The organism is Streptomyces sp. NPDC015139, assembly GCF_043079785.1.
Taxonomy (GTDB): Bacteria; Actinomycetota; Actinomycetes; order Streptomycetales; family Streptomycetaceae; genus Streptomyces; species Streptomyces albidocamelliae.
This window is the reverse complement of the sequence record NZ_JBIBUW010000006.1, coordinates 233,578-458,858: the sequence shown is the minus strand read 5'-3', so window position 1 is coordinate 458,858 and position 225,281 is coordinate 233,578. Positions and strand designations below refer to the sequence as shown.

The 225,281-nt window shown below is 73.5% G+C and carries 204 protein-coding genes and 2 pseudogenes; 105 read left to right on the top strand and 101 right to left on the bottom strand.

The annotated features are described in order from the left end of the window. Positions 1-300: 300 nt before the first annotated feature. From ACF08B_RS19660 to ACF08B_RS19640, 5 genes are all read right to left on the bottom strand, one after another. Positions 301-534 carry a DUF6213 family protein gene (locus ACF08B_RS19660; RefSeq protein ID WP_392318499.1) on the bottom strand — a complete coding sequence of 78 codons (234 nt, stop codon included), beginning with the start codon at positions 532-534 and terminating at the stop codon, positions 301-303. Positions 535-560: 26 nt separating this feature from the next. Continuing rightward, the gene (locus ACF08B_RS19655; protein WP_392318498.1) at positions 561-1,946 is read right to left on the bottom strand and encodes an NADP-dependent succinic semialdehyde dehydrogenase; all 1,386 of its coding nucleotides are present in this window, start codon (positions 1,944-1,946) and stop codon (positions 561-563) included. Positions 1,947-2,021: 75 nt separating this feature from the next. After that, on the bottom strand, positions 2,022-2,495 hold the full coding sequence (locus ACF08B_RS19650; RefSeq protein WP_392318497.1) for an NUDIX domain-containing protein: 474 nt from the start codon (positions 2,493-2,495) through the stop codon (positions 2,022-2,024). Next, a complete protein-coding gene (locus ACF08B_RS19645) occupies positions 2,492-4,030 on the bottom strand; it encodes an ATP-dependent DNA ligase (protein WP_392318496.1) in 1,539 nt (512 codons plus the stop codon). Before ACF08B_RS19645 ends, ACF08B_RS19650 begins: the two co-directional genes overlap by 4 nt. Positions 4,031-4,059: 29 nt before the next feature. Beyond that, complete coding sequence (locus tag ACF08B_RS19640; protein ID WP_392318495.1) at positions 4,060-4,992, bottom strand: NAD(P)/FAD-dependent oxidoreductase; 933 nt, start codon at positions 4,990-4,992, stop codon at positions 4,060-4,062. A gap of 78 nt (positions 4,993-5,070) precedes the next feature. On the opposite strand from ACF08B_RS19640, the gene ACF08B_RS19635 reads away from it, so the two are divergent. The 6 genes from ACF08B_RS19635 (at position 5,071) to ACF08B_RS19610 (ending at position 10,297) form a co-directional block, all read left to right on the top strand. Then, the gene (locus tag ACF08B_RS19635) at positions 5,071-5,655 is read left to right on the top strand and encodes a helix-turn-helix domain-containing protein (RefSeq protein ID WP_392318494.1); all 585 of its coding nucleotides are present in this window, start codon (positions 5,071-5,073) and stop codon (positions 5,653-5,655) included. Positions 5,656-5,741: 86 nt separating this feature from the next. Beyond that, positions 5,742-6,713, top strand: a complete 972-nt coding sequence (locus ACF08B_RS19630) for an NADPH:quinone oxidoreductase family protein (RefSeq protein WP_392318493.1) — start codon at positions 5,742-5,744, stop codon at positions 6,711-6,713. Next, complete coding sequence (locus ACF08B_RS19625; RefSeq protein WP_392318492.1) at positions 6,710-7,891, top strand: acyl-CoA dehydrogenase family protein; 1,182 nt, start codon at positions 6,710-6,712, stop codon at positions 7,889-7,891. Before ACF08B_RS19630 ends, ACF08B_RS19625 begins: the two co-directional genes overlap by 4 nt. Next, entirely contained in the window at positions 7,888-8,970 is a 1,083-nt protein-coding gene (locus tag ACF08B_RS19620) for an acyl-CoA dehydrogenase family protein (RefSeq protein WP_392318491.1), read from the top strand. The genes ACF08B_RS19625 and ACF08B_RS19620 overlap by 4 nt, the downstream gene beginning before the upstream one ends. 167 nt (positions 8,971-9,137) lie before the next feature. Continuing rightward, positions 9,138-10,001, top strand: coding sequence for a phosphatidylinositol-specific phospholipase C/glycerophosphodiester phosphodiesterase family protein (locus ACF08B_RS19615; protein ID WP_392318490.1), 864 nt, complete (start codon positions 9,138-9,140; stop codon positions 9,999-10,001). A 101-nt stretch (positions 10,002-10,102) separates the two neighbouring features. After that, the gene (locus ACF08B_RS19610; RefSeq protein ID WP_020938562.1) at positions 10,103-10,297 is read left to right on the top strand and encodes a hypothetical protein; all 195 of its coding nucleotides are present in this window, start codon (positions 10,103-10,105) and stop codon (positions 10,295-10,297) included. A gap of 87 nt (positions 10,298-10,384) precedes the next feature. Here ACF08B_RS19610 and ACF08B_RS19605 read toward each other — a convergent pair whose 3' ends face one another. From ACF08B_RS19605 to ACF08B_RS19590, 4 genes are all read right to left on the bottom strand, one after another. After that, complete coding sequence (locus tag ACF08B_RS19605; RefSeq protein ID WP_392318489.1) at positions 10,385-11,563, bottom strand: phosphodiester glycosidase family protein; 1,179 nt, start codon at positions 11,561-11,563, stop codon at positions 10,385-10,387. Between the two features lie 134 nt (positions 11,564-11,697). Beyond that, on the bottom strand, positions 11,698-12,057 hold the full coding sequence (locus tag ACF08B_RS19600) for a DUF779 domain-containing protein (RefSeq protein ID WP_093479437.1): 360 nt from the start codon (positions 12,055-12,057) through the stop codon (positions 11,698-11,700). A gap of 105 nt (positions 12,058-12,162) precedes the next feature. Beyond that, entirely contained in the window at positions 12,163-12,510 is a 348-nt protein-coding gene (locus ACF08B_RS19595; RefSeq protein WP_392318488.1) for a VOC family protein, read from the bottom strand. A 41-nt stretch (positions 12,511-12,551) separates the two neighbouring features. Then, entirely contained in the window at positions 12,552-14,003 is a 1,452-nt protein-coding gene (locus ACF08B_RS19590) for a purine-cytosine permease family protein (protein WP_392318487.1), read from the bottom strand. Positions 14,004-14,093: 90 nt separating this feature from the next. Between ACF08B_RS19590 and ACF08B_RS19585 the strand changes: the two genes are divergently transcribed. Both ACF08B_RS19585 and ACF08B_RS19580 read left to right on the top strand, forming a co-directional pair. Then, positions 14,094-14,729, top strand: a complete 636-nt coding sequence (locus tag ACF08B_RS19585; protein WP_093695590.1) for a TetR/AcrR family transcriptional regulator — start codon at positions 14,094-14,096, stop codon at positions 14,727-14,729. Positions 14,730-14,987: 258 nt separating this feature from the next. After that, complete coding sequence (locus ACF08B_RS19580; RefSeq protein ID WP_392318486.1) at positions 14,988-16,667, top strand: amidohydrolase; 1,680 nt, start codon at positions 14,988-14,990, stop codon at positions 16,665-16,667. Positions 16,668-16,809: 142 nt separating this feature from the next. Here the strand turns inward: ACF08B_RS19580 and ACF08B_RS19575 are convergent, their stop codons facing one another. The 6 genes from ACF08B_RS19575 to xylB all read right to left on the bottom strand — a co-directional run bounded on the left by ACF08B_RS19575 (position 16,810) and on the right by xylB (position 24,855). After that, a complete protein-coding gene (locus ACF08B_RS19575; protein ID WP_392318572.1) occupies positions 16,810-17,448 on the bottom strand; it encodes a DedA family protein in 639 nt (212 codons plus the stop codon). Positions 17,449-17,675: 227 nt separating this feature from the next. Further along, entirely contained in the window at positions 17,676-19,199 is a 1,524-nt protein-coding gene (locus tag ACF08B_RS19570) for an aldehyde dehydrogenase family protein (protein ID WP_392318485.1), read from the bottom strand. Between the two features lie 55 nt (positions 19,200-19,254). Next, positions 19,255-20,562 carry a GAF domain-containing protein gene (locus tag ACF08B_RS19565; RefSeq protein WP_392318484.1) on the bottom strand — a complete coding sequence of 436 codons (1,308 nt, stop codon included), beginning with the start codon at positions 20,560-20,562 and terminating at the stop codon, positions 19,255-19,257. 89 nt (positions 20,563-20,651) lie between these two features. After that, positions 20,652-21,257, bottom strand: coding sequence for an N-acetylmuramoyl-L-alanine amidase (locus ACF08B_RS19560; protein WP_392318483.1), 606 nt, complete (start codon positions 21,255-21,257; stop codon positions 20,652-20,654). An 897-nt stretch (positions 21,258-22,154) separates the two neighbouring features. Then, positions 22,155-23,366 (bottom strand): ROK family protein, encoded by a 1,212-nt coding sequence (locus tag ACF08B_RS19555; protein ID WP_392318482.1) that lies wholly within the window; start codon positions 23,364-23,366, stop codon positions 22,155-22,157. A gap of 7 nt (positions 23,367-23,373) precedes the next feature. Next, complete coding sequence (xylB, locus tag ACF08B_RS19550; protein WP_392318481.1) at positions 23,374-24,855, bottom strand: xylulokinase; 1,482 nt, start codon at positions 24,853-24,855, stop codon at positions 23,374-23,376. A 119-nt stretch (positions 24,856-24,974) separates the two neighbouring features. Here xylB and xylA point away from each other — a divergent pair, with 119 nt between their 5' ends. Next, on the top strand, positions 24,975-26,141 hold the full coding sequence (xylA, locus tag ACF08B_RS19545) for a xylose isomerase (RefSeq protein ID WP_392318480.1): 1,167 nt from the start codon (positions 24,975-24,977) through the stop codon (positions 26,139-26,141). Between the two features lie 129 nt (positions 26,142-26,270). Here xylA and ACF08B_RS19540 read toward each other — a convergent pair whose 3' ends face one another. The 3 genes from ACF08B_RS19540 to ACF08B_RS19530 all read right to left on the bottom strand — a co-directional run bounded on the left by ACF08B_RS19540 (position 26,271) and on the right by ACF08B_RS19530 (position 31,974). Continuing rightward, entirely contained in the window at positions 26,271-27,611 is a 1,341-nt protein-coding gene (locus ACF08B_RS19540; RefSeq protein ID WP_392318479.1) for an esterase-like activity of phytase family protein, read from the bottom strand. A 152-nt stretch (positions 27,612-27,763) separates the two neighbouring features. After that, positions 27,764-29,071 (bottom strand): SWF or SNF family helicase, encoded by a 1,308-nt coding sequence (locus tag ACF08B_RS19535; RefSeq protein ID WP_392318478.1) that lies wholly within the window; start codon positions 29,069-29,071, stop codon positions 27,764-27,766. Continuing rightward, entirely contained in the window at positions 29,068-31,974 is a 2,907-nt protein-coding gene (locus ACF08B_RS19530) for an SNF2-related protein (RefSeq protein ID WP_392318571.1), read from the bottom strand. The genes ACF08B_RS19535 and ACF08B_RS19530 overlap by 4 nt, the downstream gene beginning before the upstream one ends. Before the next feature lie 247 nt (positions 31,975-32,221). On the opposite strand from ACF08B_RS19530, the gene ACF08B_RS19525 reads away from it, so the two are divergent. Further along, complete coding sequence (locus tag ACF08B_RS19525; protein WP_073894937.1) at positions 32,222-32,404, top strand: hypothetical protein; 183 nt, start codon at positions 32,222-32,224, stop codon at positions 32,402-32,404. Positions 32,405-32,561: 157 nt separating this feature from the next. On the opposite strand, the gene ACF08B_RS19520 is transcribed toward ACF08B_RS19525, so the two are convergent. The 3 genes from ACF08B_RS19520 to ACF08B_RS19510 all read right to left on the bottom strand — a co-directional run bounded on the left by ACF08B_RS19520 (position 32,562) and on the right by ACF08B_RS19510 (position 34,630). Then, positions 32,562-33,428 (bottom strand): hypothetical protein, encoded by an 867-nt coding sequence (locus ACF08B_RS19520; protein WP_392318477.1) that lies wholly within the window; start codon positions 33,426-33,428, stop codon positions 32,562-32,564. Between the two features lie 139 nt (positions 33,429-33,567). Then, the gene (locus tag ACF08B_RS19515) at positions 33,568-33,864 is read right to left on the bottom strand and encodes a hypothetical protein (protein ID WP_392318476.1); all 297 of its coding nucleotides are present in this window, start codon (positions 33,862-33,864) and stop codon (positions 33,568-33,570) included. A 232-nt stretch (positions 33,865-34,096) separates the two neighbouring features. Next, positions 34,097-34,630: a PadR family transcriptional regulator gene (locus ACF08B_RS19510; protein ID WP_392318475.1), complete on the bottom strand. Its 534-nt coding sequence runs from the start codon at positions 34,628-34,630 to the stop codon at positions 34,097-34,099. Positions 34,631-34,740: 110 nt separating this feature from the next. Here ACF08B_RS19510 and ACF08B_RS19505 point away from each other — a divergent pair, with 110 nt between their 5' ends. After that, on the top strand, positions 34,741-35,496 hold the full coding sequence (locus ACF08B_RS19505) for an alpha/beta fold hydrolase (RefSeq protein ID WP_392318474.1): 756 nt from the start codon (positions 34,741-34,743) through the stop codon (positions 35,494-35,496). Positions 35,497-35,614: 118 nt separating this feature from the next. Here the strand turns inward: ACF08B_RS19505 and ACF08B_RS19500 are convergent, their stop codons facing one another. After that, entirely contained in the window at positions 35,615-36,214 is a 600-nt protein-coding gene (locus ACF08B_RS19500; protein WP_392318473.1) for a class I SAM-dependent methyltransferase, read from the bottom strand. 152 nt (positions 36,215-36,366) lie between these two features. Between ACF08B_RS19500 and ACF08B_RS19495 the strand changes: the two genes are divergently transcribed. The 5 genes from ACF08B_RS19495 (at position 36,367) to ACF08B_RS19475 (ending at position 41,476) form a co-directional block, all read left to right on the top strand. Further along, entirely contained in the window at positions 36,367-37,140 is a 774-nt protein-coding gene (locus tag ACF08B_RS19495; protein ID WP_392318472.1) for an MHYT domain-containing protein, read from the top strand. Between the two features lie 48 nt (positions 37,141-37,188). Beyond that, entirely contained in the window at positions 37,189-39,813 is a 2,625-nt protein-coding gene (locus ACF08B_RS19490; RefSeq protein WP_392318471.1) for a nitrate- and nitrite sensing domain-containing protein, read from the top strand. Next, the gene (locus ACF08B_RS19485) at positions 39,810-40,247 is read left to right on the top strand and encodes a roadblock/LC7 domain-containing protein (protein WP_093479469.1); all 438 of its coding nucleotides are present in this window, start codon (positions 39,810-39,812) and stop codon (positions 40,245-40,247) included. The genes ACF08B_RS19490 and ACF08B_RS19485 overlap by 4 nt, the downstream gene beginning before the upstream one ends. A gap of 19 nt (positions 40,248-40,266) precedes the next feature. Beyond that, a complete protein-coding gene (locus tag ACF08B_RS19480; protein ID WP_392318470.1) occupies positions 40,267-40,677 on the top strand; it encodes a DUF742 domain-containing protein in 411 nt (136 codons plus the stop codon). Between the two features lie 196 nt (positions 40,678-40,873). After that, on the top strand, positions 40,874-41,476 hold the full coding sequence (locus tag ACF08B_RS19475) for an ATP/GTP-binding protein (protein WP_123439808.1): 603 nt from the start codon (positions 40,874-40,876) through the stop codon (positions 41,474-41,476). 9 nt (positions 41,477-41,485) lie between these two features. Here ACF08B_RS19475 and ACF08B_RS19470 read toward each other — a convergent pair whose 3' ends face one another. Continuing rightward, positions 41,486-41,914 carry a PPOX class F420-dependent oxidoreductase gene (locus tag ACF08B_RS19470; RefSeq protein ID WP_093479471.1) on the bottom strand — a complete coding sequence of 143 codons (429 nt, stop codon included), beginning with the start codon at positions 41,912-41,914 and terminating at the stop codon, positions 41,486-41,488. A 93-nt stretch (positions 41,915-42,007) separates the two neighbouring features. On the opposite strand from ACF08B_RS19470, the gene ACF08B_RS19465 reads away from it, so the two are divergent. Beyond that, the gene (locus ACF08B_RS19465) at positions 42,008-42,421 is read left to right on the top strand and encodes a roadblock/LC7 domain-containing protein (protein WP_392318469.1); all 414 of its coding nucleotides are present in this window, start codon (positions 42,008-42,010) and stop codon (positions 42,419-42,421) included. Positions 42,422-42,545: 124 nt separating this feature from the next. Then, positions 42,546-43,547, top strand: a complete 1,002-nt coding sequence (locus ACF08B_RS19460) for a DUF6397 family protein (protein WP_392318468.1) — start codon at positions 42,546-42,548, stop codon at positions 43,545-43,547. Between the two features lie 32 nt (positions 43,548-43,579). On the opposite strand, the gene ACF08B_RS19455 is transcribed toward ACF08B_RS19460, so the two are convergent. Beyond that, positions 43,580-44,446: an acyl-CoA thioesterase II gene (locus ACF08B_RS19455; protein ID WP_093479473.1), complete on the bottom strand. Its 867-nt coding sequence runs from the start codon at positions 44,444-44,446 to the stop codon at positions 43,580-43,582. A gap of 19 nt (positions 44,447-44,465) precedes the next feature. Next, a complete protein-coding gene (locus tag ACF08B_RS19450; RefSeq protein ID WP_392318467.1) occupies positions 44,466-46,979 on the bottom strand; it encodes a DEAD/DEAH box helicase in 2,514 nt (837 codons plus the stop codon). A 145-nt stretch (positions 46,980-47,124) separates the two neighbouring features. Here ACF08B_RS19450 and ACF08B_RS19445 point away from each other — a divergent pair, with 145 nt between their 5' ends. Further along, positions 47,125-47,919, top strand: a complete 795-nt coding sequence (locus ACF08B_RS19445) for a metal-dependent hydrolase (RefSeq protein WP_093479475.1) — start codon at positions 47,125-47,127, stop codon at positions 47,917-47,919. 74 nt (positions 47,920-47,993) lie between these two features. Here the strand turns inward: ACF08B_RS19445 and ACF08B_RS19440 are convergent, their stop codons facing one another. From ACF08B_RS19440 to ACF08B_RS19425, 4 genes are all read right to left on the bottom strand, one after another. Continuing rightward, positions 47,994-48,257 carry a type B 50S ribosomal protein L31 gene (locus ACF08B_RS19440; RefSeq protein WP_073894907.1) on the bottom strand — a complete coding sequence of 88 codons (264 nt, stop codon included), beginning with the start codon at positions 48,255-48,257 and terminating at the stop codon, positions 47,994-47,996. Positions 48,258-48,323: 66 nt separating this feature from the next. Continuing rightward, complete coding sequence (locus ACF08B_RS19435) at positions 48,324-48,794, bottom strand: DUF5709 domain-containing protein (protein ID WP_073894905.1); 471 nt, start codon at positions 48,792-48,794, stop codon at positions 48,324-48,326. A 666-nt stretch (positions 48,795-49,460) separates the two neighbouring features. After that, positions 49,461-51,242 (bottom strand): ABC transporter ATP-binding protein, encoded by a 1,782-nt coding sequence (locus tag ACF08B_RS19430; protein ID WP_392318466.1) that lies wholly within the window; start codon positions 51,240-51,242, stop codon positions 49,461-49,463. Beyond that, the gene (locus tag ACF08B_RS19425) at positions 51,239-53,098 is read right to left on the bottom strand and encodes an ABC transporter transmembrane domain-containing protein (RefSeq protein ID WP_392318465.1); all 1,860 of its coding nucleotides are present in this window, start codon (positions 53,096-53,098) and stop codon (positions 51,239-51,241) included. Before ACF08B_RS19425 ends, ACF08B_RS19430 begins: the two co-directional genes overlap by 4 nt. A gap of 255 nt (positions 53,099-53,353) precedes the next feature. On the opposite strand from ACF08B_RS19425, the gene ACF08B_RS19420 reads away from it, so the two are divergent. Further along, positions 53,354-54,070 (top strand): hypothetical protein, encoded by a 717-nt coding sequence (locus ACF08B_RS19420; protein ID WP_392318570.1) that lies wholly within the window; start codon positions 53,354-53,356, stop codon positions 54,068-54,070. Here ACF08B_RS19420 and ACF08B_RS19415 read toward each other — a convergent pair. Further along, on the bottom strand, positions 54,067-56,079 hold the full coding sequence (locus ACF08B_RS19415) for an N-acetylmuramoyl-L-alanine amidase (protein WP_392318464.1): 2,013 nt from the start codon (positions 56,077-56,079) through the stop codon (positions 54,067-54,069). The two genes, ACF08B_RS19420 and ACF08B_RS19415, sit on opposite strands and share 4 nt — an antisense overlap. A 160-nt stretch (positions 56,080-56,239) precedes the next feature. Then, the gene (locus ACF08B_RS19410; protein WP_392318569.1) at positions 56,240-57,568 is read right to left on the bottom strand and encodes a M1 family metallopeptidase; all 1,329 of its coding nucleotides are present in this window, start codon (positions 57,566-57,568) and stop codon (positions 56,240-56,242) included. A 446-nt stretch (positions 57,569-58,014) separates the two neighbouring features. Here ACF08B_RS19410 and ACF08B_RS19405 point away from each other — a divergent pair, with 446 nt between their 5' ends. Continuing rightward, positions 58,015-59,625 carry a peptide-N4-asparagine amidase gene (locus tag ACF08B_RS19405; protein WP_392318463.1) on the top strand — a complete coding sequence of 537 codons (1,611 nt, stop codon included), beginning with the start codon at positions 58,015-58,017 and terminating at the stop codon, positions 59,623-59,625. Between the two features lie 62 nt (positions 59,626-59,687). Here ACF08B_RS19405 and ACF08B_RS19400 read toward each other — a convergent pair whose 3' ends face one another. After that, on the bottom strand, positions 59,688-60,137 hold the full coding sequence (locus ACF08B_RS19400) for a MarR family winged helix-turn-helix transcriptional regulator (protein WP_392318462.1): 450 nt from the start codon (positions 60,135-60,137) through the stop codon (positions 59,688-59,690). Between the two features lie 114 nt (positions 60,138-60,251). On the opposite strand from ACF08B_RS19400, the gene ACF08B_RS19395 reads away from it, so the two are divergent. Both ACF08B_RS19395 and mltG read left to right on the top strand, forming a co-directional pair. Then, positions 60,252-62,063 carry an ABC transporter ATP-binding protein gene (locus tag ACF08B_RS19395; RefSeq protein WP_392318461.1) on the top strand — a complete coding sequence of 604 codons (1,812 nt, stop codon included), beginning with the start codon at positions 60,252-60,254 and terminating at the stop codon, positions 62,061-62,063. A 76-nt stretch (positions 62,064-62,139) separates the two neighbouring features. Continuing rightward, positions 62,140-63,042, top strand: coding sequence for an endolytic transglycosylase MltG (gene mltG / locus ACF08B_RS19390; protein WP_392318460.1), 903 nt, complete (start codon positions 62,140-62,142; stop codon positions 63,040-63,042). A 12-nt stretch (positions 63,043-63,054) separates the two neighbouring features. Here mltG and ACF08B_RS19385 read toward each other — a convergent pair whose 3' ends face one another. Continuing rightward, positions 63,055-64,134: an NAD(P)-binding domain-containing protein gene (locus ACF08B_RS19385; RefSeq protein ID WP_392318459.1), complete on the bottom strand. Its 1,080-nt coding sequence runs from the start codon at positions 64,132-64,134 to the stop codon at positions 63,055-63,057. 123 nt (positions 64,135-64,257) lie between these two features. Between ACF08B_RS19385 and ACF08B_RS19380 the strand changes: the two genes are divergently transcribed. Next, a complete protein-coding gene (locus ACF08B_RS19380) occupies positions 64,258-64,680 on the top strand; it encodes a secondary thiamine-phosphate synthase enzyme YjbQ (RefSeq protein WP_392318458.1) in 423 nt (140 codons plus the stop codon). A 39-nt stretch (positions 64,681-64,719) separates the two neighbouring features. On the opposite strand, the gene ACF08B_RS19375 is transcribed toward ACF08B_RS19380, so the two are convergent. Then, complete coding sequence (locus ACF08B_RS19375; protein WP_392318457.1) at positions 64,720-65,511, bottom strand: LuxR C-terminal-related transcriptional regulator; 792 nt, start codon at positions 65,509-65,511, stop codon at positions 64,720-64,722. A gap of 318 nt (positions 65,512-65,829) precedes the next feature. Next, positions 65,830-66,225, bottom strand: coding sequence for a DUF5997 family protein (locus tag ACF08B_RS19370; RefSeq protein WP_392318456.1), 396 nt, complete (start codon positions 66,223-66,225; stop codon positions 65,830-65,832). 58 nt (positions 66,226-66,283) lie between these two features. Here ACF08B_RS19370 and ACF08B_RS19365 point away from each other — a divergent pair, with 58 nt between their 5' ends. Beyond that, a complete protein-coding gene (locus ACF08B_RS19365) occupies positions 66,284-67,090 on the top strand; it encodes a LysR family transcriptional regulator substrate-binding protein (protein WP_392318455.1) in 807 nt (268 codons plus the stop codon). 69 nt (positions 67,091-67,159) lie between these two features. Here the strand turns inward: ACF08B_RS19365 and ACF08B_RS19360 are convergent, their stop codons facing one another. From ACF08B_RS19360 to ACF08B_RS19350, 3 genes are all read right to left on the bottom strand, one after another. Beyond that, on the bottom strand, positions 67,160-68,656 hold the full coding sequence (locus ACF08B_RS19360) for an MFS transporter (RefSeq protein WP_392318454.1): 1,497 nt from the start codon (positions 68,654-68,656) through the stop codon (positions 67,160-67,162). Between the two features lie 106 nt (positions 68,657-68,762). Beyond that, a complete protein-coding gene (locus tag ACF08B_RS19355) occupies positions 68,763-69,449 on the bottom strand; it encodes an HAD family hydrolase (protein WP_392318453.1) in 687 nt (228 codons plus the stop codon). A gap of 20 nt (positions 69,450-69,469) precedes the next feature. Further along, positions 69,470-69,946 carry an Lrp/AsnC family transcriptional regulator gene (locus ACF08B_RS19350; protein WP_392318452.1) on the bottom strand — a complete coding sequence of 159 codons (477 nt, stop codon included), beginning with the start codon at positions 69,944-69,946 and terminating at the stop codon, positions 69,470-69,472. A 230-nt stretch (positions 69,947-70,176) separates the two neighbouring features. Here ACF08B_RS19350 and ACF08B_RS19345 point away from each other — a divergent pair, with 230 nt between their 5' ends. Both ACF08B_RS19345 and ACF08B_RS19340 read left to right on the top strand, forming a co-directional pair. Beyond that, on the top strand, positions 70,177-71,667 hold the full coding sequence (locus ACF08B_RS19345) for an FUSC family protein (protein WP_392318451.1): 1,491 nt from the start codon (positions 70,177-70,179) through the stop codon (positions 71,665-71,667). A gap of 128 nt (positions 71,668-71,795) precedes the next feature. After that, positions 71,796-72,845 carry a lactonase family protein gene (locus ACF08B_RS19340; RefSeq protein ID WP_392318450.1) on the top strand — a complete coding sequence of 350 codons (1,050 nt, stop codon included), beginning with the start codon at positions 71,796-71,798 and terminating at the stop codon, positions 72,843-72,845. Positions 72,846-72,924: 79 nt separating this feature from the next. Here the strand turns inward: ACF08B_RS19340 and ACF08B_RS19335 are convergent, their stop codons facing one another. The 4 genes from ACF08B_RS19335 to ACF08B_RS19320 all read right to left on the bottom strand — a co-directional run bounded on the left by ACF08B_RS19335 (position 72,925) and on the right by ACF08B_RS19320 (position 76,843). Next, positions 72,925-73,848 (bottom strand): sirohydrochlorin chelatase, encoded by a 924-nt coding sequence (locus ACF08B_RS19335; RefSeq protein ID WP_093479490.1) that lies wholly within the window; start codon positions 73,846-73,848, stop codon positions 72,925-72,927. A gap of 173 nt (positions 73,849-74,021) precedes the next feature. Next, positions 74,022-74,996 (bottom strand): N-acetylglucosamine kinase, encoded by a 975-nt coding sequence (locus ACF08B_RS19330; RefSeq protein ID WP_392318449.1) that lies wholly within the window; start codon positions 74,994-74,996, stop codon positions 74,022-74,024. Further along, positions 74,993-75,670: a uracil-DNA glycosylase gene (locus ACF08B_RS19325; RefSeq protein WP_392318448.1), complete on the bottom strand. Its 678-nt coding sequence runs from the start codon at positions 75,668-75,670 to the stop codon at positions 74,993-74,995. Before ACF08B_RS19325 ends, ACF08B_RS19330 begins: the two co-directional genes overlap by 4 nt. Positions 75,671-75,754: 84 nt before the next feature. Next, entirely contained in the window at positions 75,755-76,843 is a 1,089-nt protein-coding gene (locus ACF08B_RS19320; RefSeq protein ID WP_392318447.1) for a WD40/YVTN/BNR-like repeat-containing protein, read from the bottom strand. Positions 76,844-77,123: 280 nt separating this feature from the next. On the opposite strand from ACF08B_RS19320, the gene ACF08B_RS19315 reads away from it, so the two are divergent. Next, positions 77,124-77,714: a hypothetical protein gene (locus tag ACF08B_RS19315; protein ID WP_392318446.1), complete on the top strand. Its 591-nt coding sequence runs from the start codon at positions 77,124-77,126 to the stop codon at positions 77,712-77,714. Between the two features lie 144 nt (positions 77,715-77,858). Here the strand turns inward: ACF08B_RS19315 and ACF08B_RS19310 are convergent, their stop codons facing one another. Both ACF08B_RS19310 and ACF08B_RS19305 read right to left on the bottom strand, forming a co-directional pair. Further along, positions 77,859-79,838 carry a HEAT repeat domain-containing protein gene (locus ACF08B_RS19310; RefSeq protein WP_392318445.1) on the bottom strand — a complete coding sequence of 660 codons (1,980 nt, stop codon included), beginning with the start codon at positions 79,836-79,838 and terminating at the stop codon, positions 77,859-77,861. Positions 79,839-79,993: 155 nt separating this feature from the next. Continuing rightward, complete coding sequence (locus ACF08B_RS19305; protein WP_392318444.1) at positions 79,994-81,652, bottom strand: DNA alkylation response protein; 1,659 nt, start codon at positions 81,650-81,652, stop codon at positions 79,994-79,996. Positions 81,653-81,723: 71 nt separating this feature from the next. Between ACF08B_RS19305 and ACF08B_RS19300 the strand changes: the two genes are divergently transcribed. The 3 genes from ACF08B_RS19300 to ACF08B_RS19290 all read left to right on the top strand — a co-directional run bounded on the left by ACF08B_RS19300 (position 81,724) and on the right by ACF08B_RS19290 (position 87,625). Further along, positions 81,724-82,482 carry a PaaX family transcriptional regulator C-terminal domain-containing protein gene (locus tag ACF08B_RS19300; protein WP_392318568.1) on the top strand — a complete coding sequence of 253 codons (759 nt, stop codon included), beginning with the start codon at positions 81,724-81,726 and terminating at the stop codon, positions 82,480-82,482. A gap of 345 nt (positions 82,483-82,827) precedes the next feature. Continuing rightward, positions 82,828-83,325: a hypothetical protein gene (locus ACF08B_RS19295; protein ID WP_392318443.1), complete on the top strand. Its 498-nt coding sequence runs from the start codon at positions 82,828-82,830 to the stop codon at positions 83,323-83,325. 10 nt (positions 83,326-83,335) lie between these two features. Continuing rightward, a complete protein-coding gene (locus tag ACF08B_RS19290) occupies positions 83,336-87,625 on the top strand; it encodes an HAD-IC family P-type ATPase (RefSeq protein ID WP_392318442.1) in 4,290 nt (1,429 codons plus the stop codon). 46 nt (positions 87,626-87,671) lie between these two features. Here the strand turns inward: ACF08B_RS19290 and ACF08B_RS19285 are convergent, their stop codons facing one another. Beyond that, positions 87,672-88,751 (bottom strand): NADH:flavin oxidoreductase/NADH oxidase, encoded by a 1,080-nt coding sequence (locus ACF08B_RS19285; RefSeq protein WP_392318441.1) that lies wholly within the window; start codon positions 88,749-88,751, stop codon positions 87,672-87,674. A gap of 131 nt (positions 88,752-88,882) precedes the next feature. On the opposite strand from ACF08B_RS19285, the gene ACF08B_RS19280 reads away from it, so the two are divergent. Then, a complete protein-coding gene (locus ACF08B_RS19280) occupies positions 88,883-89,239 on the top strand; it encodes an ArsR/SmtB family transcription factor (RefSeq protein ID WP_392318440.1) in 357 nt (118 codons plus the stop codon). Between the two features lie 45 nt (positions 89,240-89,284). Here ACF08B_RS19280 and ACF08B_RS19275 read toward each other — a convergent pair whose 3' ends face one another. Continuing rightward, the gene (locus tag ACF08B_RS19275) at positions 89,285-90,619 is read right to left on the bottom strand and encodes an FAD-dependent oxidoreductase (protein ID WP_392318439.1); all 1,335 of its coding nucleotides are present in this window, start codon (positions 90,617-90,619) and stop codon (positions 89,285-89,287) included. A gap of 152 nt (positions 90,620-90,771) precedes the next feature. Then, positions 90,772-91,446, bottom strand: a complete 675-nt coding sequence (locus tag ACF08B_RS19270; RefSeq protein WP_392318438.1) for a TetR/AcrR family transcriptional regulator — start codon at positions 91,444-91,446, stop codon at positions 90,772-90,774. Positions 91,447-91,689: 243 nt separating this feature from the next. Here ACF08B_RS19270 and ACF08B_RS19265 point away from each other — a divergent pair, with 243 nt between their 5' ends. Further along, complete coding sequence (locus tag ACF08B_RS19265) at positions 91,690-91,938, top strand: DUF2630 family protein (RefSeq protein ID WP_093479503.1); 249 nt, start codon at positions 91,690-91,692, stop codon at positions 91,936-91,938. Here ACF08B_RS19265 and ACF08B_RS19260 read toward each other — a convergent pair. The 4 genes from ACF08B_RS19260 to ACF08B_RS19245 all read right to left on the bottom strand — a co-directional run bounded on the left by ACF08B_RS19260 (position 91,926) and on the right by ACF08B_RS19245 (position 95,100). Beyond that, positions 91,926-92,660 (bottom strand): HAD family hydrolase, encoded by a 735-nt coding sequence (locus tag ACF08B_RS19260; RefSeq protein ID WP_392318437.1) that lies wholly within the window; start codon positions 92,658-92,660, stop codon positions 91,926-91,928. The genes ACF08B_RS19265 and ACF08B_RS19260 overlap by 13 nt on opposite strands. A 10-nt stretch (positions 92,661-92,670) precedes the next feature. Next, positions 92,671-93,393: a phosphatase PAP2 family protein gene (locus tag ACF08B_RS19255; RefSeq protein WP_392318436.1), complete on the bottom strand. Its 723-nt coding sequence runs from the start codon at positions 93,391-93,393 to the stop codon at positions 92,671-92,673. Positions 93,394-93,516: 123 nt separating this feature from the next. Next, complete coding sequence (locus ACF08B_RS19250) at positions 93,517-94,452, bottom strand: M56 family metallopeptidase (protein WP_392318435.1); 936 nt, start codon at positions 94,450-94,452, stop codon at positions 93,517-93,519. A gap of 90 nt (positions 94,453-94,542) precedes the next feature. Beyond that, the gene (locus ACF08B_RS19245) at positions 94,543-95,100 is read right to left on the bottom strand and encodes a DUF5134 domain-containing protein (protein WP_392318434.1); all 558 of its coding nucleotides are present in this window, start codon (positions 95,098-95,100) and stop codon (positions 94,543-94,545) included. 166 nt (positions 95,101-95,266) lie between these two features. On the opposite strand from ACF08B_RS19245, the gene ACF08B_RS19240 reads away from it, so the two are divergent. Both ACF08B_RS19240 and ACF08B_RS19235 read left to right on the top strand, forming a co-directional pair. Beyond that, positions 95,267-96,934, top strand: coding sequence for an FUSC family protein (locus ACF08B_RS19240; RefSeq protein ID WP_392318433.1), 1,668 nt, complete (start codon positions 95,267-95,269; stop codon positions 96,932-96,934). Next, positions 96,931-97,521, top strand: coding sequence for a MarR family winged helix-turn-helix transcriptional regulator (locus tag ACF08B_RS19235; RefSeq protein ID WP_392318432.1), 591 nt, complete (start codon positions 96,931-96,933; stop codon positions 97,519-97,521). Before ACF08B_RS19240 ends, ACF08B_RS19235 begins: the two co-directional genes overlap by 4 nt. Positions 97,522-97,555: 34 nt before the next feature. Here the strand turns inward: ACF08B_RS19235 and ACF08B_RS19230 are convergent, their stop codons facing one another. Beyond that, the gene (locus ACF08B_RS19230; RefSeq protein ID WP_392318431.1) at positions 97,556-98,320 is read right to left on the bottom strand and encodes a VOC family protein; all 765 of its coding nucleotides are present in this window, start codon (positions 98,318-98,320) and stop codon (positions 97,556-97,558) included. A 273-nt stretch (positions 98,321-98,593) separates the two neighbouring features. Continuing rightward, a complete protein-coding gene (locus ACF08B_RS19225; protein ID WP_392318430.1) occupies positions 98,594-98,986 on the bottom strand; it encodes a VOC family protein in 393 nt (130 codons plus the stop codon). A gap of 68 nt (positions 98,987-99,054) precedes the next feature. On the opposite strand from ACF08B_RS19225, the gene ACF08B_RS19220 reads away from it, so the two are divergent. Next, on the top strand, positions 99,055-99,594 hold the full coding sequence (locus ACF08B_RS19220) for a GNAT family N-acetyltransferase (protein ID WP_392318429.1): 540 nt from the start codon (positions 99,055-99,057) through the stop codon (positions 99,592-99,594). Between the two features lie 27 nt (positions 99,595-99,621). Here ACF08B_RS19220 and ACF08B_RS19215 read toward each other — a convergent pair whose 3' ends face one another. Beyond that, complete coding sequence (locus ACF08B_RS19215) at positions 99,622-100,305, bottom strand: glycerophosphodiester phosphodiesterase (RefSeq protein ID WP_392318428.1); 684 nt, start codon at positions 100,303-100,305, stop codon at positions 99,622-99,624. Between the two features lie 402 nt (positions 100,306-100,707). Here ACF08B_RS19215 and ACF08B_RS19210 point away from each other — a divergent pair, with 402 nt between their 5' ends. The 4 genes from ACF08B_RS19210 (at position 100,708) to ACF08B_RS19195 (ending at position 104,652) form a co-directional block, all read left to right on the top strand. Beyond that, the gene (locus ACF08B_RS19210) at positions 100,708-102,105 is read left to right on the top strand and encodes a DUF6421 family protein (protein ID WP_392318427.1); all 1,398 of its coding nucleotides are present in this window, start codon (positions 100,708-100,710) and stop codon (positions 102,103-102,105) included. A gap of 41 nt (positions 102,106-102,146) precedes the next feature. Then, positions 102,147-102,902 carry an SDR family NAD(P)-dependent oxidoreductase gene (locus ACF08B_RS19205; RefSeq protein WP_392318426.1) on the top strand — a complete coding sequence of 252 codons (756 nt, stop codon included), beginning with the start codon at positions 102,147-102,149 and terminating at the stop codon, positions 102,900-102,902. Beyond that, positions 102,899-103,969, top strand: coding sequence for a low specificity L-threonine aldolase (locus ACF08B_RS19200; RefSeq protein WP_093479514.1), 1,071 nt, complete (start codon positions 102,899-102,901; stop codon positions 103,967-103,969). The genes ACF08B_RS19205 and ACF08B_RS19200 overlap by 4 nt, the downstream gene beginning before the upstream one ends. Positions 103,970-104,061: 92 nt before the next feature. Next, positions 104,062-104,652 (top strand): transglutaminase domain-containing protein, encoded by a 591-nt coding sequence (locus ACF08B_RS19195; protein WP_392318425.1) that lies wholly within the window; start codon positions 104,062-104,064, stop codon positions 104,650-104,652. 106 nt (positions 104,653-104,758) lie between these two features. Here ACF08B_RS19195 and ACF08B_RS19190 read toward each other — a convergent pair whose 3' ends face one another. Further along, positions 104,759-105,487: a lysophospholipid acyltransferase family protein gene (locus ACF08B_RS19190; RefSeq protein ID WP_392318424.1), complete on the bottom strand. Its 729-nt coding sequence runs from the start codon at positions 105,485-105,487 to the stop codon at positions 104,759-104,761. 179 nt (positions 105,488-105,666) lie between these two features. After that, positions 105,667-106,083 carry a DUF4395 domain-containing protein gene (locus ACF08B_RS19185; RefSeq protein ID WP_392318423.1) on the bottom strand — a complete coding sequence of 139 codons (417 nt, stop codon included), beginning with the start codon at positions 106,081-106,083 and terminating at the stop codon, positions 105,667-105,669. Between the two features lie 75 nt (positions 106,084-106,158). Here ACF08B_RS19185 and ACF08B_RS19180 point away from each other — a divergent pair, with 75 nt between their 5' ends. From ACF08B_RS19180 to ACF08B_RS19160, 5 genes are all read left to right on the top strand, one after another. Then, positions 106,159-106,572 carry a TlpA family protein disulfide reductase gene (locus tag ACF08B_RS19180; RefSeq protein ID WP_392318567.1) on the top strand — a complete coding sequence of 138 codons (414 nt, stop codon included), beginning with the start codon at positions 106,159-106,161 and terminating at the stop codon, positions 106,570-106,572. A 192-nt stretch (positions 106,573-106,764) separates the two neighbouring features. Continuing rightward, on the top strand, positions 106,765-107,274 hold the full coding sequence (locus ACF08B_RS19175) for a flavin reductase family protein (protein ID WP_392318422.1): 510 nt from the start codon (positions 106,765-106,767) through the stop codon (positions 107,272-107,274). Positions 107,275-107,491: 217 nt separating this feature from the next. Next, complete coding sequence (locus tag ACF08B_RS19170) at positions 107,492-108,277, top strand: electron transfer flavoprotein subunit beta/FixA family protein (RefSeq protein ID WP_073894819.1); 786 nt, start codon at positions 107,492-107,494, stop codon at positions 108,275-108,277. Between the two features lie 53 nt (positions 108,278-108,330). Continuing rightward, complete coding sequence (locus ACF08B_RS19165; protein WP_392318421.1) at positions 108,331-109,293, top strand: electron transfer flavoprotein subunit alpha/FixB family protein; 963 nt, start codon at positions 108,331-108,333, stop codon at positions 109,291-109,293. A gap of 183 nt (positions 109,294-109,476) precedes the next feature. After that, a complete protein-coding gene (locus tag ACF08B_RS19160) occupies positions 109,477-110,775 on the top strand; it encodes a DUF6986 family protein (protein WP_392318420.1) in 1,299 nt (432 codons plus the stop codon). A 98-nt stretch (positions 110,776-110,873) separates the two neighbouring features. Here the strand turns inward: ACF08B_RS19160 and ACF08B_RS19155 are convergent, their stop codons facing one another. Together ACF08B_RS19155 and ACF08B_RS19150 are read right to left on the bottom strand one after the other, a co-directional pair. Then, positions 110,874-111,668 carry a hypothetical protein gene (locus ACF08B_RS19155; RefSeq protein ID WP_392318419.1) on the bottom strand — a complete coding sequence of 265 codons (795 nt, stop codon included), beginning with the start codon at positions 111,666-111,668 and terminating at the stop codon, positions 110,874-110,876. Between the two features lie 7 nt (positions 111,669-111,675). Next, a complete protein-coding gene (locus ACF08B_RS19150) occupies positions 111,676-112,725 on the bottom strand; it encodes a LacI family DNA-binding transcriptional regulator (RefSeq protein WP_392318418.1) in 1,050 nt (349 codons plus the stop codon). Positions 112,726-112,971: 246 nt separating this feature from the next. Here ACF08B_RS19150 and ACF08B_RS19145 point away from each other — a divergent pair, with 246 nt between their 5' ends. Continuing rightward, a complete protein-coding gene (locus ACF08B_RS19145; RefSeq protein WP_392318417.1) occupies positions 112,972-113,925 on the top strand; it encodes an ROK family protein in 954 nt (317 codons plus the stop codon). Positions 113,926-114,058: 133 nt separating this feature from the next. Here the strand turns inward: ACF08B_RS19145 and ACF08B_RS19140 are convergent, their stop codons facing one another. The 5 genes from ACF08B_RS19140 to ACF08B_RS19120 form a co-directional block, all read right to left on the bottom strand. Next, positions 114,059-116,080, bottom strand: a complete 2,022-nt coding sequence (locus tag ACF08B_RS19140; RefSeq protein WP_392318416.1) for an NPCBM/NEW2 domain-containing protein — start codon at positions 116,078-116,080, stop codon at positions 114,059-114,061. Positions 116,081-116,322: 242 nt separating this feature from the next. Beyond that, complete coding sequence (locus ACF08B_RS19135; RefSeq protein ID WP_392318566.1) at positions 116,323-117,582, bottom strand: MFS transporter; 1,260 nt, start codon at positions 117,580-117,582, stop codon at positions 116,323-116,325. A gap of 49 nt (positions 117,583-117,631) precedes the next feature. Beyond that, positions 117,632-118,390: a GntR family transcriptional regulator gene (locus ACF08B_RS19130; RefSeq protein WP_392318415.1), complete on the bottom strand. Its 759-nt coding sequence runs from the start codon at positions 118,388-118,390 to the stop codon at positions 117,632-117,634. Between the two features lie 187 nt (positions 118,391-118,577). Beyond that, positions 118,578-119,351 carry a maleylpyruvate isomerase family mycothiol-dependent enzyme gene (locus tag ACF08B_RS19125; protein WP_392318414.1) on the bottom strand — a complete coding sequence of 258 codons (774 nt, stop codon included), beginning with the start codon at positions 119,349-119,351 and terminating at the stop codon, positions 118,578-118,580. 40 nt (positions 119,352-119,391) lie between these two features. Beyond that, positions 119,392-119,745: a hypothetical protein gene (locus ACF08B_RS19120; protein WP_392318413.1), complete on the bottom strand. Its 354-nt coding sequence runs from the start codon at positions 119,743-119,745 to the stop codon at positions 119,392-119,394. A 100-nt stretch (positions 119,746-119,845) separates the two neighbouring features. Between ACF08B_RS19120 and ACF08B_RS19115 the strand changes: the two genes are divergently transcribed. The 3 genes from ACF08B_RS19115 (at position 119,846) to ACF08B_RS19105 (ending at position 121,426) form a co-directional block, all read left to right on the top strand. Continuing rightward, a complete protein-coding gene (locus ACF08B_RS19115) occupies positions 119,846-120,040 on the top strand; it encodes a DUF6191 domain-containing protein (RefSeq protein ID WP_392318412.1) in 195 nt (64 codons plus the stop codon). Positions 120,041-120,047: 7 nt separating this feature from the next. Continuing rightward, positions 120,048-120,239, top strand: a complete 192-nt coding sequence (locus tag ACF08B_RS19110) for a hypothetical protein (protein ID WP_392318411.1) — start codon at positions 120,048-120,050, stop codon at positions 120,237-120,239. Between the two features lie 143 nt (positions 120,240-120,382). Beyond that, the gene (locus ACF08B_RS19105; protein ID WP_392318410.1) at positions 120,383-121,426 is read left to right on the top strand and encodes an NUDIX domain-containing protein; all 1,044 of its coding nucleotides are present in this window, start codon (positions 120,383-120,385) and stop codon (positions 121,424-121,426) included. Between the two features lie 342 nt (positions 121,427-121,768). Here the strand turns inward: ACF08B_RS19105 and ACF08B_RS19100 are convergent, their stop codons facing one another. Beyond that, positions 121,769-122,479, bottom strand: a complete 711-nt coding sequence (locus ACF08B_RS19100) for an MBL fold metallo-hydrolase (protein WP_392318409.1) — start codon at positions 122,477-122,479, stop codon at positions 121,769-121,771. A 61-nt stretch (positions 122,480-122,540) separates the two neighbouring features. Then, positions 122,541-123,893, bottom strand: coding sequence for a dipeptidase (locus ACF08B_RS19095; RefSeq protein ID WP_392318408.1), 1,353 nt, complete (start codon positions 123,891-123,893; stop codon positions 122,541-122,543). Between the two features lie 132 nt (positions 123,894-124,025). Between ACF08B_RS19095 and ACF08B_RS19090 the strand changes: the two genes are divergently transcribed. Next, positions 124,026-125,270, top strand: a complete 1,245-nt coding sequence (locus ACF08B_RS19090; protein WP_392318407.1) for a geranylgeranyl reductase family protein — start codon at positions 124,026-124,028, stop codon at positions 125,268-125,270. Here the strand turns inward: ACF08B_RS19090 and ACF08B_RS19085 are convergent. Next, positions 125,260-125,715: a nitroreductase family deazaflavin-dependent oxidoreductase gene (locus ACF08B_RS19085; protein ID WP_392318406.1), complete on the bottom strand. Its 456-nt coding sequence runs from the start codon at positions 125,713-125,715 to the stop codon at positions 125,260-125,262. The genes ACF08B_RS19090 and ACF08B_RS19085 overlap by 11 nt on opposite strands. 145 nt (positions 125,716-125,860) lie before the next feature. Here ACF08B_RS19085 and ACF08B_RS19080 point away from each other — a divergent pair, with 145 nt between their 5' ends. The 3 genes from ACF08B_RS19080 to ACF08B_RS19070 all read left to right on the top strand — a co-directional run bounded on the left by ACF08B_RS19080 (position 125,861) and on the right by ACF08B_RS19070 (position 128,718). Continuing rightward, complete coding sequence (locus ACF08B_RS19080; protein WP_392318405.1) at positions 125,861-126,550, top strand: TetR/AcrR family transcriptional regulator; 690 nt, start codon at positions 125,861-125,863, stop codon at positions 126,548-126,550. Positions 126,551-126,832: 282 nt separating this feature from the next. Then, a complete protein-coding gene (locus ACF08B_RS19075) occupies positions 126,833-128,053 on the top strand; it encodes a sensor histidine kinase (protein WP_392318404.1) in 1,221 nt (406 codons plus the stop codon). After that, positions 128,050-128,718 (top strand): response regulator transcription factor, encoded by a 669-nt coding sequence (locus ACF08B_RS19070; RefSeq protein WP_093479533.1) that lies wholly within the window; start codon positions 128,050-128,052, stop codon positions 128,716-128,718. Before ACF08B_RS19075 ends, ACF08B_RS19070 begins: the two co-directional genes overlap by 4 nt. 239 nt (positions 128,719-128,957) lie before the next feature. Here the strand turns inward: ACF08B_RS19070 and ACF08B_RS19065 are convergent, their stop codons facing one another. Beyond that, positions 128,958-130,448: an MFS transporter gene (locus tag ACF08B_RS19065; protein WP_392318403.1), complete on the bottom strand. Its 1,491-nt coding sequence runs from the start codon at positions 130,446-130,448 to the stop codon at positions 128,958-128,960. Between the two features lie 85 nt (positions 130,449-130,533). Here ACF08B_RS19065 and ACF08B_RS19060 point away from each other — a divergent pair, with 85 nt between their 5' ends. Then, complete coding sequence (locus ACF08B_RS19060) at positions 130,534-130,932, top strand: MarR family winged helix-turn-helix transcriptional regulator (protein WP_392318402.1); 399 nt, start codon at positions 130,534-130,536, stop codon at positions 130,930-130,932. A gap of 7 nt (positions 130,933-130,939) precedes the next feature. Here the strand turns inward: ACF08B_RS19060 and ACF08B_RS19055 are convergent, their stop codons facing one another. Together ACF08B_RS19055 and ACF08B_RS19050 are read right to left on the bottom strand one after the other, a co-directional pair. Next, positions 130,940-131,680 (bottom strand): maleylpyruvate isomerase family mycothiol-dependent enzyme, encoded by a 741-nt coding sequence (locus ACF08B_RS19055; RefSeq protein ID WP_392318401.1) that lies wholly within the window; start codon positions 131,678-131,680, stop codon positions 130,940-130,942. A gap of 516 nt (positions 131,681-132,196) precedes the next feature. Next, positions 132,197-133,366: an MFS transporter gene (locus tag ACF08B_RS19050; protein ID WP_392318400.1), complete on the bottom strand. Its 1,170-nt coding sequence runs from the start codon at positions 133,364-133,366 to the stop codon at positions 132,197-132,199. Between the two features lie 401 nt (positions 133,367-133,767). Here ACF08B_RS19050 and ACF08B_RS19045 point away from each other — a divergent pair, with 401 nt between their 5' ends. Then, on the top strand, positions 133,768-134,163 hold the full coding sequence (locus tag ACF08B_RS19045) for a luciferase family protein (RefSeq protein WP_392318399.1): 396 nt from the start codon (positions 133,768-133,770) through the stop codon (positions 134,161-134,163). A gap of 73 nt (positions 134,164-134,236) precedes the next feature. On the opposite strand, the gene ACF08B_RS19040 is transcribed toward ACF08B_RS19045, so the two are convergent. Then, positions 134,237-135,016 (bottom strand): DeoR/GlpR family DNA-binding transcription regulator, encoded by a 780-nt coding sequence (locus tag ACF08B_RS19040; RefSeq protein WP_392318398.1) that lies wholly within the window; start codon positions 135,014-135,016, stop codon positions 134,237-134,239. Between the two features lie 245 nt (positions 135,017-135,261). Here ACF08B_RS19040 and ACF08B_RS19035 point away from each other — a divergent pair, with 245 nt between their 5' ends. The 3 genes and pseudogenes from ACF08B_RS19035 (at position 135,262) to ACF08B_RS19025 (ending at position 137,835) form a co-directional block, all read left to right on the top strand. Continuing rightward, positions 135,262-136,143: an SIS domain-containing protein gene (locus tag ACF08B_RS19035; protein ID WP_392318397.1), complete on the top strand. Its 882-nt coding sequence runs from the start codon at positions 135,262-135,264 to the stop codon at positions 136,141-136,143. 32 nt (positions 136,144-136,175) lie between these two features. Continuing rightward, complete coding sequence (locus tag ACF08B_RS19030) at positions 136,176-137,060, top strand: ketose-bisphosphate aldolase (protein WP_392318396.1); 885 nt, start codon at positions 136,176-136,178, stop codon at positions 137,058-137,060. Between the two features lie 2 nt (positions 137,061-137,062). Beyond that, positions 137,063-137,835, top strand: a pseudogene (locus tag ACF08B_RS19025) (helix-turn-helix domain-containing protein). Here the strand turns inward: ACF08B_RS19025 and ACF08B_RS19020 are convergent. After that, a complete protein-coding gene (locus tag ACF08B_RS19020; RefSeq protein ID WP_392318395.1) occupies positions 137,822-138,955 on the bottom strand; it encodes a methyltransferase in 1,134 nt (377 codons plus the stop codon). The pseudogene ACF08B_RS19025 and the gene ACF08B_RS19020 sit on opposite strands and share 14 nt — an antisense overlap. Positions 138,956-139,034: 79 nt before the next feature. Here ACF08B_RS19020 and ACF08B_RS19015 point away from each other — a divergent pair, with 79 nt between their 5' ends. Next, entirely contained in the window at positions 139,035-139,685 is a 651-nt protein-coding gene (locus ACF08B_RS19015) for an alpha-ketoglutarate-dependent dioxygenase AlkB family protein (protein WP_392318394.1), read from the top strand. A 47-nt stretch (positions 139,686-139,732) separates the two neighbouring features. Next, positions 139,733-140,974, top strand: coding sequence for an ROK family protein (locus tag ACF08B_RS19010; protein WP_392318393.1), 1,242 nt, complete (start codon positions 139,733-139,735; stop codon positions 140,972-140,974). Here the strand turns inward: ACF08B_RS19010 and ACF08B_RS19005 are convergent. Beyond that, positions 140,971-141,189: a DUF1272 domain-containing protein gene (locus tag ACF08B_RS19005; protein WP_392318565.1), complete on the bottom strand. Its 219-nt coding sequence runs from the start codon at positions 141,187-141,189 to the stop codon at positions 140,971-140,973. The two genes, ACF08B_RS19010 and ACF08B_RS19005, sit on opposite strands and share 4 nt — an antisense overlap. Before the next feature lie 487 nt (positions 141,190-141,676). Here ACF08B_RS19005 and ACF08B_RS19000 point away from each other — a divergent pair, with 487 nt between their 5' ends. Genes ACF08B_RS19000 through ACF08B_RS18990 form a run of 3 tightly spaced genes read left to right on the top strand, consistent with a single transcriptional unit; the run spans position 141,677 to position 145,271 of the window. Further along, entirely contained in the window at positions 141,677-141,967 is a 291-nt protein-coding gene (locus tag ACF08B_RS19000; protein ID WP_392318392.1) for an SHOCT domain-containing protein, read from the top strand. Next, complete coding sequence (locus tag ACF08B_RS18995) at positions 141,964-142,713, top strand: ABC transporter ATP-binding protein (RefSeq protein WP_392318391.1); 750 nt, start codon at positions 141,964-141,966, stop codon at positions 142,711-142,713. The genes ACF08B_RS19000 and ACF08B_RS18995 overlap by 4 nt, the downstream gene beginning before the upstream one ends. Beyond that, positions 142,710-145,271 (top strand): ABC transporter permease, encoded by a 2,562-nt coding sequence (locus tag ACF08B_RS18990; protein WP_392318390.1) that lies wholly within the window; start codon positions 142,710-142,712, stop codon positions 145,269-145,271. Before ACF08B_RS18995 ends, ACF08B_RS18990 begins: the two co-directional genes overlap by 4 nt. A 541-nt stretch (positions 145,272-145,812) precedes the next feature. Here ACF08B_RS18990 and ACF08B_RS18985 read toward each other — a convergent pair. Both ACF08B_RS18985 and ACF08B_RS18980 read right to left on the bottom strand, forming a co-directional pair. Then, a pseudogene (locus ACF08B_RS18985) lies at positions 145,813-146,388 on the bottom strand (ATP-binding protein); the annotation flags it as partial. A gap of 242 nt (positions 146,389-146,630) precedes the next feature. Next, positions 146,631-146,954 carry a hypothetical protein gene (locus tag ACF08B_RS18980; protein WP_123438764.1) on the bottom strand — a complete coding sequence of 108 codons (324 nt, stop codon included), beginning with the start codon at positions 146,952-146,954 and terminating at the stop codon, positions 146,631-146,633. Between the two features lie 304 nt (positions 146,955-147,258). On the opposite strand from ACF08B_RS18980, the gene ACF08B_RS18975 reads away from it, so the two are divergent. Further along, on the top strand, positions 147,259-148,383 hold the full coding sequence (locus ACF08B_RS18975) for a PLP-dependent cysteine synthase family protein (RefSeq protein ID WP_392318389.1): 1,125 nt from the start codon (positions 147,259-147,261) through the stop codon (positions 148,381-148,383). Positions 148,384-148,443: 60 nt separating this feature from the next. On the opposite strand, the gene ACF08B_RS18970 is transcribed toward ACF08B_RS18975, so the two are convergent. Beyond that, positions 148,444-148,905 carry an SRPBCC family protein gene (locus ACF08B_RS18970; protein ID WP_392318388.1) on the bottom strand — a complete coding sequence of 154 codons (462 nt, stop codon included), beginning with the start codon at positions 148,903-148,905 and terminating at the stop codon, positions 148,444-148,446. A gap of 68 nt (positions 148,906-148,973) precedes the next feature. Further along, positions 148,974-149,822, bottom strand: a complete 849-nt coding sequence (locus tag ACF08B_RS18965) for a DeoR/GlpR family DNA-binding transcription regulator (RefSeq protein ID WP_392318387.1) — start codon at positions 149,820-149,822, stop codon at positions 148,974-148,976. A gap of 451 nt (positions 149,823-150,273) precedes the next feature. On the opposite strand from ACF08B_RS18965, the gene ACF08B_RS18960 reads away from it, so the two are divergent. After that, positions 150,274-152,667, top strand: a complete 2,394-nt coding sequence (locus ACF08B_RS18960; RefSeq protein WP_392318564.1) for a hypothetical protein — start codon at positions 150,274-150,276, stop codon at positions 152,665-152,667. Here ACF08B_RS18960 and ACF08B_RS18955 read toward each other — a convergent pair. From ACF08B_RS18955 to ACF08B_RS18940, 4 genes are all read right to left on the bottom strand, one after another. Next, positions 152,637-155,072 carry a right-handed parallel beta-helix repeat-containing protein gene (locus tag ACF08B_RS18955; RefSeq protein WP_392318563.1) on the bottom strand — a complete coding sequence of 812 codons (2,436 nt, stop codon included), beginning with the start codon at positions 155,070-155,072 and terminating at the stop codon, positions 152,637-152,639. The genes ACF08B_RS18960 and ACF08B_RS18955 overlap by 31 nt on opposite strands. Before the next feature lie 226 nt (positions 155,073-155,298). Next, positions 155,299-155,904, bottom strand: a complete 606-nt coding sequence (locus tag ACF08B_RS18950) for a hypothetical protein (protein WP_392318386.1) — start codon at positions 155,902-155,904, stop codon at positions 155,299-155,301. 211 nt (positions 155,905-156,115) lie between these two features. Further along, a complete protein-coding gene (locus ACF08B_RS18945; RefSeq protein ID WP_392318385.1) occupies positions 156,116-156,940 on the bottom strand; it encodes an MOSC domain-containing protein in 825 nt (274 codons plus the stop codon). 42 nt (positions 156,941-156,982) lie between these two features. Further along, positions 156,983-157,420, bottom strand: a complete 438-nt coding sequence (locus ACF08B_RS18940) for a DUF6643 family protein (RefSeq protein ID WP_073894762.1) — start codon at positions 157,418-157,420, stop codon at positions 156,983-156,985. A gap of 297 nt (positions 157,421-157,717) precedes the next feature. On the opposite strand from ACF08B_RS18940, the gene ACF08B_RS18935 reads away from it, so the two are divergent. Continuing rightward, positions 157,718-159,004: a TerD family protein gene (locus tag ACF08B_RS18935; protein ID WP_392318384.1), complete on the top strand. Its 1,287-nt coding sequence runs from the start codon at positions 157,718-157,720 to the stop codon at positions 159,002-159,004. Between the two features lie 6 nt (positions 159,005-159,010). On the opposite strand, the gene ACF08B_RS18930 is transcribed toward ACF08B_RS18935, so the two are convergent. Beyond that, the gene (locus tag ACF08B_RS18930) at positions 159,011-160,174 is read right to left on the bottom strand and encodes a glycosyltransferase (protein WP_392318562.1); all 1,164 of its coding nucleotides are present in this window, start codon (positions 160,172-160,174) and stop codon (positions 159,011-159,013) included. Positions 160,175-160,243: 69 nt separating this feature from the next. Here ACF08B_RS18930 and ACF08B_RS18925 point away from each other — a divergent pair, with 69 nt between their 5' ends. Both ACF08B_RS18925 and ACF08B_RS18920 read left to right on the top strand, forming a co-directional pair. Beyond that, positions 160,244-161,038 carry a glutamate racemase gene (locus tag ACF08B_RS18925; RefSeq protein WP_392318383.1) on the top strand — a complete coding sequence of 265 codons (795 nt, stop codon included), beginning with the start codon at positions 160,244-160,246 and terminating at the stop codon, positions 161,036-161,038. Positions 161,039-161,167: 129 nt separating this feature from the next. Further along, complete coding sequence (locus ACF08B_RS18920) at positions 161,168-161,713, top strand: hypothetical protein (protein ID WP_392318382.1); 546 nt, start codon at positions 161,168-161,170, stop codon at positions 161,711-161,713. Between the two features lie 40 nt (positions 161,714-161,753). Here the strand turns inward: ACF08B_RS18920 and ACF08B_RS18915 are convergent, their stop codons facing one another. Further along, positions 161,754-162,725 (bottom strand): O-antigen ligase family protein, encoded by a 972-nt coding sequence (locus ACF08B_RS18915; RefSeq protein ID WP_392318381.1) that lies wholly within the window; start codon positions 162,723-162,725, stop codon positions 161,754-161,756. Between the two features lie 454 nt (positions 162,726-163,179). Between ACF08B_RS18915 and lnt the strand changes: the two genes are divergently transcribed. From lnt to ACF08B_RS18895, 4 genes are all read left to right on the top strand, one after another. Then, on the top strand, positions 163,180-164,790 hold the full coding sequence (gene lnt, locus ACF08B_RS18910) for an apolipoprotein N-acyltransferase (protein WP_392318380.1): 1,611 nt from the start codon (positions 163,180-163,182) through the stop codon (positions 164,788-164,790). A gap of 95 nt (positions 164,791-164,885) precedes the next feature. Beyond that, complete coding sequence (locus tag ACF08B_RS18905; RefSeq protein WP_392318379.1) at positions 164,886-165,365, top strand: NUDIX domain-containing protein; 480 nt, start codon at positions 164,886-164,888, stop codon at positions 165,363-165,365. 54 nt (positions 165,366-165,419) lie between these two features. Then, positions 165,420-166,241 carry a 3-hydroxybutyrate dehydrogenase gene (locus tag ACF08B_RS18900; protein WP_392318378.1) on the top strand — a complete coding sequence of 274 codons (822 nt, stop codon included), beginning with the start codon at positions 165,420-165,422 and terminating at the stop codon, positions 166,239-166,241. 76 nt (positions 166,242-166,317) lie between these two features. Further along, positions 166,318-168,237, top strand: coding sequence for a helix-turn-helix domain-containing protein (locus ACF08B_RS18895; RefSeq protein WP_392318377.1), 1,920 nt, complete (start codon positions 166,318-166,320; stop codon positions 168,235-168,237). A gap of 61 nt (positions 168,238-168,298) precedes the next feature. On the opposite strand, the gene ACF08B_RS18890 is transcribed toward ACF08B_RS18895, so the two are convergent. Both ACF08B_RS18890 and ACF08B_RS18885 read right to left on the bottom strand, forming a co-directional pair. Next, complete coding sequence (locus ACF08B_RS18890) at positions 168,299-169,684, bottom strand: MFS transporter (RefSeq protein ID WP_392318376.1); 1,386 nt, start codon at positions 169,682-169,684, stop codon at positions 168,299-168,301. A 205-nt stretch (positions 169,685-169,889) separates the two neighbouring features. Next, positions 169,890-171,110 (bottom strand): metallophosphoesterase, encoded by a 1,221-nt coding sequence (locus tag ACF08B_RS18885; protein WP_392318375.1) that lies wholly within the window; start codon positions 171,108-171,110, stop codon positions 169,890-169,892. A gap of 282 nt (positions 171,111-171,392) precedes the next feature. On the opposite strand from ACF08B_RS18885, the gene ACF08B_RS18880 reads away from it, so the two are divergent. Next, positions 171,393-172,373: a LysR family transcriptional regulator gene (locus tag ACF08B_RS18880; RefSeq protein ID WP_392318374.1), complete on the top strand. Its 981-nt coding sequence runs from the start codon at positions 171,393-171,395 to the stop codon at positions 172,371-172,373. A 145-nt stretch (positions 172,374-172,518) separates the two neighbouring features. Next, complete coding sequence (locus ACF08B_RS18875) at positions 172,519-174,120, top strand: M4 family metallopeptidase (protein ID WP_392318373.1); 1,602 nt, start codon at positions 172,519-172,521, stop codon at positions 174,118-174,120. Positions 174,121-174,193: 73 nt separating this feature from the next. Here the strand turns inward: ACF08B_RS18875 and ACF08B_RS18870 are convergent, their stop codons facing one another. Beyond that, entirely contained in the window at positions 174,194-176,566 is a 2,373-nt protein-coding gene (locus ACF08B_RS18870; RefSeq protein ID WP_392318372.1) for a SpoIIE family protein phosphatase, read from the bottom strand. Positions 176,567-176,761: 195 nt separating this feature from the next. Here ACF08B_RS18870 and ACF08B_RS18865 point away from each other — a divergent pair, with 195 nt between their 5' ends. Both ACF08B_RS18865 and ACF08B_RS18860 read left to right on the top strand, forming a co-directional pair. After that, positions 176,762-177,334 (top strand): PadR family transcriptional regulator, encoded by a 573-nt coding sequence (locus ACF08B_RS18865; RefSeq protein ID WP_392318371.1) that lies wholly within the window; start codon positions 176,762-176,764, stop codon positions 177,332-177,334. Between the two features lie 93 nt (positions 177,335-177,427). Then, complete coding sequence (locus tag ACF08B_RS18860; RefSeq protein WP_392318370.1) at positions 177,428-179,152, top strand: acyl-CoA dehydrogenase family protein; 1,725 nt, start codon at positions 177,428-177,430, stop codon at positions 179,150-179,152. An 85-nt stretch (positions 179,153-179,237) separates the two neighbouring features. On the opposite strand, the gene ACF08B_RS18855 is transcribed toward ACF08B_RS18860, so the two are convergent. After that, positions 179,238-180,059: a hypothetical protein gene (locus ACF08B_RS18855; RefSeq protein ID WP_392318369.1), complete on the bottom strand. Its 822-nt coding sequence runs from the start codon at positions 180,057-180,059 to the stop codon at positions 179,238-179,240. Positions 180,060-180,104: 45 nt separating this feature from the next. After that, complete coding sequence (locus tag ACF08B_RS18850; protein ID WP_392318368.1) at positions 180,105-180,944, bottom strand: alpha/beta fold hydrolase; 840 nt, start codon at positions 180,942-180,944, stop codon at positions 180,105-180,107. A gap of 183 nt (positions 180,945-181,127) precedes the next feature. Here ACF08B_RS18850 and ACF08B_RS18845 point away from each other — a divergent pair, with 183 nt between their 5' ends. After that, on the top strand, positions 181,128-183,197 hold the full coding sequence (locus ACF08B_RS18845; RefSeq protein WP_392318367.1) for a SpoIIE family protein phosphatase: 2,070 nt from the start codon (positions 181,128-181,130) through the stop codon (positions 183,195-183,197). A gap of 31 nt (positions 183,198-183,228) precedes the next feature. Here the strand turns inward: ACF08B_RS18845 and paaK are convergent, their stop codons facing one another. Together paaK and paaI are read right to left on the bottom strand one after the other, a co-directional pair. Next, a complete protein-coding gene (paaK, locus tag ACF08B_RS18840) occupies positions 183,229-184,575 on the bottom strand; it encodes a phenylacetate--CoA ligase PaaK (RefSeq protein WP_392318366.1) in 1,347 nt (448 codons plus the stop codon). After that, on the bottom strand, positions 184,572-185,015 hold the full coding sequence (gene paaI, locus ACF08B_RS18835) for a hydroxyphenylacetyl-CoA thioesterase PaaI (RefSeq protein ID WP_392318365.1): 444 nt from the start codon (positions 185,013-185,015) through the stop codon (positions 184,572-184,574). Before paaI ends, paaK begins: the two co-directional genes overlap by 4 nt. Before the next feature lie 163 nt (positions 185,016-185,178). On the opposite strand from paaI, the gene ACF08B_RS18830 reads away from it, so the two are divergent. The 8 genes from ACF08B_RS18830 to paaE all read left to right on the top strand — a co-directional run bounded on the left by ACF08B_RS18830 (position 185,179) and on the right by paaE (position 191,300). Next, positions 185,179-186,402 carry a thiolase family protein gene (locus ACF08B_RS18830; protein WP_392318364.1) on the top strand — a complete coding sequence of 408 codons (1,224 nt, stop codon included), beginning with the start codon at positions 185,179-185,181 and terminating at the stop codon, positions 186,400-186,402. Then, positions 186,399-186,539 (top strand): hypothetical protein, encoded by a 141-nt coding sequence (locus ACF08B_RS18825; RefSeq protein ID WP_392318363.1) that lies wholly within the window; start codon positions 186,399-186,401, stop codon positions 186,537-186,539. Before ACF08B_RS18830 ends, ACF08B_RS18825 begins: the two co-directional genes overlap by 4 nt. Next, positions 186,536-187,390: a 3-hydroxyacyl-CoA dehydrogenase family protein gene (locus tag ACF08B_RS18820; protein ID WP_392318362.1), complete on the top strand. Its 855-nt coding sequence runs from the start codon at positions 186,536-186,538 to the stop codon at positions 187,388-187,390. Before ACF08B_RS18825 ends, ACF08B_RS18820 begins: the two co-directional genes overlap by 4 nt. Before the next feature lie 154 nt (positions 187,391-187,544). After that, positions 187,545-188,531 (top strand): 1,2-phenylacetyl-CoA epoxidase subunit PaaA, encoded by a 987-nt coding sequence (gene paaA / locus ACF08B_RS18815; RefSeq protein ID WP_392318361.1) that lies wholly within the window; start codon positions 187,545-187,547, stop codon positions 188,529-188,531. Then, entirely contained in the window at positions 188,528-188,830 is a 303-nt protein-coding gene (gene paaB, locus ACF08B_RS18810) for a 1,2-phenylacetyl-CoA epoxidase subunit PaaB (RefSeq protein WP_073894717.1), read from the top strand. The genes paaA and paaB overlap by 4 nt, the downstream gene beginning before the upstream one ends. A 9-nt stretch (positions 188,831-188,839) precedes the next feature. Beyond that, entirely contained in the window at positions 188,840-189,673 is an 834-nt protein-coding gene (gene paaC / locus ACF08B_RS18805; RefSeq protein ID WP_392318360.1) for a 1,2-phenylacetyl-CoA epoxidase subunit PaaC, read from the top strand. Then, positions 189,667-190,182 carry a 1,2-phenylacetyl-CoA epoxidase subunit PaaD gene (gene paaD, locus ACF08B_RS18800; protein WP_392318359.1) on the top strand — a complete coding sequence of 172 codons (516 nt, stop codon included), beginning with the start codon at positions 189,667-189,669 and terminating at the stop codon, positions 190,180-190,182. The genes paaC and paaD overlap by 7 nt, the downstream gene beginning before the upstream one ends. After that, complete coding sequence (paaE, locus tag ACF08B_RS18795) at positions 190,182-191,300, top strand: 1,2-phenylacetyl-CoA epoxidase subunit PaaE (RefSeq protein WP_392318358.1); 1,119 nt, start codon at positions 190,182-190,184, stop codon at positions 191,298-191,300. The genes paaD and paaE overlap by 1 nt, the downstream gene beginning before the upstream one ends. A 48-nt stretch (positions 191,301-191,348) precedes the next feature. On the opposite strand, the gene ACF08B_RS18790 is transcribed toward paaE, so the two are convergent. Then, positions 191,349-192,482, bottom strand: coding sequence for a saccharopine dehydrogenase NADP-binding domain-containing protein (locus tag ACF08B_RS18790; protein WP_392318357.1), 1,134 nt, complete (start codon positions 192,480-192,482; stop codon positions 191,349-191,351). A gap of 40 nt (positions 192,483-192,522) precedes the next feature. On the opposite strand from ACF08B_RS18790, the gene ACF08B_RS18785 reads away from it, so the two are divergent. Then, the gene (locus tag ACF08B_RS18785; protein ID WP_392318356.1) at positions 192,523-192,966 is read left to right on the top strand and encodes a hypothetical protein; all 444 of its coding nucleotides are present in this window, start codon (positions 192,523-192,525) and stop codon (positions 192,964-192,966) included. A gap of 37 nt (positions 192,967-193,003) precedes the next feature. Then, positions 193,004-193,507, top strand: a complete 504-nt coding sequence (locus ACF08B_RS18780) for a hypothetical protein (protein WP_392318355.1) — start codon at positions 193,004-193,006, stop codon at positions 193,505-193,507. Between the two features lie 22 nt (positions 193,508-193,529). Here the strand turns inward: ACF08B_RS18780 and ACF08B_RS18775 are convergent, their stop codons facing one another. The 5 genes from ACF08B_RS18775 to ACF08B_RS18755 all read right to left on the bottom strand — a co-directional run bounded on the left by ACF08B_RS18775 (position 193,530) and on the right by ACF08B_RS18755 (position 203,805). Beyond that, positions 193,530-195,725 (bottom strand): bifunctional serine/threonine-protein kinase/ABC transporter substrate-binding protein, encoded by a 2,196-nt coding sequence (locus tag ACF08B_RS18775; protein ID WP_392318354.1) that lies wholly within the window; start codon positions 195,723-195,725, stop codon positions 193,530-193,532. Positions 195,726-195,735: 10 nt separating this feature from the next. Continuing rightward, on the bottom strand, positions 195,736-198,030 hold the full coding sequence (locus ACF08B_RS18770) for a bifunctional serine/threonine-protein kinase/ABC transporter substrate-binding protein (RefSeq protein WP_392318353.1): 2,295 nt from the start codon (positions 198,028-198,030) through the stop codon (positions 195,736-195,738). After that, a complete protein-coding gene (locus ACF08B_RS18765; protein ID WP_392318352.1) occupies positions 198,030-198,824 on the bottom strand; it encodes a hypothetical protein in 795 nt (264 codons plus the stop codon). Before ACF08B_RS18765 ends, ACF08B_RS18770 begins: the two co-directional genes overlap by 1 nt. Positions 198,825-198,988: 164 nt before the next feature. Further along, entirely contained in the window at positions 198,989-201,901 is a 2,913-nt protein-coding gene (locus ACF08B_RS18760) for an AAA family ATPase (protein ID WP_392318351.1), read from the bottom strand. A gap of 191 nt (positions 201,902-202,092) precedes the next feature. Continuing rightward, on the bottom strand, positions 202,093-203,805 hold the full coding sequence (locus ACF08B_RS18755; RefSeq protein ID WP_392318350.1) for an MFS transporter: 1,713 nt from the start codon (positions 203,803-203,805) through the stop codon (positions 202,093-202,095). Positions 203,806-204,077: 272 nt separating this feature from the next. Between ACF08B_RS18755 and ACF08B_RS18750 the strand changes: the two genes are divergently transcribed. Together ACF08B_RS18750 and ACF08B_RS18745 are read left to right on the top strand one after the other, a co-directional pair. Beyond that, positions 204,078-204,899: a TetR/AcrR family transcriptional regulator gene (locus ACF08B_RS18750; RefSeq protein ID WP_392318349.1), complete on the top strand. Its 822-nt coding sequence runs from the start codon at positions 204,078-204,080 to the stop codon at positions 204,897-204,899. Positions 204,900-205,016: 117 nt separating this feature from the next. Continuing rightward, on the top strand, positions 205,017-205,448 hold the full coding sequence (locus tag ACF08B_RS18745) for a hypothetical protein (RefSeq protein ID WP_392318348.1): 432 nt from the start codon (positions 205,017-205,019) through the stop codon (positions 205,446-205,448). Positions 205,449-205,981: 533 nt separating this feature from the next. Here the strand turns inward: ACF08B_RS18745 and rox are convergent. Beyond that, complete coding sequence (rox, locus tag ACF08B_RS18740) at positions 205,982-207,406, bottom strand: rifampin monooxygenase (protein ID WP_392318347.1); 1,425 nt, start codon at positions 207,404-207,406, stop codon at positions 205,982-205,984. A gap of 188 nt (positions 207,407-207,594) precedes the next feature. Further along, entirely contained in the window at positions 207,595-207,918 is a 324-nt protein-coding gene (locus ACF08B_RS18735; RefSeq protein ID WP_392318346.1) for a hypothetical protein, read from the bottom strand. A gap of 173 nt (positions 207,919-208,091) precedes the next feature. Here ACF08B_RS18735 and ACF08B_RS18730 point away from each other — a divergent pair, with 173 nt between their 5' ends. The 3 genes from ACF08B_RS18730 (at position 208,092) to ACF08B_RS18720 (ending at position 211,960) form a co-directional block, all read left to right on the top strand. Continuing rightward, entirely contained in the window at positions 208,092-208,457 is a 366-nt protein-coding gene (locus tag ACF08B_RS18730) for a transglycosylase family protein (protein WP_093479603.1), read from the top strand. Between the two features lie 124 nt (positions 208,458-208,581). Next, positions 208,582-211,215, top strand: coding sequence for a SpoIIE family protein phosphatase (locus ACF08B_RS18725; RefSeq protein ID WP_392318345.1), 2,634 nt, complete (start codon positions 208,582-208,584; stop codon positions 211,213-211,215). Between the two features lie 109 nt (positions 211,216-211,324). Further along, positions 211,325-211,960 (top strand): AAA family ATPase, encoded by a 636-nt coding sequence (locus ACF08B_RS18720; protein WP_392318561.1) that lies wholly within the window; start codon positions 211,325-211,327, stop codon positions 211,958-211,960. Positions 211,961-211,979: 19 nt separating this feature from the next. Here ACF08B_RS18720 and ACF08B_RS18715 read toward each other — a convergent pair whose 3' ends face one another. After that, positions 211,980-213,053: an NAD(+)/NADH kinase gene (locus tag ACF08B_RS18715; protein ID WP_093695477.1), complete on the bottom strand. Its 1,074-nt coding sequence runs from the start codon at positions 213,051-213,053 to the stop codon at positions 211,980-211,982. A 297-nt stretch (positions 213,054-213,350) separates the two neighbouring features. Further along, complete coding sequence (locus ACF08B_RS18710; protein WP_392318344.1) at positions 213,351-214,148, bottom strand: CAP domain-containing protein; 798 nt, start codon at positions 214,146-214,148, stop codon at positions 213,351-213,353. A 505-nt stretch (positions 214,149-214,653) separates the two neighbouring features. On the opposite strand from ACF08B_RS18710, the gene ACF08B_RS18705 reads away from it, so the two are divergent. The 7 genes from ACF08B_RS18705 (at position 214,654) to pqqB (ending at position 220,394) form a co-directional block, all read left to right on the top strand. Further along, positions 214,654-214,791, top strand: a complete 138-nt coding sequence (locus tag ACF08B_RS18705; RefSeq protein ID WP_392318343.1) for a hypothetical protein — start codon at positions 214,654-214,656, stop codon at positions 214,789-214,791. Between the two features lie 87 nt (positions 214,792-214,878). Beyond that, positions 214,879-215,187, top strand: coding sequence for a DUF2795 domain-containing protein (locus tag ACF08B_RS18700; protein WP_392318342.1), 309 nt, complete (start codon positions 214,879-214,881; stop codon positions 215,185-215,187). 139 nt (positions 215,188-215,326) lie between these two features. Further along, a complete protein-coding gene (locus tag ACF08B_RS18695) occupies positions 215,327-216,832 on the top strand; it encodes a purine-cytosine permease family protein (protein WP_392318341.1) in 1,506 nt (501 codons plus the stop codon). Further along, positions 216,829-217,386 carry a cysteine hydrolase family protein gene (locus ACF08B_RS18690; RefSeq protein WP_392318340.1) on the top strand — a complete coding sequence of 186 codons (558 nt, stop codon included), beginning with the start codon at positions 216,829-216,831 and terminating at the stop codon, positions 217,384-217,386. The genes ACF08B_RS18695 and ACF08B_RS18690 overlap by 4 nt, the downstream gene beginning before the upstream one ends. A 298-nt stretch (positions 217,387-217,684) precedes the next feature. Further along, a complete protein-coding gene (locus tag ACF08B_RS18685) occupies positions 217,685-218,083 on the top strand; it encodes an SseB family protein (RefSeq protein ID WP_392318339.1) in 399 nt (132 codons plus the stop codon). Positions 218,084-218,314: 231 nt separating this feature from the next. Beyond that, positions 218,315-219,487 (top strand): hypothetical protein, encoded by a 1,173-nt coding sequence (locus ACF08B_RS18680; protein WP_392318338.1) that lies wholly within the window; start codon positions 218,315-218,317, stop codon positions 219,485-219,487. Between the two features lie 10 nt (positions 219,488-219,497). Further along, complete coding sequence (gene pqqB, locus ACF08B_RS18675; RefSeq protein WP_392318337.1) at positions 219,498-220,394, top strand: pyrroloquinoline quinone biosynthesis protein PqqB; 897 nt, start codon at positions 219,498-219,500, stop codon at positions 220,392-220,394. Here the strand turns inward: pqqB and ACF08B_RS18670 are convergent. Further along, the gene (locus tag ACF08B_RS18670; RefSeq protein ID WP_392318336.1) at positions 220,391-220,804 is read right to left on the bottom strand and encodes a MarR family winged helix-turn-helix transcriptional regulator; all 414 of its coding nucleotides are present in this window, start codon (positions 220,802-220,804) and stop codon (positions 220,391-220,393) included. The two genes, pqqB and ACF08B_RS18670, sit on opposite strands and share 4 nt — an antisense overlap. A 74-nt stretch (positions 220,805-220,878) precedes the next feature. Next, positions 220,879-221,229 carry a VOC family protein gene (locus ACF08B_RS18665; protein ID WP_392318335.1) on the bottom strand — a complete coding sequence of 117 codons (351 nt, stop codon included), beginning with the start codon at positions 221,227-221,229 and terminating at the stop codon, positions 220,879-220,881. A 324-nt stretch (positions 221,230-221,553) separates the two neighbouring features. On the opposite strand from ACF08B_RS18665, the gene ACF08B_RS18660 reads away from it, so the two are divergent. From ACF08B_RS18660 to ACF08B_RS18635, 6 genes are all read left to right on the top strand, one after another. Beyond that, on the top strand, positions 221,554-221,850 hold the full coding sequence (locus ACF08B_RS18660) for an ArsR family transcriptional regulator (protein WP_392318334.1): 297 nt from the start codon (positions 221,554-221,556) through the stop codon (positions 221,848-221,850). An 80-nt stretch (positions 221,851-221,930) separates the two neighbouring features. Then, positions 221,931-222,890 (top strand): SMP-30/gluconolactonase/LRE family protein, encoded by a 960-nt coding sequence (locus ACF08B_RS18655; protein WP_392318333.1) that lies wholly within the window; start codon positions 221,931-221,933, stop codon positions 222,888-222,890. A 77-nt stretch (positions 222,891-222,967) separates the two neighbouring features. Next, complete coding sequence (gene crcB, locus ACF08B_RS18650; protein ID WP_392318332.1) at positions 222,968-223,429, top strand: fluoride efflux transporter CrcB; 462 nt, start codon at positions 222,968-222,970, stop codon at positions 223,427-223,429. Beyond that, the gene (locus tag ACF08B_RS18645) at positions 223,426-223,806 is read left to right on the top strand and encodes a DUF190 domain-containing protein (protein ID WP_392318331.1); all 381 of its coding nucleotides are present in this window, start codon (positions 223,426-223,428) and stop codon (positions 223,804-223,806) included. Before crcB (ACF08B_RS18650) ends, ACF08B_RS18645 begins: the two co-directional genes overlap by 4 nt. Continuing rightward, positions 223,803-224,177, top strand: a complete 375-nt coding sequence (crcB, locus tag ACF08B_RS18640) for a fluoride efflux transporter CrcB (RefSeq protein ID WP_392318330.1) — start codon at positions 223,803-223,805, stop codon at positions 224,175-224,177. The genes ACF08B_RS18645 and crcB (ACF08B_RS18640) overlap by 4 nt, the downstream gene beginning before the upstream one ends. 79 nt (positions 224,178-224,256) lie before the next feature. Further along, positions 224,257-225,093: an undecaprenyl-diphosphate phosphatase gene (locus tag ACF08B_RS18635; RefSeq protein WP_263277245.1), complete on the top strand. Its 837-nt coding sequence runs from the start codon at positions 224,257-224,259 to the stop codon at positions 225,091-225,093. Positions 225,094-225,281 lie beyond the last annotated feature (188 nt).

Below are 225,281 nucleotides of genomic sequence, written 5' to 3'. Positions count from 1 at the left end.
CGCACCCAGGCCGGGCGCTCGCGTCCGGGACGCCGCGCGCCGAAGTCGGCCGGGCGCCCCGGAGTGCATCGGGAGCGCCGGGGGTCCGGGCGGCGGGGGACGGTCCTGGCCGAGCGGAGCGTCGGCGCAGCGGACCGGGCACTCAGGGGCGGCCCGCCGGCTCCGCCGGCTCGGCGGCGGGCGGGGGAGACGGGGGATGAGGGGGGGCGGGGTGCTTGTCCAGCAACTACATTCGGTGGAAAGGCCTTTGTGATGAGGTGTGCCTGAGGCCGTGCACCCGCTACGGCCGCACGGGTGAGCTCACGGAGCCCCGCTGCTGTGGGCGATGCACGCCACGTCGATGCGGTCCGCCAGCTTCGCCAGCTCGATGGTCAGGGCGGCGACGGTGTCCTCGTCGAGCCCCTGTTCCCCCGCCTCGACGAGATGCAGCCAGCGTCCGCCGACGGTCCGCAACAACTTACTCACGTCGGCCGCGGACACCTGCAAGGTACCGCGGTCGTCGACGATCAGAGGCAGGGTCACTTCGCGGTTCACAAAAGGGGATGGTAGCCGCGCACCCCTCACGCACCCTGCCAAACCGTGGTGATGTTGCAGAACTCCCGGATTCCGTGCCCGGACAGCTCACGCCCGTACCCCGAGCGCTTCACGCCGCCGAACGGGAACGCCGGGTGGGAGGCGGTCATCCCGTTCACGAACACGCCACCCGCCTCCAGATCCCGGGCGAACCGCTCCACCTCGTCCTCGTCCCGCGTCCACACGTTCGAACTGAGTCCGAACAGCGAGTCGTTGGCGATCAGCACCGCCTCGTCCAGGTCGCCGGCCCGGTACAGCGTGGCGACCGGCCCGAACGCCTCCTCCCGGTGGATGCGCATCTCCCGGGTGATGCCCGCGAGCACGGTCGGCGGGTAGTACCAGCCGGGCCCGTCCGGCCGCTGCCCGCCGCACAGCACCTCGGCCCCGCTGCGCCGGGCGTCGTCGACCAGCTCCTCCAGATCGCTGCGCCCCTGCTCGCTGGAGAGCGGCCCGATCTCGGTCTCCTCCTCCAGCGGGTCGCCGATCCGGAGGGCCTTCATGCCCGCCACGAACCGCTCGGCGAAGGCGTCGTAGACGTCCGTGTGCACGATGAACCGCTTGGCGGCGATGCAGGACTGCCCGTTGTTCTGCACCCGTGCGGTCACGGCCACCTGGGCCGCCCGGTCCAGGTCGGCCGAGGGCATGACGACGAACGGGTCACTGCCGCCGAGCTCCAGCACGGTCTTCTTGATCATCTCGCCTGAGGTGGAGGCGACGGCCCGGCCCGCGGGCTCGCTGCCCGTCAGGGTGGCCGCCTTCACCCGCTCGTCGCGCAGGATGTCGTCGACCGCGCCGGAGCCGACCAGCAGCGTCTGGAAGCAGCCCTCCCGGAATCCCGCCCGGTGGAACAGGTCCTCCAGGTACAGGGCCGTCTGGGGGACGTTCGAGGCGTGCTTGAGCAGGCCCACGTTGCCGGCCATCAGCGCGGGCGCGGCGAACCTGATCACCTGCCAGAGCGGGAAGTTCCACGGCATCACGGCGAGGACCGGGCCGAGCGGGCGGTAGCGCACCCGCACCCGGGACGCGCCGGAGTCCCGGACGTCCGACTCGGCGGGCTCCTCGTCGGCCAGCAGCCGCTCGGCGTTCGCGGCGTACCAGTGCATCGCCTTGGCGCACTTCGCGGCCTCCGCGCGGGCCTGTTTGACCGGCTTGCCCATCTCCGTGGTCATGACGCGGCCGATCTCCTGCTGGTCCTCCTCCAGCAGATCGGCCGCCTTGTCCAGCAACCGGGAGCGATCGGCGAACGCGGTCGTCCGGTAGGTGCGGAACGTGGCCTCGGCGAGCTGGAGCCGGCGTTCCAGCTCCTCCTCGCCCATGGCCTCGTACGTCTTGAGCGTCTCGCCGTTCGCCGGGTTGACCGTCGCGATGGGCATGGCTGACCTCCCTGGGAGCGGGCTTGTCTCGACCTTCGCGCGCGCCCGCGTGGAGCGCAACGCGTGAGCCGCTGTTCAGCCCGAGTGCTCCGCCAGGCGGTCGAGAAACGCGGCCTGCGCCGTGATGATCACTTCGCGGGCCCGGTCCAGACCCAGCCATGCCACCCGGTCCAGCTCCGGGAACTCCTGGATCCGCCCGGACCGCGGGGGCCACTCCATGCGGAAGGTCCCGGGGTTGACCGACGCGGGGTCCAGGTCCGCCTCGATCGCCCAGGCGGTGACGATCTTGCCGTTGCTCTGCACGACCTCGCCGAGCGGTACGGCCTCCCCGTCCGGCGGCGCCAGCCCCAGCTCCTCCTGGAACTCCCGGCGGGCCGCCTCCCAGGCCGGCTCGTCCGGCTCGTACTCGCCCTTGGGCACGGTCCACGCACCCGCGTCCTTCTTCGCGAAGAACGGGCCGCCCATGTGCCCCAGCAGCACCTCCCGTCCCTCGTCGGTGTGCCGGAACAACAGCAGACCCGCGCTGCGCTTCGTCGCACGCACCGTCACGGCTTGACCTCCGGGTGGGCCGCCAGCAGGGCCTCCACCGTATCGGCCTCCTCGGGGCGTTTGTCCTCGCGGTAGCGGACCACGCGCGCGAACCGCAGGGTGACGCCGGCCGGGTAGCGGGAGGAACGCTGGAGGCCGTCGTAGGCGATCTCCACGACGAGTTCGGGGCGGACCCGGACCACCCCGCCCTCGTCCTGCACCGCCAGTCCCCGCAGTCGCTCGGTCTGCCAGGCGAGCACGGCGTCGGTCATGCCCTTGAAGGTCTTGCCGAGCATGGCGAAGGTGCCGTCGGGGTTGCGTGCGCCGAGGTGCAGGTTGGACAGCTTGCCGGTACGGCGGCCGTGGCCCCACTCGGCGGCCAGTACCACCAGGTCGAGGGTGTGGACCGGCTTGACCTTGAGCCAGGAGGCGCCGCGCCGGCCCGCACTGTAGGGCGCGTCGAGGGCCTTGACCACCACGCCCTCGTGGCCCCGGGCCAGGGTCTCGGCGAGGAACCGTTCCGCCTCCTCGATGTCCTGCGGCCCCGAGGCCACCGTCCGCCGGACACGCATCGGCTCGGGCACCAGCTCGGCCAGCCGCGCGTGCCGTTCGGCGAAGGGCAGGTCGAGCAGGTCGTGGCCGTCGACCGAGAGCGCGTCGAAGAAGACGGGGGAGACCGGCACCTCGCCGGCGGCCTTCGCCACGTCCGTGCGGGACCCGACCCGGCCGGCCGTCTCCTGGAAGGACCGGGGCCGGCCGTCGGCGTCGAAGGAGATCACCTCGCCGTCCAGGATGAACCGCTCGCCCCGCAACTCCAGTGCGGCGGTCGTCACTTCGGGCAGCCGGGCGGTGATGTCGTCGAGCGTGCGGGTGTGGACGCGGACGGTGCCGCCGTCCCGGTGCACCTGGACCCGGATGCCGTCGAGCTTCTCCTCCACCACGCAGGAGCCCAGCTTCTCCACCGCCTCCGCGACCGAGGACGCGCTGTGCGCGAGCATCGGCAGCACCGGCCGGCCGACGGTGAGCCGGAACCGGTCGAGAGACCCGGGGCCCTCACCGAGCAGGGCCTGGGCCACCGGCTGGAGCGAACCGGCGAGCATCACCGCCCTCCGTACGTCCGCCGGGTCCGCGCCGGTCGCCCGGGCGAGCCCCTCCGTCGCGACCGCGTCCAGGGCGCCCTGCCGGACCTCCCCGGTGAGCAGGCCGAGCAGGAAGCGCTGCTCCTCCTCGGTGGCCGCCGTCATCAGCTCGCCGACGATGCGAACCCGCTCCGCCTGTGAACCCGGCCCGGACACCTTGCCCAGGTCGGTGAGGCGGGTGTCGACCTCCCGCACGGTCAGGGAGGGCTCGGCCGCCGGCGGGACCGGCCGGCCCAGCACCTTCCAGCCGACACCGAGCCGGCCCTGCGGCAGCCGCCCGGCCAGATAGGGGATGACGATCGGTACGTCGTCCGCCTCCGCCTCCCGGAACAGCTCCGCGAGCAACGCGGTCTTGCGGGACCGGGCCGCGGTGGCGGCCACCTCCCGGGACACCTGGGCGAGCCGGGTCAGCAGCATGCAGTCATGGTGCACCGGGAGCGAGGTCTCTACACCCGGGCGGTCGCGTCCAGGTCGGCGAAGAGCAGCTCCGCGTTGATCGCCGCGCCCGCCCGGTAGCCGCGGCTGGCCGCGTTCACCACCTGCTCGGCGAACCCGCCGACGTTGCCCGCGGCCCAGACCCCGGGCACGGTCGTCAGCCCCCGCTCGTCGGTCACCGGGTAGGCGCCGAACGGCGTGTCGCGGAGCTCCGCGCCGAGGCGGACGAGCAGGTCGTTGCGGGGCACGGCACGTGGGGCGGCGTACAGCACCTCGCGCTCGTGGACCGTCCCGTCGGCCAGCCGTACCCCGGTGAGCCGGTCGTCGGCCACCACGAGTTCCTCGACCCGGCCCGGCACCAGCGTGACGCCGGCGGCGGCCAGCCGGCGCAGGTCGTCGGCCGTCAGCTCCGACTCGCTCACCTCGTGCAGGAAGAGCCGTACGTCCTTGGACCACTGCGTGACCATGAGTGCCTGGTGCGCGCTGAGCGGGGTGGTCGCCAGCACACCGGTCGGCAGGTCGCGCACCTCCCAGCCGTGGCAGTACGGGCAGTGCACCACGTCCCGGCCGAACCGCTCGGCCAGCCCCGGGACCGCCGGCAGCTCGTCCGCCAGGCCGGTGGCGATCACCAGCTGCCGGGCCCGCACGCTCCGGCCGCTCGCGAGTTCCACCGTGAAGCCCGTGGCGTCCCCGCTCGCGTCCACGGCCCGGTCCCGGACCAGCTCCACCCCGTACCGGGCGATCTCCTCCCGCCCCACCGCCAGGAACTCCGCGGGGGACATGCCGTCCCGGGTCAGATACCCCTGCAGGTGCGCGGACGGCGCGTTGCGCGGCTCGCCCGCGTCGACGACCAGGGTGCGGCGCCGGGCCCGGCCCAGCACCAGCGCCGCGGACAGGCCGGCCGCGCCCCCTCCGACGACGACCACTTCCCAGTTCTCGGTCATGATGACCACCTCCGCGCCCGACGGTGGCCCGGACGCTGCCGGATTGACAAACTTCTTTGCCGAACCTGCAATACCGGTATGAGCACGGAGACGAGTACCGACGACGTCCTCGCGGAGGTGGGTCCGCGGCTGCGGCGGATCCGCAAGGAGCGGGAGGTGACCCTGGCGGCCCTGTCCGAGACCACCGGCATCTCCGTCAGCACGCTCTCGCGGCTGGAGTCCGGCCTGCGCCGACCCAGTCTGGAACTGCTGCTGCCCATCGCCCAGGTCCACCAGGTGCCGCTGGACGAGCTGGTCGGCGCGCCGCCGGTCGGCGACCCCCGGGTGCGGGCCAAGCCCTTGGTGCGCCACGGCCGCACCTTCTGGCCGCTGACCCGCCAGCCCGGCGGCCTCCAGGCCTTCAAGGTCCTCGAGCCGAAGCGGACCGCCGAGCCGGAGCCGCGCAGCCACGAGGGCTACGAGTGGCTGTACGTGCTGTCCGGGCGGCTGCGGGTCGTCCTCGGCGAGCACGACGTGGTCCTGTCGGCCGGGGAGGCCGCCGAGTTCGACACGCGGGTGCCGCACTGGTTCGGATCGACGGGGGAGGGGCCGGTGGAGTTCCTCAGCCTGTTCGGGCCGCAGGGGGAGCGGATGCACGTCAGGGCGCGGCCGGCCCGTACGTGACCCGTCCGACTGTTCCCTGATCGGCAAGCGACCGCTTAGTATGCGATCGGACCCGGTCAGACGAAGCAGTCCCGTGGAGGCCCCGCATGCAGGCATGGCAAGTGCACGAGAACGGCGAGCCGAGCGAGGTGATGCGCCTGGCCGAGGTGGAACGGCCCACGCCCGGAGACGGTCAGGTGCTGCTGCGCGTGCGGGCCGCCAACATCAACTTCCCCGACGCGCTGCTGTGCCGCGGCCAGTACCAGGTGCGCCCGCCGCTGCCCTTCACCCCCGGGGTGGAGATCTGCGGCGAGACCGAGGACGGCCGGCGGGTGATCGCGAACCCCGCGCTGCCGCACGGCGGCTTCGCCGAGTACGCCCTCGCCGACTCCCGCGCCCTGCTGCCCGCGCCCGAGTCGCTGGACGACGCGCAGGCCGCCGCCCTGCACATCGGCTACCAGACCGGCTGGTTCGGCCTGCACCGCCGCGCCCGCCTGGAAGCCGGGGAGACCCTGCTCGTGCACGCGGCCGCCGGCGGCGTCGGCAGCGCGGCCGTGCAGCTCGGCAAGGCCGCCGGAGCCACCGTGATCGGTGTCGTCGGCGGACCGGGCAAGGCCGCCGTCGCCCGCGAGCTGGGCTGCGACGTGGTGGTCGACCGGCGCGCCGAGGACGTCGTCGCCGCCGTCAAGGAGGCCACCGGCGGCAGGGGCGTCGACGTCGTCTACGACCCCGTCGGCGGCGAGGCCTACACGCAGTCCGCCAAGCTGGTCGCCTTCGAGGGCCGGATCGTCGTCGTCGGCTTCGCCGGCGGCACCATCCCCAGCCCGGCGCTCAATCACGCCCTGGTGAAGAACTACTCGATCGTCGGCCTCCACTGGGGCCTGTACAACACCAAGAACCCCGCGCTGGTCCAGCACTGCCACGAGCAGCTCACCGAACTGGCCGCGCGCGGCGCGATCCGGCCGCTGGTGAGCGAGCGGGTGCCGCTGGACGGCGCCGCCGCCGCCGTCCAGCGGGTCGCCGACGGCGTGACCACCGGTCGGGTGGCCGTGGTCCTGGAGAAGGGAGCCGGCGCATGACCGACGCCGAGGAACTGCGCGGCCGCGCGCGTGAGCTGCTGGCCGCCCACCCGCCCGCGGGCACCGACCACCTGGAGTTCCTGCGGGCCCGCTTCGACGCCGGTCTGGCCTGGGTGCACTACCCCGAGGGGCTCGGCGGGCTCGGCGCCCCGCGCTCCCTCCAGGCCGTGGTGGACGCCGAACTGGAGGCCGCGGGCGCGCCCGACAACGACCCCCGGCGCATCGGCATCGGCCTGGGCATGGCCGCGCCGACGATCCTGAAGTACGGCACCGAAGAGCAGAAGCGGCAGTTCCTGCGGCCCCTGTGGACGGGTGAGGAGGTCTGGTGCCAATTGTTCAGCGAGCCCGGCGCCGGCTCCGACCTGGCCGCCCTCGGCACCCGCGCGGTCCGCGAGGGCGACTCCTGGGTGGTCAACGGCCAGAAGGTGTGGACGTCCAGCGCCCACGTCGCCCGCTGGGCCATCCTCATCGCCCGCACCGACCCGGACGTGCCCAAGCACGCGGGCATCACCTACTTCGTCTGCGACATGACCGACCCGGGCGTCGAGGTGCGGCCACTGCGCCAGATCACCGGCGAGGCCGAGTTCAACGAGGTCTTCCTCACCGACGTCCGCATCCCCGACTCCCGCCGCCTCGGCGAGGTCGGCGACGGCTGGCGGGTCGCGCAGACCACGCTCATGAACGAGCGCGTCTCCATCGGCGGCATGCGGCTGCCCCGGGAGGGCGGCATGATCGGCCCGATCGCGCGGACCTGGCGCGAACGCCCCGAACTGCGCACCCACGACCTGCACCAGCGCCTGCTGAAGCTGTGGGTGGAGGCCGAGGTCTCCCGGCTCACCGCCGAACGCCTGCGCCAGCAGCTCGTCGCGGGCCAGCCCGGCTACGAGGGCTCCGGGATGAAGCTGGCCTTCGCCCGCCTCAACCAGGAGATCAGCGGCCTGGAGGTGGAACTCCGCGGCGAGGAGGGCCTCGCGTACGACGACTGGACCATGCGCCGCCCCGAACTGGTCGACTTCACCGGCCGCGACGCCGGCTACCGCTACCTGCGCTCCAAGGGCAACAGCATCGAGGGCGGGACCAGCGAGGTCCTGCTGAACATCGTCGCCGAGCGCGTACTGGGCCTGCCCGCCGAGCCGCGCACCGACAAGGACGTCGCCTGGAAGGACCTCGCCCGATGAGCACCGAGCCGGATCTCCTCTACACCGAGGAGGAAGAGGCGCTGCGCGCCGCCGTCCGCGACCTGCTCACGGACCACTGCGCGGCCCCGGGCGTCATCGCCCGCGCCGAGTCGGACGCGCCGCACGACCTCGCCCTCTGGAAGACCCTGGCCGCCACCATGGGCCTGGCCGGGCTCCTGGTACCGGAGGAGCTGGGCGGTCAGGGCGCCACCCACCGCGAGGCCGCCGTCGTCCTGGAGGAGCTGGGCCGTTCGGTCGCGCCGGTGCCGTACCTGACCAGCGCGGTCTTGGCCACCGAGGCCCTGCTCGCCTGCGGCGACAAGGAACTGCTGGCGCAGCTGGCGGCCGGGCGGGCCGTCGGCGCCCTCGCCGTCGCCCTGCACCACGCGCCCGGCGCCGCCCTCAGGACGGTACGCGTCGAGAACGGCACGCTGCACGGTGAGCTCGCGGGCATCGCGGACGCCGCCGCGGCCGACGTGCTGCTCGTACCGGGCGACGACGGCGGGCTGTACGCCGTGACCGCCGACGCCGTCACGGTCACCCCGCAGGTCTCCCTGGACCTCACCCGCCCGCTCGCCACCGTCACCCTCGACGGAGCAGCCGCCCGCCGGCTCGGCGACGCGGCACCCGCCGTGCGCCGGGCCCTGCGCGCCGCCGCCGGACTGCTCGCCTCCGAGCAACTCGGCGTCGCCGACTGGGCGTTGACGGAGACGGTCCGGTACCTCAAGGAGCGCAAGCAGTTCAACCGGCCGGTCGGCGGCTTCCAGGCGGTCAAGCACCGGCTCGCCCAGCTGTGGCTGGAAGTCGTCAGCCTCCGGGCCGCCGCCCGCGCCGCCGCCGACGCACTGGCCTCAGGCGAGGACACCGACGTCTCGGTCGCCGTCGCCCAGGCGTACGCGGCGCCCGTCGCCGTCCACGCCACCGAGGAGGCGGTGCAACTGCACGGCGGCCTCGGCATGACCTGGGAGCATCCGGTCCACCTGTACCTCAAGCGGGCCAAGGCCGACTCGATCGCCTACGGCACCGCGGGCGCCCACCGCGAGGCACTGGCCGAACTGGCCGACCTCCAGGCACCCTGACCCGTCACGAAGAAGCCCGCCCCACCCGGGGCGGGCTTCTTCGTGCGCCCTTCCCGGCGAAATGAACACAGGGCGGCGATCCAGCCAACTCGGCCACGAGTGGCGGCCGTTGCGCACGCCACGCACGCATACTCTCCCCGGTCCCATCACCCCCAGGGAGGCAGCGCATGGCCCTCACCACCCGTCGCTCAGCCCTCACCACCCTCGGCGCCGCCCTCGCCGGCGCGACCGCCCTGCCCGTCACGCAGGCCGGGGCGGCGGGCGGCCATCCCGGCCGGCGCCCGCTGCGGCACGCCCACGCCCACAACGACTACGAGCACCCGCACCCCCTGTTCGACGCGCTCGACCACCGGTTCGGCAGCGTCGAGGCCGACATCTTCCTCGTCGGGGACCAGCTCCTCATCGGCCACGACGCCTCCGACCTCGACCCCTCCCGCACCCTCGCCTCCCTGTACCTCGACCCGCTCGCCGCCCGCGTGCGGGCCAACCACGGCTCCGTGTACCGCGGACGGCGCCGGCCGCTGCAGCTCCTCATCGACATCAAGACCGAGGGCGCGTCGACGTACCGCGAACTCGACCGCCAGCTGAGGCGCTACCCGCACCTGTTCACCCGGTACGCGCACGGCCGCGTCCACCCCGGGCCGGTCACCGCCGTCGTCTCCGGCGACCGCGCGGCCCGCGCCCCCATGGAGGCGCAGAGCGAGCGCCGCGCCTTCTACGACGGCCGGCCGGCCGACCTCGGCGGCGCGGCCCCCGCCGCCTTCGTCCCGCTGATCAGCGACAACTGGACGCCGAACTTCACCTGGCAGGGCGAAGGCCCCTTCCCGGACGCCGAACGGCGCAAGCTGTGCGGCATCACCGCCGCCGCCCACGCGCGCGGGCAGCGGATCCGCTTCTGGGCGACCCCGGACGCGCCCGGCCCGGCCCGGGACGCCCTGTGGTCGGAACTGCTCGCGGGCGGCGTCGACCACCTCAACACCGACGACCTCGCCGGGCTCGAAGCCTTCCTCGACGCCCACCCCTCCGCGTAACACCACACGATCGGAGGACACGTCAGCCGCCCGGCGGAACCCTCCGCTACGCCACACTTGCGGCCGAACGCCGCTCCTGGGGCGTGGCGGAGGAGGTTTTGATGGCCATTTCCATCTCTGTGGTGCTGCTGCTCCTGATCCTGGCAGTGGTGTTCATCCGCAACGGTGCGCTGAAGATCTCGCACGCGCTGGTCTGCATGCTGCTCGGCTTCTACCTGGCCAGCACCAGCATGGCGCCCACCATCCACAGCGGGCTCACCGCGACCGCCGACCTGGTCAGCAGCCTGCGGCCCTGACGGGGGCGGCCGTGTGGGGCGGCTCGCTCCGACAGCCGCCAGGTACCGGGGTTGGGCATCCCGTCAGGTAGTCGGCCGGGTGGTCCGTCAGGCTGCGGAGAAGACGCCGATGCCGTTCGGGACGGGCCGTTCCGCGCCGCCGCTCGGATGGTTGCGAACCGACACGGCACCGGCGTTCCCCTCGCGGGCCACCAGTGCGGACGAGCCGCCGCCGTCGAGGTTGAGGGCGTCGGACGCGCCCAGTGTCCGCATGGCGTCCGCCTCCTCCGCGACCGTCATGCCGGTCCGGTACTGCGCGGCCCCGTCCAGCACCAGGATCAGCAGCTGCTGCCCGCCGCCCTTGAAGCCCACGACCGTGCGCACCGCCGAGGTCCTGTCGTCGAGGCCGGACAGCGGCTTGCCGGCCCGCAGGACGGGGAAGCCGCCGATCGCGAACGCGTACGGCACCCCGGACGTGGCCGCCGCCAGGCTGTGCTCGACCGTCACCGGGTCGCCGACCGACAGCTTCCGCAGCTGTCGCGCACCCTCCTCACGGCCCAGCAGAACGGTGGTGCCCGCGGCGATCGTGCCGCTGCCGGGTGTGCCGGAGGCGGCCACCACCCGGCCGCCCCGCACCGTCACCTCGTAGGTGTCGTCGCTGCACGGCGCCGCCCGCTCGGAGTCGGTGCCGCAGACGGCACGGGCCCGCGAGACGCTGCCCCACTTCGCGGTGAACGCGCCGACGGAGCTCTGCGGGAGCGCGTACTGGTTGAGGCCCTTGAGGGGCAGCCGGCCGTCCGGCGTGGAGACGGAGCCGACCAGGGCGAGCCGGTCCAGACGGGCCCGCCGGTCGGTGCCCACGCCGAGCACCTCCTGCGTGTTCGTCCCCGGCGGCAGCGCGGGCCCGAACCGCTGGCCCTTGGGCACCGCCGCCTTGAGCACCTTCCCGTCGGCGACGGCCGGTCCGACGGGCGCGCCGGTGGCCTCCACGCCCGGGTGCTGGGTCTCGGTGATGTTGAAGAAGTCGCCGTTGATCCCCGCGACCGCTCCGGCCGAGTCCGCGAGCCGGGAGACGGTGGACCGCGCCGCCACCGCCCCCGGGTACAACAGGTCCACACCCACGTGCGGATTCGCCAGATCGACCGTGAGCAGGTGGGCGTGCGCCGTGCCCGCGGCCGTGTCGACGTCGAACTGCCGGTAGGTGACGCCCGGCGCGATCCGCCTGCCCGCCGGCGCGGCGCCGGCCGGAGCCGCGCCCGCCAGGGCCGCGCCGGCCAGCACACCCAATGCCGTGACAACCGTGAGTACCGCTCTGCCCGCTGCCGAACGCCCGCGACGTCTGGTCACCGTGCCCCCTGATGCCTCGTCAACTGTCCTTGTGTCGAGGGCAGTGCACCAGACGACGGCGGCGAACGGGACGACTAGACGTCGACTACGCGAGAACGGGTGAGAAAACGCACCCCCTCGGGTGCCTCCAGGGAGAATCCGCTCCCCCGGCCCGGGACGACGTCCACGATCAGCCGGGTGTGGCTCCACGCCTCGTACTGGCTCCGCGACATCCAGAACGTGACCGGCTCCTCGACGCCGTCCACGGCCAGCTCGGCCAGCAGCACGTCCGAGCCGCCCGTGCGGAACTCGCCGTCGGGGTAGCACATCGGCGCGCTGCCGTCGCAACAGCCGCCCGACTGGTGGAACATCAGCGGCCCGTGCAGGTCGCGCAGTCGGCGCACCAGCTCGGCGGCCTGCGGGGTGAGCTCGACGCGGGGGACTTCCTCTTCCATGGCACCGTCCTGGAGGACCGGGGACGTCAAAGACGTCGGACCCGATCCAGTCTCACGGCTCGTCATGAGCCCGTCCAGATCGCGTCGTTCCCCGCTCGCGGCGCGTCAGCGGTGGCTGAGGACGTTGACCACCGTGCCGGCCGGGTCCCGTACGAAGAACCGGCGCACGCCCCACTCCTCGTCGGTCAGCGGATGCACGATCTCCGCGCCGCGCGCCACCATCGCCGCGTACACGGCGTCGACGTCGCCGACCTCGATGCTCAGGTCGGGGACGACGGGGGCGGTGCGGTCCTCGCTCATCAGGCTCAGCTGCACGACCGGGTCGCCGGGGGAGGCGAGAGTCATGATCCAACCCTGGTTCATGACCTCCTCCAGCCCCAGGACGCCGTAGAACTCCGCGCTCTCCGGCAGCGCGGTCGTCCGGACGTTGGGAACGACACGGCGTACGTGCATGGCGCGGCTCCGATGGTCGGTCGGCTGTGCTGGACGGTCGGTCAGCCTAGTCCTCGTCCGCGGCGCATCAGCGGCGCGTACACGCCGGCGGCCACGAGCAGGCCCGCCGGCAGGGCCAGATCGATGCCGCCCAGGGCCGCGGCCACGGGGCCGGTGTAGACGGTGTCGACGCAGACCGCGGAAGCCGCCACGCCGGCCGCGAGGGCCAGCGCTCCGGACCGGTTGACGCCGCCGGTGTACCAGAAGGGGCCGGCGGGGGTCTCGTCGGCGAGGGCGGGGCCGTCGTAGCGGTTGCGGCGCAGCAGGATGTCGGTGGCGTACACCGCCGTGCTGGGGCCGAGCAGCACGACGGTCAGCTGGAGCACGTTCCCGACCGTGTCGAGGAAGTCGGAGACGAGCAGCGCGTACAGGGTGAGGGAGACCGACACGGCACCGTCGACGAGGACGCTGAGCGAGCGCCGGATGCGGATGCCGACGGCCTGGAGGGCGAGGCCGGCGCTGTAGGCGGTCAGCGCGTTGAGGGCGACGGTGCCGAGGACCAGGGCCAGCAGGAACACGGGCCGGAACCAGCCGGGCAGCAGCCGTTGCAGCGAGGACTCGGGATCGCCCATGTCGACCGTGGTCGCGGCGAGCGCGCCGAGGCCGCACACCAGGACGCCGGGCAGGAAGCCGCCGAGCGCCGTCCAGCCGGCCACGGCCTTCGCCGGTGTGGTGCGGGGGAGGTAGCGGGAGAAGTCCGCGCTCGTGGTGTACGACAGCGGGCCCGAGGCGACGAGGGCGACACCCGCCAGGACGGTGGCCCACAGATCCGTGCCGGTCAGCGGCCGGTCCGGCACGTAGCCGAAGTCGGCGTGCCGGACCACCGCCACGGCCACCACGGCGAAGACGGCCGTCAGGGCGAGGGTGATCGGGACGTAGAGCCGGACGATCGCCAAGTGGCCGTAGACGCTGATCGCCAGCGTGACCGCGGCGATGAGCACCACGACGGCCGCCTTCACCGGGGTGGTCACCGGCAACCCGGTCCGGCTCACCAGGGAGAAGGCCGCGGTCGCGGCGGCGGCCAGGTTCAGCGCGAAGTAGCAGACGGAGACCATCCAGCCGGTCACCGCGTTGTTCACCCGGTTCCCGCGCACCCCGTACATCGTCCGCGTGATGACCTCGCTGGGGGCGCCCGCCGCCGGCCCCGGGATCGCGAGCAGGCCGGTGAGCAGCCAGAACAGATTGCCGACGACGATCACCACCAGCGCCTGCCACAGGCTCAGCCCCATCAGCACCAGCGCGCCGCCCACCACCAGGCTCAGGTAGTTGACGTTGGCGGCGGCCCACACGGAGAACAGCTCACGGGGGCGGCCCCGGCGTTCGGAGTCCGGGATGTGGTCGATGCCGTGGGCCTCGACGCCACCGGTCCGCCCGGCGCCCGGGGGAGCGGCGGCGGTCCCGTCGGCGGCCGTGCGCCGCGCATCGGGATGCGGGTCGGGGAGCGTGGACGCCATGGGGCCCTCCGGGGCGGTGGGGTCGGCCTGGCCGCTTATTGAGCGCGTGACCAGTTGCTTATTGGTCGCACACTCAATAGCATCGTCGTCATGTCGTCAAGCGTTCAGCGCAAGAGGATCCGCAAGGACCCGGCCGCCCGGCGGGCGGAGATCGTCGACGCGGCCGCCGCCGTCGCTCTGGCCGAGGGCCTGGAGTGCGTCACCCTGCGCCGGATCGGCGAGGAACTCGCCGTGCGCCCCGGTCTGATCAGCCACTACTTCCCCTCGGCCGAGGACCTCGTCGCGGAGGCCTTCGGCAGCGCCGCGACCGGCGAACTCGACCGTCTCCTGCCCGCCGTCCGCCCCGAGGGCAGCCCCACCCGGCACCTGTCCCGCTTCCTGGCCCGCACCTCGGGAGAGGCGTACGACGCCATCAGCCGGCTGTGGATCAACGCCCGCCACCTCAGCCGGTACCGACCCGTGCTGCGCGACCGGGTGGAACAGCAGGAGGCCGCCTGGCGCGACCGGATCGACGAACTGATCCGGGACGGCGTGGCCGCGGGCGAGTTCGTCACGGACGACTCCCTGACGGCCACCGTCCAGATCCTGGTGGTCCTCGACGGCCTCGGCGCGCACGCCAACACGGCGACGCCGCGGCGACCGCCCGCGGTCATGCGGATGGCCGTCACCACCGCCGAACGAGAACTCGGGCTGACGCGCGGCGCGCTCGACCCGGGTGACGACTGAGCGCTGCCGGTGTCTCGGCGGGATCGTCCGCGTCCGGTTCGCACAGCGCGCGGGCGGGTGGCCTGCCCGAGCCGGTCCGGGTGCGGCCGGTCCCGTTCGTCCCTGGGCCGGTCTCCCGGCCGTCCTCGTCCTCGAACGGCCGGCCCGTGAGTCATCCGCCCGGAACCCCGACCGGCTCCGGTGACTCCGCGACGCCCACCGGGCCTGCTCATCCCATCCGCTTCATCCGTTTCCACCCCCCCGTCACCAAGGAGCCTCGTGCCCGCCGACCTCGTACTCCTCTCCGCCCGGCTGCTCGACTCCGGTACGGGCCGGTTCCTCCCGCACACCGCGCTCGCGGCCGAGCACGGGCGCATCAGCTTCCTCGGTGACGACCGGGAGGCCCGTGCCCTCGTGGGCCCCGGCAGCACGGTCGTGGACCTGCGCGGAGCGGTGGTCACGGCGGGCCTCACCGACGGGCACCTCCACCCGGTCTCCGGCGCCGAACGCACCATGGGGGCCGACCTGTCCGCCTGCCGCGACCTGCCCGCCGTACGGACCGCGCTCGCCGAGGCCGCCCGGGGCCTGCGCCCCGGCGCCTGGCTGCGCGGCTGGGGCCTGGACCCCAACGCCTTCGGCATCGCCCCGGTCGGCCACGCGGCCCTCGCCCCCGTCCTCGACGGCATCCCCGCCCTCATCGACCTGTTCGACGCCCACTCGCTGATCGCCAGTGAACGGGCACTGGAACTGGCCGGCGTCGACGGACCGCGCTCGTTCGCCCAGGGCTCGGAGATCGTCTGCGACGCGGGCGGCCGGCCCACGGGCCTGCTGCTGGAGGACGCCGCCTGCGAACTCGTCGAGGCGGTCGCCCCGCGGCCCACCGACGCCGAGATACGCGCCCGGACCGCACGGGTGCTGGGCGCCATGGCCGCCTCCGGACTCACCGGCGGCCACGCCATGGACGCGAACGGGGGCAGCCTCGCCGTCTACGCCGCGCTGGAGGCCGAGGACGCCATGCCCCTGCGGCTGCGCGTCGCCCCCTGGTGCCGGCCCGACGCGGACGACGACACCGTGGACGGTCTCGTCCGGGCGCAGGGCACCGGTGGCAGGTTGTGGCAGGTGGCCGGCGTGAAGCTGTTCATGGACGGCACCATCGACAACGGCACCGCCTGGCTGGAGAGCCCCGACTGCCATGGTGAGTCGGCCGCCGCCCACTGGCCCGACCCGCAGCGCTACACGGACGTGATCGCGGCTCTCCATCGCGCCGGCGTGCCCACGGCCACCCACGCGATCGGCGACGCGGCGGTACGCCATGTCCTCGACTCCGTCGAGAAGGCACAGGCGGAGGCTCCGGGATCGGTGCGGGAGCCGGCGAAGGGGTCCGTACGAAGGCCGGCGCCGAGGTCGGCGACAGGTCCGGTACGCCACCGTGTCGAGCACATCGAGACCGTCCCCGACGACACCGTGCGACGGTTCGCGCCGCTCGGCGTCGCCGCCTCCATGCAGCCCACCCACTGCTGCGAGTTCACGCGCGCCGATCACACCGACAACTGGTCGCGCCGACTCGGCGAGGAGCGCGCCGATCGCGCGTTCCGCTGCCGTGACCTCTGGGAAGCCGGCGCACGGGTCGTCCTCGGATCGGACTGGCCCATCGCGCCGTACCCGCCGCTCCAGGTCATGGCCGGCGCCCGGCACCGCCGCCCCGCCGACCTCTCCCTGCCCCCGCACGGCCCCGGCCAGGCCCTCACGCCACTCCAGGCGCTCCAGGGAATGACGGTCAACGCCGCCTGGGCCGCAGGAGAGGAAGACCACGCCGGCCGGCTCTCCGTCGGCCGGCGCGCCGATCTGACGGTCCTGGCCGAGGACCCGCTCGCCGTGCCCGACACCGACCTCTCGGCGCTCCCCGTCCTGCTCACCGTGGTGGGAGGACGGACGACCCACCGGGCGGCGGATCTGTGACCGGTGCCGGAGGGCACGGCACGACAGGACACCCTGCTGTGCGCTCCGGCGACCGCCGGGTGTCCTCTCCGTCGTCCCAGCCGGCTCCTTCGACCGCACGGCTCGGCCGGCGGCGGGCGGCGCCCCTGAGCGTCCGGCCCGGTCAGGGCCGGCTGCGGCGGCGCTCGCGGCGGGCACGCCCGGCCTCGATCAGCAGCGGCAGCATCGACAGGGCGACGACCACGACGACCAGCGGCAGCAGATACTCGTCGAGGTGCGGGAAGGAGGCGCCCAGGGTGTACCCGGCGAGTATCAGGGTCTGCGACCAGAGCACCCCGCCCACGGTCTGCCAGACCGTGAAGGGCCGCCTGGGCACCCCGAGCGCACCGGCGACCGGGTGCAGGACCGTCCGCAGCAGCGGCACGAACCGGCCGATCACCAGCGCCTTGCCGTAGCCGTAGCGGGCGAGCAGGTCCTCCGCCCGCGCCACCGCGCCCTTCACACGCCGGTTGGACGTGCGGCTCAGAAGCCTTCGCCCGCCGTGGCTCCCGATCAGATAGCCCACCTCGCCACCGGCCACCGCGCCGACCGCCCCGCACAGCAGGACCTGCCACAACACCAACCCGGGGTCCTGCTGAGCACTGCCGGCGCACAGCACACCGGCCGGGAACAGCAGCGTGTCACCGGGCAGGAAGAAGCCGAAGACCAGCAGACCCGACTCGGCGAAGATCACGACGAGGAGCCCGAGCGCCCCGAAGGCAGCCAGCACCGAGGCGCTGTCCATCGGGTTGACGGCTGTCACCGCCATCGCCTCCAGGCCGTCCTCGTCGGTCGCTCTCCCTCCCAGCATCTCCTGTCACCCCGGCGCAGGCGCTCGCGGCGGCCACCTCAAGCTCCGGGGCCACCTCAGGCTCCGGGAGCACCTCAGGCTCCGCGCCGGCTGAAGAGGGCGCCCGCCGGGCACCTGGCCCGGTCGGACGCCCTTTCGTTGTTCGGCTGCGAATCCGTCCGTAGGTCCGTCGGACGGATCTAGAAGAAGCCGAGCCTCTTCGCCGAGTACGACACCAGGAGGTTCTTGGTCTGCTGGTAGTGGTCCAGCATCATCTTGTGGGTCTCACGGCCGATGCCGGACTGCTTGTAGCCGCCGAAGGCGGCGTGCGCGGGGTAGGCGTGGTAGCAGTTGGTCCACACGCGGCCCGCCTGGATCGAGCGGCCCGCGCGGTAGGCGGTGTTGATGTCCCGCGTCCACACGCCCGCACCGAGGCCGTACAGCGTGTCGTTGGCGATCTTGATGGCGTCGTCGAAGTCGTCGAAGGCGGCCACCGAGACGACCGGGCCGAAGATCTCCTCCTGGAAGACGCGCATGCGGTTGTCGCCCTCGAAGATGGTCGGCTGGACGTAGTACCCGCCCTTGAGCTCACCGTCGTGCTCGATGCGCTCCCCGCCGGTGAGCACCCGGGCGCCCTCCTGGCGGCCGATGTCCAGGTAGGAGAGGATCTTCTCCAACTGGTCGTTGGAGGCCTGGGCGCCGATCATCGTGTCGGTGTCGAGCGGGTGCCCCGTCTTGATCAGCCGGGTCCGTTCGACCGCCGCCTCCAGGAACTCCGAGTAGTGACCGCGCTGGATCAGCGCCCGCGACGGACAGGTGCACACCTCGCCCTGGTTGAGCGCGAACATCGTGAAGCCTTCCAGCGCCTTGTCCCGGAAGTCGTCGTCGTGCGCCCACACGTCGTCGAAGAAGATGTTCGGCGACTTGCCGCCGAGCTCCAGCGTGACCGGCTTGATGTTCTCCGAGGCGTACTGCATGATCAGCCGCCCGGTCGTGGTCTCCCCGGTGAACGCGATCTTCGCGACCCGCGGGCTGGACGCCAGCGGCTTGCCCGCCTCCGCGCCGAAACCGTTGACGATGTTGAGCACGCCCAGCGGCAGCAGATCGGCGATGAGGCTCATCCAGTAGTGGATGGAGGCCGGGGTCTGCTCGGCGGGCTTGAGGATGACCGCGTTGCCCGCGGCGAGCGCCGGCGCGAGCTTCCAGGCCGCCATCAGGATCGGGAAGTTCCACGGGATGATCTGCGCGACCACGCCCAGCGGCTCGTGGAAGTGGTACGCCACCGTGTCGTCGTCGATCTCGCCGAGCGAGCCCTCCTGCGACCGGACCGCCCCCGCGAAGTAGCGGAAGTGGTCGATCGCGAGCGGGATGTCGGCCGCCAGCGTCTCCCGCACCGGCTTGCCGTTCTCCCAGCTCTCGGCCACCGCCAGGCGCTCCAGGTTCGCCTCCATGCGGTCGGCGATCTTCAGCAGGATGTCGGAACGCTCCGTCACCGACGTACGGCCCCATCCGGGAGCGGCCTCGTGCGCCGCGTCCAGTGCCCGCTCGACGTCCTCCGCGGTGCCGCGCGCGATCTCCGTGAACGGCTGCCCGTTGACCGGCGACGGATTCTCGAAGTACTGCCCCCGCGCCGGCGGCACGTACTCACCGCCGATGAAGTGGTCGTAGCGCGCCTGGTAGGAGACGATCGCGCCCTCGGTGCCCGGCGCCGCGTAACGAGTCATGCTGGTCTGCCTCCCTTGCAGCGCTGCCCGCCGTTGGGCAGCTCTCGGCGCGAGGCTAGGCAGGCGGACGTTGCAAGTACGTTGCGCCGATGGCCCGCGCCACCACCCTGCCGGCCGGGGCCGTCAGTTCCGCCTCCAGCGCGGCCAGTCGCGCCCGCACCGAAGCCGTGGGACGCACCGCGGCCAGCGCCCGCCACACCTCGACGTCGTCCTCGCCCCACGGCGCGTGGGCCCAGTCCGCCAGCAGGTCCGGGTCACCGTGCGCCACCAGGGCCGTGCGCAGCCCGTCGGCGAGCCGGTCCCGCAGCCGCACGATCGCCGGGGCCTGCGAGCCGGGCAGCAGCGGACCGCTGTACGCCTCCGCCGCCGCCGTGACCGCCCCCGCCCCGAGCCGCCGCTCCACCGCGGTGGCGTCCGACTCCACCGCCGCCGTGAGCCGGTACGGCCGCGAGGCGAGCAGACCCGGGCCCAGCAACCGGCGCAGCCGCGCCAGTTCTGCGCGGATGGTCACCGGGGTCACCGACTCGTCCGCGTAGAGGGCGCAGAGCAGCTCGTCACCGCTCAGCCCTTCCGGATGCCGGGACAGCAGCACCATGATCTCGCTGTGCCTGCGGCTCAGTCTGATCCGCCGTCCGTCCAGAACCAGTTCGGCCTCGTCCCGGCCCAACGCGCCGAGCAGTGGCGTGTCCTCAGCGGGCCGCGGTGGCGTCAGCAGCGCGAGCTGCGCCTCGGCGGCCCGGGCCACCGCCTGCACGAAGCCGAGGCTGTGCGGATGCGCGAGCCCGTCTCCGCCCGTGATGTCCACAGCGCCCAGCACCCGGCCGGTGCGCGGATCGTGCACCGGCGCCGCAGCGCACGTCCACGGCTGCACCCTGCGTATGAAGTGCTCCGCGGCGAACACCTGTACCGGCCGGTCCACGGCCACCGCGGTGCCCGGCGCGTTGGTGCCGACCGCGGTCTCGGACCAGCGTGCCCCCGGCACGAAGTTCATCCCGTCCGCCCTGCGCCGGGTCGCCCGGTGCCCCTCGACCCACAGCAGCCTGCCGTGCGCGTCGCACACCGCCAGCAGATGCTCGCCGTCCGCGGCGAACGTGCCCAGCAGCTCCCGGAAGAGGGGCATCACCCGGGCCAGCGGATGCTCCGCCCGGTAGGCGCCCAGGTCCCCGTCGGTCAGCTCCACGCTGGCCGCGCCGTCCGGTCCGACGCCGGCGCGTGCGCTGCGCCGCCAGGACTCCGCGACCACCGACCGCACCGGCCGCGCGACCGTGCCCGCCGTGGTGAACGTCTCGTGCGCACGGCGCAGCACACGGACACGTTCGGCGGGGTCGGCCCCCGGTTCCAGGGCCACCCACGCATCGGTCAACTCGGCCTCCCCGGACGGTCGAAGAGCGGTACTGCGGCTGGGGCCATCGTCACGCACCGTGTTCGCGCGGACAACAGGCAGGACGTGCGCTAGGCGAAATTGACCATTCTGATGTACCGCACCCAGTCCCAGGAAGGGCCGGGATCGGTGTGGTCGGTACCCGGCACCTGGTAGTGGCCGATGATGTGTTCCCTGTCCTTGGGGATGCCGTGCGTCTCGCAGATCGCCGCGGTGAGCTTCGCGGACTGCGCGTAGAGGGCATCGGTGAAGTACTCGGGCCGGTCCACCCAGCCCTCGTGCTCGATGCCGATGCTGCGGGTGTTGTAGTCCCAGTTGCCCGCGTGCCAGGCGATGTCCGCCTCGTGCACGCACTGCGCGACGCGTCCGTCCGACGACCGGACCAGGTAGTGCGCGGACACCTTCTTCTGCGGGTTCCGGAAGATCGACAGGGTGTCGGCGTACGTCTCCTGCGTGACGTGGATGACCACGCGGTCGATGGCGTAGCTGCCGGGGCGTTCGGACGGCGTGTAGTTGGAGGTGCTCGCCGCGTGCCACTCGGCGGACGGGTAGTCCACGACCTGGGTCTGCGCGTCGGCACGTGGGTCGGGGAGCAGTGCGTAGGGGACGGCGGACAGCGCCGCGCCCTTGAGGAACCGCCGCCTGCTCAGACGCCGATTCGGTCGCTCCATGTCCATGGTGGGGCCTTTCGGAAGTCGGGGTGGACCGGCGAGAGGTGGGGGCCGCCGGTGCTCAGGGAGTGCTGCGGACGGTCAGGGGTGCCGTCTGGGGCGTTCTGCCGGGGGTGTGCCAAGGGGAACGCCGGGGGAGTGCCAGGAGGGAGGGCTGCCGGGGGAGTGCCAGGGCTGGGTCGTCCGGGCAGTGCCACGGGTGGGCCGTCCGTGGATCGCCTCGGGCGGTCGAGAGGGCTTCGGGTGGTCAAGGGGGCTTCGGGCGGTCAAGGGGGCTTCGGGCGGTGGCGGGGAGGCGTCAGCCGCGCGGTGCTCGCGCCGCGCATCGACATGCCCCCGGCTCACGGAGTCCGTGCTCGCGCACCGGTCACCGCGCCGGGGCGGACCGCGATATGCGGAACCCGTGCGCCGGCGGGCGTGCGCACCCGGCCGGGAGGGGCCGGGTGACTCCCCGCCGATTCACCTCGTGCGACGCGCGAAGTGCCATGGAGCGGTCCGGGCCCACGGCCTCGCGCCGCCGTGTCCCGGTCGTCTCTCCGTACATGTGTCCCCCGATCCGTGTGCGCGCCGTCGTCCGTCGCCGGTGTTTCCTCTCGGTGTCCGCGAGCGTCCTGCGGCTGTGACGGCCCGGCAGGTGCGGCTCGTGCGAATCACGGTACGGCGCCGCCGGGTTGGGCAGAAGAAGGCGGCGCGGTTCCGTGGACAACGCGCCACCTGTGGACAACTCGGCCACCCGTTCGGGTCAATCGGAGGCTTCGATAACAGTATTGACGGAGCATCACCGCATGCAGTGACGTTACGTCAGGCGCGCCGGGCGGTTCACGACGGAACCGCCCTCCCAGCGGCTTCACGGCGGTTCCGGGGCAGGGAGCCGTGGGGCCCGCGGTCGTCGGGCGATCGACCTCAGGACCGTTCCGCCACCGCCGCCGGGTCGTCCAGTACCGCCCGGACGACGGAGTGCGCGGCGCCCAGCAACGGACCCTCCGAGCCCAGCCGGGACACGGCCACGGGGCAGGCGGGGCCCGCCGTGCGGTCGGCCAGCTCGCTCTCCAGCGACGGCAGCAGCCACGGCGAGAGACCGGCCAGGGCGCCGCCCAGGACCACCGTCTCGGGGTCGAGCAGATTCACCGCCCCGGTCAGGGCTACGCCGAGTGCCGTTCCGGCGTCCCGCAGAGCCTCCCGAACGCGCTCGTCGCCCGCCGCGGCCCGCTCCGCGAGCAGCCCGACCAGGTCCTCGCCCGGTTCCAGTCCGGCCGCGCGCAGCACGGCCTCCTCGCCCGCGTACTGCTCCAGGCATCCGCGGCCTCCGCAGGGGCAGGGCGGCCCGTCCGGCCGCACGGGCACATGGCCCAGCTCGCCCGCGAACCCCCGGGTGCCGCGCAGCAACCCGCCGTCCACGACCACGGCGGCACCGATGCCGATCTCGGCCGACACGTGCAGGAAGTCCTGGGAGGCGACACCCTCGCCGAGCCACAGTTCCGCGAGGGCGCCGAAGTTCGCCTCGTTGTCGACGGTCAGCGGTCCTGCCGCGGGCAGCAGGGCGCCGAGGTCGGTGTCGTGCCAGTCCAGGTTCGGGGCGCGCACGACCGTCCGTCCGTCCCGCGCCACCAGCCCGGGGACGGCGACGGCGAGCCCGGCGGGCCGGAGGTCCTCCCGCTCGGCGTCCGCGACCACCTCGCGGACCAGATCCGTCAGCTCCTCGATCACCGGACCGGGCCGACGGCCCCGGTTGGCGCCGTACCGCACGCCCCGCGCGCGGACCGTGCCACGCAGGTCCACCGCGCACACCGCCAGGTGATCGACGCCTATCTCCGCCCCGATCCCGGCCGGACCTCGGCCGCTCACCGCGAGTGCCGAACCGGGCCGGCCCACCCGGCCCGGGCGTTCGGGCCCCAGTTCCTCCAGCAGTCCCCAGCGGATCAGGTCGTCCACCAGGGTCGACACCGCCGCCCTGGTCAGGCCGATGTGCGAGGCGACCGCCGCCCGCGAGAGCGGTCCCTGGGCGCTGACGGCATGCATCACCCGGGCGAGGTTGCGCCGGCGCATCCCCTGCTGGGTGTCCGGCAGGGCACGGCCGCTGCCCGCGGGGCGGCCCTCGTGGGGCGGCGTGGTCATGCCTGCGTCAATCCTCGGTGTCTGCCGCTCGGCCCTGTGTGCGGGGCCGGGCTTCGGTCCCCCGCTCCAGCAGCGGGGATGCGTCGGAGAGTACCCCGGTGATCCGCTCCAGCGTCTCCGCGTCCTGCTCCACGGCCTCCAGGACCGGTCCGGCGGCCGTGTTCCACCGGCGGGCCACGGCCGCGGGGTCCTCGCCGGTGAGCAGCCCCGCCGCCTGTGCCGCGGCCCCCAGGGCGACCAGTTCCCTGGCCTCCGGGACCTGCACGGGCCGCCCCGACAGGCGGCGTACGGTCTGCTGCCAGGCCGTGCCCCGGGCACCGCCACCGATCAGCAGCAGCGGGGTGCCGCGGTCGGCGTCCTCGTCCAGAACCAGGTCCAGGGCCCCGAGCAGCGCGTGCACCGCGCCGTCGTACGCGGCCTGCAGCAGTTGGCCGGCGCTCGTGTCGTGGCGCAGCCCGTGCAGCAGGCCGGAGGCGTTCGGCAGGTTCGGGGTCCGCTCGCCGTCCAGGTACGGCAGCAGGGTCACCGAACCCCCCGGCTCCACGGCCTCCCGGTCCAGCCCCAGCAGGGCCGCGACGCGGTCCACGGCGAGCGTGCAGTTCAGCGTGCAGGCCAGCGGCAGCCAGTCCCCGCGCGCGTCGGCGAAGCCCGCCACTGTCCCGGTCGGGTCGCCCGGACGGTGCCGGGAGACCGCGTACACCGTGCCGGACGTGCCGAGACTGAGCACCGCCGTCCCCGGCCGCAGACCGAGACCCAGTGCCGCCGCGGCGTTGTCGCCGGTGCCGGGCGCCACCAGCGTGCCCTTGGAGAACGGCAGGTCATGCGTGTCGCGTACGGTGCCGACCACCTCGCCCGGACGCACCACGCGCGGCAGCAGCGCCGGGTCCAGACCCACATGAGCGAGGGTTTCCTCGTCGTACTCCTCCGTGCCCGAAGCCCACCAGCCCGTGCCGGAGACGTCACCGCGGTCGGTGGTGCCCAGCCCGGTCAGGCGCTCGGTCAGATAGTCGTGGGGGAGTCGTACCGCCCTCGTCGCGCGTACCGCCTCCGGCTCATGTTCGGCCAGCCAGGCCCACTTCGTGACCGTGAACGACGCTCCCGGCACGCTGCCGGTGCGCTCGGCCCAGGCCTTCGGGCCGCCCAGCTCCTCCACCAGCCGGCGGGCCTGCGGTGCCGAGCGGACGTCGTTCCACAGCAGCGCCGGACGCACCGGGTCGCCGTGCTCGTCCAGGGTGACCAGGCCGTGCTGCTGGCCGCCGACGGACACCGCCGCCGCCTCGTGCGCCGCGTCGCCGCACTGGTGCAACGCCTCGCGGAGGGCGCCCCACCACTGGCGCGGATCGCTCTCCCGTCCGGCGCCGGAGGACACGGTGTGCGGCGCCTGACCGCTCGCCACCACCTGCCCGGTGGCCGCGTCGACGACCAGCGCCTTCGTGGACTGGGTGGATGTGTCCACGCCGACGACGAGCGGACCCTCGGCTGCTGACATCGGGCTCTCCTCTTTCGCGGCTCTGCGGGATACGCATCTTGTGTCTTCCCGCACTGCGCCCGCATACTAATTTGTAAACGGCCATGACGAAATAGTTCTAGCAGCAAGGAGCCGAGGCGATGAGCTATCAGCCCACCCCCGAGGACAGGTTCACCTTCGGTCTGTGGACCGTCGGCTGGCAGGGGAGGGACCCGTTCGGCGACGCCACCCGCCGCGCCCTCGACCCGGTCGAGACGGTGCGGCGCCTGGCGGAGCTGGGCGCCCACGGAGTGACCTTCCACGACGACGACCTGATCCCCTTCGGATCCTCCGAGGCCGAGCGCGAGTCGCACGTCAAGCGGTTCCGGCAGGCTCTGGACGCGACCGGCATGACCGTTCCGATGGCCACCACGAACCTGTTCACGCATCCGGTCTTCAAGGACGGCGCGTTCACCGCCAACGACCGTGACGTGCGCCGGTACGCCCTGCGCAAGACGATCCGCAACATCGACCTGGCCGCCGAGCTGGGCGCGAGCACCTACGTCGCCTGGGGCGGCCGCGAGGGCGCCGAGTCGGGCGCGGCCAAGGACGTGCGTGCGGCCCTGGACCGCATGAAGGAGGCCTTCGACCTGCTCGGCGAGTACGTCACCGAGCAGGGCTACGACCTCCGCTTCGCCATCGAGCCGAAGCCGAACGAGCCGCGCGGCGACATCCTGCTGCCCACCGTCGGCCACGCCCTGGCCTTCATCGAGCGCCTGGAGCGCCCCGAGCTGTACGGCGTCAACCCGGAGGTCGGCCACGAGCAGATGGCCGGCCTGAACTTCCCGCACGGCATCGCGCAGGCCCTGTGGGCGGACAAGCTCTTCCACATCGACCTCAACGGCCAGTCCGGCATCAAGTACGACCAGGACCTGCGCTTCGGCGCCGGCGACCTGCGCGCCGCCTTCTGGCTCGTCGACCTCCTGGAGAGCGCCGGCTACGCGGGACCCCGGCACTTCGACTTCAAGCCGCCGCGGACCGAGGACCTCGACGGCGTGTGGGCCTCGGCGGCGGGCTGCATGCGCAACTACCTGATCCTCAAGGAGCGTGCGGCCGCCTTCCGCGCGGACCCCGAGGTGCAGGAGGCGCTGCGCGCCGCGCGCCTGGACGAACTCGCCCGGCCGACCGCCGCCGACGGCCTGCAGGCCCTGCTCGCCGACCGCGCGGCCTTCGAGGACTTCGACGTCGAGGCGGCCGCGGCGCGGGGCATGGCCTTCGAGCGCCTCGACCAGCTCGCGATGGACCACCTGCTCGGCGCGCGCGGCTGATCACCACGCGCGCGTGCGTGAAGGGGCGGGGAGAGCGGCACAAGTGTGCCGCTCTCCCCGCCCCATCGGCCTGCCGCCCGGCCCCCTGCTGCTGCGGGCCGGGCGGCTCGCCCTGTGGTCAGGCTCGCGTCACAGCCCCTTGGGTAGCCGCACGTAGGTCACGGTCGTCCGGATGCCGCTGTCGACCAGGCGGCCCTGGGCGTCGAACGCGCCCGCGCCGTCGGTCATCCCGAAGTCGTTGTCGTTGACGAGAGCGAGCGTGTCGCGGTCCACGCGCGCGATGCCCTCGATCTTCCCCGGCACCCCGGCGACCTTGCCCAGGTCCACCACCAGACGCTTGGCGAGGACGGGCACACCCTGAGCCGCCGGGTCGTCCAGCTGCTCGAGCGACGGGGACGTCGTGTCGTCGTCCCAGGAGTCACCGAGGATGTCCGACCTGCGGCTCAGCTCGACCAGCTGCAGCCGCGCCGCCTTGTCGGTGCGCTCCTCGACGAGAAGCCGGTTGCCGCCCACCGCCACCACGGAGGAGATCTTCAGCTCGGACGTGTCGTCCTCGCTCGGGTCGACCACGTTCACCGGGTCGAACCGGTAGGCGTACTCGGCGGTGACCGCCTTCTTCCTGGGCGAGAAGCGCAGCAGACGGGTGGTGCGCGAGGCGTCCCCGGCGTCCGCGTCCGGCAGCGGGAGGGGGCTCTGCAGAGCCAGCACCAGATCACCGCCGGGAAGCTGGGCCAGCCCCTCGAAACCGCGGTTGATCTTGCGGTGGAGCAGGATCGACGGCAGCGCCTCCACCACCGGGTAGTCGGTGCCCGTGAGGTGCAGCCCCTCGGGCACGTAGCGGGTGAGCACCTTCCCGCGCGCGGAGACGTGCACGAGCGAGGGGCCGTACTCGTCGACGAGCCAGAAGCTGCCGTCCGCCGCTCGCACGATGCCCTCGGTGTCCAGACCGTTCGGGTCGTACGACAGCGGCGTCCCGGCGTCGTAGGTGTACGGCGCCTCGTCGCGGCTCTGCTGGTTGGGCAGCCCGGTCACGGCCTTCCCGGAGGAGGTGGTCAGCGGTATCGCGTCGATGACCTCGACGGTGTCTCCGCAGACCCGGACCTTCACGATGGCCGGGTCGAAGCCCGGCACCGGGAACGTGCGGCGCTTCTTGCCGTCCACCTTGATCTGACCGTTGGGGCCGCGGTCGGTCACCGTCCAGTACTCGCCCTCGCGGCCGGCCGGATAGACGTCACTCCCGATGCCGCCCAGCTTCACCCCGCGGTCGTCGCCCACAGTGCCGGGCAGCAGCGCGTTGCTGAACGCGCCGAGCGGGATCTCCCCGAGCGTCGCCGTACGGACGACGCGCGCGTCCCCGGACGGCGCCGCCGTGGCCGTCCCGGCGGCCACGAGGGCAGCCGCCAGGGCGACGGGCAGGCCCGTGACGAGGGAACGGTGTACGCGGCCTCGGCCGGCGGTATGCGGGGACATCGGGCCTCCTGAAGGCGGGTTCGCTGACAGCCGCCAGATTTGGGCCCCGGGTGGAACGCCGCACGACCGCCACGTGAACGGCGGGCGTCCGCCGCTCATCGGATCGTGCGGATCCGACAACGACCACGCACAGGACAGGTGCTGACCTGGTGTCAGGAGCCGTCCGGACCGCCCGGCCGAGCCGATGCCAGGACCGTCGCGGGATCACGGTCCGCTCCGCCCGCCGGGACCCAACGGCCGTCCTCGTCGCGGTACGGCCACCAGCGGCCGTCCCTGCCGAGCCGTAGCTGAACTCCTTCCTCCGGCAGGGTCCACCGGTTGCCGCTCCTGTGCAGTGGTGGCCGTTCGTCCTGCTCCCAGGCCGCTTCCAGGCCGGCACACGCGCGTGCCAGCGCCACGCCGTCCACCGCCCATTCCTCGTCGAGTACGGCCAGGCAGGGCGCGCCTCCGGCCTGCCAGGCACGGACGGCGTCCGCGAGGCCCTCGCGGTCCCGCCCCGACTCCGTGGAGAGCCGCTCGGCCACGGCCTCGGGCGGCGTGCCGCAGGCCAGCCGTACGGCGTCCTGAGCGGCCGTCAGGCGTAGCTGTACGGCGTCCTGAGCGGCCGTCGTCCCGGCGCCCGGCCCCGGGCCGGCCGACAAGTCCCGCGCGAGCAGCCGGAAGGCCTCGACGGCGGTGCGGCCCGCCAGGTGTTCCAGCGCCGCCGGCTCGATACCGGGGACCGGTTCCGGCGCAGCGTCCAAGGGCGGTGGCGTTCCCGGTGCCGGTGGCAGTGCGGGCAGCCCGGGGAGCCGGGGCAGGATGTCCGCGGCCGCCCACGCCTCCGCGGCGTCGACGCCCTCGGCGCCCGGCTCGTGCGGCACCGCCCGCGATGCCGTGCCGCGCACGTGCAGTTCCGCGAGGAAGGTGTCCTTCGCGCGTCCGCGCAGCAACAGCAGCAGAAACGGATCCTCGTCCAGCAGCCGTGCCACCTGGTGGCAGAGCGCGGCCGTGTGCCCGCAGTGGTCCCAGGTGCCGCACTCGCACTCCGGATCCAGCTCACCGAGGCCCGGCAGGAGATCGATCCCGTGCGCGGCCGCGTCCTCGATCAAATGCGGCGGCAGCTCCCGGTCGAGGAGCGCGGCCATGTGCCCGGCCTGCTCCACCGCCAGGTCCAGAAACCGTCCCCACTCCTCGGCGGACAACTCAGGCACCAGCACGTCGGCCCGGTGTGCCGCACCTCCCGGGGCATGGACGACGGCGGTCACCCGGCCGGGCCGCACGGTCACCGCGCCCACCCCGCCCGCGCGCGCGAGCCGGCGCCCCGCCTTGACGGCCGCCCGGTCCATGGCCGCGTCCTCCAGCGCCCGCAGCCAGGCCTGCCCCCACCACGTCCGCGTGAAAGCCTGTCCGCGTGCGGGTGGCGCCGGGGCGAACGTGCGCACCAGGTCGTCGTCGTGTTCGTCGTCGTAACGGCTCATCGCGCCTCCCCGCGCAGTTCCACCAGCGCGGCCAGGTCCGCGTCCGTCAGTTCGGTGAGCGCGGCCTCGCCGGTGCCGAGCACGGCGTCGGCCAGCTCCCGCTTCCGGCCGAGCATCTCCGCGATGCGGTCCTCCAGGGTCCCCTCGGCGATCAGCCGGTGCACCTGCACGGGACGGGTCTGCCCGATGCGGTACGCCCGGTCGGTGGCCTGTGCCTCGACCGCCGGGTTCCACCAGCGGTCGTAGTGCACGACATGCTCGGCGCGGGTCAGGTTCAGCCCCGTCCCGGCGGCCTTGAGTGACAGTAGGAACACCGGGACCTCCCCGTCCTGGAAGCGCCGCACCATCTCCTCGCGCGCGGGGACCGGTGTGCCGCCGTGCAGGAAGAGCGAGGGCACGCCGCGGGCGGACAAGTGCTGTTCGAGGAGGCGGCCCATGCGCACGTACTGCGTGAAGACGAGCATGCCCGAGCCCTCCGCGAGGATCGTGTCGAGCAGTTCGTCCAGCAGCTCCAGCTTTCCCGAACGCCCGGTGAGCCGCGGTGAGTGGTCCTCCTTGAGGAACTGGGCCGGGTGGTTGCAGATCTGCTTCAGGCCGGTCAGCAACTGGACGATGAGGCCTCGGCGGGCCATGTCGTCCGCGGCCGCGATGCGTGCCAGCGTCTCACGGACCAACGCCTCGTACAGGCCCGCCTGTTCACCGGTCAGGGCCACCGGGTGATCCGTCTCCGTCTTCGGAGGCAGCTCGGGGGCGATACCGGGGTCCGACTTGCGCCGGCGCAGCAGGAACGGCCGGACGAGGCGCCCGAGCCGATCGGCGGCGGAGGGGTCCCGGCCGGTCTCGACCGGTTGCGCGTACCGCGTGCGGAAGGCGCCCAGGCTGCCGAGCAGGCCGGGTGTCGTCCAGTCGAGAATGGCCCACAGCTCGGTGAGGTTGTTCTCCACCGGAGTGCCGGTGAGCGCGATACGCGCGCGTGCGCCGATGGAGCGCAGCGCCCGCGCGGTCGCCGAGTACGGGTTCTTCACGTGCTGAGCCTCGTCGGCCACCACCATGCCCCAGGGGATGTCCCCGAGCCGTTCGGCGTCCAGCCGCATCGTGCCGTACGTGGTCAGCACGAACTCTCCGGCCGCCACGGAGCCGAGGTCGCGCGCGGGGCCGTGGAACCTGCGCACCGGCACGCCGGGGGCGAAACGCTCGATCTCCCGCTGCCAGTTGCCCAGCAGGGACGCCGGACAGACGACGAGCGTGGGACCGGCCGTCGAGCTGTCCGTCTGCCGGTGCAGATGCAGCGCGATCAGCGTGATCGTCTTGCCGAGACCCATGTCGTCGGCGAGGCAGCAGCCCAGCCCGAGGGAGGTGGTACGGGCCAGCCAGTCGAGGCCGCGCACCTGGTAGTCCCGCAACCGGGCGGCCAGGCCGTGAGGCTGCCCAACGGCTGTGGTTCCGGTCCCGGTGCCCTCCAGCCGCTCCTTGAGCCCGTCCAGCCATCCGGTGGGCCGCACGTCGACCTCGTGGCCGTCGATCCGCGCCGAGCCCGTCAGCGCGGCCGCCAGCGCTTCCACGGGAGCGAGGGAGCGGTCCTCGAGCGTGCGGGCGTGCCGAACCTGGCGGGGGTCGACCAGCACCCATCCGTCCCGCAGCCGCACCAGGGGACGCTTGGCCTCGGCGAGCCGGTCCAGTTCCTCGCGGGACAGCTCCCGCCCGTCCAGCGTGAACGCCCAGTTGAACGCGACCCTGCCGTCGGCCGCGACGAACGATTGCGGCGCCGCGGTGTTCCCCGAAGGGGGAGCGTCGTCGGGCGGTCCGACCGTGGCGTGGACGGTGAGCCCGTGTGCCAGCTCCTTCGGCCAGTGCACGTCGATACCCACCGAGGCCAGCGCCGACGCGCCGGCGCCCAGGAGTTCGGTGATCTCGTCCTCGGCGAGGTCCACCGCATCGGGGATGGCGGCGGAGAGCAGCGGTGTCAGGGGCGGCCAGGCGCGGGCGGCCCGGCGCAGCGCCAGCAGCGCGTCCGCACGCGCGCGGGGAGCGAACGCGTCCGGGGAAGCGGATCCGTCGTGCGGGACCTCGGCGTCGGGTGAAGCGGTGCCGGTCCACAGGACGGCGGCGTCCACGACGTCCGCCGTCCCGCTGGTGCCGTGCACCTGCAGCACCGCGCGGAAGCGGACCCGGGCGTCGTCCTGCCCTGCCGCGTCGTCGAGGCCGGCCGCCTCGACCCGCAGTGACAGCCGCACTCCCGCGTCGTGGGCGGCGGCGATGCCGTCCGCCCACGCGCGCAGCGCGGGCAGCCGCTGCGGTTCGGGCGCCGCGTACGCGGGGCCGCCGGTCACCGTGGGCGCGGCCGGGGAGCGGGGCAGCGCGTCGGCGACCGCGTCCAGAAAGGCGCGCAGCAGCCGCTCGGGATCCGGAAGCCGGAGCGGGCCTTCGGACGGGAGAGGCACGGCATGCGCCTCCGGGGGCATGGCGGCGGCGAGTTCCCGGACCAGTTCCGCGTCGCGCGCCGACAACGGCCCGATCCGCCAGGCCTCGTGTTCGCCGGAGGAGAGACCGGGCAGGAGCAGGCCGCGCGCGAGGAAGTGCAGGGCCAGCAGCCGGGCCGCGCTCCAGAAGGCGAGGGACCGGTGCCCGCCCGGCAGCTCACGCGCGCGGGTGAGCAGCGGCAGCGCGTCGCTCACGGGCAACAGGATCGCGCGCGTACGGATCTGCTCGACGCCGCCACCCGCCGAGGGCACTACGACGTCCAGGTCTGTCAGGGCGGCAGCCGGGACGGCGGGGAGTGCTTCGCCGTCCTCCTGCCAGAAGGCGAGCCGGCCGGTACGAGCGGGGTCGGAGGGCAGGAACAGGGCGCGACAGTGGGCCAGTCGGGTCAGTGGGGTCGGTTCGGAGGATGGTGCCGTGGAGATTCTCCGCACAGCTCTGCTGCACTCCTCAAATTTGACTACTTGACTCGGGGTGGCCGAGGGTACAGCACGGACAAGGGGTACCCGACGGCTCGGCGAGGTGACCTGGGCCACTCAGGGGTCCGGAGCGGAGTCGGCGCCCCATTAGGGGACGCCTCAGGGAGGTCTCAGGGTCGCCGTCCGGAACCGCGGGGAGCGGGAGGCCGTTCTCAGAGCAGAGAGCGGCAGTGGCCGTGAAGGAGGGACGCTCATGTCCAACAACGCGAAGATCGCCGCGGGTGGTGTGGCGGTCGGGCTCATCCTGCTGATATGGCTGCCCTGGTGGGTATCGTTCCTGATCGTCGTCGGGGTTCCGGTGGCCGCCTATCTGGCGCTGGATCCCTCGCAGCGGCGCAGGCTGCGCCGGGTCGGCCGGAAGGAACTCGGCCGCTGAGGCACCGGCGGACCGCCGCGTCGGTTCGCCGCCCGTCGGTCCACTGGAGCGCCCCGCCGGCGCGCCCGCGTGCAGCCGCCCGGGCCCTCGGGCCCGGGCACACTCCCCGCGTGAGCCGACGGACGCTTCGCCTCCGTCGGCTCACGCGGGGCTCGGTTCACATGGGCCGTACGGCCATCTTGTCGAGTGCCTCCAGCAGCCCGGGCAGCTCGGGGCCGCGCCCGACCGGAAGGACTTCGCCGGGTTCCTCGTCGAGGAGGACGAAGGCGATGTCGTCGGTGCGAGCCACCATCGACCAGCCCGGGCCGTCGGCGCGCAGCGTACGCGCGTCGCCCGGGGCGAACGAGGAGCGCACCCGGCCGAGCGGCGGGGGTGAGTCGACGTAGGAGCGCACCTCCGCGAGCACCCGCCGGATCCCCCGGTGCCCGGCCTTCGGCCCGTCCTCCCCGGCCGCCGGCGAAGGCGCCGCCGGCTGCGCGGGGGCCGCCTGTTCCTCCGGTGCGGGCTCACCCGGCACGGCGAATTCGGCGTCGTTGATCTGCTCGCGCCACGCGGCCCACTGCAACGCGATCTCGTCGGCGCCGAGCCGTCGCTGCGCGGGTCCCCAGACGGTGGTGTCCGGCGGGCACAGCGAGGGACGGTCCGCGCTCTCGGGCGGCGGGTCGTGGGGCGCGGGGACGCCGGGCGCAGCCACGGCGACCGCCAGCGGCCAGCCCGGCAGGGCGGTGACGACCGCGCGTTCGTCCGGCGACAGGTCGTACTCCATGCCGCAGTCCCAGGACGCGATCGCCACGGCGACCAGCGAGACGTCGTCGATGACGACCGTCCAGCGGGCGCCGTCGCCGTCCTGGCCCAGCACCAGGCCGTACCCGTCGGCGAGGGGCGTCAGCCCCAGGGCCGCGCACGCCTCCGGGTAGTCGTCGCCCAGCACGCTCGGAAACTGTGCCGGCGTCAGCAGCACCGCCGTCAGCACGTACAGCGCATCGTCCGCGGCGGCGACGGCCTCCTCGTCCGTCCCGGCCATCCCTGCCTCCCAATGAATCGTCCGTCGGCGCGCACCCTAGTGCGAGGAGAAGGCCCTTGTCACGACTGCTCACACCGCTCGGAGCTGCAGGTTTCCGCCTGGACGGGGGCGAAACGACCGTAACGGAGGTCCGGGTTCCTCAGGCCGTCGGCAGCCCGAGGAGATCCCGGGCCACGGCGGCGGGCGACTCGGCGCGCTCCCGTGCCAGCACGACGACGGCCCGGCACGCCAGCTCGCTCACGCCGAACGACAGCGCCTCCGGTGACACCCACCCGGCCGCCTCCTCGACCCGGTCCTGGTCGTCCGTCGCGCGGGCGGCCACATAGACGGCCGCGGCCTCGAACAAATTGTGTGCGCGCTTCTCCCGGCCGCCCGTCTCCCGGGCCGGTGCGGAGGTGCGAAGTCTGGCGGCGTATTTGCGTACCGTGTCGAACACGCGAAACCACCTCTCCCCATGACGGGGTCGTCATCGATCGCTCATCTCGTTCCCCTCAACGTAGAGTTGGATCTCCGGTGACAGAAGAGGGGCGACGCGATGAAGCGCCGCGACCTTCTCGCCGCTGGCCGGCCGGACGGGCGGCCGGCACCTCGGTGGCCAGGGGCTCCGCACCGTGTTCGAATCCTCGGCACGACGGCGCCCGGTCCCGCCGGAGCGCGAACGGGACTCCTCAGCGGCCGGCCCGGTCGAGTGACGCGAGGGTGTCGTGCAGCCAGGCGAGTTCGGCCCGGCTCGTGGCCCGCGCGATGGTGAGGACACCCTGCCGGAAGGGATCCTCCAGCTCCTCCGCGCGCAGCGGCCGGTCGCCCTCGTAGAAGAAGCTCGCCGGTTCCTCCAGGAAGGCCAGCCGCCTTCGCAGCACCGCGGCCTGCGCCGCCGGATCCTCCAGGTGCCGCAAGAACGCGAGCAGGGTGAACCACTGGTTCTCGTCCGTGATCTCGCGCTGCCCGGGCTCGGCGAGCCGGCGCCTGAGCTCACGACCCCCCTCCTCGGTCAGCCGCAGCACGTGGCGCGGCGCCGCCACGGCACCGGGCTCCGGGCTGCGCACCAGCAGGCCGGCCTTCTCCAGTCGCTTGATCGCCGGGTACAGCGTGCTCTCGGCGACCGGTCGCACATGGCCGGTGAGTGCCGCGATGTGCCGGCGCAGGACGTATCCGTGCAGCGGTGCGTCGTACAGGAAGCCGAGGATGGCGAGTTCGAGCATGGCCGCATTCTCCCCCCGGAACGCTGTACCTCGGCACATTAATACTGTCTTGCCGCTATACATCGTTACCGATGTATAGTCGCCACGACAAGGCATCAGGGAGGGGCTTCGTGAAGCAGGCGGCGTTCGACAGGCAGGGGAGCTGTATCCGTTGGACCGAGATGCCCGGGGCAGAACCGGCACGGGTGTACCTGCACGGACTCGGGGCGATGTCGGCCGTGTACCACGCGCACATCGCTACCCGGCCGGAACTCGCGGGCAGACGCAGCCTCTTCGTGGATCTGCCCGGGCACGGCATCAGTGACCGGCCTCAGGACTTCGGCTACACGCTGGAGGAGCACGCGGACGCGGTCGCCGCGGCATTGGACGAGGCGGGAGTCGGGGGCGCCGAGCTGATCGCGCACAGCATGGGCGGCGCGGTCGCCGTCGTGCTGGCGCACCGGCGGCCCGACCTCGCCTCCCGGCTGGTGCTCACGGAGGCGAACCTCGACGCCTTCCCGCCGCAGTCGGCCGGCAGCAGTGGCATCGCCGCCCATGAGGAGGACGAGTTCGTCGAGAAGGCCTACGCGCGCGTGCTCAAGGCGGTCGGGCCGCTGTGGGCGGCCACCATGCGACTGGCCGACCCGCGTGCCCTGCACCGCAGCGCCGTCGGGCTGCGGCGGGGCTCGGACCCGGTGATGCGCACCCTCCTGGAGGGACTGGCGATCGAGCGTGTCTACCTCCAGGGCGAACACAGCGGCGAACTCGCGGACAGAGAGGGCCTGGAGGCGGCCGGGGTCCGCGTGGTGACGGTGCCCCGCGCGGGGCACAACGTCATGTTCGACAACCCCGATGCCTTCGTGGCGGCCGTCGCGGCGGCGGCCTGACCGGCCGGCCGCCGCCGGTCCGCGCGCACGGGCCGTCAGGCCCTCGCACGAGCCGTCGGTTCTCCCGCACGGGCTCTCAGTCCTCGCGTACGGGCTGTCAGTCCTCGCGTACGGGCCTTCAGTCCTCGCGTACCGCGAGCGCGAGGAAACGGGCGTCCTCGTCGACGTACGACGTCATCCGCCACCCCGAACGGGACAGGAGCGGAGCGAGGTTCGCCTCGTCCCGCAGGTCGTCGGGCGTGATCCGCCGGCCCTGACGGGCCGCCAGGGCGGCGCGGCCGATGGGGTGGAACAGTGCGAGCGTGCCGCGCGGCCGTACCACACGGGCCAGTTCCCGCAGGTTGTCCGTGGGGCGCGGAAGATGTGCGATCAGGCCGGCCGCGAAGACGGCGTCCAGTCCGCCCGCCCGCAGCGGCAGCGCGGCCACGTCGGCGAGCAACAGCCGCCCGTGCCGGTCCCGGCCCGCCCGCGTGGCGGCCGCCAGCATCGCCGGGGTCAGATCCGCACCCAGTACCACACCGGAGGGGCCCACGGCAGAGCGCAGAGGTGGCAGCGCCCGGCCGGTACCGCAGCCGGCGTCGAGCACGCGGTCGCCGGCCCGCAGCCCGAGACCGGTCACCGCGGCGGCATAGGCGGGCCCGTCGTCGGGGAACCTGCTGTCCCAGCCGGCCGCCCGGGCGGTGAAGAACTCCTGGACATGTGTGTGGTCGTTGCTCATGCCCCGCATGATCCCTCACCGTCACGAGGGACACCTCGGCGCGCATGTTCGAGCGGGACGCGATCGTTCCGGCGCATCTCCATGTCATATTCCAACACCTTTCGAAATGCGCCCCCTTTGTGCGCCCCTGCCCCGGCTAGCGTCCCGGGGCCATGGGACACCTGGACCACGCCGCCTTCGGCTGGCTGACCCCTTTGCTGTCGTACGTGATGGCCTGCATAGGCGCGGCACTCGGGCTGCGCTGCACCGTCCGCGCGCTCGCCGCCACCGGCCGTTCGCGCCGCAACTGGCTCTTCACCGCCGCCTCGGCGATCGGAACGGGCATCTGGACCATGCACTTCGTGGCCATGCTCGGCTTCCGGGTCAGCGGCACCGACATCCGCTACGACGTGCCGCTGACCATCCTCAGCCTGCTCGTCGCCATGGTCGTCGTCTGCGCCGGCGTCTTCGCCGTCGGCTACAGCCGCGACCGCAACCGGGCGCTCCTCCTCGGCGGACTCACCACCGGGCTGGGCGTCGCCAGCATGCACTACCTGGGCATGGCCGCGGTGCGGCTGCACGGACACGTCCGGTACGACCCCGTCCTCGTCGGACTGTCGGTGCTGATCGCCGTGGTGGCGGCGACGGCCGCCCTGTGGGCCGGACTCAACATCAAGTCACCGCTCGCGGTCACCGTCGCCTCCCTGGTGATGGGCGCGGCCGTCAGCAGCATGCACTACACCGGGATGTTCGCGGTGGCTGTGCGGGTGAACCCGGCCGACGACGCACTTCCCGGGGCCACGGCGATGCAGTTCATCTTCCCCCTCGCCGTCGGCCTCGGGTCCTACCTGTTCATCACCTCGGCCTTCGTCGCCCTCTCGCCCACGGCCGACGAGCGCGAGGCGTCCGCCTCCGCCCAGCGGCCCGTCGAGAGTGCCGCCCACTAGCGGGATCCCGGCCCGAGCGCCCCGACCCACGTCCCGAGCGAGGAGGCCATGCGCCCACCCCGAACACCTGACAAAGCCGCCTCACCGGCCCAGCCCCCGCGCGGCCGCCGTGCGCACGCCGGACCGCCCGCGCAGGAGGGCTCGGACCGCCCGCTCGACCCGCGACCCGCCCCGCCACGCGCGCAAGGGGGCCGACCGCGGCTGCGCCCCCGGACCGTGCGCGCCAAAGTCATCAGCCTGCTGATGGTGCCCGTCGTCTCCCTGCTGGCCCTGTGGGCCTACGCCACCGTCACCACCGCTCAGGACGTCGCCCGGCTGCGCCAGTCCCAGCGGGTCGAGGCCGAGTTGCGCACCCCGGTGGCGGCGGCCGTCGCCGCACTGCAGGCGGAGCGCGGCGCGGCAGTCCGCCGAGCGGGCACCCCGGGCACCGGGACCGGCGCCGACCTCGAAAGCCTGGCGGCACGTACCGACCGCGCCGTGGCCGCGCTGCGGCTCGGCGACGACAGCACGGTCGCCGACAGCCAGGAACTGCCCGCCGGCGTCTCCGAGCGGCTCGACACCTTCGTCACCGGGGCCGAGGACCTCCGCGCGCTGCGGGCGGCCGTACTCGACCGCAAGGCCGGCTGGGCCGAGGTCTACACGCAGTACACGAAGACCATCGGTGCGGCCTTCGCCGTGGACGGCGCCCTCACCGGCGTCCAGCAGGCGGACGTCGGATCCGACGCGCGCGTGCTGCTCGAATTCTCCCGAGCCGCCGAGGCGCTGGCCCAGGAGGACGCCCTCCTCGGCAGCGCGCGGACCGTCGGCGGCCTGCAAGGGGAGCGGCTGCGGCTGTTCGGCTCCGCCGCCTCGACGCGCCGTGCCCTCACCGACGCGGCGGTGGCCGACCTGCCCACCGCACAGCGCGCGGCCTGGCGCGACCTGGCCGCCGGCCGTTCCTACACCGAACTGGGCGCCGCCGAGGACCGGATCCTCACCGGCAAGCCGTCCGACGCGCTCCCGCGAGCCTCCTGGAGCGCCGCCCACGCGCGCGTGGAGAGCGGAATGCGGACCATCGAGGCGGACACCGGCCGTGCCGTCGCGGGCCGCGCCGACCCCGTGGCCCGCGGTCTGCTCGGTCCGGCGGGCGCCGCCGTGCTCTTCGGCCTCGCCGCCGTCGCGGCCTCGCTCGTCATCTCCGTGCGGATCGGCCGCGGGCTCGTGATCGAGCTCGTGTCCCTGCGCAACGACGCCCTGGAGATCGCCCGCCGCAAACTCCCCGAGGCGATGCGGAGGCTGCGTTCGGGCGAGGAGATCGACGTCAACACCGAGGCGCCCCCCGGACCGCCTTCCGAGGACGAGGCCGGCCAGGTCACCGAGGCCCTGACCACCGTGCACCGCGCCGCCCTGCTCGCGGCCGTGGAGCGCGCCGAACTCGCCAGCGGCATCTCCGGCGTCTTCGTCAACCTGGCCCGGCGCAGCCAGGTGCTGGTCCACCGCCAGCTCAGCCTTCTGGACAGCATGGAACGGCGCTCCGACGACCCGAACGAGCTGAGCGACCTGTTCCGTCTGGACCACCTCACCACCCGGATGCGCCGCCACGCCGAGAGCCTGATCATCCTCTCCGGCTCGGCACCCGGCCGCGCCTGGCGCATGCCGGTGTCCCTGACGAACGTCGTACGCGCCGCCGTGTCGGAGATCGAGGACTACGCGCGCGTGGAGGTACGCCAGCTCCCCGAGGCTCACGTCATCGGCACGGCCGTCGCCGACCTCACCCACCTGCTCGCCGAACTCGTGGAGAACGCCGCCCAGTTCTCACCGCCGCACACGCGCGTACGCGTCACCGGTGAACCCGTGGGCAACGGGTACGTCCTGGAGATCGAGGACAGGGGGCTCGGTATGGGCGCCGACACCCTGGAGGAGGCCAACCGGCGCATCGAGCAGTCCGAGGCCCTCGACCTGTTCGACAGCGACCGGCTCGGACTCTTCGTGGTCAGCAGGCTCTCCTCCCGGCACGACGTCAAGGTGCACCTGCGCACCTCTCCCTACGGCGGCACCACCGCCGTCGTCCTGCTGCCGACCGCGCTGTTGCACAGCCGTCCGGCGGAACGTTCCGCCCGGCAGCCCGAGCACGGCCGTTCCGAGCGGGAACGCGACTACGCGCGCGTGCCCGGCGAGGCACCGCCCCCGGAGGCCGTCACCGCCCGGTCGGACCGGCCGGCCCTGGCCTCGACCACCGCGGGCCCCCAAGGCACCACGGCCGGGCCCGACCCCCATCACCCGGAGTCCGCACCTGGACCGAACCGCACCGAGCCCGGACCACGGCACCGGGCCGAGCCCGGCCCATACCGCACCGGGCCGCAGCCCGCCCCCGACCGCACCACGAACGAACCCCCGCCCCCCGGAGTCACCGCCTTGAGGCTGCACCGCCCCCCGAACGACTCCGAGTCCTCCGACGGCCTCCCGCGCCGGGTACGCCAGGCGAACCTGGCACCCCAACTCCGCCGACAGCCCGCCGAGGAGCCCGCCCCGGCACCGGCACACAGCGACGACCGCCGCACCCCGGAACTCGTACGGGACCGCATGGCGGCGTACCGCGACGGCTGGACGCGCGGCGGTGGCAGGCATCCCGGCCGCGGCGCCGCACCTCAAGAGACCACGGGCAGCCACAGCAGCGAAGGAGACCCGGCATGATCCAGGACCCCAACACGAGGGCAGGCCAGCGATCCGGCGAGCTGGACTGGCTGCTCGACGACCTGGTGATGCGTGTGAGCGAGGTACGGCACGCCGTCGTACTGTCGAACGACGGCCTGGCCGTCGGCGCGTCGTCGGACCTCAGGCGCGACGACGCCGAACATCTCGCGGCCGTCGCGTCCGGCTTCAACAGCCTGGCCAAGGGGGCCGGGCGGCACTTCGGGGCGGGCGGCGTGCGCCAGACCATGGTCGAGATGGACGACGCGTTCCTCTTCGTCGCCGCGGCCGGCGACGGTTCCTGCCTCGCCGTCCTCACGGCCGTCACCGCCGACATCGGCCTGGTCGCCTACGAGATGGCCCGCCTGGTCAAGCGGGTCGGCGAGCACCTCTACGCGGCGCCGCGCATCGCGGCACGGCCGCCCGCCGCGGGCTGATCCGGACAGGGCGGCGCAGATGACCGAGACCCCGACCGGCGGCCCGTGGGAGCCGGGCAGCCAGTGGTACGACGGTGAGGCGGGCCCACTGGTGCGCCCGTACGCCATGACGGGCGGCCGGACCCAACCGGGCCCCACCGGCGTCCGCTTCGACCTGATCGCGCTCGTCACCCTCGACCCCGCCGGACCGGAGCCCGACGACACCGCGCTCGGCCCCGAACACCGGACCCTGATCGACCTGTGCCGCCCGGAGACCCAGTCCGTGGCCGAACTCGCCGCCGGCGCCGACCTTCCCGTCGGCGTGGTCCGGGTGCTCCTCGGCGACCTCCTCGAACTCGGCTGCGTGACCGTCAGCCGCCCCGTACCCCCGGCACATCTGCCCGACGAACGGATCCTGCGCGAGGTCATCGAGGGGTTGCGAGCGCTGTAGATGAACGTTCGTGACCCGCGGCCACCTTGCCGCATTCCGATCCGGACGAGAAACGCACCGGACCGGACGCGAGATGCACACATCAGACGTGATTCGGTCCAACCGCCCGCACGGGTGCCCCGGTTGTCATGATGCTGACTTCGCATCCGGAGCACCCGTACGCCGACCGCAGCAGGCCCTCCCGAGAGAAGTGATCATGGTCTCCGAGCACTCCGACACCGTCGACGACACCTCCGCCCTGGCGCTGAAGATCCTGGTCGCCGGCGGATTCGGGGTCGGCAAGACGACCCTGGTCGGCGCCGTCAGCGAGATCCGGCCGCTGCGCACCGAGGAACTGCTCAGCGAGGCCGGCCAACTCGTGGACGACACCGACGGTGTGGACCAGAAGGTCACCACGACCGTCGCCATGGACTTCGGGCGCATCACCATCCGCTCGGGCCTGTCGCTGTATCTCTTCGGCACACCGGGGCAGGACCGCTTCTGGTTCCTGTGGGACGAGTTGTCGCAGGGCGCGCTCGGTGCCGTGGTCCTCGCGGACACACGGCGCCTGGAGGACTGCTTCCCGGCGGTCGACTACTTCGAGCACCGGCACATACCGTTCGTGGTCGCCGTCAACTGCTTCGCCGGAGCCCGCGGCTACGGGGCCCACGACGTCTCGCGGGCCCTCGACCTCGACCGCGGCACCCCCGTGGTGCTGTGCGACGCGCGCGACCGGGATTCCGGCAAGGAGGTACTGATCCGGCTCGTCGAGTACGCGGGGCGCATGCACACCGCCAGGCTCCTGGACTCCGTCCGCTGATCCGGCCGGCTAGGCCGCCAGGTCCTTCACGGCCACCACCTTGTCGATGCTCACCCGCACCAGCAGCTCGCCCGGAACGCCGTTGCGGGCGCCGTACTCCTCGGCGCGGTCCTCGCCCATGTACCGTGCGGCGATCCGGGTGGCCCACAGGCGTACCTCGTCGAGGTCCTCCGACAGCCGGGCGCGACCGTTCAGCACCACGAAGTGGAACGGCGGCCGGTCGTCGTCCACGCACAGCGCGACCCGCCCGTCACGGGTCAGATTCCGCCCCTTCACGGTCTCCCTGCCGGTGTTGAAGACCAGCTCGTCCCCGTCCAGAAGGAACCAGATCGGCGCCACATGCGGGGCCCCGTCGGCGCGGACGGTGGACAGTTTGGCCGTGCGGGTGCCTTCCGAGACGAACGCCCGCCACTCCTCGTCGGTCATCTTCTCTGCCATGCGCCCATCCTGCTTGCCCGGACGCCGGTCGTGGGGAAGGCTGGCGGGGAGTTCCTCCAGCCAGGGGGAGACATCACACGGGGAGACGGAGACATGGCGCAGAACCAGGGACTCGGGTGGCTCCTGGACGATCTGACCGAGCGGGTGGACCACGTACGGCACGCGCTCGTCCTGTCGAACGACGGACTGGTCACAGGGGCCGGCACGAGCCTGCGCCGCGAGGACGCGGAGCATCTGGCCGCCGTGGCGTCCGGACTGCACAGCCTGGCCAAGGGCTCGGGACGCCACTTCGGCGCGGGCCGGGTACGCCAGACCATGATCGAGTACGACGACGCAGTGCTGTTCGTGACCGCGGCCGGCACCGGAAGCTGTCTGTGCGTGCTCAGTGCGGCCGAGGCCGACATCGGCCAGATCGCCTACGAGATGACCCTGCTCGTCAATCGCGTCGGCGAACACCTCGGCGTCGACGCCCGGCAACCCGAACGGACCCCGAACGTGGACCTCTGACCTGCGAGTCCGCCGAGCCCTGGAGTTATCCACAGCCCCGCCACGACCTGCGGCGAATTGGCTACGGTGTGTGCACGGCGAACGCACAGGGCGTGAGCCACCGACTCCACGGGGGAGTACGACCATGTCGGCGAACACCTTCCGCGCGCCCGGTCCCATCAGCTGCACCGTCAGCCGTGCCGCGCGCGAACTCGGTCTCAAGCGGAGCGAGTTCGACATCGCCGTGCGGCTCGGCCGCATCCGGACCGTGCCCGACGAGGGCGGTGGCGGGGACCGGCGGGTGGAGCGCGCGGAGATCGACCGCCTCCGCTCGCAGGACGGCTTCCCGGACGCCCTCCGCGAGCGCGTCCGCGCGGTGGGCACCGTGGAGGGCGCCGCGCTCATGAACATTCCGGCCGGCCGATTCACGCGGCTGGCGCGCCTGGGCATGCTCGTGCCCGTGCACCACTACCTCAACCGCTACCGAGCCGTGGTGTGGCTCTATCCGGCCGAGGAACTGCGCGCGTTCACTTCGGCCGCGGAACACGCGCACCTGCTGAAAGGCCGCACGCCCGAGACGCTGCGCGACCAGCTGCAGGCAGGAGTGGACCTGCGCGCCCGCAACTGGCGCGGCCGGCACCTCGGCTTCCTGCTGCGGCAGGCGGACGGTCCGTGGGCCCGGTCCGGAGCGCTGGCCGCCTTCCTCGCACCCGGCGACATCGCCGACGTCGTCAAGGATCCCTACGATCGTGCCCACCTGAACCGGTTCCGGCCCGCCCCGCCCGGTCGGGCGGCTCCCGGCTCCCCTTCCGCGCACCTCGCCGAGCGCATCATGACCGCGCGGGACTCGGACGAGACCGAGTGGCTGCGGGGCGAGCTCGCCCGTACGGTCGGCGAGGCCCGCGCCTTGTCGCCCGCCCCGCGCCCCGCTGTCCGATCGGCCGCGCGGCGGCCGCTCCCCGCGGCACGGCCGATCGCGCCGATGGCGCGAACGGTCACCCGTCCGAACGACGCGGGGAAACGGCCGGGGTGGCCCTCCGCATCGCCGACCGGTGGGCCCGGCCACCACCGGCAGTGGCCGGCCCGCGGGCTGCGCGCCTGGCTGCGGCGTGGCCCCCGGGCGGCCCTGGAGCCGGTACGGGTGTGAAGGGGTGACGAGGAGCCCGTCCCGGCAGCCCGCTACATCGCCCTGAACAGACCTTCCTGGACGACCGACACCAGCAGACGCCCCTGTAGGTCGTAGATGCGCCCGCGGGCCAGGCCGCGGCCGCCGGTGATGATCGGCGACTCCTGGTCGTACAGGAACCACTCGTCGGCGCGGAACGGCCGGTGGAACCACATGGCGTGGTCCAGGGAGGCCATGTCGAAGCTCCGCGGGCCCCACAGCGGTTCGACCGGGATGCGCACCGCGTCCAGGAGGGTCATGTCACTGGCGTAGGTCAGCGCGCACGTGTGGACCAGCGGGTCGTCGCCCAACGGACCGACCGCGCGCATCCACACGGCGCTGCGCGGCTCGGCGCCCTCGATCTCCTCGGGGTGCCAGCGCAGCCGGTCGACGTACCGGATGTCGAACGGCTGGCGGCGCGCCATCCGCTCCAACTGCTCGGGCAGCGCGCCCAGATGCTTGCGGATCTCCTCGGTCACCGTCGGCAGCGACTCCGGGTCCGGGATCTCCCGGGCCGGCGGCAGCTGGTGCTCGAACGGTCCTTCCTCGGGCTTGTGAAAGGAGGCGGTCAGATTGAAGATCGTGCGGCCCTGCTGCACGGCCGTGACCCGGCGGGTGGTGAACGACCGGCCGTCACGGACCCGCTCGACCTGGTACACGATCGGCACCCCGGGCCGGCCCGGGCGCAGGAAGTACGCGTGCAGCGAGTGCACCGGACGGTCGCCGTCCGTGGTGCGGCCGGCGGCGACCAGCGCCTGGCCCGCCACCTGCCCGCCGAAGACCCGCTGCAGGGACTCCTGCGGGCTGCGGCCGCGGAAGATGTTGACCTCTATCTGCTCGAGGTCGAGCAGGGCGACCAGGCTCTCGGCCGGATTCGTCATCGGGGGGATTCTCCTTGGCTCACAGCTGGCCGACATCGGTGACGCGGATGATCGCGCGGCCCTCGGCGTCCGAGGCGGTGAGGTCGACCTCCGCGCTGATGCCCCAGTCGTGATCGTCGCTCGGGTCGTCGAAGATCTGACGGACGCGCCAGAGCCCGTTCTCCGGCTCCTCCTTGATGACCAGCAGCTTGGGGCCGCGGGCGTCGGGGCCGGTGCCGAGGTCGTCGTACTCGTCCCAGTACTTGTCCATCGCCTCGCCCCACGCGTCGGCGTCCCAGCCGGACTCGGCGTCCATCTCGCCGAGCTCGTCGACCTGGTCGAGGGCGGCCAGCTCCACGCGGCGGAACAGGGCGTTGCGGACCAGGACCCGGAAGGCACGCGCGTTGGTGGTGACCGGCTTGACCTCGTCGGCCTTCTCCCGGGCCTCCTCGGCGGTCATCTCCTCCGGGTTCGCCAGCTGCTCCCACTCGTCCAGCAGGCTGGAGTCCACCTGGCGGACCATCTCGCCCAGCCACTCGATCAGATCCTGCAGGTCCTCGGACTTGAGGTCGTCCGGGATGGTGTGGTCGAGGGTCTTGTAGGCACTGGCGAGGTAACGCAGCACGATGCCCTCGGTGCGGGCCAGCTCGTAGAAGGACACCAGCTCGGTGAAGGACATCGCCCGCTCGTACATGTCCCGGATCACCGACTTCGGCGAGAGCGGGTGGTCACCGACCCACGGATGGCTCTTGCGGTAGGTGTCGTACGCGTGGAAGAGCAGCTCTTCCAGGGGCTTCGGGTACGAGACGTCCTGCAGGCGCTCCATGCGCTCCTCGTACTCGACGCCGTCCGCCTTCATCGCGGCCACGGCCTCGCCGCGCGCCTTGTTCTGCTGCGCGACGAGGATCTGCCTCGGATCGTCCAGGGTGGACTCCACCACGGACACCATGTCGAGGGCGTACGAAGGCGATTCGGGGTCGAGGAGTTCGAACGAGGCGAGAGCGAACGTGGACAGCGGCTGGTTGAGCGCGAAGTCCTGCTGGAGGTCGACGGTGAGCCGGACGATGCGGCCCTCGGCGTCGGGCTTGTCGAGCTTCTCCACGATCCCGCCGTCGAGCAGCGAACGGTAGATCGCGATCGCCCGGCGGATGTGCCGGAGCTGCTGCCTGCGCGGCTCGTGGTTGTCCTCCAGGAGGTGGCGCATCGCCTCGAAGGCGTTGCCCGGCCGGGCGATCACCGACAGCAGCATCGTGTGCGTCACCCGGAACCGCGAGGTCAGCGGCTCGGGTTCCGAATCGATCAGCTTCTGGAAGGTGTTCTCCGTCCAGGCGACGAATCCCTCCGGCGCCTTCTTGCGCACCACCTTGCGGCGCTTCTTCGGGTCGTCGCCGGCCTTCGCCAGCGCCTTCTCGTTCTCGATGACGTGCTCGGGCGCCTGCGCCACGACGAGCCCGGCGGTGTCGAAGCCGGCCCGGCCGGCCCGGCCGGCGATCTGGTGGAACTCACGCGCCCGCAGCGTGCGCACGCGGCTGCCGTCGTACTTGGTCAGGGCGGTGAACAGCACCGTACGGATGGGCACGTTGACCCCCACGCCGAGCGTGTCCGTACCGCAGATCACCTTCAGCAGACCTGCCTGGGCGAGCTTCTCCACCAGTCGCCGGTACTTGGGCAGCATGCCGGCGTGGTGCACACCGATGCCGTGCCGGACGTAACGGGAGAGGTTGCGCCCGAACTTGGTGGTGAAGCGGAAGTTGCCGATTAGCTCGGCGATCTGGTCCTTCTCCTCGCGCGAGCACATGTTGATGCTCATGAGCGCCTGGGCCCGCTCCACGGCCTGCGCCTGGGTGAAGTGCACGATGTACACCGGGGCCTGCTTGGTCTCCAGCAGGTCGGTGAGCGTCTCGGTGAGCGGGGTCAGCTTGTACTCGTAGGACAGGGGCACCGGGCGGGTCGCGGAACGGACCACGGAGGTGGGGCGTCCGGTGCGGCGGGCGAGGTCCTTCTCGAAGAACGACACATCGCCCAAAGTGGCCGACATCAGGATGAACTGTGCCTGGGGGAGCTCCAGCAGCGGGATCTGCCAGGCCCAGCCGCGGTCGCCCTCCGCGTAGAAATGGAACTCGTCCATCACGACCTGGCCGACGTCCGCGTTCTTGCCGTCACGCAGCGCGATCGACGCCAGCACCTCGGCGGTGCAGCAGATCACCGGTGCGTCGGCGTTCACGGAGGCGTCGCCGGTCAGCATGCCGACGTTCTCGGTGCCGAAGAGCTTGCACAGCTCGAAGAACTTCTCCGACACCAGCGCCTTGATCGGCGCCGTGTAGAAGGTGACCTCGTCCCGGGCCAGCGCGGCGAAGTGCGCGCCCGCCGCGATCATGCTCTTGCCGGAGCCCGTAGGCGTCGAGACGATCACGTTCGCCCCGGAGACCGCCTCGATCAGCGCCTCCTCCTGATGGGGGTAGAGCGTGAGGCCCCGCTCCTGCGCCCACGACTCGAAGGCTTCGTAGAGGGCGTCGGGGTCGGCGGTCGGCGGCAGCTGATCGATGAGGGTCACGCCCCCATCTTGCCTGGCCTTCTCCCCGAGAGGGGAATCGGATGCGGGGACGAAGATCATGGCCGATACGCTGTCTCGCCGACGCAGCGTCAGCGCACCAGGTCAACTGGACAGCGGCACACGAGGAATGGGGCGGGAAGCGGCCATGATGGGACCAGCACACTCACTGTCGGGGGCCGCGGCCTGGCTCGGCGTCGGGGCGGCCGCCGCGGCGGCCGGTCATCCGATGCCCTGGCCGGTCCTCCTCTGTGGGGCCCTGATCTGCGCCGGAGCCGCCCTCGCCCCGGACCTGGACCACAAGGCCGCCACCATCTCCCGCGCCTTCGGGCCGATCTCCCGGTGGATCTGCGAGATCGTGGACAAGCTGTCCTACGCCGTCTACAAGTCGACGAGGAAGCAGGGCGACCCGCGCCGCTCCGGAGGCCACCGCACGCTGACCCACACCTGGCTGTGGGCGGTTCTGATCGGCGCCGGCTGCTCCGGGGCGGCGATCTCGGGCGGCCGCTGGGCGGTGCTGGCGATCCTGTTCGTGCACATGGTGCTGGCCATCGAGGGCCTGCTGTGGCGGGCGGCGCGCGGCTCCAGCAGCGATGTCCTGGTCTGGCTGCTGGCGGCGACCAGCGCGTGGATCCTCGCGGGAATACTGGACAAGCCGGGCAACGGTTCGGACTGGCTGTTCACCGCGCCCGGACAGGAGTACCTGTGGCTGGGCCTGCCGATCGTGCTGGGCGCCCTGGTGCACGACATCGGGGACGCGCTGACCGTGTCCGGCTGCCCGATCCTGTGGCCGATCCCGATCGGCCGCAAGCGCTGGTACCCGCTGGGACCACCGAAGCCGATGCGGTTCCGGGCGGGCAGCTGGGTCGAGCTGAAGGTGCTGATGCCGGTGTTCATGCTGCTCGGCGGGGTGGGCTGCGCCGCGGCCCTCAACGTGATCTGAGCCGCCCGCCCGGCAACGGGTGCCTCCGGTGCCGTCCCGGACGCCCGCCCTGCCCGGTCACGCCCCTGGCTCGGTCAGGTGGCCTCGCCCGACTCCGCCCCGCCGTAGCGGCGCTCGAAGCGGGCGACGCGGCCCTCGGTGTCCACCGTGCGGGCCTTGCCCGTGTAGAAGGGGTGGCTCTCCGAGGAGATCTCCACGTCGATCACCGGGTAGCTGCGGCCGTCGTCCCACTCGATGGTCTGTTCGCTCTGCGCGGTGGAGCGGGTCAGGAAGGCGTATCCGGCAGCGCGGTCACGGAAGACCACCGGGTGGTAGTCGGGGTGCTTGTCCTGCTGCATGGCGGCTCCTCGGGCGAGGCGGTCGGGCAGGAGGCGTGCGGACGGGCCGGACGGTCAGCTGCCCGGTCAGCCGGAAAGGGAGTCCTCGTCGACGATGTGCATCGCGGCCTCCTCCGCGGAGGCCGCGGCGCCGTCGATGCCGACGTCGGTGGCGACGAGTGCTTCCTCCTCGTCCTCGTGCGCGCCCTCGTCGGGGGCGACGAGCCGGCCGGAGCGGAAGTTGCCGACCTCGTTGTCGAGGAGTTCCCCGTCGCTGCCGTTGCAGTCGCCGATGCCGTCGTCGTCGGGGACGGCCGGGTCGGGCGTCTCCTCCGCGAGCCGCTGGTCGAGGGTCTCACCCGCCTGGCGTTCGGCCGCCGTCACACCGACGTGGTCGACCGCCCAGGGCCGCTCGGGAGGGGACCAGCCGCGGTCGAGCGGGTCGGCGACGCCGTCGAAGTCCAGTGTGTCCTCGACGTCGAGCACCCCCGAGTCCTCCCGGATCTCCGAGGAATCGGGCTGGTAGACGTCGTCCCCCCATCCGTCGGCGCTGTCCACGAGTACCTCCAGGTCGTGAGGACGGCCGTGTGCCGCCGCGGCGGGCGGCGGGCCGCCGGCACGCGCGGCACGGAAACGCGACGCGAACCGAGTGGTTCCCGGGCGATTCCCGCGCCGGTGCCGATTTCCAGACTTCCACCCCGGCTCGGGACCGCGCAACGGCACGGGCCCCGGCCGCGTCCCCGGGCGCAGCTCCCGCCCCTCGCGGGACCGGTGGGCCACCGCCGCATCACCGCGGGGCCCGCGCGGCTCCGGACCGCCGGTGTGGGCGCGGTCGGTACCGGCCCGGGGGAGACAGGATCGTGCGCTTCCGGTCCTCGTCGTGCTTCCGGTCCTCGTCCGTGCGGGCGCCAGAGTTTCCGGACCAGCCGGGCAGTCGTTGCCGGCTCGTCCGGTACCGGGTCTCTCGATCCCGGTCCCGTCGACCGGGGCACCCGTAGTCGCGGCCTGCTCCGCCTGAGCATCCGGTACCGGGGACGCGGCCCGGCCGGCGAAGGCGCCCGCACTCACCGCTCGGCCGGGTCGGCGCCCGCCGGCACGGGCAGCCGCACCCCCGGCTGCTGGGTCCGCCCAGGCACCCCGCTTCCGCTACCGGCCCAGTCGGCACAGCCGCGCACCTCGACGGCCCCAGGGCCTCGCCCCCCGAGCGCCGCCGCCCCCGCCCTCTCACCCGTGCCAGGACCGCCACAGGGCCGCGTAGGCGCCGTCCGCCGTCACCAGCTCCTCGTGGCTGCCCAGCTCGCTGATGCGGCCGTTCTCCACCACGGCGATCACGTCGGCGTCATGGGCGGTGTGCAGACGGTGGGCGATGGCGACCACGGTGCGGCCGTCCAGCACCCGTGCCAGCGAGCGTTCCAGATGGCGTGCCGCACGCGGGTCGAGCAGCGAGGTCGCCTCGTCCAGGACCAGCGTGTGCGGGTCCGCCAGCACGAGCCGGGCCAGCGCGATCTGCTGGGCCTGCGCCGGGGTGAGCGCCAGGCCGCCGGAGCCGACCTCCGTGTCCAGCCCTTCGTCCAGGGCCCGGCTCCAGGCGTCCGCGTCGACCGCCCCCAGGGCCGCCCACAGCTCGGCGTCCGTGGCGTCGGTGCGGGCCAGCAGGAGGTTGTCGCGCAGGGAGCCCACGAACACGTGGTGTTCCTGGTTGACCAGGGCGACGTGCGAGCGGACGCGTTCGGCCGGCATGCGGGACAGCTCGGCGCCGCCCAGGGTGACCCGGCCGTCCCGGGGCGCGTAGATCCCGGCGAGCAGCCTGCCCAGGGTGGACTTGCCGGCGCCGGAGGGTCCGACGAGGGCCAGCCGGGTGCCCGGCGCGACCGCCAGGGAGACCTCGCGGAGCACGTCGACGCCCTGGCGGTAGCCGAAGTGCACCCGGTCGGCGTGCACGTCCCGCCCGGCCGGGGCCAGCGAGGCGTCCCCGGCGTCCGGCTCGACGTCCCGCACGCCGACCAGCCGGGCCAGCGACACCTGTGCCACCTGCACCTCGTCGTACCAGCGCAGGATCAGGTTCACCGGGTCGACGAGCATCTGGGCGACGAGCGCGCCCGTCGTCAGCTGGCCCACCCCGATCCAGCCCCGCAGGACGAACACACCGCCGACCATCAGGACCGAGCCGAGCACGAGGACGTGGACGGCGTTGATCACCGGGAAGAGCACGGACCGCAGCCAGAGGGTGTACCGCTCCCAGGCCGTCCACTCCTTGATCCGCCGCTCGGACAGCGCGACCCGGCGGTCGCCGAGGCGGTGCGCGTCGACGGTGTGGCCCGCGTCGACGGTCTCGGCGAGCGCGGCGGCGACGGCGGCGTACCCGGCGGCCTCGGAGCGGTAACCGGAGGGCGCCCGCTTGAAGTACCAGCGGCAGCCGGCCACGAGCACCGGGACGGCGACCAGGACGGCGGCCGCCAGCGGCGGTGCCGTCACCACGAGCCCGCCGAGCAGCAGCAGGGCCCACACGGCACCGATGGCCAGCTGCGGCACGGCCTCGCGCATGGCGTTGGCCAGCCGGTCGATGTCGGTGGTGATGCGGGAGAGCAGATCGCCCGTACCCGCCCGTTCCAGCACGCCCGGCGGCAGCCCGACCGACCGGACGAGGAAGTCCTCGCGCAGGTCGGCGAGCATCCGCTCGCCGAGCATCGCGCCCCGCAGCCGCACCTGGCGCACGAACACGGCCTGCACGCCCAGCGCGAGCGCGAACAGCCCGACGGTGAACCCCAGATGCAGGTCCCGGGCGTCGTCCGACACCCGCTCGACCAGGCCGCCCAGCAGGTAGGGGCCCACCATGGAGGCGATCACCGCGACGGTGTTGACGGCGATCAGCAGCAGGAAGGCCCGGCGGTGCCTGCGGAACAGCTCGGTGACGTAGGCGCGTACGGTCGCGGCCGCGCCGACGGGCAGGGTGGTGGCGGTCGTCGGGGCCGCCGGGTCGTACGCCGGCGGCGCAACGCCGATCATGCGCTCTCCTCGATCTCTTCCAGTTCCCCGAGCACGCCCAGCAGAGCGTTCCCGTCGGCCAGGCCGGCGTCCGCGCCGGCCGCGGCCATCTCCTCGTCGGTCTCCCGCGTCACCACGGACCGGTACCGCGGCTCACCGTCGACCAGTTCGCGGTGCACACCGGTCGCCACGACCTCGCCCTCGTGGACCAGGACGACCCGGTCCGCACGGTCGAGCAGGAGCGGCGAGGAGGTGAGGACCACCGTGGTCCGCCCCGAGCGCAGCCGGCGCAGCCCGTCGGCGATCCGTGCCTCGGTGTGCGAATCGACCGCGGACGTCGGTTCGTCCAGCACCAGCACCTCGGGGTCGGTGATCAGGGACCTCGCCAGCGCGAGTCGCTGGCGCTGGCCCCCGGAGAGGGAGCGGCCGCGCTCCGTGATGCGGGCGTCCATCGGGTCGGCCGCGTCCACCGACCCCTGCACCAGCGCGTCCAGGACGTCCTGGCACTGCGCGGCCGCGAGCGCGTCCGCCGCGGCGACGGCTCCGGAGGCGGGCACGTCGAGCAGTTCGCGCAAGGTACCGGAGAGCAGTACCGGGTCCTTGTCCTGGACGAGGACGGCGGTCCGGGCGGTGTCCAGGGGGAGTTCGTCCAGAGGCACACCACCGAGCAGCACCGGCCGGCCCGGCTCGGCGGGATGGCCGCCCAGCCGCTCCGCGAGCCTGCCGGCCGCGCCCGGGTCGCCGCAGACCACGGCGGTGAGCCGGCCGGCGGGGACGAGCAGACCGGTGTCGGGGTCGTACAGGTCGCCGTCCGGCAGTTGGTCCGGACGGGTGCCGTCGCCACCGTCGGGGCGTGGGCCCGCCTCGATGGTGGCGGCCGTGGACCGTTCCAGTGCCAGCACGCGCGCGGCCCGTCTGGCCGAGGGCCGCGAGAAGGAGTACGCCATGGCGATCTCCTCGAAGTGCCGCAGCGGATAGTTGAGGATCATCACCGCGCTGTAGACGGTGACGAGTTCGCCGACCGTGATCCGGCCCTCGCGGGCCAGATGGACGCCGTGCCAGACGACCATGATCATCAGCAGCCCCGGCAGCAGCACCTGGACGGCGGAGATCAGCGACCACATCCGGGCGCTGCGCACGGCCGCGTGGCGTACCTCCTGGGAGGCCCGGCGGTAGCGGTCGAGGAACAGCTCCTCGCCGCCGATACCGCGCAGCACGCGCAGCCCCGCGACGGTGTCCGAGGCCAGTTCCGTGGCCCGGCCCGCCTTCTCGCGCTGCTCGTCGGCCCGGCGGGTCGCCCGGGGCAGCAGCGGCAGCACCGCGAGCGCGACGACGGGCAGTCCGACGGCGACGACCACACCCAGCGCCGGCTGGTAGACGAGGAGGCCGACGCAGACCGCGACGACGGTGAGCGCCGCGGCGGTGAACCGGGAGACCGCCTCGACGAACCACCCGATCTTCTCCACGTCACCGGTGGAGACGGCCACCACCTCACCGGCCGCGACCCGCCGGGTGAGGGCGGATCCCAGGTGGGCGGCCTTGCGCGCGAGCAGCTGCTGGACACGGGCGGCGGCGGTGATCCAGTTGGTGACGGCGGCCCGGTGCAGGAAGGTGTCCCCGACGGCGATGCCCGTACCGCACAGCAGCATCAGACCACCCGTCAGGGCCAGCCGGGAGCCGGAGCGGTCGACGACGGCCTGGACGGCGAGGCCCACACAGAAAGGCAGGGCGGAGACGGAGACGAAGTGGAGGAGGCCCCAGGCGAGCGCCTTCAGCTGGCCGCCCGTCTGGTTGCGCCACAGCCACCACAGGAAGCGGGGGCCCGAGCGCGCGTCGGGGACGCCCGGATCGGGATACGGAAGGTCTTGAATCTGCATGACGTCCCAGTGGCTCGTGTCAGAAGGGAGCTCGTGCGAGGGGGAGCTCGTGGCGGGGAGGCGGAAGAGGGCAGGGCAGGGGGAGCGGCGGGCGGTGACGAGCCGTGAAAGGTTCGCGTCGCCGAGCGGTTGATTTCAACCGGTTTTCCTGGGGCACTCCCGCAATCCGCCCGTATCCGGCCAGGTGGCCGTCGCCCGAAGCCGCGATGTCATCATGGGGCGGTGATAGACAGCGTGCGGCGTGTGACGGTCGCGATGGCGGCCCTGGGGACTCTGTTGGCGACCACCACGGCCTGCGGCGGTCCGGGCTCCGGTGCGGACGGCGCGTCAGGGGCGGGCGGCCGGGGCACGCAGAGGCCGACGGGGGACGCGACGCACCCGAGCGACACGACCCGTGTCCCGGGGGTCGGCGAACGGCTCCACCGGAAGATCCCCGCGGACTCGAGCCAGGTCGTGGCCGTCTACGGCCGGGGCAAGGACTCGGCCGAATCCACGGTGGTGCTGTACACCCGGCGCGGTGGCCGCTGGCACCAGGAGGCGAGCTGGCCCGCCCACAACGGGCGCAAGGGCTGGACGACCGACCATCACGAGGGCGACAAGCGCAGCCCGGTCGGTGTGTTCACCCTCTCGGACGCGGGCGGCGTGCTCCCGGACCCGGGCGCGAAGCTGCCGTACGACCGGGACCAGGTCGCCTACGCGGCCCCGGCCTACTGGAAGAAGGCGTACCACCACGACTTCGACTACGTCATCGCCATCGACTACAACCGGGTCCGGGGCAACCCGCCGAAGGACGCCACCCGCCCCCTGGGTGCGGAGAAGGGCGGCAGCATCTGGTTGCACATGGACCACCACAGCGGCACCTCGGCCTGCGTCAGCGTCTCCCGGGCGGCCATGGAGCATCTGCTGCGCACCCTCGACCCGGCCCGCAAGCCCGTCGTGGTGATGGGGGACCGGGTGGACCTGTCCGCCTAGCGTCCCGCCGTGCCGCCCTTCTGCGCGGGGGGCGGTCCCGCCGCGGCGGACTTGTTGCTCACGATGTCCACGTCGCTCGCCCGGACGTAGCCGAGCCGGTGGCCGAACTGGATCTCGTAGTAGCCCTCCTGGCCCTTCACGACCGGGCTCGGCGTGCTGACGAAGGACGACCGCGGGACGTAGGAGCTGTCGACGCGGGCCTGGGTCACGTATCGCTGGCCGGCCCGGAAACGGTAGGGGAGCGGCGACTCGGTCGGCTCCTCCACGTCCTCCGGGTAGGCGTCCTCCTCGGGCAGGGCACGGCCGAACACCGGGACCTCGTCCAGTCCCTCCTTCGGCGTCACCATCCGGCCGGCCGCGCCGACGGCGGTCGGGTGCTTCTTCGGGTTCTTGAACCAGGCCTTGTTCCCCTGGAACCAGATGGCCGTCCAGTCGCCGCTGCGCCCGGCGACGGCATAGGTCTGGCCTGCGGAGACACGCGATCCGAGGTCGTTGACGTCCTCCGTGGAGGGGTCGCCGTCCGGCTTGCGGCCCGGGTCCTGGATCAGCGGGGCCTTCTCGTCCGGTTCGGTGTGCAGCCGTACGGCGCTCGACCCGTGCGGCGGGCACGGCTCGCCGTCCTTGCCGCACCCGGTGAACCTCGGCTTGTAGGAGACGTAGTCCGGCAGGATCATCACCATGTCGCTGTCCGCCCCGGCCGTGGCCTTCAGGGGCGCGCCGAGCAGGTCGAAGTAGTGCCGCCAGTCCCAGAAGGGACCGGGGTCGTCGTGCATGTCGGGGATGCTGTCCGCGGTCGGTGACGGCACGTTGTCGTGGCCGAAGATGTGCTGCCGGTCGAGCGGGACGTCGTACTTCTTGGCGAGGTAGCGCACCAGGCGGGCCGAGGAGCGGTACATCTGCTCCGTGAACCAGGTGCCGGGGTGGGTGAGGAACCCCTCGTGCTCGATGCCGATCGAGCGGGCGTTCACGAACTGGCTGCCGGAGTGCCAGGCCTCGTCCCTGGTGCGGACGTGCTGGGTGATGTGGCCGTCGCTGGAGCTGATCGAGTAGTGCCAGGACGCCTCCGTCGGGTCCTGCACGGTCTTGAACATGTTCGGCAGGTACGACTCGGTGTCGTGGATGACGATGTACTCGATCTTCTCGTCCCGCGGCCGGTCGGCGAGGTCGTGGTTGCCGTACGCGCCGTCGTCGTCGATCTCCACGTACGGCGCGCTGAGCCAGTCGCAGGCGAGGTCGGCCGGGCACTCGACCTCCTTCGGCCGCTTCTTGTCCGGTGTGCGCGCCACGCGCACACGGGGGTTGCCGGCGAGGCTGACCTCCTGTCCCTCGGCGGTGGTGCGGTGCGCGCCCTTGCGGATCACGTCGAACACGTCGTTGGCGTAGGCGGTCGCCGAGGTGATGTCACGGGTGCCCGGGTAGTGCTTGACCGCCTCCCACCAGTCCGCCGGATTGTCGCTGAGGGGCTTGCCGAGCTTGCGTTGCGTGGCCGCCAGGAGTGCCGCGCCGCCACGCACGTTGGCGGCGGCGTCCGTCCGCAGGCGCTCCGCCGGGACCTTGATCAGGCGTGCGGCGCGTTCCAGGTCCGCCGGCTGGACGCGGTGGCCGGGCAGCGACTCGGCCGGGCCCGCGTCGGGGTTCCCCGCGGCTCCGACGGGCGGCCGGGCGCCGGCGCCGTCCCTGCCCTGCGCGCCGGCCGCAGCCGGGGGCAGGGCCTTGCCGCCGTCGACCAGGTGCATCGGCCCGTAGCCGCCCGCGACGCTCGGGGAGCCCGGGTGGGCGTCCCATCGCGACTGCATGTAGGACACACTCATGAGCACGCTGCGGGGCACGTGGTACTCGCGCGCCGCGTCCGCGAAGGCGTCCTGCAGCAGCCGGTCCTGCACCTCGTCGTCTCCGAGCACCGGGACGAGCAGCAGCGGCGCGAGCAGCGCCGCCGACGCGATCACGCACGCCGTTCGACGGCATTCGCGGAGGCTGTTGGGAACACGCAGGGCGGCCGGTCTTCTCATTGGACGGTTCTCCAGACATGTTCGACACCACCAGGACAGAGGGACTTGTCCTGGACGCCACCCCGGCAACGTTTCCGTGCCTGGCGCGCCCCGTCGCGCCAACCGTCACCTCGCTGGCCGAGCGGCAGGGCAGAGGCCACTCGGTCGGCGGCGTGCGGGCTCAGTCCTCGACGGGGTCCACCCGCCAGTCGGGATGACCGGGCATCGGCGGGGTGTGCGGCCCGTACAGCCAAGGCGTCAGAAAGGGCGTCAGGTCCTCGCCCGCGACCTCGGAGGCGAGTGCGACGAAGTCCCGGGTGCCGGCCGCCCGGCCCCGGTACCTGCTCACCCACGCCCGCTCGATCCTGCCGAACGTCTCGTCACCGACCTTCTCCCGCAGGGCGTACAGCACCAGCGCCGAGCCGTCGTAGCGCATGACCTTGAACAGGTCCGGCTCCGTCGGTTCGGCCGGAGCGCCCTCGTCGTGACGCCACTGGTCGTGCTGCTCGTAGGCCGCCCGCATGGCCTCTTCGAGGCCGGGACCGCCGTGGGTGTCGGAGTACAGCCGCTCGTAGAACCGGGCGTGACCCTCGCTCAGCCACAGGTCGGACCAGCGGCGGATCGCGACGCTGTCACCGGTCCAATGGTGCGTCAGCTCGTGCACGAGGTTGCGTTCGGCGTCGACGCGGTCGCCCAGCAGGTCCTCCCTCGGGACGACGGACAGCGACTGCGTCTCCAGCGCCACCGGCTGGTCGGTGTCCCCGACCAGCACGCCGTAGCGGCGGAACGGGTACGGGCCGAGCTGCCGCTCCAGCCAGGCCAGGTGGCCGGGGGTCAGCGAGCGGTACGCCTCGGTGTCGCCGACCAGGCCGTCCGGGACCACGTCCCGGACGGGCAGCCCGCGCGGTCCGGTGCCGTCGACGAAGGTGAATCTGCCCACCGCCATCTGGACCAGCTGCGCCGCGATCGGCTGCTCGGAGTCGTACGTCCACCGGATCCGTCCGTCGGCCTGCCGGACCTTGTCGACGAGCCGGCCGTTGGCCACCGCGCTGAGGTCCGACGGGGTGGTGATGCGGAAGGTGACGGGCGCCCGCAGGCTCGGATGGTCGTCGGCCGGGAAGATCATTCTCGCGCCGTCGGGCTGCGCGTACACCACGGTCCCGTCGGACGTGGGCACCCAGCCGTAGTCCTGGATCGCGTCGTCGCGGTGGCGGCTCTGGTTCGGGTCGGCGGTGTAGGCGACGCGGACGGTGAAGGCGCTGCCGTGGGGGATGGGCCTGGCGGGAGTGACCAGGAGTTCGTCGCCGTGGCGTACGGCGGTGGCGGGAGCGCCGTCGACGGTGACCCGGTGCAGCGTGTTGCCCGCGAAGTCGAGGTCGAACCGGGACAGGGCCTGGGTGGCGGTGGCGGTGATCGTGGCCGTTGCGGGGAACGGCGTCCGCACCGCCCGCCAGTCGAAGTCGAGCGTGTAGCGGCGGACCGTGTACCCGCCGTTCCCGGCGAGCGGCATCAGCGGGTCGCCGATGCCCGGGGCCCCGGGGGAGGGGACCTCTCCGGCCGACGCGGTCGCACCGGGAGCGGGCGAGCCGTGGGTTCCGTGCGGGAGGACGTTTGCGAACAGGGCGGCGCCGGTGAGGGTGCCGGCGCCCGCGAAGGCGAGGGCGAGGACCGTGCGCCGGCCGCGGAGGACCATCCGGGGGCGCCTCTGCGGGGACTCCTGCCGCGCGGACCCCGTGGGCCCCTTGCTGATCTCCATGACGGCACTATGTCAGTCAAGTGTGCTTATAGCACCAATTGCCCCGATGGTGTGCGGCCGTGCGGGGCATGGCGGCTCTGCGGACGGGGAGTGCTGCGGCGGTCGACGCGGTGGCGCTGCGGGCCCCGTGTGCCGTCGCGGAGTTCTTCGGCCGGTCTGCTCGTTGCGTCCGATGGTCAACTCCCCGTAGAACTCCGGCCATGAGAAGACGGATAGTCATGTCCATGCTCGTCGGGGCGACCCTTCTGGTGAGCACGTTCTTCGGCACCGGAACCCCCGTCGCCCAAGCGGCGGACGCGCCCGCCGAGTTCGGCACCGACTGGCACGACCCGGTGACCGCGGCACCGCCCGTCGACCGCCCGCACACCAGGTCGTGCCAGGTCACCCTCGCCGACGTCCGGTTCCGCGACTTCACCCCGTACCGCGGCACGTACTCCCCGCCCCGGGGCTGCGGCGACCGCTGGAGCAAGGTCGTCCTGCGCCTGGACGGCAAGGTGAAGGGACGTCAGTTCGACCGGCTCGGCTATCTGCACGTCGGCGGCGTGGAGATCCTGCGCACCTCCACGCCCGAGCCCTCGCCCGACGGCATCGAATGGCACGTCGAGAAGGACGTCACCCGCTACAGCGACACCTTCCGTGACGCGCGGGACGTCGAGATGCTCATCGGCAACGTCGTGGACGACACCTACACGGGTGTCATCGACGTGCACGTCACGCTGACCTTCTACGCGGGCCGACCCGCGGACCCCGCGCCCGACCGGGTGCTCACCCTCGCCGACGCGCCCGACGGCACGACGCTCACCACCCCGCGCAACAGCGAGCGGATCGTCGCCGAGGTGTACGCGACCGGGTCGGGAGGCGGCTGCGAGGAGTTCTGGTACCTGACCGTCGCCGACCCGGCGTCCTACTCCTGCAAGGCCGACCACGGCCCCTACCGCGAGGTGCAGATCAAGGTCGACGGGCAACTCGCCGGAATCGCCTCCCCGTTCCCGAACGTGTGGACCGGCGGCTGGTCCAACCCCTTCCTCTGGTACGTGCTTCCGGCGCCCCGCGCCTTCGACGTCCGGCCGCTCGAGTACGACCTGACGCCGTACGCCGGTCTGCTCAACGACGGCCGCCCGCACCGCGTGGAGGTCTCCGTCGCCGGTGTACCCGCCGGGCAGTCCGGCTGGAGCGCACCGGTGAACGTACTCGTCTGGCAGGACGCGCACCGCGCCCACGTCACCGGCGCGCTCACCGGTGACAGGGCGACGGACCTCGCCAACTCCTCCACCTACACGCCCGGTTCCGAGAACCGCGTGGACACGAGGGCCGGGCACCGGCTCACCGTCTCCGGCTACCTCGACACCTCGCACGGCCGCGTCACCACCACCGTCACGCGGACGCTCGCCAACACCTCCGTGCACCGCTGGACGGAAGGGGAGAACACCGACGGACTCGACGCGACCTGGAAAGACGACGAGACCGTCACCGTCGGCGGCCACGGACCCATGCGGACCACGCACACGCAGCGGACGTACACGATGGACGGCGCCACGACGGTCGGTACGGACGACCGGCTGCGCACCGTGCTGGCGCTCGGCGACCGCGCCTCGGTCGTGGAGCGCGAGGGCGGCCGGCGGACGCTCCGGTCGCGGCTGGACGACACCTACCGCGGCGACGCCTCCTACACGCTCAACGTCCCGCGCGACCAGCGGCACGCGGTCGGCACGTCGACCGAGCGCTATCGGCTGTACGGCTCGGAGGGGTGCTACGACCGGTCGCTGACCACCGTCCAGGGGGTGCTGACCGAAGACCGCAGCCGCTGCTGAGCCCGGCGCCACGGGGCGCGCCGCCCGGCACCACCGACGACTGCTCCCGGCCGACGCGGCCGTCAGCAGGCGTGGGCGGCGCCCCCGTCGATCAGCGTGTCGAGGAGTACGCCGAGCACCTGGCGCTCCTTCTCCGTCAGCGGGGCGAGTATCTCCTCGGCCGCCGAGCGGCGCGCGCCGCGCAGTTCGCGCAGGGTCGCGCGCCCCTCGTCCGTCAGCTCGATCCGGATCGCGCGCCGGTTCGCCGGATCGGGCGCCCGCCGGACCTTGCCGTTCGCCTCCAGCCCGTCGACCAGGGTCGTCACCGCACGGGGGACGACCTCCAGGCGCTCGGCGAGGTCGGCCATCCGCGGGGGTGAGCCGTAGTGCGCGAGGGTGCGCAGCAGCCGGGACTGGGCCGGGGTGACGCCCAGCTCGCGCTCCTCCAGATGGCGTTTCTGGATGCGGTGCACCCGGCGGGTCAGCCGCAGCAACTGCTCGGCGAGCAGACCGTCGGGATCTGGGGTCGTCATGCGGGAACAATATCAGGACGCCGTTCATTGTGAGTATAGGTAACAATGAGCTACGATCCGTTCCGGCATCGTCGGCCGACCCCGGCCGGCGCCCGTTCACCTCCGTAGGAGCCCATGCACCCCGACCGTGAACCCCACTGGACCCCGCCTGCCGACGCCGCCGAGCAACCACGGCAGGTGCGCCGCATCCTGAAGCTCTTCCGTCCCTACCGCGGACGGCTCGCGATCGTCGGCCTGCTGGTCGGCGCCTCCTCGCTGGTCTCGGTGGCCACACCGTTCCTGCTCAAGGAGACCCTGGACGTCGCGATCCCGCAGGGGCGCACCGGTCTGCTCAGCCTGCTCGCGCTCGGCATGATCGTGAGCGCCGTGCTCGCCGGCGTCTTCGGCGTGCTGCAGACCCTGATCTCGACGACCGTCGGCCAGCGCGTCATGCACGACCTGCGCACCGCGGTCTACGGCCGCCTGCAGCGCATGTCGCTCGCCTTCTTCACCCGCACCCGCACCGGCGAGGTGCAGTCCCGCATCGCCAACGACATCGGCGGCATGCAGGCCACCGTCACCTCCACCGCCACCTCCCTGGTCTCCAACGCCACCAGTGTGATCGCCACGATCGTCGCGATGGTCGCCCTCGACTGGCGGCTCACGATCGTCTCGCTGCTCCTGCTGCCGGCGTTCGTCTGGATCAGCCGCCGCGTGGGCAACGAACGCAAGAAGATCACCACCCAGCGGCAGAAACAGATGGCCGCGATGGCCGCCACCGTCACCGAGTCGCTGTCCGTCAGCGGCATCCTGCTCGGCCGCACCATGGGCCGGTCCGACTCGCTGACCGCGTCCTTCGCCGAGGAGTCCGAGCGCCTGGTCGACCTCGAGGTGAGGTCGAACATGGCGGGGCGCTGGCGCATGGCCGTGATCACGATCGTCATGGCCGCGATGCCCGCCGTCATCTACTGGACCGCGGGACTGGCCCTCCGGCTCGGCGGCCCCGAGGTCTCCCTCGGCACCATCGTCGCCTTCGTCTCGCTCCAGCAGGGCCTGTTCCGTCCGGCCGTCAGCCTGCTCGCGACCGGCGTCCAGATCCAGAGCTCGCTCGCGCTGTTCCAGCGCATCTTCGAGTACCTGGACCTGCCCATCGACATCACCGAGCGCGAAGAGCCGGTCCACCTCGACCACATCAAGGGCGAGGTCCGCTTCGAGCGGATCGAGTTCCGCTACGACGCCGGCGACGAGACGGCACGTCCGATCCTCGACGGCATCGACGTCACCGTGCCCGCCGGGGGCAGCCTCGCCGTGGTCGGCCCGACCGGCGCCGGCAAGTCCACCCTCGGCTATCTGGTGCCCCGCCTCTACGACGTCACCGGCGGCCGGGTCACCCTCGACGGGGTCGACGTCCGCGACCTCGACTTCGACACCCTCGCCCGCGCGGTCGGCGTCGTCTCCCAGGAGACGTACCTCTTCCACGCCTCGGTCGCCGACAACCTCCGCTTCGCCAAACCGGACGCCACCGACGAGGAGTTGTACGCCGCGGCCGCGGCCGCACAGATCCACGACCACATCGCCGCGCTGCCCGACGGCTACGACACCGTCGTCGGCGAACGCGGCCACCGCTTCTCCGGAGGCGAGAAACAGCGCCTCGCCATAGCCCGCACCATCCTGCGCGACCCGCCGGTCCTCATCCTCGACGAGGCCACCAGCGCACTCGACACCCGTACGGAGGCGGCCGTCCAGGACGCCATCGACGCGCTGTCCGCCGACCGGACCACGGTGACCATCGCCCACCGCCTGTCCACCGTCCGCGCCGCGGACCAGATCGTGGTGCTCGACTCCGGACGGGTCGCCGAGCGGGGCACGCACGAGGAACTGCTCGAACTGGACGGGCGCTACGCCGCCCTGGTGCGCCGGGACGCGCAACTGGAACCGGCGGGCTGAACCGTCAAGCTGACGCAGCCGTCGACAAACTGAACATATGCCGGGTTTGTGACGATATACGTACTACCGTGCCCGCATGCAGACGAACACTTCGCCACGGGGCAGGATCCGACTGACACGCCGGGGCAGATTCGCTCTCGTCGTGGCGGCCGGCGCCGTCGTCGCCGGCACCGCCGTGGCGGTGCCGCTGCTGACGGCGAAGGGCGGTCACAAGGTGGTGGCGAAGCCCCCCACCCTGATCGTCCCGGAGGGCTGGCGCGCGAGCCAGGTGTACGACGCCGTCGACAAAGCCCTGAAACTACCTGCGGGCACTACCAGCAAGACCATCGGCAAGGCCCGCCTTCCCTTGCCGGGCGAAGCCGGAGGCAACCCGGAGGGCTATCTCTTCCCGGCGACCTATCCGCTGCCGAAGGGGACGACCCCCGAGTCCCTGCTGCGGTCCATGGTCCACACCGCCGGCAAGCGGTTCGAGGCGGCGCCGGTGGCCGCCGGGGCGCAGCGCACCTCGATCAACCTCTACCAGGCCGTCACCATCGCCAGCATCATCCAGGCCGAGGCCGCCACGAAGGCGGACATGGGTAAGGTCGCACGGGTCATCTTCAACCGGCTGAACCAGGGCATGCCGTTGCAGATGGACTCCACCATCAACTACGCGATGAACCGCATCACCGTGCACACGACCGAGGACGACACCCGCGTCGAGAGCCCGTACAACTCCTACCAGCGCATGGGGCTGCCGCCGACGCCGATCGACAACCCCGGCGAGGAAGCCATGCGCGCCGCGTACAACCCGCCGTCGGGCGACTGGCTGTACTTCGTCACCGTCAAGCCGGGGGACACCCGCTTCACCGCCGACTACGCCACACACCTGCGCAACGTGGCCGAGTTCAACGCGCTGCACCAGAGCGCCGCGCCCGCGCCGACGCCCAGCGGGAGCCCGTTGCCGTCCGCGGCCTCCTCCCAGCCGCCGCTCCGCTGAGCCGGCGGGACGTCACGCGGCGACCGGCTCGTCCTCGGCCAGCAGCCGCCTGATGTCCCGTACGGCCGCGCGCCCGGCCCGGTTCGCGCCGATCGTGCTCGCCGAGGGGCCGTAACCCACAAGGTGGATCCGCGGATCGGCCACCGCGCGGGTTCCCTCCACACGGATACCGCCGCCCGGCTCGCGCAGCCGCAGCGGAACGAGGTGCTCCAACGCGGCCCGGAATCCGGTGGCCCACAGGATCACATCGGCGTCCACGCGCCGGCCGTCGTCCCACTCCACCCCGTCCGGGGTGATCCGGTCGAACATGGGCCGGCGGTCCAGGACACCGCTGGCGAGGCCCTGCCGGACGGCTTCGTTGAGGGGCAGCCCGGTGACGGAGACCACACTGCGCGGCGGCAGACCCCGCCGCACCCGCTCCTCCACCAGCGCGACCGCCGCGCGCCCCGCCTCCTGGTCGAACGGGCCCTCGCGGAACACCGGCGGCCGCCGGGTCACCCAGGTCGTCGCGGCCGCGTACGGGGCCAGCTCCAGCAGGTGCTGGGTGCCGGAGGCGCCACCGCCCACCACCACGACCCGCAGCCCGGCGAACTCCTCGGGACCGGCGTACTGCGCGGTGTGCAACTGCCTTCCGCGGAACGTCTCCTGACCCGGGTAGCGCGGCCAGAACGGCCGGTCCCAGGTGCCCGTCGCGTTGATCAGCGCCCGCGTCGACCAGACGCCCTCCGAGGTCTCCACGAGCAGCCGGCCGCCGCCTCCCTCGCGCACCGCCCGCACGTCCACCGGCCGCCGTACCCGCAGGTCGAAGGTGCGCTCGTACCGGTCGAAGTACTCACGGACGACCTCGGCGGAGGGCCGTGCCGGGTCGGCGTCCGTCAGTTCCATGCCGGGCAGCGCGTGCATGCCGTGCACCTTGCCGTACGTCAGCGACGGCCACCGGAACTGCCAGGCACCGCCCGGACCGGGGGAGTGGTCCAGCACCACGAAGTCGCGGTCGGGCTCGAACCCGGTGCGCCGCAGGTGGTAGGCGGCGGCCAGGCCGGCCTGACCGGCGCCGATGACGACTACCTCGACCTCGCGTGTCGCGTTCACGCTCCCTGCAACAGGGAGCCGCGCGCGGATCTTCCCGCCGGGCGGGCCCCCGCTCGTCGCGAGCCGCTGGGAATCGATCGTGCCGCGGGGTGTGAAAACCGGCGCATGGGCCAGGATGGTGGCATGTCCGATGCCTTCACCACCCGAACGCTGAACGTCTCCACCGGCTCCCGGGAACGCGTCGTCGATCTCACCGGAGACTGCGAGGAGTTCCTGCGGGAGGCGGCGGCAGGCCGCGACGGCCTGCTCAACATCTTCGTCCCGCACGCCACCGCCGGTATCGCCGTCATCGAGACGGGCGCCGGCAGCGACGACGACCTCCTCGCGGCGCTGCACACCCTGCTCCCGGCCGACGACCGCTGGCAGCACCGGCACGGCAGCCCCGGCCACGGCCGCGACCACGTCCTGCCGGCCTTCGTCCCGCCCCACGCCACCCTCCCGGTGATCGGCGGACGCCTGGAGCTCGGCACCTGGCAGTCGGTGTGCCTGGTGGACACCAACAAGGACAACCCCGAACGCCGGGTACGGCTGAGCTTCCTGGGCTGACGGACCCTCACGCCCGGCCCGTCCGGGACCGGTTCGGGTTCAGAGCGGGCCGGGGGAGCGGAGCAGGCCGAGACGCTGGGCGCGGAGCACCGTGCCCACCCGGTCGCGGGTGCCCAGCTTGCGGTAGATGTTCTCGACGTGCTTGTGCACGGTGCGGGCCGAGATGCCGAGGCGGCGGCCGATGGCGTCCGCGGTGAGCGTGCCGGCGAGCAGGACCAGGACCGTGGTCTCGCGCGGCGTCAGCGTGCTCTGCGCCGCCCGCTCGTCCGGCGCGCCCCGCGGGCCGAGCGCCCGCCGCCACTCCTCCAGCAGGAGCCGCTGCCGCTCCACCGCGGCCAGCAGCGGCTGCGCACGTTCGGCCATGACGAGGTGGTCGTCGCTGAAATCCGCACCGGAGCGGTACACGAGGCACCCGGTGACGGGAGTCGTGCTGTCCGGCAGCGGCACCCCCAGCACATGGTCCACGTCCAGGACGTCGCCGAGCAGGCGCGCCGTCGGGCTGCCCGGCCAGCCGGCGCCGGCGGCCCGAAGGGCGGAGACCGGCACCCGTCCCGTCCCGGCCGCGTAGTGCCGGGCGAAGGGGAAGCCCGCGCGAAGAAGCCGCACGTCCGACTCGTCCAGCCGGTCCAGTTCGACGGCGGCGGCATCGGGTGCGGTGCCGATCCTGCCCCGTTGCTCGCTCCAGTCGTCCAGCTTGTGGATGACCGCCTCACCACCGCACAGTTCGGCCAGGGCGCCGGCGAGCATCGGCCACAGACGCACGGGGTCCCGTTCGTGCAGCGCCGCGACGGCGACGGCCGTCAGCCGCTCGTAGGCCTTCTCCAGCCCCACGTGTCCTCTCCGGTCGCCTCGGGTCCGGGTCCTCGCCGGCAGCGTACGCAGTTGTACGCATACCGCCGCCGCCCTGACGGGGTGCAGACTTCGACGCGGCGACGCCGGCCTGCCCGGACGCTCGTCCGACGGGCCGCCGACACGGGGGAACGGCGGCCCGTCCCCTGCCACGTCCGGGACGGCCCACTCGGCGCCGCCTGTCCTTCCTCCTACCCGCCGAACGCCCTGTCCGTCGGACGCCGACGCCCCCATCGCCGTGCGGTCGGCGACGGGGGCGTGCGAAGTGAAGGCTCCGACGGGACCGTCGGTGCGGCGAGGTCAGTGACGCTCGTCCTCGGCACGCTCCGCGTCCCTCGCCTTGATGCGCGCCGCCTCCTTGCGGACCTCCGCCTGGGTGGCGCGCTCCTTCTCCAGCCACTCCGGGCGCTCCTGCTTGAGCGCCTCGATCTGCTCGGTGGTCAGCGCCTCGGTGACGCCGCCGCGCGCGAGACCGGCGATGGACACGCCCAGCTTGGCGGCGACCACGGGGCGCGGGTGGGGGCCGTTGGCTCGCAGCTCGCGCAGCCACTCGGGCGGGTCGGCCTGGAGCTCGTTCAGCTCGGCGCGCGAGACCACACCCTCCTGGAAGGCGGCGGGGGTGGCGGGGAGGTACACACCCAGCTTCTTCGCCGCGGTCGCGGGCTTCATCGTCTGGGTGCTCTGCTGCGAACTCATGGGGTCAAGGGTATCGGCCGAGTGCGGGCCGCCCGACCACGGCCGGTAGCCTGGCCTGGTGACAGGCTCGGAGGAATCACCGTCGTTCCGGCTCGCGTACGTTCCCGGAGTGACGCCCGCCAAATGGGTGAAGGTCTGGAACGAGCGCCTGCCCGGCGTCCCGCTCACCCTCGTCCAGGCACCCGTCGCCGAGGCGCACGAGCTGCTGCGCTCCCAGGAGGCCGACGCGGGGCTCGTACGGCTCCCCGTGGACCGTACGTTCTTCAGCGCGATCCCCCTCTACACCGAGACCACGGTGGTGGTCGTCCCCAAGGACCACCTGATCACCGCGGTGGAGGAGGTCAGCCTCGCCGACCTCGTCGAAGAGGTGCTCCTCCACCCCCTCGACGACGTCTTCGACTGGGACGGTCCGCCCGGTGAGCCGGCCTTCGAGCGGCCCGCGACCACGGCGGACGCGATCGAACTGGTGGCGGCGAACATCGGCCTCCTGGTCGTCCCGCAGTCGCTCGCCCGCCTGCACCACCGCCGTGACCTCACCTACCGTCCGGTGGTCGACGGCCCTCGGTCGAGTGTCGCCCTGTCCTGGCCGGAGGAGGCCACCACCGATCTGGTGGAGGAGTTCATCGGCATCGTCCGCGGCCGCACGGTCAACAGCACGCGGGGCCGTGGGGCGGCGAAGACCGAGGCCGGGCAGCAGCGCCAGGGGCAGGAGCCGGCGGGCGCCCGGCAGAAGAAGCCGGGCTCCGCGAAGTCCGCCGGCGGGAAGAGCGCGGGCGCGAAGTCGGCTGGCCGCACCGTGCGCGGCCGCTCGGGGACGGGGAGCGGGAAGCCGGCCAAACGAGGGAAGCCGCGCCGCAGGTCGTGAGGTCCCCGGTCGCCCGGCGGGGCCCTGGCCTCTCAGCGGGTCCGCCGGTCTCCCGGCAGGGCCCGGTGCTCACGAGCCGCGTGCGACCCTTTCCTCGGTCCCGCCCTCCTCGGATCGGGCCGGCTCGGCCGCCCTCTCCGGTTCGGGGTGCACCTCCCGTTCCCGCAGGTCGGCGACGGCCAGTGCGAGTGCGATCACGATGAGACCCACGGCGGTGAGCAGACCGAGCTGGATCGCCGTGTCCGGGCTGCCGTGATTGGCCATCTGCGCGAAGTACACCGCGCCCACCACGGCGATACCGGCCGCGGAACCGACGCGCTGGCCCGTCTGGAGGACGCCGCCCGCCGCACCGGCACGTTGCACGGGAACACGGGTGAGGGTCAGGGTCGTGTTCGGGGAGACGGTCAGCCCGGAGCCGATGCCGCCGATCAGCATCGGCAGCGCCGACGCCCATCCCACGCCGTCGCCGGGCACCAGTCGCACCGCGGCCACGACTCCGAGCAGCCCCAGTGCCACCCCGCTCAGCCCCAGCACGACCAGTTTGCGGCCGAAGCGCACCACCAGCCGGCCTCCGAGGGCGGCCCCGACCGCCGACGCGGCGGCGAAGGGCAGGACGGTCAGACCGGCCGCGAGCGCGCTGTATCCGAGGCTGTTCTGCAGGTACAGGGTGTAGACGAAGAAGACCGTGGTGAAGCCGGCGAAGTAGGTCAGGCTGATCAGCGCGCCGAGCGTGAACGACCGCAGGGAGAACAGCGCCAGGTCGACCAGCGGGGCACGCCCGCGCCGGCCCTGCCGCTTCTCCCACGCCCAGAACGCGCCCAGCAGCAGCGCGCCGACCGGCATCATCGTCCACTTCTCCCGCCCGGTCCACTGCTGCTCCTGCACCAGCGGGAGCATGAGCGCGAGGACACCGCAGCCGAGGAGCAGTACGCCGAACAGGTCGAACGTCTCACGCTTTCCGGGCGACGCGGGGAAGCGCGGCAGCAGCCGCAGGCCGGCCGTGAAGGCGGCCACCCCGATCGGCAGGTTCACGAAGAACACCCAGCGCCAGCCGTCGTCGGTGCCGACCGCGTCGATCAGCAGACCGCCCGCCAGCGGGCCCACCGCCGTCGACACCCCGATGACGCTGCCGAGCAGCCCGAACGCCTTCGCCCGCTCCGAGCCCTGGAACATCTGCTGGATCAGCCCCGAGGTCTGCGGCGCGACCATGCCCGCCGCCGCGCCCTGCACCAGCCGGAACAGCACCAGCCAGGAGGGGCCGGCGGCGAGCCCGCAGGCCGCGGAGGCCACCGTGAACAGGGCGAGCCCGAACAGGAAGGCCTGCCGCCGACCGTGCATGTCGCCCAGCCGGCCGGCCGGGACCAGGGCGAGTCCGAAGGTGAGGGCGTAGCCGGAGACGACCCATGACTGGGCGGCCTCGGACGCCCCGAGCCCGCGCTCCATGGAGGGCAGCGCCACGTTCACGATCGAGGTGTCGAGCAGCGAGATGAAGCCCGCCGCGAGACAGACCGCGAGCGCCTTCCACCGCCGGTCGTCGGCGGCGGGCCGGGCCTGGACTGTGGTCATGTGGTCACGCTAAGCAGCGGGGACGCTCACCGCACGGCGAGGTCCCGGCGCGACGGGGGGAACAGGTCCGGGAACGCTGTCCGCGTTCCCGGCCGATCCGCCCGGGTCAGGGCCTCGTCCGCCTCAGCCACGCGTAGGCGGAGCGGGCCGTGAACTCCGCCTGGCCGCCGCGCAGCAGCAGGGCCGCCGTGGCGAACTCCGGCGCGTCGGCCTGTGCGGCCACATAGGGGATCGCGATGCAGCGCATCCCGGCCGCGTGGGCCGCCGCCGCCCCTGCTGCCGCGTCCTCCAGCACCACGCAGTCGGCGGGGCGGGCGCCCAGCCGCCGGGCCGCCTCCAGGAAGACGTCGGGTGCGGGCTTGCCCACGGCGACCTCGTCGGCCGAGACGGCCGTGCGCAGGAACTCCGCCAGGCCGGTGCCGGCCAGGATCGCCTCGATGGCCTCCGGGGAGGAGCCCGAGGCGACGGCCATCGGCACCCCCTCGGCCGCCAGCAACTCCACGAACTTCCGCATCTCCGGGTACGCGCGCGTACGGGCGCGGGCCAGCGCCAGGTAGCGGCGGTCCAGGGCTTCCAGCAGCCCGTCCGCCGAGACGCGCAACCCGTACCGCCGCCGCCAGTCGGCCACCGTCTCCCGGGTGCTGATGCCGACGTAGCTCTCGTGCTCCGTCCAGGTGAAGGCGACACCGTACTCGGCCAGGGTCCGCCGGCTCGCCTCGAAGTAGTTCGGCTCGCTGTCCACCAGCGTGCCGTCGAGATCGAAGACGACCGAGAGGGCGCCGGGATCGCTCATGCGGACCAGCATGCCCATGATCAGGCGCGGGCAGCCCGGCCGACCGACTCCACCAGCGGGAGCAGCCGGTGAGGGACGCGTTCGCGCAACGCCACCTCGGTCCGGGTGCGCACCACGCCCGGGAGACTGATCAGCTTCTGGATCACGTCCTCCAGATGGGCGTTGTCCCGGCCGACCACCCGGGCGAGCAGGTCCCCGCCACCGGTGATCGAGAAGGCCTCGACGATCTCCGGCACGGCGGCCAGCGCGTCCCCCACGTCGTCGAGGTGGCCCTGGGTGACCTCGATGTGCACGAAGGCCAGCACCGGGTGCCCGAGGGCGGCGGGGGAGAGGGACGGGCCCGTACCGGTGATCACGCCGTCCCGCTCCATCCGCTCCAGGCGGGCCTGGAGCGTGCCCCGGGCGACGCCGAGGATGCGGGCGTACTCGCGCACGCTGGTGCGCGGCTGCTCCAGGAGCAGCCGCAGGATGCGGGTGTCGAGTTTGTCCACGGCCATGAGGGACGACTGTACCAATGGCTCAGCGGTCGGTCCTGCCCACGCCCAGGGCGACCTGGTCCGTTGGTATTCCGGCGGTCAGTGGTCGACGTCCACAGCAGGGCCAATGGCCCAGTGATCCGGGCCTCACTTGAGCCAGTGACGTCCGTGATGCTCTCATGGGTACGTCGACGGCGCTGCGGACCTCCGCGGCGCCTTTTTCGTGCAGTCGTTCCCAGGGGAGGGCAGTGGTGCTGAAGAGGGTGTTCGTGGCTCCGGACCCGGGGCGGGCGCGGTTGCGCTTCGCCGCGCGGGCCGTCCTCGGCATCGGACTGGCGGTGGTGGTCTGTCTCGCCTCCGGGCACTCCCTCGCCGGTGCCGTCACCGGCGGCCTCGCCGCGCTGCTCGCCCTGTTCACCGTGGCCGATCCGACCGTGCGCGGCCAGGCGGTCACCACCGCCCTGCTGCCCGCCGTCGGGGTGCCGGTGCTCGCCGCCGCGGCCGAGCTGCACAGCCTGCCCGTGGCCCGGGACCTCGCCTTCCTGGCCGTCGTCGGCGCCGGCGTCTACGCGCGCCGCTGGGGGCCGCGCGGGCACAGCCTCGGCGTGTTCGCCTTCATGACCTTCTTCGTCGCCCAGTTCCTGCACGCGACGCCGGAGCAGCTGCCCGAGCTGTACGCCGCCGTCCTGCTGTCGGTGCTCAGCGCCGCGGCCGTCCGCTTCGGCGCCTGGTGCTACGAGCGGCGGCTGCCCCCGTCCGCCGTACCCGCCCCGCCCGCCGGGACCGGGCTGGCCCGGGTCACCACACGGCAGGCGGTCCAGGCGACAGCGGGCGCGGGCTTCGCCCTGGTCGTGGGGCAGCTGGTGTCCGGGCAGCGCTGGTACTGGGCCGTCGGCGCCACCTGGTGGATCTTCGTCAACACCGCCTCCCGCGGCGAGACGCTGGTGCGGGGCTTCCGGCGGGTCCTCGGCACGGTGATCGGCATCTGCCTGGGCTTCCTGGTCGCCGTCCCCGTGCACGGGGCGCCCGTCCCGACGGCCGTGCTCGTCGCGGTCGCCGTCTTCGGCATCTTCTACACCGCCGCCGTCTCCTACACGTGGATGATGCTCTGGGTGACCCTGCTCGCCGAGATGCTCTACGGCCTCCTCGGCGTCCTCAGCCCCGGCCTGCTCGCCCTGCGCCTCACCGAGACCGGCGTGGGCGCGCTCGGCGCCGCGCTGGCCGTGCTGTTCGTCCTGCCGGTCACCACCCACGCCACCACCGACGTCTGGATCCAGCGCGCCCTGCGCTGTGTGCACGCCTGCACGGCCGAGGCCGCGGACCGGCTCGCGGGGTCCGCCACGGCCGACCCCGCGCCGCGCGTGGCCGAACTGGAGCAGCTGCTCGGCCGGGTCCGGCTCTCCGTGGCCCCGCTGGTGCACCCGCTGCACCCGATGCCGGCCCGCAAGCGGCGCGCCCGCCGGGTCCTCGCGCTGCTCGACGACTGCGCCCGGGAGATCCGCGGCCTGGTGGCGGTCGCCGCCGATCCCGAGGCCTCCCACGACGCCCGCCTGGCCGCCGCCTGCTGGCGGGTGGAGGCGGCCGTCGAGGCCCTGACCGCCGGTGGCGCCCATCCGCACGGACGTCCCGCCGAGCCGCCCGCCGAACCCGCCCTCGCCCATCTGCACGGCCTCGAACGCGCCCTCGCCGACCTGGCCGAGCCGCTGCGGACGCCGTCGGGCTCACGGCTGGTCGGCGCCTGAACACCGGGTCTCCGCAAAGAACCGCCCTGCCACTCCTCCTCTTGGTCTAGACCGTCGGTGATCGACTGCTACCGTCGGCCTCAGGCCGGCTCAGCCCGGTCGACCGGCTCGACCGAGAGGGGACAGCGGTGGCACAGGACGGCAGAGCGGGCAGGCACCGGGCGTTCATCGGCTCGTTCACGGCGGCGGGCGGACCGGGACTGGTCGCCGCGGACGTCGCGCCGGACGGCGGGGCGCTCACCCTCGTGGCCGCCGTGAAGGACGTACCCGATCCCGCCTACCTGGCCATGGCACCGGACGGAGCCATGCTCTACGCGGTCAGCGAGACGGCCGAGGGCGCCGTCACGGCCTTCCGCGTCCTCGGCGACCGCCCGGAACCCGCCGGGCCGCCCGTCCCCGTGGACGGCAGCGGGCCCACCCACCTGAGCCTGCACGACGGGCACCTGCTGACCGCCAACTACGGCTCCGGCAGCGTCTCCGCCGTCCCCCTCCGACCGGACGGCACCCTCGCCGCCAAGCCCTCCGGCGTCCTCCAGCACACCGGCTCCGGACCGCACGACCGGCGCCAGCGCGGACCTCACGCCCACCATGTGCAGCCCGACCCGAGCGGTCGGTGGGCCGTCAGCGTCGATCTCGGCACGGACTCGGTGCGGGTCTGTGCCCTCGACCACGGCGCCCCCGTGCTGCACCACGAGTACGCGCTGCGTCCCGGATCCGGCCCCCGCCACCTCGCCTTCCACCCGGACGGCGAGCACGCCTACGTGGTCAACGAACTCACCCCCACGGTCACGGTGTGCCGCTGGGACGCGGCCCGCGGCTCCCTCAAGCCGCTGACCGAGGTCCGGGTGCTGCCGGACTCCCCGGCCGGCGACGCCTACCCCTCGGGCATCGTCGTCTCGCCCGACGGCCGCTTCGTGTGGACGGCGACCCGCGGTGAGGACGTCCTGTCGGTCCTCGCCGTCGAGGGCGACGGACTGCGGCTGACCGGCACGGTGCCCTGCGGCGGCCACTGGCCGCGCGCCCTCGCCGAGCACGGCGGGTTCCTGTACGCGGCCAACGAGCGCTCCGGCGACGTGAGCTGGTTCGCCCTGGACGAGGCGACGGGTCTGCCCCGGTACGACGGCTCGGTGCAGGTCGCCGCGGCCTCCTGCATCGTGTTCGGCCGCGTGCCCGGCTGACCGGGCCCGGCCCCGGGAAGGCGGAGGGCCCGCTCCGATGATCGGAGCGGGCCCTGTGTCGTACGGGTGCCGTGGTGGTTCAGCGGGCCGGCGTGCCCTGCGCCTGCTGCGGGGCGATGCCCAGCGCCGTCGTGTACTTGGCGAGCGCGAGCTTGCCGATGGCCGGGTACGCGCCGAGCGCCTCGGAGGTGGCGCAGCCCGCTTCCTCGGCGGCCGCGGCCAGCAGGCCGGCGTCGATCTCCGGGCCGATCAGGTACGGCGCCAGGGCCAGCTGCTGGGAGCCGGAGGAACGCAGCTGCTCGGCGACGGAGGCGATGGATCCCTCCTGGTCCAGGGCCGCCGCCATGACCGGCACGGCCAGGCGCGCGGCGAGCAGCATCCCGGTGATCCCGGCCGCCTGCACGGCCTCCTCGCCGCCCACGGAGGCGAGGACGATGCCGTCCGCGGCCGTCGCCACGGTGAACAGCCGGGCACGGTCGGCGCGGGCCAGGCTCGCCTCGGACAGACGCACGTGCAGCGCCTCGGCGAGCAGCGGGTGCGGGCCGAGGACGTCGGTCAGCTCGGCGGCGACCCGGCTGTCCATCACGGACTGGCGGATGTGGCGCAGCAGGGCGCTGTCCGGACCGGCCAGCAGCGGGACGACGACGGCGACCGGGCCGTCGGGCTGCTTGACCTCCAGGCCCGCGGCGACGGCCTGCTCGTAGCGTGCGGCGCGCTCCTCGGCGGCGTGCGCCAGCACGGACCGCAGGGTGGGGAATTCGCTGTCGTCCCCGTCCACGAAACCGATCCGGGCGTCCAGGCCGGGCAGCTCGGAGCGGGCGATGCTCACGACCTCCTCGGCGAGGCCGCGCGTGGCGGCGCTGGGCGCACCGGGCACCGCGAGGACGAGCGCGGGCGCGCCCTCGGGGGCCACCAGCGGTTCCGGACGGCGGTGCCGTCCGGGCTGGCGGGGTCGCGGCATTCGTACTGGCAGGCCGGACGCGGGTCCAGTGGGGGAGCTCATGGCGCCGCATGTTACTGGCTCATCGGGCTCCCCTGTTCGGGGAGGGTGCAGGTGAGCGGTATCCGTCCGGTTTTGTCTGATGAGTTACGGGCCCTTGGTGCCTGTTCCGGGCATACGTCGGGCTTATGTCGGGCATGTGGGTCGACGACCTGATCAGTCGCCCATGTGAGAAATCAGTCGCCGACCGGGGAGGTCACGTGCAGCATCGTCGGTTCGCCCGGCAGGGAGAGCCGGCCGGCGGCGAGGTCGGTCGCGATCCGTACCGCGCCGTGCAGCGGGTCGCCGTTCGCGGGCACCTGCCGGGCGTGGGGCAGCCGGTCCGCCAATTCCCGGCGCAGCGGGGCGAGGAGGGGTTCGCCCAGGTTGAACAGGCCACCGGTGAGCGCCACTTCGAACGCCCCTTCACCGGGGCAGACGGCCGCCGCGGACTCGGCCATGTGCCGGGCCGCCGCGCGCAGGATGCCCCCGGCGACCGGGTCGTGCGGGGCGCACGCCGCGACCCGGGGTGCGAAGGACGCCAGCACGGCGGCCCGGTCGGAGCGCGGGTACAGCAGGCCGGGCAGCGAGGGCGCCGGGCCGAACTGCTCCTCCACGCAGGCCAGCAGCGGGGCGGAGCCGCCGTCCCGGCCGTCGTACGCGCGCAGCGCCGCCTCCAGTCCGGCCCGCCCGATCCAGGCGCCGCCGCCGCAGTCGCCCAGCAGATGCCCCCAGCCGTCGGCCCGCCGCCAGCGGACCAGGTCGGTGCCGACCGCGATCAGTCCGGTGCCCGCGGCGAGCACCGCGCCCGGACGTGACCCGAGCGCGCCGACGTACGCGGTGACCGCGTCGGCGGCGAGCGCCACGTGCCGCACGCCGAGTTCCGCGGCGAGTGCGCCGGGCAGTTCGGCGCGCAGGGCGTCGCCCAGGGAGGCGAACCCGGCGGCGCCGACGACCGCGGTGTCCAGCTCGCCGACCCCGGCCTCCGCGGCCAGGGCGCGCGCCAGGGGGACGATCTGGTCCAGCAGATGGGCGGGGTCGATGCCCCGTGCGCCCGTGCGGACGGGTTCGCGGCTCGCCCGCGGGACGGACGGTGCCTGCCCGGGCACGCCGACGACGACCCGGAGGCCGGAACCGCCCGAGTCCACGGCGAGGAAGCCGGGGACGGTCACGGCAGACGCCAGTCCACCGGCTGTCCTCCCTGCTGGACCAGCAGGTCGTTGGCCCGGCTGAACGGGCGCGAGCCGAAGAAGCCACGGTCGGCCGACATCGGGGAGGGGTGCGCGGACTCCACCGCGGGCAGCTTGCCGAGCAGCGGGCGCAGATTGCGGGCGTCACGGCCCCACAGGATGGAGACGAGAGGCTTGCCGCGCGCCGCCAGCGCCCGGATCGCCTGCTCGGTGACCTCCTCCCAGCCCTTGCCCCGGTGCGCGGCGGGGCTGCGGGGCGCGGTGGTCAGCGCCCTGTTGAGCAGCAGCACGCCCTGCTGCGTCCAGGGGGTCAGGTCGCCGTTGGACGGCTGGGGCAGCCCCAGGTCGCCGTGCAGCTCCTGGAAGATGTTGATCAGGCTCGGCGGCAGCGGGCGTACCTCCGGCGCGACCGAGAACGACAGGCCCACCGCGTGCCCCGGCGTGGGATAGGGGTCCTGACCGACGATCAGGACCCGTACCTCGTCGAAGGGCTGCTGGAAGGCGCGCAGCACGTTCGGTCCGGCCGGGAGGTAGGTGCGTCCCGCGGCGATCTCCGTACGCAGGAAGTCGCCCATCGCGGCGATCTGTCCGGCAACGGGTTCCAGGGCCTGAGCCCAGCCCGGTTCGACGATTTCATGCAAGGGTCGTGGTGCCACGGGCGTCACCCTACTGCCGTGCACCGGCCGACGATCAACCGATGGCCGGAGCACGACGGCGCGGCCCCGCGCCCGCCTGCCGGGTCAGCCGACCACCGCCGCCCGCACGCACAGCACGTCCGGCAGGTGGGAGGCCAACTGCTGCCAGCTGTCACCGTCGTCGGCGGACGCGAACAACTCGCCGTTGCGGTTGCCGAAGTACACCCCCGCGGGGTCGGCGTCGTCGGTGCACAGGGCGTCCCGCAGCACCGTGCCGTAGTGGTCCTCCTCCGGAAGCCCCTTGGACAGCGCTTCCCACGTCCCGCCGGCGTCCGTGGTGCGGAAGACCCGGCACCGGTGCTCGGCCGGCACCCGGTCCGCGTCGGCGTTGATCGGGAACACGTACGCCGTACCGCCCCGGCTCGGATGGGCGGCGACCGCGAACCCGAACGTCGACGGCAGCCCCGCGCCGATGTCGGTCCAGTGGGCGCCCGCGTCGTCGCTGCGGTACACCCCCCAGTGGTTCTGCAGGTACAGCCGGTCCGGATCGGCCGCGTCCCTGGCGACCTTGTGTACGCACTGGCCGAACTCCGGGTCCGGGTCCGGCAGGAACACGGCGGCCACACCGGAGTTGGACGGTGCCCAGCTGGCCCCGCCGTCGCCGCTGCGGAAGACGCCGGCCGTCGAGACGGCCACGGTCACCGCACGCGGGTCGCGCGCGTCCGTGAGGACCGTGTGCAGGCCCTCGCCGCCGCCGCCCGGCACCCACCGCGAACGGGTCGGGTGCTCCCACAGCGGCCGGACCAGCTCGAAGCTCTCGCCGCGGTCCTCCGAGCGGTACAGCGCGGCCGGTTCCGTGCCCGCGTACACCACGCCGGGCTCGGCGGCGGCCGGATGCAGCTGCCAGACACGCTCCAGGGAGGCTCCGGTGTCCTTGGGGAACTTCACCGCGGGCTGCGCCGGTTCGGTCCAGGTGCGGCCCAGGTCGTCGGAGTGGAACACCGACGGGCCCCAGTGCGCGCTGTCGCCGCCCGCCAGCAGGCGGGGCCGGGAGTCCCGGGTGTCGATCGCCACCGAGTACACCGCCTGCGCGTTGAAATACGGGCTCTCGTCGAACTCCCAGGCGCCGCCGCCCCGTCGCCGCCCGATGAACAGGCCTTTGCGCGTGCCCACCGCCAGCAGTACCTCGGTCATGCCGATCACCTCCGGGACGCCATCGTCCAGGTAGCCGTCAGGTCCGTCAGATATCGGCCAGTGTGCACCCCGGCACTGACAGTCTCCCCCGAGCGGCCGTACACGCAGGTCACAGCTGTGTCGCCGGCCGGCGGCGGGGATAGGGGCAGCGCTTTCCCCGATGTGCCTGCGCGAAGGGCGTGTCTCGTGCGACCGTCGGGGAGACGGCTCGTCGTGAGCATCGGGGCGGTCTTCCGCGTATGGGAGTGCGGTCCGGCCGGTCGGTGCGCTCGTGAGGAGGATGCCTTTGAAGGCGTTCCGTGGTCCGAAGGTGTGGCTGTGGCGCTGGCGGCGCAACCCGCTGAAACGCCGGGCCGACGTGGTCGAGGCCTGGGTGGTCCTCGGTGCCTGGCTGCTGACCTTGCTGCTCGGGGTGGCGGCGGGCCTGGCCGCGGCCCGTTCGGTGGAGCACGGACTCGCCCGGGAGCGCGCCGCCTGGCGTCCCGCGGTGGCCCACGTCGTGGAGCGGGTTCCCGGAACGTCCCCCGCGCACGGCCACGTCGCGTCCGGCGAACGGATCTGGGCCGAGGTCCGCTGGTCGACGGCCGACGGGTCCGCCCACACCGGCCAGGTCCGGGTGAAGCCCGGCAGCAGGGCGGGCACCCGGGTCACCGTCTGGACGGATCCCCGGGGGCATCTCGTCGGCCGGCCCGTCACGGCCTCCGAGGCCGCCTTCCGGGCCGCCCTGATAGGCCTCCTGGTCGGCGTGAGCGCGGCCGCCGTGCCCTTCGTCGGCGGTCTGGCCCTGCGCGGCCGCCTGGAGCGCCGGCGGATGGAGGACTGGGACACGGAATGGGCGCGATTCGGGCCCCAGTGGGGCCGGATGGTCTGACGCCCACCTGCGGCCCGGGGCGGCCGGACCTATGGGGGACTTTCGTTCGCATCAGCCCGGACCCGCGACGTCCGGCACGGACGCCGCGGCCTGATCCGGCCTGGTTCCGCCTGGTCCGGCTTGATCCGGGCGAGATCCCATCCCCTAGGTGCCGACCCCGGACCGCACCTCCCCGCACGCCCTGAGCAGGGCCTCGTCCTCGGGGATGTGTCCGCCGTATCCGCCCGCGCGGGCCGTGTGCCGGCGGGGGGCGGCGAGTTCGGCCGCCACCAGGTCCCGCAGCGGCGCGGCCGCCGGGCCCATCGCGCCGAGACAGCGGGCGACCGGGAGGCGGGTGCGCGGGTCCTCCGCCCAGGCGGTCCGCAACACCGGCAGGACGGGGGCGGGGTCGGCGTCGATGCGCCAGAGCGCGCACGCGGCAGACGTCCGTACCTGCGCCGGTCCCGCCGTGGCGGCCCGGCGCAGCGCCGGCAGGGCGGGGCGCGCGGCCGGGCCCAGACGGCCCAGGTGCCGGGCGGCGCGACGGCGGTTCACCGGGTCACCCTCCGTCAACTCGCGCAGGAGTGGGGGGAGTACGGCCGAGGTGTCGCCGTCCGCCGACCAGAGCGCGCCCGCCGCGGCGGCCGCGTGCCGGGTGCGCAGCAGAGAGCGCAGGAGAGGTCTCGCCCGCGCGGCGGCGCCGAGCGCCTCCAGTGTCTCGATCGCCTGGTCCGCCACGGCGCCCGGGGCTCCCGGGCCGCCCGGCACACCCGACAGGAGCCGGAGCACCTCCGGCAGCGCGTCCTCGTCCTCGAGGGCCCTGACCGCGGACAGCAGCGGGGCGGCGAGCCGGGCCGTGGAGGCGGAGGCGAGCGGGACGCGGCCGAGCCGGTGCCGTACCGCCGGGGCGAGCGGCGCCGCGGCCAGACCCAGGTGCACGAGCTCGAAACCAAGGTCGGCGGGTGCCGCCGGACCGGCCAGCAGCTGGGCGAGGGGCGGGACCGCCCGCGCGTCGCCCGTCCGCGCCAGCGCCCTGAGCGGACCGCCCAGGGTGGGGGCGCAGCGCTCCCAGCGGTGCGTCCACAGATCGGGCCGGGTGCTCACCAGGGTGTGCAGGTCGTCGGCGGCGGGCGCGGCCAGGGCGAACAGTTCCCCCAGGACCGTGAGGGCCGCCTCCCGTAACCGGTCGTGCGCCGTGCCGAGTTGGCCGCCCAGCAGCTCGACGGCCCGGGTGTGGTCACCGCGCCAGCCGCGGAACAGCGCCGCCGCCATCCAGGCGCCGTTGCACCGGTCCACCGGGTCGGGGCTGGTCAGCTGCCCGAGGAGCAGGACCGTCCGGTCCGCCACCCGGTCGCCCAGCGCGGTGTGCAGGGTGCGCAGCAGGCGGGACCCCTCCTCGTCCGACGGGCGCAGCCGCCGTATCCGGCCCACCAGGGTGTCCGTGCCCGGGCCGGGCGGCACCCGGTGCGCGGACCGCTCCCGCAGCAGTTGGACGGCCGTCGGCACCAGGCCGGACGGGAGCCGCGCGGGCGCGCCGAGCGCGAGCTGTCCGAGCGCGGCGAGCCGGGTCCCGGGGCCGTACGGCGGCGCGCTCTGCTCGGCCAGGAGGTCCACCGCGGCGTCCGCGTGCGCGGGGTACCGGCGGACGAACAGGCCGAGCGCCTCCGTGAGTGCGAGCAGGACACGGTCGTCCCGCTCGGCCCGGACGCGGTTCGCCAGCAGACGCAGGGCGCGGGCCGGTTCCGCCAGGAAGTGGACGAGGGCACCGGCCGCCGCCGCCCGCACCGGAGGGTCCGGGTCCCCGGCGAGGGGGACGAAGCCCTCGGCGCCGGCGCACACCGCCTCCCGTGCCCGCGCGTCCGCGTCCCTGCTGTCCGCGCCGATGCTCACCAGCAGTTCCACGAGCGCGCCCCGGTCGGGCACCTCCTCACGGGCCGTCAGTGCGAACAGGAACGGGACGCAGGCCAGCGTCGAGTCGTACACGTTCCCCTGGTGGTGCACGGCGCCGTACATCCCGTCGAGCGCGGTCGTCCGCTCGGCGGTGTCCGCGGACGCCAGCGCCCGTAACCAGCCGGGCACCTCCACCGCGCTTCCGTGCGCGTGTCGCAGCGAGGCCCAGTCGACCTCGTCGATCCCCGTGAACACGTTGTCCTCCCCAGACGAGTGCCACCTGATCGCGAGTCTGCACCACGGCACCGGCAACGGTCCGGAACCGTAGCCTGACTGTGTGCGATCCGTCGGCTGTCATCGGCCAGTGCCGGGGCGGCACGTCCCCGCCGGGGGAGGACCGTGGCGACGGATCAGATCCGGCCGGGCAGCGCGCGCTCCAGGATCGCGTCCAGGTCGGTCCCCGCCGGCAGCGTGCCGAACGAGTGCCCCCAGTCGCCGCCCAGCCGGCTGGCGCAGAAGGCGTCCGCGACCGGGTGCGGCGCGTACCGGACCAGCAGCGACGCCTGCAGCGCGAGGGCCATCCCCTCGACCAGCCGGCGGGCGCCCACCTGATCGGTCTCGGCCAGTCGCTCCTTCAGCCCGGCCGCGGCGGCGTCCAGCCGGGCGTCGGCCCCGCGGGCGAGGGCGAGTTCGGCGAACAGGGCCTCGGCGCTGTCCGGTTCCCGTCCGAGGGCACGGAGCACGTCGAGCGCGTTGACGTTGCCCGAGCCCTCCCAGATCGACAGCAGCGGCGCCTCCCGGTAGTGGCGGGGCATGCCGGACTCCTCCACGTACCCGTTGCCGCCCAGGCACTCCAGGGCCTCGGCGGTGAACGCCGGTCCGCGCTTGGTGACCCAGTACTTGCCCACGGCGGTGGCGATCCGCCGGAACGCCCGCTCCCCGGCGTCCCCGCGCACCGCGCGGTCCGCCGCCCCGGCGAGCCGCAGCGTCAGGGTCGTCGCCGCCTCCGACTCCAGCGCCAGATCGGCGAGGACGTTGCGCATGAGCGGCTGGTCGACGAGACGGGCCCCGAACGCGCTGCGGTGGCGGGCGTGGTGGCCGGCCTCGACGAACGTCTTGCGCATCAGGGTCGCCGAGGACATCACGCAGTCCAGCCGGGTGCAGTTGACCATCTCGATGATGGTCTTCACACCCCGCCCCTCGGGACCCACCAGCCAGGCCACGGTCCGGTCGAACTCCGGCTCGGAGGACGCGTTGGAACGGTTGCCCAGCTTGTCCTTCAGCCGCTGGATGCGGAAGGTGTTGCGGGTCCCGTCCGGCAGGATCCGCGGCACCAGGAAGCAGGACAGTCCGCCCGGGGCCTGCGCGAGCACCAGGAAGACGTCGCACATCGGCGCCGACGTGAACCACTTGTGGCCGCGCAGCGTGTACACGCCGGGCTCACCGGTGGGCGTGGCCGTGGTGGTGTTGGTGCGCACGTCCGAGCCGCCCTGCTTCTCGGTCATGCCCATCCCGGCGAGCAGTCCTGGCTTCTCGGTCGGGACGCGCAGCGCGGGGTCGTACTCCCGGCTGGTGAGCAGCGGTTCGTACACCTTGGCCAGATCCGGCTGTGCGCGCAGGGCGGGCACCGCCGCGTACGTCATCGACGTGGGGCAGCCGTGCCCCGCCTCGGTGTGGCCCCACACCAGTCCGCCGGCGGTACGGGCCACGTGCGCACCGGGCCGCTCGTCCGCCCACGGGGTGCCGGCCAGGCCCTCGGCGACCGCCGTCCGCATCAGGCGGTGCCAGCTGGGGTGGAACTCCACCTCGTCGACCCGGTTGCCGTAGCGGTCGTGGGTGCGCAGGACGGGCTCGTGACGGTTCGCCAGCTCGCCCCACTCCTGCGCCTCCGCGCTCCCCGCACGCGCGCCCAGCCGCCGGAGGTCCTCCTCGGCCCAGCCGGCGCCCTCCCGGCGCAGCCCCTCCAGCAGGGCCCGGTCGTCGGAGGCGTCGTAGGGGGCGAGCGGCGGGGCCTGGTTGGTGACGTCGTGCGTGGCGGACTGCGGCGACTGCGCGGGAATCGGGACCATACGAGCATGTTGCACTCTTCCTGCGGCTGTAGCAATGACGCAACATGAAGTCGCACGTAGAGTACGTGCCCATGCGCATGAACGACTCGGCCGAGCCGGACGCGGCCGGCCTGCGCGCGCTGTCCGCCCGGTCGGTCGTGCTGAGCCTGCTCCTCGGCGCCCACCCGCCGGAGCTGCCGGTGAAGAACCTCGTCCGGCTGGTCGAACCCTTCGGTGTCGGCGGTTCCACCCTGCGGGCCGCGCTCAGCCGGATGGTGGCCGCCGGAGATCTGCGGCGCACGGACGCCGTCTACCGGCTCAGCGACCGTCTGCTGGCCCGCCAACGCCGCCAGGACGACGCCGTGCATCCCCGTACGCGCGCGTGGGACGGCGACTGGGAGATGGTGGTGATCACCGCCATGGGCCGCGGCCCCGCCGAACGCGCCGAGCTGCGCACCCGGCTGACCGCACTGCGCCTGGCCGAGCTCCGCGAGGGTGTCTGGCTGCGCCCGGCCAATCTCGACCGCCCCCTGCCGGGCGACCTGGGGGCGGTGGCCGCGACCTACACCGCCCGTCCGGACGAGCCGGCGCGCGACCTGGTGGCCCGGCTCTGGCCGCTGGAGGAGTGGACGGCCACCGCGCGGGCGCTGCTCACGCGCGCGAGCGGCGCCGAGCACCCGGCCGGCCGTCTCACCGCCTACGCGGCGGCCGTACGCCACCTCCTGACCGACCCCGTGCTGCCGCCCGCCCTGCTGCCCGCCGACTGGCCCGGCGAGGCCCTGCGCACCGCCTACGCCGGCTACCGGCGGGAACTGACCGCGTCCCTGGGCCTCGCCGAGGGCGCGGACTGAGACCGCACCGACCCGCCCACACCACCGTGCCCACCGGGCCGCGCGAGGGGACTCCCGTCTCCATGAACGTGGCCCGTCGCGACCCTGCGGGGAGAAGGGCGTCGTAGGTGATCGGCGTTCATGCCTCCCCTTCGCCCGGGAGGGCTCCTCGCCGGGGTGGCGGCCGGTCGGCCCGAGGGCCCGGACGCACAGCGCACCGGAAGCGGTGCCGCGGCTGAGGCGGGTGGCGCGGGCGCGCCCCGTGGCGTTCCCTGGAAGTGGGGTCGTCCCTCGTGAAGGCGGGGATGACCAGGGCGGTCGTGGGCACTCGGGGCGCACGGCAAGCGATCTCACCCGAGGAGAGCCATGGCTGAGCACAAGCCGTCGTCGACCCTCACGGCGCCTTTGCACGGCGCGGCCTCGGTACTGCGCAAAGTGCCCGGCGCCGGCGTCGTGGGCCGGGCGGCGGAGGGCACCCTGGACAAGGTCGGCGCGGTCTCGCCCCGAGGCCGGCGCCTCGCGGTGTACGCGGGAGCCGGGCTGCTCGGGGCCGCGGGAGTGGTGGAGTGGCCGGTGGCCCTGACCGGTGCCGCCGTGGCCTGGCTGACCCAGCCCCGGCCGTCGCACCTGGCGGAGGACGCGCCCGTGCACCGCCCCGAACCCGCACACGACGTGGGCAGCGCGGCACTGAGGTCCGGCCACGCCGAACCCGGGCACGGGGCGGCGGCCGCGAGCGGCACCGGAGGCGCCGGGCACGCCGGCCACGCCGGGCCACCGCACCCCGAACCCTCCCTGAGCACCGAGCCGAAGCCGGCCCCCGGCCCGCTCGGCCCCACGGCACGCCCCGACCGCACCACGCTCTGAGGAGGTACATGTGCTCGGCCTGCTGACGGCGCCCGCCGCGGCCGCACGTCTGCTGCCCGCCGCCCCACGGCTGCTCGCCCGGGCGGCGGCACCGGTGTTCGGGGTGGCGGCGGGCGCGGCCGCCGGGACCGCGCGCGCCGGAGTGCGCGGCGCGGACGCCGCCGTACGGGTGGCGCGGGTGGCACGCAACGCGCTGCCCGGCTCCGGTGACCACTGGCGCGCCGGTGCCCGCGCGCACCTCGCCCTGAGCCCCCTGGAGCACGAGCACGTCCGGCGCGCGGGCGGCACGGCCCGCCTGGCCCGACACCTGGCCGAGGCGCTGGCCGAGCGGCCCGACGTGCTGCTCGCCTACTGGGACGAGGGACTCGCCCGCCTGGTGGTGACCGCCACCGAGGAAGAGGCCACCGACCGGGTCGTGGAACACGCCGCCGAACTGGCCGAACGCCACGGACTGCTCCTGGCCGGCGGCGACCTGGACGAGACCACGCACCCCGCCGACCCGGCCGGGGTACGCCTCGCCGTGAGCACGCTCGCCGTCGACTGCCTGGGCATCGCCGCCGGACTCACCGCGTACTCGCTGCGCCTGCCGCCCTCGCCCCGCGTGGTCACGGCCGTCGTGACGCTGCTGCGGGAGAACCCGCGCTTCCGTGCCCGGCTGCGCGACCGGCTGGGCCCCGGCCGGATGGACCTGGTGCTGGCCTGCGCGAACGCCGCCGCCCACGGTGCCGGCCAGACCCCCACCTCCCTCGTCCTCGACGGCGCCCTGCGGGCCTGCCAGGTGGCCGAGACGGTGGCCCGGGCCGCCGCCTTCGACTCGGTCCACGACCAGCTGTGCGCGCCGGAGAAGGTCAGCCTCGCCGCGGACGGCGGCCCGCGCCCGCCGCTGCGTGAGTCCCCGGCCCAGGAGTACGCCTCCCACGCCTCCGCGGGCAGCGTGCTGGGCGCGGCGGCCACCCTGCTGGTCAAGCACGACGGAGGCGAGGCGGCGGAGGCGGTGCTCGCCGGCTCGCCCAAGGCCGCCCGGTACGGACCCGCCGCCTTCCACGCCGTACTCAGCGCCGCCCTCGCGCGGGCCGGTGTCCTGGTCCGCGACGCGGACCGGCTGCGCCAGCTGGAGATGGTCGGCACGGTCGTCCTGCACCCCGGCGCGCTGCGCACCGAGGACGGCGAGGCGGACCCGTGGGCCGAGCCGGTGCTGGACGCGGCCCGCCGCGCCGGCCTCCGGGTGGTGGTCGTGGACGACCCCGCCCTCGAGGACTTCACCGGGCTCGCCGACCAGGTCGTCGACGCCCGCCGCCCGCTGGACGACGTCGTCCATGAGGCGCGCGGCGAATCCGGTGCCGTGCTCACGGTCGCGCGCGTGCGTTCCGCCGACGAGCGCGACGTGCTGGCCGGCCTGAGCGCCGGCGACGTGTCCATCGCCCTGACGGACCAGGACGGCGCGGTCGTCTGGGGCGCGGACATCCTGGCCCTGCACGGTCTGCCCGACGTGTGGCGGGTGCTGACCGCCGTTCCCGCGGCCCGTGCGGTCGGCCGGCGGTCGCAGACCCTGGCCCGCTCCGGTGCCGCCCTCTCCGGGCTGCTCGTGGCCGTCGGCGAGTCCAAGGGCGGACGCGGCCGGCTCGCCGTGCTGCCGGGCTTCCGGCACGCACCCGTCGACCTCGGTGCCGCTACAGCGCTGCTGTCCGGGGCGCGGGCCGCGCTCGGTGTCGCGGCCGCCGGCGCCCCGCACCCGCGTCCCCGGGTCCACTGGCACGAGCTGGACCCGGACGAGGCCCGCGAACGGCTCGAACACGAACCGGCCGCCGAGAGCACCCCCTGGGAGGACCTGACCGCCCGCGTGCGCAAGGCCACCGAGGGCGTCGCCCGGCACCCCGCCGTCGCTCCGGCACGCTGGTCCTACGATCTCGGCCAGGCCGTGCGCGGTGAACTCCACGACCCGCTCACCCCGGTGCTGGCCGTGGGCTCGGCCGCGTCCGCGATCCTCGGGTCGGTCGTGGACGCGCTGCTCGTCGTCGGCGCCCTCGACCTCAACGCCCTGGTCGGCGGCATCCAGCGGCTGCGCGCCGAGCGGGCCCTGTCCGGGCTGGTCGCGGAGCAGAAGCGGAAGGCACGCCTCGTGCCCACGGCGGAGGAGGCGCCGGCCGGCGGCACCCGCACCGTGGAGGCGGGCAAGCTGCAGCCGGGTGACGTGATCCACCTCAACGGCGACGACGTCGTGCCCGCCGACGCCCGGCTGCTGTGGCAGGAGGGCCTGGAGGTCGACGAGTCCGCGCTGACCGGCGAGTCCCTGCCGGTGGAGAAGCAGACGGACCCGACCCCGCACGCCCCGGTCGCCGACCGGCGCTGCATGGTCTTCGAGGGCACGACCGTCGTCGCGGGACAGGCCCGGGCGGTCGTCGTCGACACCGGCGAGCGCACGGAGGCGGCCCGCGCCGTGCACCTCGCCGCCCGCACACCCCCGGCGGGCGGAGTCCAGGCCAGGCTCCAGGAACTCACGCGCAAGGCACTGCCGCTGACCCTGGCGGGCGGCGCGGCGGTCACCGGGCTCGCGCTGCTGCGCGGCACCCCCATCCGCGAGGCGGTCAGCGGCGGTGTGGCGGTGGCGGTCGCGGCCGTGCCGGAAGGCCTGCCGCTGGTGGCCACGGTCGCGCAGCTCGCGGCCGCCCGGCGGCTGAGCCGCGGCGGCGTCCTCGTGCGCACCCCGCGCACGCTGGAGGCGCTGGGCCGCATGGACACCATCTGCTTCGACAAGACCGGCACCCTCACCGAGAACCGGCTGCGGCTGGTGCGCACCTCCGACGCCGACGGCAAGCTCCACGCGGTCGACGACGCCGGGTCCGCGGACACGGTCCGCGCCGCCGCGCGGGCCTGCCCGAAGCTCAACGGCGGCTCCGAGCGGCCGGTGCACGCCACCGACGAGGCCGTTCTGACGGCGGCCGGCCCCGATCCGGACTGGACACAGCTCGCCGGCCTGCCGTTCGAGGCGGCGCGCGGCTACGCCGCCGCCGTCGGCCGTACCGCGGACGGTGTGCCCGTGCTCGTCGTCAAGGGCGCACCGGAGACCGTGCTGCCCGCCTGTGCCGGCCTCCCGGAGCACGCCTCCGACGGCGCCCACGCGCTCGCCGGGGCCGGCCTGCGCGTCCTCGCGGTGGCCGGACGGCGGCTCGGCCCGGCCGACGACGTGTCCGAGGTCCTCGAACAGCCTTTGGCCGGCCTGGAGTTCACCGGTCTGCTGGCGCTGTCCGACGTACCGCGCGAGACCTCCACGGCCCTCGTGAGCGGGCTCGGCAGGGCGGGCGTGCGGCCGGTCATGCTGACCGGCGACCACCCGCAGACCGCGCGGGCCATCGCCGCCGACCTGGGCTGGCCCGAGGACACCGTGGTGGTCACCGGGGACGAGCTGGCGGCGGCCGACCGGGCGGCCCGGGCCCGGATGCTCCGGGACGCCGGTGTGGTGGCCCGGGTGGCACCCGAGCAGAAACTCCAGGTCGTGGAGGCGCTGCGGGACGCGGGCCGGGTGGTCGGCATGGTCGGCGACGGCGCCAACGACGCCGCCGCCATCCGCGCCGCCGACATCGGCGTCGGCATCAACGCGCGGGGCTCGGCCGCCGCGCGCAACGCCGCCGACATCGTCCTGACCGACGACGACCTGACCGTGCTGATCGACGCGGTCGGCGAGGGCCGCGCGCTGTGGCACAGCGTGGCCGACGCCATCGCCATCCTGATCGGCGGCAACGCCGGCGAGGTCGGCTTCGGCATCCTCGGCACGCTGCTGTCCGGGCGGGCGCCGCTGTCCACCCGGCAGATGCTCATGGTGAACCTGTTCACCGACCTGTTCCCCTCCATGGCCGTGGCGGTCACCCAGAAGGAGGGCGAGGCGGACCTGGCGCACGTGGAGGAGGCGGCCGGAGTGCTGGGCGAACCCCTGCTGCGGCAGATCCGCCACCGGGCCCTCACCACCTGCCTGGGCGCGGTCACGGCCTGGTTGATCGGCCGCTTCACCCCGGGCACCGCCCGCCGTTCCAGCACCATGGCCCTGTGCGGAGTGGTCGGCACCCAGCTCGTGCAGACCCTCCTCGACCGGCGCGACAGCCGCCTGGTGCAGATCACCTCGCTCGGCTCCGCCGTGGCCCTGGTCGCCGTGGTGCAGACCCCGGGGGTCAGCCGCGCCGTCGGCTGCACCCCGCTCGGCCCGGTCGCCTGGGCCGGCGTGGTCGCGGCGATCGCCCTGGCCCTGGCGGGCCAGCGGAGCCTGCCCCGCCTGGAGGAGACCATCGGACGACTGCTGCCGGGCTGACGGACCCGCACGCCGTGCGGCGGGCCCGTCGGGACGGGGGGCGGACTCAGACCGAGCGGTGGTACTGCTCCGGCACCCGCACCTCGCCGCCCAGCTCGCGGGCGGCCTGCCGGGCCCAGGACGGGTTGCGCAGCAGCTCCCGGCCCAGGAACACGGCGTCGGCCTCACCGTTCGCGACGAGCTTCTGGGCCTGCTCCGCGTCGGTGATCAGGCCCACGGCGCCGACCGGCAGCGTCGTCTCCGCCTTGACCCGCGCGGCGAACGGGACCTGGTAGCCCGGGCCGGTCGGAATGCGCGCGCCGGCGACGTTGCCGCCGGTCGAGACGTCGAGCAGGTCCACGCCGTGCGCGCGCAGGTCGCGGGCGAAGCGGACGGTGTCGTCGGGCGTCCAGCCGCCCTCCTCGGCCCAGTCGGTCGCCGAGATGCGGAAGAAGAGCGGCTTGTCCTGCGGCCACACCTCCCGAACGGCGTCGACGACCTCCAGCGCGAACCGGGTGCGGTTCTCGTACGAGCCGCCGTAGGCGTCCGTGCGGTGGTTGGAGTGCGGGGAGAGGAACTCGTTGATCAGATAACCGTGGGCGCCGTGGATCTCGGCGATCTCGAAGCCGGCGGCCAGCGCCCGCCGGGCCGCCGCGGCGAACTGGCCCACCACCTCCCGGATCTGTTCGATCGTCAGCTCGGTCGGCGCCGGGTGGCGTTCGTCGAAGGGCAGCGGGCTCGGGGCGATGGGCTGCCAGCCGTGGGCCTCGGGCCCGACCGGCGCGCCGCCCCGCCAGGGCCGCTCCGTGGAGGCCTTGCGCCCGCCGTGCGCGAGCTGGACCGCGGGCACGGAGCCCTGCGCGGTGAGGAAGCGGGTGATCCGGCGGAAGGCCTCCACCTGGGTGTCGTTCCACAGGCCGAGGTCGTAGGGGGAGATCCGGCCCTCCGGGGCGACCGCGGTGGCCTCGACCATGACGAGTCCGGTGCCGCCGGTGGCGCGGGCGGCGTAGTGCGCGAAGTGCCAGTCGTGCGGGGCACCGGTGAGCGGGCCCTCCGGTTCGGCCGAGTACTGGCACATCGGCGACATCCACACCCGGTTCGGGATGGTCACTTCGCGCAGGGTGATGGGCTCGAAGAGCGCGCTCACTACGGACTCCATTCGTCACGGGACCGGTGGCCGACTCGTACGATAACCCTCGTACTACGAGAGATGTCAAACTACGATGACTCTCGTACAATGTGCACAGCCGAAGACGACCGCGACGAAGGGCGGCAGCCGTGACCGACACCGTCACCCCCGGCCGTGCGCTGCCGCACCCGGAGCGGGAGGAGATCCGGCTGGAGGGCGTGCTGCACGCGCTCGCGGACCCCATGCGGCTGCGGATCGTCAGCGAACTCGCCTCGGAGCCCACCGAGTTGTCCTGCTCGCGCTTCGACCTGCCGGTGACCAAGTCCACCACCACGCACCACTTCCGGGTGCTGCGCGAGAGCGGCGTCATCCGGCAGGTGTACCGGGGTACGGCGAAGATGAACGCCCTGCGCCGGGACGATCTGGACGGGCTCTTCCCGGGACTGCTCGACAGCCTCCTCGCCGCCGCCGAACGCCAGGCCCGCAGGCTCGGCGAACGCGTCTGACGCCCGCCGCACCGGCCCGCCCTCACCGGGACGACGGTCGCGCCGCTACGACGGTCGCGCCGCCCCGAGCAGCGCCTCCCAGTCGGCGAGCTTGACCACGCTCCGCCCGAGCCGCTCACCCAGCGCGGCCTCGGCGTGCTCGATGGACAGCCACCCGCTCCAGGGCACCGGCTCGCCGCCCGGTACCCGCAGCGCCTGAACCGGATCGGCCGGCACGTCCGCCCGGGCCAGCGCGGGGGCGTCGGCGAGCAGGGACAGCGCCGTCTCCTTCGCGCAGGGCCGGTTGGTGCCGATGACACCCGTCGGCCCCCGCTTGATCCATCCGGCGACGTACTCGCCGGGGGAGGGGACGCCGTCGCGCACGACCCGCCCCGCCGTGTGCGGCACCGTGCCGGTCGCCGGGTCGAAGGGCAGACCGTCCAGCGGGACACCGCGATAGCCGACCGAGCGCAGCACCAGCTGGGCGGGCACGTCCTCGTACCGGCCCGTACCCGTCACACCGCCGCGGCCGTCCGGAGCCGTGCGCTCGAAGCGCACGGCGCCCACCCGGCCCCCCTGTTCGAGCAGTTCGACGGGGCGCAGGAAGAACCGCAGCCGGATCCGCCGAGCGGCCGGTGCCGGGGGCCGCGCCGCCCAGCCGCGCAGCACCTCCACATTGCGGCGCGGCACGGCCGGGAGCGCCGCCGGGTCGAGCGAACCCAACGCCAGCTCGCCCGCGTCGACGACCACCTCGGTGTCCGGGACGGTGCCCAGCTCGCGCAGCTCCTTGGTGGTGAAGCGGGCCTGCGCCGGGCCGCGCCGGCCCACCATCTGCACCTCGCGGATCCCGCTCCCGGCCAGCGCGTCGAGGGCCGCCTGTGGGATGTCCGTCGGCCGCAGCTCGCCGGCGCCGCGGACCAGCATCCGCGTGACGTCCACCGCGACGTTGCCGACCCCGATGACCACCGCCGAGCGCACCCCGCGCAGGAAGCCCGCGTCGGCCGCGTCCGGGTGCGCGCTGTACCAGGACACGAACTCGGTCGCCGACCAGCTGCCCGGCAGTTCCTCGCCGGGGACGCCGAGCCGGCGGTCCGTGGCGGCGCCCACGCAGTACACCACCGCGTGGTACAGCGTCCGCAGGCGCTCCACCGGCAGGCCGCCGGGGCCGCCCACCCGGACCCCGCCGAGGAACCGCACCCGCTCGTGCTCCAGCACGGTCCGCAGGCTGCCCTGCAGCGACTTGATCTTCTCGTGGTCCGGTGCGACGCCGTACCGGACCAGGCCGTACGGACACGGCAGCCGGTCCAGGACGTCCACCTGGACGTCCGGATCGAGCTGGACGAGGTTCTGGGCGATGTAGCACCCGCTCGGCCCGGAACCCACGACGGCGACACGCAGCACAGCGGTACTCCTCGCCCGAAGGAGGTGGTGTGCGGACGGTTCCAGCATGGCACCGCGAGGCCCGCTGCGGCAGGGTCCTGCGGGCCGACCGGGCGCGTGTCGGGGTCGCGGGGCGGACGATCCGCCCGTCCCGAGGGCGGCCCCGGGCCCGGTCACGGCTCGCTCGGGCGTTCCTCCGTCGCGAAGAAGCGGGACAGGTCGCGGTCGCGGCCCCCCGCTCCGGTGGCCGTCTCGCTGTCCGGCGGCACACCCAGCTCCCAGTCGAGTCCGTACCGCTGGAACAGTTCGGCCCGCAGGGCCGGCACCGGCATCGGCACCCCGGGCACCAGCGCCGCGAACACCGCGCCCATCAGCAGCGCCCGCAGCATCGGGTAGTCGACCGCGACGTCGTGCGAGCCGTACCGGGCGACCGTGTCGCCGAGCAGCTCCGAGAGCCGCCGCTGCTCCGGGCACTGGACGAACCCCTCGGCCTGGAGCAGCCCCGCCATGTGCTGGCGCATCAGCACCGGACGGTCCCGGGCCAGGCCGAGGATCGCGTCGACGGCCCGGGCCAGCCGCTCGCGCCCGTCGTCGGTGCGCGGCTCCCGCTCCAGCGCCTCCTCCAGCGTGCGGTGCATCAGCCGGTGCACGGCCGACTGCACCAGCTGGCGCTTGCCGGGGAAGTAGTACGACACCAGCCCCCGCGCCGAACCGGCTCGGTCCGCTATGTCGCCGAGCGTCGTGGCGTCGAAGCCGCGCTCGTCGACCAGCTCCACGGCGGCCTGGAGCAGCCGCTCACGGGAACGCCGCCGCAACTCTTCATTGACCGAGGCGCTGCGCGGGGACATCCTGTAACTCCTGCGTTGACTGGCTGCCAGCCAACTATACTCAACGCATCACGGGCGCCGCGGTACGCGGGGCCTGCCGAGGGCTGCCGTCCGTCTGGGGCGACGCGGGGGATCGTCTCAGACGGACGGTGCGGCGCGCCGGTCCTCGGCCCGTCATCCGCCCGTCCCGGTCCGCTGCTGTCGCAGACCCGCCGGTCCCTTCCTACAGTGGGCTCGGGTGCCGAGCCGAGGAGGCGGGTGGTCATGGAGCAGGACCAGCAGATCCTGAACAGGATCACGGAGATGGTCGAGGACGAACGCAGGCTCAGGGAGGCGCTCGCCTCGGGCGGGATCGACACGTCCACCGAGCAGCAGCGGCTGGGCCGCTTGGAGCAGGAACTCGACCGGTGCTGGGACCTGTTGCGCCAGCGCCGGGCCAAGGCCGAGTTCGGCGGGAACCCCGACGACGCGGAGGTGCGGCCCTCCTCCCAGGTCGAGGGCTACCAGGGCTGAAGCCGCCCGGACCGTGGCGCGGTCCGCCCCGCTCGGTCCACCAGGTCCAGCACCGGCAGCAGCGCGTCGGGCCGGTGGGCCACCGGCAGGTGGTCCACGAAGTGCACGCGGCAGCCGAGCGCGGCCGCGCCGCCGTCGGCCTCCCTGCTGTCACCGACCATCACCACCTGCCGGGGATCGACGCCCAGCGCCTCGCAGGCGACCGAGAACAGCCGCGGATCCGGCTTCTGCACCCCGTGCTCGTACGACAGCACGTACGCGTCGACGTACGGGTCGAGCCCGTGCTCGCGGAACACCGGGCGGAGGTCCCAGCCGATGTTGCTGACCACGCCCACGCCGACACCGCGCTCGCGCAGCGCACGCAGCACCACCACCGCGTCCGGGTAGGCAGACCAGGCGGCGGGCGACATGTGCCGCTCGTACAGGGCGTCGTGCAGGCCCGGGTCGGGCAGCGCGACCCGGCGGGACAGTCCCGTGTAGGCGGCCCGGTGCAGTTCCGCGCTCTCGTCCCGGACCGCCCACAGGCCGGCCAGGTCCGCCGGCAGCTCCACCGGCATCGCCCCGCCCGGCAGGGCGCCGGCCGCCTCCAGCGCCCGTACGGTCTCGGCCAGTTCGGGGCCGGACAGGGTGGCCCCGCGCTCGTCCAGCACCGCACGCAGCCAGGACTCGGTGGACTCGACACGGAAGAGCGTCCCGGAGAAGTCGAACAGCACGGCAGCCATGCGCCGGACCCTACCCGGGCCGGCGCCCGGGCCCCGGGCGCCGGCCGGGGAGCTCCGCGCGGCCGGATCGCGGCCACTCGTGGCCCACCACGGCCAGTGCCGCGATCAGCGCCCCCAGCAGCCAGCCGCCCAGCACGTCCGAAGGCCAGTGCACCCCGAGCCACACCCGCGTCACTCCCACGCCCACGACCGAGACCAGCGCCGCCGCCACGGCCGTACGCCACAGGACGCGACCCGCGCCGCGACGGTGCAGCAGCCACAGCAGGAGGCCGCAGACCACGGTGGCCGTCATGGCGTGGCCGGACGGGAAGGCCGAGTAGTGGGCCGAGTCCACCGGGTCCGGCCAGACCGGGCGCGGCCGGTCGACGGCAGCCTTCACCGACTGCTGCACGAGTGTCGCCGCCGCCACGCCGGCCGCCAGCCACAGCGCCGACCACCAGGCCGCCCGCCGCCACACCAGCCACACCGCCGCGGCGGCGGCGACCAGACGCATGGTCAGCGGATCCCACACCCAGTCCGTGAGCACCCGGAAGGCGCGGGTGACGCCGGTGTCGCCGACCGCCCAGCGGTGGGTGGTCCGGGAGACGTCCCCGTCCACGGTGAGCAGCGGGTGCCATCGGACGACTACGAGGACGAGCAGCAGCACGGCACAGGCGCCGAGAACGGCGGCCAGGAGGGCCGCGCCGCGCGGGGCACGGGGACGGGACGGGGAGACGACGGGCCGTGGTCGCATCCCGCGATCTTCGCCGACCGGATGCCCGCGGGGCCAGCGTGGGGGCGGAGTCCGGCGGTGGCGGGTCGCGGTGCGGGCGGGGCGGGCTGAGTCCACAGCTGTGCCCGCACGCCGGAGGCGGGCTCAGCCCAGCGCGCGCAGCCCCGGGATCAGGGCCACCAGTACCGGGATCACCGGAACCAGGGCGGCGGCCGCCGTCAGGCGCAGGCGGCGCAGCACGGGCAGGCGGTCGGGCGGGGTCAGGAGGCGGTGCACGCGCTGCGGCACATGCGCCTGCGGGGCGGGAGAGGGGCCGAACACCCCGCGCTCCTCGTTGAGTTCGACGAGTGCCAGCGCGGTGGTCAGCCGGCCGACCCGCCGGGAGGCCATGTCGTCGGCGGCCAGCTCGACCAGCCGGTGCATCTCGTCACGGAACCCGGCGAACACCGGGACCTGCGGGAAGCCGCCGGCCAGCGCGGCCGAGCAGTGCAGCAGCCAGTCGTGCCGGGCCTGCGCGTGCCCCTCCTCGTGGGCGACGAGCGCGTCGAGCTGACGTCCCTTCAAGCGGCGCAGTGCGGCGGTGGTGACGACCAGCCGAGGTGCCGTCCCGGGCAGCCACCAGGCGTCCGCGCGCTCGCCCTCCAGCACCACCAGCCGGTCGGCCGCCTGCTCCTCGCCCGGCAACAGCGGTGCGCGCACCAGGAGTTCGGCCCGCCGGTCACGCCGGCGCGCCCGGGTCCGTACGACCTCACGCACCAGCATCGCCAGACTCCACAGGCCGGCCGAGGCGAGGATCACGGCGGTGGGCGCCGCCCAGGGGCCGGCCGTGCCGAGGGCGTACGCGTCCACGACCGCGCGCGGAGCCGTGCCGAAGACGTGCCCGCGCACCGCCTGCCAGGCCGCCGCCGCACTGAGCGTCATCGACAGGGCGCAGCACAGCAGTACGGCCGCCACGACGCACTGCCACACCCAGAGGGCGAGGACCGGTTCACGGTCCGGCCAGTCGGCCCTGGCGAGCAGCCGCGGGGCGACGACGGCGGTCAGGGCGCCGAGCAGCAGCAGGGTCACGGGGACCATCATGGTCAGCACCCTATGAGTGCGAAGGGGCGCAGGGGTACGGTCCACGGCGCCAAGTGACGCAGGCAACGCGCCCTACCCCGGCGGGCGCCGTCACATGGTCAGCAGCATGGCCACCATCCCGATCCCCATGGACAGCCGGCACGCCCGGGCGAGCTCCGGACGGTCACCCCAGCGCGCCGCCACCACGCCGGTCCCGGCCCCGGTGCTGCCGGCCGGCACCAGCCGGGCGCCCGAGAGCAGCACGAAGGCGGTGAAGTACAGCAGGAGCCCGCCGGTCAGCAGGGGCACCCCCGCGCCGCCGTGCGCGTGGTGGGCGGCGGCCGGCGCCGCGGCCATCGTCACCGCCATGTAGACCATGGCCCCCGCGCCCACCAGGTGGTGCAGATGGTGCGTGCTCCTGCGCGCGGCCCACAGGGCGCGCAGGGCCGCCGCGCCGAACACCGCCGCGTACACCGGCCACGCCCACACCGGAGGGGTGAACGCCGCCGCCGGTACGGCCATCACGGCCATGCCGAAGCCCATCAGCGCCTCACCGCCCGCGGCGCGGCGCTGCTCCTCGACTCCGCTGCGCATGCGCAGCAGGCAGTAGGCCCCGGTGGCCGTGCACAGGGCGACCAGCAACCAGGCCGCCGACACCGGTCCGTGCACGCGCGCCTCCCCCTGCTCGACGTTCGGTCCAGGGATGCGATGCCCACCGGGCGCGGAGCGCACGCGAGCGCAAGGATGTACACGGGGAGCATTCGCCGGAGCACGCCTGGTGAGCGTGGCGGGAGGCTTAATCATTTACGAGTAAAACACATGCTAAATTAGATGGATGAGCAGTGCGACCACCCCCCGCCGTCTTCCCCTCGCCGGAGTCCTGCGGCTCGGCAGGCCCTCCGACATCTGGTTCAAGCCCGCGCTGAGCGTGGTCGCCGCGGTCGCCCCGCCCAACCTGATCCTGCTGGGCCTCGGCCGTCTCGACCTGGCCATGTACACGATGGCCGGATCGCTCTGCGCCCTCTACGGCCACAACCGTCCCTACGCCGCCCGTGCCCGCACACTGGCCTATGTCGTGCTCGGCATGGTCGGCGGCCTCGCCCTGTCCCTGCTCGCGGCGTCCCTGACCTCCGACGCCGTCGTCCTCGTCACGGTCGGCGCGCTCATGGCCGCCGCGCAGAAGACCGCGTGCGACGCCACCCGCGTCGGCCCGCCCGGCAACGTGGTCCTGACCTTCATCAGCTCCGCCTCCCTGTTCGTGCCGCAGACCCTCGGCCAGGTGCCCGGACACATCGGGCTGGCCCTGGCAGCGGGCGCCTGGGCGTGGCTGGTCGGCATGGCGCCCGGACTGCTCCGCCCGCACGGCCCCGAGCGCCGCGCCACCGCGACCGCCCTGAACGCCGCCGCCGTGTACGCCGACACCCATGGCACCGCCGACGGCCACGCCCGGGCCCGCGCCGCGAGCGCCGCCGCCATCCACGCCGCCTGGCAGTCGCTGCTCGCCACCGGCGCCCGCCCCGACCCCACCCGGCGCGCCCTCGAACAGCTCCTCGTCCGCGCCGAGGTCGCCCTCGCCGCCCCCGCCGACGCCGACCCCGCGCGACTGCGTGCCTGGGCCCGCGGCCTGCGCGGCACCGGACGGATCCCGCGTATCGCCGCCTCGCGCGGCGCCACGGACGAACTCCTCGGCGTGGCAGCCGAAGCCGCCCACCCTCGGCGCCCGTCGCGGCAGCGCCTCGCGCCCTTCGCCCCGATCGCCGCCCGCACCGCGGTCGGCTGCGCGCTGGCCGGCTACGCCTCCCTCGCGCTGGGCGTCGGCCGCCCCTACTGGGCGCTGGTCACCGCGGCCTCCCTCTACCAGGCCAACGTCAGCCTCACCTGGAACCGGGGCATCCAGCGCGTCGTCGGCAACCTCGTCGGGGTCCTCTTCTTCGCCGCCCTCGCCCCACTCGCCCATCTCCACCCGGCGGCGCTGGTCGTGTGCTGCCTCGCCCTCAACTTCGGCGCGGAGGCGCTGATCGGCCGCAACTACTGGCTCGGCACCGTCTGCGTCACGCCGATGGCCCTGCTCATCACCGAGTTCGCCCGCGTCCAGAACCCGGGACAGCTGATCACCGAGCGGGTCGCCGACACCCTCGTCGGCGCGCTGGTCGGCTTCGTCGCGGCCGTGGCGGTCACCAATCGCCGGGCGGGCGACCGCCTGGAACAGGCCCTGACCGCGGCGGAACGCGCCCGTGAGAACGCCGCCCGCCTGCTCGCCGAGCCGCGCCCGGCACCGCGCGCCCTGGAGTCCGCCCGTCGCATCCTCGCCGCCGCCCTGGTCGACCTGCGCGCCACGGCCGACGCGGCCGCCGGCGAGTGGTGGCAACGCGCCCTGCCCGAGGACCGCGTCGTACTCACCGAGCAGTCCGGACACCGTACGCTCGCCGCGACGGTACGGGCTCAGGGCCTCGCACCGCAGGACCACGACCCCGGCAGGACGACGGAGGACACACGGCCATGACGGCGACGAACGGCGAACCGGCGGCCGGGGCCGACGCGACGAACGACCGGCGGGCCCCGCACCAGGGCGCGACCGGCGCCGCAGGGAACGACACGGTCGCCGCCGTCGTCCGGCAGTGGCGGACCGTGCACCCCGAACTGGACACCGGGCCCATGGAGGTCATCGGCCGGATCAACCGCTGCGCCGCCCTCCTCCAGCAGGCCGAGGACGCTCCGCTGCGCCGGGCCGGTCTCAGCCGCCCCGAGTTCGACCTGCTCGGCGCGCTGCGGCGCACGGGCCACGAGCTGACCCCCGGGGACGTCGCCCGGGAGACCTTCTCGTCCGGGGCGGCCGTCACCAAGCGGCTCAAACAGCTGACGGAGCGCGGGCTGGTCGAGCGGCGCGTGGACGCCCGCGACCGCCGCGTCGCCCACGTACGGCTCACCGACGCTGGCCGCGACCTGGTGGACGGCATCCTGCCCGAGCAACTCGCCTACGAGACGGCCGTACTCTCCGTCCTCGCCCCCGAGGGCCAGGGCGAACTGGCCGGGCTCCTCGCCGAGCTGCTGAGCCGCCTGGAGGGCCTTTCGGGAGCACTGCGCGCGTAGGCGGCTCCCGGCAGCCCGGGGACCGCTCGACGGCTCACCCCTCGTCGGGCGCCCGGTACACCCCGAACGCCGCGCCCTGCGGGTCCCGCAGCACCGCGATGCGCCGGCCGTTCGGCATCGATGCGGGAGCCACGGACACGGCACCGTCCGCGCGTGCCGTGACCTCCGCCGCCGCGTCCACGTCGTCCACCGCGAAGTACGGCAGCCAGTGCGCCGGCACCTCTGACGGGAACCGGTCGCCCATGTCGAGCATGCCGCCGAAGTCCTCCCCGTCGACGCCCCACTGCGTGTACCACTGCGAGGCGCTGACGCTCCAGTCGAACACCGAGGTGTAGAAGTCCCGCGCCCGCTCGGTCTCCCGCGTCGCCAGCTCCACCCAGCCGAGCGTGCCCGGCGCGTTGAACAGCCCGGCGCCCGCGAAGGACCGCGCCTGCCACAGCTGGAAGGCCGCGCCCGTCGGGTCGACCGCCACCGCGAACCGGCCCACGTCGAACACGTCCATCGGGCCGAGGACCACCGTGCCGCCGGCCTCCTCCACGCGCCGCCCCGCCGCGTCGGCGTCGGTCACGGCGAACGACACGTTCCACGCCACGGGCTGGGACTCCTGGTACAGGGGGCTGAGGGCGGCCACCGCCGCGTCCCCCAGGTGCGCCACGGTGTACCCGCCCGCCTCCTGGCGCGGGTCGGTCTCCGGCCGCCACCCGAACAGCTCGGCGTAGAACCGCTTCGCCCCCTCCAGGTCGCTCGTCCCCAGCTCGGTCCAGCAGGGACCGCCGGTCACCGGCTTGTCGATCTTCATGGCGGTTCCTTCCGGCCGGGCGGGCCCGCCGCGGGGGGGAGCGGCGGAACGCCCCGGCTGCTCGGAGAACGACCGGCTCCTGCGCGGGCCGTGACCCGCGCGGGTGCCCTCGTTCCGCACGCTAGACCCCGCTTCCGCCGCAGGCCAACCGGGACCGCCAGGGGACGCGCCGGGCACCGCCGGCCCGGCCCAGGGCCTGTCGTTCGGATCATGCCGACGTCGCGGGCCGACAAGGCACCGTGAGCAAGGCCGGCCTGATCCGAACGACAGACCCTAGATCCCCGGCCGATAGCGCAGCGGATGGTCGGCCGGGATCTGTACCAGCACGATCCGGGTGCCGTCCGGGTCGGCGATCCACATCTCGACCAGTCCCCACGGCTCCTTCACCGGCGGCCGCACGATGTCGACGCCCTTCGCCCGCAGCTCGTCGTGCGCGCTCCCGACGTCCTCGACCTGCATCCACAGCGCGACGGCGGGCGAGGGCGGGGTGTCGGAGCGGCCGGAGACCTCGAGGAAGCCGCCGCCCAGGAAGTAGACGGTCCCGCGCTCGGGCCCCGTACCGAACTCCCGGTAGACGGACAGCCCCAGTTGCTCGCCGTAGAAGACGCGGGAACGCTCGGGGTCGGTGGGCCGCAGAAGTGTCCGGCCACTGAGTACATGCACCATGCATGCGGAGCCTAGTGGCAGGGTTACCCTCATCCCTGGCTCAGCACGCCCGAGATCGGAGACCGCCCATGGACACCCCCGCCGCCGGACTCGCCTTCCGCGACGCCACCGACGCCGACGTCGACGCGCTGGTCGCGCTGATCGAGTCCGCGTACCGCGGGGACGCCAGCCGGGCCGGCTGGACCACCGAGGCGGACATCCTCAAGGGACAGCGGACCGACCCCGAGGGCGTGCTGGCGGTCATCAAGTCGCCCGACAGCCGGCTGCTGACCGTCGAGCAGGACGACCGGGTCGTCGCCTGCTGCCAGCTCGAACACCGCGGCGACCACGCGTACTTCGGCATGTTCGCGGTCAGCCCCACCCTCCAGGGCGCGGGCCTAGGGAAGATCGTCATGGCCGAGGCCGAGCGCTGGTCCCGGGCGACCTGGGGCGTCACCGAGATGCACATGACGGTGATCTCCGTGCGCGAGGACCTGATCGCCTGGTACGAGCGCCGCGGCTACCGCCGTACGGGACGGATGTCCCCGTTCCCGTACGGCGACGAGCGCTTCGGCATCCCGCAGCGTGACGACCTGCGGTTCGAGCTGCTGGTCAAGGCGCTGGTGTGACGTTCGTGCGGGGGACCGGGCGCCGGGTCACGCCGTGAAGCGGCCCGTACGCTTGATCTCCGGATAGTCGGTCGTCGCGCCGTCCAGCTCCAGCGCGCGCACGAGCCGCAGATGCTCCTGGGTGTTGACCACCCAGCCGATGATCCTCAGCCCGGACTCGCGCGCGCGCTCGACCACCTCCAGGGTCAGCCGGCGGATGTTGAGGCAGACGGCCCCGGCGCCCACGGCGACGGCACGGTCCACCACGTCGGGGCCGTACCGGCTGGCGACCAGCGCGGTGCGCACGCCCGGAACCAGGCGGGCGATCTCGGCGACCGCGTCGTCGTGGAACGACGACACCTCCACCCGCCCGACCAGGTCGCGCCGGTGCATCACCTCGGCCAGCGCCCGCGCCGCGGCCACGTCCTTGATCTCGGCCTGCAGGGGCGCGCTCACCGCGTCCAGTACTTCCTCGAACACCGGCACCCGCTCCCCGCGGCCCGCATCCAGGGCGCGCAGCTCCGCGAGGGTCTTCTCGGCGATCGGCCCGGTGCCGTCGGTCGTGCGGTCCACCTCCGCGTCGTGCATGACGACGAGGGCGCCGTCCTTGCTCAGATGCAGATCCAGTTCGATGAGATCGAGGCCGGCGTGCTGCGCGGCGACGAAGGAACGAAGGGTGTTCTCGGGCTCGACACCCATGACCCCGCGGTGACCGATGGTAAGGAAGTTCAAGGTTCGACTCGCTTCCGTCGACGGCGGCTCGGCACGCGCGGAAGGGGCGGACGCCGTCGTCCGCGCGGGCAAGGCCGCAGCCTAGTCGCCGGGACCCGTGATGAACCCGCACGTGCGAGGGGGATCGGGGCGCGTCGCGGGCGCCGACTGGCCGGTATTGGTTTCCGCCTCACCCGGGGGTGGGCGAGTCCCCCATCCCCTTGACTGTCCGGTTCAACCCGTTCACACCTGTTCTGTCGGACATGTGAACACGGCGAAAGTGAGTGTGGTCACGGTTTACGGCAGGAAAAACATCGGTGACCAATGGGTTGGGCAGAATATTTTCCCGAGCAGCCCCTTGCTGAGAGAAACGGGGTATGCATACGGTGTCCATACGCGAGGTTCTCCCGTGGAGGATGGGACATGACGGAAATTCTTGTGCAGTCGGGTGTGGAGGGACAGCTTTCTCCGCTGACCAGGGTCGTTGAGCAGCCGGCCTGGCCCGTGCTCAAGGATGCCGTGGAGCAGATCCGGCCATGGCAGTCGAAGGACGGATCGATCGACTTCGAGGCCGAGGGCGCCCCGCGGCGCGCCGACGCCGTGGCGGCCGTCGAGCGTGTCGCCGACGCGGTCGAGCAGCTCTCCCCGCTGGTCCCGCACGACGCGGCGTACCACGAGGCGCTGGTGAAGGATCTGCGCCGCTGGGCCGAGGGCGGCTTCGAGGTGCCGGACTTCCTGGACTCCCTGCTGGCCTTCCAGCCCGCCGCGGACCGCCGGGACGGCCTGCAGCACCTGGTCGTCTTCCCGATGTACACGCAGAACGGCAACCTCGACCGCAACCTGGAGGCGGTCGTGCTGCGCATGGTCTGGCCCGAGTGGCTGGCCGAGCTGGAGCGCACGCGCTACGACAACCCGCTGTTCTGCGGCATCACGTTCGAGGACTTCACCGCGGGCTACGACACCAACTCCGCCGTCCTCTTCCCGGAGACGATCGCCGTGCGCGAGGCGCCGGAACGATTCTCCTGGGGTGGCATCTTCTGCGACCGCGAGGCCGCGCGCTTCCGCCGCGTGACCGCCGCCGCCGTCGACATCCTGGGCCTCACGCTGCCCGAGGACATCGCCGCGATGGTGCACGACCAGAAGCGCTGCGAAGACGCCTTCGTGCTCTGGGACATGGTCCACGACCGCACCCACAGCCACGGCGACCTGCCGTTCGACCCGTTCATGATCAAGCAGCGCCAGCCGTTCTGGATGTACGGCCTGGAGGAGCTGCGCTGCGACCTCACCGCCTTCAAGGAGGCCGTGAAGCTCGAGGCGGACGGCGTCCCGCAGGCCCGTGACGTGCAGTACGCCGTGCTCTTCGACCGCATGTTCCGCTTCCCGGTCACCGGCGACCGCAACCGCAACTACGACGGCCTCGGCGGTCAGCTGCTCTTCGCCTACCTGCACAAGCACGACGTCGTCCGCTGGACCGACAACAAGCTCGCCATCGACTGGGAGCGCGCCCCGCAGGTCACCAACCAGCTGTGCGCCGAGATCGAGAAGCTCTACAAGGACGGCATCGACCGCCCGAAGCTCGTGCACTGGTTCGCCGGCTACGAGCTCGTCTCCACCTACCTCGCCCCGCACCCCGGCTCCAAGTGGGCCAAGGGCCCGGACGCCCTGGACCTGGACCAGCCGCCGCGCAAGCTCGTGGACGACGTGCTTCCGGACGAGTTTCCGCTGAGCATGTTCTATGAGGCCCTGTCCAAGAAACTGAAGAACGTGATCGCCTCCACCAAGGGCATCACGGCGGACAGCGCCGAGCGGCTCGCCGCGTGAGCGACCGCGTCCAGAACACTGCTGCTTCAGAGGGGAACACCATGGGGAACGGGGCGAACGGGGCACTGAGCGGTGCGGTCATCGCGGTCGCAGGTGCGGGCGGACCCGCAGGGCGCGCGGCCCTGCTGCGGCTGGCCGAGGCCGGGGCGACCGTCGTCGGCGCGGACAACGACCCGCAGCGGCTGTCGGAGGCCGTGGACGCGGCCCGGTACGCCTCCGGTGGCGCCACCGTCACCGGCGACACGGTCGACCTGCTCGACCTGCAGTCCACCCGGGACTGGGCCGCCCACGTCGAGAAGGACTTCGGGCGGGTCGACGGTCTCGTCCACCTGGTCGGCGGCTGGCGCGGCAGTGAGACCTTCACGAAGACCAGCCTCGACGACTGGGACTTCCTGGAGCTCCTGCTGGTCAAGACCGTCCAGCACACCTCGCTCGCCTTCCACGAGGCGCTGCAGCGCAGCGACCGCGGACGCTACGTCCTGATCAGCGCGGCCGGCGCCTCGAAGCCCACCGCCGGCAACGCCGCCTACTCCGCGGCCAAGGCCGCCGCCGAGGCGTGGACGCTGGCCATGGCCGACTTCTTCCGTAAGGCGGGGGGCGGCGAGGAGCTGACGTCGGCGGCTACGATCCTGGTGGTGAAGGCGCTGGTGCACGACGCCATGCGCGCCGAACGCCCCAACGCGAAGTTCGCGGGCTTCACGGACGTCACCGACCTGGCCGAGGCCATCGAGGGCGTCTGGAGCAAGTCCGCCGCCGAAGTGAACGGAAACCGTCTGTGGCTGACCGAGAAGCCGTGAACCCTCCCAGGACCGACGCGCGTCGCCATCACGACCCGGAGGTCCGCGGTTTCGCCAGTGACAACTACGCCGGGGCGCATCCGGAGGTGATGGTCGCCCTGGCGCTGGCGAACGGCGGCCATCAGGTCGCGTACGGCGAGGACGACTACACCGAGAACCTGCAGCGGATCGTCCGCAGCCACTTCGGATCCACCGCGGAGGCCTTCCCGGTCTTCAACGGCACCGGCGCGAACGTCGTCGCGCTCCAGGCGGTCACCGACCGCTGGGGCGCGGTGATCTGCGCCGAGAGCGCGCACATCAACGTGGACGAGGGCGGCGCCCCGGAGCGCATGGGCGGCCTGAAGCTGCTCACCGTGCCCACGCCCGACGGCAAGCTCACGCCCGAGCTGATCGACAGGCAGGCCTGGGGCTGGGAGGACGAGCACCGGGCCATGCCCCAGGTCGTCTCGATCACCCAGAGCACCGAGCTCGGCACGCTGTACACCCCGGAGGAGATCCGGGCGATCTGCGAGCACGCCCACGCGCACGGCATGAAGGTGCACCTGGACGGCTCCCGGATAGCCAACGCCGCCGCTTCCCTGGACGTCCCCATGCGGACGTTCACCAACGCGGTCGGCGTGGACATCCTCTCCCTGGGCGGGACGAAGAACGGCGCGCTCTTCGGCGAGGCCGTCGTGGTCATCAACCAGGACGCGGTGCGGCAGATGAAGCACCTGCGCAAGATGTCGATGCAGCTCGCCTCCAAGATGCGGTTCGTCTCGGTGCAGCTGGAGGCGCTGCTCGCCAAGGACCTGTGGCTGCGCAACGCCCGGCACGCCAACGAGATGGCCCAGCGGCTCGCCGAGGGCGTCCGCGCGGTGCACGGCGTGGAGATCCTCTACCCGGTGCAGGCCAACGGCGTCTTCGCGAAGCTCCCGCACGACGTGAGCGAGCGGCTGCAGAAGCGGTTCCGCTTCTACTTCTGGGACGAGAACGCCGGCGTGGTGCGCTGGATGTGCTCCTTCGACACCTCGGAGGAGGACGTCGACACGTTCGTGGCGGCGCTCAAGGAGGAGATGGCGCGCTAGTCAGGCGCGGACAGTCTCGAGAACTGCATAGGTATGCGGTCACCTGAAAAGTCATTGACGGTCGGGTGGCCGCATTCCTATGCTCCGCGGGTATGGAGCTGATCCAGAACACCGCCGACCTGTCTGCCTACTTGGCCGCCGACGAGGTCATCGACCATCATCATCCCGTGGTCCGGGAGACGGCTTCCCGGCTCGCCGACGACGCCGCCGACTCGTATGACTATGCGCGCGCGGCCTATGAGTTCGTCCGGGACTCCGTACCGCACTCCCAGGACTCCGGTGATCTCCGCGTCACCTGGCGCGCCTCCGACGTGCTCGGACTGCGTACCGGCATCTGCTACGCGAAGGCCCACGCGCTGGCGGCCCTGCTGCGGGCCGAGGACATCCCGACGGCACTCTGCTACCAGCGCCTGACCGACGGGGAGGGCGGCCACGCGGTGCACGGCCTGGTCGCGGTCCGCTTCCACGGCGCCTGGCACCGGCAGGACCCGCGCGGCAACAAGCCGGGCATGGACGCGCGGTTCTCCCTGAACGGCGAACGGCTGGCCTGGGTCCCCGACCCGGCGTCCGGCGAGGCGGACTGTCCGGGCCTGTACGCCGCACCGCATCCGGCCGTGATCGGCGCGCTCAGGGCCGCTCCCGACCGGCCGTACCTCTGGAAGACGCTGCCGAACGCCCTGTGAAGGCGGCGGACGGTCGCGCGGGGGCGCGGACGGCGACCCGGACGAGGGGGTGGGGGAGGCGCGGCCGCCGGGGGACGGCCGGTGGGAAGAAATCGGTGCGGGGAGCTCAGTGGGCCTCTGCGGCGCGCAGCTGCTCCACGGTCGGCGCGGCGCCACCGAGGTGGGCGGGCAGCCACCAGGTGTCCTCCGCGTCCTTCGGACGGCCGGGGTAGGCGCGCTGCGCGGCCTCCAGCAGCTCCTGGACCCGCTCGCGCAGCCGGCGGGTGATCGCGCCGGCGTACTGGTCGCGGGGCGCCTCGACCGGCTCGCCCACCCGGACGGTGACGGGCAGGTGGTCGCGCTTGAAATTGCGGGGGTGCCCCTTCGTCCACAGCCGCTGGGTGCCCCACACCGCCATCGGGATCAGCGGGACGCCCGCGTCCTGGGCGAGGCGGGCCGCGCCGGACTTGAAGCTCTTCAGCGTGAACGACTGCGAGATCGTGGCCTCCGGGAACACCCCGATGATCTCGCCGGACCGCAGCGAGTCCAGTGCGTGCGCGTAGGCGGCCTCGCCCTGGTTGCGGTCCACCGGGATGTGCTTCATGCCGCGCATCAGGGGACCGGACACCTTGTGGCGGAAGACGGCCTCCTTCGCCATGAAGCGCACCAGGCGCTTCTGCGGCAGGGCCGCCAGACCGTTGAAGATGAAGTCCAGGTAGCTGATGTGATTGCTCACCAGGACGGCGCCGCCCGTGCGCGGGATGTTCTCCGAACCCTGGCAGTCGATCTTCAGGTCCCAGACCTTGAACAACGTCTTCGCGAAACCGATGACGGGACGGTAGACCAGCTCTGCCATGGGCGGGGTGGACCCTTTCTGCTCTGCTCGGGAAAGGGAGGGCTCCCGGCGGGAAAGTTACGCAGCCGTAGGTTTACGGCGTCTCGCAGATCGTGCCCGAAGAACGGACGGGTAGCCAGTCCTGGTGCCCCGCGTCGGCGAGATCCTCGTCACGTCTGCCGTGTTCCGCCGAACGACCGTCACTGCACCCGTACCGTGGCCCTCTTGAGGAGCAGGAACATCTCGCATCCCAGGCAGTACCCGAAGGCCGCGTTGAGGAATGCGGCGGCGAGCGCGGCCCCCGTGGCGGCCAGTCCGAGCCACTGCGGCCCCAGCACGAAGCCGACGAGGCCCAGCCCGGCGAACACCAGCCCCACCGTCTGCGCGAAGCGCGGCGGCTCCGGCGCCTCGAACTCCGTGGGCGGCCCGAGCCGTGGACGTACGGCCGTCCGGAACACCCAGCCGTACGGCGACCGGGCGGCGCCCCCGGCCGCCCCGAGCGCGAACGCCAGGGTCTGCCAGCCCAGGATCCAGGCGCTCTGTGTGACGAGCGCCGCCGCCAGCACGACCGTCGTCACGGCCGCTCCGAAGCGCGGCCCCCTCACATCGATGTCCATGAATCAAGCATTCCGCAACGGCACGTCCTGCGGGGGGCGGGAATCTTTGCAGTCTCGTGAAGGGTTGTGCGCATGATGACCGGACTGGTGGTGTGCGTGGCGGTGCTCCTGGCGGCGACCGCCTTCGGAGTGCTGCACGGGCGGCGGAGCGGGAGGGTGCGGGTGCGCGGGCGGGACGACGGCAAGCGGCTGGGAGCGGCCGAGCTGGGCGGCGAACTGGGGGAGCGGGCCACGCTGGTCCAGTTCTCCAGCGCCTTCTGCGCGCCCTGCCGGGCGACCCGGCGCATTCTCGGCGAGGTCGCCGGCATGGTCCCGGGCGTCACCCACCTCGAGATCGACGCCGAGGACCGGCTGACCCTCGTACGCGAACTGGAGATCCTCAAGACGCCCACCGTCCTGGTCCTGGACGCCGAGGGCCGGGTGGTGCGGCGCGCCACCGGACAGCCCCGCAAGGCCGACGTCATCGCGGCCCTGGGCGAGGCCGTGTGAGAGCGTGCGGCGTCTTCCAGATCGCGGAACGAACTTGACTGTGCATGCCACCCGTAGTCAGCCTGGGCCCGTGCCGACCGAACTCCTTCTCTTCGGGCGGGTCCACGTCGACCTGGCCCGCACCGCCAGCGCGCGCTGTCCGGGCTGTTGAGCAGCCACGGACCCAGCCACCCCGCGCAGAAGGACGATTCCATGACGGCCACGCCCGACCTCGGCACCTTCCACCTCGCCTCGCCCGACCTGCTCCGCTCCGCCTTCCGCCGGCACGCCGCCGGTGTCGCGGTGATCACCGCGAGCGGCGCGGCCGGCCCGGTCGGCTTCACCGCCACCTCGCTCACCTCCGTCTCCGCGGAGCCGCCGCTGGTCTCGTTCGGCATCGGTACGGGCGCCTCCAGCTGGCCCGCGGTGGCCGCGAGCGAGCACGTCGGCATCCACATACTCGGTGAGCACCAGAGCGAACTGGCGGCGACCTTCGCCCGCAGCGGTGCCGACCGTTTCGGCGCCCCCACCGCCTGGCGGGAGGGCCCGGAGGGCGTTCCCGTGCTGGACGACGTGCTCGCCTGGCTGGTCTGCCGGATCGTCGCCCGGGTCCCGGCCGGTGATCACCGGATCGTGCTCGCCGAGGTGCTCGGGGGCGACCCCTCGGGCGCCGGGCGCCCCCTCCTCTATCACCACGGCCGCTTCAACGGCCTGCGGGATTGATCACGCCCGGCTCTCCTGCGAGGACGTCGAATTCCGGTTACGCTGCGTTGCGAAGGTCACAGTTCAAAGCGCTTGCTTAGCGGGCATGAACTGGGTGTACTGACGAGTAATATTTCGGTCGGAGCGCGCGGACGCCCCGACCGGGATCGGCCGCTTGAGGCGCCTATGCTGCCTCCAAGAGGCAGCCCGGAAATGTCGAAGTAGTAGGAGAGCCGGCGTGAGCTTGAGGATCGTTGTCACTGTGAAGTACGTGCCCGACGCCACTGGCGACCGGCACTTCGCCGATGACCTGACCGTCGACCGCGACGACGTCGACGGTCTGCTCTCCGAGCTGGACGAGTACGCGGTCGAGCAGGCCCTGCAGATCGCGGAGAACGCGGACGACGCCGAGGTCACCGTCCTGACGGTCGGCCCCGAGGACGCCAAGGACGCGCTTCGCAAGGCTCTCTCCATGGGTGCCGACAAGGCCATCCACGTGGAGGACGACGACCTGCACGGCACCGACGCCATCGGTACCTCTCTCGTGCTGGCCAAGGCCATCGAGAAGGCCGGCTTCGACCTGGTCGTCTCCGGCATGGCCTCCACCGACGGCACCATGGGCATCGTCCCCGCGCTGGTGGCCGAGCGCCTGGGCGTCCCGCAGGTCTCCCTGCTCTCCGAGGTCTCCGTCGAGGACGGCACGGTCAAGGGCCGCCGGGACGGCGACGCCGCCTCCGAGCAGCTCGAGGCGCAGCTCCCGGCCGTCGTCTCCGTGACGGACCAGTCGGGCGAGGCGCGTTACCCGTCCTTCAAGGGCATCATGGCGGCCAAGAAGAAGCCGGTCGAGTCCTGGGACCTGTCCGACCTGGACATCGAGGCCGAGGAGGTCGGTCTCGACGGCGCGTACACCAAGGTCGAGGCCGCGAACGAGCGTCCGGCCCGCACGGCCGGCACCATCGTCAAGGACGAGGGCGAGGGCGGCAAGCAGCTCGCTGAGTTCCTCGCGGGCCAGAAGTTCATCTAAGGGCCCGCGCCCGCCGACCGCCCCTCAACTTCGTTTCGCAGGAGAGCAATCCCATGGCTGAAGTCCTCGTCTACGTCGACCACGTGGACGGTGCCGTCCGCAAGCCCACCCTGGAGCTGCTGACCCTGGCCCGCCGCCTCGGCGAGCCCGTCGCCGTGGCCCTCGGCAACGGCGCCGCCGACACCGCCGCCACGCTCGCCGAGCACGGCGCGGTGAAGGTCCTCACCGACGACGCGTCCGAGTACGCCGACTACCTGGTCGTGCCGAAGGTGGACGCCCTCCAGGCCGCCCACGAGGCCGTCTCCCCGGCCGCCGTGCTGGTCCCGTCCTCCGCCGAGGGCAAGGAGATCGCCGCCCGCCTGGCGCTGCGCATCGGCTCGGGCATCATCACCGACGCCATCGACATCGAGGCCGGCGACGAGGGCCCGGTGGCCACCCAGTCGGTGTTCGCCGCGTCCTTCTCCACCAAGTCCCGTGTCATCAAGGGCACCCCGGTCATCACGGTCAAGCCCAACAGCGCCGCCGTCGAGGCCGCCCCGGCCGCCGGCAGCGTCGAGGCCCTGTCGGTGTCCTTCTCCGCCCAGGCCACCGGCACCAAGGTCACCGGCCGGACGCCGCGTGAGTCGACGGGCCGCCCGGAGCTGACCGAGGCCGCGATCGTGGTCTCGGGTGGCCGTGGCGTCAACGGCGCGGAGAACTTCTCGATCATCGAGGCGCTCGCCGACTCCCTCGGCGCGGCCGTCGGTGCCTCGCGTGCCGCGGTGGACGCCGGCTGGTACCCGCACACCAACCAGGTCGGCCAGACCGGCAAGTCGGTCTCGCCGCAGCTGTACATCGCCAACGGCATCTCCGGCGCGATCCAGCACCGTGCCGGTATGCAGACCTCCAAGACGATCGTGGCCGTCAACAAGGACGCCGAGGCCCCGATCTTCGAGCTGGTCGACTTCGGCGTGGTCGGCGACCTCTTCGACGTCGTCCCGCAGCTGACCGAGGAGATCAAGACCCGCAAGGGCTGAGACCTCCCAGGGCACGTCCGAGGCCCCGGTGACCGACCCGGTCACCGGGGCCTCGGTGCATCCTGGAGGCGGGCGGACGCGGGCGACCAAGGTCCGGACGGGGTGTTGACCAGGGAGAACCACCCGGATAACTTCATTCTACGGATTGTTGATTCCGTAGAGCGGAAAATTGGAGGGTGTGGGATGGGTCAGCAGGAGAAGGTGGCGACGAGCCTCGCGGGTGCCGTCAGCGAGGAGATCAGCGCCTCCCTCGCACCGGTCGACGCGGAGCTGGAGCGCCGCTACCCCGGGGACCCCGGCACCCGGCAACCCGTCCACACCGTCTACGTCCCCGGTGACGCCTTCGCCGCCGACACCCTCCGCTCCTGGGGCGACCGCGCCCTCGCGGCCCTCGACGAACACGCCCCCGACGCCGCCTCCTTCGCGGCCGTCCTGGGGCTCGCCGACGACCTCGCCGAGCCGGTGTACTCCCGCGTCCGCGCCAAGCTGGAGCGCGAGCCGGTGGAAGACCTGCGCGTCGACTTCGAGGACGGCTACGGCCCCCGCCCCGACGCCGAGGAGGACGAGACGGCGGCCCGCGCGGCCCGCCTGATCGCCGAGGCGTACGAGAAGGGCACCGCGGCGCCGTACATGGGCATCCGCATGAAGTGCATGGAAGCCGCCGTACGCGACCGGGGCATCCGCACCCTGGACGTCTTCCTCACCGGCCTGATGGAGGCCGGCGGCCTGCCCGAGGGCCTGGTCCTCACGCTGCCCAAGGTCACCTACCCCGAGCAGGTCGACGCCTTCGCCCGCCTCCTGGAGGCCTTCGAGAAGACGCACGGCCTGGACGCCGGCCGCCTCGGCTTCGAGATCCAGATCGAGACCAGCCAGTCCATCCTCGCCACCGACGGCACCGCGACCGTCGCCCGCATGATCCAGGCCGCCGGCGGCCGCGCCACCGGCCTGCACTACGGCACCTTCGACTACAGCGCCTGCCTCGGCGTCTCCGCCGCCTACCAGGCCAGTGACCACCCGGCCGCCGACCACGCCAAGGCGGTCATGCAGGTCGCGGCGGCGGGCACCGGCGTCCGTGTGTCCGACGGCTCCACGAACGTCCTGCCCGTGGGCCCGACCGCGAAGGTGCACGACGCCTGGCGCCTGCACTACGGTCTCACCCGCCGCGCCCTCGCCCGCGCCTACTACCAGGGCTGGGACATGCACCCGGGCCACATCCCCACCCGCTACGCGGCCGTCTTCGCCTTCTACCGTGAGGGCTTCGAGCAGGCGGCGGCCCGCCTCGCCCGCTACGCCAACCGGGCCGGCGGGGACGTCATGGACGAGCCCGCCACCGCCAAGGCCCTCGGCGGCTACCTGCTGCGCGGACTGGACTGCGGCGCCCTCGACATCGCCGAGGTCGCCCGCCTCACCGGCCTGACCCGCGCCGACCTGGAGGGCTTCGCCGCACCCCGGCGCGGCGACCTGACGGCCTCCGGGAAGTAGCCGGACCGCTCGCGTTCCCGGCCCCGCCGTCCCCCAGCGGGGCGGCGGGGCCGGGCGCGTCCTCCGCCGTCGGATCCACGGGATCGGCGACGGGACGGTCAGGGCAGGGGAGCCGAGGGCCATGCGTCGGCGCCGGGACTCCCGGGCGGCCGGCCGTGGGCGTACGACTCCAGTCCCGACTCCGTCACCCAGCCCTGCTCGGCGAACAGCCGCGTGCCCCGCGCGCACAGCCCGGCGTCGCCGCGCGCCCGGGCGCTGAACTCCTCCGGCGTCACCCCGAACAGTGCTCGCAACGGCGCGGAGCGCCCGAGCAGTTCGGTGAGCAGGGCACGCTGACCGGGATGCCGGCGCGGTGCCCGGTCGCCGTCGCGCAGCACCCCGTGCCGGTTGACGTAGGAGTACACCCCGGGCAGCACCTGCCCGTCGGCGACCTCGACCCGTACGCCCGACGCGGGCAGCCAGGCCCGCCAGAAGTTCCCCCCGGTCAGCGGCACGCCCTCGCTGGCGTCGATCACGTCGAGCTGCCGGCGGTCGAGCCAGATGACGAACAACTCGCGTACGGCGCCCGGCGACACGACCGGGGAGGCGGAGACGTACCCCATACGGCTGACGTGCGCGGAGACGCCCACGTCGACGCCGGTCACCCGGGCCCGGACCATCGGCACGGGGGAGTCGATCCCGAACTCCGCCATCTTGTGCCGCAGTTGGGCCGGACAGGCGTTGGAGCCGACGGCGAGGACCGGCGCCCGGTCCTCGTACACCGGGCGTTCCAGCGGCAGCATCCGGTCGCCGTGCAGCACACCGGAGTCGGCGGGCCAGGCCCCGGGGTACGTCAGCGGATGCTCCCGGGGCACCTCGGCGAGGCCGAGTTCGCGGAGCGTGCGGCCGGACACGAGCGGCTCAGTCGACCGGCGGCAGCTCGCCCGAGCCGCGGGTGATCAGCCGGGTGGGCAGCTCGATCCGCTCCGGTGCGACGAGCGTGCCGTCCAGTTGCCGGAACAGGCGCTCGGCGGCGGTCCGGCCGAGCGCGGCCGAGTCCTGCGCGACGACCGTGACCCCCGGCTGGAGCAGCTCGGCCAGCTCGATGTCGTCGAACCCGACCAGGGCGACCTGGCGGGACCGCTCGGCGAGGACCCGGATCACGGTGACCGTCACCCGGTTGTTGCCCGTGAAGATCGCGGTCACGGGTTCGGGCGCCGACAGCATCTCCTCGGCGGCCCGGCGCACCCGCTCCGGACTCGTCGTGCCGAGGGACATCCAGCGGTCGTCGACCGGTATCCCCGCGTCCTCCATGGCGGCCCGGTAGCCGCGCAGGCGCTCGGCGGCGGTGTGGATGCGGGGCATGTCGCCGATGAACCCGATCCGCCGGTGCCCGTGCCCGATCAGATGGGCCACGCCGTCGCGGGCACCGCCGAAGTTGTCGGACAGGACCACGTCGGCGTCGATCCGGCCGGCCGGGCGGTCCACGAAGACGGTCGCCACGCCCGCCCTGATCTCCGGCTCCAGGTAGCGGTGGTCGTCCCCGGCCGGGATCACCACCAGGCCGTCCACCCGCCGCGCGCACAGGGCCAGCGCCAGCTCCTGCTCGCGCTCCGGGTCCTCGGCGCTCGAGCCGTTGATCAGCAGGGCGCCATGGGCCCGGGCCACCTCCTCCACGGCGCGGCTGAGCGGGCCGTAGAACGGGTCCGCGAGGTCCTCCAGGACCAGGCCGATGCTCGCGGTACGGCCCTTGCGCAGCACCCGGGCGCTGTCGTTGCGGCGGAAGCCGAGCGCCTCGATCGCCTCCTGCACCCGGCGCTCGGTGTCCGGGGTGACCCCCGGCTCGCCGTTGACCACCCGGGAGACCGTCTTCAGTCCGACCCCGGCCCGTGCCGCCACGTCCTTCATGGTCGGGCGGTTGCCGTAGCGCGTGCCGGGTAGGTGGTCTGCGCGGCGGGTGATCTCTGGCACGATGCGCTGTCCTGTCCTGTCGTCCGTCTGGTCCAGCGGCCCCGCGAGGGGCCTCCGTACCTCTTTCCCACGGGGTGGTGCGCGGATCCATGGGCTTGTATGAGGATGTGGCGTCGAGCATAGAGCCTGGACAACGTTGTCAGATGCGCGAGAGACTGTCCACCGCTGTCCCCGGCCTGCGCCCTACCGCTTGACCGGCCTGCGTTTTCCTGGTTCTTCAAGCTTCAACGGGGAGATTCGACTCTGATGCACACCGACCTCGTGGCGGCCCTGGACATCGGCGGCACCAAGATCGCCGGCGCGCTGGTGGACGGCGACGGACGGATCCTGGCCCGGGCCCAGCGCGCCACGCCCGCCCAGCAGAGTGGCGAAACGGTCATGCGGGCGGTCGAGGAAGTGCTCCTCGACCTCGGCGGCTCACCCCTGTGGGGACGCGCCGGCTCGATCGGCATCGGCAGTGCGGGCCCGGTGGACGCCTCGGCGGGCACGGTCAGCCCGGTGAACGTACCCGGCTGGCGGGACTTCCCGCTGGTCGAGCGGGTGCGCGCGGCCGCCGGCAACCTGCCCGTCGAGCTGATCGGCGACGGCGTCGCGATCACGGCCGCCGAGCACTGGCAGGGCGCCGCCCGCGGCCACGACAACGCGCTGTGCATGGTGGTCTCCACCGGTGTCGGCGGCGGCCTCGTGCTGAACGGGCAGCTGCATCCCGGCCCGACCGGCAACGCCGGGCACATCGGTCACATCAGCGTCGACCTCGACGGCGATCCCTGCCCCTGCGGTGCCCGTGGCTGTGTGGAGCGCATCGCCAGCGGCCCGAACATCGCCCGCCGCGCGCTGGAACAGGGCTGGCGTCCGGGTCCCGACGGCGACACCTCGGCCGCCGCGGTGGCCGCCGCCGCCCGCGCGGGCGATCCGGTCGCCGTGGCCTCCTTCGAGCGGGCCGCGCGGGGGCTGGCCGCGGGCATCGCGGCCACCGCGACCCTGGTCGAGATCGACATCGCGGTGATCGGCGGAGGCGTCGGCAAGGCCGGCGACATCCTCCTCACCCCCCTGCGCAAGGCGCTCACCGACTACGCGACCCTGTCCTTCGTGCAGCGGCTGACGGTCGTGCCCGCGCAGATGGGCACCGACGCGGGCCTGGTCGGCGCCGCCGCGGCCGCGCTGGCCCGCAGGCCGGACGCGACCGCGGCGAGCGTCTGAGGACTCCGCGGCCCGCGTCCGGGGCCAGGGCCTGTCGTTTGGATCATGCCCGCGTCGCGGGGCGGCCGACAAGGCGCCGTGAGTCGGGCCGGCCTGATCCAAACGACAGGCCCTGGGTGGCCGCGGCCACGGCTCAGCAGCTCAGGCGTGCGTCCGCCCAGTCCGCGTGGTCCGAGTCGACGCCGTCCCCGCCGTCGGTGACGACCAGGCGGACCACCTCGGCGCCGGTCACGTCGGCGGTGACCGGCCGGGCGGGCAGCGCGTTGGTCAGCACGCCGGTCGAGGCGGCCTTCTTCCCGTCCGCCCGGATCTCGAAGGCGACGGTGCCGGCCGTGCCCTTCTCGTCGTCCACGCCGACGTCCGCGGTGACCTTCTCGCAGGCCTTGCCGGTGTAGAAGGAGACGTCGCTCAGGGCGTGCACGCCGAGCCCCTTGGCGTAGGCGGTGCCGCCGACGGTGATCGGGTGGCCGTCGCCCGCCGCGCTCTCCCCGTTGCTGGTGTCGCGCTCCACCGGTCCCCAGCCGCTGCTCGCCGACAGCCACGGCAGGTCGCTGAGGCACGACGTCCCGGAGGGCGGCGGCAGCACGACGGACGCGGTCAGCGGGAGGGTGGCGGTGACCCGCTGCCCCGCCGGTGAGCGGTAACTCGTCCGCAGGGTGAGGTCGTAGGCGCCCGTCGGTGTCCCGGCCGGTGCGGTGACGCGCCACCCGGTGCGCAGGGACCTGCCGGTGGCGAGAGCCGCGGCCGTGGTCGCCGACGTGGCCCGCACGCTCCAGCCGTCGGGGCCGGTCAGCGAGACGGACACCCGGCGGGCGGGTGTACGGCCCAGATCGGCGACGGTGCTCGTCAGGGTCGCCGGGGTGCCCGCCTCCAGCAGGGTGCCCCCGTCCACCCCGAGTTCGGTGGCCGGCGGGTGGTCGGCCCAGTGGGGATCGGCCGAGACACGGAGCAGGACCGTGCCGTGGGCCGGGACGGTGGCGGCGATGGTCCCGGCGGTGTTGTAGGCGCGGTGCTGCCACAGGTCGCGCAGCGTGTAGGCGTCGGCGTCCGGCAGGCCCACGGCGCTCGCGGTGGTCGCGATCCGCTGGGCGCTCGCGGACTCGTTGAACAGGGCCACCGCGCGGCTGCCGTCCGCCATCTCCCTGGCGACCACCCAGCGCCCGCCGGTGGAGGTGACGACCGTGCCCTGCCTGCCGAGCGGGTCCTGGTCGACGGCGATGACCTCCTTGTTGTCCAGGATGTCGAAGGTCGCCTCGGAAGCCCTGCGCAGGTCGGTGCCGATGAGCAGCGGCGCGGCCATGACCGACCAGAGGGAGAAGTGCGAGCGGTACTCGGTGTCCGTCATGCCGCCGTTGCCGACCTCCAGCATGTCCGGGTCGTTCCAGTGTCCGGGGCCGGCGTACGGCGCGAGCGGCAGGTTCTGCTTGACGATCGACAGCATCGAGCTCCAGCTGTCGCTGATGTCACCGGTGGTCCGCCACAACTGGCCGACGTCCCCGGCCCACTCCCAGGGCTTGTTCTCGCCCCACTCGCAGATGCTGTAGACGATGGGGCGGCCGGTCGCTCTCAGCGCGTCGCGCATGGTCCGGTAGCGCTGCCCGGCGTCGACGCCCTGGTTGTTGCAGTTGTCGTACTTGAGGTAGTCCACGCCCCAGTCGGCGAACTGGCGGGCGTCGCTGAACTCGTGGCCGAGGGCGCCGGGGAAGCCGACGCTGTCGCAGGTCCTGGTTCCGGCGCTGGTGTAGATGCCGAGTTTCAGCCCCTTGGCGTGGACGTAGTCGGCGACGGCCCCGATGCCGTGGGGGAAGCGGGCGGGGTCGGGCACCAGCTCGCCCTGCGCGTCGCGTCGGGGCAGCGCCCAGCAGTCGTCCAGGTTGACGTACCGGTAGCCGGCGTCCTTCAGGCCCCTCTCCACGAAGAGGTCCGCGATGCCCTTCACCATGGCCTCGTCGAAGTCGGCACGGCAGTGGGTGGAGTTCCAGTTGTTGAAGCCCATCGGGGGCGTCGGGGCGAGGCCGTCGGCCGGGGCCGGTGCGGTGGGTGTCCGGTCCGGGGCGGCCACAGCGGGGGCGGCGAGGCCGGCCGCGCACAGCAGCCCCGCGGTGAGCGCTCCGACCACTCGTCGGCGGGTTGTGCGGGTGTGAGGGTGACGCATCTTCGACGCTCCTCCGACTCGCGAAAGGGTGGATGACGGCATGCGGCCAGGGGGCGACATGTACGCGTCATCGGGGTGCGCGTTTACGGTAGGACGTGTCGGAGTATGTTGGAAGGGGTGTGTCGGAAGTACTCGAAAGCCCGTCAATCCGCCCGCCCGGCAGTCGAGTTCGCCCCGCGGCCGAGGCTACGCGTTCGAATGTGTTGGCCTTTCAGGCGCTCCACGTGGAACTCGGCGACGCCTCAACGGACCGACTCCGCCGCCCTTTCCGCAGGCAGCGTGCGCATGGTCCGAAGCGGTGAGAGGACGTGGGGCAGGATGCTCAGCGTCATACCGGCCGCTCCGATCCACAGAGTGCCTGCCGCTCCGAACACGGATCCCGAGGCTCCACCCAGCAGCCCGCCGAGAGGAATGCCGGCCGAGGAGACGAAACGGGCTGTCGCGCTCATCCGGCCCAGCAGCCGATCCGGCGTCAGGGCCTGCTGGAAGCTGGACTGAGCCACCACGCGGACGACTCCACCCAAGGAGAGAGCAGCGAGTCCGACCGCAGCCACGCACACGGTCCAGCCCGTTCGTGCCGACGGCATGAGAACGGTCAGCGGACAGGTGGCCAGTGACGCGAGCCAGATGACCCGGCCTTGCCCGACCCGCTGGGAAACCCTGGTCGCCAGCAGCGCGCCCAGCAAGGCGCCACAGCCCATGCCCGACAGGATGAGGCCGACGCCGAAGGGCCTGAGACCGATCTCCCGCTCCAGGAAGACCAGCAGCATGGTCTGGTACATGACCAGGAAGAGATTGAAGATCGCATCCCCCAGCATGATCGCGCACAGCGCACGGTGCTCGACGACGAACTTCAGGCCCTCCTTGATCTCTCCGGTCAGTCGAGGACGGGTGGTCGGCTCGGGCTTCCGTTCGCGTTTCCGGATGGTGATCGCGAGCAGTCCCGACATGGCCATCCCGGCCGAACTGGCCAGGAGTGTCGCGGGGGCTCCGACCAGACCGACGAGCGGCCCTGCCACCGTCGGCCCGCCGATACTGGTCACCGAGCGTACGGCCGAGAGTTTCGCGTTCCCTTCCATGAGATTGGCGCGTCCCACCAGGTGCGGGAGATGACTGACGTACGCGACGTCGAAGAACACGGTCAGCACTCCGTGAACCAGGGCGACGGCGTAGAGCCACCAGATGGTGAGAAGGCCCGCCCAGGACGCCAGCGGTATCGTCAAGAGGGCCAGGGAGCGGGCGAGATCGGCGCTGATCATCACCGATCGCTTCCGCATGCGGTCCACCCACGCACCCGCCGGCAACCCGACCAGGAGCGAGCCCGCCGACGTCGTCGCGGTGAGCAGTCCCACCTGGAACTCGTCGGTGTGCAAGGACGCGATGGCGACCAGAGGCAGGGCCAGGAAGAGAATGCGGTCGCCCAACTGGCCGAGCGCGGTGGCGGCGAACAACCGCCCGAAGTCCCTTTCGCGCAAAAGGCCGAGCCGTGAGGATTTCACCATGGAATGCCCTACTGTCGAATGCGTGGTGTCTCTCGGAAGGCTTCGACGACTACGGACGGTCGACTCCGAACTCGTAGACCACTTCACGGCGTACATCCGGAATGACCATGTCGGCCGTCTCCACCGCGCGCCCGTCCGTGTCGAGGATGGTTCGCTCGATCTGGAGCACGAGGTCCCCCACGCTGATCCCCAGCAGGTTCGCCTGCACCTGGGTGGCACGAGCCGGGCGCGGCACCTCGACCACGGTGGCGACGACCACGCCGATGGAACGCATGCGCTCGACCACACCCTTTCCCGCCAGGGGACCCCTCTCGGGCAGCACGATCGGCGTCCCCTCCGTGATCGCCATCGGCTCCCAGGATTCGGAGAGCTGGACGGGTTGCCCGTCGGCGAGGAACTCGTACCGCGTACGGACGCAGAAGTCCCCGGGGCCGATGGCGAGCCGCTCGGCGATCGGCTCGGGCGCGGGGAAGCGCACCTGACTGTGTGAGTCCCAGGCATCGGCCCGGCCCCGCTCCCTCCTGTCGTGCCAGGGGGCGGAGCCGTCCCGGCGTTCGCGGTGCCGCGAGCGCACCAGACGCAGTCGCTCTCGAGGCACACGGACGTAGGTGCCCGAGCCCGCGCGTCCTTCCAGGAGACCGTCGACGATCAAACGGTCCATCGCCCTCTGCACGACGTTGCGTCCGACCCCGTACTCCGCGGCGAACCGCGTCCGGGACGGCAGGCGCTCCCCGATCTCCCACTCGCCCGCCAGAATCCGTGCGCGCAGCACGTCGGCCAGCGTGAGGTACGGCGCCTCTCGGGGCATGGATGATCCTCCGGTCGTCCTGCTTCGTGGCGGCTGGTGGTGCCCCAGGGGGAGTTGGCAAGCTACTGCACCGCGAAAAAGCTGCTGGAGCAGCATCACGCTCCGAACCCGCGCGCCCGCGTGGGCGATCGGCGAGCAGGACGGATCGACTCGCCCGCTCGCGGTCGAGGACGGGCGGATTCGGGTGTCAGGTGCCGTCGTCGACCCGCCCCCAGCCGGGCAGTGGTGGCTGCGGCCAGGCGGGCGGACGGGGGAGGAGATGCGCCGGGCGGTCGCTCGTCAGAGCGTCGGCCCGCAGCCTGCCGCTCAGCCGGCCGAGCAGCCGGTGGCCGGCCCCGGCGACCGAGGGGCCGTGCGCGGCCGCGGACCAGTGCCGGCCGAGATCCACGGCCCGTACGGAAGCGACCGGGAAGCCCTGCGTCCGCAGCGTGGTGAGGGTGTCGTCCAGCGCCCAGCGGACGTACCCGTCGGGCCACTTGTCGGTGCCGTGGCCGGTGTCGAGGTCCAGATGGTGCGCCTCCGGTTCGCGCAGGCAGCGCAGCGGGAGGTACCAGGCCGGGTGCCACCAGCCGGCCGGCGCCGGGACCCGGCGGTCCCAGGCGGGGGCGGGCATCGCCCGGGCTTCCGCCGTGAACCGGTCCAGACCCGCCCGCAGCTCCTCGGCCGGGCGTCCGGCGGGCAGCTCGCCGTCCCGCTCCACCGCCGCGGCCGGTGCCGCCGCGTCCGCGCGCGGGCCGGGCTCCCGGCCCGCGCGCGCGAGACGCAGCAGCCGTACGTAGGCCTCGGCGCTGTGCCGGACATGGGCGAGCACCCGGCCGCGGGTCCACGAGGCGAGCCCCGACGGGCCCCGCAGGTCGGCGGCGGACAGCCCGGCCGCCGCCCGGACGAGGCGGTCGCCGGACCGTTCGACGTCGTCGAGGAGGGCGTCGTCGGGCGTGCGGAACACAGGGGAACCGCTCATGGTCACTCCAGGGCTCAGCGGGACGGGGCCGCGTCAGGGCTCACCGGAACTCGTGGACGACCTCGATCGGGCCGACGATGTGGGCGTTGAACTCGTCCAGTTCCCCGGCGGGCACCCACAGTTCGAGAATGGTCCGGCCGCCGGCCTGCTGGACCGGGTAGCGGCGGAGGAACTCGGTGTCGACCTCGAAGCGGGTCACGAAGCCGGCGCCGTCGTGCCGGACGTTCCAGTCCCGGGCGATCCGGATCGCGTAGTCCTCGTTGAGGACCGGGTAGAAGATCGGCTGCTCGGGGAGCCGGGGCGGCCATGCGCGCCATTCGAGCTCCCGGACCAGCTCCAGCTCCACGGGACCCGCGGGTCGCCAGAGGGTGGTGGTGGGGTGGGGGCCGGTCATGGCGGTGACTTCTCTTTCCGGTGCGGTGAACGGGACACGGGTCCACCGGACGATACCGAGGGCGTGATCGTCGCGGCCACGCCGTTTTCGGCGCCGTGGCGTGATTCGCCGTCGTCCTGACCCTGCCGGGGCGCACGGCGCCCTGTCCCCGGGCAGGCAGCACGAACTGACGGAGCGGCGGTCCTCACTGGTGCTCCGCGACGACGAGGACGGGGCGCCCGCGCACCGCTCGACGGTCGACCCGCGGAGCGGAACCGCGGTGATCCGCGTGACCCCCGGGCGCCTGCGCAGTTGATCAGCGCATGAAGAAGCGCAGCATGCTCGCCATCGCCAGCCTCGCCACGGGATTCGTCGTGGCCGCCATCACGCCCTCCCACGCCGCGGACGAGGGAACGCTGAGCGACCTCAACGTCTCGGACACCCTCGACACGGCCGGTCACCTCGTCAGCCACGACAGTTTCGCCCTCGACGACGCCGTTGCGGGCCAGGAGTAGGCCCGACGTCGTACGGCGTATGTGCCGGTGTCCCCGCCGCCGAGGGCACCGGCACTCCCGTACGGGCGCCCTCACCGGGGCGGGGTTTCCGTGGCAGGGTGGAGCGGGCAAGCCACAGGGGGCCAACACAAGAGGGGGAGTCCGTGACCGTCGTCTGGATCAACGGCGCGTTCGGTGCGGGGAAGACCACCACCGCACGGGAACTGATCGAGCTGATCCCGAACAGCACGCTCTTCGACCCCGAGGTCGTCGGCGCGGCGCTCACGCATCTGCTGCCGGCCAAACGCCTGGCCGAGGTCAGTGACTTCCAGGACCTGCCGGTCTGGCGCCGGCTCGTGGTCGACACGGCGGCCGGGATGCTCGCCGAGCTGGGCGGGACCCTCGTGGTGCCCATGACCCTGCTCCGCCAGGAGTACCGCGACGAGATCTTCGGCGGACTCGCCGCCCGCAGGATTCCCGTGCACCACCTGCTCCTCGCTCCGGCCGAAACGATCCTGCGCGAGCGCATCGCGGCCCGGGAGATCCCCCCGGAACTGCCCGACGGCGAGATGCGGGTACGGCAGTGGTCGTACGACCACATCGAGCCCTACCGCACCGCCCTGCTGTCCTGGCTCACCTCGGACGCCCACCTGGTGGACACCAGCGCCCTCACCGCCCATGAGGCCGCCGCGCGCATCGCCGAGGCCGTCGGCAGCGGTGCCGTGCCGGCCTGCGACATCGTGCAGACCCCCGAACCCACCGCGGAGACGCTCGCCGCCGGTGTCCTCCTCTTCGACGAGGAGGACCGGGTGCTGCTCGTGGACCCCACCTACAAACCCGGCTGGGAGTTCCCCGGTGGTGTGGTGGAACGCGGCGAGGCACCGGCCCGGGCCGGCATGCGCGAGGTCGCCGAGGAGACGGGGATACGGCTCCAGGACGTGCCCCGGCTGCTCGTCGTGGACTGGGAGCGGCCCGCGCCGCCCGGATTCGGCGGGCTGCGGCTGCTGTTCGACGGGGGCCGGCTGGAGTCCGGCGAGGCGTCCCGGGTCCTGCTGCCGGGGCCGGAGCTTCGCGCCTGGCGTTTCGCCACCGAGCAGGAGGCCGCCGAGATGCTTCCCCCGGTCCGCTACGAACGGCTGCGCTGGGCTCTCCGGGCTCGAGAGCGGGGCAGTGCGCTGTACCTGGAGGCCGGAGTCCCGGTCGGCTGATCCCGCGCCGGAGGGCTTTGTCCTGCGGGGTGCGGATGAGTCGGCCGTTGCGTCGGGGGGGGGGCTGGACCGGGGTCGCCCGGCGCGGCGCTTCTGGCGCGGGGCCGGGCGGGCGGCGCGTTCCCCTGACCGTGGCGCCGGGCGGTCGTGGTGGGCGCTTCGGGTTCGTCGGGGGCGCTGTGGCCGGAGGCCGGGGTGTCGGCCGATCCCCGCGCCGGGGCCCGGCCCGGCAGGCTGCCTCGCGTGACACTGTTGCGGTGCAGCCGGCCGGGCGGCGCCTCCCCACGGGCGGGACGGGGGCTCTGTCCGGAGACCGGAGGGCCGGCGGGCCGGCCGTTCGGGTCAGGGGTGAGACGCGGCGGCGGCCCCGCACAGGGTGGCGGCGGCTCCACCGAGCACCGGGGCGCCGTGGCCGAAGCAGGCCACCTCCGGCTCCAGGTCAGCCAGCCGGCGGACGGAGTCGAGGAGGCGGGGCCGGTCGAGGTTGAACACTCCGGGCAGCACCGTCCCGTCGACGGGTGACGCGGCCACCGTGTCCCCGGTGAACAGCACGCCCTCCTCGGGCAGGAACAGCGCGATGCTGCCGTCGGTGTGCCCGGGGACGTGGAGCACCCGGGCGCCGCCGCCGAAGTCCAGCAGGTCACCGTCCGACAGGGCCGTGACCGCCGCCGGGGGCACCGGCGTGCCCTCGGGCAGGTGTTGCGCCGCCTCCGCGTGGATCGGCAGCTCCCACTCCTCGAAGCGCGGCGGCGGACCGGCCAGTTCGCCCCGGACGAACGGCGCGTCCAGATGGTGCGCCAGCACTTCCGCACCGCTCAGCGCGGCGAACTCGCCCGCTCCGCCCGCGTGGTCCTCGTGAAAATGGGTGAGGACGATCCGCCGTACGTCTCCGGGAGCGTGCCCCAGCGCCGAGACGGCCTCGGCGATGGGGCGGCCGGAGCCCGACGTGCCCGCGTCGATCAGCGTCAACCCGGCCTCGTCGCGCCAGAGGTAGGCCTGGCCGACCGGGAAGCGCAGGAGATGGAGGCGGGGCAGCAGTTCGACGAGGTCCATGCGCCGACCGTAGGCAGGGCCCCCGCCCGCAGGCGAGGGCCCTCTGCCACGGGCAGAACGGTCAGCCCGCGTAGTTGCGCAGGAAGAGCGCCTCCGCGACGGAGAGCTGCTCCAGCTCCGCCGGCGACACGCTCTCGTTGAGGGCGTGGATCTGCGCCTCCGGCTCGCTCAGGCCGATCAGCAGGATCTCCGCCTGCGGGTACAGGCCGGCAAGGGTGTTGCACAGCGGGATGGAGCCGCCCTCACCCGCGTACTGCATCGTCTCGCCCGGGTAGGCGACCGCCATCGCGTCGGCCATCGCCTGGTACGCCGGGGTGGAGACGTCGGCGCGGAACGCCTGGCCCTGCCCGATCTGCTCCGTGGTGACCCGGGCGCCCCACGGCGTGTGCGTCTCGATGTGGGCCTGGAGCAGCTTGGTCGCCTCCGCCGCGTCCACGCCCGGCGGAACCCGCAGGCTGATCAGGGCGCGGGCGCTCGCGTGCACGGACGGGGTGGCGCCGACGACCGGCGGGCAGTCGATGCCGAGGACGGTGACCGCCGGACGGGCCCAGAGGCGGTCGGCGACGGCGCCGCCGCCGATCAGCCCGACCTCGCCGAGCACCTTGGCGTCCGCGCGGAACTGTTCCTCGGGGTACTCCAGGCCCTCCCAGACGGCCGTGGCGTCGAGCCCGTCGACGGTCGTCGAACCGTCCTCCGCGCGCAACGAGTCCAGCACGCGGACGAGCGCGGCGAGCGCGTCCGGCGCGGCGCCGCCGAACTGGCCGGAGTGCAGGTTGCCGGCGAGGGTGTCGATGCGCACGCGGACCAGGGTCATGCCGCGCAGGGTGGTGGTGACCGTCGGCAGGCCGACGCGGAAGTTGCCGGCGTCACCGATGACGATCGTGTCGGCCTCCAGCAGCTCCGGGTGCTCCTCGGCGTAGCGCTCCAGGCCGCCCGTACCCTGCTCCTCCGAGCCCTCCACGATCACCTTGACGTTGACCGGGACGCCGCCGTTCGCCTTGAGGGCGCGCAGCGCGAGCAGGTGCATGATCACACCGCCCTTGCAGTCGGCGGCCCCGCGGCCGTACCAGCGGCCGTCGCGCTCGGTGAGCTCGAACGGCGGGGTGGTCCAGCCGGCCTCGTCCAGCGGCGGCTGGACGTCGTAGTGCGCGTACAGGAGAACCGTTTTGGCGCCCTCGGGGCCCGGCAGGTGGCCGTACACCGACTGCGTGCCGTCCGGGGTGTCCAGCAGGGCCACGTCGACGAAGCCCTCGGCGCGCAGCGCGTCGGCGATCCAGCTCGCGGCCGCCTCGCTCTCGCTCTTCGGGAACTGCGTGAAGTCCGCCACCGATTTGAAGGCGACCAGCTCGGTCAGCTCCGCCTTCGCGCGGGGCAGCAGCGAGGCTACGGTCTCGGCGACCGGATTCGACGACATGGGCACGCTCCTCGTGGGTGCGACGTTGAACGGGGTGAGTACCCCCGATACTCCCACAGTGGCCTGCGACGACGGCCGCCGTAGGATGCGAGGGACACTTCGGCGGCGGCTTGATCGGAGCGGTAGACCAACGTGAGCGGCGAGAACTCTTCGGCGGACGACGTGCGGCAGGTGTGGGACGTCGTCGTGGTGGGCGCGGGACCCGCGGGGGCTTCGGCCGCCTATGCGGCGGCGGTCGCGGGGCGGCGCGTACTGCTGCTGGAGAAAGCCGAGCTGCCCCGCTACAAGACGTGCGGCGGCGGCATCATCGGCCCCTCGCGCGACGCGCTGCCGCCCGGCTTCGAGCTGCCGTTCCGGGACCGGGTGCACGCGGTCACCTTCTCGAACAAAGGCCGCTTCACCCGTACCCGCCGTTCCCGGCAGATGCTGTTCGGCCTGATCAACCGGCCCGAGTTCGACCAGCAGCTGGTCGAGCACGCCCAGAAGGCGGGCGCCGAGCTGCGTACGGGCGTCACGGTGCAGCGGGTCGAGCAGCACGGCTCGGCGGTGCCGGACCGGCGCACGGTCGCCGTCGTCCTGCAGGGCGGGGAGACGGTGCTGGCCCGCGCGGTGGTCGGCGCCGACGGCAGCGCCAGCCGCATAGGGGCGCACGTCGGGGTGAAGCTGGACCAGGTGGACCTCGGCCTGGAGGCGGAGATCCCGGTGCCCGAGACGGTCGCCGAGGACTGGCGTGGGCGGGTCCTCATCGACTGGGGCCCGATGCCCGGCAGTTACGGCTGGGTGTTCCCTAAGGGCGACACGCTGACGGTCGGTGTGATCTCCGCGCGCGGGGAGGGCGCCGCCACCAAGCGCTACCTGGAGGACTTCATCGGCCGCCTCGGCCTGTCCGGTTTCGAACCGGCCATTTCCTCCGGCCACTTGACCCGCTGCCGTGCCGACGACTCCCCGCTGTCCCGCGGCCGGGTGCTGGTCTGCGGGGACGCGGCCGGGCTGCTGGAGCCGTGGACCCGCGAGGGCATCTCCTTCGCGCTGCGCTCGGGCCGGCTGGCGGGGGAGTGGGCCGTCCGTGTCGCCGAGGCGCACGACGCGGTGGACGCCCGCCGCCAGGCCCTCAACTACGCGTTCGCCGTCAAGGCGGGGCTCGGTGTCGAGATGAGCGTCGGCAAACGGATGCTGGCCGCGTTCGAGAGGCGTCCCGGGCTGTTCCACGCGGCCCTCACCGGCTTCCGTCCCGCCTGGAAGGCCTTCAAGGAGATCACTCAGGGCTCCACCTCGCTGGGTGAGCTGGTGCGCGCCCATCCGCTCGCCCAGCGCGCCCTGACCGCGCTGGACCGCAATGCGGTGGCCGCGCCCGCGGAGGAGCTGGTCAGCCCGTGACGGTGATCCGGAAGACGGGGTGGTCGCCGGCGCAGGCGATGATCTCCGCGTCGGAGGACTTGGCGGTCACCCCGGCGAAGTACTGGTTGACCTCCCAGCCCCACTTCTCCAGATAGGTGCGCAGTACGGGGAGCTTCTCGGCGTCGGGAAGCTCCACCGCGGTGAAGGGGCGCACCTTGCGGCCGACGCGCAGTTCCCCGCCCCCGGCGGCGCGCATGTTCCGCACCCACTGGGAGTGGCCGCGCGCGGAGACCAGGTACCGCTCTCCCCCGTAGGTGTGCGGGTTGACCGGGATGCGCTGCATCTTGCCGCTCTTGCGTCCGGGCACGGACATCTCGGCGGTGCCCATGAGGCTGATGCCGTGCCGGGCGAGCCAGCCGATCACGCCGTTCATGCGGACGGTGAACGGGCTGCCCTTGAGGTAGTAGGGCGAAGACGACGACATGGTGACCCCCACGATTCGGGAGAGCGGTGCTCTCGCTCGACTCCAGTGTGGAGCAGACGAGTGCGCACCGCAAGAGCAGTGCTCTCTTTTTTGGGCACCGCTCTCGTCCGTGTGCACCGCTCTCTGACCGTGGCACACTGCTGGGATGAGCAGCGCACAGGGAGCCCGCGCACGGGCCAGGGCCGAAGTCACCGCGGCCATCAAGGAGGCGGCCCGCAGACAGCTGGCGGCAGAGGGGGCGGCCAAGCTCTCGCTGCGGGCCGTCGCCCGTGAACTCGGCATGGTCTCGTCGGCCGTGTACCGGTACTTCCCCAGCCGGGACGAGTTGCTGACCGCGCTCATCATCGACGCCTACGACTCTCTCGGCGAGGCGGCGGAGCGGGCACGGGACGCGGCGGCCGGCGGCACGCACCTGGAACGCTGGACGGCCGTGTGCGAGGCGGTGCGCGGCTGGGCGCTCACTCATCCGCACGAGTACGCGCTGATCTACGGCTCGCCCGTGCCCGGCTACTCGGCCCCCGAGACCACCGTCCCCGCCGCGTCCCGCGTCGGCCTCGCCCTCATCGGCATCATCCGCGACGCCCACCAGGGGCCCGGCCTCGCCGTCCCGGCGCTCCCCGACTACCTGCGCCCCGAGGCGGAACGGATCGCGGCGGACATCGCGCCGGAGCTGCCGCCCGAGGCGGCCGCGCCGATGGTCGCGGTCTGGGCGCAGCTGTTCGGCCTGATCGGATTCGAACTCTTCGGCCAGTTCAACCGCGTGGTGGAGGACCGCGCCCCCTTCTTCCGGCACGCGGTCGGCCGCTTGGCCCACGAGGTGGGGCTGTCGGGCTAGGCACCGGTCCGGTCGCGCCACCGTCCCGCCGGGTGCGCCCCGCACGGGGAGCGGCCGGGGCCCGCGGGCTTGGTGGGGCCGGCCGCGAGGTGGCGCCGACGCGACGACGAAGGGTCCGTGAGAACGGACCCCGCGAGGTGACGGGGGACCCGGCAGTCGGGCCGGCGTACGAGCCCCGAGGGGCGCACCCTGCACACCGGCGGGCGTACTCCCCGGGGAGTATCGGTGATCACCTCGTCCGGCTGACGCCCGCGTGGCCGGTTGCCGTCTAGCGTGGCGGACATGGAAGAGGAGCACGCAGGCGGTCCCTCGCACTGGTGGCGGTACGGACCCCCGTGGTGGAACCGGCACCACGACCCGGAGGCGTACCGCTCCCGGCTGCCCTGGCGCTCCACCGCGCTCATCACCGCGTTCGTGCTGATCGGCACCAACTTCTCCGCGCACGAGCAGCAGCACCGCGTACCCCTCGACGGCTACGGACGCGCCCTGCTGATCGTCGCCTCGCTCCTGCTGCTGTGGCGGCACCGCCACCCGGTGGCCGTGACGTTCGGCACGACGGCGGCGGCCCTCGCCTATCTGGCCCTCGGCTACCCGTACGGCCCCGTCTTCCTCACCGTCGCCGTCGCCTGCTTCAGCGCGGTCGTCGCCGGCCACCGGCGGGCCGCCTGGACGTCCATCGGCCTGCTGTGGGCCGGACACGCCCTGGTCGCGCTGTGGCTCTACCGCTGGCTGCCACCCGCCGGGGACGAACGGGCGGGCCTCACCCAGGAGGTCGTCCTGGCCACCTGGGTGCTGGCGATCGTCGCCGTGGCCGAACTGGCCCGCGTGCGACGCGAGCAGTGGGCGCGCGAACGCGCGGACCGCGCCGAGGCGGCCAGGCGGCGCGCCGACGAGGAACGGCTGCGGATCGCCCGCGAACTGCACGACGTCCTCGCGCACAGCATCTCCGTCATCAACGTCCAGGCGGGCATGGGCCTGGTGCTCCTCGACAGCGATCCCGAGCAGGCCCGGGCCGCGCTCACGACCATCAAGGCCGCCAGCAAGGAGGCGCTGGGGGAGGTCCGCCAGGTCCTCGACACCCTGCGCGCCCCCGGTGCCGCGCCGCGCGCCCCCGCCCCGGGGCTCGACCGACTGCCCGAACTCGTGGAGCAGGCGGCGGCAGCGGGACTCACCGTGGAGATCGAGGGCCGGTCGCCGCACCTGCCGCCGGGCGCCGACCTGGCCGCGTTCCGCATCGTCCAGGAGGCCCTCACCAACGTCGTACGGCACTCGGGATCGCGGCACGCGCGCGTGCACCTCGCCCATGACGCCGGAGGGTTGCGGCTGCGGATCGAGGACGACGGACCCGCCACCGGCGCGGACGCCGGGGGCAGCGGGAACGGACTGGCCGGAATGCGGGAGCGGGCCGCCGCGCTGGGTGGCACCATCGAGGCGGGCCCACGCCCCGACGGTGGCTTCCGGGTGCTCGCCGTACTGCCGTCGCGCCTCAGGGAGGACCAGTGATCCGGGTACTGCTCGCCGACGACCAGTCCCTGGTGCGGGCGGGGTTCCGGGCGCTGCTGGACGCGCAGCCGGACATCGGGGTGAGCGGCGAGGCCGCCGACGGCGAGGAGGCGCTGCGCCTGGTGGGCGAACTGCGGCCGGACGTCGTCCTCATGGACATCCGCATGCCCCTGCTGGACGGACTGGCCGCCACCCGCCGCATCACCGGGGACGCGGAGCTGAAGGACGTGAAGGTGGTCATGCTCACCACCTTCGAACTGGACGAGTACGTCTTCGAGGCGATCCGCGCGGGCGCCTCCGGCTTCCTGGTCAAGGACACGGAACCGGAGGAACTCCTGCGCGCCGTACGGGCCGTGGTCGAAGGGGACGCGCTGCTGTCCCCGGGTGTCACCCGCCGGCTGATCGCCGAGTTCGCGGCCCGTTCGAAGGAGCCCGCGGCGGCCGGCACGCTCTCCCTGCTGACCGAACGGGAGCGGGAGGTGATGGCGCTGGTGGGCATCGGCCTGTCCAACGAGGAGATCGCCCGCCGCCTGGTCGTCAGCCCGCTCACCGCCAAGACTCATGTGAGCCGCACGATGGTGAAGCTCGGCGCCCGGGACCGCGCCCAACTCGTCGTGCTCGCCTACGAGTCGGGCCTGGTGCGGCCGGGCTGGCTGGGCGGCTGAGCGCACCGTTTCCAGGTCGTGCCGCCGATCCGGCCGCCTCCCGGTGGGCTGCCGTACGACGACCCCGGCAAGCCCGGCCGGGGCAGCGGTCAGGCCCGCCCGCCCTGGCCCGGCGCCCGGACGCACGCCACCCCGAGCCGGGACCCGGCCGGCCCGCGGGGCGCGCAGGCGTGCGCCCGGCGGGCCGGTCAGGTCGCCGCCGGGCGCACGTACGGAGGCGTTCCCCTCCGGGCGGAGCCTCAGTCGCCGACGGCGACGCGCTCCACCTCCGCCTCCTCCACGGTGGACCTGGCGACCACGACCGACGGCACGCCGGGCCGGCGGCGCAGTCCGGTGAGGGTGATGAGCAGACCGACGGCCGCGATGCCGGTGACGACCACGAAGCCCGGACGGTAGCTGTCGAGGACGGCCTGTGCGGTCGCGTGGGCGGGGGCGCCCGCGGTGACCACCGCCGTCACCACCGCCAGGAAGATGGCTCCGCCGACCTGGACCGAGGTGTTGAGCAGACCGGAGACCATGCCCTGCTCGTGGTCCTCGACCCCGTTGGTGGCCTGGATGTTGAGCGAGGGGAAGACCAGCGCGCAGGCCGCGCCGATCAGCAGCATCGAGGGCAGGACGACGGCCGCGTACACCGGGTCCAGGTCGACGCGCAGGAACAGCGCGTACCCGAGGACCATCAGCGCGAAGCCGGTCGCGATCAGCCGCGGGGTGCCGAACCGGTCGACGATCGCGCCGACCTTGGTGGAGGACACCGCCACCAGCGCGCCCGCCGGCAGGAAGGCGAGCGCCGTGTGCAGCGCGGACCAGCCGAGCAGGGACTGCATGTACAGCGTGGTGAGGAACTGGAAGCCGACGTAGGAGCCGAAGAAGGCGATCGCGCCGAGCTGGGCGCGGATCTGGCTGCCCGAGCGGAGCACTCCCAACCGGATCAGCGGGCTGGGCGAGCGCCGCTCGACCGCCACGAACGCGGTCAGCAGTACCGCGACGGCCAGGAAGGACAGCAGGGTGCGGGCCGAGGCCCAGCCGGCCTGCGGGGCCTGGACGACGGTGAACACCAGCAGCAGCATCGACGCGGTGCCGAGGACGGCGCCGGGGATGTCGTAACCGGCGTGGTTCTCCTCGCGGGCGCTGCGCGGCAGCAGCTTGAGGCCGGCGAGGAGGGCGATCAGGGCGATCGGTGCGGGCAGCAGCATGGTGAGGCGCCAGCTGGCCTCGGTGAGCAGACCGGACAGCACCAGGCCCATGGAGAACCCGGTGGCGGCGCAGGTGGTGTAGATGGAGAGGGCGCGGTTGCGCAGCGGACCCTCGGGGAACGTCGTGGTGATGATCGACAGGCCGGCCGGCGCGGTGAAGGCGGCGCTGAGCCCCTTGACGAAGCGGCTGGCGATCAGCAGCGGACCGGAGTCCACGAGCCCGCCGAGCAGGGAGGCCAGCGCGAAGACGCCGAGGGCCACCAGGAACACCCGGCGCCGGCCGAGCAGGTCCGCCGTCCGGCCGCCGAGCAGGAGCAGGCCGCCGTATCCCAGGATGTAGCCGCTGACGATCCATTGCAGCGTCGACGTGGACAGATGCAGGTCGGAGCCGATGGACGGCAGCGCGACGCCGACCATCGACACGTCGAGCGCGTCCAGGAACATCGCGGCGCACAGCACCAGCAGGGTGCCCCACAGCCGGGGAGTCCAGCGAACTCCCGAGGACGGGGTCGTGGGGGTGGTGAGCGGAGAGGTCATGCCGACGACACTACATGCATATGCATCGAATGCAAGCGCATTTAATTACGATGCAACAATTCGCTTTCTCTGCTACGGTGCGCTCATGGCGGCGAACAAGGCCGAGCAGGCGCTCGCGGAGCAGTGGCGGGACATTCTGGCCCTGCATGCCCGCACCCAGTGCGAGCTGGACCGGGAACTGCACGGACACGGGCTGTGCGCCAGCGACTTCGAGGTCCTCGACCTGCTGGCCGAGGGGTCCTCGGCGGACGGCGGCTGCGCCTATCGCGTGCAGGAGATCTCCGACCGCGTGCATCTCAGTCAGAGCGCGCTGTCCCGGCTCGTCGGCCGGCTGGAGAAGGACGGCCTGGTCGAGCGGGCCATGTGTGCCGAGGACCGGCGTGGGGTGCGCGTGATGCTCACCGAGAAGGGGCGCGCGCTGCACGGTGAGGTACGGCCCGTGCAACGCGCGGTACTGGCGAGGATGCTGGACGAGTCGGGCTGACCGGCCGTCAGATACCCGATGCCTCTCGCCACAGGGTGGCGAGCGAGTGGTCACCGGTCACGCTCGGCACCGGCGCCCGGTTCCACAGCGCCAGATACAACTGCTCGGCGGGCCCCGACAGTTCGGCCTCGGCGGCTCCGACTTCCGCCCGCACGGTCACCGGTGGCTCGGTGGTGAGCCGTACGGTCCACACCGCGTCCGCCCCGGCGTCCAGCGCACGTACGCGCAGCGCACGGGGCGCCTCGCTGCGGACCCGGCTCCGGGAGCGGGCGTGGAAGCCGCGCAGCAACTCGTCTATGCCGTCCGCCGCGAAGTCCGGTGCGATCGGGGTGGCCGTACCGCCGCGTGCCGCTTCCGCGTCGTAGCGGTGCACGGTCGTCTCGTGTGCCTGCCGCCGGATCCAGAACGCCAGCGGTGAGGGTCCGGACGCGGGGAGGAAGGTCCAGCACTCCACGTCGGAGGGTGCGGTGGTCAGGGTGTCGACGAGCAGCCGGTGGCTGTCCCGGTACCAGTCCACGAGCTCGGCGCCGTCCAGGCCGGGCGCCTCTCCGAGGGGGCGCGGCGTGGTGTGCCCGTCGGCCACGAAGGCCGCGGCCCATCGGTGCACGGCTCCTGTGTGCCGCAGCAGGTCGCGCACCTGCCACTCCGGGCAGGTCGGCACCTTGGCGTCGGGACCGGCCTCGGCGGCGGCCGCCGCGAGCAACCGTCCTTCCCGGTCCAGGGTCTGAAGGAACTCGGCAGTCTCCATGCGGTGAGTGTGCCGGACGGGGCGGGCGCGTGGGATACCGGCCCTCCGCGGCCCGCGCCGACGGGCCGGTCCGCGGGACGACGCGAGAGCGGGCCGGGGGTGGGTACCGAGTGGTCGCCCGGGGGATCGACGACGTCGACTGTTCACGCGTGCCGTCTCGGCTTGGAGCGATTCGCCTGCCACGTCGACCCGGGTCCGGTGCCGAACGACCGCCTGGCTGCTCTCGCCCGCACGCGCAGGAGATCGTCGCGTCGCCACCTCCGGGCCCCGCTGCGACCGCAGGCTTCGACGTCGACCGCCCGGATGGCGAGCGGCTGTCCGGCCGCTCCCGGCCCGGTTCCCCAGGGCCGACGCGGCGGGTGAACCGTTGACCACCGGCCTTTTCGGCCCGGAGCCGGTGCGGCGAGCGACCGCAGGACTTCACGCCGGCCGGCCATGCCGGATGGGTGACCTCGCGGCGGCTGCGGGCTACTGGGTCGGCACCCGCTCCCGCCCCCGTCGCCGGAGGGGCACCCCTCAGCCGCCCATCGCTCGCCGCGTCGACACCGCGATCACCGTCGCGACGGCGGCCAGCGCGGCCACGCTGGTGAGGGCGACGGGGAGGGAGAACCAGTCGGCCATGAAGCCGATCGCGGGTGGTCCGAGCAGCATGCCGCCGTAGCCCAGGGTGGACGCGACGGCCACGCCCGACGGCCCGGCCAGGGCGCCGGCCCGCTCGACGGCGACCGGGAAGAGATTGGCGAGCCCGAGTCCCGTGACGGCGAAGCCGACCAGTGCCGCCCAGACGGAGGGTGCGAGGGAGCCGAGCAGCATGCCCGCGGAGGCGACCGTGCCGCCGGCGATCACGGTCCGGGCCCGGCCGAGGCGCGCCAGCAGCGTCGAGCCCGTCAGCCTGCCGAGGGTCATCGCCAGCGCGAAACACGCGTACCCGGCGGCGGCCGTCCCGGCGGACGCGGCCAGGTCCTGCTGGAGGTGGAGCGCGCCCCAGTCGGCCATGGCGCCTTCGCCGTAGGCGGTGCACAGGGCGACGAGACCGAAGACGACGACCAGCCCGCGGCCCCCCGTCCCCCGTGCGGCGGAGTGCTTCTCGGCCGGTGAGGAGGGTGTGCGGTGGACGGGTGCCGGAGCCTCGTGCCGCAGCAGGGTGCGTCCGGCCACCGCCGTGACGAGGAGCCCGATCAGGGTGAGACCGAGCAGATGGCGGGTCGGGGAGAGGAAGCCGGCGACCAGCCCGCCGAGGCCGGCGCCGATCATCCCGCCCAGGCTGAACGCGGCGTGGAAGCTCGGCATGATCGGCCTGCGCAGGGCGGCCACCAGATCGACGGCGGCACTGTTGAAAGCGACGTTCACACCCCCGTACGCCGCGCCGAAGAGAAGCAGGACGGCACCGAGCGCCGCTGCCGAGTGGGTGAGCGGAGGCAGCGCGACGCTGAACGCGAGCACCACCATGCACGCGACGGTCACCGGATGACTGCCGTAGCGGCGGCACAGCCGGCCGGTCAGCGTCATCGTGAGAACGGCGCCCGCGGAGACGCCGAGCAGCGCGAGCCCGAGCGAGCCGGCGGACGCGTGTGTCTGATGCTTGATGTCGGGGATGCGGACGACCCAGCCCGCGAAGATGAAGCCGTCCAGCGCGAAGAAGGCGGTGATCGCCACGCGCAGACGAGCAAGGTCCTGGCCCGGCACGACGCTGTGCGTTCGGGTTTTGTTTATTAGCGGCACAAAACCAGGCTAGGGCGGCCCTGGGCCGGTGGGCAAGTGAGCGGCCGGGGGCGGCCGACGTGCTCGCGTCAAGGGATGGGTCACGTGCGGAGCCTGTGGGCGCCGGCGGTGAGGTGACGAGGAGTGGTGCCGGGGCCCGCTTCCGTCGGTTGCGAGGCGGTATGTCGTAGGCGTGGTACGTCTCTTGGTGTACTCGACCTGCGGCGACGTGCGGGCATGGCCCGGCGGGTCCGGACAACGGACCTCGGTGGACGGCCTGTTCGGGGGTGTACACGCGTACGGGCACGGCCGCCTTGGCGGATGCGGGACGGTTAATGCTCGCTCACAAGCTGGTTGCGGGCGGGTGAGCGCGTCATGATGGGCCCATGACGTTGGCCTCGCGCGCGCTCGCGCAACTGGCGACCTGGCCGGACCTGAGACCGGCCGTGCCGAGCTGCGGCCTGGGGCAGGCCGTGAGTTCGGTTCAGGGCGAGATCGCCCACTTCCACTCCGACCGGGATGTGGACCTGAGACTGACGGACCGGGCCGTCCGCCGGTTCGCCAAGGACTTCAAGGGCTCGGGGGCGATCAGAATCGTGCCCGGCTCGCCGTGGGTGACTCTGCGCCTCGACGCCGCGAGCGACGTCGACCTGCTCCTGACCCTGGTGAGCGTGGCGCTCCAGGCCCAGGAGACGTGGCCCGACCCGGCCGACCGGCCGCTGTCCGGCTGCAACGACCAACGGGGCGCGGGCTTCGTGAAGGCCGACCTCGGCGCGTTCTGAGCCCGCGGCCGGGCATGCCGGGAGGCGTGAGCCGGTGACGCCGTGAAGGTGGGCCGGTCCGCGACGGCGAGGCTCACACCGTCAGGACCCGTACTCCCGCCTCTTCGAAGCGGCGTACGGTCTCCTGACCCACCGCCGTGTCCGTCACGAGGGTGTTCACCAGCTCCGTCCCGCAGATGCGGGCGAACGCCCGCTGGCCCAGCTTGCTGGAGTCGGCGGCCACCACCACCCGCTCCGCGCGCTCGCACAGCAGCCGGTTGATGGCGGCCTCCCCCTCGTCGTGCGCGGCCGCGCCGTGCGTGACGTCGAACGCGACCACCCCCAGCACCGCCACGTCCAGCGTGATCTGGCCCAGCACCCCGTCCGCGAGCGGGCCGATGAGCTCGTACGACTGCGGGCGCGCCACCCCGCCCGTCACCACGATCTTGAACTGGGGCCGTACGGCGAGCTCGTTGGCGATGTTGAGCGCGTTGGTGACCACGGTGAGCGCCGGTGTGCCGGTGGACAGATCGCCGCGCACGGCGAGGGCCCGGGCCACCTCCGTGGTCGTCGTACCGCCGGTGAGGCCGACCGCCTCGCCGAGTGCGAGCAGGTCGGCGACCGCCTTCGCGATCCGCTGCTTCTCGGAGGCGCGCCGGGCCGTCTTGTAGCGCAGGGGGAGTTCGTACGACACCCCGTGCACCACCGCTCCGCCCCGGGTGCGCACCAGCATCTGCTGCTCGGCCAGCTGGTCGAAGTCCCGGCGGATCGTCGCCGCCGACACCTGGAGCTCCGCCGCCGCCTCCTCGACCTCCAGCCGGCCGCGCTCGACGAGCAGTTCCAGCAGCGCCTTCCAGCGGGCGTCCCGGGACATCCGCGGCCTCCGTTCTCCGATCGGGTTCCGACCGGTCCGCGCCCGGGCTCCGACCGGTCTTCGATCACTCGCCGATCTTCCCGGCGAGCCCGTGCCGATCGCCCCGCGGCCGTTCCTCGATCGTCTGCCGATCTCCTCTTCCTCTCCGGCGACCCTAGCGCACCGGCCCCCGCGTCCCGATGCTTGATTGTGCTCGAAAGCTCGCTATATCTTGCAAGAACAATCAGCAAGGGGAGGGTGTGGGCATGACCCATGTCGAGGACGAGCTGAACAGCCAGCCGGAGTGCTGGATACGGGCCGCCGAGGAGGCGGGACGGCACCGTGGGGCGCTGCCGGAGCCGGGGGAGCGGGTCGCCGTCGTCGGGTGCGGGACCTCGTACTTCATGGCGCAGGCGGTGGCCGCGCTGCGCGAGGGCAGCGGCCAGGGAGAGACCGACGCGTTCGCCGCCTCCGAGTTCCCGAGCGGGCGGTCGTACGACCGGGTCGTCGCCCTCACCCGCTCCGGAACCACCACCGAAGTTCTCCAGCTGCTGGCCGAGTTGAAGGGCCGCAGCCGCACCACGGCCGTCACCGCCGACCCCGGTACCCCGGTCATGGAGGCCGCCGACGACCTCGTCGTGCTGGACTACGCCGACGAACGCTCCGTCGTCCAGACCCGGTTCGCGACCACCGCCCTCACCCTCCTGCGCGCCCACCTCGGCCTGCACACCGGCGCAGCCGTCACCGACGCCCGCACCGCCCTCGCCACCCCGCTGCCCCAAGGGCTGGTCGAATGCACCCAGTTCACGTTCCTGGGGCGCGGCTGGACGGTCGGTCTCGCGAACGAGGCCGGGCTGAAGATGCGCGAGGCCTCCCTGTCCTGGACCGAGGCCTATCCGGCGATGGAGTACCGGCACGGCCCGATCAGCATCACCACCGCGGGCACGGCCACCTGGATGCTCGGCGAGGCGCCCGACGGGCTCGCCGAGCAGGTGCGCGCCACCGGCGGACTGTGGGTCGGAGGCGGGCTCGACCCGCTCGCCGAACTCGTCCGCGCACAAAGGCTCGCGGTCGCGGTCGCCGCCTTCCGCGGCCTGGACCCCGACCAGCCGCGCCACCTCACCCGCTCGGTGATCCTCGCCCCCTGACCCGCCGCCCGCACCCCGGAAGGACACGTCACGTGCCTCTTGCGTCAACCGGCGAGCTGGTCGCCCGGGCCGCCGAAGTCCACTCCGCCGTCGCCGCGTTCAACGTCATCACCCTGGAGCACGTCGAGGCCGTCGTCGCCGGCGCCGAGGCGGCCGACGCACCCGTCGTCCTCCAGGTCAGCGAGAACGCCGTCAAGTACCGCTACGGGCGGCTACTGCCGCTGGCCCGCGCCGCGGTCGCCGCCGCCGAACGGGCCGCCGTGCCCGTCGCCCTGCACCTCGATCACGTACAGAGCGACGACCTGCTGCGGCAGGCGCCCGGCGCGGGCTTCAGCTCGGTGATGTACGACGCCGCCCGGCTGCCGTACGCGGACAACCTGGCCGCGACCCGCGCCGCCGCCGACTGGGCGCACGCCCGAGGACTCTGGATCGAGGCGGAGTTGGGGGAGGTCGGCGGCAAGCCCGGCCAGGACGGAAGCCGGACCTCCCCCCGGTCGGTACGGGACGCGCACGCGCCCGGCGCCCGCACCGACCCCCGCCAGGCACAGGACTTCGTCGCCGGCAGCGGGGTCGACGCCCTGGCCGTCGCCATCGGCAGCGTGCACGCCATGACCACCCGCACCGCCGCCCTGGACCACGCGCTGCTCGAACGGCTGTCCGCGGCGCTGGACCTCCCGCTCGTCCTGCACGGCTCCTCGGGCGTGCCGGACGACGGGCTGGTCGCGGCCGTCGGCGGCGGCATCGCCAAGGTCAACGTCGGCACGGCCCTCAACGCCGCCATGACCGGCGCCGTACGGGAGTTCCTCGCCGCCCACCCGGAGGCCGTCGACTCCCGCAAGTACCTCGGGGTGGGCCGGGAGGCGATGGCCCGTGAGGTGACCCGGATCATCGGCCTCCTCTCCGGAGCCCGCCGCTGACCATGCGCAGGACGCCCCTCCACCTCGGACAGCCGCCGGACGTGGTCGCCGCCGGTGTCGGCGTCCACGGCCTGGCGAGCCGCACGGACGTCTTCCGGCTCCCCGAGCTGTGGCAGCTCCACCTGTACGGCTACCACGCCGACTGGTCGTCGACGGAACCCCGCACACCCTCCGGCCGGGCCGGGTGAGTCTCGTGCCACCCGGAACGACCTTCCACTACCGCTACCGGGGCCGCTCCGAACACCTCTACGCGCACCTGCGCATCCCGGCCGCCGGACCGGAGCACACGATCCCCGTAGTCCAGGACGCCGGGGCCGAACTCGCCGTGCTCACCTCGCTGTTGCGGGAAGCGGTGGCCGCCGTGCCCGGCTCGCCCGAACGGACCCGCGCCGAGGCCTGGTCCGCGCTGTGGCGCATCACCTGCCTGACGCCCGCCCCCGCCGAACGGCACGGCCCGCACCTGGCGTTCGGCGCGGCCGTCGCCCACGTCGAGGCGCACCTGGCCGAACCGCTCACGGTGCCGGAGATCGCCCGGGCGGCCGGCGTCTCGCACAACCACCTGATCCGGCCCTGCCGCGCCGCGACCGGGGAGACCGTGGTCGCCTACGTCCGCCGCCGCAGACTCGACCGCGCCCACCATCTGCTGCGCGAAACGACCCTGTCCATCCCGGCGATCGCCGCCTCGGACGGCATTCGTGACCCGCAGTCGTTCAACAAGGCCTGCCGGCGCGAACTCGGCGCCTCGCCGCGCGTCCTGCGCGCTAGCCCCTCCTGACGGCCCTCAGCACCACGAACTTCGGATCGCTCGCGACCAGTTCGCAGTTCCCGAACAGCCGCTTGAGGGTCACGTGATAGCCGAGGTGCCGGTTGCCGATCACCCACAGCTCGCCGCCCGGCCTCAGCGCCCGCTTCGCCCCGGTGAACATCCGCCACGCCGTCGCGTCCGTCGTCGCCTGGTGGGAGTGGAACGGCGGGTTGTTCAGGACGACGTCCACACTTCCCGGTGCCACGCCCGCCAGCCCGTCCCCGACCCGGAACTCGGCATGCCCCGGAACCCCGTTGGCCTTGTAGGTCGCCTCCGCCGAGGCCACCGCCTGGAACGACTCGTCCACGAACAGCACTTCGGCCGTCGGGTCGGCCAGCGCCACCGCCGTACCCACGACGCCGTTGCCGCAGCCCAGGTCCACCACGCGGCCGGCGCCGGGGCCCGGCAGGTGCTGGAGGAAGAAGCGGGTCCCGATGTCGAGCCGGTCGGCGCAGAAGACACCCGCGTGATTGACCACCGTACGGCCCGACACCGCACCGACCCCGCCGGGTACGGCGTAGCTGTACGGCCACGGGTTCGCGGGCCGGTCCAGCGCCGGGTCCGGGGTGCAGAAGATCAGCCGCGCCTTCTGCCGCGCCAGCGACGTCCGGGTCGGCCCGAGGATCCGCTCGAACAACCGGAGCGTGGAGGTGTGGATCTCCTTCACCATTCCGGTGCCGACGACCACGGTGCCCGCGTGCACGGCGGGCGCCAGCCGCAGCAACTGGTCCTCCAGCATCGCCAGGCTCTTGGGCACCCTGACGAGCAGCACGTCCACGCGCTCCGGCGGCGGGTCCTGCGTGGTGAGGAGCCGTACAGCCCCGGGTTCCACGCCGGCCCGCGCCAGGTTCGCGCGGGTCGCCTCCTGACTCAGGAAGGAGTCCGTGATCTGGGTCGGCCGGTGCTCCGCCAACGCCGTGACCAACGCGCCCCACCGGTCCCCGACCACCACGACCGTGCCCGTGAGCGGCACCTGCTCCTCGGCCAGGTGACGCAGCAGATACGCGTCGGAGGCGTCCCAGGCACGCAGCCGGTCGCGCGGATCCTCGGGGAAACGGGTCAGCTCGACCTCGCCCCACGGTGTCGTCATACGGTCGCTCATCGTGCGTCCAGGCTAGCGGAGCCGCAGATCAGGGGTGGTGGGACGGGCATGGGGCAAGATGGAGCGCGTGGACGCGGAGCTGTTCGGCAGGGAGCGCGCGGAGGTCGCGCCGGGCGCCGTGCACGCCCCGGACTGGCTGGGCGCCGACCGGCAGCGCGAGCTGCTGGCCGCCTGCCGGGACTGGGCGCGGCCCCCGGCCGGGTTGCGCACGGTCCGCACCCCGGGCGGCGGCACGATGACCGCCCGGCAGGTATGCCTGGGCTGGCACTGGCACCCGTACGCCTACGCCCGCACGGTCGTCGACGGCGACGGGACGCCCGTCAAACCCTTCCCGGCCTGGCTCGGCGTGCTCGCCCGCGGCGCGGTGGCCGACGCCCTCGGCCCGGCCGCGGTGCCGGCGGAGCCGTACGACATCGCGCTGATCAACTTCTACGACGGCGACGCCCGGATGGGCATGCACCGCGACGGTGACGAGCGGTCCGACGCACCGGTGGTCTCGCTGAGCCTCGGCGACGGCTGCGTGTTCCGCTTCGGCAACACCGACACGCGCACCAGGCCGTACACCGATGTCGAACTGCGCAGCGGGGACCTGTTCGTGTTCGGTGGCCCCTCCCGGCTCGCCTACCACGGCGTGCCGCGTGTCCACCCCGGCACGGCGCCGACCTGGCTGGGCCTGGCCGGACGGCTGAACATCACCCTGCGGGTGAGCGGCCTGTGACGGCGGCGCAGGCCACCGATGATCCGGATCATGGGAGACTCCCCCTCATGAGCGGCAACGCGGATCCCCGGACGGCGGGGGAGAGGACCACCTCGAGGGCACGGCTGGACCGGGGACGCGGTGCCCTGGGACCCGCGCTGGAGCTGGTGCACACCGGACGGGCGCCGACCCGTGCCGTGCTCACCGCCGAACTCGGCGTCACCCGTGCGACGGCGGGCGCGGTGGCCGCCGAACTGGAGGCGCTGGGCCTGATCCGGGTGGACGCCCGGCCGGGGGCGGCGGCGGGCTCCCAGGGCCGCCCCTCGCACCGGCTGGAGATCGCCGACGAGGGCCCGGTCGCCCTGGCGGCGCAGGTCCACGCCGACGGGTTCCGGGCCGCGCTGGTCGGGCTGGGCGGGCGGATCGTGGCCACCGCCCCCGGCTGCGAGACCGTCGACGCCGACCCGGCGAAGGTGCTGCGGTCGGTCGTCGAGGCGGGTGCCGAGCTGCTGCGCACCACCGGCCGTCACTGCGTCGGCGCCGGACTCGCCGTGCCGTCCGCCGTCGCCGAACCCGACGGTCTCGCCCTCAACCCGCTGCACCTCGCCTGGCCGGTCGGCGCCCCTGTGCGGCGCACCTTCGCCGAGTGCGTGCGCGCCGCCGGCATCACCGGACCGGCGTTCGCGGGCAACGACGTCAACCTCGCCGCGCTCGCCGAGCACCGGCACGGCGCCGGCCGGGGTGCCCGCGACCTGCTGTGCGTGGCCACCGGGCACCGTGGCGTCGGCGGCGCCCTGGTCCTCGACGGCCGCCTGCACACCGGGAGTTCGGGCCTCGCCCTGGAGGTCGGCCACCTCACCGTCAATCCGGAGGGCCGGCCCTGCCACTGCGGCAGCCGGGGCTGCCTGGACGTCGAGGCCGACCCGCTGGCCCTGCTGGTGGAGGCGGGCCGGGAGCCGGGTCCCGAGGTGTCGCTGCTCCAGCAGGCCAACGACCTGCTGCGCACCCAGTACGGCGATCCGGCCGTCCGCCGGGCCGCCGAGGCCCTCATCGACCGCCTCGGCCTCGGCCTCGCCGGGCTGGTCAACATCCTCAACCCCGACCGCATCATCCTCGGCGGCCTGCACCGCACGCTCCTGGACGCCGACGCCGGCCGGCTGCGGGCGGTCGTCGCCGACCGCAGTCTGTGGGGCCAGAGCGGCGGCGTACCGATCCTGCCGTGCACCCTCGACCACAACAGCCTGGTCGGTGCCGCCGAGTTGGCCTGGCAGCCGGTACTGGACGACCCGCTGGGGGCGCTGGCCGCCTAGACCGCGGACTCGCCGCCGGAGTACGCGCGAGCCACCGGCGCGGGCGTGCCGGTCGTGCGCCGCGGCCGGGGCACCGGTTCGCCGCCGCGGTGGGGGCAGACCCGGTCCACGGCCTCGGCGCAGGGCCCGCAGCAGGTGCACTCGGACGAGCGGACGCGGGCCGGTCCGTCCGCCGGCAGCGCGGTGGGCGTACAGCGCTCGCATCGCTCCCGCATCCGATGCGACATGTGCTCGGGTCTCGTCGGTCGGGGCCGGCCGGGGTCGGTCGGTGTCCGCTGTTCGTGGGCCGGCGGTGCTCCGCCTCCATCCTCCGCGCGCCGCCCCGCTCCGGAACCGCGCGGACGGACCGGGATCCGCACGATCGGGCCACGCCCGCCGAATCGTCCCGTGCGCCCGTCGTCGCAGCCCGTACGCCCCCCGTCCCCCGCCGCCCGGCCGTGCGGGAGCCGGGAGGCGGAGCGGCTCGCCGCCGGGACGCGGCCGTGCTCGCGGCGGACATGCCTCCCCGCGTACGTGTCAGGTGCCCGGTCCGCCTCCGTCGCACCGGCCCGTCGGCACGCGACGAGGAGCAGCGCGCCCGCTCCCGCGTACTCCCCGGGAGGTACGCGTACTGCCGCCGGCCGCACGACGACTCGGAGCCCCTTGCGGAGGGAGCCTCTTGGCATCACCCGAAGACCGACGCCGACGAGGGAGACGACCGACATGCAGACCCTGGCCGACTGGGACGGCGGACCCGGCCCCTGGATCCTGTTCTTCCCGCTGATCTGGGCGGCCGTCGTACTCGGCGCCGTCACCTTCCTGCGCCGCACCGGCCTGCGCGGCCGCGGCGGACCCTGGCGCACGCCGGACGGCGGACGCCCGGCGGGCGACTCGCCGCTCGCCGTCCTGGGCCGCCGCTTCGCCGCCGGGGACATCGACGAAGAGGAGTACTGGCGCCGCCTCTCCGTCCTGGAGGAGCACTTCGGCCGCATCGGCAAGGGCGGTGCGGCATGACCACCACGACCGCACCGCGCGCCGCGGCCCGCGTGACCGACGCCGTGAAGGTGTACGGCGCCGGCGCCACCGCCGTACACGCCCTGGACGGCGTGGACGTGGTCTTCCCCGCCGGACGCTTCACGGCGATCATGGGCCCGTCGGGCTCCGGCAAGTCCACGCTCATGCACTGCGCGGCCGGCCTCGACACGCTCACCTCCGGGACCGCCCACATCGGCGACACCGAGCTCGGCGCGCTGGACGACCGCCGCCTGACCCTGCTGCGCCGCGACCGCATCGGCTTCGTCTTCCAGGCGTTCAACCTGGTGCCCACGCTGACCGTCGCGGAGAACATCACGCTGCCGCTGGACCTGGCCGGCCGGACCGGCGACCACGAGTGGATCGACGCGCTCGTCGACGTCGTCGGACTGCGCGACCGGCTGCACCACCGCCCCGCCGAGCTCTCCGGCGGCCAGCAGCAACGCGTCGCCGTGGCACGGGCGTTCGCCGGCCGGCCGGACGTCGTCTTCGCCGACGAGCCGACCGGCAACCTCGACTCCCGTTCCGGCGCGGAGGTGCTCGGCCTCCTCGGCCGGGCCGTACGGCACATGGACCGCACGGTGGTCATGGTCACCCACGACCCGGTGGCCGCCGCCCACGCCGACGAGGTGCTCTTCCTCGCCGACGGGCGGCTCGTCGACCGGATGGAGTCCCCGACCGCGGACAGGGTCCTCGACCGCATGAAGGCCTTCGAGGTGCGGACATGAGCACGACGCTGCGGCTCGCCCTCACCTCCCTGCGCGCGCACCGGCGTCGCCTCGCGGGCACGTTCCTCGCCGTGTTCCTCGGTGTCGCCTTCCTGACCGGCACCCTCGTCATGGGCGACACACTGCGCGCGAGCTTCGGCAGCATGTTCGGCGAGGCCACCAGCGGCACCGACGCCGTGGTGCGCGGCGCCGACGCCATCACCACGCCCGGCGAGGCCCAGGGGGTCCGGCGGCCGGTTCCCGCCTCCCTGGCCGAGACGATCGAGCGCGTCCCCGGTGTGGCCGCCGCCGCCCCGGACATCCAGGGCGCGGGCCAACTCGTCGGCTCCGACGGGAAACCCGTCGGCGGTCAGGGCCCGCCCACCCTCGCCGGAAACTGGATCACCGACGCCCGACTGAACCCGTACCGGATCGCCGAGGGCCGCGCCCCGGCGAGGTCCGGTGAGGTCGTGGTGAACCGGGGCGCCGCGAAGAAGGGCGGCCTGAAGGTCGGTGACACCACCACCCTGCGCACCCCGGACCCGGTGCGGGTGACCGTCGTCGGCCTCGCCACCTTCGGCGGGCAGGACGGCATGGCACAGGTGACCTTCACCGGCATGACCACCGCCGACGCCGGGAAATACCTCACAGCGCGCCCCGGACAGGCGGCGAGCATCGCGGTGCGGGCCGGGCCCGGAGTCGGCCAGCGGCAGCTGGTCGACCGGCTGACTCCCGTCCTGCCCGCGGGTGTCGAGGCCATCACGGGTCAGCAGTCGGCCCGGGAGAACACCGACATGATCTCCAGCCAGTTCCTGACCGTCTTCACGACCTTCCTGCTGGTCTTCTCCGGCGTCGCCCTGCTCGTCGCCACCTTCTCCATCCACAACACGTTCGCGATCGTGGTAGCCCAACGCACCCGAGAGAACGCCCTGTTGCGCGCACTCGGCGCCGCGCGCCGCCAGGTCACCACCTCGGCCCTCGCCGAGGCCGCCGTGGTCGCGTTCGCCGCGTCCCTCACCGGCCTCGCCGGCGGCGTCGGCATCGCCGCCGGTCTGCAGGCCCTGTTTCCCGCGATCGGATTCCCCTTCCCCGACGGCGACCTGGTCGTCAAGACGCTCTCGATGACCCTGCCGCTCGCCGTGGGTGTGCTGGTCTGCCTGGGCTCCGCGCTGCTGCCGGCCAGGCGCGCCGGACGGACGGCTCCACTCGCGGCCCTGCGCGAGACGGCCGTCGACGGCTCCGGCGCCTCCCGCGCCCGCGCGATCACCGGCGCCGCCCTCGGCGCGGCGGCCCTCGCCACGACCCTCACCGGCGTCCTCGCCACCCCCTCGGTGTGGCTGGCGGGAACCGGCGCCCTGCTCGCCCTGGCGGCCTTCGTGGTCCTCGGCCCGGTCGCCGCCGGCACCGCGGTACGCCTGCTCGGCGGACCCCTGGACCGGCTGCGCGGCGTCACCGGCGGCCTCGCCCGGCGCAACGCCCTGCGCAGCCCCGGGCGGACGGCCGCCACCGCGAGCGCGCTCATGATCGGCGTGGCCGTCGTGTCGCTGTTCACCGTGTTCGGGGCCTCGCTGAAGGCCACCATGGACCAGACGGTGTCGCGGTCCTTCGCGGGCGACGTGGCCGTCAGCACGCCGTCCTTCGGCGCGGGCGGCAGCGGGCTCAGCCCCCGGCTCGCCCCGGCCCTGCAACGGCTGCCCGAGGTCGACACCGCGGTCGGCCTCGGCCGTGGGGTCGCCGAAGTCAACGGCAGGGGACGCGCGTTGACGGTCACCGATCCGGTGGCACTCGCCCGCACCTTCGACCTCGGCGCGGTCACCGGTTCACTGCGCGACCTCGGCCGCGACGGGCTCGCGCTGACCCGGAAGGAGGCCGACCGGCAGCACCTGCGCACCGGTGACACCGCCCGGCTCACCTTCACCGACGGCACGAGCGAGACCTTCACCGTCCGCGCCGTCTACGCCCGTTCCGAACTCGCCGGCGACTACGTGGTCACCCGGTCCGCCTGGGCCCCGCACCGCACGCAGGACTCGGACAACCTGATCGCCGTCACCTTCGAGGACGGCGTGGGCGCGGACGCGGGCAGGGCGGCCGTACGCAAGGTCGCGGCACAGTACGGCAACCCCGAGGTCCAGACCCGGGACGAGTACGCGCGGTCCTCGGCGGGCGGGATCGACATGATGCTGACCCTCGTCTACGCGCTGCTCGCCCTGGCGGTCGTCATCGCCCTGCTCGGCATCGCCAACACGCTGACCCTCGCGCTGCACGAACGCACCCGGGAACTGGGGCTCCTGCGGGCGGTCGGGCAGCCCCGCGCCCAGTTGCGGGCCATGGTGCGCTGGGAGTCGGTCCTGGTCGCCGCCTTCGGCACGGTGGGCGGGCTCGGCCTCGGCGCCTTCCTCGGCTGGGTGCTGGTGAAGGCCTCCGACGGTGCCGGTGACTCCGCGTTCGCCTTCGCCCTCCCGCCGGTACGGCTCGCGGTGATCCTGCTCGCGGGCCTTGCCGCGGGGGCCCTCGCCGCCCTCCGCCCGGCCCGCCGAGCGGGTCGCCTGGACATCCTGCGGGCGATCGGGACGGAGTGAGGGCGGCCGGGACGCGGGGTGGACTCGGGGCCGTCCCGCCGCCCGGTCCCGGAGATGGTCACCGCCCGGTCGGGCGACTGCGGCCGACCGGGCGGAGGTCTGGCGCCCCAAGAACGCGGGGCCGGGGTGGGGGAGCGGCTCCCGGCGGCGGCCCGCCTTCGGGGGAGCGGGCGGCTGTGACGTCCGGATCCGCCGCGGCGGCCGTCGCGTGCGCCGGACCGGCGTCGGTCGATCCGATACGACACGGGGCGACGGCGTCAGGGCAGCCGGTGCGCACCGCGGGCCGCTGTCAAGGCTGCCCGGCCGTCACCCGAGTCGTGGTCGCGGAGTTCCCCGCACCGTCGAGCGAGGCGGACCTGGCGCCCGGAGCACCGGCGCCCACCGGAGCACGGACCGGAGTCCCGGCACCGGCCGGAGCCCCCGCGTCCACCGAGGCCCGGGCACCCACCGGGGCGCCCGCACCGACCGGAGTCGAGGCACCCCGCTGAGCACTCGCGCCGACCGGAGCCGCCGCGCCCACCGGAACCCCCGCCCCCACCGGAGTCGGAGTCGCCCCGCCGAGGGGCACAGTCGTACCGATGACGACCGGAGGTCCGGTCGTCACGGGCTCGGTCGCCGGAGCCGGCCGCGTTTCCGGCCGGGCCGCCGCGGGCTGCCGCTCCGTCGCGCGGCGCGGCGCGCGTTCCGCGTGGGCGCGCACCGCGGCCGGGGCGGGCAGCGTGAACCACACGATCTTGCCGTCGTCGCCGTCCGGCCGCGCTCCCCAGCTCGCGCTCACCGCGGCGACCATCGCCAGACCCCGCCCGCAGGTGGCCAACGGGGTCGCGTCCGGCGCGTCCTCGGCGTCGGCCAGCACGGGAAGGCGCGGATCGTGGTCGCGCACCGAGACCGTGAGCCGGTCCGGCAGCAGCTCCAGCTCGACGGTGCACGACTTGTCGGGCCTGGCGTGCCGGTGGACGTTGCTCAACAGCTCGGTCACACCGAGCGCGGCCCGGTCTATCAACGGGTCCATATGCCAGTAGCGCAACTGCGCAGATACGATTCTGCGGACCTGGCCGATCCGCGACGGCAGGGCTTGGAGCTCCACCGTGCAGTGCCTGCTTGGGTGACTGATCACGGCTGCGACTCCCCGATGTGAGGTCCGGAAGGAACCGAAATCCGGAGGACCGGAAGAACACGGAGAACAACGGATCCAGCAGGGTGCTTGCGTCCAAACGTCCGCCTGCTGTCGTGGCCGGCGGGCTGGTTCGCAGCGTTATCGCCGGTAAACCCAGAGTGACGTGGGACCAGCGTGACGCAGCGGAGGAACTCCCGCAACTCGCCGCGACCGACCGCTGCTCCGCGTACCCGCCCGGCCTTTCAGCCGCCGCGGCCGGCCGCCCGGCGCACCGCCTCGATGAACCGCCGCGCGGCCGGCGGACCCGCCTGGCCCGGTGCCGGATCGTGCTCGCCCAGCGTCAGCAGGTACCGGTTGCCGTTGAGGTCGGCCAGTGCCCGGTCGTCCGGCGCGAACCACGGCTTGGACGCACGCACCGCCTGCACGGGCGCGCTGTCTATCTCGCTGCCGTAGCTGGTGAGCAGTTCCAGCCTGCCGTCGTTGATCCGGACCTGTCCGGCACGGGTGAGCGAACGCAGCCGTTTGCCGATCCGCACGCCCGTGGCCGTGAATTCCGGCTCCGCCATCCTTCGCCGCCCCCTTGCGCGTGTCCTGGTGGTTCCGTGGGCGCCCCTGTTCGGGGCGATCGTCCCGACGCGTGCAGTCTGCCCCGATGCGGCGTGGAGCACCAGTACGCACGGGGCCCGTGCGACGACCCGCCGGAGCACTCGCGCCAATGCGCCCCCGGAATTCTCGTACGTCTGTGCCTCAGGGCGTCTTTGAGTGGCTCAAAGATGCGTTTATGCAGGTGGGAAGCGGTATGAAAGATGCCTATGCTCGAAGGGTCGGGCGCGTGAAGCGCCGTCGGCGCCCAGCGTAAGGAGCACCGTCGTGAGCACCATCCCCCAGGCCCGGACCGGCGCCACCCTCGACGTCGACCGCAGTGACGCCGCCTACCGTGTGTGGCTGAAAGAAGCCGTCCGCAAGGTACAGGCGGACGCCAACCGGTCGGCGGACACGCACCTGCTGCGCTTCCCGCTTCCGGAGCGGTGGGGCATCGACCTGTACCTCAAGGACGAGTCGACCCACCCCACCGGCAGTCTCAAGCACCGGCTTGCCCGCTCCCTGTTCCTCTACGGCCTGTGCAATGGCTGGATCCGTCCGGACCGGCCGGTGATCGAGGCGTCCAGCGGCTCCACGGCCGTCTCCGAGGCCTACTTCGCGAAGCTGATCGGCGTGCCCTTCATCGCCGTCATGCCGCGCACGACGAGCGCCGAGAAGTGCCGTCTCATCGAGTTCCACGGCGGTCGATGTCACTTCGTCGACGACTCACGGAAGATGTACGAGGAGTCCGCCCGTCTCGCGGTGGAGACCGGCGGCCACTACATGGACCAGTTCACCTACGCCGAGCGGGCCACCGACTGGCGCGGCAACAACAACATCGCCGAATCGATCTTCCGGCAGCTGGAGTTGGAGCGGTTCCCGGAGCCGGCGTGGATCGTCGCCACCGCGGGCACCGGCGGCACGTCCGCGACCCTCGCGCGCTATGTGCACTACATGCAGCACGACACCCGCATCTGCGTCGCCGACCCGGAGAACTCCTGCTTCTTCGAGGGCTGGACCACCGGCGATCCGGACGTCACGTGCGACTGCGGCTCCCGGATCGAGGGCATCGGCAGGCCGCGTATGGAGCCGAGCTTCGTGCCCGGCGCGATCGACCGGATGATGAAGGTCCCCGACGCGGCGAGCGTCGCCGCGGTACGGGCCCTGGAGCGGGCCATCGGCCGCAAGGCGGGCGGTTCGACCGGCACCGGACTGTGGAGCGCGCTGAAGATCGTCTCGGAGATGGTGGCCGAGGGGCGCCGGGGCAGCGTGGTGACGCTGCTGTGCGATCCGGGCGACCGGTACCTCGACAAGTACTACTCGGACGCGTGGCTCGCCGGTCAGGGCCTGGACATCACCCCGTACTCGACGGCCATCGAGACCCTGCTCGCCACGGGCGTCTGGCCCGACTGAGGCCGGTCGGGGACCGGGCACCGCGAGCGGCCTGAGGTCCGTGCGCGCCCAGGGGCGGGGTTACCGCAGTCGCCGGTCCAGCGCCGTCACCGCGGTGCGGAACGCGTGGCCGACGCCCGGCCGGATCAGGCGGCAGACCAGGCGGAACGCGGCCGTGCCGTCGAGCGCGAAGGTCATCCGGACCCGGGTCCCGGTGCCCGCCGGGGCGAGCCGCCACTCCTCGACCCAGGCGTGGGCTCCCGGCGTGTTGGTCACGTCGACCCGGTAGGCGTACAGCTCGGGCGCCTTCGCCGCGAGGATCGTCTCCTCGAAGCGGGTGCCGCCGCGCAGCCGGACCTCGCGCCCGCCCTCGGTCGGCCGGACCGAGGACACGGCCGAGAACCACTCGGGCCAGCCGGCCAGGTCCTCGGCGAGGGCCCGGTGGACGGCGCCGGGGGCGGCGGCCATGTCCCGGGTGAACACCAGCCGCACCGGCGCGGTCTCGACGAACTCCGGACCGACCGGGCGCAGACGCTGAGCCATGACGACCCACCCCTCGTGAAGTCCCGTACGGGACAATGGCATTGACCGCCAGGTTAATTGACGCACCGTCAGATGTCGTCGTCGCCCTCGTCGGTGCCCTCGTCGTCCTGCTCGCCCGCCACGATCAGCCGCGGCAGATGCTCGGAGATCTCCGCGCGCGCGTCCCCCGGCAGGCCCGCGTCGGTGACGAGCGTGTCCACCTGATCCAGCGTCGCGAAGGAACTCAGGCCCACCGTCCCCCACTTGGTGTGGTCGGCGACCACCACGACCCGGCGCGCGGAGTGCACCAGCCGCCGGTTGGTCTCGGCCTCGGCGAGGTTCGGTGTGGACAGGCCGGCCTCCACCGATATGCCGTGCACACCGAGGAAGAGCACGTCGAAGTGGAGCGCGGCGATCGCCTGGTCGGCGACCGGTCCCACCAGCGAGTCCGACGGGGTGCGCACGCCGCCGGTCAGCACCACCGTGGCCGCGCCCTGCCGCTGGCCCGAGGTCCGCTGCGCCACGTGGAAGACGTCGGCGACCCGCACCGAGTTCGTCACCACGGTCAGATCGGGCACCTCCAGCAGGTGCTGCGCGAGGGCGTACGTGGTCGTACCGCCGGACAGGGCGATCGCCGTACCCGGCGCGACCAGCCGCGCGGCGGAACGCGCGATGTCCTCCTTGGCGGTCAGCTCCAGCCCCGACTTCGCCTCGAACCCCGGCTCGTGGGTGCTGGCCTCGACCACCGGCACCGCGCCGCCGTGGACCTTCTCCAGCACACCCTGGCGGGCGAGCGCGTCGAGGTCACGGCGCACGGTCATGTCCGACACGCCGAGCTTGCGGGTCAGTTCGTTGACCCGCACACCGCCCCGGCGCCGGACCTCGTCCAGGATCAGGGCGCGGCGCTGCTCCGCGAGGAGGTTCTGATTCTCGCTCACGTATGCTCCGGTCCTTTCGCCGACAACCGTCCGACACGACCCCGGCACCAGCTCCGACCAGGACCTTCCCGCCGCCCGGAGAGGCGCGGGCGTCCCATCTTTTCACGGGTCGGTACCGGTTGCGCCACCGCCTGACGCGACGCGCACATGCCAATCCGGTGGCTCTCGCCCCGCTTGCCCGTCACCCGGATCGGGGAGATTCCCCGACAACCGCTGTGCGCCGCCGGGCGACCCGAGATCCTGGAGCGCGCACGGACAGGCCTTCAGGTGTCACGGGGGGGGGGGTGCGAGAACAGTGGAACGCGCGCGGGAACGGACCACCGGCCGGCCGGCGACCGGGGCACCGGACGGACCCGGCCCCACCGGGCACCCGGCCGCCACGGCGGCGGGCGGGCCGGAGACCGATCTGGAACTCCTGGTCCACGGGGTCGGTGGCACGACCCCCGGGAAGATGCTCGGTGACCCGCGCACGGTCCGGATCACCGGCGACGACACGGCCGCCGTCTTCCGCCGCGCCGAGGACGCCGAGCCCGGGACGCGCCCCCGGCAGGGGCCCGTCCAGGAGGCGTACGTCTGGTGCAACCTCACCTCCGGCGACGGCAGCCGTGCCCTGTGGCTGTTGCTGCTGCCCTTCATGGTGGTGAACCTCGCCCACTGGATGCGTCCCGCCGCACCGGGCCGGCCACGCGTCGTCCGGCTCTACGGCCTCCTCGTGCGCCTGGCCGCCCTCACCCTCACCGTGCTGCTGGTCGCCGCCGCCTGCGAGGTGGCCCTGGACCTGGTGGCCTGGCAGTGCGCCGGTGTCCGGGCCTGCGCCCGCCGCCACTCCTGGCTGGGCTTCCTCGCGCCCGGCCCGGTGAACGCCGCCTGGTGGACCGCCCCCGGCCGCCGGCTCGCCCTCGCCGCCACGATCCCGGCCACGCTCGTCGCCCTGCTCTGGTACCTCTCCCACCGCACCTGGAACGCGTACGAGTCCCACCAGCCGATGCCCCCCGCCCCGCTTCCGGCCGCCGAGGACATCGGCCCCGGCGGCACGGCGCCGTCCCCGCCCGGAGCGGCCCCGGGCGCAGGTCCCGTTCCGGACCCCGACGACGCCCAGGGGGGCGGCGCGAGCGAGGCGATCGACGCCGACCCCGCCGGTGACGGGAGCGCCCTGGCCCGGCCCGGGTTCTGGTACGGCCGGCGGCTGGTGGCACGGCTGCGGGCCGCGCACACCGCCGCCGGGCTGCTCACGGTGGCCTCCGCCGTGGCCACACCCGCCGTCCGCTTCGACCACCGGCCCGGCGGCCCCGCCGTCCCGGCCGTCCTGGGAGGGCTGCTCACCGTCGCGCTGGTGGCCTGGGCGGCGGCCGTGGTGGGCGTGGTCTGCGGACGGGGCCGCAGCGAGAACCGTCTCGACCGGCGCATCGACCGGCACCTCGCACGAGGCCTGCCGCTCGGCGCCCTCGGCCTGCTGCTGCTCACCCTGGTGTACGCCGGCTGGACCCGACCCGGCTGGCAGTCCGCGGGCCGGCTGCCCGGGGACCCGGCCTTCGGCGCCCTGATGTCGGCCCAGGGGCTGCTCGTGGTCGCCCTCGCCGTCGTCGCCGGGTACCTCCACCGGCGCCGTCCCGATCCGCGCGCCGGGATGCGCGGTCTCGGCGGCCCGGCCGTCACGCTGCTCGCCTGCGCACTGGGGGGCGTGATGGCCGGCGGGGTCGCGCAACGGGTCGCCGACTGGCTGGACGGCACCCGCGCCCTGCTGCCCGGGCCGCCCGTCCTGCTCACCTGGCAGGCGTCCACGATCCCCGCCCTGCTCGCCGTCCTGCTGCTCCTGGCCGCCCGGCTCGCCGTGAGCACCGCCCGGCACGCCCGCGCCGAACGCGCCCGGGTCCGCCACGAGCACCCCGGCGAACCCGAGGACCCCGCCCGCACCCGCGCCATCGCCCACGCCCGGGCCATGGCGGCCCTCACCGACCGGGCACCGCTCGTCCTCGCCGTGCTCACCGCCGCCACCCTGCTGCTGGGCGCCTCGGCCCTGGCCGGCGCCCTGCTCACCGGCCGGACGCCCGACGGCGCGGCCCACCGCGCCCACCACGCCGTCCAGGCCGTCGCGCAGACCTCGCAGGCCCTCGGGTCCTGGCTGGTCGGGCTCGGCTTCCTGCTGTTCGTCACCTGGGGCAGACGCGCCTACAAGGACGCCGCCGCCCGGCGCACCATAGGCATCCTCTGGGACGTCGGCACCTTCTGGCCGCGTGCCGCCCACCCCTTCGCACCCCCCTGCTACGCCGAACGCGCGGTGCCTGACCTGACCTGGCGGATGGCGACCTGGACCCGGCGCACGGGAGGACGCCTGGTGCTCTCCGGGCACTCCCAGGGCAGCGTCCTCGCCGCCGCCGCGGCCTGGCAGCTGACCCCGCCGGCACGCGGCCGGGTCGCGCTGCTCACCTACGGCTCCCCGCTGGAGCGCCTGTACGGCCGCTGGTTCCCGGCCCACTTCGGCCCGCCGGCGCTCGCCGCCCTGCACCGCGACGTGGCCTGCTGGCGCAACCTGCACCGACGCACCGATCCCATCGGCGGACCCGTCCGCGTCCCCGACGACAGCACCCCGGAGGTGGACCTCGAACCCCTGGCGGACCCCCTCGCCTACGGCCGGACCCCCGACCACCCGCTGCCGGCCCCGATCCTCGGCCACTCCGACTACCAGGCGGACCCGGTGTTCACCCGGGAACGCGCCCGGCTGCTCGCCCGGCTGCGCCCCGGACTGCCGGGTCAGCGCCCGGAGCCGGCCGCGCCGGACCCGGGCAGCGCGAACACGCCGACGGGCCAGGACGTTCAGGGCAGCTCGGGCAGGTCCTCCGCGTAGAGCAGGGTCAGGTCGTCGGTGGTGGGGTCGGAGACCTGCGCGACACGGCTCGCGTGCCGTTCCACCATCGCCTCGAACGTCTGCCGGGCGGTACGGCCGTTGCCGAACGCCGGGCCCTTGGGAATCGCCGTGAAGTACTTCAGCAACGCCTCGGACGCGGCCGGCGTCAGCCGGTACTCGTGCTCGTCCGCCTGCTGGCCGACGATGCGCAGCAGCTCGTCCGGGCCGTAGTCGCCGAAGGTGATGGTGCGCGAGAAGCGGGAGGCCACGCCCGGGTTGACGGACAGGAAACGGTCCATCTCCGCGGTGTAGCCGGCGACGATCACCACCACGGCGTCCCGTTGGTCCTCCATCAGCTTCACCAGCGTGTCGATGGCCTCCTTGCCGAAGTCCCGGCCGGCGTCCTCCGGTGAGAGCGCGTACGCCTCGTCGATGAACAGCACACCGCCGTGTGCCCGTTCGAACGCCTCCTGCGTGCGGATCGCCGTGGAACCGATGTGCTCGCCGACCAGGTCCACCCGGGAGACCTCGACCAGGTGTCCCTTCTCCAGCACCCCGAGCGAGGCGAGGATCTCCCCGTAGAGCCGGGCGACCGTCGTCTTGCCGGTGCCGGGGGAGCCGGTGAAGACCAGATGCCGTTTGACCGAGGCCGCCTTCAGCCCGGCCTGCCGACGGCGCCGGCCCACCTCGATCATGTCGGTCAGCGCCCGCACCTCGCGCTTGACGCTCTCCAGGCCCACCAGCGCGTCGAGTTCCCCGAGCACGTCCGTGGACGTCCGGACCGGCTCCGCCGGCTCGGCGGTGGCCGCCGGCTCCTGTTCGGTGCTGCGCTGTCCCGGGATCGAGCCGAGCAGGCCGGGGGACTCCGTCACCGTCTGCACGGCCGTCTCGCGGGCCGCCGGCGGCCGCAGGCTGCCGCTCTCGTCGCTGGTGCAGTCCTCCACGACCGGACCCGTACCGCTCCCGCCGTCGGAGCCTCCGTCGGCGAACTCGTAACCACCGCGCGCACACCGCTCCGTACGGCACTTGCGCAGCGTCGTACGGCAACCGTCGATCACGTGGAAGCCGTAGCCCCCGCTGCCGCTGACCCGGCAGTTCAGGAAACTGCCACGGCCGCCCGCCGACACGTAGAAGCCCGCCTCGGAGGGCGAGTCGACCGTGCAGCGCTCGATGGTCGGGTCCGCGCCCTTGGTCACGATCACACCGGTCTGCGTGCCGTCCACGGCGCAGTTGTTGAGCGTGCCGCCGCTGCCGTGGTCGCGGAACCACGCGCCGGTGGCGGCCTCCCTGATCCGGCAGTCGTCGAGCTGCGCGGTCGCTCCGTCGCTGACCGACACCGCCGTGTTGCGCACCTGGGACAGATCGCTGTCCACGACGTCCGCGCGGGACCCCCGGTCCAGCACGAACAGCGCGTCGGGGACGTCGTGGACCCGGCAGGAGTCGAGCACGACCGTGGCGCCGTCGCTCACCCACACCGCCGGGTAGTCGCCGGTGCTGTCGAAGATCTCGCACTGGTTGGCGTCCACACGGGTGCCCGGGTCCCACACCGACAGGCCGTTGCGCCCGAACTGACGGACCGTCGTCCGCGTCAGGGTGAGCACCGAACGGGAACGCAGGTCGACCGCGTTCTCCGGGATGTCGTGGATGCGGCAGTCCGCGAGCGTGAGCACCGCGTCCGTGTCCAGCGTGACACCGTCGGCGGTGGTGCGGTGCACATCGCAGTCGGTCAGATGCGCGGTGGCCCGCTGGGTGACCTGCACCCCCGAGCCGCGGACCTCGTAGATCTCGCAGCCGACGGCCTCCAGGGCGGAGTTCTCACCGGTCGCGGTCAGCCCGGTGCCCGAGGCGTGGTGCACCCGGCAGCGCTCCAGGCGCGGGTGGGCGCCGCCGCGGACCGCCACGCCCGCCTGGCCGGCGGCGACGACCTCGCACTCCTCGAACACCCCGCCCCCGCCGTCGAGTACGGCGATGCCGATGCCGGCCGGGTTGTCGACGGTGCAGCGCCGCACGGTCGGACGGGCACCGCCGCGCACCTCGATGCCCGCGGCGGAACGCGTGACGATCCGCACGTCCATCAGCTCGGGCGTGCCCTCCTCGACCAGCAGCGCGGGCGCGGCCGAGTCCTGGCCCTCCACGTGCAGGTCCTGCACCACCGCCGAAGCCCGCACGGTCAGCGGCACCCCGTCGGCGGGCGCGATCCGCACGGAGCCCGGGGACCCCTCGGGGCCACGGAGCGTCACCGCCCGCTGGACGACGAGGTTCTCCCGGTAGGTGCCGGGGGCGATGGTGAGGACGTCACCGTCGGCGGCGGCCTCCAGGGCGGCGGCGAGCGATGCGTACTCACCCGTGCGGCGCCGCCACCGCGAAGTACCGGTGTGCGTCACCTGGACCGTGCCCTGTGCCATGGCGTTGCCGTGCCCCCACTTGTCGTACTGATGGCTCGCTCCCGGCGGGGCGTCGCCGCCGGTGCCGGGACCGCGGGCGTGCCCGGCCCTCGGCCCGAACGCGTCCGTGCTCCCGCATACCTGCACGCCCCAGGGTTCGCTCACCCGCGGGTCCTCGCCGAATGCGCTTCGGCCGGTCCACCGTAGCGTGTGCGTGCACGGTGGGTTGACCAGAGCCGGAAGGCCGTCAACTGCCGGTGCCCGCCTTGCCCCAGTCCGGACCCGCGCGGTCCCAGGCCTGGTCCCAGTGTGTGTACCGGCGGCGGACCAAGCGCCAGACGGCCATGCGCCGGCCGCATTCGACCAGGGCCGCGGTCGCCAGGGCGGCGCCTATTCCGGCGAGCACCGCATGCGTCGTCGCCGTCGGGGAGTCCATCGGGCGGGTCGTCATCCGGCCGTGCGGGTCCGTCCAGAGCCGGAAGTGCTCCCCGGCGTGCGGGGACTTGAGGTCCACCAGGACCGGGCCGTGTCTTCGGGTGCCGTCCGGCGCGGTCCAGCCGGCGACGACGCGGCTGCGCGCCTCGTGGGCCGGTGTGGTGTCGGGGTCGGTGTCCAGCGGGGCCTCGCCCAGGTCCCGTATGACGGTGGCCGTGACGAGATGGCGGTCGTGCCGCTGCTCGCGCACGGACCGCTGCAAGGAGTCCTGGGCGGCGACGCCGACCAGACAGCCGAGCACGGGCGCGGCCACGGCGATCAGCACCAGTGCCACGAGGGCCACCCATGCCTCGGCCAGATCGGTCGCACGGCGCAGCGGATTGTGCCGCCAGCGCCACAGCCCCCTCAGTGCACGCATCTCCCCAACCCCCCTTTTCACGCCGTCAGGACACCCGGCGCAGGCGGTCGCCCCCGGTCCGGGCCGGGGGGTGAGCGGTCGATCCCGGCCGGGACCCGCGACGAACGCGGTCTCTCAAGAATCTCTCATGACCTCCCAACGACCGGGGGCCGTTCCCGGGTTCCCGGTCGCGGGACCGATCGGCGGGCGGCCGGGGAGGCGCGGCCGTCCGTCACCCCAGGACCCTGACCGGGTCCCCGATCCTGATCGTGCCGGTGGAGAGGGGAACGAGGTTCTGGCCGAAGATCAGCCTGCCGTCGATCCTGCGGTGACGTGCGAGGGTGCGCAGCGGTTCCCGGCCGCGGACGCCGGTGTCCTGGTCGGTGGTGGTCACCACGCAGCGCGCGCTGGTCTTGGCGGCCCGCAGGACCACCTCGCCGATGGAGACCCGCGACCAGTGGTCCTCGGCCCAGGGCTCGGTGCCGGCCACGACGACGTTGGGCCGGAAACGGTTCATGGGCAGGGGCCCCTCGTGGGCGTGGTCGCCCCCGGCCACCAGGGAGTTCAGGGCGTCGAGGGAGGCCGTCGTGGTGACCAGCAGGGGGTAGCCGTCGGCGAAGCTCACCGTCTCGCCGGGCAGGGCGAATCCGGGGTCGACCGGGCGGCGGGTGGCCGGATCGTCCATGTGGACGAGGCGGACCTCCGCCTCCAGATAGGCGCTGCACCAGGCGTGCGCGGCCGCCGCCGCGGGGACCGCCTCGACCTTCGTGCCGAAGATGTTCACCGGCACGGTCGCCACCGGTTCCGGGACCATGACGGTCAGCGGGGCGTGGCCGGGCGCGGACAGACGAACGCCGCCGCCGGCCAGAGGCTCGGCGGCGGCAAGCGCCAGACGCGGCTGCTCGCGCTGCGTGACGACCTTTCCCCCGTCGTCGATCAGTGTCCAGCGCCGGTCGCCGGCCAACCCCCAGGGCTCCACCACGGCCTCGTGGGGCGACAGGCCCCGCATCGCCTTGACCGGGTGGACGTGGATCGACTGCACTTCGGCGTTTCCCATGCCGTCATCGTGCCAGGCGGCACCGACGGCACGGGGCGCCGGTCAGTAGCCGCGGTACTGCTGGTTGTTGTACGGGTCCTGGTAGGGAGCCGGCGCGGGCCGCGGCGCTGCCGGGCGCATCGCCTCGTACCCCGTGCCGGCCGCCATCGGGCGCTGCTGCTGCGGGGCCTGCGGACCGGGGTAGCCCCGCGGCGCGCTCGCCTGCTGCGGGATGTACGCCGTGGGCGCCTGCTGGAAGGGAGCGGGCTGCTGCATGTGCGGGTAGCCGTAGGCCTGGGGCTGCGGGGAGGGGGCAGCCGGCAGGGCGGGCAGGGCCGACGGCAGGGCCGGAAGGTTGCTGCCCGTGTCGTAGGCGGCGGGGACCCGGATCGGGGCGATCTGCGGGGTGCCCCGCTCGGCCACGAGGGAGTCGTAGATCGGGGTGTCCGGGAAGGAGGCGGAGTAGTAGCCGCCACCATAAGTGGAGCGGGGGGAGGTCATGGCACATAAGTTAAGCCCACGATGTGCTGGTTGGGGAGACCGATAAGAGGGTTGTTTTCCGTGTCGGCAGTGACCCGGGATCCCCAATCCGAGCGAACTTGGCAAAAAGGGACGGCGACCGGCCTTCAGATCGTATAAAAGGCCAAGTCTCGGCCGGGTTACCGGCGGTTGACCGGCGATCTTTCCTGTGCGGGCCGTGGGAGTTCCGGGTGCCGAGGAATACGTTGTGCGGGGTAGGGATGCCCCGGACCGCCGGGGTGGCCCGGAAGCCGATCTGTGATGGGGGCGGACATGATCATGTCGAAGGGATCGAACGTGCCGGTGCCGACCACGGCCCTGCGCGTGGAGCTGGGCTGGCGCCCCGGACCCGGCGTGCCCGACGCCGACGCGTCGGCGCTCCTGCTCGCCGGGGGAAAGGTCCGCTCCGACGGGGACTTCGTCTTCTACAACCAGCCCGCCCACTCCTCCGGCGCGGTCCGCCACGAGGGCAAGCGCACGGCCGGAGGGCAGGTCACCGACACGCTCACGGCCGACCTCGCGCGCGTGGAGGGCACCGTCGAGCGGATCGTCCTCGCCGCCTCCGCGGACGGCGGCTCGTTCGGGCAGGTGCCGGGCCTCTACATCGAGGTCGCCGAGGCCGCGACCGGCCAGGTGGTCGCCCGCTTCGACAACCCCGGCGCGACCGTGGAGACGGCCTTCGTGCTCGGCGAGTTCTACCGCCGCCAGGGCAGCTGGAAGTTCCGGGCCGTCGGACAGGGCTACAGCAGCGGACTCGAAGGCCTCGCAACGGACTTCGGCATCACCGTGGACGAACCCCAGCACACCGCGCCGCCCACGGCGACCGCCCCGCCGGTCGCGCCGCCCCCGCCGGCCGGCCCGCCGGTCGCGCTCCCCAGGACCGTCCCGCCACCGCCACCGCCCGCCGCCCCGCCGGCCGCTCCACCGTCGCCGCCGGTCCGCCTCTCCAAGGTCACCCTCACCAAGGCGGCCCCCTCCGTCTCGCTGGCCAAGCAGGGCGGTACGTCCGGAAACATGCGGGTGAACCTCAACTGGCAGACGCGCAAACAGACTCAGAGCTGGGGCGGCCGGTGGGGCGCCCGACAGAGCGACATCGACCTCGACCTGTGCGCTCTCTACGAACTCACCGACGGCCGCAAGGGGGTCGTACAGGCCCTCGGCAACGCCTTCGGCTCGCTGCACCAGCCGCCGTACATCCACCTCGACGGCGACGACCGCACCGGCGCCGTGTCGAGCGGCGAGAACCTCACCGTCAACCTCGACCGCACCCGCGACTTCCGGCGCATCCTCGTCTTCGTCACCATCTACGAGGGCGCCAGCTCCTTCGCCGACCTGCACGCCACCGTCACCCTCCAGCCGCAGCACGGCGCGCCCATCGACTTCTCGCTCGACGAGTGCACCGTCCCCTCCACGGTGTGCGCGCTCGCCCTGATCACGAACACCGGCGGCGATCTCGTCGTCCAGCGGGAGGCGCGGTACCTGGTGCCGGACCGCGGCGTGAGCCCGCAGCGGACCGTGGACCGCGCCTACGGCTGGGGCATGAACTGGACGCCCGGCCGCAAGTAGCCGGGCTCAGCCCTCGTCGGGCACGGCGCCCGGGCGGGCGTAGGTGCGGCCCTTCCAGGCGGCGCCGCGCCCGCGGTAGTGCTGCACGGCGGAGTCGACCGTCATCAGCAGATACAGGAACGCGGTGAACGGCAGCAGCGGGGCGAGCCACGGCGGCTGCCGGTAGTAGCGCAGCATCGGCAGGTAGGTGCCCGCCATCACCGCCCACGCCGACGCACCCAGCACCGCCGTCGCCATGTCCCCGCCGGCCGCGCCCACCACCACGGCGGCCGGCGGCACCAGGTAGACCAGCGCCAGCCCGGCGACCGTGCCGAGGAGCAGCAGCGGGTGGTGCCGCAGCTGCGCGTAGGCGCTGCGCGAGACCATCCGCCACAGGTCGCCCAGCCGCGGGTACGGCCGCACGCTGTCCACCCCGTCGGCGAGGCCCAGCCACACGCGGCCGCCGGCGCCCTTGACCGCGCGCGCGAGCGCCACGTCGTCGATGACGGCGTGCCGGATCGAGTCGGGGATGCGCGCCGCCTTCGCCATGCCGGCGCGCAGCAGGACGCAGCCGCCCGCCGCCGCGGCCGTACGCGACCCCTTACGGCCGATCCGGCGGAAGGGGTAGAGCTGCGCGAAGAAGTAGACGAACGCGGGGACCACGAGCCGTTCCCACGGACTCTCCACCCGCAGCCGTGCCATCTGGGACACCACGTCGTAGTCCCCGGGGCCGGCCGCCGCGACCATGGCGCGCAGACTGTCCGGCGCGTGCGCGATGTCGGCGTCCGTCAGCAGCAGGAACTCGGGATCACGCGCGCGTGCCAGCCCGATGCCGTACCGCACCGCCCACAGCTTGCCCGTCCAGCCCGCCGGCGGCTCACCGGGCGTGCCCACGGTCAGCGGCAGTCCGCCGGACCGCCGGGACAGCTCACGGGCCAGCTCCCCGGTGCCGTCCGTGCTCCCGTCGTCCACCAGGAAGACCTCCGCCCGCCCCGGATAGTCCTGCGCCAGCAGCGACGGCAGGCTCGCGGGCAGCACGGCGGCCTCGTCCCGGGCCGGTACGACCACGCACACGGACGGCCACTCCCGTGGTTCCCGGCGCGGAGGCAGCCGGACGTCGGTGCGCCAGAAGAAGCCCTGGCACAGCAGCAGCCAGCACCAGGCGGCAAGCGAGACAGCGGTGATCCACATCAGGGCGCTCACGGCCGCAGTCTGCCCCACCGGACCGGCCCGCGGCGGCGCATCGTCTATCGTGACCGGGTGAAGATCGCGCTCATGGACTCCGGAATCGGCCTGCTGGCGGCCACCGCCGCGGTACGGCGACTGCGGCCCGACGCCGATCTCGTGCTCTCCCTCGACCCCGAGGGCATGCCCTGGGGACCGCGTACCCCCGAGGACCTCACCCGGCGCGCCCTGGCCGTCGCCGAGGCCGCCGCGGCCCGCCGGCCGGAGGCCCTGATCGTCGGCTGCAACACGGCCACCGTGCACGCCCTGCCCGCGCTGCGTGCCCGGCTGGAGCCCGGTATCCCGGTCATCGGCACCGTCCCCGCGATCAAGCCGGCCGCGGCCGGCGGCGGCCCCTTCGCCATCTGGGCGACCCCGGCCACCACCGGCAGCGCCTACCAGCGCAATCTCATCGAGAACTTCGCCGACGGGGTGCGGGTGACCGAGGTGCCCTGCTGGGGGCTCGCCGAAGCCGTCGAGCACGCGGACGAGGCGGCCATCGACGCGGCCGTCGCCGCGGCGGCGGAACTGACCCCGGACGACGTGACGACCGTCGTCCTCGGCTGCACCCACTACGAACTGGTGGCGGAACGTATCCGCACCGCCGTGCAGCGCCCCGGCGCCGCCCCGCTCGTCCTGCACGGCTCGGCGGGAGCGGTCGCCGCCCAGGCCCTGCGCCGCCTGGGTGAGCAGCCGGCCCCGGACGCCTCCGCGGACGGCACGCTGACCGTGCTGCTGAGCGGCCGCGAGGGCGTGCTCCCCGGGCCCGCGCTGCACTACGCCGAGGGCCGGCTGCTGCCCTCCGCGGTCCGGGTCGCCGACCGCGGCTGACAGCTCCGCCGTCCTTGTCCACCGGCCCGCCCCGGGTGGTCCGGCGGAGCGCTTCCGGCTGGGCCGCACGGAGCAGTCACCCTCCGCGAGCGGCTACCGGCGCAGCGAAACCTGAGTAACCTCATAAACATGAGGGAGCACCCCCCCGCCGGCGACACCCCGCATCCGGACGTCTGGACCGGTCGTGCGACCAACCGGGTCCAGTGGCTGCTCGCGCTGGTCGGCGCGGCCTGCATGGCGCTCGGCATCGAGCTGGCCGTCGAGTCGGCCTGGACCTCGGGCATCGCGCCCCTGGTGATGTCCGTCGTGGGCTGCATCGCGGCCGGCCTGCTGGTCCTGTTCGGCACGCTCGCCTTCGTGCACGTGGATCTCAGACTCGACAAGGAGTCCCTCGAAGTGCGCTGCGGCCACATCGGCGTGCCGCGGCGCCGCATCCCGCTGTCGCAGGTGGCGGGAGCCGAGTTCGCCGCCTACGTCACCCCCCGGCAGTGGGGCGGGTGGGGTTACCGCTGGCGTCCCGAGAAGGGCACCGCCGTCGTCGTACGCTGCGGCGAGGGGATCGTGCTGAGCCTGTGGGACGGCCACACCTTCACGATCACCGTGGACAACGCGGAATCGGCGGTCCGGGTCATCAGGGAACGGCTGCGGACCATCACACCCGGCTCGGCCCGCTGAGGTCACCTCCGCGGTGACGGCAACGGCACCGCCCGCACCGTCAGAGCGGCGGCTCCACGCTCTCACCGGTCCACGGCCGGGCCGTCGCCCACCCGGCGAGCAGCCCCGCGCCCACGGTCACCGTGGTGAAACTCAGTGCGTTGCCCGCCGAGGCCAGCCCGGCCAGAGCCGCCAGGGCCGCGCCGGCGGTGAGCGCGACCGGGGTGGAGCGCGGGCTGCGCCACAGCGCGTGGAGCGCCCAGAAGAACGGGGCCACCAGCAGCAGGACCCCGATGAAGCCCTGCTCAGCCGCCTGCTGCAACAGGGCCGAGTGCGGCTTCCCGTCGGACAGCGGAGTGTGCGCGGCCGTGTCGCTCACCTCGCCGAACCGGCCCGGGCCCACCCCCAGGCCGTCGTCGCGCCCGGCCAGCCGCACGGCGTCCCGCCACAACAGGCTCCGGTGCGGGGCGAGACGGTCCGTGACCAGCGCGGAGACGCCGCCGGGCAGCCAGCCGGCGGCGACCGCCCAGACGGTGCCCGCCGCAAGGGCGGCCGCCACGGCCAGCGCCACCAGACAAGGGCCCCGGCCGCGCACCCGGCCCGCGGCGAGCGAGCAGAGCAGGACGGCCGCGCCGGCGCCGCACCCCGCCATCGATCCCAGGGCCGCGCCGGTCAGCACGATCACGACGGCCAGCACCCGCAGCACCAGACGCAGCGCCGGTACGGACGTCGCCCAGGCGGCACCGCACGCGGCGCCGGTGGCCAGCACCAGCAGGGCGGCAGTGGCCCCGGCCTGGCCGAGCGGCGCGGCGTACCGGGGGCCCGGGGAGAGAGCGGGGAGGGCGACGGCGAGCGCGAGTCCGGCCGCCGCGCCGGCGCCCGGCGCGGCCACGGGCAGCAGCGCTCCCGAGACACGGCCCGCCGCGTAGCCGGCGGCCACGGCGAGTACGGCGAGGAGCACACCCTCGGGCCGGCCGCCCCGCGCGGCAGCCATGATCAGCGACCAGCCGGCGCAGGCCCCGAGCAGGATCATGCCCACACCGTCAGAAACGTTTCGTCTCGCGTTCGCCGCGTCCGTACCGGCCGCGGACCTCATCTCCGTCGCCCCCACCGTCGCCCCTCGTACACACGGTCCCCCGACCTGTGGCAGGCCAAGGCCGCGCGCCGGGTCCGGCCGCACCGCCGAGGCTGGGCACACCGTAACGGCTGTTGACCCGTTTGTGGACGAGGTGCGGAGGATCGTCGTGGTTTCCCCCGGGTCCGAGGGAGGCGGGTGGCCACCGGTGGTCCCGGCCGGCGGCCGGGACGAGCGCCTACGTCCGGGGACGGCCGCGAGCGCGGTGCCGACCGGGGCCGCGCCGTGCGCCCGGGGTGCGTCCCCGGGTCCGGAACGGGCGTCCACCAGCGGGAATCCCGGCCGCTCGGGGCCGGCTCCGGAGCCCGGCCGCGCTGTCGGCGGCCCGGCCGGCCGCCGTACACTCACCCGGGTGACCGTCACCGCAACTTCCGTCGACCAGCCGGAACAGCTCCAGCCGTCCCACGCGCCCGCCGCGCTCCGCGGCCGGCTCATGCGCCTGGTTCCGGCCGTCGTCTCCGCGCTCTGCGGGGTGCTGCTCTACGTCAGCTTCCCGCCGCGCGTCCTCTGGTGGCTGGCCCTGCCCGCCTTCGCCGGCTTCGGCTGGGTGCTGCGCGGCCGCAGCTGGAAGGCGGCCCTGGGGCTCGGCTACCTCTTCGGGCTCGGCTTCCTGCTGCCGCTGCTGGTGTGGACCGGCGTGGAGGTCGGTCCGGGCCCCTGGATCGCGCTGGTCGCCATCGAGGCGGTGTTCGTCGCGCTGGTCGGCGTGGGCGTCGCCGCCGTCTCACGGCTGCCGGCCTGGCCGGTGTGGGCCGCCGCCCTCTGGATCGCGGGCGAGGCGGTACGCGCGCGTGTGCCCTTCCGGGGCTTCCCCTGGGGCAAGATCGCGTTCGGTCAGGCGGACGGCGTCTTCCTGCCGCTCGCCGCGCTGGGTGGCACCCCGGTGCTCGGCTTCGCGGTGGTCCTGTGCGGATTCGGCCTCTACGAGGCGGGGCGGCTGATCGTCGAGGGACGCCGCACCCGGGCCGTGCGGCGCGGTGCGGCGGCCGCCGCGCTGCTGAGCGTGGCCGTGCCGGTGGTGGGCGCGGTCGCGGCCCGCGCGCTGGTCAGCGACAAGGCCGAGGACGGTACGGCGACCGTGGCGGTCATCCAGGGCAACGTGCCGCGTGCGGGCCTGGAGTTCAGCGCGCAGCGCCGGGCCGTTCTCGACCACCACGTGCGCGAGACCCTGAAGCTCGCGGCCGACATCAAGGCGGGCAAGGTCAAGAAGCCGGACTACGTGCTGTGGCCGGAGAACTCCTCCGACATCGACCCCTTCACCAACCCCGATGCGGCCGACGTCATCGACGAGGCCGCCAAGGCGGTCGGCGTGCCCGTATCGGTCGGCGCGGTCGTCGAGCGGGACGGCAGGCTGCTCAACGAGCAGGTGCTGTGGGACCCGGTCAAGGGCCCGACGCAGACCTACGACAAGCGGCAGATCCAGCCCTTCGGCGAGTACCTTCCGCTGCGCGGGCTCGTCGGCGCGATCAACGAGGACTGGACCGGCATGGTCCGTCAGGACTTCAGCCGGGGCGCCACGCCGGGCGTGTTCGACTTCGACGGCGTCAAGGTCGGACTCGCCACCTGCTACGAGGCCGCCTTCGACTGGGCGGTGCGCGACACGGTCACGCACGGCGCGGAGATGATCTCCGTGCCCAGCAACAACGCGACCTTCGACCGCAGCGAGATGACCTACCAGCAGCTCGCCATGTCCCGGATCCGCGCCGTCGAGCACAGCCGCACCGTCACCGTGCCGGTGACCAGCGGGGTCAGCGCGTTCATCATGCCGGACGGGCGGATCACCCAGCAGACCGGCATGTTCGTACCCGCCTACCTCGTCCAGCAGGTGCCGCTGCGCACCTCCGAGACGCCGGCGACGAAGCTGGGCATCTGGCCGGAGATCGCCCTGGTGCTGGTCGCGGCGGGCGGCATCGGCTGGGCCGTCGGCTCGGGCCTGCGCGCCCGGCGCACCGGTGGCGCGTAGCCGTACGAACGCCGTACAACCACGGCACCCGTACGGCCGCCGTACGCCGACCGAACCTGCGGGGGAGCCGTGGACCGGCCCGTTAGGGTCGGGACATGGCTACTCCCGACTTCATCCGCACCCTGCGGGCCTCCATCGCCCACCAGCCGCTCTGGCTGCCCGGGATCACCGCGATCGTCTTCGACGACGAGGGCAGAGTGCTCCTCGGCCGGCGGTCCGACACCCGCAAGTGGGCGGTCGTCGGAGGCATTCCGGAGCCGGGGGAGCAGCCGGCCGCCTGCGCCGTGCGTGAGGTCTACGAGGAGACCGCGGTGCGCTGCGTCGCCGAGCGGGTCGTCCTCGTCCAGGCGCTGGAGCCGGTGACCTACCCCAACGGCGACGTCTGCCAGTACATGGACATCACCATCCGCTGCCGCGCGGTGGGCGGCGAGGCCCGGGTCAACGACGACGAATCGCTCGAGGTGGGCTGGTTCACCGTGGACGCGCTGCCGGATCTGAACGAGTTCGGTCTCTTCCGGATCAAGCAGGCCATGTCCGAGGCACCCACATGGTTCGACCCTATGACTGGCGGCTGAAGTATGGGTGGTCACCACATGTGGGGAGCAGTGGGCTCCGCCTAGGGTCGCCCCATGACCTCGCCCACCCCCCTGCCCGGCCCGGGCCCCCACGTACAGCCCCTCGGTCTCGACCTCGGTGGCCGCACCGCGCTCGTCACGGGTGCCGCCGGCGGGATCGGCCGCGCCTGCGCGCTGCGTCTCGCCGCCGCGGGGGCCGAGGTGCGGGCCGTGGACCGGGACGAGGCGGGCCTCGCCGAACTCGCGCGGCAGGCGGAGAAGGCCGGAGAGCTCGCGGGCACCGTCCTCCCGCACGCCATGGACCTCACCGACCTCGACGCCGCCGAGCGGGCCGCCGCCGGTGCCGACGTGCTGGTCAACAACGCGGGTCTGCAACTCGTCCGGCCACTGGAGGAGTTCCCGCCGGAGGTCTTCCACACCGTGCTGACCGTGATGCTGGAGGCACCGTTCCGGCTGATCCGCGGCGCCCTCCCGCACATGTACGCACAGGGGTGGGGCCGGATCGTCAACGTGTCCTCCGTCCACGGTCTGCGGGCCTCCGCCTTCAAGTCCGCCTATGTGGCCGCCAAACACGGCCTGGAGGGCCTGTCCAAGACCGCGGCCCTCGAAGGCGCCCCCCACGGGGTGACCTCGAACTGTGTGAACCCCGCCTATGTGCGCACCCCCCTGGTCGAGAAGCAGATCGCCGACCAGGCGCAGGCGCACGGCATCCCCGAGGAGCGGGTGCTGTCCGAGGTCCTGCTGAAGGACAGCGCGGTGCGGCGGCTCATCGAACCCGAGGAGGTCGCGGAGGCCGTGGCCTACCTGTGCAGCCCGCAGGCGTCCTTCGTCACCGGCACCTCCCTGGTGCTCGACGGCGGATGGACGGCCCACTGACCGGTACGTCCGCGCCGGGACCGGGAGTTTTCCACAGGCCCGGCCGGCCGGGCGGCCGATGCGTAATCCTTTGACCATGTCCCGCGATCACGTTCAGCCGGCACCGAACGGCAGCGCCGAGGCCGAGTACCTCGAGCTGCTGACCCGCGACGCCTCCGTGGAGGCCTACGAGCGGCCGGTGCTGGTGGCCCGGGCCGAGGGCCGGTCCGCCGATCGCATCGCCGCGCTGGAGCAGGCGAAGCGGCTCGCCCTGCGCGTCCGGGCGGAGCTGGAAGGCCGCCGGCGCCGTGAGGCGGAACTGTCCGCGCTCTTCGAGACCGCCCACGACCTCGCCGGCCTGCGGGACCTGGACGCGGTGCTGCAGGCGATCGTGCAGCGCGCCCGTTCCCTGCTCGGCACGGACGTCGCCTACCTCACGCTGCACGACCCGGCGCGCGGCGACACCTACATGCGGGTGACGGAAGGGTCCGTCTCCGCCCGCTTCCAGCAACTGCGCCTCGGCATGGGCGAGGGGCTCGGCGGGCTGGTGGCGCAGACCACCCGGCCCTACGTCACCGACGACTACTTCGAGGACGCCCGTTTCCAGCACACCCGCACCATCGACTCGGGCGTCAGCGACGAGGGCCTGGTCGCCATCCTCGGGGTCCCCCTGATGCTCGGCCCGCACGTGATCGGCGTCCTCTTCGCCGCCGACCGCAGGGCCCGCGTCTTCGAGCGTGAGCAGATCGCGGTGCTCGGGTCCTTCGCCGCGCTCGCCGCGGCCGCCATCGACACCGCCAACCTGCTCACCGAGACCCGGGCGGCGCTCGCCGAGCTGGAGCGGGCCAACCAGATCATCCGGGACGGCAGCGCGGTCATCGAGCGGGCCTCCGACGTCCACGACCGGCTCGCCGAACTCGTCCTGCGCGGCGGCGGGGTGCACGACGTGGCGGCCGCCGTCTCCGAAGTCCTCGACGGCACGGTGTGGTTCACCGAGGCCGGCGCGGCACCGGCCGAAGCCCTGGAGGCGTCCCGCGCCGAGGGCCATGCGGTACGGCACGGCGGCGAGTGGATCGCGGCGGTGGCCGCCGGCGGTGAACTGCTCGGCGCGCTCGTGCTGCGCGGGCAGCGGGCGCTGGACCCGGTCGACCAGCGCACGCTGGAGCGGGCGGCCATGGTCACCTCGCTGCTCCTGCTGGCCCGCCGTTCCGCCGCCGAGGCCGAGCACCGGGTGCGGGGCGAGCTGCTGGACGACCTCCTGGACGCCCGCGACCGGGACCCCCGGCTGCTGCGGGAGCGCGCCGCCCGGCTCCACGCCGACCTGGACGCCACCCATGTCGTGCTCGCCGCCCGCCTCGACGGCCCCGCGGCCGACGCCGACGAGGAGGCCGCGGCCCGCCGACGGCTGTGGTCCGCCGCGTCCCACCTCGCCGCCACCCGGCACGGCCTGGCCGCCGCACGCGACGGCGGCACCGTCCTGCTGCTGCCCCTCGGCGCCGGCGACACCGCCACGGAGCTGGCCCACCGCACCGCCCGCCACCTGGGCACGGCCGTGCACCAGCCGGTCACGGTCGGCGCCTCCGCCCCCGTCACCGGCCTCGCCGCGCACCCGGAGACGGTGGCCGCGGCCTATGCCGAGGGCCGCCGCTGCCTCGACGCGCTGCACCTGCTGGGCCGGGCCGGGGACGGAGCCGCGGCGGAGGACTTCGGTTTCCTCGGCCTGCTCCTCGCGGGCGAACGGGACGTGGCCGGTTTCGTCGGCCGCACCATCGGCCCGGTCGCGTCGTACGACGAGCGGCGGGGCACCGATCTGCTGCGCACCATGGACGCGTACTTCGCCTGCGGGATGAGTCCGGCCCGTACCAAGGACGCGCTGCACGTCCATGTGAACACGGTCGCGCAGCGGCTGGAGCGGGTGGGCCGGCTGCTCGGCGAGGACTGGCAGACCCCGGCCCGCGCCCTGGAGATCCAACTCGCGCTGCGGCTGCACCGGCTGGCGGTCCCGGACAGACGGTGACCCCCGTACGGGCGTGCCGTACGGGGGCCGGGTCGCTTGCGGCCCGTGGGGGCCGCGTCGCTCAGACCGTCCGTGCCTTCCGTGCCTCGGCGGCGGGAGCAGCGTCGGCTGTTCCGTCCCGGCCCGTCGTGACCTCCGCCAGGTCCCGGTGCCGCGTCTCCCGCGAGACACCCACCGCGATCAGGGTCAGCACCACGGCGCCGATCACGTACAGGGAGATCGGGGTGGAGGTGCCGTAGCTCTCCAGCAGCGCGGTGGCGATGAGCGGGGCGGGCGCACCGGCCGCGACGGAGGCGAACTGGGCGCCGATGGAGGCGCCCGAGTAGCGCATCCTGGTGGCGAACATCTCGGCGAAGTAGGCCGCCTGGGGCGCGTACATGGCGCCGTGCAGCACCAGCCCGACGGTCACGGCCAGGATCAGGTTGCCGAACGAAGCGGTGTCCACGAGCGAGAAGAACGGGAACATCCACAGACCGACACCGGCCGCGCCGAGCAGGTACACCGGACGGCGCCCGACCCGGTCGGACAGCGCGCCCCAGGCCGGGATGACGGCGAAGTGCACGGCGGAGCCGATGAGGACGGCGTTGAGCGCGGTCTGCTTGGAGACGCCGGCCGAGGTGGTGGCGTAGACGAGGATGAAGGCCGTGATGACGTAGTAGCTGATGTTCTCCGCCATGCGGGCGCCCATCGCCACGAGCACGTCCCGCCAGTGGTCCCGCAGCACCGAGACGAGCGGCAGCTTCTCCGGTTCGGTGGCCCGCCGGGACTCGGCGCGCTCCAACGCCTCCTCGAAGACCGGCGATTCATCGACAGAGAGACGAATCCACAAGCCGACCATCACCAGTACCCCGGAGAGCAGGAACGGTATGCGCCAGCCCCAGGTTCCGAAGGCTTCGTCGGAGAGCAGGGCGGTCAGCAGCGACAGCACTCCGGTGGCGAGCAACTGGCCCGCCGGCGCGCCGGTCTGCGGCCAGGAGGCCCAGAAGCCGCGCCGCCGGGCGTCCCCGTGCTCCGACACCAGCAGGACGGCGCCGCCCCACTCGCCGCCGAGCGCGAACCCCTGGATCAGCCGCAGCGTGGTGAGCAGCACGGGGGCGGCGGCCCCGACGGTCGCGTGCGTGGGGAGCAGGCCGATGGCGAAGGTCGCTCCGCCCATCATCACCAGGCTGAGCACCAGGAGTTTCTTGCGTCCCAGCCGGTCACCGTAGTGGCCGAACACGAGCGCCCCCAGCGGGCGGGCCGCGAATCCGACGGCGTACGTCAGGAACGAGAGCAGGGTTCCGACGAGCGGGTCCGAGTCCGGGAAGAACAGCTTGTTGAACACGAGCGCGGCCGCGGAGCCGTAGAGGAAGAAGTCGTACCACTCGATGGTGGTGCCGATGAGGCTGGCGGCGACGATACGGGGGAGGCTGGCGGGGGGTGGGGGAGCGGTGGTTCCGGATGCCATGTGCGCCACTTCCTCGTGTGCGGTGGGGACGGGTACGTGTCGGCACACCGTAAGAAGCCGCACGTCGGGCGCACATGTGGCGGGACAACATAGTTCGGGGGGTGGTTGTGCGTGCGGCCACCATGCCGACTCGCGAGGAGTGGGTCACGGGCGGGAAGCGGCGCGTGGAAGGGCCGCCCCGGCGGATGCCTCGGCCCACCCGGGGCTACGGCGAGGCGGGCAGGTGCGGGGAGCGGAGCACGAGCAGGGTGATCTCGCTGGGGGCGAAGACGCGGAACGGCGGGCCCCAGAAGCCGGTGCCGCGGCTGGTGTAGAGGAGGGTGCGGGCGCCATGGCGGCTGAGGCCGGCGAGGGCGGGCTGGTCGAGGCGGACCAGGTGGTGGAAGGGCCAGATCTGGCCGCCGTGGGTGTGACCGGAGAGCTGGAGGTCGATGCCCTCGGCCGCCGCCCGGTCGACGAACTTCGGCTGGTGCGCCAGGAGCAGGACGGGCAGGTCGGGGTCGGCTCCGTCCAGGGCCCCGGCGAGGTGGGCGCGGTGGCCCGCCAGGCCGGAGGACTCGGCGGTGACGTCGTCCACGCCGGCGACCACGAGGGTGTCGCCCCCGCGTTCGAGCAGCAGATGGCGGTTGCGCAGCGGCTCCCAGCCCAGCTCGTCCATCAGGTCGACCCAGCCCTGCGCCTCGCTGTAGTACTCGTGGTTGCCGGTGACGTACACACGGGCCCGGGTGGCCCGCACGGTGCCGAGCGGGACGGCCTGGGCGCGGCGTCGTTCGGCCGTGCCGTCCGCGATGTCGCCCGTGTGGCACACCAGATCGGCTTCCAGCGTGTTCACCGTCTCGCACACCCGCGCCGACCAGCGGGCGCGATCGAGCGGGCCGTAGTGGGTGTCGGTGACGAGGACGACTCGGAGGCCGTCCAACCCCGCACCCAGCCGCGGGAGTCGCACGTCGAGTCGGCGCACGCGTGGCACGCGGCGTGCCTCGGCGTACCCCCAGGCGAGCAGTACGGCGGTCGCGCCGAGGACGGCCCAGGTGACGATGCGGGCCCGGTCCTGACTCTCCCCGACCCCGGCCACCGTCAGGGCGAGCCGCAGGAGGACGCCGAGCAGGACGGACCAGGTGAACAGGACCCAGCTGGTGCCCAGCAGGGTGTCTCCGACGATCGCCGCCCGGTCCCGCTGGCGCCGGCCGTGTCCGCGCACCATCGCGAGCGGCATGGCGACGAGGCCGAGGGCGAACAGGGCGGTGGCGGCCGACGTGACGGGCAGCGGCCAGCGCTGGCCGGTGTACAGGAGCACCCAGCAGGGCACGGCCCACAGCAGGACGGGGGCGATCAGCGGGACGTACCGCATCAGGCGGTGCAGCCGGCTCGGCCGCGGCGCTCGCGCCTCGCTGTCGGCGGGCCGGATGTTGTCGGTGTCGGTCACGCTCGTCCTCCCTGACCAGGCTGCCGTCCCGCGCACTGTATCCGGTGGTTCCCGGGCCGGCCGGACGGGCGTTCAAGGGTATGGCCCCCGGGCGACGGGTTAGCCGCGACGCACGGCACGGCCTTCGGGCGCCACGGCCCGGGACACCCGCGCAGGTTTTTGCCGTTCCGTGGTTGCCGCCTTCAACGGTCCGTCGGATTCTTGGTCACCATGCCGTAGGGCAGCTGGTTCTGCTGGTCACGGGGGGTGCACGGACACCTCCGCGCTGAGCGGGGATGGTTCATGCACCTCGAGTTCCGGCACCTGCGTGTCCTGCTCACCGTCGCCGAGGCCGGCAGCATCCGCAAGGCCGCCGCACGGCTGCAACTGTCGCAGCCGGCCACGAGCGCCCAGCTGAAGCGGATCGAACAGGAACTGGGCGGCCCGCTCTTCGCCCGCGGCGCCGACGGGGTGCAACCCACCGAGAACGGGCAGTACGTCCTGCGCTGCGCCCGTGACCTGGTCGACGGCTTCGACCGGCTGCGCGAGCACGCGCGCTCGGCGGCGGAGGCGGACCGGCAGGCCACGGCCCCGCTGAGGGCGGGCGGAACCGCCGGCCCCCTGGTCTCCCTGCTGGTCTCCGCGCTCTTCGAACTCGTCCCGGAACGACGGCTCACCATAGACGCCCGCCGGTCGGTGCACACCCTGGTGAAGTCGCTGAGCCTGGCGAAGTGCGACATCGCGGTGCTCGCCGAGTTCCCGGGCTTCCCCCTTCCGGTCGGCGAGTCGGTGGCGACCCGCACACTGCTGCGCGAGCCGGTCTTCGTGCTGCTCGCCGAGGATCATCCGCTGGCGCGTCAGGAGAGCGTCCACCTGCATGAACTGGCCGGCGAGGACTGGGTGATGCCGGAGGCCGACGAGAGCGGGGTGCACGCGTACCTCCATCTCACCTGCCAGTCGGCGGGATTCACCCCGCGCATCGCCCATGTGACGCCGGACCTGTCCGTGGCGCAGCTCCTGGTCGCCGGCCGGCACGCGGTCTGCGGGGTGTGGCCGACCGCCGACGTCTCCGCCCGCGGCACCGTGCAGCGGCCGCTCGTGGACGTCCCGTTCCACCGGCGGCTGTTGCTGGCCTGGAACACGGAATCGGTTCCGCCGGAACTCGCCGACGCGGCGAGCGAGCGTCTGCTGGCCGCCTATCTGTCCCTGGTGGCGGAGCGGCCCCGGTATCTGGCCTGGTGGGAGGACGGGGGACGGGAGTTCGCCCACGGCGAGGGCGGGTGACCGGCCGGGCCGCGGATCCGTGCGCCCTATAACTCCGTGGTTATAGTCCAGATGAAGTCACGTCAGGGGCATGTCACCTGTTGAACACTTCGCGTCAACGTCCAAGGACGTCGTCACCCCACGACGAGCGAAGGAACTCCCCCTCATGTCCCGTCCTCTTCTCGCCCTTTCCGCGATGGTCGCAGCCGGTGTCATCACCACGGGTGCGACGGCGATACCCGCGCACTCGCAGACGGACACGGTGCGGCACGCCGGCTCCCTGCACGACACGGCGATATCCAGAGCCAAGGCCAACGTGACCCGGCACGCCGGCACCTTCGGGTTCGGCGCCGGCCAGAAGCTCCAGGCGAAGGACGTCGTCATCGACGCCGACGGCACCCAGCACGTGCGCTTCGAGCGGACCTACCACGGCCTCCCCGTCGTCGGCGGCGACTTCGTCGTCCACCAGAAGGCCGACGGCTCGCTCAAGGGATCGACCCGCGCCAAGGCCCACGCGATCGCACTCGGATCCGTCACTCCCGCCGTCGGCGCCAAGGGGACCGCGGCCGGCGCCCTGAAGCGCGCGCACGGGTCGGTGCGCAACGCCAGGTCCACCCCGCAGCTGATCGTGTGGGCCGCCGACGGCCACCCCCGCCTGGCCTGGCGCACCACCGTGCAGGGAGTGGGCGACAAGGGCCAGCCGCACGGCGAGGTCTTCGTCACCGACGCCTCCACCGGCGCCGCGATCGAGACGTACGACGCCGAGCGGGAGGCGACCGGCACCGGCCACTCCGAGTACACCGGCGACATCGGCATCGACACGACCCAGCAGGCCGACGGTACGTTCGCCCTGATCGACCCGGTGCGCGGCCACATCACCAAGGACGCCCACAACCTCTCGTCCTCCTCCGTGAAGAGCTCCTCCGGCACCCTGTTCACCGACGCCGACAACACCTGGGGCGACGGCCGGAAGTTCTCCACCGACCGCGCCACCGCCGCCGTCGACGCGCACGCCAACACCGCGAAGACCTTCGACTACTACAAGACCACCTTCGGCCGCAACGGCATCAAGAACGACGGCCGCGGCGCCACCGTCTTCGTCCACGTCGGCACCAACTGGGACAACGCCCAGTGGTCGGACACCTGCTTCTGCATGCTGACCGGCGACGGCGACGGCACCACCGACCCCGAGCAGGTCGACCTCGACACCATGGGCCACGAGATGACCCACGGCGTCACCTCCGCCACCGCCAACCTGCGCTACAGCGGCGAGTCGGGCGGCCTGAACGAGGCCACCAGCGACATCCTCGGCACCATGGTCGAGTGGTACGCGGCCAACCCGGTCGACACCCCCGACTACCTCTTCAGCGACCAGTCCACCCCGCCGTGGCTGCGCCGCTTCGACAAGCCGTCCCTGGACGGCCGTTCCGCCGACTGCTGGTCGAAGTCGGTCGGCCGGCTCGACGTGCACTACTCCTCGGGCGTCGGCAACCACTGGTTCTACCTGGCGAGCGAGGGCAGCGGCGCCAAGACCGTCAACGGCGTCTCCTACAACAGCCCCACCTGCAACGGCTCCACCGTCACCGGCATCGGCAACAAGAAGGCCTCCGCCGTCTGGTACCGGGCGCTGACCGTCTACATGACCTCCACCACGGACTACAAGGGCGCCCGCACGGCCACGCTGAACGCGGCGAAGGACCTCTACGGCGCCACCAGCCCCGAGTACGCCACCGTGGCCGCGGCATGGAGCGCGGTCAACGTCTCCTGACCCACCGCGTCCACGGCGCGGGAACCGCCTCGCCCGCCGGTGACGGAGCAGGCGTCTGCCGCCGGACCGGCCGTCAGGGAATGGCCAGTTCGGCCCAGATCGTCTTCCCGGACGAGGTGTACCGCGTGCCCCAGCGCTGCGACATCTGGGCGACGAGGAACAGGCCGCGGCCTCCCTCGTCGTCCCGTCGCGCGCGCCGCAGATGGGGGGCCGTGTGCGCGTTGTCGGACACCTCGCACAGCAGGCAGCGGTCCCTGATCAGCCGCAGCATCACGGGCCCGGTGGCGTACCGGATGCCGTTGGTGACCAGCTCGCTCACCACGAGTTCGGCGGTGAACGACAGTTCGGACAGGCCCCAGTTCGCCAGCTGACGCTCGGCGAGCGTGCGGGCGCGCGCCACCATCGCCGGGTCGGGCGGCAGCTCCAGGTCCGTCACCCGGTCGGGGCCCAGTCGCCGGGTACGGACGAGCAGCAGGGTGGCGTCGTCCGCCTGCGGTCCGGGGGGCAGTGCCGCCAGCGCCCGGTCGCACAGCTCCTCCACCGGGCAGCGCTGCCAGGCGAGGATCTGCGCCAGGCGGTCGATGCCGCTGTCGATGTCGGTGCGCCGGTCCTCCACGACACCGTCCGTGAACAACGCCACCACGCTGCCGCCGGACAGGCTCAGTTCGACGTTCTCGTACGGCAGCCCGCCCAGCCCCAGGGGCGGCCCCGGCGCCAGCGCGGACAGGGCCACCGCTCCGTTCGCGTCGGCCACGATCGGCGGCGGGTGGCCCGCGCTCGCCCAGACGCACCGGCCGCTGACCGGGTCGTAGATCGCGTAGAGACAGGTCACCCCGAGTGCCTCGGCGCTCATCCCGTCGTCCGCGCCGGACTCCGAGTCCTGCGCGACCAGGTCGTCCAGCCGGGTCAGCAGCTCGGCCGGATCCAGGTCCAGCAGGGCCAGCGTCCGTACGGTGGCCCGCAACCGGCCCATGGCCGCGGCCGCGTGTACGCCGTGGCCCACCACGTCGCCGACGGTCAGACCCACGCGGGCACCGGACAGCGGGATCACGTCGAACCAGTCGCCGCCCACGCCCACACGGCTGTCGGCCGGCAGATAGCGGTACGCCACGTCGACCGCGCTCTGCTCGGGCAGGCGCTGCGGCAGCAGGCTGCGCTGCAGTACCAGGGCCGCGGCGTGCTGGCTGGTGTAGCGGCGGGCGTTGTCGATGCCGACGGCGGCCCGCTCGGCCAGTTCCAGAGCCAGCGCCTGCTCCTCGGCGCCGAAGGGGTCGGGATTGCTGCTGCGCCGGAAGGTGGCGAGACCCAGGACCGCGTCGCGGGTGATCAGCGGGACGAAGAGGCAGGAGTACGAGCCGTCCGATTCCGGCCCGCCCAGCGAGCCGGGCGGGCCGACGTCGACGACGGGACGGCTGGTGGCCAGACTCGTGGCCTGCAGGGACGACGGGGGATAGGAGACGGGACTGGTCCGGAACTCCTCCGGGGTCCGGCCGTGCATCCGGAGCAGACTGTGCCCCGGGGCCGAGCCGGTGGGCGGCTGCCGTCCCTCGATGACCGCCGGCGGCAGGTCCACCAGCACCTCGTCGGCCAGCTGCGGCACGGCCACGTCGGCGAGTTCCGCGGCGGTGCGCCGGACGTCCAGCGAGGCCCCGATGCGTTTTCCGGCCCGCACGAGCAGGGACAGGCGCTCCTGGGCGCGGTAGCGGTCGGTGATGTCCAGGGACTCCTCGAACAGACCGAGCGGTTCGCCCCGGGCGTCCACCAGCCGGTGGTAGGAGCAGGACCACACATGCTCGCGCACCGGGTCGGCGGGGGCGCGGCCGCGATAGTGCATGCCCATGATCGGCTCCCCCGTCGTCATCACGTGCTCCATGATCTGGTCCTCGTCCGGAGGGTGGTGGCGGGAGATGAACTCGCCCTCGGGGAAGAGATCCGCCGCCGGCCGGCCGATGTACTGGCCGATCCCCGCGAGTTCCAGATCGGTGGAGACGTTCCCCCAGACGACGCGCATGTCGTTGTCGAAGATCGTCAGGCCCACGGGGGACTCGGTCGCCAGTCCCTGCAGCATGGCCAGCTGCACCTCCCAGCCGCGCAGCGTCTCCAGGCCGGCCGCGACGACGACCGTGGCGGCCTCGCCCCGGTGCGAGAGAGGGCAGAAGGTCACGGCCGCGCGCAGGGTGCCCCCGTCGACGCAGCGGAGGTCCAGGACCGCGCTGCGGGTACCGGGCGCCTTGCAGAGGGTGGACAGCCGAGGCGTGGGGGCCGCCGCCAGCAGCCGGGCGGCGGGCCGGCCGAGCACGTCCTCGGCCGCGTGTCCCAGGAGGCGCTGGGCCGAGGAGCCCCATCCGGAAACGCGGCCTTCGGCGTCCAGTACCGCGGTGGCGGCCTTGGAGAGGTCCAGCGGACTGCGGAAATCCACGTTGGCCGCATGCGGAAAACGATCCATGGCACCGCTTCCCTCCGTGCTCCCTCAGCATCCCGTGCCGCACGACGGACGACAACCGCACACGTGATCACCTCCCGGGCCCGGCGCTCACCGGTCGGGGTACCGCCACCGCGAGGGGGCGTGGCGGGGTGAGCCGCGTCGCATCGGGGCGGGCGACGCTTGCTATGCAACGAGTTGCATAGAAGGATCGGTGTCATGGCGCTCGAACACGCGATCCTGGTGTCGCTCCTGGAGAAGCCGGGATCCGGCTATGAGCTCGCGCGGCGGTTCGGCCGGTCCATCGGCTACTTCTGGACCGCGACCCACCAGCAGATCTACCGCGTGCTCAAGCGCATGCAGGACGACGGCTGGGTCGACGTCCGGGACGTCCCGCAGCAGGGCCGGCCGGACAAGAAGGAGTACTCCGTCGCCGATCTCGGCCGGGCCGCGCTGTCCTCCTGGCTGCACGATCCGATCGAGCCGGAGAGCGTCCGCCACGACCTGGCCGTGAAGATCCGTGGCGCCGCCTTCGACGATCCGACCGCCCTGATCCGCGAGGTGGAGCGGCACCGGCAGGCGCACCGCGACCAACTGGCGCACTACCTCGCCGGTGAGGCGCGCGACTTCCCGGCGCCGGAGCCGGGCTCCGCCGCCGCGAAGGCGCCGCTCGACGCGGAACGCGAGCTCCAGCACGTCGTGCTGCGCGGCGGCATCGCCTACGAACGCATGATGATCGACTGGCTGGACGACGTGCTCGCCACGCTGGCCGGGTTCGGGCCCGGCCGCTGATCGCCGTACCCGCCGCCCGCCGCGCCGGTCCGGCCCCCGCGCCGCCGGACCTCCCCCTTCCCATCCGCCCACCGGCCGAAAGGCGTCACACCCATGGCTGACCAGCTGCTGTTCAACCCGCGCACGTACGACCCCGCGCACTTCGACCCCGAGACGCGCCGCCTGCTGCGGGCCACCGTCGACTGGTTCGAGGAGCGCGGGAAGCGGCGGCTGATCGAGGACTACCGCACCCGCGCCTGGCTCGGCGACTTCCTCGCCTTCGCGGCGAAGGAGGACCTCTTCGCCACCTTCCTGACGCCGTCCTCCGCCGCGGCCAAGGCGGAGCCGGACAAGCGGTGGGACACCGCCCGGATCGCCGCGCTCAACGAGATCCTCGGCTTCTACGGCCTCGACTACTGGTACGCCTGGCAGGTCACCATCCTCGGCCTCGGCCCGGTCTGGCAGAGCGACAACGCCGCCGCCCGCGCCCGCGCCGCCGAACTCCTCGCCGAGGGCGAGGTGTTCGCGTTCGGACTGTCCGAGAAGACCCACGGCGCCGACATCTACTCCACCGACATGCTGCTGGAGCCCGACGGCGACGGCGGCTTCCGCGCCAACGGCTCCAAGTACTACATCGGCAACGGCAACGCCGCCGGACTCGTCTCGGTCTTCGGCCGCCGTACCGACGTCGAGGGTCCCGACGGCTACGTGTTCTTCGCCGCCGACAGCCGCCACCCGGCCTACCACCTGGTCAAGAACGTCGTCGACTCCTCGAAGTTCGTCAGCGAGTTCCGCCTGGAGGACTACCCCGTGGCGGCCGGGGACGTGCTGCACACCGGCCGCGCCGCCTTCGACGCCGCCCTCAACACCGTCAACGTCGGCAAGTTCAACCTGTGCACCGCCTCGATAGGCATCTGCGAGCACGCGATGTACGAGGCCGTCACCCACGCCCACAACCGGGTCCTGTACGGCCGTCCCGTCACCGCCTTCCCGCACGTGCGACGCGAGTTGACCGACGCGTACGTCCGGCTCGTCGGCATGAAGTCCTTCAGCGACCGCGCCGTCGACTACTTCCGCTCCGCCGGCCCGGACGACCGCCGCTACCTGCTCTTCAACCCGATGACGAAGATGAAGGTGACCACGGAGGGCGAGAAGGTCATCGACCTGATGTGGGACGTCATCGCGGCCAAGGGCTTCGAGAAGGACAACTACTTCGGCCAGGCCGCCGTGGAGATCCGCGGTCTGCCGAAGCTGGAGGGCACGGTCCACGTCAACCTGGCGCTGATCCTGAAGTTCATGCGCAGCCACCTCCTCGACCCGGCCGACTACCCCGCCGTCGCGACGCGTCTCGACGCGGCAGACGACGACTTCCTGTTCCGGCAGGGGCCGGCCCGCGGTCTCGGCTCGGTGCGCTTCCACGACTGGCGGCCCGCGTTCGACGCCTACCGGCACCTGCCCAACGTGGTCCGCTTCCGCGAACAGGCGGACGCGCTGTGCGAGTTCGCGACCACGGCCGCGCCCGACGCGGAGCAGAGCCGCGACCTCGACCTGCTCCTCGCCGTCGGCCAGCTCTTCGCGCTCGTCGTGCACGGGCAGCTCGTCCTGGAGCAGGCCGCCCTGACCGGACTGGACGAGGACGTCCTCGACGAGCTCTTCGCCGTCCTCGTGCGGGACTTCTCCGCGCACGCCGTCGAACTGCACGGCAAGGACTCGGCGACCGAGCCGCAGCAGGCCTGGGCGCTGGCCTCGGTCCGGCGGCCGGTCGTCGACGAGGCGCGCACGGAGCGGGTCTGGCAGCGGGTCGAGGCGCTGTCCGGCGCCTACGAGATGGCCCCGTGACCCGGTGAGGCGGCGGCCGGCGTGACCAGCACGCCGGCCGCCGCGAAGTACCCCTGCCCTCACCGCCGTTCGGGAGGCGGAGGGGTCAGCGGAACGTGAGCAGGCCGGCGTCGACCACCGTGCGGCCGTAGGGGCGTGCGAGTTCCGCGAGGCGCTCACAGCCGGCGTCCCCGAGGGCGGCGTAGGCGGGCAGGGCCAGGCGGTCGGTGCGGTCCTCGATGTGCGCGCGCAGGCGTTCGCCCTCCGGGCTGAGGCCGTCGCCGTCGAGGAGGCCGCGTTCGCGCAGCCGCTCCCGGGTGCCGGTCCACTCCTCCTCGGGCCAGGCGCGGGTCGCCTTGAGCATGCTGACGGGCATCTCACCGGTCGCGGCGTGCAGGAGCAGTGCCTCCAGGCCGCCGACGCCCTCGCTCAGCAGGGACGCGACATGGCCGTCGCCACGGAACTCCCGGAGCAGCGTCTGGGCGTGCCACAGCTGCAGGAGCGGCTGATCGGGCCAGGGCAGCGCGGCGTGCGCGGCGAACAGCGGGCGGCCCTGCGGGTGTTCGCGGGCCGCCTCGGCGGCGCGGCGGGCCAGCGCCACGACCTCGTCCAGGTGGGGCAGCTCGTGGACCCCCGCACGCCGCAGGGCCTCGTCCGCCGCCGCGTACCGCGCGTCCAGCACCTGCCGCGGTGTCGTCGTGTCCCAGACCCCGTCCAGCGCACCGCGCACCAGGCCGGGGTGGAAGTTGTAGAAGGCCGAGACGACCAGCTCGGCGGGCGCCGGTCCGAACGCGGCGCTGCGCGAGGCGAAGTACCCGGCGGGTCCGCTCAGTCCGAGGTCCGCGTACCGCCGCCTCCCCTCGGGGACGAAGTAGATCATGGCGTGCACGGGCTCGAGGCGGCGCCAGGCGGCACGCGCTGTCTTCATGGGGTACCTCTTCGGTCGGTGGGCGAACGGGTCGGTGGCCGCGGATCAGTGCGCGTCGTGCGCGCGCAGGTGGTCGAGCAGCAGGCGGTTCAGCGCCTCGGGTGCCTCCTCGGGGACCCAGTGGCTGACGTCCCGGAGGGTTTCGAACCGGTACGGCCCCTCGACCCACCGCTCGGTCTCCCGGGCCGCCGCCGGGCCGAAGGCACTGTCCCCGGTGCTCCAGACGTACAGGGTGGGCACCTCCACGGCGCCGATCGCGGCGCCCGGGCGGCCGGCCCGGTACCAGTTCAGCGCCGCCGTGAGCGCACCCGGCCGGGACAGCCGGCGCAGGTAGGTCTCGGCGTGCTCGGGCGGGACCTTCCCGGCGTAGAGGCCGCGCAGCACCCGGGCGTCATGGGCGAGCATGCGCTCCTCGGTCGCGGGCGTCTCGCGCCAGTCGATCATGTACCGGGAGCGTTCGCGCTGGTCCTCGTCGGAGCGCAGGGCGGTGGCCAGAGAGCCGGGATGCGGGGTGGAGACGACCGTCAGGGTGCGGACGCGGCCGGGGTGGGCGTGCGCGGTCCACCAGGCCACCGCGCCTCCCCAGTCGTGGCCGACCAGGTCGAACGACGCCCAGCCGAGCGCGTCGGCGATCGCGGTGACGTCGTCGACGAGGAGGTCCATGCGGTAGTCCTCGGGCCGCTTCGGGCGGGCGCCGGGGGAGTACCCGCGCTGGTCGGGTGCCACGGCCCGGTGCCCCCGGGCGGCCAGTGCCCCGAGCTGCCGCCGCCACGCCAGCCCGGTCTGCGGGAAGCCGTGCAGCAGCAGCACCGGGCGTCCCTCGGGCGGACCCGCCGCGATCGCGTCGAAGACGCCCGCGGCGGTGGCGATGCTCAGCTCGGTCACGATCCACCTCTCCATACCTACTGGTCGGTAGACTCCAGGGGCGGGGAGCGGATGTCAAGGCGGCGGGCGCGCGCGGGGTCCGGATGTGTGTTGCCGGGTGTCCGGTACGACGATGGAGAGCGGCGGGCGAACCGCCGACGCGCACGAGCCGGGTGAGCCGGGCGAGCGGGAGGACAATGAGGCATGGGCACGACGGAGTCCTCCCTGACAGGTGACGGCCGGTCGACGGCCCGGCCCGCCGCGCCGCCCAGTGGCCTGCTGGACCTGCTCAGCGTCGCCGCGGTGGTCCTGAACGCCGACGGGCAGGTGGTGTTCTGGAGTCCGAAGGCCGAGGAACTGTTCGGCTACACCGCCGCGGAGGCGCTCGGGCAGCACGCCGCCGCCCTGACGGTCCACGAGGAGGACCGGGACCGGGTGATCGGGCTGTTCGCCGAGGTCATGGAATCCGGCACCGACTGGGCCGGGGTCTTCCCCGTCCGGCACAAGGACGGCACGACCCGGCTGGTCGAGTTCCGCAACATGCGGCTGCTGGACGACCTCGGTGACGTCTACACCCTGGGCCTCGCCGCGGACCGGGCCAGTGTGGCGCGGGTCGAGCGCGACGCGGCCCTGGCCATGCGCCTGGTCTCCCAGTCCCCCGTGGGGCTCGCCATTCTGGACCCCGACCTGCGGTACGTGGCCATGAACCCCGCTCTCGAACGCATCACCGGCCAGTCCGCCGCCGACCGCCTCGGCCGGTCCGCCGGGGAGATCCTGACCTACCTGAACACCGACCCCGAGGCGCGGCTGCGCCGCGTCCTGGAGACGGGCGAGTCGGTGGTGAACCGGGAGATCGTCTGCCGTCCGCCCAACGACCCGGACCACGAACACGCCTGGTCCGTCTCCTACTACCGGCTGGAGGACTCCGCCGGGAAAGTGCTGGGCCTCGCCTACTCGGTGATCGACGTCACCGAGCGCCACCGGGCCACCGTGGAGGCGGCCCGGGCCCGGCAGCGGCTGGCGCTGATCGCCGAGGCCTCCGCCTGCGTGGGGAGCACCCTCGACGTGGTGGCGACGGCGCGCGAGCTTGCCGAGATCGTCGTGCCGGTCCTCGCCGACGTCGCCGCGGTGGACGTGCTCGACAGCGCGCTCGACGGCCGGGCCGAGCCGGGCGAGGGGCCCGCCGTCTTCCGCGCCCTCGCCGTCAACTCCGCCCACACCTCCGACGCGGCCCGTGCGGCCGACCCGCCGGGCGGCCTGGCCGGCTACGACAGCGACCGCCTGATCACCCAGTGCGTACGCACCCGCAAACCGGTGCTGGTGCCCCACACCACGCGCGAGGACCTGGGGCGCATCGCCCGCCACGGCGAGGCCGCCGCCCTGCTGGAGTCCGCGGGCGTGCACTCCTACCTGGCCGTACCGCTCATGGCCCGCGGCGAGGTCCTGGGCGCCCTCGACCTGGTACGCACCCGCAATCCCGCGCCCTTCGACGACGACGACGCCTTCCTCGCCTGGGAACTGGCCGCGAGGGCCGCGGTCTGCATCGACAACGCCCGCGGATACCAGGCGCAGCGCCATGCCGCCCTCACCCTCCAGCGCAGTCTGCTGCCCGAACTCCCCTCCCACCTGCCGGGCCTGGAGGTCGCCTGCCGCTACCAGCCCGCCGGTGCGACGAGCGAGATCGGCGGTGACTGGTACGACGCCATACCGCTGCGGGGCGACAAGACCGCCCTGGTCGTCGGGGACGTGATGGGCAGCGGCATCAACGCCGCCGCCGCGATGGGCCAACTCCGCAGTGCCGCACGGGCCTTCGCCGAACTGGATCTCGCACCCGCGGAGGCCCTGCACCACCTGGACCATCTGACCGAGGGCATCGAGCAGACCATCGCCACCTGCATCTACTGCGTCTGCGATCCCCACCGCGCGCAGTGCGAGATCTGCCTCGCCGGTCACCTGCCCCCGGTCCTGCGGTGCGCCGGCAGCACGGCCCGGCTGCTCGACCTGCCCACCGGCGCACCGCTGGGCGTCGGCGGGGTGCCCTTCGAGGCGGCCACCGTCGCGTTCCACCCGGGCGACGAACTCGCCCTCTACACCGACGGCCTGGTCGAGACCCGGAGCGAACCCATCGACGCCCGCCTGGACGTCCTCCTCGACGCCTTCACCACCACCCGTGGCCACGAGCTGGAGGACACCTGCGACCGCGTCCTGGAGATCCTGCGCAGGCCCGGCGGCGAGGACGACGTGGCGCTGCTCATCGCCCGCGCGCGACCCTGAGCGCGCGCGGGCTTGCGCGACGGGCCGGCCGTCACTCCCCGCGGAGGTCCTTCACGCGGCGGAGCTTGCCGAGCGAGCGCTCCAGGGTCTCGGGCTCGACGATCGCCACGTCCACGGTGACGCCGACGCCGTCCTTGACCCCCTTGGCGATCAGCCCGGCGGCGGCCTCGCGCCGCTCGGGCGGGCAGTCGGCGCGGGCCTCCACACGGACCGTCATGTGGTCCATGCGGCCGCGCCGGCTCAGCTGGATCTGGAAGTGGGGCGCGACGCCCGGCGTGCGCAGGACGATCTCCTCGATCTGGCTGGGGAAGACGTTCACCCCGCGCAGGATGATCATGTCGTCGCAGCGGCCGGTGATCTTCTCGACGCGGCGGAAGGCCGGGCGTGCCGTCCCGGGCAGCAGCCGGGTCAGATCGCGCGTGCGGTAACGGATGACGGGCAGCGCTTCCTTGGTGAGCGAGGTGAAGACGAGCTCTCCCGCCTCGCCGTCGGGCAGGACCTCGTCCGTGACGGGGTCGACGACCTCCGGGCGGAAGTGGTCCTCCCACACGTGCAGACCGTCCTTGGTCTCCACGCACTCCTGGGCCACGCCCGGCCCCATCACCTCGGAGAGGCCGTAGATGTCGACGGCGTGGATGTCCATGCGCTCCTCGATCTCGCGGCGCATCTCCTCCGTCCACGGCTCCGCGCCGAAGATGCCGATCCGCAGGGACGTGGAGCGGGGGTCCACGCCCTGGCGCTCGAACTCGTCGAGCAGCGTGAGCATGTAGGACGGGGTGACCATGATGATCTCGGGCTGGAAGTCCTGGATGATCTGCACCTGGCGGGCCGTCATACCGCCCGAGGCGGGGATGACGGTGCAGCCGGCGCGCTCGGCGCCGTAGTGGGCTCCCAGTCCGCCGGTGAACAGGCCGTAGCCGTAGCTGATGTGCACCTTGTGGCCGGGGCGGCCGCCCGCGGCGCGGATCGAGCGGGCGATCAGGTCGGCCCAGGTGGAGATGTCGTTCTCGGTGTACCCGACGACGGTGGGGCGCCCGGTCGTGCCGCTGGACGCGTGGATGCGCCGGACCTCGGACATGGGGACGGCGAACATGCCGAAGGGGTAGGTCTCCCGCAGGTCGGCCTTCGTGGTGAAGGGGAAGCGGGCCAGGTCCTCCAGCGTCCGGCAGTCGTCGGGGCCGACGCCGGCGTCGTCGAACTTCTTGCGGTACAGCTCGACGTTGTCGTAGGCGTGCCTCAGCGTCGACCTCAGCCGGTGCAGCTGGAGATCCCGCAGCTCGTCCTGCGTCAGGTTCTCGGCGGCGTCCAGCAGTTCCGGAGGACAGGGCTCGCCGCGGCGCCCGCCGGCGGCCGGGGTGGTCTTCAGCTCGATGCTCATCGCGACTCCTTGGAAGTGCTGCCCCTCAGGACGCGGCTGCGGCCACGGAACTCCGCGACCACCTCGTCACCGCGCATCACCGTCACGTCGTAGATGCCGCTGCGGCCGAACCGGGTGCGCTCCTCGGCGGTGGCCTCCAGGACATCACCCTCGTACACCGGGGCCACGAAGTCGATGCCGGCTCCCGCCGCCACCGTCACCGGACCGTGGCTGTTGCAGGCGCAGGCGAAGGCGCTGTCGGCGAGGAGGAACACGTACCCGCCATGGGCGATCCTGTGGCCGTTGACCATGGCGGCGGTCACGGTCATGCGCAGCACGGCGGTCCCCGGGCCGTGCCGCACGAGTTCGATTCCCAGTCGCCGGGAGGCCTCGTCCGCGAGGAACATCGCCTCGACCGGTCCGTCTGCACTGCCGGCGGCCTGCGTCACTGTATCCACCATCTTGTGTCCCGACCGAACATTCGGTTAGCGTGCGGCACGGCCAAGTAATCCAGCAACATCCGGGCATGTCAAGAGGTGGCCGCAGGGCGCGGGGATCCGCTCCCGGCCCCGCTCCACGCGTCATCCACACCCACGTTCAGCACGTCTTCCGAGGAGGCCGTCCGTGTCCGACGAGGTATTCCTGATCGACGGTGCCCGCACTCCGCAGGGGCGCTACGGCGGCGCCCTCGCCACCGTGCGCCCCGACGACCTCGCGGCCCTGGTCGTCGGCGAGGCCGTACGACGCTCCGGCATCCCCGGGGAGGCCGTGGACGAGGTGATCCTCGGCGCCGCCAACCAGGTCGGCGAGGACAACCGCGACGTGGCCAGGATGGCGGTGCTGCTGGCCGGCCTCCCGCACACCGTGCCCGGCTACACCGTGAACCGGCTGTGCGCCTCCGGTCTGACGGCGGTGGCCTCGGCGGCCCAGGCGATCCGGGCGGGTGAGGCCGACCTGGTCGTCGCCGGGGGAGTGGAGTCGATGACCCGGGCGCCCTGGGTCATGGAGAAGCCGGGCACCCCGTGGGCCAAGCCGGGCGCGGTCCACGACACCGCCCTGGGCTGGCGCTTCACCAATCCCCGGTTCGCCGCGGCGGACCGCGAGGTGCCCCACGGCGCGGGCCCGGAGACGGTCAAGGTCACCCTGTCCATGGGCGAGACGGCCGAGGAGATCGCGGCCCTGGACGGCATCGGCCGCGCCGAGTCCGACGCCTTCGCACTGCGCAGCCACCAGCGCGCCGTGGCGGCACAGCGGGCCGGGCACTTCGACCGGGAGATCGTCCCGGTCGCCGTCAAGGACGGCGAGGTCACCCGCGACGAGGGGCCGCGCCCCGGCACGACCCTGGAGAAGCTGGGCACGCTGCGCACCATCTTCCGGCCGGACGGCATCGTGACCGCCGGTTCGTCCTCGCCGCTCTCCGACGGGGCCTCCGCGCTGGTCGTGGCCGGTGCCGCGGCCGTCCGGCGGTACGGCCTCACCCCCCGGGCCCGCATCGTCACCTCGGCCTCCGCCGGTGTCCAGCCGAACGTCATGGGACTCGGCCCGGTGCCCGCCACCCGGAAGGCACTGGCCCGCGCGGGCTGGGAGACGGCGGACCTGGGCGCCGTCGAACTGAACGAGGCGTTCGCCGTCCAGGCCCTGGCCGTCGTCCGCCGGCTCAAGCTCGACGAGGAGAAGGTCAACGCCGACGGCGGTGCGATCGCCCTCGGCCACCCGCTGGGCTGCTCGGGCTCCCGCATCCTGCTCACCCTGCTCGGCCGCATGGAGCGGGAGGACGCCCGCCGGGGCCTGGCCACCCTCTGCGTGGGCGTGGGGCAGGGCGTGGCCATGCTCGTGGAGCGGCCGTGACCCCCGCCGGGTACGACACCGCCTCGCCGGCGGAGTCCGGGGGCCGGCTCGTCGTCTCCCCGTACCGTCCGGACGCCCGCAACGCCGTCGACGCGCGGCGCACGACCCGATTCCTGGAGAAGGGGACTGGAGCATGACCGCAGCACCGGCAGTCGTGGGAGTGATCGGCGGCGGCCGTATGGGCGCCGGCATCGCCCAGTCCTTCGCGACGGCGGGATCGGCCGTCACGATCGTCGAGAGCGACGCGCGCTCGGCGGCCCAGGCCCTCGAACGGGTGGCCACCGGGCTGAAGCGGGCCGCCGAACGCGACCGGCTCACCGAACCCGCGGACCGGGTGCTCGGCCGCGTCACGACCGTCGCCTCGGTCGCGGACCTGCCCGCGCACGCCGATCTCGTCGTCGAAGCCGTCTTCGAGGACGCCGCCCTCAAGGCGGGCGTGCTGGCGGCGGCGGAGCAGGTCGTGGCCACACGGACCGTCCTGGCCAGCAACACCAGCTCCCTCTCGGTCGCCGAACTCGGTGCCGCGCTCACCAGGCCCGGCCGATTCCTCGGCATGCACTTCTTCAACCCGGTGCCGGCCTCGGAACTCGTCGAGATCGTCGTCGCCCCCGCCACCGGCGACGACACCCTGCGCAGCGCCCTCGACTGGACCCGCTGCCTGGGCAAGAAGGACGTCGTCGTCAAGGACTCCCCGGGCTTCGCCAGCAGCCGGCTGGGCGTGGCCCTGGGCCTGGAGGCGATCCGCATGGTCGAGTCCGGGGTCGCCGAGCCCGAGGCCATCGACGACGCCATGCACCTGGGCTACAAGCACCCGATGGGCCCCCTCCGGCTCACCGACCTGGTCGGGCTGGACGTGCGCCTCGCCATCGCCGAGCACCTGCACGCCACCCTCGGCGAGCGCTTCGCCCCGCCGCGGCTGCTGCGCGACAAGGTGGCCCGCGGGGAGCTCGGGAGGAAGACCGGGCAGGGCTTCTACACCTGGGGGTGACCGCCGGCCCGGCCGACTGGGAGTGACCTCCGGCCCGGCCGACCCGACCTCCTCCGGCCCCGCGGCCGGGTTCCGGGCGGTCACCACTTCCAAAAACGCGGGAACTCGTCATATCATGAACCGAACGAACGGTCGGTTGGGATTGGTGGTAGGGATGACTGCACGGCAGGCCGGGTCCCCGTCGGCGGACGGAGCGCCGCCCGAACTCCAGGAGCGGTTCGAGGACACGATTGCCCGCGACCAGCGGATCGAGCCCCGGGACTGGATGCCGGACGGCTACCGCAAGACGCTGGTCCGGCAGGTGGCGCAGCACGCCCACTCGGAGATCATCGGCATGCAGCCCGAGGGCGACTGGATCACCCGTGCGCCGTCCCTGCGCCGCAAGGCGATCCTGTTCGCCAAGGTCCAGGACGAGGCCGGCCACGGGCTGTACCTGTACTCGGCGGCCGAGACCCTCGGCGTCGACCGCGCCGACCTGACCCAGCGGCTGCTCGAAGGCCGTCAGAAGTACTCCTCGATCTTCAACTACCCGACCCGGAACTTCGCCGACGTCGGCGTCATCGGCTGGTTCGTCGACGGCGCCGCCATCTGCAACCAGGTGCCGCTGTGCCGCAGCTCCTACGGGCCCTACGCCCGCGCGATGGTCCGCATCTGCAAGGAGGAGTCCTTCCACCAGCGGCAGGGCTTCGAACTGCTGATGACGATGATGCGCGGCACCGACGCCCAGCGCGCGATGGTCCAGGACGCCGTGGACCGCTGGTGGTGGCCGTCCCTGATGATGTTCGGACCCCCCGACGACGACTCGCCCAACTCGGCGCGGTCCATGGCCTGGAAGATCAAGCGGCACAGCAACGACGAGCTGCGCCAGCGGTTCGTGGACATGACCGTGCCGCAGGCCGAGAAACTCGGCGTGACCCTGCCCGACCCGGAGCTGCGCTGGAACGAGGACCGCGGCCGGTACGACTTCGGCACCCCCGACTGGTCCGAACTCAAGCGGGTGATCACGGGCGACGGGCCGTGCAACGAGGAGCGGATGGCGCGGCGCCGGGCCGCGCACGAGGAGGGTGCCTGGGTGCGCGAGGCGGCAGCCGCGCACGCCGCCAAGCAGGCCGCCAGGACGCAGAACGGAGCAGTGGCATGAGCGACACGCAGGCGAAGAAGGACGGGTGGCCGCTGTACGAGGTCTTCGTACGCGGCAAGCGGGGACTCAACCACGTCCACGTCGGCTCCCTGCACGCGGCCGACGACCGCATGGCTCTCACCCACGCCCGCGACCTGTACACCCGGCGCAACGAAGGCGTGAGCATCTGGGTGGTGCGCTCCGAGCACATCACGGCCTCCACCCGCGACGAGAAGGACCCCTTCTTCGACCCGAGCGCCGACAAGGTCTACCGGCACCCCACCTTCTACGACATCCCCGACGACGTCCCGCACATCTAGGAGCAGGTCATGAGCGACGATCACGTCTACCTGTCCCTGGCCGAGGGACACGACGACAGCGACGCCCGCTGGGCCTTCGGCACGGGGTTCGAGGACCCGCTGTACGGCGTGAGCACGGACGTCCCCGAGGGCGTCGACCGGGCCGAACTGGCCGCGTGCTGCCTCGCACTCGGCGACGACGCGCTCGTCACCGCCCAGCGGCTGGCCGAGTGGACCACCCGTGCCCCGGAGCTGGAGGAGGAGGTCGCCCTCGCCAACATCGGGCTCGACCTCCTCGGCCAGGCCCGGCTGCTGTACGCCCGCTGCGGCCAGGTCGACGGCACCGGCCGGAGCGAGGACGCCTACGCCTACTTCCGCGACGCGGACGACTTCCGCAACGTGACCCTGGCCGAACTGCCCAACGGCGACTTCGCGTTCTCCATGGCCCGGCTGCTGGTCCTCGCCACCTCGCGGCTGGCCCGCTTCGAGCGCCTCGCCGGCTCCGCCGACCCGGTGCTCGCCGCCATCGCCGCCAAGGGCGTGAAGGAGCTGACGTACCACCGGCAGTACGCGGCCGAGTGGGTCGTCCGGCTCGGCGACGGCACCGCGGAGTCGCACCGGCGCATGCGGGCCGGACTCGACGCGGTGGCGCCGTACCTGCGCGAGGTGTTCGCGGCCCACGACGCCGAGGAGAGCGTCCTCGGCGTGCTGCACCAGGTCACCGAGGCCGCCACGCTGTCCCTGCCGGAGGTGCCGGAGGCGGCGGCCGGTTCCGGGCGTGAGGGCGAGCACACCGCGCACCTCGCCCCGCTGCTGACGGAACTGCAGAGCGTGGCCCGCGCGCACCCGGAGGCGACATGGTGACCGTCCTCACCGACGTCCGGCGTGCCCGGCACATCGCCGAGCAGGTGCCCGACCCCGAGCTGCCCATGCTCACCCTCGCCGACCTCGGCGTGCTGCGTGAGGTGCGGGTGACGCCCGAGGGCACGGTCGTCGCCGACCTCACCCCCACCTACTCCGGCTGCCCCGCCATGTCCGAGATGCGGGCCGAGGTGTCCGCGCGGCTGAAGGGCGCCGGATACGAGCGCGTGGAGGTGCGCACGGTCCTGGACCCGCCGTGGACCACCGACTGGATCACCTCCGAGGGCCGCCGCAAGCTCGCCGAGCACGGTATCGCCCCGCCGGGGCCGGCGCCCCGCCCGGCGGCGGGCCCCGTGCCGCTGGTGCTGTCGGCCACCCGCGAGGCGGTGACCTGCCCGCGCTGCGGCGCCACGGACACGGAGGAGACCTCCCGGTTCGGCGCCACCTCCTGCAAGGCGCTGTGGCGCTGCCGCGCCTGCCGCGAACCGTTCGAGTACGTCAAGGAGATCTGATGGAGGACCTGTTGGCCCCCGCCGACGCGGCCCCCGCCCCGGTGCGGCGCACCCGTCGCCGCCCGGCGTTCCACACCTTGCGGGTCGCGGCGATCGAGCGGCTGTGCGAGGACGCGGTCGCGGTGAGCTTCGACATCCCCGACGAGCTGGCGCAGGAGTTCGCCTTCGAGCCCGGCCAGTCGCTCACCCTGCGCCGCGAGGTCGAGGGGCGCGACGAGCGGCGCTCGTACTCGATCTGCTCCCCGGCCGGTTCCCGGCCCCGGATCGGCGTCCGGGTGGTCCCCGGCGGCCTGTTCTCCTCCTGGCTGGTGAACGAGGTCGAGCCCGGTGACACCGTCGAGGTGATGGGCCCGGTCGGCGCCTTCACCCCCGACCTCACCACCCCCGGACACCACGTGCTCGTCGCGGCCGGCTCGGGCATCACGCCCATGGTCTCCATCGCCGAGTCGGTCCTCGCCGCCGACGAGTCCTCCCGGGTCACCCTGTTCTACGGCAACCGCCGCACCGGCTCGGTGATGTTCGCCGACGAGCTCGCCGACCTGAAGGACCTCCACCCGGCCCGGTTCCAGCTCGCCCACGTGCTGTCCCGCGAGCCGCGCGAGGCCGAACTGCTCACCGGCCGGCTGGACGCCGAGCGGCTGGCCGCCCTCATCGACGGCCTGGTCGACGTCTCCGAGGCGGACCACTGGTGGCTGTGCGGCCCGCACGGCATGGTCCTCGACGCCCAGCGGGTCCTGGCCGAGCTGGGCGTGCCGGACGACCGGATCCACCAGGAGCTCTTCTTCGCCGGGGACGAGCCGGTGGTGACGGCCCGCCACGAGGAGCCCCGCGCGGACGGCCCGGTCAGCCAGGTCACCGTCGTCCTGGACGGCCGCTCCACCACCTCCGCGCTCTCCCGCGAGTCCACCATCCTCGACGCCGCGGCCCGGGTCCGCCCCGACCTGCCCTTCGCCTGCAAGGGCGGCGTCTGCGGCACCTGCCGTGCCCACATCACCGACGGCAAGGCGGACATGCGCCGCAACTACGCGCTGGAACCGGCCGAGGTGGACGCAGGATACGTCCTGACCTGCCAGACCTACCCGGTCTCCGAGACCCTGACCGTCGACTACGACAGCTGAGGGGCCGGGGCCCGGGATCTGGTCGGCGGTGCGGGGAGTGACGGCGCGTCAGTCCTCCCACGACCGCCAGTCGTCGGCCTCGTCGTCCCTCCGCCACAGGCCGATGTCGCGGTCGCGCAGCGCCGTGCGCAGTTCGTGCGGTGTCAGCCAGGATCGGAGCGGGACGAGGCCGGCGGTGTGCAGCCGGCCCGTCAGCAGGTGCTCGACGGCGATGCCGGCGAGCAGCGAGGGGATGCGGCCGCCGTCCTGCCGGGCCGTCATCCCCATCCGCCGGGTGACCGCCCGCCCGTCCCGCCACCCGCTCACGGAGACCGTGAAGCCGCCCGCCTCGTCGCCGACCCGGCCGACGAGCCACGACAGCGCGCGCACCAGCGGGGTCCAGCGCCGGGCGGCGCGGGGCCGCCCGGTGCGCGCCCGCACCGCGGCGAAGAGCCCCAACGCCCGGTTGACGGCGGTGAATTCGGTGCCGGCCTTGAAGGCGATCGTACGGGCGCCGTACAGCCCGGCCAGCACGTCCAGGTCCGCCATCTCGTACACCTGGTGGACCAGGCGGCGGCCGACCGGCGGCGGGAACAGCGTCCACTCGGGTTCCGACCAGCCGTGCACCACCGTGGGCACGCCCCCGCGGGGAGCGGTGAAGGGGAGTCCCGCGCCGTGCATCATCGCCTCGAACATCGCCGGCCCCCGGTGCCGGCGGGTGTCGGGGGCGGCACAGCACAGGACACCGTCGACGCGGTCCATGCCCCGGGCGAGGTCGTCGACGATCAGTGTCTGCAGGCCCGGTACGACGGACGCCCCGGTCAGGACGGGAGCCGTCGCCGGACCCGCAGCCGTGGCCGCCGCGCGCAGGAAGCCGCGGTCCTCACTGATGTCGACGTAGGGGACGCCGGCGGCCACCGCCGCGCGCAGCGGCCCGAGCGGATGGGTGCCGGGGCCGTCGAGGGCCTGGAACGGCCCCGCGCAGTGCACCACCGCGGCCGCGTCCCCCAGGAGGCCGGCCAGCCGCCCGGGCGCGTCGCGGTCACCGGCGACCCAGTGGACCCGCTGGGAGGGGAAGGGAGGCCGCGGCGGTGTGCGGGAGACGACGGTGACGCGGACGTCGGGCCTGCGCAGCAAGTCGGCGACGACGTAACGGCCGTAGAAGCCGCTGCCCCCGACCACCACGATGTTCGATTCCCCCATGCGGCGGATGCTACCGGCGCGTGGACACGACAATGAGGCCGTGTTCACCTCATGTGAGACTTCTCCCGTTCCCCGCGAACGGCTGCACCGGCGGGTCTTCGCCGCGGCCGGCGTCTACAACGTCCTCTGGGGCTGCTACGCGGTCGTCGACCCGCAATGGGTGTTCCGCGTCGCCGGGATGACCCCGCAGAACCACCCGCAGATCTTCATGACCCTCGGCATGGTGCTCGGCCTGTACGGGCTGCTCTACCTGGACGTGGCCCTGCGGCCCGCCGAAGGTGTCACCGTCGCCGCGGTCGGCCTGGCCGGCAAGGTCCTGGGGCCGCTCGGCTGGCTGTGGCTGTACCTCACCGGCCAGTGGCCCCTGGCCTCCGGACTCCTCCTCGTCACCAACGACCTGATCTGGTGGCTCCCCTTCACGCTGTACCTTCACGACTGTCTGCCGGGGTGGCGGGCCAGGTACCTGACCTCGGGGCGGGGGTAGTACCCGTGAGTCGGGGGAGCGAAGGGGGGGCGGAGCCATGGCCGCACAGGTGCCGGGGACCTTCGAGTACCGGATCACGCACATCGTCGACAAGGAGGCGCCGAACCGGGGGAACCGGACGGTCGCCGTCACCAATGCCGACGTCAGCCGGATCCGGCGGTCGGACGAGCGCGGCAGCGAACGCGCCGAGACGTGCGACCACTGCGGCGCACGACTGCGGGTCGTCCTCCCGTCGTTCGCGGAGGTACGGCGCCGGCGGCGGCTGCACGCCGTGCTGTGGAAGGTGTGGGCCCTGCTGACCCTCGCCGGCCTCTACGCCTTCGTGCACGTGCTCCACACCGCCACCGGCACCGGGTACGGGCCCGGAATCGCCTTCGCCGTGACCGTGGCCGCGACCCTCTGCTTCGCCTACCGCACGCTGGTCAGCGCACTGCTCTCGCGCAGCGACGGGGGGCCCGGCATCGCTCGCGTCGACGGCCGGGACCGCACGGGCGTGCGGCACGGCTGGACCGTCGTGGCGGAGACCGCCGAGGAGTCGTGACACGGGGGGCCCGCCGCACGGATCAGGCCGTGGCGTCCTCGTACTGGCCGAGGAAGCGGAAGCGGTCGCCGGACGCCCGGAAGAGGTAGAGCGCCTTCGTGGTGTACCCGGTGCTCGACGACGTGTAGCGCAACCGTTTGGTGATGCCCCGGTAGTCCGTCTCGCGCAGCCGTCCCACGAGCGCCCCCCGCTCCGCCCGGGCGGCCCCGAGCGTCGCCATCGCCCGGCCCACGAAGAGCATCGCGTCGTACGCCTCGGCGGAGTACCAGGGCGGGGCGGCCCCGAAGCGCTCGCGGTAGGCGGCGACGAAGGACCTGGCGGCCGGCACACCGGACGGATCGAGGAAGGCGGCGGCGAAGACCCACCCTTCGGCGGCGTCACCGGCCGCGTGCAGGAAGGCCGGATCCAGGGCGCGTTGGGTGGCCAGCCGCGCACCGGACCAGCCGGCCGCGCGCAGCGCACGCGCCAGTCGCGCCGCGCGGGCGGGTCCGCCGGCGAACAGCACGGCGTCCGCGTGCGCGTCCGTCACCGACTCGGCGAGGGCACGGTAGGCCCCGGCCCCGTCCGCCCGGGCGGCGAGGGTGCGCCGGATCGTGGTGCGCCGTGCCGAGCCGACCGCCTCGGCGACGGCCGCGCAGATCCCCCAGCTGAAGTCGCCCTCGGCCGCGTCGTCGATCAGCACGGTCCGCCGGGCCCGGACGGTGCGGACGAGATGGGTCGCCAGGGGTGCGGCCAGGTTGCGATCGGGGGGCCGGGTGGCCGCGTACGCGCGGTAGCTGCCGGCCGCCTTCGCGCCGAGCTCGTCGAGGCCGACCGACACGGACACCAGGGGCAGCAGCGCCCGCTGGTACTGCCCGCACACGGCCTCGGCGCAGGCATCGGTGGTCGGACCGATCACCGCGCGCACCCGGCCGTCGGCCGCGAGCCGCCGCGCCACCTGCCGCGCCCGGGACGGGCTGCCCGCGTCGTCGTGCACCTGGAGGGTGAGATCGAAGCCGCGCCCGGGACGGGAGTTGAGGTGCTCGACGGCCAGCCGGACCCCGTTCTGCTGCGCCAGCCCGGCCGCCTTCCGGCCGCCCGTCAGATCCCCCTGCAGGGCGACCGTCAGACGCGGAAGCGGCCCGCCGCCGCGCGGCGAGGCGCGGCCGGGGCGATCCGCCGTCCACCATGCCGCCGTGGCCCCCGCGGCCACCACCCCGGCGGCCGGGCCCAGCACCAGGAAGCGGCGTCGTGTGGTGCCCGTCGGCCGTCCCGCGGCCACCGGCAGCGTGTCGGCGCCCGCCGGAGCGCCGGACCCTTCGGTCGCCCCGGTCGTCACCTGGGTCGCCTCGACGGCGGGCAGCGCGAGGACGGCGGCGGAACGCCGCGCGATCAGCCGGGTGACCGAGTCCGGCAGCCAGTCCCCATCCCCGCTCCCGCCCTCCAGCGCCGCACGCACCTCGGACACGGCGGGGCGGGCGGCGGCCTCCTTCGCCAGACAGCCCCGCAGCAGCGGCACCAGCGACGCCGGTACGCCGTCCAGGTCCGGTTCGTCGTGGACGGTCCGCACCAGCACCTCGGCGGCCGAGCCCCGGCCGAAAGGGCGTTCGCCCGTCGCCGCGTACGCCAGCAGACAGCCGAACGAGAAGACGTCGCTCGCCGGCCCGATCTCCCGGCCCCGTCCCCGGGCCTGCTCGGGGGAGAGGAAGCCGGGGGAGCCGACCACCATCCCGGTGGCGGTGAGCGCGTTGTCCTCGGGCATCCGGGCGATACCGAAGTCGATCATCCGCGGGCCGTCGAGGGCGAGCAGCACGTTGTCCGGCTTGACGTCCCGGTGCACCAGGCCCGCCCCGTGCACGGTGCCCAGCGCCTCGGCGAGCCGGTCGCCGAGGAACCGTACCGACGCCTCGGGGAGCGGCCCGCACTCCTCGACCGCCGCCGCCAGCGAGGGACCCGGCACGAACGCGGTGGCGAGCCACGGCGGCGAAGCGTCCGGCTCCGCGTCGAGCAACGCTGCGACCCAGGGGCTGACGACCCGGCCCGCGGTCTCCACCTCCCGCCGGAACCGCGCCCGGAAACCCGGATCGTCCGCGTACGCGGCGCGGATGACCTTCACCGCGGCGAGCGAACCCGTACCCGACCGGGCCAGGTACACCACCCCCATGCCGCCCGCGCCGAGCCGGCGCAGCAGCCGGTACCCCCCGATCCCTGCCGGGTCGGCCCCGCGCAACGGTTCCATCAGCGGGCTCTCAGGTGGACACCTGGAAGGGCGCCACGCCCCGGTACCCGAACCGGCCGCCGACGACCTGCCACAGGTGGACGCCGGTGCCGTCGACGACGAGCGCACCCGTCTTCGCGTCGAACGCCAGGTTCCGGCTGATCCCCCGGTACTTGGCCGAGCGCAGGGCAGTCGTCAGGTTCCCCCGGGTGCGGTGCCCCGCGGACAGCGAGCGCAGGCTCCCGAGGACGAGCTGCGCCACGTCGTACGCCTCGACCGCGTACCGTTCCGGCTCCCCGTCGAACCGCCCGCGGTAAGCGGCCGCGAACGCCTTCGCACCCGGCGCCACGGCGGCGTCCATGACGGGCGCGACGATCGTCCAGCCCTCGGCCGCGTCCCCGGCGGCGGCGAGGAACCGGTCGTCGAGCACCCCCTGAGCGGCGGCCCGCGCGCCCGGGAAGTCACGGCGGCTCAGTTCCCGGGCCAGCAGCGCGGCCCGCTCGTGGTACCCGGCGAAGACGACGGAGTCGGCGCCCCCTTCCAGCAGGGCGTCCAGGGTCGGTGCGAAGTCGGTCCGCAGCGCGCTGACCACCTTCGGCACGACGGGCCGCCGGTTCTTCCACAGGATCCTGCCCAGGGTGCTGGTGATCTCCCAGCCGTAGGTGTCCGCCGCCCGGTCGTCGACGATCCCGACGGTGCGCGACTTGGCGGTGCCCCGCAGATACGCGTCGAGGTAGAACGGCAGGACGGTGTCGGTCACCCGGGCGTGCAGGAAGGAGCGGCTGCCCGTCACCGTCAGTACGGTGGCGCCCGGAGAGACCGCGATGAGGGGCAGCGACGCGGCGTCGTACGTGGCGAGCGACGCCAGTGCGGTGGCGTCCGTGGTGGGTCCGACCACCGCGAGGACGGCCGGGTCGGCGACCAGCCGCTTGGCCGCGGCCGCCGACCGAGTCTGGTCGCCGCCGTCGTCCACGGTCTTCACGGCGAGCGTGAAGGGCTTGTCCCTACGGGAGTTGAACTCCTCGACCGCCAGCCGGAGCCCGCGCTCCTGAGCCCGGCCGACCGCCTTCTGGTCCCCGCTGAGGTCCGCGTGCAGGCCGATGGTGTGCACCTGCCCGGTGCCCGTCCCGGCGGCACCGGCGCCCTTGCCGTCCCGGTCACCGGAGAACGCGGCCCAGGCGGCCGCACCGCCGCCGGCCGCCACCACGGCCGCGCCGCCTGCCAGGAGCAGCAACCGCCGTCTGCCGACGGCGCGGTCCGGCGGTGCCACCGCCTCCGTGTCCGCCGTGGCGGTGTCCCCGGCCGCGGCGTCCGCGGCCGCCGGGTCGACCTCCGTGTCGTCGACTCCGGGCAGCGCGATCCCGAGAGCGGCCCGTTCGGCGATCAGCCGCACCAGCGACTCGGGCAACCACTCGCCGTCGGCCGGTACTTCGCCGGTCACGGCGCCGGACGCGCCTGTCCCCTCCTGGCTCGCGGGAGGCCCCGCGCGCAGGGCCTCCCGCGGGTCGGCAGGCGCGTCCGGCGCGGGAGCCGTGAGCGTGTCCCACAGCGCCGCAGCCGTGGGCCGCAGCCGCGGCTCCTTCTCCAGGCAGCCGCTCACCACCCCGGCGAGTTCCCGGGGCACCCCTTCCAGATCCGCCGCGTCGTGCACCGTGCGGTACAGCAGCGCGTCCAGCGAGCCGGTGCCGAACGGCGGACGCCCGGTCGCCGCGTGGGCGAGCACACAGCCCAGCGCGAAGACGTCCGCGGCCGGCCCCGGCTCCTCGCCGCCCCCGGTCTGTTCCGGTGCCATGAAGCCCGGGGTGCCCACCACCACGCCGGTCGACGTGAGCGCGGTGTCCCGCGGATCGCGGGCCACACCGAAGTCGATCAGCCGCGGTCCGTCGAGGGCGAGCAGCACATTGCCCGGCTTGACGTCCCGGTGCACCAGACCCGCCGCGTGCAGGTCCCGCAGCGCCCGGGCGAGCCGCGCCCCCAGCACGCGCAGGGTCCGTACGGGCAGGGGACCGTGGGCCGCGACGGCCTCGCCCAGCGAGGGCCCCGGCACGTACTCGGTGGCCAGCCACGGCTGCGGAGCCTCGGGGTCCGCGTCGACGAGGGCCGCCACCCAGGGACTCGTCATCCGGCGCGCCGTCTCCGCCTCCCGCCGGAACCGTTCCCGGAATCCCGTGTCCTCGGCGAACTCGGCCTGGATCACCTTCAGCGCGACCAGCGAACCGCCGGACGAGCGGGCCAGGTACACCACACCCATGCCGCCCGCGCCGAGCCGGCCGAGCAGCCGGTGGCCCGCCAGCCGGGAGGGGTCGGACGTACGCAGCGGCTCCATCACTTGCCTCCCAGCTGCTGCTTGGCGCGTCCCAGCATCCGGCCCAGGGTGTCGGCGCCCAGGGCCTGGAGCTCCTGCTCGCTGTGCCCCTTCCCGCCCGTCACCGATACGGCCGCGACGATCGTGCCCAGCCGGGCGACCATCCACCGGTACGACTGCGCCGTGCCGCCCTTCTCGACGTACGTGCCGGCCTCCAGCACGGAGTCGTCGGCGTAGTCCTGCTCGCGGGCGCCGAAGGGGGTGCCGAGGGAGTTCAGGCCCGTGATCCGCTCGCCGTCCCGCGGCTGCTGCTCCGGGCAGCGCAGCACCTCCTCCAGGGTGGTGCTGAGCTGTTCGTCGGCGCCGAGAGCGGAGGAGTGCGCGGTGGCCGCCGCCGTCACCTTGACGGCACCGCGGCCCTTGCGGGCGGGCAGCACGCTGTACCGGGACAGACTGGCCAGGACCCCCTCGGGCGTCTTCCGCCGGGTCCAGCGGCAGCCGCCGTCCAGCACGGCCCAGGTGCCCGGGGTGCTCTCGGCCGGGTCCTGTGCGACGAACCCCCGGCCCCAGTCGTCCGCTGCGAACACGACCGAGTCCAGCAGCCTCCGCCCCTTTCCGGCCGTCCTGGGGACGAGCGCGGCGTCGGGCGTGAAGGCGGCCGTGGCGCTCGGGCCGCCCGACGGGGTCGCGTCCCCGGTGACCGCGGCCTCCCGGGGGACGGCGTGCGCGGACGCCCCGGCCCGTCCGGCCGGCCCACCGTCGGCCCCCGCTGCCGTACACCCGGCCAGCAGACCCCCCGCCACCAGCAGTGGCACCCAACTTCCCCGCGCTCTTTGGGCGTTGCCGCTCACACAGTCCCCTCTGAACCGCTCCGAATCCGTCCGACCGACCGAACGTAGACGCCGGCGGGGGAGTCGGCCTCCGGGGAAACACGTATCCGCCTACGTGTTCCGCGTGGAGCACCGGGCGGGGGCGGCGCTCAGGATCCGGTTCCCAGCCCGACGCGGGTCATGAGCCCGGCCAGGGCCGCACGCGACGGGAGCGACGCCTTGCGGTAGATCGAGGACAGATGGGTCTCGACGGTGCGGCGGCTGAGGTGGAGCCGCTCGGCGATGTCCTGGTTGCCGAGCCCTTCCGCCACCAGCCGGGCCACCTCCAGCTCACGGGCCGTCAGCTCCGCCAGCTGCGGGGGTACCTGGGGTGTCTCGGCCAGCACCTGTGGACGGACGAGTTCGGCGAGGTCCACCAGCAGGCGGGCGCCGCCGCCGACGGCGATCCGGTGGGCCCGGTGCCACATCGCGGCGGCGCGCGCTCCCTGCCCCGCCCGCCGCACCAGGGGCGCCGCCCGCAGCAGGGTGTACGCCTCCCACAGGGCCTGACCGCAGGTGACGTACGCGCCCGCCGCCGCGTCGAGGAGCCGTACGGCACGGTCGGTCTCCCCGTGGTGCTCGGCGAGACCGGCCTCGGCGCGCAGGGCGGCCGCGCGCTGCCCGTCGAGGCCCAGCCGTTCGGCCTCGTCCGTCGCCTGGGCGACCCGGCGGGCGGCCTCCGCCACATCGCCGGCGGCGAGGGCCGCGGCCGCGAGGGTGTCGAGCTGGCCGGGACGGATCGACGGTTGCAGCGAGGGCAGTTCCGGACCGCCTCCGGCCCGGACGATGGCCTGCTGGGCGCCGTAGGGATCGCCGCTCGCGTACGTCGCGTGCCCGAGCATGCACCAGGCCAGCGACGACCACCAGCCCTTGCCGCCGCCCGCCGCGGTGACGGCCTCCTCGCCGGTGGCCAGGGCGCCGCCGTCGCCCAGGGGACGGGCCAGCAGCAGCACCAGCGTCTTGACGGCCAGGGTGAATCCGAGCAGGCCGTCGCTGCCGGCCGCCCGGGCGATGGACTCCGCCTCCTCGGCGGCCTCCAGCGCGGACGGCAACCGGCAGGTGGTGACGTGGATGAACGCCCGGCACGTCAACAGGTGCGGCAGCACGTGCAGTTGCCCGGTACGGCGGGCTATCCCGAGCCCCCGTGCGAGATGGCGCTCGGCGTCGCCGTACCGCTCCAGCAGGGTCTCCGCCCAGGCGAGCCACACCAGCGCGTCGCACGGATCGGTGAGGCCGGGATCGGTCAGCGCGTCCGTGAGCGAGGCGGCGTCGTCGGCGAACCGGGCCGCGGTCCCCGTCTCGCCCTCGTACGCCTCGCCCAGCGCGGCGAGGGCCAGTGCCGCCGCCTCGCCGGCGGGATCGTCGTCGGCGCGGGCGAGTGCGAGGGCGTGCGCGACGTCCGCGCGTGCCTGCGGATAGGACGCGGTCAGCAGGGCGGACATGCCGAGGGCCAGCCGCAGCGACACCGCCTGGGCGGGGGACGGCCCCGGATCGCGGGACAGCTCCCGCCGCAGCAGTGCGCCGGCCTCGGGGGAGTGGCCGAGGTACCGCTCCATCACGGCGCACTGGGCGACGGCCCGGGTGCGCAGTTCGGGATGGTCCTTGCCGGACGTCTCGATCAGCGTGTGCAGCAGGTCCCGGCTCTCCCGGAGATGCCCGCCGACGCCGAGCGCACGGGCGCGCGCCAGGACCAGCTCGCCGCGCCGGGCGAAGCGGTCGGGCGTGTCCGGCATGTGGGTCAGGACGACGCCCAGCAGATGGGCGGCGGTGGCGGGGGCGGTCGGCGCGAACCGTGCGGCGGCCTCGACGAGCACCTCGGCGGCCCGGGGGTCCCAGCCGGTCAGCGACGCCTCGACATGGCGTGCCCGTTCGGTGGCGGGAGCGCCGCGCCGGGCCAGTTCCCGGGCGGCGCGGCGGTGGAGTTCGGCCCGCAGCGCGGGTGCCGTCCGCTCGTGGACCAGGGCGCGGACCAGGGGATGGCGCAGCACCCATCCGCCGCCCGGCCCGGCACGCAGCACGTCCAGCACCGCCAGGGCGGCGGTCTCGCCGTCCAGGTCCCTGGGGGAGAGCCCGGTCACCGAGCTCAGCAGGCCGGGTGTGGCGTGGTCGCCGAGTGCTGCCGCCGCCTCGACGACCCGGAGCTGCGGCTCGCTGAGCGTGGCCAGTTCCTCCAGCAGCAGCGCCGCGAGGCCGCCGGGCAGGCCGGCCGGGTCCAGGGCGGCGCGGTCCGGGCCGGCCGGATACGGGTCGGCGGCGTGCGTGCCGGGGGTGAGGCCGCGCGGTGACGTCCCCGTGCGGTGCGCGTGCACCAGGGCGAAGAGATACAGCGGGTTCCCCTCGCTCGCGGCGTGCAACTGCCTGGCCCGGGCCTCCGGGACGCCCGGCCCGAGCGCCTCGGCGGACTCCCGCTCGGAGAACGGCTCCAGGGCCAGGTGGAGCACGGTCCCGCTGTCGGCGGCACGCGTCAGGGCCGCGGTCAGCGCCGTCGGTGTCTGCCGCTCCCGCCGGGCCACCACCAGCAGGACCTTTCCGCGGGCGGGGTGCCGGACGAGGTGGTCCACGAGCTCGCGGGACGCGGGATCCGCCCAGTGCAGATCGTCCAGGGCCAGCACCAGGCCGGGTCCGCCCAGGTCCGCCAGGAGTTCGGCGATCCGCCGGTGCAGCCCGAACCGTGCGGCGGCCCCGGCGGCGGACGGATCGCCCGGCGCGTGCCCGCCGCCGCCGTGCAGCAGCGAGCGCGCCCCGGCGAGGGCCGGTGCGGCCGGGGCGCCGGGCCCGGTGCCGGCGAAGGCATCGCTGAACAGCTGGAAGGGGACGTGCTGTTCGTACTGCGTGGCCCGGCCGCGCAGTACGGTGAGCCCGGTCCGGCGGGCCCGCGCGCACACCTCGTCCAGCAACCTGCTCTTCCCGATGCCGGGTTCACCGACGACGTCGACGACCCGGGGCAGTTCGGGCCGCCCGGGTTCCGCGAGGAGGGCGTCCAGCCGCGCGAGTTCCGCCGATCTGCCCACCAGTTCCGCCACGCCCTCGTCCCCCCAGCCGGTGACCGACCCGCTTGCCCGCTTCGGGCTTCGTTCCCCCAGCTCAGCTTATGGGGCACGGCGGTCGGCACCGTCGGTAACCGGACGGCCCGGCAGCACCTGGGAAGGAGCCGCCGGGCCGTCGCGGTCGCCGAAGCGGTGCCGGTGCCGGGCCGATTCCGGTGCGGGCGGGCTCAGTGGGCCCCGGCCACCTCGGGACGGGCGTGGCGCGGCAGGAGGAAGGCGAGCAGGAAGGTGAGGGCGAGCATGCCGTCGACGATCCACAGCACCGTCTTCATGACCGATCCGAAACCGCTCTGGAAGGCCGACGAGGCGGTGGCCTTCAGCGCGCCGGGTATCCGGGCGGCGGCCTGCGGCGAGGTCACGGCCGACCGGGTGTCCTTCTCCAGGCGCACACAGGACGCCGGGGTCGCGGCGGGGTCCTTGGCGACGGCGCGGTCCGAGGCGCAGGCGCGCAGGTCCGCGACGAGGCGGTCCTGGGTGGCGGGCGCCACGTGCGCGGCGGCCAACTGCCCCCGCAGACCGGCCGAGTGGTGGTCCACGGCGGTCGCGATGCCGCCGCCGAGGAGGCCGAAGAAGGCGGTGCCGAGGACGGCCACGCCGAAGGCGCCGCCGAGCTGCTGCATCGCGGTCATCGTGCCCGAGGCCGAGCCCGTCTCGTGCTGCTCGACACTGGCGAGCACGATGTCGAAGAACGGCGCCATGAGCAGGCCCATCCCGATGCCGGTGAGGAGCAGGGACGGCAGGAGCTGCCAGGGCCCGACGCCCGAACCCACCATGTCGAGGGTCAGCCACACGCCGAACACGCCGACAGCCATGACCAGCGCGCCCGCCTGGAGCACGGCCCGGCCGAAGCGGGCCACGCCCTGGGCGATCCCGAAACCGACGATCATGCCGCCCGACCAGGGCACCATCACCAGTCCCGCCTTCAGCGGCGAGTAGCCGAGGCCGAGCTGGGTGTACAGGTTGAAGACCAGCATGAAGCCCTGCATGGTCGAGAAGAAGACGAGTCCGAGCGTCATACCGCCGCTGAAGCCGCGCTTGCGGAACAGGCTGGGGACGACCAGCGGATCCCGGCCGGCCCTGCTGCGGCGCGCCTCGTACCAGGCGAAGGCGGCGAAGACGGCCACCGACGCGGCCATCATCGCGAACGTCCATCCGGGCCAGTCGTACTCACGGCCCTGGACCAGCGGGAAGATGACGAGCAGGGCGGCCAGCGAGACCAGCAGCATGCCGGGGATGTCGAGGCGCGGACGGTGCTCGGAGCGGCCGCGCGGCAGATAGCGCAGGGCACCGAGGAAGGCCGCGGCACCCAGCGGCAGGTTGATCAGGAAGATCATCCGCCAGCCGGTGCCGAAGTAGTCGGCGTCGACCAGCCAGCCGGCCAGGATGGGCCCGCACACCGCCGACAGTCCCATGACGGGGCCGAACAGCCCGAAGGCCTTCTGCGACTCCTGCGGCGGGAACATCTCCTTGATCATGCCGAGTCCCTGAGGCAGCATCACCGCGCCGAACAACCCCTGGACGACGCGTGCGCCGATCAGCATCTCGGGCGACGCGGATATCGCGCACAGCAGCGAGCCCACGGTGAAGCCGGCGGCACCGACCAGGAACATCCTGCGGCGACCGTGGATGTCCCCGAGCCGGCCGCCGGTGACGAGGCCGACGGCCATCGAGAGGGTGTACGCCGCCGCCAGCCACTGGAGGGTGGAGGCGCCGCCGCCCAGGTCGGCCCGCATCGAGGGACCGGCGATGTTCGTGACCACGGCGTCGAGGAGATCCATGACCTCGGCCGCGAGGATCACGAAGAGCGCGGCCCAGCGCCACCGGTAGGGCGCCGGGGAGTCGGTGGGCGCCTCGGCGGACGCTACACCGGTGGTGGACATCGGAACTCCTCGCGGAAGGGCCGCGCGCCGCGAGGGTGCGGGCGCGGGGATGGACGGAACGTGGCTCAGAACACTGTTCACCTTAACAGAACAGTGCTCACCCGGAGAACGCTGTTCATCAAGATATAGCGCATACGGTGGAGGCGAACAAGATATATCGCGTGTCGAGGGGCGGGTAGGGCTCCGGGTCGTGCGCCGCCCGCCGCCGGGCTCCGGGTCGTACGCCGCTCACCGGCGGAGAACACTGTTCTCCCGGCGCCTAGACTGAACGCATGACCGACGCGGACGCCGCCACCCCCGCACCCCTTCCGCCGTCCCCCTGGGAGCGCGAGCGGCCCACTCGCGAGCGCACCGCCCCGGCGCGCGCACCGCTGTCGCGCGAACGGGTCGTGGAGGCGGCCTTCACCGTGCTGGACCGGCAGGGACTCGACGGGCTGTCGATGCGCCAGGTGGCCGCCGAACTGGGCGTCACGGTCTCCGCGCTCTACGCCCACGTCAGCTCGAAGGACGACCTCCTGGAGCTGATGTACACCCGGCTCTTCGACGGCTTCGAGCTGCCCGAACCCGACCCCGAGCGGTGGCGCGAGCAGCTTCGGGACTTCGCCCGCTCCGTCCGGCGGCGCCTGCTGTCCCACCGGGACATGGCCAGGATCTCCATGGCCCACGTCCCCTTCACCGCCGAACTGCTGCCGCACGTCGAGTCGTTGCTCGCCGTCTTCCGCACCGCCGGACTGCCCGACCGCATCTCCGCCGAGGCCGGCGACCTCATCTCCACCTACATCGACGGGTTCGTCCTGGAGGAGGGGATGTGGCAGGACCGCGCCGCCCAGCAGCACACCGGCGCCTCCTCCCTGGCCCGCCCCGACTGGCGCGAGATGGCCGACGAGATGCAGAACTACTTCGCGTCCCTGCCCCCCGACGACTTCCCCCACCTGCGCGCTCTGTCCGGGCTGATGGTGACGGACTCCTCCGACGAGAGGTTCGACATCGGCCTGGAGATCATCCTGCGTGGCCTGGCGAGCTACCTGCCGGAGACCCGGGCCGAGGGCGGCCACCCGTCGGAGACGGGGGGCGAGGAGGGCCCGGACGCGTGAGGCGCCGCCCGCGAGCGCGGGCACGGGTGCGGGATCGCGGGCGGGAGCCGGGTGGGACGGGGACGGGAACGGGAGGCCCCAGGGTGCTGGAGTAGTTCTCTCCAGGAGGAGTCTCCAATGAAGCATCCCCCGGACCGGATCGACGTCGCCGTGGGGCTACGCCGTGTCCTTCAGGACCTGTCCGCCGTGGAACGGTGGGCCGAGGATGACGCCGGGGCCGCGCCACCCGAGCCGTACGCGGACGAAGAACCGTGGGACGGGCCGGAGTTCAGCGTCGAGACCGTCAGTGACAGCAGCATGCACACCGTCGTGGACATCACTCTCCGGTGCGGCCGCGACCGGTCGCTGCCCGGCCGGGACCGGCCGGGCGAGGACGAGGTCGCGGCGCTGCGCTCCACCGTGCGGGCGCTGCTGGATCTCGCGGGCGTCGGCTCCGGCCGTGCCTGGACCACCGTCGTGCTGACCGACCGAGGTCCACGGGTCGTCAGTTGCCGCCTCGACGCCGGCGAGACCGTGTTCGCCCGCGAGCCCGTACCCGGACGGGACTGAAGGGAGGGACAGGTCAGGTCGGGAGGAGGGCGGGCCCCCGGCGCGGTGAGCCGGCCGGCCGAGGGCCGCAGGCAAGGCGGGCAGCCGGAGCGCGGGCGAGTGCCCGGCGACGGGTGCCGTCCGGCGAGCGGGAACGCGCGTGCGACACCAGTGGCCCGTCATGGCACCGGTACCGGCCGCTCGGTACCGGCACCGGCGTCAGGCGTGCGCCGCCCCGCGCGCAAGGGCCGCCCGAGTGCGGTGTGCCCGCTGTCGGCACCGGGCCTGAGCTGCCGTTACCGTCCGCCTTCCCGGACCGGTCCGGCAGGCGGTATCGACGTGGGAACGGTCCGGGAACGGGCCCCGGGAGAGTTCGTGGTGTCGGGAAGAGGGACCGGGAGAAACCCGGGGACATCACCTAAAGGGGATACGCACGACATCCGCGGCGGGCCCCCACCGGTAGCACCGGAGCCTTGACCCGAAGCACCCGCGAGGGCCCGGCCCGGCACGCCGTCAGGCGGCTGCCGGGCCCCGGCGGGACCCGCCGCCGAGCGTCAGCGGGCGGGCCGGCCGAACCAGCGGCGGAGCTGGCCGTCCAGGTCCCGCTGCTCGTCGCCGATCCAGGCGACATGGCCGTCGGGGCGCAGCAGGACGCACGGCACATCCAGTGCGGCGGTGGGATCCGCGAGGTGATCGACCCGGTCCGACCAGCCCCCTGGGGTCAGCCGTCCGGTGCGGTCCAGCAGCAGTCCGCGGCCGTGACGCAGCAGATCGTAGAGGCGGCCCCGGGCCACGTCGATGTCACGCAGCCGGCGGCCGAGCAGATCGGGGCCGTCGCCGAAGTCGTAGCGGACGCCGACGGCGGTGATCTTCTCGATCAGACGGCGGTTCACCTCGTCGAGGTCCATCAGTTCGGTGAGCAGCCGGCGCACCGCCCGCGGGCCCGGTTCGGTGGACAGCAGTTCCATCTGGGCGCGCGTGTTGTCCAGCACGTCCTCGGCGACCGGACGACGTTCGGCCTGGTAGGTGTCCAGCAGTGACGCCGGCGCCCAGCCGCGGATCCGTGCCGCCAGTTTCCAGCCGAGGTTGAACGCGTCCTGGACACCGAGGTTGAGGCCCTGCCCGCCGGCGGGCGGATGGATGTGTGCCGCGTCACCGGCCAGCAGCACCCGCCCGACCCGATAGCGTTCGGCCAGCCGGGTGGCATCACCGAAGCGGGACAGCCAGCGCGGGGAGTGCACGCCGAAGTCGGTTCCGGCGACCGCCCGCAGCCGTTCCCTGAAGTCCTCCAGGGTGGGCGGTTCCGCGCGCTCACCGACCGCCGCCCCGGGGACCACGACGCGATGTACCCCCTCGCCGAAGGGCCTGAGGCTGAACGTCCTGTAGGTCTTGTGGACTTCGGCGACCTTGGCGGCGATCTCCGCCTGCGGCACACCCACTTCCATCTCACCCATCAGCGTCTCGGTCCGCGAGGGCTCGCCGGGGAAGCCGACGCCGAGCAGTTTGCGCACGGTACTGCGCCCGCCGTCACAGCCGACGAGATAGCGCGAGCGCAGCCGTTCGCCGTCGGCCAGTTCGACGGTCACACCCTCGTCGTCCTGCCGGAGGCCGGCCACCGCACCACCGCGCCGGACCTGCGCGCCCAGTCGCCTCGCCTGCTCTTCGAGCAGGCGAACGACGACCGGCTGCGGGATGCCCAGCAGATAGGCGTGCGCGGAATCCAGGTCCTTCGGCGCGGGTTTGTCGATGGCGGCGAAGAATCCGCCGGCCGGACGCCGCCGCCCGTGTTCGAGCATGCGGTCCAGCAGCCCGCGCATGGCCATCAATTCGATACTGCGCACATGCAGACCGACCACGCGGGCGAACGACACGGGCTCGGTCTCCTTCTCCAGAACGAGTACCCGCACATCGTGCAGCCGCAGTTCAGCGGCCAGCATCGCGCCGGTCGGCCCGCATCCGGCGATGATCACGTCGAACATAGGTGTTGCCTTTCGGGAGTGCCTCGTGGGCGGGGCACTCCCGGCGACACCTACGTCGATCGCCCGACCGTGACGGACAGGGGGAGCACCCACAGCGATACAGCGTTCATGGGTCTCACCTCCTCGGGCGGTGTCACGGACAGCCGCAAGCTACAAGCCCGGCCCTCACCCCGTCCAACCCTTTTCGGTCAGCGCGAGCTGAAGACCGGGGTCCAGCGGCCCGGGTGGTCGGCACTCGCCCCGCGGAAGCCGCTCAGGGGCACCACTTCGTCGCTGCCGATCGTGACCAGCAGCAACTGGTTGCGGAACTCCCCCTTGCCGGAGCACTTCTCGGGATCGCACCCCCAGGCGATGAGACGGTCGTCGTCGGCCCAGGCGAGGAGTTGCTGCACCGGCACGGTGGTGGTCTGCCGGCCGGTGTGCGGGTCCAGGATCGCGGCGGCGACCGTCGTCCCGTGGCCCGCGAATTCACCCGCGAGGCGCTTGCCGTCGGGCGAGAGACCTGCCGTCATGTCGGCGGGGCCCTTGTCGTCCCCGGTGGCCTCCGTGGCCCACCCCTGTGCCCCCGATGACGCGTGCCACCGCGCCTCGCTGTGCCTCCCGTGATGACCAGGGACGGGAAATTTCCCGCGACCCCGCAGCGCGCCATCACTACGAGATGTAAATGCTATGTAACAGTCTGTGCATGTTGCGTCCCAACCCCTTCACTGTGACCGGGAGCCGTCGCACCTCTCCGCGAGGACTGCGCACGGCTTTCCTCTCCCTGTCCGCCGTCGCGGCCCTCGCCACCGGGCCCACGGCGACCGCCCTGCCCTTCAGTCCTTTCGGTGCCGACTGGGACTCCATCGCCGCGTGCGAGTCCGGGGGCAACTGGCGGGCGAACACCGGCAACGGATACTTCGGCGGGCTGCAGTTCAGGCAGTCCAGCTGGGTGGCGGCCGGCGGTCTGAAGTACGCGAGCCGGGCCGACCTGGCCACGCGCAGGGAACAGATCGCCGTGGCCGGACGTCTGGCCGCCATCCAGGGAATGTCCGCGTGGGGCTGCGCCTGAGCGGCGCCGCGTGCCGCGCCCTCGGCCGGGAAGGCCGCGGGTAGGGCGGGTACCCCGGTGGCCGGGAGGACCGGACACCCGGCACGTGCCTTTCCGTCCCTGATTCCTGGGTACACCGGTGCGTATGGACGGCCCGGCTCCCTCGGAGGCACCGTCGCGGCGGTTTCCCCCGCGGCCGGAAAGCGTCGTGTCGGCCCGGCGATTCGTACGGTCGGCGCTGGCCGGCACCGCACCGGACGTGGCCGAGACCGCCGAGCTGCTGGCCGGGGAACTCGTGACCAACGCGGTCCTGCACGCGCGTACCGAGGTCGAGGTCCAGGTGGACCGCGCCGCGGACCGGGTGCACGTCGCGGTCGCCGACCGGCGGCCGGACCGCGGACCGATACCGCACGCCTGGCTGCCGTACGCCGGCACCGGACGCGGACTGAAACTGCTGGAGGAGCTGTCCGCCATCCACGGCGTCCGCATCGGCGACAGCGGCAAGACGATGTGGTTCGAGCTGTGGCCGGACACGCCGGTGCCGCCGTCGTCCCCCTGGGACACCGTGCCGTCGGCCGGCCGTACCGTCACGGTCGCCCTGATCGACCTGCCCTACGCGCTCCACGCGGCGGCACAGCAGCACCGCGAGTCCCTCCTGCGTGAGCTGGCCCTCGTCTCCTTCGCCCCGGCCGCACACACCCTGCCCGGCGACCTGTCGAGGCAGGAGCTCCTCACCGCGCTGGACACGAGCAACTTGATCAGCGCCTGTACCGCGGCCGCCGTGCAGGAGGAGGCCCCGGACAGCTCCACCCTCTGCCTGCGGGTGGCGTTCCCGGCGGACGCCGGGCCCGCCGTGGCCGCCCTGCGCCTGACACTCGACCTGGCCGACTCCGCGGCCCAGCAGGGAAGCCTCCTCACCCTTCCCGCGCTGCCGCAGGTGCGGTCCTTCTGCGGCTGGCTCTTCGACCAGATCGTCGGCCAGCTGTCCGGCGGACCCCCCACCGCCTGGACGCTCTTCCCCAACGCGCCGAGCGCATCCTCCACCGAGCTGGCGCCGTGGGACGCCGCCGACGTGGAGGCGAGCACGGTCCCGACGATCGCCGCCGACGACGGCAACCGCATCATCGCGGTGAACGCCGCCGCGGCGCACCTGCTGGGCTGGCAGCCGGACGACCTCGTCGGACGCCGGCTGACCGTGCTCATCCCCGAACACCTGCGGGACCGCCATGCCGCGGCCTTCGGGTCCCTGCTGCTCACCGGGCAACCGCGCATCCTCGGCCGCTCCGTACCGCTGCCCGCACTGCACCGGGACGGCCGGCTGATCCCCGTCCGGCTGCGGATCCAGACCCAGGAGGCCCTGGACGGCCGTACCGTGTTCGTCGCCCAGCTGGGTGCCCGCACGGCCCCGGCCGCCCCGCCGGGCGGCGACCACACCGGCCACCACGCGATCCGGCCGCAGCCCGGCCCCCCGCACCGGCCGGCCGTGCGGGCAGGGGCCGGGAGTCCCTACGAGGGCGACGCGACGCTGAACCGGCTGAGCCTGCTCGTGGACGCCACCAGCGCGCTCACCAGCACCCTGGACCTGACCGAGGGCCTGCACCGGGTGTGCCGGGTCCTGACCCGGCAGCTCGCCGAGTGGTGCGTGGTCGAACTGCTCGGCGAGCACCAGCGGGTGGAGCGGGTCTGCGTCGTCCACCGCACGCCCGAGGCGCTGAGGCCGGGGGTACGGCTGGGCGCACTGCCGCCGATGTCCGAGGAGACCGGGGGACCACTGCCCCGGGTGCTGCGCGGCGCGGGCCCGTTGCGGCTCGCGGACGTCTCCTCTTCGGCACGGCTCGGCAGCCCGCTCGACGAGAGCCAGGAGGAACTGTTCGAGCAGCTGGGGGCCCGGACCGCGATCATCGCCCCGCTGCGGGCCCGCCGGGAGGTACTCGGCGCCCTCACCCTGGTCCGCGGCCGGGACGACCCGCCGTTCACCGACGACGACCTCCCGCTCGTCACCGACCTGGTCCGCGGCATCGCCCTGGGCGTCGACAACGCCCGCCTCCACGAGCACACCCGGCGCACCTCCGAACGCATGCAGCGCGCGCTCCTGCCCCACCTCCCGGACGTCGACCACCTGGAACTCGTCGCCCGCTACGCCCCGTCCGGGACGGACGCGCAGATCGGCGGGGACTGGTTCGACGCCTTCGTCCTGCCCAAGGGCGACACGGCCCTCGTCATCGGCGACGTGACCGGGCACGACCTGCAATCGGCCGTCGCCATGAGCCAGTTGCGCAACCTGCTGCGCGGTATCGCCGTGGACCGGCAGGAACCCCCCGCGGAGGTCGTGCACCGCTTCGACCTCGCCTGCCACACCCTCTACCCGCACGCCACCGCGACGTGCGTGTACGCGGTGGTCAAGGGCCCGGAGGGCGGTCCGTGGGAGCTCCGCCACTCCTCGGCCGGGCATCCGCCGCCGCTGCTGACCACCGAGCAGGGTGACACCGGCTACCTCGACGGGGGAGCCGGACCGTTGATCGGCCTCGACCCGAACCTGCCCCGCGTCACCGCCGACGACCCGCTGCCGCCCCGCTCCACGCTGCTGATGTTCACCGACGGCCTCATCGAACGCCGGGGGGAGTCCTTCGGGGACGCCATGACCCGGCTGCGGCAGCACACCGCAGCCCTGGCGCGCGCCCCGCTCGACGTCTTCTGCGACGAGCTGGTCCTCGGCCTCGGCACCGACACCACGGACGACATCGCCCTGCTGGCCCTGCGCACCCCACCACCGGGCTGACCGGGCGCACCGGCCGACGCGGGCCGCGCGCACACCCCGTTGACGGGCCGTCGCGGTCCTGTACTAGGTTCCTTCCGGAACGCATCCGGTGAGGTGGGGGGTATCCGTGGTGACTGGGCCGACGTCCGCCGATCCGGCCGACGCGACGATTCCGGACACTCCCGCGGGCGGCACGGTCGTGCTGCTCAACGGCACGTCGAGTTCGGGGAAGTCCAGCATCGCCCGCGCCCTGCTCGACGTGCTCGACGGAACGTGGTTCCACCTTCCCGTCGACGCCTTCCACGCCATGCGCTGCCACCGACCCATCGCCGACGAGGACCTCCAGGCGGAGATCGACCGCACCGTCAAGGGCTTCCACCGCGCGGTCGCCGGGATGGCCGCGGCGGGCAACAACCTCGTCGTGGACCATCCGCTGAGCCGTCGCTGGCGGCTGACGGACCTCCTCGGCCTGCTCGACCCTGCGGACACGGTCCTGGTCGGCGTCCGCTGCCCGCTGCCCGAACTCCGGCGGCGCGAGCGCGAACGCGGTGACCGGCAACCGGGACTGGCCGCACTGCAGTACGACCACGTCCACGCACACGGACTGCACGACCTCGACGTCGACACCAGCCGGCTCTCCCCGGAGGAATGCGCCCTGCGCGTCCGGGACTTCCTGCCGCACCGGCCCCGCCCCACCGCCTTCGAACAGCTCCGGCCGGCCCTGCTGACGCCGCCGGAGCCCGTCGGGACGGGGAGACTGCGATGACCGCGAGGAGTGGCGCGGGTCAGGGCCGCCAGGACGCGTCCTCGGGGGCCGGCGGCAGGGCCAGGTGGGCCAGGTCCCCGGGCGGGGGCGTGGTCACCGGCCACAAGGGCGCGGCGGTGCCGTCGGCCAGCGCGGCCGGCGCGTCGGTGAGGTTCATCCGCTCACGCAGCCGGCCGTAGAAGTCCATCGGACCCAGCCGGACCGCCTTGAGCCGTCGCGGAGCGGCGTACACGCCGATCCAGTCCCCGGGGCTCAGCACCCCGCGCAACTGGCCGTCGATGCTGACGGCGGCCTGTCCGGACCGCTCCAGCACCCGGAAGGCGATGGGCTCGTCCGGGGCGGCCACGACCGAGCGGTTGAACACCATGTGCGGGGCGACCGGTGTGAAGACCAGGCCCTCGGCGCGGGGCGAGACGACCGGACCGCCGGCGGCGAAGCTGTAGGCGGTGGAGCCCGTGGGCGTGGCCACCAGCAAGGCGTCGGCGGAGTAGGAGGCGAGGAGCCGGCCGGCCAGGTAGACCCCGACCGACACCTGCCGGTCCCGGGCCAGCTTCTCCAGGACGACGTCGTTCAGCGCGGTGACGTTCAGGGCGACACCCCAGTCGCTCCCCGTCTCGCACTCCACGCGCACACGGGGCGGCGGCAGCATCGGACCACGGCCGTACCGCAGCAGCGTCTCCACCTGTGCGGGCACCTCCAGCCGGCACGAGGCCCGCATGGTGAGCAGCATGCGGCTCTCGACGGTGATCCGCTCCCCGAGCACCGCGTCCAGCGCCGCGCGCACCGCCTGCGCGGGCACCTCCGTCAGGAAGCCGACCCGGCCCAGGTCGACGCCGAGCACCATGGCGTCGTTCTCGGCGGCCAGCCGCGCACCGCGCAGGAAGGTGCCGTCTCCGCCGAGCGTGACGATGAGGTCGGGATCGCCCGCGGCGTCGACCTCCTCCCGCGCGCTGTGCCGCGAGCCCTCCTGCCACACGTCGATGTCGGTGCACCCCACGGCGTGCTCGGCGCACCACTCGTGCACGGCTGCCGCGGCGGCCACCGCCTCGCCGCGGCCGCCGTGCACGACCAGACCGACCCGGTTCACCGTCATAGCCGCCTCCCAGCCGTCGCTCCGCACCGACCGTCATCCTCGTCGGGGACCGGGTCGTCCCGGCGCGCGCCACGCCGCCGGCGCCGCGGCACGACGACGGCCCGGGAACCGGGTGACGTACCCGCACGCAGGCAGGAAGAGGAACATCCACGAAGTCGGGCCCGTCACCGGGAACGCCCACACGGCGCCTGACGTCCGCCCCGCACCCATGGCACGACGGCGCCCGCCGGGCGCGGCACCCTGTCGGTGCCGCGCCCGGCGCCCGCCGTCACGTCCTGCTTCTCCCGGGACCGCGGCTCACCTGGCCGTGCCGAAGTCCTGGGTCCAGTAGCTGTTCGGCTGTGCGAGACCGACGCCGATCTCCTTGAACGAACAGTTGAGGATGTTGGCCCGGTGCCCCGGGCTGGACATCCAGCCGTCCATGACCTGCTCCGGGGTGGAGTAGCCGTAGGCGACGTTCTCGCCGTAACTGCTCCAGGTGTAGCCGGCGCGCGTGATGCGGTCGCCCGGGGCCGATCCGTCGGATCCGGTGTGCGACATGGTCTGGTGGGCGGCCATGTCCGCGCTGTGCGCCTGTGCGGCCTTCGTCAGGGTCGAGTTCAGCGTCAGCGGCTGGCAACCGGCCTTCGCACGCTCGGCGTTGACGAGCTGCACGATCCGGGCGGTGACCCCGGACGCCGTGGCGGTCGGCTTGGGGGGGCTCGGTGTGGAGGGCGCCGCGTGGGCGGCCGGGGCCGTGGGGGCGGCCGGAGCCGCCGGAGCGGTGGGCACGGTGGCCCGAGGCGCGCTCGGAGCGGTGGTGCTCCTCGGCTCTGGTGCCTCGGCCTTCTTCGGCGCACTCGGACGGGCGGTGGCCGGGGGCGCGGACGGCGCGGAGGACTGCGGCGCCGCGGGGAAAAAGTTGCGGTGGTGATGCCTGTGGGTGTGGTGCCACTGTGCCACGGGCGTACTCGTCGGGGCGGCGTACGACGGCTCCTGCGCGCCGGACGGCCACTCGGAGCACGCCAGGGCGACCGACGGCACGCCCACGGCTCCGATGGCGGCGGCGGTGATGACTATCCGCCGGTAGTGCTGCTTCCTTCGATGCTGGCCCATACGTCAACCTCACTCGGTGATCGCCGAGCGCTCATTCTCAGGACGGCCTCACAGCGAGCGCAAAGTGGTCCATCCACTACCGCGCTTCGTAGCTGTGCGCGCCCCTTGCCAGGCGTCGTCGGAGATGTGGGGTTCGCGTCCGCGACGTTTGCGAACTGCTGTCGGTCCGTCAGGAACGCGCAAGCGGCACGGATTGCGGAACGGTGTCGGGCCGCTGTCGCGTGGACCCCGGCGAGCCGCTTGCGACGCCAGGCAAGACGGACAAATCCTTTATGTCGGCGGAGCGGTATCTACTAACCGTGGCGCCTAGTCGCCGCCGGGGCTGTGAGGGATGTCACCGCCGGGTCCTGCAACCCCTCCGCGAAGAGGCGGCTCACGGCCCGCCCGGTGGACGCGGACGCGTGCATTCCGCCCCGGGTCCGGCATTCCGGGCGGCGGTGGGGCGCGGGCGGGGTGGGTACCCGGAGCTGGACGCCGAGAACGGACGAGGAGCGTGGGAGGCCCCATGAGTGAGAGCACCCCTTCCCAGGCCGAGGGCGAGCGGGACGGTCCGGAGCCGGCTCAGCCGCCGCGCACCACTCCGTCGCAGGCGGAGGGCTCCGACACCGACGAGCAGGACGTCGGGGACGCGCCCGGGGAGTGACAGGGGCGCGGTCCGCCCGGCACCGGCGCCGGGATCGAGTCCGGCCGGTGTCGGACGAGGTGAACGAGGAGACAGGAGGTCCCCCGCATGACCCGTACCAGCGTCCCCGAAGTGCTGCACGCGCTGAAGGGCGTCACCTACCCGGCCGACAGGGACCGGCTGGTCACCGCCGCGCGCGAGGCCGGCGCGTCCGGCGGGGTCGTCACGGCCCTGCGCGGCATCCCGGCCGAGGAGTACCCCAGCCGCGAGGCCGTGGCGAGGTCGGTCCGGGCGGACCCGGACCCGGATCCCGGCCGCCGCCGCACGCAACGGGCGCGGCACGGCGGCAAGCCCGGCCTCTCGCAGCATCTGAGGGAGGAGCCGAGGACACCGATCCAGGAGGAGTTCGGCCGCTGAGCCGACTCAACTCCACCCACGAGTAGCCCAGTTGCTCGGTCGGTGGTCATGTTCTTGACGCTCTCCGGGCACCGACCTAGCGTGAGCACACTTGGCATGATCGGACAGGTCCGGACAGGCAGGGCAGGTGGGCGCCGCGATGACCCGACCGCAGGACTCCGGTGACGAAGGACCCGCCGACCGTCCCCTGCGGATGGAGACCCACGGGCTCGACGTGATCCGGGACGCGGAACGCAAGGGCACCCCCCGCACGCTGTTCTGGCCCTGGTTCGGCGCCAACGTCTCCGTCCTCGGGCTCAGCTACGGCGCCTTCGCCCTCGGTTTCGGCATCTCCTTCTGGCAGGCGCTCGCCGCCGGCGTGCTCGGCATCGTCGTCTCCTTCCTGCTGTGCGGCTTCATCGCGGTCGCCGGAAAGCGCGGCTCGGCACCCACGATGGTGCTCAGCCGAGCCGCGTACGGGGTGCGCGGCAACCGGCTGCCCTCCCTCGTCTCCTGGATGCTCACCGTCGGCTGGGAGACGGTCCTCACCGCGCTCGCCGCCATGGCCACCGCCACCGTCTTCGGGCGGCTCGGCTGGGGCGGGGGCACCGGGACCCAGGCGGTCGCGCTCGCGGTGGTCGCCGCCCTGACCGTCGTCGGCGGGGTCATGGGCTTCGACCTGATCATGCGGCTGCAGACCTGGATCACCCTGATCACGGGCGTGCTCACCGTCGTCTACATCGCCCTGGTCGCCGACCACGTCCACTGGGGCACGGTCCGCGCGCTCCCGTCCGGCTCCGCCCAGCAGCTCATCGGCGCGCTGGTGTTCATGATGACCGGCTTCGGCCTCGGCTGGGTCAACGCGGCCGCCGACTACTCCCGCTACCTGCCCCGCAGCTCGTCCGGCCGGGGCGTGATCGGCTGGACCGCCTTCGGCGCCTCCGTCGCCCCGCTGCTCCTGCTGGTCTTCGGTCTGCTGCTGGCCGGTTCCTCGCCGGAGCTGAGCAAAGCCGTCGCGGCCGACCCCATCGGCGCGCTGACGACGATCCTGCCGACCTGGTTCCTCGTGCCGTTCGCCGTGGTCGCGGTGCTCGGCCTGGTCGGCGGGGCCGTCCTCGACATCTACTCCTCCGGCCTGGCGCTGCTCTCGGCCGGCCTGCGGGTGCCCCGGTACCTGGCCGCGCTGGTGGACGGCGTCCTGATGATCGCCGGCTCCGTCTACATCGTGTTCTTCGCCGACGACTTCCTGGGCCAGTTCATGGGCTTTCTCACCACCCTCGGCGTCCCCATCGCCGCCTGGTGCGGGATCATGCTCGCCGACCTGGCGCTGCGCCGCCGCGACTACGACGAGGGCGACCTGTACCGACCGCACGGCCGCTACGGCGACGTCCCCCCGGCTCCTCTCGTGCTCACCCTGACCGCGACGGCCGTCGGCTGGGGCCTGGTCACCAACACCGCCGCCGACTGGCTGACCTGGCAGGGCTACCTCCTCGGGCCGCTGGGCCTCGGCGGCAAGGACGGCGCCTGGGCGTACGCCAACCTGGGCGTCCTGGCGGCCCTGGTCCTCGCCTTCCTCGGCACCCTGCTGCTGAGCCGGGGCCGGGTGCGCGAGCAGGAGACGCAGGCGCCCGGCCCGGCCCCGGACGAGGGGACGTACCGCACATGACCCCCGTGCCCGGCCTGCTCGCCGTCATCGACATGCAGCGGGTCTTCGCCGACCCCGCGAGCCCCTGGGCCGCGCCCCGGTACGCCGACGCGGCGGCCGGCGTACGGGCCCTGCTGCCGGCCTTCGCCGGACGCGTCACCTTCACCCGCTTCATCGCTCCCCGTGAGCCGAGCGGCGCCTGGCGCGCCTACTACGCGCGGTGGCCCTTCGCCCTCCAACCGCCGGACGCCGGGCTCTGGCAGCTGACCGACGGGTTCGGGGACCACGCCGAGCATGTCGTGGACGCCCCCACCTTCGGCAAATGGACCCCGCGACTCGCCGCACGCCTCGCCCCGGACGAGCGTCTGGTCCTGGCCGGCGTCAGCACCGACTGCTGCGTACTGTCCACCGCCCTGGCCGCCGCCGACGCCGGCACCCGGGTGACGGTCGTGGCGGACGCCTGCGCGGGCGTCGACGACGACTCCCACCTCAGGGCCCTGCGGGTGATGGCGCTGTACGGACCGCTGATCGAGATCACCACCGTCCCCGACCTGCTCGCGGAGTCCGGCCCCTGAGCACCGCCCGCCCGGGTCAGGTGCGCCCCGTGCCCCGGTGGAGGTCCAGGCGGGCAATCCGGACACGGTCCTCAACGCCCGCGTGCTGCGCCACGGCGACTACGCCACGGACGGTCACCACCGCTGGTCGAATCTCACCATCCCCGTCCCACCGGAACCGGCGTCCCCATCCGTCCCCCACGGGACCTCCCGGCGATCCTCACGCATGCCCCGGACCCCCTTGGGTACGCGAGGCGGAGCACGCCCGGCCCCAACCGTCCGGGTGGCCCGTACGACCGCCGCTACCAGGGGACCTGCCATGGAGACACCCGCACACGACGACCTGCCCACGCCGGCCCAGCAGGCGCTGGACGCGCTGACCCTGAACGCAGAGGACCAGGCCGCCCTGGACACCCTCGCCCACACCGACGTGCTCGTGCCGGTGCCGGACGACGCCGTGGACGGCGAGGGTGCCGACGCCACCACGGTGGCGCTGCCCGTCCTGGAACAGCCCGACGGCGACCCGGTCGTCCCGGTGTTCACCTCGGAGGGCGAGATGGCCGAGCTGCTGCCGTTCGTCTCGCGCTACCGTCTGATCCCGCTGGGCGCGCTCGCCTCGCAGTGGCCGGAGGAGGACCTCTCCCTCGCCATCGACGGCAGCTCCGCCCACGCGCTGACCCTGACCTCACGGGGCGTACGCACCCTGCTGGCCCGCTGACACCGCGGGGGTGAGCGGCGCCGACCTCCGCTCACCCCGTGCGGTGATCCCCCGATCACCGAGAGCCACACGGTAGGCGCAGCCGCCCCGTCCGGCTCGCCGAATCGCGCGGTGCCTGTCCGCTTCCCGCACCGCATCGCCCCGGGGCCGCGGGAGCCGCCACCGGCACCCACGCCCTCGCCGCGGCCGCGAAACCCGGGGTGCGGGCACTCGCGGCGCCAGAATGAGCGCATGGCATTGATCTCCGGCGTGGCCGGGGCCCTGATCCTCGCATCGGTGCTGAGCAGCATCCTCCGCACCCTCGTCGTGCCCCGGGGCCTCTACTCCGGGCTCGTCTTCCGTCTGTGGTGGCTGCTGCGCCGCGCGCTCCGGCTCGCCGCCCTGCGCGGCGGCTACGACGCCGTCGACCGCGCGCAGACCTGGCTCGCCCCGCTGATGCTCATCGGCATGCTCGCCGGCTGGCTGGCGGGTGCCCTGCTCGGATACGGGCTGCTGCTGTTCGCCCTGTCCCCGCTGTCCTGGGCCACCGCGTTCCAGGAGGCCGGCTCCAGCCTGTTCACGCTCGGTTTCGCCAGCGGCGCCCGGCTGAAGCTGTCGGTGATCGACTTCATGGCCGCGGCCACCGGGCCCGTCCTCATCGCCCTCCAGATCGCCTACCTGCCCACCCTCTACGCCGCCTACAACCGGCGCGAACTGGAGGTCACCCTGCTCCAGGCACGGGCCGGCGAGCCCGCCTGGGGGCCGGAGATCCTCGCCCGGCAGTGGCTGGTCGAGACCGAGACCGCCCTGCCCGAGCTGTACCGGGCCTGGGAACGGCTCGCCTCGGACATGGGCGAGAGCCACTCCACGTACCCGATCCTGCTGACCTTCCGCTCCCCGCGCCCGCACCGCAGCTGGCTGGTGGGACTCGTCGCCGTCATGGACGCGGCGGCCCTGCAGCTCGCCCTGGACCCGCGGCTCGCCCCGCCGGAGGCCCGGCTGGTGCTGCGCGCCGGATTCACCGCCCTGCGCGACATCGCCCGGGTCCTGCGCATCCCCTTCGACGTCGACCCGTCGCCCGCGGCGCCCGTCCGCCTCACCTTCGCCGAGTTCGAGGCGGCGGTGTCCATGCTGGCGACGGCCGGGTTCCGCGCGCAGTGCTCACCGAAGGACGCCTGGCCGCAGTACCGGGGCTGGCGGGTCAACTACGAGGCGATCGCCTACGAGCTGTGCCGCCGCTGCGACGCCGTACCGGCCCTGTGGACCGGGCCCCGTGACTTCGGCGGCGAGCCGATCCCGCCGCGGCGCCCGGCGGACCGGCGGCCCGGCGAAGGACGGCCGGATCTGCCCCCCGTCCAGGGGTGGCACCCGCCCCTCGGCAGGGAAGATCCCACCGGGAGAAATGAAGGGAATCCGGGCGAATGAGAAGGAGCCGATGGCCGTGAGGGTCGTCCTGTTGGGCACCGCCGCCGGCGGCGGCTTCCCGCAGTGGAACTGCGCCTGCGGGCCGTGCTCCGCGGCCCGTGGCGGCCGGTTGCCCTCCCGGACCCGTGAGTGCGCCGCCGTCACCGGCAACGGGCGCGACTGGTGGCTGCTGAACGCCTCACCCGACCTGCGCACCCAGCTGGCCGCGACCCGTGCCCTGTGGCCCGGACCCGGTCCGAGGGACACGCCGGTGCGCGGGGTGCTGCTGACCGACGCGGAGTACGACCACGTCACCGGGCTGACCGAGCTGCGCGGGGCGACGGGCCTGAAGGTGTACGCGGCCCCGCCGGTGCGGGCGGCCCTGGCACCGGCACGGGCCGCCCTGGATCGCCACACCCCGTGGGAATGGCCGGACAGTCTCGCCGACGGCGGCTTCGTGCTGGCCGGCGGGCTGGTCGTCACGGCCCGTCCGGTGGGCGCGAAGGTCCCCGCGTACGTTCCCGTGCAGGCACCGCTGCCCGAGCGCGCATGGGTGACGGCGTACCGCATCGAGGATCTGGCCAGCGGGGGAGTCCTGCTCTACGCCCCGTGCGTCGGTGCCTGGAGCGCGGAGCTGGACGACCTGTGCGCCGAGGCCGACTGCGTGCTGGTCGACGGCACCTACTTCGCGGCCGAGGAGGGGGGTACGGCGGTCCGGGCCGGCGCCGGGCGGGCCGCCGGGACCCATCTGCCGGTCACGGGCCCGGGCGGCACTCTCGGCGAACTCGCCCGCCACCTCGGCGCACGCCGGATCTACACCCACCTCGGGCACACGAACCCCCTGCTGGACCCCTCCTCGCCGGCACGGGCGCGGGTCGCCGCGGAAGGCGTCGAGGTCCTCGCGGACGGGACGGAGCTGGTGCTCTAGGAGCGGGGCGCGGAGCCCTCCTGCTCGGCCAGCATGTGCTGGAGCACCGCCCGCTGGAGCGGCAGCACCCGGGCGTGCAGCTCGCGGCCCTTGCGGGTGAGGGCGACCCACACCCCGCGCCGGTCCTCCGCGCACACCGAGCGCTCCACCAGACCGTCCTTCTCCAGCCGGCCGATCAGCCGGGACAGCGCGCTCTGGCTGAGATGCACCCGCCCCACGAGGTTCTGCACCCGGCACTGGTCGCCCTCGGCGGACGACTCGGACGCCAGGATGTCCAGCACCTCGAAATCGCTCGCGCCCAGCCCGTGCGGGTGCAGCGCGCGGTCGATCTCGCACATCGTGCGGGCGTGCACCGCGAGGATGTCCCGCCAGCGTTCCTCGAGCCGGGCGTCGGCCGTCTTGACTGCCATATCCGCACGGTAGCACCGATCCGGCCAATCATTGAGTGTGCAACTAGTGCGCTGCGCAGAGGGCCGCGCGAGCCTCAGGCCGCGGGGTCCTGGAGCAGCCCCACCAGGTTGCCGTCGGGGTCCTTCACCGAGGCGACGAGCCGGCCCCCGCCCACGTCCTGCGCGTCCTGGAGGAGCTCGGCACCGGCCGCCAGCAGGGCCGCGAGCCGTCCCCTCAGATCCGTCACGTGCCAGTACGGCACCGGACCGGTCATGCCCTTGGCGTGCCCGTTCGGGTCGAGACCGACGTCCTGCCCGGCGGCCTTGAACCCCACGTAGTACGGCTCGTCCACATACGGCTCGACGCCGAGCAGGGCGGCGAACAGGGGCTTGGCCCGCTCCAGGTCCTTCACGGGGTAGATGATCGTCTGCACGCCGGCGGTCATGGCACTCACTCCTTCTGAGCTGCGGGAACCGACGGATTCCCCGTCGGTGCTCCCAACGTAGGGCCGGGAGGCCCGCCACGGCTTCTTTGATCCTGACCGGTTGGCGCCCCCCGTCGTCGTCCGGCCACCGCCGCACCGCCCGGGCAGGCGACGGCAGCGGTGTGCGGCCGGGCCCTCCCCGTGTTTCCGGGGGGTGCCGCCCGCCTTCCGGTCGTACGGCCGTTCGGTACCGGACAACGGTCGCGGACTGCCGGACGCGACGGGGCCGGCCGCGCCACAGTGGGAGCAGCGTGTACGAGGAGGCCGGGGACGGAGGGCGGACGGATGATGGGCATTCCCTCGGGCCGCGTACGGCAGACCATCCTCGAATGGCTCAAGGACCCGGCGGCCCACTTCCCGGCCGCGGGCCGGTGCCACCCCGCCGACACCGGCGTCACCGGCGTCACCGCCGGGGCCGTCGCCGCGAAGCTGGGCGTACCGCGCCGGACCGCCCTCGCCCACCTGGACCTGCTGACCCGCCTGGGCCTGTTGCGCACACGGCGGTTCCACTGCCGTACGTACTACCGGCGCGACGAGGTCCGCATCGCCGAGGTGGCCCGCATGTTCGAAAAGGGCTGGTGAGCGTCGAGTCTCCCGGGAACGCGGTCCCGCCCGCCGATCGACTGCCAGGATGGGCCGACCGACGGCGAAGGGCATCGCACATGGACCGCTCCACGGAACTCGTCCCGCTGCACTACGTCTCCCTGGGCGCCCGCGGCCCCGAGGACGTGGTGGCCGACGCGCAGGGGCGCGTGCTGACCGGAGTGGAGGACGGGCGGATCCTCCGCGTCCACCACCTCGGCGACCGGCTCACGGCCCGGGTGGAGGTGCTGGCCGAGACCGGCGGCCGCCCCCTCGGGCTCGAACTCCTCCCGGACGGCGGCCTCCTGGTGTGCGACGCCGAGCGCGGACTGCTGCGCGTCGACCCGGAGGACGGCATCGTCCGCGTCCTCGCCGACTCGGTGGCGGGGGAGCGGCTCCGCTTCTGCAGCAACGTCGTCGCCCTGTCCGACGGCACCGTGTACTTCACCGTCTCCAGCCGCCGCTACTCCCTCGGCCAGTGGCTGGGCGACATCGTCGAACACACCGGAACCGGGCGGCTGCTCCGGCTCGCCCCCGGGTCCCGCGAACCAGAAGTCGTGCTGGAGGGACTGCAGTTCGCCAACGGGCTCGCCCCAAGTGCGGACGGCTCCTTCCTGGTCGTCGCCGAGACCGGCGCCCGCCGCCTCACCCGCTACCACCTCACCGGTCCGCGCGCCGGGCACACCGACCTCTTCGCCGCCCTCCCCGCGATGCCGGACAACCTCTGGCGGGAGGGCCCCGACGGGCCGATCTGGGTGTCCCTGGCCGGCCCCCGCGTCCCCCCGCTCGACCTCCTGCACCGCGCCCCGGCCGCCGTCCGCTCAGCCGCCGCCCGTGCCGCCGTCCACGCGCCGTTCCGGCCGGGCCGGACCGTCGGCGTACTGGCCGTGGACGACGGCGGCCGGATCCTGCACCACCTCACCCGCCGCAGCTCCCGCTTCCGCATGGTCACGAGTGTCTGCACGGCCGGCGAGCACCTGATCCTCGGCAGCCTCTGGGAGCCCGGCGTCGCGGTGTGCGCGCGGCCCGCCGCAGGGTAGGCGGGCCAGGTCCGGCGGTACCCTGGTGCCCGGCCGTGATCACCCGTCGGGGCAGCCCGAACAGGAGACGTACGAGCATGACAGCCCCGGAAGCAGAGAACGTCCGCGTCCGCCCCGCGCCCCGGCGGCGGTCCGAGTGGCGCACCCAGGCACCCGTCGTCGCGGTGGTCGCCGTCGGCGGTGCCATCGGCGCGTCGGCCCGCTACGGGCTCACCCTCGCCTGGCCCACCCCCGAGGGCGGCTTCCCCTGGGCCACCTTCCTGACCAACGTCGTCGGCTGCGCCGTGATCGGTGTGTTCATGGTGCTCATCACCGACGTGTGGGCCGCCCACCGCCTCGTCCGCCCGTTCTTCGGCACCGGCGTGCTCGGCGGGTTCACGACCTTCTCCACCTACGCCGTCGACATCCGCAGGCTCGTCGGCGCCGACCGCCCCGGCCTGGCGTTCGCCTATCTCGCCGCGACCTTGGTCGCGGCCCTCGTGGCGGTGTGGCTCGCTTCGGCCGCCGCCCGCCGGGTGCTCATCAGGAGGCAGCGATGACGTCACTCACCGGCCGCGCCCTCAGGCTGACCGTCTACATCGGCGAGGACGACACCTGGCACCACAAGCCCCTCTACTCCGAGATCGTGCACCGCGCGCACGCCGCCGGACTCGCCGGGGCCAGCGTCTTCCGGGGCATCGAGGGCTTCGGCGCCTCCTCCCGCGTCCACACCTCCCGGCTGCTGTCCCTGAGCGAGGACCTGCCGGTCGCGGTGGTCGTCGTGGACACCGAAAAACGGATCCGGGCGTTCCTGCCGCAGCTGGACGAGCTGGTCCGCGAGGGCCTCGTGACGCTGGACGAGTGCGAGGTCGTCCGGTACGTGGGCCGCCCGCCGGGCCCGGACGAGGCGGATCCGAAGGGTGAGAATTCGTTGTGAACTGGCTGCTGGTCATCGCGGGTGCCGTGGTCGGCGCCCCCCTGCGCTACCTCACCGACCGGGCCGTCCAGGCCCGCCACGACTCGGTCTTCCCCTGGGGCACCTTCGTGGTGAACGTCACCGGCTCCCTGATCCTGGGCACACTCACGGGCGCGGTCGCCGCCGGGGCCGCGGGCCCGCATCTTCAGCTCCTGCTGGGCACGGGCCTGTGCGGGGCGCTGACGACGTACTCGACCTTCTCCTACGAGACCCTGCGGCTGACCGAGGCCGGTTCCGGCCTCTACGCTGCCGTGAACGTCGTCGCGAGCGTGGTGGCGGGCCTCGCGGCCGCCTTCGCCGGGGTCGCCCTCGCCGGTGCGCTCTGGGCCTAGGCGGCTCGCGCACGGCCGGGCATAGTGAGTACTGTCTACAGCATTGTCGACCAACTACCTCTTTTCAGAACTGGATCCCATGAGCGCCATCTCCGTCGGTCAGGCCGTCGTCCTCGGGGTAGTCGAGGGGGTGACCGAGTTCCTCCCGGTGTCCTCCACCGGCCACCTGAAGATCACCGAGGGGCTCATGAACATCCCCGTCGACGACAAGTCGGTCGTCGGCTTCTCCGCCGTCATCCAGGTAGGCGCCATCGCCGCCGTGCTCGTGTACTTCTTCAAGGACATCAAGCGGATCGTCTCCGCCTGGTTCCGCGGTCTGACCAACCGCGAGGAGCGCTACCACCACGACTACAAGTTCGCCTGGTGGGTGATCGCCGCGACCATCCCGATCGTCGTGGTCGGCCTCGCGGCCAAGCCCCTGATCGACGGCCCCCTCGCCTCGCTCTGGGTGGTCGCCGGCTCGCTGATCGCCGGCTCGGGCGTCATGTGGGTGGCCGACCAGATGGGCCGCCACAAGCGCGGCGAGGACGACACGTCCTTCAAGGACGCCATGTGGGTCGGCTGCTCCCAGATCCTCGCCCTGCTCTTCCCCGGCTTCTCCCGCTCCGGCGCCACCATGTCCACCGCGCTCATCCTCGACCTGGACCGCGTCGCCGCCACCCGCCTGTCGTTCTTCCTCGGCATTCCGGCCCTGACCGGCGCCGGCCTGTACGAGCTCAAGGACGCCCTCGGCGCCGGTGTGGGCGCGGCCCCGCTGGCCGTCGGCACGATCGTGTCCTTCGTGGTGGCCTACGCCTCCATCGCGTGGCTGCTGAAGTTCGTCGCCAAGCACTCCTTCAACGCCTTCGTGATCTACCGCATCGTCGTCGGCGTGCTCCTTCTCGGCCTGCTCGGCACCGGCACGCTCAGCAGCTGAGCCGGCCCGCCGCCCACCCACGGGGTGGGGGGCCCCCCCCCCCCCCCCCCCCCCCCCCCCCCCCCCCCCCCCCCCCCCCCGGGCGCCCACCCCCCCCCCCCCCCCCCGCCCCGCCCCCCCCAACCAACCCCCCCACACCCACGCCCGCCACCGCAACCCCCCCCCCAGCCACCCGCGCACCCACCCCC

Coding starts and splice junctions, on each gene's coding strand:
- ACF08B_RS19655 (WP_392318498.1), bottom strand. CDS start 1,946: ATGCCCATCGCGACGGTCAACCCGGCGAACGGCGAGACGCTCAAGACG.
- ACF08B_RS19645 (WP_392318496.1), bottom strand. CDS start 4,030: ATGCTGCTGACCCGGCTCGCCCAGGTGTCCCGGGAGGTGGCCGCCACC.
- ACF08B_RS19640 (WP_392318495.1), bottom strand. CDS start 4,992: ATGACCGAGAACTGGGAAGTGGTCGTCGTCGGAGGGGGCGCGGCCGGC.
- ACF08B_RS19635 (WP_392318494.1), top strand. CDS start 5,071: ATGAGCACGGAGACGAGTACCGACGACGTCCTCGCGGAGGTGGGTCCG.
- ACF08B_RS19630 (WP_392318493.1), top strand. CDS start 5,742: ATGCAGGCATGGCAAGTGCACGAGAACGGCGAGCCGAGCGAGGTGATG.
- ACF08B_RS19625 (WP_392318492.1), top strand. CDS start 6,710: ATGACCGACGCCGAGGAACTGCGCGGCCGCGCGCGTGAGCTGCTGGCC.
- ACF08B_RS19620 (WP_392318491.1), top strand. CDS start 7,888: ATGAGCACCGAGCCGGATCTCCTCTACACCGAGGAGGAAGAGGCGCTG.
- ACF08B_RS19615 (WP_392318490.1), top strand. CDS start 9,138: ATGGCCCTCACCACCCGTCGCTCAGCCCTCACCACCCTCGGCGCCGCC.
- ACF08B_RS19610 (WP_020938562.1), top strand. CDS start 10,103: ATGGCCATTTCCATCTCTGTGGTGCTGCTGCTCCTGATCCTGGCAGTG.
- ACF08B_RS19600 (WP_093479437.1), bottom strand. CDS start 12,057: ATGGAAGAGGAAGTCCCCCGCGTCGAGCTCACCCCGCAGGCCGCCGAG.
- ACF08B_RS19595 (WP_392318488.1), bottom strand. CDS start 12,510: ATGCACGTACGCCGTGTCGTTCCCAACGTCCGGACGACCGCGCTGCCG.
- ACF08B_RS19590 (WP_392318487.1), bottom strand. CDS start 14,003: ATGGCGTCCACGCTCCCCGACCCGCATCCCGATGCGCGGCGCACGGCC.
- ACF08B_RS19585 (WP_093695590.1), top strand. CDS start 14,094: ATGTCGTCAAGCGTTCAGCGCAAGAGGATCCGCAAGGACCCGGCCGCC.
- ACF08B_RS19570 (WP_392318485.1), bottom strand. CDS start 19,199: ATGACTCGTTACGCGGCGCCGGGCACCGAGGGCGCGATCGTCTCCTAC.
- ACF08B_RS19560 (WP_392318483.1), bottom strand. CDS start 21,257: ATGGACATGGAGCGACCGAATCGGCGTCTGAGCAGGCGGCGGTTCCTC.
- ACF08B_RS19555 (WP_392318482.1), bottom strand. CDS start 23,366: ATGACCACGCCGCCCCACGAGGGCCGCCCCGCGGGCAGCGGCCGTGCC.
- xylB (WP_392318481.1), bottom strand. CDS start 24,855: ATGTCAGCAGCCGAGGGTCCGCTCGTCGTCGGCGTGGACACATCCACC.
- xylA (WP_392318480.1), top strand. CDS start 24,975: ATGAGCTATCAGCCCACCCCCGAGGACAGGTTCACCTTCGGTCTGTGG.
- ACF08B_RS19540 (WP_392318479.1), bottom strand. CDS start 27,611: ATGTCCCCGCATACCGCCGGCCGAGGCCGCGTACACCGTTCCCTCGTC.
- ACF08B_RS19535 (WP_392318478.1), bottom strand. CDS start 29,071: ATGAGCCGTTACGACGACGAACACGACGACGACCTGGTGCGCACGTTC.
- ACF08B_RS19525 (WP_073894937.1), top strand. CDS start 32,222: ATGTCCAACAACGCGAAGATCGCCGCGGGTGGTGTGGCGGTCGGGCTC.
- ACF08B_RS19520 (WP_392318477.1), bottom strand. CDS start 33,428: ATGGCCGGGACGGACGAGGAGGCCGTCGCCGCCGCGGACGATGCGCTG.
- ACF08B_RS19510 (WP_392318475.1), bottom strand. CDS start 34,630: ATGCTCGAACTCGCCATCCTCGGCTTCCTGTACGACGCACCGCTGCAC.
- ACF08B_RS19500 (WP_392318473.1), bottom strand. CDS start 36,214: ATGAGCAACGACCACACACATGTCCAGGAGTTCTTCACCGCCCGGGCG.
- ACF08B_RS19495 (WP_392318472.1), top strand. CDS start 36,367: ATGGGACACCTGGACCACGCCGCCTTCGGCTGGCTGACCCCTTTGCTG.
- ACF08B_RS19490 (WP_392318471.1), top strand. CDS start 37,189: ATGCGCCCACCCCGAACACCTGACAAAGCCGCCTCACCGGCCCAGCCC.
- ACF08B_RS19485 (WP_093479469.1), top strand. CDS start 39,810: ATGATCCAGGACCCCAACACGAGGGCAGGCCAGCGATCCGGCGAGCTG.
- ACF08B_RS19480 (WP_392318470.1), top strand. CDS start 40,267: ATGACCGAGACCCCGACCGGCGGCCCGTGGGAGCCGGGCAGCCAGTGG.
- ACF08B_RS19475 (WP_123439808.1), top strand. CDS start 40,874: ATGGTCTCCGAGCACTCCGACACCGTCGACGACACCTCCGCCCTGGCG.
- ACF08B_RS19470 (WP_093479471.1), bottom strand. CDS start 41,914: ATGGCAGAGAAGATGACCGACGAGGAGTGGCGGGCGTTCGTCTCGGAA.
- ACF08B_RS19465 (WP_392318469.1), top strand. CDS start 42,008: ATGGCGCAGAACCAGGGACTCGGGTGGCTCCTGGACGATCTGACCGAG.
- ACF08B_RS19460 (WP_392318468.1), top strand. CDS start 42,546: ATGTCGGCGAACACCTTCCGCGCGCCCGGTCCCATCAGCTGCACCGTC.
- ACF08B_RS19455 (WP_093479473.1), bottom strand. CDS start 44,446: ATGACGAATCCGGCCGAGAGCCTGGTCGCCCTGCTCGACCTCGAGCAG.
- ACF08B_RS19445 (WP_093479475.1), top strand. CDS start 47,125: ATGATGGGACCAGCACACTCACTGTCGGGGGCCGCGGCCTGGCTCGGC.
- ACF08B_RS19440 (WP_073894907.1), bottom strand. CDS start 48,257: ATGCAGCAGGACAAGCACCCCGACTACCACCCGGTGGTCTTCCGTGAC.
- ACF08B_RS19430 (WP_392318466.1), bottom strand. CDS start 51,242: ATGATCGGCGTTGCGCCGCCGGCGTACGACCCGGCGGCCCCGACGACC.
- ACF08B_RS19425 (WP_392318465.1), bottom strand. CDS start 53,098: ATGCAGATTCAAGACCTTCCGTATCCCGATCCGGGCGTCCCCGACGCG.
- ACF08B_RS19420 (WP_392318570.1), top strand. CDS start 53,354: ATGGCGGCCCTGGGGACTCTGTTGGCGACCACCACGGCCTGCGGCGGT.
- ACF08B_RS19415 (WP_392318464.1), bottom strand. CDS start 56,079: ATGAGAAGACCGGCCGCCCTGCGTGTTCCCAACAGCCTCCGCGAATGC.
- ACF08B_RS19410 (WP_392318569.1), bottom strand. CDS start 57,568: ATGCCGCTCGCCGGGAACGGCGGGTACACGGTCCGCCGCTACACGCTC.
- ACF08B_RS19405 (WP_392318463.1), top strand. CDS start 58,015: ATGAGAAGACGGATAGTCATGTCCATGCTCGTCGGGGCGACCCTTCTG.
- ACF08B_RS19400 (WP_392318462.1), bottom strand. CDS start 60,137: ATGACGACCCCAGATCCCGACGGTCTGCTCGCCGAGCAGTTGCTGCGG.
- ACF08B_RS19395 (WP_392318461.1), top strand. CDS start 60,252: ATGCACCCCGACCGTGAACCCCACTGGACCCCGCCTGCCGACGCCGCC.
- mltG (WP_392318460.1), top strand. CDS start 62,140: ATGCAGACGAACACTTCGCCACGGGGCAGGATCCGACTGACACGCCGG.
- ACF08B_RS19380 (WP_392318458.1), top strand. CDS start 64,258: ATGTCCGATGCCTTCACCACCCGAACGCTGAACGTCTCCACCGGCTCC.
- ACF08B_RS19370 (WP_392318456.1), bottom strand. CDS start 66,225: ATGAGTTCGCAGCAGAGCACCCAGACGATGAAGCCCGCGACCGCGGCG.
- ACF08B_RS19360 (WP_392318454.1), bottom strand. CDS start 68,656: ATGACCACAGTCCAGGCCCGGCCCGCCGCCGACGACCGGCGGTGGAAG.
- ACF08B_RS19355 (WP_392318453.1), bottom strand. CDS start 69,449: ATGAGCGATCCCGGCGCCCTCTCGGTCGTCTTCGATCTCGACGGCACG.
- ACF08B_RS19350 (WP_392318452.1), bottom strand. CDS start 69,946: ATGGCCGTGGACAAACTCGACACCCGCATCCTGCGGCTGCTCCTGGAG.
- ACF08B_RS19335 (WP_093479490.1), bottom strand. CDS start 73,848: ATGAGCTCCCCCACTGGACCCGCGTCCGGCCTGCCAGTACGAATGCCG.
- ACF08B_RS19320 (WP_392318447.1), bottom strand. CDS start 76,843: ATGACCGAGGTACTGCTGGCGGTGGGCACGCGCAAAGGCCTGTTCATC.
- ACF08B_RS19315 (WP_392318446.1), top strand. CDS start 77,124: ATGCCTTTGAAGGCGTTCCGTGGTCCGAAGGTGTGGCTGTGGCGCTGG.
- ACF08B_RS19305 (WP_392318444.1), bottom strand. CDS start 81,652: ATGGTCCCGATTCCCGCGCAGTCGCCGCAGTCCGCCACGCACGACGTC.
- ACF08B_RS19300 (WP_392318568.1), top strand. CDS start 81,724: ATGCGCATGAACGACTCGGCCGAGCCGGACGCGGCCGGCCTGCGCGCG.
- ACF08B_RS19295 (WP_392318443.1), top strand. CDS start 82,828: ATGGCTGAGCACAAGCCGTCGTCGACCCTCACGGCGCCTTTGCACGGC.
- ACF08B_RS19270 (WP_392318438.1), bottom strand. CDS start 91,446: ATGTCCCCGCGCAGCGCCTCGGTCAATGAAGAGTTGCGGCGGCGTTCC.
- ACF08B_RS19265 (WP_093479503.1), top strand. CDS start 91,690: ATGGAGCAGGACCAGCAGATCCTGAACAGGATCACGGAGATGGTCGAG.
- ACF08B_RS19260 (WP_392318437.1), bottom strand. CDS start 92,660: ATGGCTGCCGTGCTGTTCGACTTCTCCGGGACGCTCTTCCGTGTCGAG.
- ACF08B_RS19255 (WP_392318436.1), bottom strand. CDS start 93,393: ATGCGACCACGGCCCGTCGTCTCCCCGTCCCGTCCCCGTGCCCCGCGC.
- ACF08B_RS19250 (WP_392318435.1), bottom strand. CDS start 94,452: ATGATGGTCCCCGTGACCCTGCTGCTGCTCGGCGCCCTGACCGCCGTC.
- ACF08B_RS19240 (WP_392318433.1), top strand. CDS start 95,267: ATGAGCAGTGCGACCACCCCCCGCCGTCTTCCCCTCGCCGGAGTCCTG.
- ACF08B_RS19235 (WP_392318432.1), top strand. CDS start 96,931: ATGACGGCGACGAACGGCGAACCGGCGGCCGGGGCCGACGCGACGAAC.
- ACF08B_RS19230 (WP_392318431.1), bottom strand. CDS start 98,320: ATGAAGATCGACAAGCCGGTGACCGGCGGTCCCTGCTGGACCGAGCTG.
- ACF08B_RS19225 (WP_392318430.1), bottom strand. CDS start 98,986: ATGGTGCATGTACTCAGTGGCCGGACACTTCTGCGGCCCACCGACCCC.
- ACF08B_RS19220 (WP_392318429.1), top strand. CDS start 99,055: ATGGACACCCCCGCCGCCGGACTCGCCTTCCGCGACGCCACCGACGCC.
- ACF08B_RS19210 (WP_392318427.1), top strand. CDS start 100,708: ATGACGGAAATTCTTGTGCAGTCGGGTGTGGAGGGACAGCTTTCTCCG.
- ACF08B_RS19205 (WP_392318426.1), top strand. CDS start 102,147: ATGGGGAACGGGGCGAACGGGGCACTGAGCGGTGCGGTCATCGCGGTC.
- ACF08B_RS19195 (WP_392318425.1), top strand. CDS start 104,062: ATGGAGCTGATCCAGAACACCGCCGACCTGTCTGCCTACTTGGCCGCC.
- ACF08B_RS19190 (WP_392318424.1), bottom strand. CDS start 105,487: ATGGCAGAGCTGGTCTACCGTCCCGTCATCGGTTTCGCGAAGACGTTG.
- ACF08B_RS19185 (WP_392318423.1), bottom strand. CDS start 106,083: ATGGACATCGATGTGAGGGGGCCGCGCTTCGGAGCGGCCGTGACGACG.
- ACF08B_RS19180 (WP_392318567.1), top strand. CDS start 106,159: ATGACCGGACTGGTGGTGTGCGTGGCGGTGCTCCTGGCGGCGACCGCC.
- ACF08B_RS19175 (WP_392318422.1), top strand. CDS start 106,765: ATGACGGCCACGCCCGACCTCGGCACCTTCCACCTCGCCTCGCCCGAC.
- ACF08B_RS19165 (WP_392318421.1), top strand. CDS start 108,331: ATGGCTGAAGTCCTCGTCTACGTCGACCACGTGGACGGTGCCGTCCGC.
- ACF08B_RS19160 (WP_392318420.1), top strand. CDS start 109,477: ATGGGTCAGCAGGAGAAGGTGGCGACGAGCCTCGCGGGTGCCGTCAGC.
- ACF08B_RS19145 (WP_392318417.1), top strand. CDS start 112,972: ATGCACACCGACCTCGTGGCGGCCCTGGACATCGGCGGCACCAAGATC.
- ACF08B_RS19140 (WP_392318416.1), bottom strand. CDS start 116,080: ATGCGTCACCCTCACACCCGCACAACCCGCCGACGAGTGGTCGGAGCG.
- ACF08B_RS19135 (WP_392318566.1), bottom strand. CDS start 117,582: ATGGTGAAATCCTCACGGCTCGGCCTTTTGCGCGAAAGGGACTTCGGG.
- ACF08B_RS19130 (WP_392318415.1), bottom strand. CDS start 118,390: ATGCCCCGAGAGGCGCCGTACCTCACGCTGGCCGACGTGCTGCGCGCA.
- ACF08B_RS19125 (WP_392318414.1), bottom strand. CDS start 119,351: ATGAGCGGTTCCCCTGTGTTCCGCACGCCCGACGACGCCCTCCTCGAC.
- ACF08B_RS19120 (WP_392318413.1), bottom strand. CDS start 119,745: ATGACCGGCCCCCACCCCACCACCACCCTCTGGCGACCCGCGGGTCCC.
- ACF08B_RS19110 (WP_392318411.1), top strand. CDS start 120,048: ATGAAGAAGCGCAGCATGCTCGCCATCGCCAGCCTCGCCACGGGATTC.
- ACF08B_RS19100 (WP_392318409.1), bottom strand. CDS start 122,479: ATGGACCTCGTCGAACTGCTGCCCCGCCTCCATCTCCTGCGCTTCCCG.
- ACF08B_RS19095 (WP_392318408.1), bottom strand. CDS start 123,893: ATGTCGTCGAATCCGGTCGCCGAGACCGTAGCCTCGCTGCTGCCCCGC.
- ACF08B_RS19085 (WP_392318406.1), bottom strand. CDS start 125,715: ATGTCGTCGTCTTCGCCCTACTACCTCAAGGGCAGCCCGTTCACCGTC.
- ACF08B_RS19080 (WP_392318405.1), top strand. CDS start 125,861: ATGAGCAGCGCACAGGGAGCCCGCGCACGGGCCAGGGCCGAAGTCACC.
- ACF08B_RS19075 (WP_392318404.1), top strand. CDS start 126,833: ATGGAAGAGGAGCACGCAGGCGGTCCCTCGCACTGGTGGCGGTACGGA.
- ACF08B_RS19065 (WP_392318403.1), bottom strand. CDS start 130,448: ATGACCTCTCCGCTCACCACCCCCACGACCCCGTCCTCGGGAGTTCGC.
- ACF08B_RS19060 (WP_392318402.1), top strand. CDS start 130,534: ATGGCGGCGAACAAGGCCGAGCAGGCGCTCGCGGAGCAGTGGCGGGAC.
- ACF08B_RS19055 (WP_392318401.1), bottom strand. CDS start 131,680: ATGGAGACTGCCGAGTTCCTTCAGACCCTGGACCGGGAAGGACGGTTG.
- ACF08B_RS19045 (WP_392318399.1), top strand. CDS start 133,768: ATGACGTTGGCCTCGCGCGCGCTCGCGCAACTGGCGACCTGGCCGGAC.
- ACF08B_RS19040 (WP_392318398.1), bottom strand. CDS start 135,016: ATGTCCCGGGACGCCCGCTGGAAGGCGCTGCTGGAACTGCTCGTCGAG.
- ACF08B_RS19035 (WP_392318397.1), top strand. CDS start 135,262: ATGACCCATGTCGAGGACGAGCTGAACAGCCAGCCGGAGTGCTGGATA.
- ACF08B_RS19020 (WP_392318395.1), bottom strand. CDS start 138,955: ATGACGACACCGTGGGGCGAGGTCGAGCTGACCCGTTTCCCCGAGGAT.
- ACF08B_RS19010 (WP_392318393.1), top strand. CDS start 139,733: ATGAGCGGCAACGCGGATCCCCGGACGGCGGGGGAGAGGACCACCTCG.
- ACF08B_RS19005 (WP_392318565.1), bottom strand. CDS start 141,189: ATGCGGGAGCGATGCGAGCGCTGTACGCCCACCGCGCTGCCGGCGGAC.
- ACF08B_RS19000 (WP_392318392.1), top strand. CDS start 141,677: ATGCAGACCCTGGCCGACTGGGACGGCGGACCCGGCCCCTGGATCCTG.
- ACF08B_RS18995 (WP_392318391.1), top strand. CDS start 141,964: ATGACCACCACGACCGCACCGCGCGCCGCGGCCCGCGTGACCGACGCC.
- ACF08B_RS18990 (WP_392318390.1), top strand. CDS start 142,710: ATGAGCACGACGCTGCGGCTCGCCCTCACCTCCCTGCGCGCGCACCGG.
- ACF08B_RS18980 (WP_123438764.1), bottom strand. CDS start 146,954: ATGGCGGAGCCGGAATTCACGGCCACGGGCGTGCGGATCGGCAAACGG.
- ACF08B_RS18970 (WP_392318388.1), bottom strand. CDS start 148,905: ATGGCTCAGCGTCTGCGCCCGGTCGGTCCGGAGTTCGTCGAGACCGCG.
- ACF08B_RS18960 (WP_392318564.1), top strand. CDS start 150,274: ATGCTCGGTGACCCGCGCACGGTCCGGATCACCGGCGACGACACGGCC.
- ACF08B_RS18955 (WP_392318563.1), bottom strand. CDS start 155,072: ATGGCACAGGGCACGGTCCAGGTGACGCACACCGGTACTTCGCGGTGG.
- ACF08B_RS18950 (WP_392318386.1), bottom strand. CDS start 155,904: ATGCGTGCACTGAGGGGGCTGTGGCGCTGGCGGCACAATCCGCTGCGC.
- ACF08B_RS18945 (WP_392318385.1), bottom strand. CDS start 156,940: ATGGGAAACGCCGAAGTGCAGTCGATCCACGTCCACCCGGTCAAGGCG.
- ACF08B_RS18940 (WP_073894762.1), bottom strand. CDS start 157,420: ATGACCTCCCCCCGCTCCACTTATGGTGGCGGCTACTACTCCGCCTCC.
- ACF08B_RS18935 (WP_392318384.1), top strand. CDS start 157,718: ATGTCGAAGGGATCGAACGTGCCGGTGCCGACCACGGCCCTGCGCGTG.
- ACF08B_RS18930 (WP_392318562.1), bottom strand. CDS start 160,174: ATGTGGATCACCGCTGTCTCGCTTGCCGCCTGGTGCTGGCTGCTGCTG.
- ACF08B_RS18920 (WP_392318382.1), top strand. CDS start 161,168: ATGAGGGAGCACCCCCCCGCCGGCGACACCCCGCATCCGGACGTCTGG.
- ACF08B_RS18915 (WP_392318381.1), bottom strand. CDS start 162,725: ATGATCCTGCTCGGGGCCTGCGCCGGCTGGTCGCTGATCATGGCTGCC.
- ACF08B_RS18905 (WP_392318379.1), top strand. CDS start 164,886: ATGGCTACTCCCGACTTCATCCGCACCCTGCGGGCCTCCATCGCCCAC.
- ACF08B_RS18900 (WP_392318378.1), top strand. CDS start 165,420: ATGACCTCGCCCACCCCCCTGCCCGGCCCGGGCCCCCACGTACAGCCC.
- ACF08B_RS18895 (WP_392318377.1), top strand. CDS start 166,318: ATGTCCCGCGATCACGTTCAGCCGGCACCGAACGGCAGCGCCGAGGCC.
- ACF08B_RS18890 (WP_392318376.1), bottom strand. CDS start 169,684: ATGGCATCCGGAACCACCGCTCCCCCACCCCCCGCCAGCCTCCCCCGT.
- ACF08B_RS18880 (WP_392318374.1), top strand. CDS start 171,393: ATGCACCTCGAGTTCCGGCACCTGCGTGTCCTGCTCACCGTCGCCGAG.
- ACF08B_RS18875 (WP_392318373.1), top strand. CDS start 172,519: ATGTCCCGTCCTCTTCTCGCCCTTTCCGCGATGGTCGCAGCCGGTGTC.
- ACF08B_RS18870 (WP_392318372.1), bottom strand. CDS start 176,566: ATGGATCGTTTTCCGCATGCGGCCAACGTGGATTTCCGCAGTCCGCTG.
- ACF08B_RS18865 (WP_392318371.1), top strand. CDS start 176,762: ATGGCGCTCGAACACGCGATCCTGGTGTCGCTCCTGGAGAAGCCGGGA.
- ACF08B_RS18860 (WP_392318370.1), top strand. CDS start 177,428: ATGGCTGACCAGCTGCTGTTCAACCCGCGCACGTACGACCCCGCGCAC.
- ACF08B_RS18855 (WP_392318369.1), bottom strand. CDS start 180,059: ATGAAGACAGCGCGTGCCGCCTGGCGCCGCCTCGAGCCCGTGCACGCC.
- ACF08B_RS18845 (WP_392318367.1), top strand. CDS start 181,128: ATGGGCACGACGGAGTCCTCCCTGACAGGTGACGGCCGGTCGACGGCC.
- paaK (WP_392318366.1), bottom strand. CDS start 184,575: ATGAGCATCGAGCTGAAGACCACCCCGGCCGCCGGCGGGCGCCGCGGC.
- paaI (WP_392318365.1), bottom strand. CDS start 185,015: ATGGTGGATACAGTGACGCAGGCCGCCGGCAGTGCAGACGGACCGGTC.
- ACF08B_RS18820 (WP_392318362.1), top strand. CDS start 186,536: ATGACCGCAGCACCGGCAGTCGTGGGAGTGATCGGCGGCGGCCGTATG.
- paaA (WP_392318361.1), top strand. CDS start 187,545: ATGACTGCACGGCAGGCCGGGTCCCCGTCGGCGGACGGAGCGCCGCCC.
- paaB (WP_073894717.1), top strand. CDS start 188,528: ATGAGCGACACGCAGGCGAAGAAGGACGGGTGGCCGCTGTACGAGGTC.
- paaC (WP_392318360.1), top strand. CDS start 188,840: ATGAGCGACGATCACGTCTACCTGTCCCTGGCCGAGGGACACGACGAC.
- paaD (WP_392318359.1), top strand. CDS start 189,667: ATGGTGACCGTCCTCACCGACGTCCGGCGTGCCCGGCACATCGCCGAG.
- paaE (WP_392318358.1), top strand. CDS start 190,182: ATGGAGGACCTGTTGGCCCCCGCCGACGCGGCCCCCGCCCCGGTGCGG.
- ACF08B_RS18790 (WP_392318357.1), bottom strand. CDS start 192,482: ATGGGGGAATCGAACATCGTGGTGGTCGGGGGCAGCGGCTTCTACGGC.
- ACF08B_RS18780 (WP_392318355.1), top strand. CDS start 193,004: ATGGCCGCACAGGTGCCGGGGACCTTCGAGTACCGGATCACGCACATC.
- ACF08B_RS18775 (WP_392318354.1), bottom strand. CDS start 195,725: ATGGAACCGTTGCGCGGGGCCGACCCGGCAGGGATCGGGGGGTACCGG.
- ACF08B_RS18770 (WP_392318353.1), bottom strand. CDS start 198,030: ATGGAGCCGCTGCGTACGTCCGACCCCTCCCGGCTGGCGGGCCACCGG.
- ACF08B_RS18755 (WP_392318350.1), bottom strand. CDS start 203,805: ATGTCCACCACCGGTGTAGCGTCCGCCGAGGCGCCCACCGACTCCCCG.
- ACF08B_RS18750 (WP_392318349.1), top strand. CDS start 204,078: ATGACCGACGCGGACGCCGCCACCCCCGCACCCCTTCCGCCGTCCCCC.
- ACF08B_RS18745 (WP_392318348.1), top strand. CDS start 205,017: ATGAAGCATCCCCCGGACCGGATCGACGTCGCCGTGGGGCTACGCCGT.
- rox (WP_392318347.1), bottom strand. CDS start 207,406: ATGTTCGACGTGATCATCGCCGGATGCGGGCCGACCGGCGCGATGCTG.
- ACF08B_RS18735 (WP_392318346.1), bottom strand. CDS start 207,918: ATGACGGCAGGTCTCTCGCCCGACGGCAAGCGCCTCGCGGGTGAATTC.
- ACF08B_RS18730 (WP_093479603.1), top strand. CDS start 208,092: ATGTTGCGTCCCAACCCCTTCACTGTGACCGGGAGCCGTCGCACCTCT.
- ACF08B_RS18725 (WP_392318345.1), top strand. CDS start 208,582: ATGGACGGCCCGGCTCCCTCGGAGGCACCGTCGCGGCGGTTTCCCCCG.
- ACF08B_RS18715 (WP_093695477.1), bottom strand. CDS start 213,053: ATGACGGTGAACCGGGTCGGTCTGGTCGTGCACGGCGGCCGCGGCGAG.
- ACF08B_RS18710 (WP_392318344.1), bottom strand. CDS start 214,148: ATGGGCCAGCATCGAAGGAAGCAGCACTACCGGCGGATAGTCATCACC.
- ACF08B_RS18705 (WP_392318343.1), top strand. CDS start 214,654: ATGAGTGAGAGCACCCCTTCCCAGGCCGAGGGCGAGCGGGACGGTCCG.
- ACF08B_RS18700 (WP_392318342.1), top strand. CDS start 214,879: ATGACCCGTACCAGCGTCCCCGAAGTGCTGCACGCGCTGAAGGGCGTC.
- ACF08B_RS18695 (WP_392318341.1), top strand. CDS start 215,327: ATGACCCGACCGCAGGACTCCGGTGACGAAGGACCCGCCGACCGTCCC.
- ACF08B_RS18690 (WP_392318340.1), top strand. CDS start 216,829: ATGACCCCCGTGCCCGGCCTGCTCGCCGTCATCGACATGCAGCGGGTC.
- ACF08B_RS18685 (WP_392318339.1), top strand. CDS start 217,685: ATGGAGACACCCGCACACGACGACCTGCCCACGCCGGCCCAGCAGGCG.
- ACF08B_RS18680 (WP_392318338.1), top strand. CDS start 218,315: ATGGCATTGATCTCCGGCGTGGCCGGGGCCCTGATCCTCGCATCGGTG.
- pqqB (WP_392318337.1), top strand. CDS start 219,498: ATGGCCGTGAGGGTCGTCCTGTTGGGCACCGCCGCCGGCGGCGGCTTC.
- ACF08B_RS18670 (WP_392318336.1), bottom strand. CDS start 220,804: ATGGCAGTCAAGACGGCCGACGCCCGGCTCGAGGAACGCTGGCGGGAC.
- ACF08B_RS18665 (WP_392318335.1), bottom strand. CDS start 221,229: ATGACCGCCGGCGTGCAGACGATCATCTACCCCGTGAAGGACCTGGAG.
- ACF08B_RS18660 (WP_392318334.1), top strand. CDS start 221,554: ATGATGGGCATTCCCTCGGGCCGCGTACGGCAGACCATCCTCGAATGG.
- ACF08B_RS18655 (WP_392318333.1), top strand. CDS start 221,931: ATGGACCGCTCCACGGAACTCGTCCCGCTGCACTACGTCTCCCTGGGC.
- crcB (WP_392318332.1), top strand. CDS start 222,968: ATGACAGCCCCGGAAGCAGAGAACGTCCGCGTCCGCCCCGCGCCCCGG.
- ACF08B_RS18645 (WP_392318331.1), top strand. CDS start 223,426: ATGACGTCACTCACCGGCCGCGCCCTCAGGCTGACCGTCTACATCGGC.
- ACF08B_RS18635 (WP_263277245.1), top strand. CDS start 224,257: ATGAGCGCCATCTCCGTCGGTCAGGCCGTCGTCCTCGGGGTAGTCGAG.